Origin of the sequence: Phocaeicola salanitronis DSM 18170 (genome assembly GCF_000190575.1) — a bacterium.
Lineage (GTDB): Bacteria > Bacteroidota > Bacteroidia > Bacteroidales > Bacteroidaceae > Phocaeicola > Phocaeicola salanitronis.
Window position 1 is genome coordinate 2,189,713 of the sequence record NC_015164.1, and the last position, 230,686, is coordinate 2,420,398.

211 protein-coding genes, 6 tRNA genes and 1 pseudogene (2 of these 218 running past the window's edge) are annotated in these 230,686 nt (G+C 48.1%); 80 read left to right on the forward strand and 138 right to left on the reverse strand.

The window, feature by feature from the left end:
• The 3 genes from BACSA_RS09440 to BACSA_RS09450 all read right to left on the reverse strand — a co-directional run.
• Window positions 1-829, reverse strand: partial view of a TolC family protein gene (locus tag BACSA_RS09440; RefSeq protein ID WP_013617880.1) — the 5' portion only. Its footprint begins 455 nt before the window's first position; only the first 829 of its 1,284 coding nucleotides appear in the window; its start codon is at window positions 827-829; its stop codon lies off the left edge, out of view.
• Window positions 830-1,062: 233 nt separating this feature from the next.
• Window positions 1,063-4,170: an efflux RND transporter permease subunit gene (locus BACSA_RS09445; RefSeq protein ID WP_013617881.1), complete on the reverse strand. Its 3,108-nt coding sequence runs from the start codon at window positions 4,168-4,170 to the stop codon at window positions 1,063-1,065.
• 50 nt (window positions 4,171-4,220) lie between these two features.
• On the reverse strand, window positions 4,221-5,243 hold the full coding sequence (locus tag BACSA_RS09450; RefSeq protein WP_013617882.1) for an efflux RND transporter periplasmic adaptor subunit: 1,023 nt from the start codon (window positions 5,241-5,243) through the stop codon (window positions 4,221-4,223).
• A gap of 196 nt (window positions 5,244-5,439) precedes the next feature.
• Between BACSA_RS09450 and BACSA_RS09455 the strand changes: the two genes are divergently transcribed.
• The gene (locus BACSA_RS09455) at window positions 5,440-6,327 is read left to right on the forward strand and encodes a helix-turn-helix domain-containing protein (protein ID WP_013617883.1); all 888 of its coding nucleotides are present in this window, start codon (window positions 5,440-5,442) and stop codon (window positions 6,325-6,327) included.
• 509 nt (window positions 6,328-6,836) lie between these two features.
• Here BACSA_RS09455 and tsf read toward each other — a convergent pair.
• The 5 genes from tsf to BACSA_RS09480 all read right to left on the reverse strand — a co-directional run bounded on the left by tsf (window position 6,837) and on the right by BACSA_RS09480 (window position 10,714).
• Window positions 6,837-7,829 carry a translation elongation factor Ts gene (gene tsf / locus BACSA_RS09460; RefSeq protein ID WP_013617884.1) on the reverse strand — a complete coding sequence of 331 codons (993 nt, stop codon included), beginning with the start codon at window positions 7,827-7,829 and terminating at the stop codon, window positions 6,837-6,839.
• A 129-nt stretch (window positions 7,830-7,958) separates the two neighbouring features.
• A complete protein-coding gene (gene rpsB, locus BACSA_RS09465; protein WP_013617885.1) occupies window positions 7,959-8,798 on the reverse strand; it encodes a 30S ribosomal protein S2 in 840 nt (279 codons plus the stop codon).
• A 220-nt stretch (window positions 8,799-9,018) separates the two neighbouring features.
• On the reverse strand, window positions 9,019-9,405 hold the full coding sequence (gene rpsI / locus BACSA_RS09470) for a 30S ribosomal protein S9 (protein ID WP_013617886.1): 387 nt from the start codon (window positions 9,403-9,405) through the stop codon (window positions 9,019-9,021).
• A gap of 6 nt (window positions 9,406-9,411) precedes the next feature.
• A complete protein-coding gene (rplM, locus tag BACSA_RS09475) occupies window positions 9,412-9,873 on the reverse strand; it encodes a 50S ribosomal protein L13 (protein WP_013617887.1) in 462 nt (153 codons plus the stop codon).
• 358 nt (window positions 9,874-10,231) lie between these two features.
• A complete protein-coding gene (locus BACSA_RS09480; RefSeq protein WP_013617888.1) occupies window positions 10,232-10,714 on the reverse strand; it encodes a DUF4488 domain-containing protein in 483 nt (160 codons plus the stop codon).
• A gap of 33 nt (window positions 10,715-10,747) precedes the next feature.
• Here BACSA_RS09480 and BACSA_RS19885 point away from each other — a divergent pair, with 33 nt between their 5' ends.
• Window positions 10,748-11,131, forward strand: a complete 384-nt coding sequence (locus BACSA_RS19885; RefSeq protein ID WP_041583979.1) for a hypothetical protein — start codon at window positions 10,748-10,750, stop codon at window positions 11,129-11,131.
• Between the two features lie 19 nt (window positions 11,132-11,150).
• On the opposite strand, the gene asnS is transcribed toward BACSA_RS19885, so the two are convergent.
• The 3 genes from asnS to purB form a co-directional block, all read right to left on the reverse strand.
• Window positions 11,151-12,554 carry an asparagine--tRNA ligase gene (asnS, locus tag BACSA_RS09490; protein ID WP_013617890.1) on the reverse strand — a complete coding sequence of 468 codons (1,404 nt, stop codon included), beginning with the start codon at window positions 12,552-12,554 and terminating at the stop codon, window positions 11,151-11,153.
• 17 nt (window positions 12,555-12,571) lie between these two features.
• Window positions 12,572-13,867 carry a pseudouridine synthase gene (locus BACSA_RS09495; RefSeq protein WP_013617891.1) on the reverse strand — a complete coding sequence of 432 codons (1,296 nt, stop codon included), beginning with the start codon at window positions 13,865-13,867 and terminating at the stop codon, window positions 12,572-12,574.
• Between the two features lie 285 nt (window positions 13,868-14,152).
• Window positions 14,153-15,499 carry an adenylosuccinate lyase gene (gene purB / locus BACSA_RS09500; protein ID WP_041584338.1) on the reverse strand — a complete coding sequence of 449 codons (1,347 nt, stop codon included), beginning with the start codon at window positions 15,497-15,499 and terminating at the stop codon, window positions 14,153-14,155.
• A 200-nt stretch (window positions 15,500-15,699) separates the two neighbouring features.
• Between purB and BACSA_RS09505 the strand changes: the two genes are divergently transcribed.
• Window positions 15,700-15,876, forward strand: coding sequence for a DUF4250 domain-containing protein (locus tag BACSA_RS09505; RefSeq protein WP_013617893.1), 177 nt, complete (start codon window positions 15,700-15,702; stop codon window positions 15,874-15,876).
• 280 nt (window positions 15,877-16,156) lie between these two features.
• Here the strand turns inward: BACSA_RS09505 and BACSA_RS09510 are convergent, their stop codons facing one another.
• Window positions 16,157-18,754, reverse strand: a complete 2,598-nt coding sequence (locus tag BACSA_RS09510; protein WP_013617894.1) for a transglutaminase-like domain-containing protein — start codon at window positions 18,752-18,754, stop codon at window positions 16,157-16,159.
• A gap of 539 nt (window positions 18,755-19,293) precedes the next feature.
• On the opposite strand from BACSA_RS09510, the gene rpoN reads away from it, so the two are divergent.
• The 3 genes from rpoN to BACSA_RS09525 are packed head-to-tail and all read left to right on the forward strand — an operon-like array spanning window position 19,294 to window position 21,754.
• Entirely contained in the window at window positions 19,294-20,778 is a 1,485-nt protein-coding gene (rpoN, locus tag BACSA_RS09515) for an RNA polymerase factor sigma-54 (RefSeq protein ID WP_013617895.1), read from the forward strand.
• A 12-nt stretch (window positions 20,779-20,790) separates the two neighbouring features.
• Window positions 20,791-21,471, forward strand: coding sequence for a phosphatase PAP2 family protein (locus tag BACSA_RS09520; protein WP_013617896.1), 681 nt, complete (start codon window positions 20,791-20,793; stop codon window positions 21,469-21,471).
• Between the two features lie 52 nt (window positions 21,472-21,523).
• A complete protein-coding gene (locus tag BACSA_RS09525) occupies window positions 21,524-21,754 on the forward strand; it encodes a hypothetical protein (RefSeq protein ID WP_174490716.1) in 231 nt (76 codons plus the stop codon).
• 97 nt (window positions 21,755-21,851) lie between these two features.
• Here the strand turns inward: BACSA_RS09525 and BACSA_RS09530 are convergent, their stop codons facing one another.
• From BACSA_RS09530 to dgt, 8 genes are all read right to left on the reverse strand, one after another.
• On the reverse strand, window positions 21,852-24,074 hold the full coding sequence (locus BACSA_RS09530; RefSeq protein WP_013617897.1) for a glycoside hydrolase family 3 C-terminal domain-containing protein: 2,223 nt from the start codon (window positions 24,072-24,074) through the stop codon (window positions 21,852-21,854).
• 355 nt (window positions 24,075-24,429) lie between these two features.
• Window positions 24,430-25,686 (reverse strand): hypothetical protein, encoded by a 1,257-nt coding sequence (locus BACSA_RS09540; protein ID WP_013617898.1) that lies wholly within the window; start codon window positions 25,684-25,686, stop codon window positions 24,430-24,432.
• A gap of 28 nt (window positions 25,687-25,714) precedes the next feature.
• Window positions 25,715-27,394, reverse strand: a complete 1,680-nt coding sequence (locus tag BACSA_RS09545; protein ID WP_013617899.1) for a SusD/RagB family nutrient-binding outer membrane lipoprotein — start codon at window positions 27,392-27,394, stop codon at window positions 25,715-25,717.
• Between the two features lie 38 nt (window positions 27,395-27,432).
• On the reverse strand, window positions 27,433-30,624 hold the full coding sequence (locus tag BACSA_RS09550; RefSeq protein WP_013617900.1) for a SusC/RagA family TonB-linked outer membrane protein: 3,192 nt from the start codon (window positions 30,622-30,624) through the stop codon (window positions 27,433-27,435).
• 231 nt (window positions 30,625-30,855) lie between these two features.
• On the reverse strand, window positions 30,856-31,959 hold the full coding sequence (locus tag BACSA_RS09555) for a glycoside hydrolase family 5 protein (RefSeq protein ID WP_065757460.1): 1,104 nt from the start codon (window positions 31,957-31,959) through the stop codon (window positions 30,856-30,858).
• Window positions 31,960-32,153: 194 nt separating this feature from the next.
• On the reverse strand, window positions 32,154-34,502 hold the full coding sequence (locus BACSA_RS09560) for a glycoside hydrolase family 3 N-terminal domain-containing protein (protein WP_013617902.1): 2,349 nt from the start codon (window positions 34,500-34,502) through the stop codon (window positions 32,154-32,156).
• 161 nt (window positions 34,503-34,663) lie between these two features.
• Window positions 34,664-38,641 carry a hybrid sensor histidine kinase/response regulator transcription factor gene (locus BACSA_RS09565; protein ID WP_013617903.1) on the reverse strand — a complete coding sequence of 1,326 codons (3,978 nt, stop codon included), beginning with the start codon at window positions 38,639-38,641 and terminating at the stop codon, window positions 34,664-34,666.
• A gap of 187 nt (window positions 38,642-38,828) precedes the next feature.
• Window positions 38,829-40,160 carry a dGTP triphosphohydrolase gene (gene dgt / locus BACSA_RS09570; protein WP_041583982.1) on the reverse strand — a complete coding sequence of 444 codons (1,332 nt, stop codon included), beginning with the start codon at window positions 40,158-40,160 and terminating at the stop codon, window positions 38,829-38,831.
• A gap of 330 nt (window positions 40,161-40,490) precedes the next feature.
• Between dgt and dut the strand changes: the two genes are divergently transcribed.
• The 4 genes from dut (at window position 40,491) to BACSA_RS09595 (ending at window position 45,109) form a co-directional block, all read left to right on the forward strand.
• Window positions 40,491-40,925, forward strand: coding sequence for a dUTP diphosphatase (dut, locus tag BACSA_RS09580; RefSeq protein ID WP_013617906.1), 435 nt, complete (start codon window positions 40,491-40,493; stop codon window positions 40,923-40,925).
• Window positions 40,926-41,202: 277 nt separating this feature from the next.
• Window positions 41,203-42,984 carry a tetratricopeptide repeat protein gene (locus BACSA_RS09585; RefSeq protein ID WP_013617907.1) on the forward strand — a complete coding sequence of 594 codons (1,782 nt, stop codon included), beginning with the start codon at window positions 41,203-41,205 and terminating at the stop codon, window positions 42,982-42,984.
• Complete coding sequence (locus BACSA_RS09590) at window positions 42,981-43,817, forward strand: DUF4292 domain-containing protein (RefSeq protein ID WP_013617908.1); 837 nt, start codon at window positions 42,981-42,983, stop codon at window positions 43,815-43,817. The genes BACSA_RS09585 and BACSA_RS09590 overlap by 4 nt, the downstream gene beginning before the upstream one ends.
• Window positions 43,814-45,109: a murein hydrolase activator EnvC family protein gene (locus tag BACSA_RS09595; protein ID WP_013617909.1), complete on the forward strand. Its 1,296-nt coding sequence runs from the start codon at window positions 43,814-43,816 to the stop codon at window positions 45,107-45,109. Before BACSA_RS09590 ends, BACSA_RS09595 begins: the two co-directional genes overlap by 4 nt.
• A gap of 93 nt (window positions 45,110-45,202) precedes the next feature.
• Here the strand turns inward: BACSA_RS09595 and BACSA_RS09600 are convergent, their stop codons facing one another.
• The 3 genes from BACSA_RS09600 to BACSA_RS09610 form a co-directional block, all read right to left on the reverse strand.
• Window positions 45,203-46,822: a glycoside hydrolase family protein gene (locus tag BACSA_RS09600; protein WP_013617910.1), complete on the reverse strand. Its 1,620-nt coding sequence runs from the start codon at window positions 46,820-46,822 to the stop codon at window positions 45,203-45,205.
• 35 nt (window positions 46,823-46,857) lie between these two features.
• The gene (locus BACSA_RS09605; protein WP_013617911.1) at window positions 46,858-48,507 is read right to left on the reverse strand and encodes an alpha-L-fucosidase; all 1,650 of its coding nucleotides are present in this window, start codon (window positions 48,505-48,507) and stop codon (window positions 46,858-46,860) included.
• A 480-nt stretch (window positions 48,508-48,987) separates the two neighbouring features.
• On the reverse strand, window positions 48,988-49,491 hold the full coding sequence (locus BACSA_RS09610; protein WP_013617912.1) for a GNAT family N-acetyltransferase: 504 nt from the start codon (window positions 49,489-49,491) through the stop codon (window positions 48,988-48,990).
• Between the two features lie 311 nt (window positions 49,492-49,802).
• Between BACSA_RS09610 and BACSA_RS09615 the strand changes: the two genes are divergently transcribed.
• Together BACSA_RS09615 and BACSA_RS09620 are read left to right on the forward strand one after the other, a co-directional pair.
• A complete protein-coding gene (locus BACSA_RS09615; protein ID WP_041584342.1) occupies window positions 49,803-50,765 on the forward strand; it encodes a hypothetical protein in 963 nt (320 codons plus the stop codon).
• 99 nt (window positions 50,766-50,864) lie between these two features.
• Complete coding sequence (locus tag BACSA_RS09620; RefSeq protein WP_013617914.1) at window positions 50,865-51,800, forward strand: EFR1 family ferrodoxin; 936 nt, start codon at window positions 50,865-50,867, stop codon at window positions 51,798-51,800.
• Window positions 51,801-51,815: 15 nt separating this feature from the next.
• Here the strand turns inward: BACSA_RS09620 and BACSA_RS09625 are convergent, their stop codons facing one another.
• Both BACSA_RS09625 and BACSA_RS09630 read right to left on the reverse strand, forming a co-directional pair.
• Window positions 51,816-52,616: an AraC family transcriptional regulator gene (locus BACSA_RS09625; RefSeq protein WP_013617915.1), complete on the reverse strand. Its 801-nt coding sequence runs from the start codon at window positions 52,614-52,616 to the stop codon at window positions 51,816-51,818.
• Between the two features lie 17 nt (window positions 52,617-52,633).
• A complete protein-coding gene (locus tag BACSA_RS09630) occupies window positions 52,634-52,990 on the reverse strand; it encodes a winged helix-turn-helix transcriptional regulator (RefSeq protein ID WP_013617916.1) in 357 nt (118 codons plus the stop codon).
• Between the two features lie 287 nt (window positions 52,991-53,277).
• On the opposite strand from BACSA_RS09630, the gene BACSA_RS09635 reads away from it, so the two are divergent.
• Window positions 53,278-53,607: a TIGR04076 family protein gene (locus tag BACSA_RS09635; protein ID WP_041584344.1), complete on the forward strand. Its 330-nt coding sequence runs from the start codon at window positions 53,278-53,280 to the stop codon at window positions 53,605-53,607.
• Window positions 53,608-53,787: 180 nt separating this feature from the next.
• Here the strand turns inward: BACSA_RS09635 and BACSA_RS09640 are convergent, their stop codons facing one another.
• Window positions 53,788-54,681, reverse strand: coding sequence for a helix-turn-helix domain-containing protein (locus BACSA_RS09640; protein ID WP_013617918.1), 894 nt, complete (start codon window positions 54,679-54,681; stop codon window positions 53,788-53,790).
• Window positions 54,682-54,851: 170 nt separating this feature from the next.
• Here BACSA_RS09640 and BACSA_RS09645 point away from each other — a divergent pair, with 170 nt between their 5' ends.
• The 5 genes from BACSA_RS09645 (at window position 54,852) to BACSA_RS09665 (ending at window position 58,958) form a co-directional block, all read left to right on the forward strand.
• Window positions 54,852-55,511 carry a carboxymuconolactone decarboxylase family protein gene (locus BACSA_RS09645; protein ID WP_013617919.1) on the forward strand — a complete coding sequence of 220 codons (660 nt, stop codon included), beginning with the start codon at window positions 54,852-54,854 and terminating at the stop codon, window positions 55,509-55,511.
• Window positions 55,512-55,514: 3 nt separating this feature from the next.
• Window positions 55,515-56,288, forward strand: a complete 774-nt coding sequence (locus BACSA_RS09650; protein WP_013617920.1) for a glucose 1-dehydrogenase — start codon at window positions 55,515-55,517, stop codon at window positions 56,286-56,288.
• A 17-nt stretch (window positions 56,289-56,305) separates the two neighbouring features.
• Window positions 56,306-57,151 (forward strand): aldo/keto reductase, encoded by an 846-nt coding sequence (locus tag BACSA_RS09655; RefSeq protein WP_013617921.1) that lies wholly within the window; start codon window positions 56,306-56,308, stop codon window positions 57,149-57,151.
• A gap of 18 nt (window positions 57,152-57,169) precedes the next feature.
• Window positions 57,170-58,207 (forward strand): aldo/keto reductase, encoded by a 1,038-nt coding sequence (locus BACSA_RS09660; protein WP_013617922.1) that lies wholly within the window; start codon window positions 57,170-57,172, stop codon window positions 58,205-58,207.
• Between the two features lie 280 nt (window positions 58,208-58,487).
• A complete protein-coding gene (locus BACSA_RS09665; RefSeq protein ID WP_013617923.1) occupies window positions 58,488-58,958 on the forward strand; it encodes an HU family DNA-binding protein in 471 nt (156 codons plus the stop codon).
• 92 nt (window positions 58,959-59,050) lie between these two features.
• Here BACSA_RS09665 and BACSA_RS09670 read toward each other — a convergent pair whose 3' ends face one another.
• Window positions 59,051-59,659 carry a hypothetical protein gene (locus BACSA_RS09670; RefSeq protein WP_013617924.1) on the reverse strand — a complete coding sequence of 203 codons (609 nt, stop codon included), beginning with the start codon at window positions 59,657-59,659 and terminating at the stop codon, window positions 59,051-59,053.
• A gap of 184 nt (window positions 59,660-59,843) precedes the next feature.
• Between BACSA_RS09670 and BACSA_RS09675 the strand changes: the two genes are divergently transcribed.
• From BACSA_RS09675 to BACSA_RS09690, 3 genes are all read left to right on the forward strand, one after another.
• Entirely contained in the window at window positions 59,844-60,380 is a 537-nt protein-coding gene (locus tag BACSA_RS09675; RefSeq protein ID WP_083802577.1) for a flavodoxin, read from the forward strand.
• A 399-nt stretch (window positions 60,381-60,779) separates the two neighbouring features.
• Window positions 60,780-61,727 carry an aldo/keto reductase gene (locus tag BACSA_RS09685; protein ID WP_245546538.1) on the forward strand — a complete coding sequence of 316 codons (948 nt, stop codon included), beginning with the start codon at window positions 60,780-60,782 and terminating at the stop codon, window positions 61,725-61,727.
• Window positions 61,728-61,871: 144 nt separating this feature from the next.
• Window positions 61,872-62,462, forward strand: coding sequence for a sugar O-acetyltransferase (locus tag BACSA_RS09690; RefSeq protein ID WP_013617928.1), 591 nt, complete (start codon window positions 61,872-61,874; stop codon window positions 62,460-62,462).
• Window positions 62,463-62,522: 60 nt separating this feature from the next.
• Here the strand turns inward: BACSA_RS09690 and BACSA_RS09695 are convergent, their stop codons facing one another.
• The gene (locus BACSA_RS09695; protein ID WP_013617929.1) at window positions 62,523-63,368 is read right to left on the reverse strand and encodes an aldo/keto reductase; all 846 of its coding nucleotides are present in this window, start codon (window positions 63,366-63,368) and stop codon (window positions 62,523-62,525) included.
• Between the two features lie 240 nt (window positions 63,369-63,608).
• On the opposite strand from BACSA_RS09695, the gene vap15 reads away from it, so the two are divergent.
• Both vap15 and BACSA_RS09705 read left to right on the forward strand, forming a co-directional pair.
• Window positions 63,609-63,836, forward strand: a complete 228-nt coding sequence (gene vap15 / locus BACSA_RS09700) for a type II toxin-antitoxin system VapB15 family antitoxin (protein WP_013617930.1) — start codon at window positions 63,609-63,611, stop codon at window positions 63,834-63,836.
• Window positions 63,817-64,248: a putative toxin-antitoxin system toxin component, PIN family gene (locus BACSA_RS09705; protein WP_013617931.1), complete on the forward strand. Its 432-nt coding sequence runs from the start codon at window positions 63,817-63,819 to the stop codon at window positions 64,246-64,248. Before vap15 ends, BACSA_RS09705 begins: the two co-directional genes overlap by 20 nt.
• A gap of 36 nt (window positions 64,249-64,284) precedes the next feature.
• On the opposite strand, the gene BACSA_RS09710 is transcribed toward BACSA_RS09705, so the two are convergent.
• Window positions 64,285-65,244: an alpha/beta hydrolase gene (locus tag BACSA_RS09710; protein WP_218959008.1), complete on the reverse strand. Its 960-nt coding sequence runs from the start codon at window positions 65,242-65,244 to the stop codon at window positions 64,285-64,287.
• Between the two features lie 303 nt (window positions 65,245-65,547).
• On the opposite strand from BACSA_RS09710, the gene BACSA_RS09715 reads away from it, so the two are divergent.
• Window positions 65,548-65,907, forward strand: a complete 360-nt coding sequence (locus tag BACSA_RS09715) for a hypothetical protein (protein ID WP_013616650.1) — start codon at window positions 65,548-65,550, stop codon at window positions 65,905-65,907.
• Between the two features lie 8 nt (window positions 65,908-65,915).
• Complete coding sequence (locus tag BACSA_RS09720; RefSeq protein ID WP_262501257.1) at window positions 65,916-66,872, forward strand: IS3 family transposase; 957 nt, start codon at window positions 65,916-65,918, stop codon at window positions 66,870-66,872.
• Window positions 66,873-67,212: 340 nt separating this feature from the next.
• Here the strand turns inward: BACSA_RS09720 and BACSA_RS09725 are convergent, their stop codons facing one another.
• From BACSA_RS09725 to BACSA_RS09745, 5 genes and pseudogenes are all read right to left on the reverse strand, one after another.
• Window positions 67,213-68,019, reverse strand: a complete 807-nt coding sequence (locus BACSA_RS09725) for a helix-turn-helix domain-containing protein (RefSeq protein ID WP_013617934.1) — start codon at window positions 68,017-68,019, stop codon at window positions 67,213-67,215.
• Between the two features lie 326 nt (window positions 68,020-68,345).
• A complete protein-coding gene (locus BACSA_RS09730; RefSeq protein WP_013617935.1) occupies window positions 68,346-69,716 on the reverse strand; it encodes an MATE family efflux transporter in 1,371 nt (456 codons plus the stop codon).
• 189 nt (window positions 69,717-69,905) lie between these two features.
• Complete coding sequence (locus tag BACSA_RS09735; RefSeq protein ID WP_041584347.1) at window positions 69,906-71,270, reverse strand: efflux transporter outer membrane subunit; 1,365 nt, start codon at window positions 71,268-71,270, stop codon at window positions 69,906-69,908.
• Window positions 71,270-74,461 carry an efflux RND transporter permease subunit gene (locus BACSA_RS09740; protein ID WP_013617937.1) on the reverse strand — a complete coding sequence of 1,064 codons (3,192 nt, stop codon included), beginning with the start codon at window positions 74,459-74,461 and terminating at the stop codon, window positions 71,270-71,272. Before BACSA_RS09740 ends, BACSA_RS09735 begins: the two co-directional genes overlap by 1 nt.
• 111 nt (window positions 74,462-74,572) lie before the next feature.
• Window positions 74,573-75,595 (reverse strand): annotated as a pseudogene (locus BACSA_RS09745) (efflux RND transporter periplasmic adaptor subunit); the annotation flags it as partial.
• Between the two features lie 221 nt (window positions 75,596-75,816).
• On the opposite strand from BACSA_RS09745, the gene BACSA_RS09750 reads away from it, so the two are divergent.
• The 4 genes from BACSA_RS09750 to BACSA_RS09765 all read left to right on the forward strand — a co-directional run bounded on the left by BACSA_RS09750 (window position 75,817) and on the right by BACSA_RS09765 (window position 79,244).
• Window positions 75,817-76,635 carry a helix-turn-helix domain-containing protein gene (locus BACSA_RS09750; protein WP_013617939.1) on the forward strand — a complete coding sequence of 273 codons (819 nt, stop codon included), beginning with the start codon at window positions 75,817-75,819 and terminating at the stop codon, window positions 76,633-76,635.
• A 106-nt stretch (window positions 76,636-76,741) separates the two neighbouring features.
• The gene (locus tag BACSA_RS09755) at window positions 76,742-78,097 is read left to right on the forward strand and encodes an MATE family efflux transporter (protein WP_013617940.1); all 1,356 of its coding nucleotides are present in this window, start codon (window positions 76,742-76,744) and stop codon (window positions 78,095-78,097) included.
• A gap of 14 nt (window positions 78,098-78,111) precedes the next feature.
• Window positions 78,112-78,687: a Crp/Fnr family transcriptional regulator gene (locus BACSA_RS09760; RefSeq protein WP_013617941.1), complete on the forward strand. Its 576-nt coding sequence runs from the start codon at window positions 78,112-78,114 to the stop codon at window positions 78,685-78,687.
• A 41-nt stretch (window positions 78,688-78,728) separates the two neighbouring features.
• Window positions 78,729-79,244 (forward strand): GNAT family N-acetyltransferase, encoded by a 516-nt coding sequence (locus BACSA_RS09765; RefSeq protein WP_041584349.1) that lies wholly within the window; start codon window positions 78,729-78,731, stop codon window positions 79,242-79,244.
• 22 nt (window positions 79,245-79,266) lie between these two features.
• Here the strand turns inward: BACSA_RS09765 and BACSA_RS09770 are convergent, their stop codons facing one another.
• Window positions 79,267-80,166 carry a helix-turn-helix domain-containing protein gene (locus tag BACSA_RS09770; RefSeq protein WP_013617943.1) on the reverse strand — a complete coding sequence of 300 codons (900 nt, stop codon included), beginning with the start codon at window positions 80,164-80,166 and terminating at the stop codon, window positions 79,267-79,269.
• Window positions 80,167-80,294: 128 nt separating this feature from the next.
• Between BACSA_RS09770 and BACSA_RS09775 the strand changes: the two genes are divergently transcribed.
• The 7 genes from BACSA_RS09775 (at window position 80,295) to BACSA_RS09805 (ending at window position 85,015) form a co-directional block, all read left to right on the forward strand.
• Complete coding sequence (locus BACSA_RS09775) at window positions 80,295-81,197, forward strand: SIR2 family NAD-dependent protein deacylase (RefSeq protein WP_013617944.1); 903 nt, start codon at window positions 80,295-80,297, stop codon at window positions 81,195-81,197.
• 7 nt (window positions 81,198-81,204) lie between these two features.
• The gene (locus tag BACSA_RS09780; RefSeq protein ID WP_144005211.1) at window positions 81,205-81,651 is read left to right on the forward strand and encodes a hypothetical protein; all 447 of its coding nucleotides are present in this window, start codon (window positions 81,205-81,207) and stop codon (window positions 81,649-81,651) included.
• 20 nt (window positions 81,652-81,671) lie between these two features.
• Window positions 81,672-82,262: a hypothetical protein gene (locus BACSA_RS09785; RefSeq protein ID WP_013617946.1), complete on the forward strand. Its 591-nt coding sequence runs from the start codon at window positions 81,672-81,674 to the stop codon at window positions 82,260-82,262.
• 6 nt (window positions 82,263-82,268) lie between these two features.
• On the forward strand, window positions 82,269-82,976 hold the full coding sequence (locus tag BACSA_RS09790; protein ID WP_013617947.1) for a hypothetical protein: 708 nt from the start codon (window positions 82,269-82,271) through the stop codon (window positions 82,974-82,976).
• Between the two features lie 71 nt (window positions 82,977-83,047).
• Window positions 83,048-83,824, forward strand: coding sequence for an MBL fold metallo-hydrolase (locus BACSA_RS09795; protein ID WP_013617948.1), 777 nt, complete (start codon window positions 83,048-83,050; stop codon window positions 83,822-83,824).
• 19 nt (window positions 83,825-83,843) lie between these two features.
• Window positions 83,844-84,293 carry a cupin domain-containing protein gene (locus BACSA_RS09800; RefSeq protein ID WP_013617949.1) on the forward strand — a complete coding sequence of 150 codons (450 nt, stop codon included), beginning with the start codon at window positions 83,844-83,846 and terminating at the stop codon, window positions 84,291-84,293.
• Window positions 84,294-84,547: 254 nt separating this feature from the next.
• Window positions 84,548-85,015, forward strand: coding sequence for an HU family DNA-binding protein (locus BACSA_RS09805; RefSeq protein ID WP_013617950.1), 468 nt, complete (start codon window positions 84,548-84,550; stop codon window positions 85,013-85,015).
• Between the two features lie 115 nt (window positions 85,016-85,130).
• Here the strand turns inward: BACSA_RS09805 and BACSA_RS09810 are convergent, their stop codons facing one another.
• Window positions 85,131-85,724 (reverse strand): sugar O-acetyltransferase, encoded by a 594-nt coding sequence (locus tag BACSA_RS09810; RefSeq protein ID WP_013617951.1) that lies wholly within the window; start codon window positions 85,722-85,724, stop codon window positions 85,131-85,133.
• A 61-nt stretch (window positions 85,725-85,785) separates the two neighbouring features.
• A complete protein-coding gene (locus BACSA_RS09815) occupies window positions 85,786-86,148 on the reverse strand; it encodes a winged helix-turn-helix transcriptional regulator (RefSeq protein WP_041583985.1) in 363 nt (120 codons plus the stop codon).
• Between the two features lie 242 nt (window positions 86,149-86,390).
• Here BACSA_RS09815 and BACSA_RS09820 point away from each other — a divergent pair, with 242 nt between their 5' ends.
• A complete protein-coding gene (locus tag BACSA_RS09820) occupies window positions 86,391-87,275 on the forward strand; it encodes an arginase family protein (RefSeq protein WP_245546596.1) in 885 nt (294 codons plus the stop codon).
• 98 nt (window positions 87,276-87,373) lie between these two features.
• On the opposite strand, the gene BACSA_RS09825 is transcribed toward BACSA_RS09820, so the two are convergent.
• Together BACSA_RS09825 and BACSA_RS09830 are read right to left on the reverse strand one after the other, a co-directional pair.
• A complete protein-coding gene (locus tag BACSA_RS09825) occupies window positions 87,374-90,880 on the reverse strand; it encodes a DEAD/DEAH box helicase (protein WP_013617954.1) in 3,507 nt (1,168 codons plus the stop codon).
• A 109-nt stretch (window positions 90,881-90,989) separates the two neighbouring features.
• Window positions 90,990-91,817 carry a helix-turn-helix domain-containing protein gene (locus tag BACSA_RS09830; protein ID WP_013617955.1) on the reverse strand — a complete coding sequence of 276 codons (828 nt, stop codon included), beginning with the start codon at window positions 91,815-91,817 and terminating at the stop codon, window positions 90,990-90,992.
• 190 nt (window positions 91,818-92,007) lie between these two features.
• On the opposite strand from BACSA_RS09830, the gene BACSA_RS09835 reads away from it, so the two are divergent.
• A complete protein-coding gene (locus BACSA_RS09835; RefSeq protein WP_013617956.1) occupies window positions 92,008-92,853 on the forward strand; it encodes an aldo/keto reductase in 846 nt (281 codons plus the stop codon).
• A gap of 4 nt (window positions 92,854-92,857) precedes the next feature.
• Here the strand turns inward: BACSA_RS09835 and BACSA_RS09840 are convergent, their stop codons facing one another.
• Entirely contained in the window at window positions 92,858-93,613 is a 756-nt protein-coding gene (locus tag BACSA_RS09840) for a response regulator transcription factor (RefSeq protein ID WP_013617957.1), read from the reverse strand.
• 130 nt (window positions 93,614-93,743) lie between these two features.
• On the opposite strand from BACSA_RS09840, the gene BACSA_RS09845 reads away from it, so the two are divergent.
• Window positions 93,744-94,376, forward strand: a complete 633-nt coding sequence (locus BACSA_RS09845; protein WP_065757462.1) for a DUF1349 domain-containing protein — start codon at window positions 93,744-93,746, stop codon at window positions 94,374-94,376.
• 36 nt (window positions 94,377-94,412) lie between these two features.
• Here BACSA_RS09845 and BACSA_RS09850 read toward each other — a convergent pair whose 3' ends face one another.
• Genes BACSA_RS09850 through BACSA_RS09860 form a run of 3 tightly spaced genes read right to left on the reverse strand, consistent with a single transcriptional unit; the run spans window position 94,413 to window position 96,552 of the window.
• Window positions 94,413-95,000 (reverse strand): DUF2271 domain-containing protein, encoded by a 588-nt coding sequence (locus BACSA_RS09850; protein WP_013617959.1) that lies wholly within the window; start codon window positions 94,998-95,000, stop codon window positions 94,413-94,415.
• Window positions 95,001-95,005: 5 nt separating this feature from the next.
• The gene (locus BACSA_RS09855) at window positions 95,006-95,512 is read right to left on the reverse strand and encodes a PPC domain-containing DNA-binding protein (protein WP_013617960.1); all 507 of its coding nucleotides are present in this window, start codon (window positions 95,510-95,512) and stop codon (window positions 95,006-95,008) included.
• A gap of 11 nt (window positions 95,513-95,523) precedes the next feature.
• Complete coding sequence (locus BACSA_RS09860; RefSeq protein ID WP_013617961.1) at window positions 95,524-96,552, reverse strand: aldo/keto reductase; 1,029 nt, start codon at window positions 96,550-96,552, stop codon at window positions 95,524-95,526.
• A 131-nt stretch (window positions 96,553-96,683) separates the two neighbouring features.
• Between BACSA_RS09860 and BACSA_RS09865 the strand changes: the two genes are divergently transcribed.
• Window positions 96,684-97,562 carry an AraC family transcriptional regulator gene (locus BACSA_RS09865; protein WP_013617962.1) on the forward strand — a complete coding sequence of 293 codons (879 nt, stop codon included), beginning with the start codon at window positions 96,684-96,686 and terminating at the stop codon, window positions 97,560-97,562.
• A 160-nt stretch (window positions 97,563-97,722) separates the two neighbouring features.
• On the opposite strand, the gene BACSA_RS09870 is transcribed toward BACSA_RS09865, so the two are convergent.
• The 7 genes from BACSA_RS09870 to gcvH all read right to left on the reverse strand — a co-directional run bounded on the left by BACSA_RS09870 (window position 97,723) and on the right by gcvH (window position 107,557).
• Window positions 97,723-98,172, reverse strand: coding sequence for an HU family DNA-binding protein (locus BACSA_RS09870; RefSeq protein WP_022041278.1), 450 nt, complete (start codon window positions 98,170-98,172; stop codon window positions 97,723-97,725).
• Between the two features lie 355 nt (window positions 98,173-98,527).
• Window positions 98,528-99,256 (reverse strand): SDR family NAD(P)-dependent oxidoreductase, encoded by a 729-nt coding sequence (locus tag BACSA_RS09880; RefSeq protein WP_013617964.1) that lies wholly within the window; start codon window positions 99,254-99,256, stop codon window positions 98,528-98,530.
• Window positions 99,257-99,271: 15 nt separating this feature from the next.
• On the reverse strand, window positions 99,272-99,778 hold the full coding sequence (locus tag BACSA_RS18920) for a MarR family winged helix-turn-helix transcriptional regulator (RefSeq protein ID WP_013617965.1): 507 nt from the start codon (window positions 99,776-99,778) through the stop codon (window positions 99,272-99,274).
• A gap of 30 nt (window positions 99,779-99,808) precedes the next feature.
• Window positions 99,809-104,008 (reverse strand): acyl-CoA dehydratase activase, encoded by a 4,200-nt coding sequence (locus tag BACSA_RS09890; protein ID WP_013617966.1) that lies wholly within the window; start codon window positions 104,006-104,008, stop codon window positions 99,809-99,811.
• A gap of 224 nt (window positions 104,009-104,232) precedes the next feature.
• On the reverse strand, window positions 104,233-106,071 hold the full coding sequence (locus BACSA_RS09895; RefSeq protein ID WP_013617967.1) for a 4-hydroxy-3-methylbut-2-en-1-yl diphosphate synthase: 1,839 nt from the start codon (window positions 106,069-106,071) through the stop codon (window positions 104,233-104,235).
• Between the two features lie 191 nt (window positions 106,072-106,262).
• Window positions 106,263-106,772, reverse strand: a complete 510-nt coding sequence (purE, locus tag BACSA_RS09900) for a 5-(carboxyamino)imidazole ribonucleotide mutase (protein ID WP_013617968.1) — start codon at window positions 106,770-106,772, stop codon at window positions 106,263-106,265.
• A 404-nt stretch (window positions 106,773-107,176) separates the two neighbouring features.
• A complete protein-coding gene (gcvH, locus tag BACSA_RS09905; protein WP_013617969.1) occupies window positions 107,177-107,557 on the reverse strand; it encodes a glycine cleavage system protein GcvH in 381 nt (126 codons plus the stop codon).
• Window positions 107,558-107,591: 34 nt separating this feature from the next.
• Between gcvH and BACSA_RS20215 the strand changes: the two genes are divergently transcribed.
• The 4 genes from BACSA_RS20215 to BACSA_RS09920 all read left to right on the forward strand — a co-directional run bounded on the left by BACSA_RS20215 (window position 107,592) and on the right by BACSA_RS09920 (window position 111,966).
• Complete coding sequence (locus BACSA_RS20215; RefSeq protein WP_169311454.1) at window positions 107,592-107,762, forward strand: hypothetical protein; 171 nt, start codon at window positions 107,592-107,594, stop codon at window positions 107,760-107,762.
• 164 nt (window positions 107,763-107,926) lie between these two features.
• Window positions 107,927-110,401, forward strand: a complete 2,475-nt coding sequence (galB, locus tag BACSA_RS09910; RefSeq protein WP_013617970.1) for a beta-galactosidase GalB — start codon at window positions 107,927-107,929, stop codon at window positions 110,399-110,401.
• 199 nt (window positions 110,402-110,600) lie between these two features.
• Entirely contained in the window at window positions 110,601-111,512 is a 912-nt protein-coding gene (locus BACSA_RS09915) for a helix-turn-helix transcriptional regulator (RefSeq protein ID WP_013617971.1), read from the forward strand.
• A gap of 49 nt (window positions 111,513-111,561) precedes the next feature.
• Complete coding sequence (locus BACSA_RS09920; protein WP_144005213.1) at window positions 111,562-111,966, forward strand: hypothetical protein; 405 nt, start codon at window positions 111,562-111,564, stop codon at window positions 111,964-111,966.
• 205 nt (window positions 111,967-112,171) lie between these two features.
• Here the strand turns inward: BACSA_RS09920 and BACSA_RS09925 are convergent, their stop codons facing one another.
• From BACSA_RS09925 to BACSA_RS09935, 3 genes are all read right to left on the reverse strand, one after another.
• Window positions 112,172-112,744, reverse strand: coding sequence for a flavodoxin (locus BACSA_RS09925; protein ID WP_013617973.1), 573 nt, complete (start codon window positions 112,742-112,744; stop codon window positions 112,172-112,174).
• 146 nt (window positions 112,745-112,890) lie between these two features.
• Window positions 112,891-113,220, reverse strand: coding sequence for a DUF3467 domain-containing protein (locus BACSA_RS09930; RefSeq protein WP_013617974.1), 330 nt, complete (start codon window positions 113,218-113,220; stop codon window positions 112,891-112,893).
• A 119-nt stretch (window positions 113,221-113,339) separates the two neighbouring features.
• Complete coding sequence (locus tag BACSA_RS09935) at window positions 113,340-115,028, reverse strand: S41 family peptidase (protein WP_013617975.1); 1,689 nt, start codon at window positions 115,026-115,028, stop codon at window positions 113,340-113,342.
• A gap of 220 nt (window positions 115,029-115,248) precedes the next feature.
• On the opposite strand from BACSA_RS09935, the gene BACSA_RS09940 reads away from it, so the two are divergent.
• The 4 genes from BACSA_RS09940 to BACSA_RS09955 all read left to right on the forward strand — a co-directional run bounded on the left by BACSA_RS09940 (window position 115,249) and on the right by BACSA_RS09955 (window position 116,629).
• Window positions 115,249-115,322 (forward strand) — tRNA-Asn (locus tag BACSA_RS09940).
• A gap of 16 nt (window positions 115,323-115,338) precedes the next feature.
• A tRNA-Asn gene (locus BACSA_RS09945) sits at window positions 115,339-115,412 on the forward strand.
• Window positions 115,413-115,438: 26 nt separating this feature from the next.
• Window positions 115,439-115,512, forward strand: a tRNA-Asn gene (locus BACSA_RS09950).
• A gap of 190 nt (window positions 115,513-115,702) precedes the next feature.
• Complete coding sequence (locus BACSA_RS09955) at window positions 115,703-116,629, forward strand: magnesium transporter CorA family protein (protein ID WP_013617976.1); 927 nt, start codon at window positions 115,703-115,705, stop codon at window positions 116,627-116,629.
• Here the strand turns inward: BACSA_RS09955 and BACSA_RS09960 are convergent, their stop codons facing one another.
• The 47 genes from BACSA_RS09960 to rsmH form a co-directional block, all read right to left on the reverse strand.
• Window positions 116,630-117,232 (reverse strand): ribonuclease HII, encoded by a 603-nt coding sequence (locus tag BACSA_RS09960; protein WP_013617977.1) that lies wholly within the window; start codon window positions 117,230-117,232, stop codon window positions 116,630-116,632. It lies immediately after the preceding gene.
• A gap of 147 nt (window positions 117,233-117,379) precedes the next feature.
• The gene (gene rplQ / locus BACSA_RS09965; protein WP_013617978.1) at window positions 117,380-117,892 is read right to left on the reverse strand and encodes a 50S ribosomal protein L17; all 513 of its coding nucleotides are present in this window, start codon (window positions 117,890-117,892) and stop codon (window positions 117,380-117,382) included.
• A gap of 3 nt (window positions 117,893-117,895) precedes the next feature.
• Window positions 117,896-118,888 (reverse strand): DNA-directed RNA polymerase subunit alpha, encoded by a 993-nt coding sequence (locus BACSA_RS09970; RefSeq protein WP_013617979.1) that lies wholly within the window; start codon window positions 118,886-118,888, stop codon window positions 117,896-117,898.
• Window positions 118,889-118,901: 13 nt separating this feature from the next.
• Window positions 118,902-119,507 carry a 30S ribosomal protein S4 gene (gene rpsD / locus BACSA_RS09975; protein ID WP_013617980.1) on the reverse strand — a complete coding sequence of 202 codons (606 nt, stop codon included), beginning with the start codon at window positions 119,505-119,507 and terminating at the stop codon, window positions 118,902-118,904.
• Between the two features lie 124 nt (window positions 119,508-119,631).
• Complete coding sequence (gene rpsK, locus BACSA_RS09980; protein ID WP_013617981.1) at window positions 119,632-120,021, reverse strand: 30S ribosomal protein S11; 390 nt, start codon at window positions 120,019-120,021, stop codon at window positions 119,632-119,634.
• A gap of 11 nt (window positions 120,022-120,032) precedes the next feature.
• Complete coding sequence (gene rpsM, locus BACSA_RS09985) at window positions 120,033-120,413, reverse strand: 30S ribosomal protein S13 (protein ID WP_013617982.1); 381 nt, start codon at window positions 120,411-120,413, stop codon at window positions 120,033-120,035.
• Between the two features lie 35 nt (window positions 120,414-120,448).
• Window positions 120,449-120,565, reverse strand: a complete 117-nt coding sequence (gene ykgO / locus BACSA_RS19355; RefSeq protein ID WP_013617983.1) for a type B 50S ribosomal protein L36 — start codon at window positions 120,563-120,565, stop codon at window positions 120,449-120,451.
• A 14-nt stretch (window positions 120,566-120,579) separates the two neighbouring features.
• The gene (gene infA / locus BACSA_RS09990; protein WP_013617984.1) at window positions 120,580-120,798 is read right to left on the reverse strand and encodes a translation initiation factor IF-1; all 219 of its coding nucleotides are present in this window, start codon (window positions 120,796-120,798) and stop codon (window positions 120,580-120,582) included.
• 8 nt (window positions 120,799-120,806) lie between these two features.
• Window positions 120,807-121,604, reverse strand: coding sequence for a type I methionyl aminopeptidase (gene map, locus BACSA_RS09995; RefSeq protein ID WP_013617985.1), 798 nt, complete (start codon window positions 121,602-121,604; stop codon window positions 120,807-120,809).
• Window positions 121,605-121,615: 11 nt separating this feature from the next.
• The gene (gene secY, locus BACSA_RS10000; RefSeq protein ID WP_013617986.1) at window positions 121,616-122,959 is read right to left on the reverse strand and encodes a preprotein translocase subunit SecY; all 1,344 of its coding nucleotides are present in this window, start codon (window positions 122,957-122,959) and stop codon (window positions 121,616-121,618) included.
• Between the two features lie 4 nt (window positions 122,960-122,963).
• Window positions 122,964-123,410 carry a 50S ribosomal protein L15 gene (gene rplO / locus BACSA_RS10005; protein ID WP_013617987.1) on the reverse strand — a complete coding sequence of 149 codons (447 nt, stop codon included), beginning with the start codon at window positions 123,408-123,410 and terminating at the stop codon, window positions 122,964-122,966.
• A 23-nt stretch (window positions 123,411-123,433) separates the two neighbouring features.
• Window positions 123,434-123,610: a 50S ribosomal protein L30 gene (gene rpmD / locus BACSA_RS10010; RefSeq protein ID WP_013617988.1), complete on the reverse strand. Its 177-nt coding sequence runs from the start codon at window positions 123,608-123,610 to the stop codon at window positions 123,434-123,436.
• Window positions 123,611-123,620: 10 nt separating this feature from the next.
• Window positions 123,621-124,136, reverse strand: a complete 516-nt coding sequence (gene rpsE, locus BACSA_RS10015; RefSeq protein ID WP_013617989.1) for a 30S ribosomal protein S5 — start codon at window positions 124,134-124,136, stop codon at window positions 123,621-123,623.
• A 6-nt stretch (window positions 124,137-124,142) separates the two neighbouring features.
• The gene (gene rplR / locus BACSA_RS10020) at window positions 124,143-124,484 is read right to left on the reverse strand and encodes a 50S ribosomal protein L18 (protein ID WP_013617990.1); all 342 of its coding nucleotides are present in this window, start codon (window positions 124,482-124,484) and stop codon (window positions 124,143-124,145) included.
• Between the two features lie 21 nt (window positions 124,485-124,505).
• Window positions 124,506-125,075 (reverse strand): 50S ribosomal protein L6, encoded by a 570-nt coding sequence (rplF, locus tag BACSA_RS10025; RefSeq protein ID WP_013617991.1) that lies wholly within the window; start codon window positions 125,073-125,075, stop codon window positions 124,506-124,508.
• A 13-nt stretch (window positions 125,076-125,088) separates the two neighbouring features.
• On the reverse strand, window positions 125,089-125,484 hold the full coding sequence (rpsH, locus tag BACSA_RS10030) for a 30S ribosomal protein S8 (protein ID WP_013617992.1): 396 nt from the start codon (window positions 125,482-125,484) through the stop codon (window positions 125,089-125,091).
• A gap of 59 nt (window positions 125,485-125,543) precedes the next feature.
• Window positions 125,544-125,843: a 30S ribosomal protein S14 gene (rpsN, locus tag BACSA_RS10035; RefSeq protein WP_013617993.1), complete on the reverse strand. Its 300-nt coding sequence runs from the start codon at window positions 125,841-125,843 to the stop codon at window positions 125,544-125,546.
• Between the two features lie 5 nt (window positions 125,844-125,848).
• Window positions 125,849-126,406, reverse strand: a complete 558-nt coding sequence (gene rplE, locus BACSA_RS10040) for a 50S ribosomal protein L5 (RefSeq protein ID WP_013617994.1) — start codon at window positions 126,404-126,406, stop codon at window positions 125,849-125,851.
• Window positions 126,406-126,729: a 50S ribosomal protein L24 gene (rplX, locus tag BACSA_RS10045; protein ID WP_013617995.1), complete on the reverse strand. Its 324-nt coding sequence runs from the start codon at window positions 126,727-126,729 to the stop codon at window positions 126,406-126,408. Before rplX ends, rplE begins: the two co-directional genes overlap by 1 nt.
• 20 nt (window positions 126,730-126,749) lie before the next feature.
• Window positions 126,750-127,115 (reverse strand): 50S ribosomal protein L14, encoded by a 366-nt coding sequence (gene rplN / locus BACSA_RS10050; RefSeq protein WP_013617996.1) that lies wholly within the window; start codon window positions 127,113-127,115, stop codon window positions 126,750-126,752.
• A 2-nt stretch (window positions 127,116-127,117) separates the two neighbouring features.
• Entirely contained in the window at window positions 127,118-127,375 is a 258-nt protein-coding gene (gene rpsQ / locus BACSA_RS10055; RefSeq protein WP_013617997.1) for a 30S ribosomal protein S17, read from the reverse strand.
• A gap of 8 nt (window positions 127,376-127,383) precedes the next feature.
• Window positions 127,384-127,581 carry a 50S ribosomal protein L29 gene (gene rpmC, locus BACSA_RS10060; protein ID WP_013617998.1) on the reverse strand — a complete coding sequence of 66 codons (198 nt, stop codon included), beginning with the start codon at window positions 127,579-127,581 and terminating at the stop codon, window positions 127,384-127,386.
• A gap of 5 nt (window positions 127,582-127,586) precedes the next feature.
• Window positions 127,587-128,018 (reverse strand): 50S ribosomal protein L16, encoded by a 432-nt coding sequence (gene rplP / locus BACSA_RS10065; RefSeq protein WP_013617999.1) that lies wholly within the window; start codon window positions 128,016-128,018, stop codon window positions 127,587-127,589.
• A gap of 21 nt (window positions 128,019-128,039) precedes the next feature.
• Complete coding sequence (rpsC, locus tag BACSA_RS10070; RefSeq protein WP_013618000.1) at window positions 128,040-128,771, reverse strand: 30S ribosomal protein S3; 732 nt, start codon at window positions 128,769-128,771, stop codon at window positions 128,040-128,042.
• 6 nt (window positions 128,772-128,777) lie between these two features.
• Complete coding sequence (rplV, locus tag BACSA_RS10075; protein ID WP_013618001.1) at window positions 128,778-129,185, reverse strand: 50S ribosomal protein L22; 408 nt, start codon at window positions 129,183-129,185, stop codon at window positions 128,778-128,780.
• A gap of 39 nt (window positions 129,186-129,224) precedes the next feature.
• Window positions 129,225-129,494: a 30S ribosomal protein S19 gene (gene rpsS, locus BACSA_RS10080; RefSeq protein WP_013618002.1), complete on the reverse strand. Its 270-nt coding sequence runs from the start codon at window positions 129,492-129,494 to the stop codon at window positions 129,225-129,227.
• Window positions 129,495-129,520: 26 nt separating this feature from the next.
• Complete coding sequence (gene rplB / locus BACSA_RS10085; RefSeq protein WP_013618003.1) at window positions 129,521-130,342, reverse strand: 50S ribosomal protein L2; 822 nt, start codon at window positions 130,340-130,342, stop codon at window positions 129,521-129,523.
• Window positions 130,343-130,347: 5 nt separating this feature from the next.
• Window positions 130,348-130,641: a 50S ribosomal protein L23 gene (gene rplW, locus BACSA_RS10090; protein WP_013618004.1), complete on the reverse strand. Its 294-nt coding sequence runs from the start codon at window positions 130,639-130,641 to the stop codon at window positions 130,348-130,350.
• Window positions 130,642-130,661: 20 nt separating this feature from the next.
• Complete coding sequence (rplD, locus tag BACSA_RS10095) at window positions 130,662-131,291, reverse strand: 50S ribosomal protein L4 (protein WP_013618005.1); 630 nt, start codon at window positions 131,289-131,291, stop codon at window positions 130,662-130,664.
• Window positions 131,291-131,908: a 50S ribosomal protein L3 gene (rplC, locus tag BACSA_RS10100; protein WP_013618006.1), complete on the reverse strand. Its 618-nt coding sequence runs from the start codon at window positions 131,906-131,908 to the stop codon at window positions 131,291-131,293. The genes rplD and rplC overlap by 1 nt, the downstream gene beginning before the upstream one ends.
• Window positions 131,909-131,928: 20 nt before the next feature.
• The gene (rpsJ, locus tag BACSA_RS10105; RefSeq protein WP_005941888.1) at window positions 131,929-132,234 is read right to left on the reverse strand and encodes a 30S ribosomal protein S10; all 306 of its coding nucleotides are present in this window, start codon (window positions 132,232-132,234) and stop codon (window positions 131,929-131,931) included.
• Between the two features lie 90 nt (window positions 132,235-132,324).
• Window positions 132,325-134,442: an elongation factor G gene (gene fusA / locus BACSA_RS10110; RefSeq protein WP_013618007.1), complete on the reverse strand. Its 2,118-nt coding sequence runs from the start codon at window positions 134,440-134,442 to the stop codon at window positions 132,325-132,327.
• Window positions 134,443-134,474: 32 nt separating this feature from the next.
• Complete coding sequence (gene rpsG / locus BACSA_RS10115; RefSeq protein WP_013618008.1) at window positions 134,475-134,951, reverse strand: 30S ribosomal protein S7; 477 nt, start codon at window positions 134,949-134,951, stop codon at window positions 134,475-134,477.
• Between the two features lie 143 nt (window positions 134,952-135,094).
• Complete coding sequence (gene rpsL / locus BACSA_RS10120; RefSeq protein WP_013618009.1) at window positions 135,095-135,502, reverse strand: 30S ribosomal protein S12; 408 nt, start codon at window positions 135,500-135,502, stop codon at window positions 135,095-135,097.
• A 482-nt stretch (window positions 135,503-135,984) separates the two neighbouring features.
• Window positions 135,985-136,434: a GatB/YqeY domain-containing protein gene (locus BACSA_RS10125; RefSeq protein WP_013618011.1), complete on the reverse strand. Its 450-nt coding sequence runs from the start codon at window positions 136,432-136,434 to the stop codon at window positions 135,985-135,987.
• A 30-nt stretch (window positions 136,435-136,464) separates the two neighbouring features.
• Window positions 136,465-137,778, reverse strand: a complete 1,314-nt coding sequence (gene ftsZ / locus BACSA_RS10130; RefSeq protein WP_013618012.1) for a cell division protein FtsZ — start codon at window positions 137,776-137,778, stop codon at window positions 136,465-136,467.
• Window positions 137,779-137,812: 34 nt separating this feature from the next.
• Window positions 137,813-139,387, reverse strand: coding sequence for a cell division protein FtsA (gene ftsA, locus BACSA_RS10135; protein ID WP_013618013.1), 1,575 nt, complete (start codon window positions 139,385-139,387; stop codon window positions 137,813-137,815).
• 3 nt (window positions 139,388-139,390) lie between these two features.
• On the reverse strand, window positions 139,391-140,128 hold the full coding sequence (locus BACSA_RS10140; RefSeq protein WP_041583988.1) for a cell division protein FtsQ/DivIB: 738 nt from the start codon (window positions 140,126-140,128) through the stop codon (window positions 139,391-139,393).
• Entirely contained in the window at window positions 140,125-141,501 is a 1,377-nt protein-coding gene (locus tag BACSA_RS10145) for a UDP-N-acetylmuramate--L-alanine ligase (protein WP_013618015.1), read from the reverse strand. The genes BACSA_RS10140 and BACSA_RS10145 overlap by 4 nt, the downstream gene beginning before the upstream one ends.
• On the reverse strand, window positions 141,491-142,621 hold the full coding sequence (gene murG / locus BACSA_RS10150; protein ID WP_013618016.1) for an undecaprenyldiphospho-muramoylpentapeptide beta-N-acetylglucosaminyltransferase: 1,131 nt from the start codon (window positions 142,619-142,621) through the stop codon (window positions 141,491-141,493). The genes BACSA_RS10145 and murG overlap by 11 nt, the downstream gene beginning before the upstream one ends.
• A gap of 576 nt (window positions 142,622-143,197) precedes the next feature.
• Entirely contained in the window at window positions 143,198-144,439 is a 1,242-nt protein-coding gene (locus BACSA_RS10155) for an FtsW/RodA/SpoVE family cell cycle protein (protein ID WP_013618017.1), read from the reverse strand.
• 4 nt (window positions 144,440-144,443) lie between these two features.
• On the reverse strand, window positions 144,444-145,778 hold the full coding sequence (gene murD, locus BACSA_RS10160) for a UDP-N-acetylmuramoyl-L-alanine--D-glutamate ligase (protein ID WP_013618018.1): 1,335 nt from the start codon (window positions 145,776-145,778) through the stop codon (window positions 144,444-144,446).
• A gap of 103 nt (window positions 145,779-145,881) precedes the next feature.
• Window positions 145,882-147,150, reverse strand: coding sequence for a phospho-N-acetylmuramoyl-pentapeptide-transferase (gene mraY, locus BACSA_RS10165; protein WP_013618019.1), 1,269 nt, complete (start codon window positions 147,148-147,150; stop codon window positions 145,882-145,884).
• A gap of 12 nt (window positions 147,151-147,162) precedes the next feature.
• Window positions 147,163-148,617, reverse strand: coding sequence for a UDP-N-acetylmuramoyl-L-alanyl-D-glutamate--2,6-diaminopimelate ligase (locus tag BACSA_RS10170; RefSeq protein ID WP_013618020.1), 1,455 nt, complete (start codon window positions 148,615-148,617; stop codon window positions 147,163-147,165).
• A gap of 14 nt (window positions 148,618-148,631) precedes the next feature.
• A complete protein-coding gene (locus BACSA_RS10175) occupies window positions 148,632-150,782 on the reverse strand; it encodes a penicillin-binding protein (RefSeq protein ID WP_013618021.1) in 2,151 nt (716 codons plus the stop codon).
• 7 nt (window positions 150,783-150,789) lie between these two features.
• A complete protein-coding gene (locus BACSA_RS10180) occupies window positions 150,790-151,143 on the reverse strand; it encodes an FtsL-like putative cell division protein (protein WP_013618022.1) in 354 nt (117 codons plus the stop codon).
• A gap of 44 nt (window positions 151,144-151,187) precedes the next feature.
• Window positions 151,188-152,105: a 16S rRNA (cytosine(1402)-N(4))-methyltransferase RsmH gene (gene rsmH, locus BACSA_RS10185; RefSeq protein ID WP_013618023.1), complete on the reverse strand. Its 918-nt coding sequence runs from the start codon at window positions 152,103-152,105 to the stop codon at window positions 151,188-151,190.
• Window positions 152,106-152,418: 313 nt separating this feature from the next.
• Between rsmH and BACSA_RS10190 the strand changes: the two genes are divergently transcribed.
• Both BACSA_RS10190 and BACSA_RS10195 read left to right on the forward strand, forming a co-directional pair.
• Complete coding sequence (locus tag BACSA_RS10190; protein ID WP_013618024.1) at window positions 152,419-153,237, forward strand: 1-acyl-sn-glycerol-3-phosphate acyltransferase; 819 nt, start codon at window positions 152,419-152,421, stop codon at window positions 153,235-153,237.
• Window positions 153,238-153,257: 20 nt separating this feature from the next.
• A complete protein-coding gene (locus BACSA_RS10195) occupies window positions 153,258-154,253 on the forward strand; it encodes a GNAT family N-acetyltransferase (protein WP_013618025.1) in 996 nt (331 codons plus the stop codon).
• 122 nt (window positions 154,254-154,375) lie between these two features.
• On the opposite strand, the gene BACSA_RS10200 is transcribed toward BACSA_RS10195, so the two are convergent.
• Window positions 154,376-154,750 (reverse strand): VanZ family protein, encoded by a 375-nt coding sequence (locus BACSA_RS10200; protein ID WP_041584354.1) that lies wholly within the window; start codon window positions 154,748-154,750, stop codon window positions 154,376-154,378.
• A gap of 93 nt (window positions 154,751-154,843) precedes the next feature.
• Here BACSA_RS10200 and BACSA_RS10205 point away from each other — a divergent pair, with 93 nt between their 5' ends.
• A complete protein-coding gene (locus tag BACSA_RS10205; protein WP_013618027.1) occupies window positions 154,844-156,211 on the forward strand; it encodes a sodium-dependent transporter in 1,368 nt (455 codons plus the stop codon).
• 5 nt (window positions 156,212-156,216) lie between these two features.
• Entirely contained in the window at window positions 156,217-157,125 is a 909-nt protein-coding gene (locus BACSA_RS10210) for a ComEA family DNA-binding protein (RefSeq protein WP_013618028.1), read from the forward strand.
• A 149-nt stretch (window positions 157,126-157,274) separates the two neighbouring features.
• Here BACSA_RS10210 and BACSA_RS10215 read toward each other — a convergent pair whose 3' ends face one another.
• Window positions 157,275-158,684, reverse strand: a complete 1,410-nt coding sequence (locus BACSA_RS10215; RefSeq protein WP_013618029.1) for an alkaline phosphatase — start codon at window positions 158,682-158,684, stop codon at window positions 157,275-157,277.
• Between the two features lie 201 nt (window positions 158,685-158,885).
• On the opposite strand from BACSA_RS10215, the gene xpt reads away from it, so the two are divergent.
• Together xpt and BACSA_RS10225 are read left to right on the forward strand one after the other, a co-directional pair.
• Window positions 158,886-159,455: a xanthine phosphoribosyltransferase gene (gene xpt, locus BACSA_RS10220; protein WP_013618030.1), complete on the forward strand. Its 570-nt coding sequence runs from the start codon at window positions 158,886-158,888 to the stop codon at window positions 159,453-159,455.
• The gene (locus tag BACSA_RS10225; RefSeq protein WP_013618031.1) at window positions 159,455-160,783 is read left to right on the forward strand and encodes a nucleobase:cation symporter-2 family protein; all 1,329 of its coding nucleotides are present in this window, start codon (window positions 159,455-159,457) and stop codon (window positions 160,781-160,783) included. The genes xpt and BACSA_RS10225 overlap by 1 nt, the downstream gene beginning before the upstream one ends.
• Before the next feature lie 3 nt (window positions 160,784-160,786).
• Here the strand turns inward: BACSA_RS10225 and BACSA_RS10230 are convergent, their stop codons facing one another.
• From BACSA_RS10230 to BACSA_RS10240, 3 genes are read right to left on the reverse strand one after another with little or no spacing between them, the layout of a single operon-like run.
• On the reverse strand, window positions 160,787-162,388 hold the full coding sequence (locus BACSA_RS10230) for a hypothetical protein (protein ID WP_013618032.1): 1,602 nt from the start codon (window positions 162,386-162,388) through the stop codon (window positions 160,787-160,789).
• Between the two features lie 2 nt (window positions 162,389-162,390).
• Complete coding sequence (locus tag BACSA_RS10235; protein ID WP_013618033.1) at window positions 162,391-163,425, reverse strand: HlyD family secretion protein; 1,035 nt, start codon at window positions 163,423-163,425, stop codon at window positions 162,391-162,393.
• Window positions 163,426-163,447: 22 nt separating this feature from the next.
• Window positions 163,448-164,761 carry a TolC family protein gene (locus tag BACSA_RS10240; protein ID WP_013618034.1) on the reverse strand — a complete coding sequence of 438 codons (1,314 nt, stop codon included), beginning with the start codon at window positions 164,759-164,761 and terminating at the stop codon, window positions 163,448-163,450.
• Between the two features lie 636 nt (window positions 164,762-165,397).
• On the opposite strand from BACSA_RS10240, the gene BACSA_RS10245 reads away from it, so the two are divergent.
• Window positions 165,398-166,630, forward strand: a complete 1,233-nt coding sequence (locus BACSA_RS10245; RefSeq protein WP_013618035.1) for a class I SAM-dependent methyltransferase — start codon at window positions 165,398-165,400, stop codon at window positions 166,628-166,630.
• On the opposite strand, the gene BACSA_RS10250 is transcribed toward BACSA_RS10245, so the two are convergent.
• From BACSA_RS10250 to BACSA_RS10260, 3 genes are all read right to left on the reverse strand, one after another.
• Window positions 166,602-167,036 carry a SufE family protein gene (locus tag BACSA_RS10250; protein ID WP_013618036.1) on the reverse strand — a complete coding sequence of 145 codons (435 nt, stop codon included), beginning with the start codon at window positions 167,034-167,036 and terminating at the stop codon, window positions 166,602-166,604. The genes BACSA_RS10245 and BACSA_RS10250 overlap by 29 nt on opposite strands.
• A 107-nt stretch (window positions 167,037-167,143) precedes the next feature.
• A complete protein-coding gene (locus tag BACSA_RS10255) occupies window positions 167,144-168,151 on the reverse strand; it encodes a M20 family metallopeptidase (RefSeq protein WP_245546539.1) in 1,008 nt (335 codons plus the stop codon).
• Window positions 168,152-168,265: 114 nt separating this feature from the next.
• Window positions 168,266-169,333: a M20 family metallo-hydrolase gene (locus BACSA_RS10260; RefSeq protein WP_013618038.1), complete on the reverse strand. Its 1,068-nt coding sequence runs from the start codon at window positions 169,331-169,333 to the stop codon at window positions 168,266-168,268.
• A gap of 344 nt (window positions 169,334-169,677) precedes the next feature.
• On the opposite strand from BACSA_RS10260, the gene BACSA_RS10265 reads away from it, so the two are divergent.
• From BACSA_RS10265 to BACSA_RS10280, 5 genes are all read left to right on the forward strand, one after another.
• A complete protein-coding gene (locus BACSA_RS10265) occupies window positions 169,678-171,483 on the forward strand; it encodes an AMP-dependent synthetase/ligase (protein WP_013618039.1) in 1,806 nt (601 codons plus the stop codon).
• Between the two features lie 77 nt (window positions 171,484-171,560).
• Window positions 171,561-172,676, forward strand: a complete 1,116-nt coding sequence (gene prfB / locus BACSA_RS10270; RefSeq protein WP_013618040.1) for a peptide chain release factor 2 — start codon at window positions 171,561-171,563, stop codon at window positions 172,674-172,676.
• A 76-nt stretch (window positions 172,677-172,752) separates the two neighbouring features.
• The gene (locus BACSA_RS20755; RefSeq protein WP_013618041.1) at window positions 172,753-172,884 is read left to right on the forward strand and encodes a hypothetical protein; all 132 of its coding nucleotides are present in this window, start codon (window positions 172,753-172,755) and stop codon (window positions 172,882-172,884) included.
• Window positions 172,885-172,897: 13 nt separating this feature from the next.
• Window positions 172,898-173,371, forward strand: a complete 474-nt coding sequence (locus BACSA_RS10275; protein ID WP_013618042.1) for a CYTH domain-containing protein — start codon at window positions 172,898-172,900, stop codon at window positions 173,369-173,371.
• Between the two features lie 296 nt (window positions 173,372-173,667).
• Window positions 173,668-174,171, forward strand: a complete 504-nt coding sequence (locus tag BACSA_RS10280) for an RNA polymerase sigma factor (RefSeq protein WP_013618043.1) — start codon at window positions 173,668-173,670, stop codon at window positions 174,169-174,171.
• A gap of 108 nt (window positions 174,172-174,279) precedes the next feature.
• Here BACSA_RS10280 and recO read toward each other — a convergent pair whose 3' ends face one another.
• Window positions 174,280-175,002: a DNA repair protein RecO gene (recO, locus tag BACSA_RS10285; protein ID WP_013618044.1), complete on the reverse strand. Its 723-nt coding sequence runs from the start codon at window positions 175,000-175,002 to the stop codon at window positions 174,280-174,282.
• 121 nt (window positions 175,003-175,123) lie between these two features.
• Here recO and BACSA_RS10290 point away from each other — a divergent pair.
• The 7 genes from BACSA_RS10290 to BACSA_RS19890 all read left to right on the forward strand — a co-directional run bounded on the left by BACSA_RS10290 (window position 175,124) and on the right by BACSA_RS19890 (window position 181,256).
• A tRNA-Glu gene (locus BACSA_RS10290) sits at window positions 175,124-175,195 on the forward strand.
• Between the two features lie 44 nt (window positions 175,196-175,239).
• On the forward strand, window positions 175,240-175,494 hold the full coding sequence (rpsT, locus tag BACSA_RS10295) for a 30S ribosomal protein S20 (protein ID WP_013618045.1): 255 nt from the start codon (window positions 175,240-175,242) through the stop codon (window positions 175,492-175,494).
• A 180-nt stretch (window positions 175,495-175,674) separates the two neighbouring features.
• Window positions 175,675-177,639, forward strand: coding sequence for a DNA topoisomerase (ATP-hydrolyzing) subunit B (gene gyrB, locus BACSA_RS10300; RefSeq protein WP_013618046.1), 1,965 nt, complete (start codon window positions 175,675-175,677; stop codon window positions 177,637-177,639).
• A gap of 226 nt (window positions 177,640-177,865) precedes the next feature.
• Window positions 177,866-180,547, forward strand: a complete 2,682-nt coding sequence (locus BACSA_RS10305) for a 4-alpha-glucanotransferase (RefSeq protein ID WP_013618047.1) — start codon at window positions 177,866-177,868, stop codon at window positions 180,545-180,547.
• 1 nt (window position 180,548) lies between these two features.
• Window positions 180,549-180,683 (forward strand): helix-turn-helix domain-containing protein, encoded by a 135-nt coding sequence (locus BACSA_RS10310; protein WP_144005214.1) that lies wholly within the window; start codon window positions 180,549-180,551, stop codon window positions 180,681-180,683.
• Window positions 180,684-180,696: 13 nt separating this feature from the next.
• The gene (locus BACSA_RS10315; RefSeq protein ID WP_013618048.1) at window positions 180,697-180,921 is read left to right on the forward strand and encodes a hypothetical protein; all 225 of its coding nucleotides are present in this window, start codon (window positions 180,697-180,699) and stop codon (window positions 180,919-180,921) included.
• Window positions 180,922-180,944: 23 nt separating this feature from the next.
• On the forward strand, window positions 180,945-181,256 hold the full coding sequence (locus tag BACSA_RS19890; RefSeq protein WP_144005215.1) for a hypothetical protein: 312 nt from the start codon (window positions 180,945-180,947) through the stop codon (window positions 181,254-181,256).
• Here the strand turns inward: BACSA_RS19890 and BACSA_RS10320 are convergent.
• The 11 genes from BACSA_RS10320 to BACSA_RS10370 all read right to left on the reverse strand — a co-directional run bounded on the left by BACSA_RS10320 (window position 181,253) and on the right by BACSA_RS10370 (window position 189,453).
• Window positions 181,253-182,134 carry a DNA-methyltransferase gene (locus BACSA_RS10320; RefSeq protein ID WP_013618049.1) on the reverse strand — a complete coding sequence of 294 codons (882 nt, stop codon included), beginning with the start codon at window positions 182,132-182,134 and terminating at the stop codon, window positions 181,253-181,255. The genes BACSA_RS19890 and BACSA_RS10320 overlap by 4 nt on opposite strands.
• On the reverse strand, window positions 182,135-182,992 hold the full coding sequence (locus tag BACSA_RS10325; RefSeq protein ID WP_041584356.1) for a type II restriction endonuclease: 858 nt from the start codon (window positions 182,990-182,992) through the stop codon (window positions 182,135-182,137). It lies immediately after the preceding gene.
• A gap of 1 nt (window position 182,993) precedes the next feature.
• The gene (locus tag BACSA_RS10330) at window positions 182,994-183,905 is read right to left on the reverse strand and encodes a DNA adenine methylase (RefSeq protein ID WP_013618051.1); all 912 of its coding nucleotides are present in this window, start codon (window positions 183,903-183,905) and stop codon (window positions 182,994-182,996) included.
• Between the two features lie 525 nt (window positions 183,906-184,430).
• Complete coding sequence (locus BACSA_RS10335) at window positions 184,431-184,652, reverse strand: DUF2795 domain-containing protein (RefSeq protein WP_013618052.1); 222 nt, start codon at window positions 184,650-184,652, stop codon at window positions 184,431-184,433.
• Window positions 184,653-184,716: 64 nt separating this feature from the next.
• Window positions 184,717-185,289 carry a cob(I)yrinic acid a,c-diamide adenosyltransferase gene (locus BACSA_RS10340; protein WP_013618053.1) on the reverse strand — a complete coding sequence of 191 codons (573 nt, stop codon included), beginning with the start codon at window positions 185,287-185,289 and terminating at the stop codon, window positions 184,717-184,719.
• A 9-nt stretch (window positions 185,290-185,298) separates the two neighbouring features.
• Window positions 185,299-185,985 carry an O-methyltransferase gene (locus BACSA_RS10345; RefSeq protein WP_013618054.1) on the reverse strand — a complete coding sequence of 229 codons (687 nt, stop codon included), beginning with the start codon at window positions 185,983-185,985 and terminating at the stop codon, window positions 185,299-185,301.
• A gap of 101 nt (window positions 185,986-186,086) precedes the next feature.
• A complete protein-coding gene (locus BACSA_RS10350) occupies window positions 186,087-186,572 on the reverse strand; it encodes a ferritin (RefSeq protein ID WP_013618055.1) in 486 nt (161 codons plus the stop codon).
• An 89-nt stretch (window positions 186,573-186,661) separates the two neighbouring features.
• Window positions 186,662-187,609 carry an acyltransferase family protein gene (locus tag BACSA_RS10355; RefSeq protein WP_013618056.1) on the reverse strand — a complete coding sequence of 316 codons (948 nt, stop codon included), beginning with the start codon at window positions 187,607-187,609 and terminating at the stop codon, window positions 186,662-186,664.
• Window positions 187,610-187,665: 56 nt separating this feature from the next.
• Window positions 187,666-187,890, reverse strand: a complete 225-nt coding sequence (locus BACSA_RS10360) for a hypothetical protein (RefSeq protein ID WP_041583991.1) — start codon at window positions 187,888-187,890, stop codon at window positions 187,666-187,668.
• A 19-nt stretch (window positions 187,891-187,909) separates the two neighbouring features.
• Window positions 187,910-188,689, reverse strand: a complete 780-nt coding sequence (proC, locus tag BACSA_RS10365; protein ID WP_262501258.1) for a pyrroline-5-carboxylate reductase — start codon at window positions 188,687-188,689, stop codon at window positions 187,910-187,912.
• Between the two features lie 317 nt (window positions 188,690-189,006).
• Complete coding sequence (locus tag BACSA_RS10370; protein ID WP_013618059.1) at window positions 189,007-189,453, reverse strand: acyl-CoA thioesterase; 447 nt, start codon at window positions 189,451-189,453, stop codon at window positions 189,007-189,009.
• 119 nt (window positions 189,454-189,572) lie between these two features.
• On the opposite strand from BACSA_RS10370, the gene BACSA_RS10375 reads away from it, so the two are divergent.
• Together BACSA_RS10375 and BACSA_RS10380 are read left to right on the forward strand one after the other, a co-directional pair.
• The gene (locus tag BACSA_RS10375; protein ID WP_013618060.1) at window positions 189,573-190,856 is read left to right on the forward strand and encodes an O-acetylhomoserine aminocarboxypropyltransferase/cysteine synthase family protein; all 1,284 of its coding nucleotides are present in this window, start codon (window positions 189,573-189,575) and stop codon (window positions 190,854-190,856) included.
• A 192-nt stretch (window positions 190,857-191,048) separates the two neighbouring features.
• Entirely contained in the window at window positions 191,049-192,854 is a 1,806-nt protein-coding gene (locus BACSA_RS10380; protein WP_041584357.1) for a MutS family DNA mismatch repair protein, read from the forward strand.
• Here BACSA_RS10380 and BACSA_RS19895 read toward each other — a convergent pair.
• The 9 genes from BACSA_RS19895 to prmC form a co-directional block, all read right to left on the reverse strand.
• Entirely contained in the window at window positions 192,851-193,144 is a 294-nt protein-coding gene (locus BACSA_RS19895) for a hypothetical protein (protein WP_144005216.1), read from the reverse strand. The two genes, BACSA_RS10380 and BACSA_RS19895, sit on opposite strands and share 4 nt — an antisense overlap.
• Window positions 193,145-194,071: 927 nt before the next feature.
• Window positions 194,072-194,157 (reverse strand) — tRNA-Leu (locus BACSA_RS10390).
• Between the two features lie 19 nt (window positions 194,158-194,176).
• Window positions 194,177-194,249: transfer RNA gene (locus BACSA_RS10395), tRNA-Gly, on the reverse strand.
• A 344-nt stretch (window positions 194,250-194,593) separates the two neighbouring features.
• Window positions 194,594-195,934, reverse strand: coding sequence for an argininosuccinate lyase (gene argH / locus BACSA_RS10400; RefSeq protein ID WP_013618062.1), 1,341 nt, complete (start codon window positions 195,932-195,934; stop codon window positions 194,594-194,596).
• 17 nt (window positions 195,935-195,951) lie between these two features.
• Window positions 195,952-196,377, reverse strand: a complete 426-nt coding sequence (locus BACSA_RS10405; protein WP_013618063.1) for an SRPBCC family protein — start codon at window positions 196,375-196,377, stop codon at window positions 195,952-195,954.
• A 231-nt stretch (window positions 196,378-196,608) separates the two neighbouring features.
• Complete coding sequence (gene pyrE, locus BACSA_RS10410) at window positions 196,609-197,244, reverse strand: orotate phosphoribosyltransferase (RefSeq protein WP_013618064.1); 636 nt, start codon at window positions 197,242-197,244, stop codon at window positions 196,609-196,611.
• Between the two features lie 86 nt (window positions 197,245-197,330).
• Window positions 197,331-198,020, reverse strand: coding sequence for a ComF family protein (locus BACSA_RS10415; RefSeq protein WP_013618065.1), 690 nt, complete (start codon window positions 198,018-198,020; stop codon window positions 197,331-197,333).
• A complete protein-coding gene (locus BACSA_RS10420; protein ID WP_013618066.1) occupies window positions 198,004-198,483 on the reverse strand; it encodes a regulatory protein RecX in 480 nt (159 codons plus the stop codon). The genes BACSA_RS10415 and BACSA_RS10420 overlap by 17 nt, the downstream gene beginning before the upstream one ends.
• Entirely contained in the window at window positions 198,480-199,322 is an 843-nt protein-coding gene (gene prmC, locus BACSA_RS10425) for a peptide chain release factor N(5)-glutamine methyltransferase (RefSeq protein WP_013618067.1), read from the reverse strand. The genes BACSA_RS10420 and prmC overlap by 4 nt, the downstream gene beginning before the upstream one ends.
• A gap of 38 nt (window positions 199,323-199,360) precedes the next feature.
• Here prmC and ribD point away from each other — a divergent pair, with 38 nt between their 5' ends.
• The 7 genes from ribD (at window position 199,361) to murI (ending at window position 207,517) form a co-directional block, all read left to right on the forward strand.
• On the forward strand, window positions 199,361-200,431 hold the full coding sequence (ribD, locus tag BACSA_RS10430; RefSeq protein WP_013618068.1) for a bifunctional diaminohydroxyphosphoribosylaminopyrimidine deaminase/5-amino-6-(5-phosphoribosylamino)uracil reductase RibD: 1,071 nt from the start codon (window positions 199,361-199,363) through the stop codon (window positions 200,429-200,431).
• 99 nt (window positions 200,432-200,530) lie between these two features.
• On the forward strand, window positions 200,531-202,000 hold the full coding sequence (locus BACSA_RS10435) for a DUF6242 domain-containing protein (protein ID WP_013618069.1): 1,470 nt from the start codon (window positions 200,531-200,533) through the stop codon (window positions 201,998-202,000).
• 18 nt (window positions 202,001-202,018) lie between these two features.
• Complete coding sequence (locus tag BACSA_RS10440; RefSeq protein WP_013618070.1) at window positions 202,019-202,759, forward strand: isoprenyl transferase; 741 nt, start codon at window positions 202,019-202,021, stop codon at window positions 202,757-202,759.
• An 11-nt stretch (window positions 202,760-202,770) separates the two neighbouring features.
• A complete protein-coding gene (gene bamA / locus BACSA_RS10445; protein ID WP_013618071.1) occupies window positions 202,771-205,413 on the forward strand; it encodes an outer membrane protein assembly factor BamA in 2,643 nt (880 codons plus the stop codon).
• 17 nt (window positions 205,414-205,430) lie between these two features.
• A complete protein-coding gene (locus BACSA_RS10450; protein WP_013618072.1) occupies window positions 205,431-205,946 on the forward strand; it encodes an OmpH family outer membrane protein in 516 nt (171 codons plus the stop codon).
• 81 nt (window positions 205,947-206,027) lie between these two features.
• The gene (locus tag BACSA_RS10455; RefSeq protein ID WP_013618073.1) at window positions 206,028-206,585 is read left to right on the forward strand and encodes an OmpH family outer membrane protein; all 558 of its coding nucleotides are present in this window, start codon (window positions 206,028-206,030) and stop codon (window positions 206,583-206,585) included.
• 104 nt (window positions 206,586-206,689) lie between these two features.
• Window positions 206,690-207,517, forward strand: a complete 828-nt coding sequence (gene murI, locus BACSA_RS10460) for a glutamate racemase (protein WP_013618074.1) — start codon at window positions 206,690-206,692, stop codon at window positions 207,515-207,517.
• Window positions 207,518-207,528: 11 nt separating this feature from the next.
• On the opposite strand, the gene BACSA_RS19900 is transcribed toward murI, so the two are convergent.
• Complete coding sequence (locus BACSA_RS19900; protein ID WP_144005217.1) at window positions 207,529-207,777, reverse strand: hypothetical protein; 249 nt, start codon at window positions 207,775-207,777, stop codon at window positions 207,529-207,531.
• A gap of 135 nt (window positions 207,778-207,912) precedes the next feature.
• Between BACSA_RS19900 and pdxS the strand changes: the two genes are divergently transcribed.
• Both pdxS and pdxT read left to right on the forward strand, forming a co-directional pair.
• A complete protein-coding gene (pdxS, locus tag BACSA_RS10470; RefSeq protein ID WP_013618076.1) occupies window positions 207,913-208,788 on the forward strand; it encodes a pyridoxal 5'-phosphate synthase lyase subunit PdxS in 876 nt (291 codons plus the stop codon).
• 15 nt (window positions 208,789-208,803) lie between these two features.
• Window positions 208,804-209,376: a pyridoxal 5'-phosphate synthase glutaminase subunit PdxT gene (gene pdxT, locus BACSA_RS10475; RefSeq protein WP_041584359.1), complete on the forward strand. Its 573-nt coding sequence runs from the start codon at window positions 208,804-208,806 to the stop codon at window positions 209,374-209,376.
• A gap of 86 nt (window positions 209,377-209,462) precedes the next feature.
• Here pdxT and BACSA_RS10480 read toward each other — a convergent pair whose 3' ends face one another.
• The 8 genes from BACSA_RS10480 to BACSA_RS10515 form a co-directional block, all read right to left on the reverse strand.
• Window positions 209,463-211,946: a glycoside hydrolase family 3 N-terminal domain-containing protein gene (locus BACSA_RS10480; RefSeq protein ID WP_041583994.1), complete on the reverse strand. Its 2,484-nt coding sequence runs from the start codon at window positions 211,944-211,946 to the stop codon at window positions 209,463-209,465.
• A 170-nt stretch (window positions 211,947-212,116) separates the two neighbouring features.
• Window positions 212,117-214,444, reverse strand: a complete 2,328-nt coding sequence (locus tag BACSA_RS10485; RefSeq protein ID WP_013618079.1) for a glycoside hydrolase family 3 C-terminal domain-containing protein — start codon at window positions 214,442-214,444, stop codon at window positions 212,117-212,119.
• A gap of 59 nt (window positions 214,445-214,503) precedes the next feature.
• Window positions 214,504-215,697, reverse strand: a complete 1,194-nt coding sequence (locus BACSA_RS10490) for an esterase (protein WP_013618080.1) — start codon at window positions 215,695-215,697, stop codon at window positions 214,504-214,506.
• Between the two features lie 37 nt (window positions 215,698-215,734).
• Entirely contained in the window at window positions 215,735-216,937 is a 1,203-nt protein-coding gene (locus tag BACSA_RS10495) for an esterase (RefSeq protein ID WP_013618081.1), read from the reverse strand.
• Between the two features lie 20 nt (window positions 216,938-216,957).
• On the reverse strand, window positions 216,958-217,839 hold the full coding sequence (locus BACSA_RS10500) for an alpha/beta hydrolase (RefSeq protein WP_013618082.1): 882 nt from the start codon (window positions 217,837-217,839) through the stop codon (window positions 216,958-216,960).
• 145 nt (window positions 217,840-217,984) lie between these two features.
• Window positions 217,985-219,604 (reverse strand): RagB/SusD family nutrient uptake outer membrane protein, encoded by a 1,620-nt coding sequence (locus BACSA_RS10505; RefSeq protein ID WP_013618083.1) that lies wholly within the window; start codon window positions 219,602-219,604, stop codon window positions 217,985-217,987.
• Window positions 219,605-219,625: 21 nt separating this feature from the next.
• Window positions 219,626-222,727: a SusC/RagA family TonB-linked outer membrane protein gene (locus BACSA_RS10510; RefSeq protein WP_013618084.1), complete on the reverse strand. Its 3,102-nt coding sequence runs from the start codon at window positions 222,725-222,727 to the stop codon at window positions 219,626-219,628.
• A 59-nt stretch (window positions 222,728-222,786) separates the two neighbouring features.
• The gene (locus tag BACSA_RS10515; protein WP_013618085.1) at window positions 222,787-224,439 is read right to left on the reverse strand and encodes a carboxylesterase/lipase family protein; all 1,653 of its coding nucleotides are present in this window, start codon (window positions 224,437-224,439) and stop codon (window positions 222,787-222,789) included.
• A gap of 211 nt (window positions 224,440-224,650) precedes the next feature.
• Between BACSA_RS10515 and BACSA_RS10520 the strand changes: the two genes are divergently transcribed.
• Window positions 224,651-228,739: a hybrid sensor histidine kinase/response regulator transcription factor gene (locus BACSA_RS10520; protein WP_013618086.1), complete on the forward strand. Its 4,089-nt coding sequence runs from the start codon at window positions 224,651-224,653 to the stop codon at window positions 228,737-228,739.
• Window positions 228,740-229,091: 352 nt separating this feature from the next.
• A protein-coding gene (locus BACSA_RS10525) for a SusC/RagA family TonB-linked outer membrane protein (protein ID WP_013618087.1) crosses the window boundary here: on the forward strand, window positions 229,092-230,686 show its 5' end (the start). It continues 1,672 nt past the right edge of the window; the window shows 1,595 of its 3,267 coding nt (coding positions 1-1,595); its start codon is at window positions 229,092-229,094; its stop codon lies off the right edge, out of view.

Below are 230,686 nucleotides of genomic sequence, written 5' to 3' on the forward strand. Positions count from 1 at the left end.
GCGTCATCTTCCGCTCAATGCGGCTTGCCTTCAGCTTTGCCTGCAACAAGTTGTATTCGGGAGTAAGGGCAAGCGACTCATCGGGACGACGGTAAAGCGCATCAGGCGGTTCGGGTAGCGAGTCTGCCACTACGAAGTCTACATCCACACTGTCACCCGGCATACCGATGTATTGCGCCAACAGACGGCGCGACAGAGCGAGGCTGTTCTCCACATTGATGCGTGTGCTGCGCGTGTCGTTCTGCCTCAGCTGCACCTGAAGCAGGTCGTTACGATTGGTCACACCTGCCTGCACGGCGGCATCCACATCCTTCAGGATTTCCGCCAGCTGCGCCTCCACCACGTGCAGCGTACGGAGCTTCTCTTTCAGCATCGCCACCTGCCAGTAGTATTGCTCGGCAGTAAGCTTTACTTCGTTCTCCGCCTGCCTGCCTAAGAGGCGGTATTTCTCTACGTTCACCTCAGAGAGTTTGTTGCCTTGCACAATCTGACCTCCGGTAAAGAGGGGCATCGAAGCGGTAACACCACCCACAAGCCCATCCTTCATCAATCCCAACGACATACCGGGTTCCATCTCCATACCCAACAAGTGGGTGGAGGACAGGAAACCTCCGCCCGTAGCACTGATGCTGGGGAAATAGTTGGTGAACGCCTCCTTGCGCTCGTGGCGTGCGGAAGCAAGGTCATTGGCGGCATTTTTCATACGGGCATTGTTCAGCAAAGCGCTTTCTATACATTCGTCCAGTGTGTAAACCTGCTGGGCGGCAAGCGGGGCAGCCATGCAGCCCCATACCCAAACCATCAAAAAGCATTTACTTGTATGTTTCATTTTTCAACGTTATTTCTGTTTAATGAATATCCGCATTTTACCCAATTGCCCTATAGGGGCGTATCGCATACGCCCTGAAAACATCCACGTGGATTAGTTGCGCATTCGGGCGTATGCGATACGCCCCTACAGGAGATGTTTACGGATATTCAATTTCTATTTTGCATTCTATATATAATATAAGGTGTATCCGACCCCATACATGGGATATCATCAACACCCTAACAAGAGTATCACTGTTGCTCCAAGGCATCCCATTTTTCACGTTTCTTGCTGCTGCCCCGGAAAGTAAGCAGGTACAAGCACGGCAAGACAGTAAGAATGAACAACATCGTGATGAGTGTACCGTAACAAATGACCGTACCCATCGGCATCCATAGACTCGACTTGCCCAGTATCATCGGGATAACACCCATCGAGGCGGCAGCCGACGTGAGGAAGATAGGACGCATACGCCGCAGGGCGGAATGATAGATAGCTTCGCTGGCAGTCATGTGTTCCGTAACGCGCAACTCTTCGGCATAGTCTATCATGATAATGCCGTTGCGCACAATGATACCCATGAGGCTCACCACGCCCAAAATAGCTGTGATGCTGAAGTCTACGCCCTGAATCCATACGCCAAAGGCAGTACCAAAAACGCAGAGTGTCATGCTGCCGAAAATAAGCAAGGCAATGCTGATCTTGCGGAAGTGAGTCAGAAGGATGAAAAAGATGATGGCAACTGCCAACATCAGTCCGCCCATGATTTGCGGCATCATCTCACCGGTTTTCTCCATCTCACCGCCGTAGCTGACCGTCACCCCCTCAGACAGTTCGACACCTTTCATCATCTCCTGCACCCTGGCAGTCATTCTCAGGGCATTTTCTCCGACAGCCAAGTCAGCCTGCACGGTAGCGGTATAGATTCCGTTGCGACGCACTACCTGTCCCTCCTTCCACGTGGGCACCACATCGGCTACCTGCCGCAAAGGCACATCAGCAAGTCCGGCAGCAACAGGTATCAGTTCGTCCTTCACCTCAACAGGCAAGGCACGATCCGCCTTCTCGCTTTTCAGCTTGACGGGAATGTCGTAATCGCCCTCCCATACATTAGCTATCGCCAACCCGTCTCCATAACGCATGGCAAGGGTAGACTCCAGCCCCAGATTGGTCACGCCTAAGCGGGTTGCCTCGTCTTCTTTCAGATTGACGGCAATGGCAGGCAACGGCTCGTTGAAATCGGTCTGCGCAAGGATAAGTCCCGGCATCCGCTTTAGGACTTCGAGCACGGTCTGCGCATCTTGCTTCACCATACTCAAATCTTCACCGCTAAGACGCACCTCGATGGGATAAACAGCCTCGCTATAGCTTAATTGCTTGAAACGCACGCGGGCACCGGGAAAGTATTCGGTGTACTTCGGTGTGTATTCCGCCAAAAGTGCCTCGGTGTCCTTCACACCGGTAGTGTTTACGATGAACTGTGCATAGTTGGTGCCGGGAATCTGGGGTGCGTATGCCGTCTGGAAACGGGGCGAGGCGCATCCTTTGAAAGAGGCGATACTGACCACACGCGGATCTTGGCTCAAGATGTGTTCCATGCTGTCCGCCACCTGTGCCGTCACATCCACATCCGTGCCTGTAGGGAGGTATATCTCCACGGCAAACTGGTTGCGGTCTGCCACAGGCAGAATACGTTGGGGCAAACCAGCCAACATCACGGCACCCACCACGATAGAAACCACGCCGACAGCCACCGTTATCTTGGGATGAGCGAAGCACTTGCCGAACAGCCAGTTGTAATGCTTCTGCAGAAGGTCGAGGAAGTTGAACGGCTTCTTGCCATCCTTCACCTTTGCTCCCATAGGCTTGCGGATAAACCAGAACTGCATGAACGGCACGAGCAACGTAGCCACAAGCAGCGATACCGCCAATACAATGGTGATGCCCCATGGGAAGTGCACCAAGAAGTCGTGAATCATACCCGTACATGTCAACAGAAAGGGAAAGAAGGTAACACTAATCGCCAACGTAGCCGAAAAGATAGACTTGAGAAAGTGCGTGGTGCTCTGAATAGAAGCATGCCAGCGTGACATTCCTTCGCCCAACTTCTCCAAGTAGCTGTCGATGATGACTATCGAATTGTCCACAATCATGCCGAGCGTCACAATCAGTCCTGCCAACGTCACGGTATTCAACTCGATACCGAAAGCATAAAACAGTCCCAACGATATAAATATGGTAATCGGGATGGTAGATGCAGCCACCAATGCCACACGCAAGGGCAACAGGAGCATCACCACGATGACCACCGCCACGATGGCAATGATGAGTTCGTGCAGGAAGTTCGACACACTGTCGCCCACCACCTCCGGCTGGTCGGTGATGCGGAAGATACTGACATCCGTCGGCAATTCCTGTTGAAACTCGTCCAGCACCTTGTTGATTTCATCACCCATTGCCACGATGTTCTGCCCCTTCTTCATCTCGACGGAGAGCAGGAGGCACTTACGGCCGTTGTTGGTGATGTAGCTGTCGGGGGCAGGATATTCACGCACCACCCGTGCCACGTCTTTCAGCCGCACGGTGTTGCCCTGCGGATCGGTATAGACTATCTGTTCCTGCACATCGCGCACGGTATTGAGTGAGCGGCTGACGTAGATAGGCTCTACCATGCTGCCGTCCTTCACACGCCCGCCGCTGGTGGTGAAACCTTTCTGCATCAGACCAAGGGCAAGCGTCTGTTCGTTCAGCCCGTACTTCGAAAGACGGTCGTGGTCAAGATAAACCGATATCTGTTCGTTCTGCATCCCGCTCACCGTCATGCGTCCTACGGAGTTGATGCGGCGCAGGCGGCCTTGCAGCAGGCCCATATAGTCATCCAGTTCGCGATAGGTCTTGTCTTCGCTCTCCATCGTAATCAGCAGGGCGGAAGTATCGCCGAAATCGTCTTGCACCACCAATGCCAGCACGTTGCCGGGCAGTTGCGCCTTGAACTGCGACACGCCGTGCTTGAACTTGCTCCAGAACTCGTCTTTGTTCGTCAGGTCATCGTTCAGCTCCACCTGTATGTAAACAATGCCGTCGCGGCTTTTCGAAAAAGTTTTCTCCTTTTTTACTTCCTTGTAAGTGAAAATGTATTCTTCCAGCGGTTTGGTAACCTGCTCCACCATCTCCTGCGCCGTATTTCCGGGAGCCACAGCTACCACGACTCCCTGCCGCACGGTAAAGTCGGGAAACTCATTCTTACGCATTTCGGGCAAACTGTACACACCGAATGCCACCAGACAGGTCACTACAAGAATAACAATCTGCCGGTAGTGCATCGCCCATTCCACAAAGTTACGTTTTTTCTTTTCCATAAGTCTCTTATATTAAGAATGAAAACAGCATATTCTTCATCCTTTGTTCTTCATTCTTCATTTATAATTGTTCCGTTGCATACCTTCTGCTGGCCTTCCACAATGATGCGGTCGCCGGCATTCAGCCCGGAAGTGACAATGACCCCGTTTCCGGAAAAATCGCCGCAGGCAATCACCCGCTTTTCTGCAACACCTTGATTGTCTACCCATACGAACGAACGGTTCTGTTCATCAAGTTGCACGATACGTGCCGGTATCACCACCTGTGCTCCTGCGTTTCCACCCGCCAGACTGACTTCTGCTACCATGCCCGGCATCAGAGAACCATCTGTATCCGTCACATCCAGCTTCACTTCGTAAGAGCGCGACATCGGATTGGCAACAATGCCTTTCTCGCTCACCACACTTGCGAACACCTTATCTCCCAGCGCAGGCACTTTGATGACCGCCTGCTGGCGCAAGGCGATGCTGCCTATCTCGGCTTCGGGCACCGCTATCTTCACTTTCAGCTGGCTCACTCCCACCAACTTACCCACTGCCATGCCGGGCACTACGTTCTGCCCTACCTCTACCGACTTATCAGCTATCACACCGCTAAAGGGTGCGTACAGCTTACAGTCCTTCAAGTTCTTCTGCGCCACTTCTTCCATCGAGCGTGCCTGCTGGAGTTTGCTCTGCACCTCTACCCACTGTATCTCGGGCAAACTGCCTTTGTCGTGCAGTTCTTTCATACGCCGATAGGCATCTTCCGCCTGCACCAGCGTGGCTTTTGCCGCATCATAACAGCTCTGCATCGACGTTGGGTCTACCGAAGCCAGAAGCTGCCCCTTCCCTATCCGGTCACCCAACCGGAAATGAACAGCTTCTACCGTTCCCATTACCGAAAAGCTGAGCGGCGTGCCTGCCGTTTCTTCTACCGTACCCGAAAAGCAACGCGTGCCTTCAATCGCCGCCGGAGCGACCTGCATTGTTTTTACCTTAACCACATCTTGCGTCTTCTGCTGTTCTTCCTGACCGCATCCTGCAAGCAAGAGCACAGCGGCGCACACCGGCAAAATAACCTTTTTGTCCATAGTTACTGTTCTAAAATTCTGCGCAAAGGAAACAAGTTTAGTCCAAATTACATGGCTTTATTTTCCTTGATAAATGTTCTATTTTCCAACAACACAGCCAAATAAGACAAACAGAACAGTCTTCAAGAGATTGGAATCAGGTATTTTCAAGAAATAATGACTTATTTTGCCACAGCAAACAAAAGAAAATAAGAACATGGATATCACACACGGAAATCTGAACACTGTAGCGAAAGAACACATCGCTACCTATTGCGACAACCGGCTCGCCCTTATCGATGACTTACATACATTAGACCAAACCAATGCCGTCAGAGTAGAATTCATCATGGCTGCCCTCTGCATCAAAGGGAGAGCCTCGCTCTACATCAACGGCGAAGCCTATACGATGAACGAATACGACCTGCTCATCTGCCACCCCAACATCATATTGGAAAAAAGTATGGTCAGTGCAGACGTACAGTTCCGCTGCATCTGCATGTCGCCGGAATACATCAACCAGCTTGCAGTAATTTCGAACAACACCTGGGATATCCTGAAATACCTGGAGCAGAACCCCATCCTCACGCTAAAACCCGAAGAAACCGACATGTTTTGCCAGTATTATGACTTGCTCCGTTCGAAACTGACGGGCACTCCGCTACGCCATCAAAAAGAAGTCATCGACTCGCTGATACAAGCATTCCTTTACGAATTTCATGACGCCATGGAACGATTCGGGAAATTCGCAACGCCTACCTATTCTTCCAGCGAACGGCTGTTCAAAGAATTCCTGCACTTGCTCGCTTCGTTATATCCCAAACCACGGATGGTAGCGGTTTATGCCGACAAGCTGCACGTCACGCCCAAATACCTCTCTGCCGTATGCAAAGACATATCCGGAGAAACCGCTTCCGACATCATCAACCAATACGTCATCAAAGACGTACTCTATCTGCTGAAGAAATCGGAAAAAAGCATCAAGGAAATCGTCAACGAGCTGGACTTCCCCAACCTGTCTTTCTTCGGGAAATACGTAAAACGCTATACCGGCTCTTCGCCCAAGCAATACCGGAAACAATTAGCGGAAAAAGAAACGGAATAGAATGCGGAAAAGAAAGAAGGCTAACACACTTATAAGCAAACACATCCGCATTCACTTCAGGCACCAATTAAGTGTCTTATTTTAAAAGGCAAAACAGAAGAGATTCTAAAAAGGATCTCTGTTTCTGACCTCAAAAAAGCAATTTTCCGATTAAATAACAATAACAATAACTATTTACTCCGACCACTATATGATATCGACAATCAATCCTATGGAGTATATGCAACTATCAAAAACTATTAATTTGAGCTTTGCATAAAACATGCTTGAGAAAATTAAAAATGAATGTCCGCCAATGTCGGATGAGCCGTAACTTATTATACAAAATATGCCGCTTTGATGAACATAAGTGAGTAGACCGTTTTACATAAGTAAGTCGGGCGTTTAACATAAGTGAGTCGGTCAACTCACTTATGTTCGTTTGTGGAATGTCTTTTTCGTGTGTATGCCCATAAAAAAAGCTGCCCTCTCAATATCGAAGACAGCTCTTAAATCTTTAACTACAACAATTATTCAGCACGCAAAGTGAAGCGTTTGAATTCTGTTACCACCAATTCCGGATCTGCAGCTTTCAATACTTCTGCAACCGTCTTTTTCGGGTCCATGATGCTTTCTTGCTTCAGCAAGCAAACTTCTTTCAAGAATTTGCCCAAACGGCCTTTCGCAATATTTTCAATCATAGCCTGAGGCAAGTTGGCAGATTTCTCGGCAGCAACTGTCGCTTTGATTTCTTTTGCTTTGGCTACATCTTCAGCTGTAATCCAACCCTTAGCCATGTTGCTTTCCATGTGCTCTTCGCTGTCTACGTGAGCAGGATTGATACCGGCTTTCTTCAAAGCAGCATCTACCGCTTTCTGCACTTGTTCAGCCTTTGTCTTTTCAACGGCTACGTTGATTTCTTCTTGTTTCACAGCTTCGGGAACGCCGTCTTCATCGATAGCAATCGGGTTCATAGCTGCAATCTGCATGCAGATTTCGTGAGCCACCTGTGCATCGCATACTTTGTTGAAAGCAACGATTGTACAAAGCTGGTTCTTGTTCATGTGATTGTAAACGGCAGTACAAGCGCCCGATACGAAATTGTAACCATCCAACTCGGTCTTTTCGCCAGTCACACCACTGCGTTCTACCACTGCATCCGCTACCGTACCATTACCCATCGGCAAAGCTTTCACTTCATCCAAAGTCTGGCATTTGTTTGCGATAGCTGCATCCAGAATAGCCTGAGTCAATGCCACGAAATCAGCGTTCTTGGCAACGAAGTCGGTTTCACATTTCAAGGCAATCATTGCAGCATAATCACCGGTAGACTTAGCCAGTACACAACCTTCTGAAGTTTCACGGTCAGAACGTTTTGCAGCTACTGCCTGTCCTTTTTTACGGATAATTTCCATTGCTTTATCGAAATCGCCTTCAGATTCTGTTAAAGCGTTTTTACAGTCCATCATACCAGCTCCTGTCATTTTACGAAGCTTGGTGATATCAGCCATACTTACAGCCATAATATTTTTCTTATTTAAATTAATGAATGAATAATCGTTATAAAGCAAATTGAGAGTTGAGAATAGAGCACCGAGAATCGCTTATACAGTAACCCTCACTCCTCAATCCTCAACTCTCAACTATTTATGTTAAGCTTCTTCGTCTTCCTTTGAGATGAAAGCAGCTGCCTTAGACGCATTGATTGCGTCTTGTTCAGCCTTATCCATACGAGCCTTTGCAGCTTTCTTCTTGCCAGCCTTCGGTGCATTTTCACCGGCAGCTTCCATGTCTACTTTTTCAGCTTTTCTTTCTTCCAAGCCTTCTGCCATAGCGGCGCAGCATGCGTCCAAGATTACTTCTACAGATTTCGTAGCATCATCGTTAGCCGGAATTACGAAATCTACATTGGTAGGATCTGAGTTTGTATCTACGATTGCAAATACAGGAATACCCAAACGGTTTGCTTCACGTACCGCGATATTTTCTTTCATTACGTCAACCACAAACAATGCAGACGGCAGACGAGTCAAGTCCGCGATAGAACCCAGGTTCTTTTCCAATTTAGCACGCTGGCGAGAAATCTGAAGAATTTCTCTCTTCGACAAGTTTGCGTAGGTTCCGTCATTAGTCAATTTATCAATAGTAGCCATTTTCTTCACAGCCTTACGGATTGTCGGGAAGTTAGTTAACATACCGCCCGGCCAACGTTCGATTACATAAGGCATGTTTACAGAAGTAGCCTTTTCGGCTACAATCTGTTTTGCTTGTTTCTTAGTAGCAACAAACAGGACTTTTTTTCCTGATTTTGCAATTTGTTTCAAAGCTTCAGCAGCTTCGTCTACTTTGGCAACGGTCTTGTTCAAGTCGATGATATGGATGCCGTTACGTTCCATAAAGATATAAGGAGCCATTGCAGGATTCCACTTTCTTTTCAAGTGTCCGAAGTGGCAACCAGCCTCCAATAAAGTATCAAAATTTACTCTTGACATGATTTAATTCTTTTAATCGTTTACTTTCTTTTTTGTTGTGAATTGAACCAACCGCCTGGTAGTTTCCCTACAAACACATGCAAAGAAAATCCAAACAGTTTAGATACTAAACGCCTTTTTAAGTTTTTGAGTTTTTAAGATTTTAAGTTTTGTGAGTTTAAGTCGCCATATAAGCCTTATAAACTAAAGAACTAACAAACTTAAAAACTAAGAACTCAAATTAACGTTTACTGAACTGGAATCTGCGACGTGCTTTCGGACGACCCGGTTTCTTACGTTCAACGGCACGTGAATCACGTGTCATGAAGCCTTCTGCACGAAGCGTCTTCTTGTCTTCAGGATTGATTTTCACCAATGCGCGGGCAATGGCAAGACGCAAAGCCTGAGACTGTCCTGTAAATCCGCCACCATTCAGGTTTACTTTGATATCATATTTTTCAGCCACTTCCAACTTATTCAACGGCTGTTTTACTACATATTGCAGGATAGGTGATGGAAAGTACTGTGCAAGGTCTCTCTTGTTAATAGTAATCTTTCCTGTACCTTCACTAACGAAAACACGAGCTACTGCGCTTTTACGTCTGCCTAATGCATTTACTACTTCCATGCTTTATTATTTAAGTGAATTAATATCGATTACTTTCGGACTCTGAGCCTCGTGCTTGTGCTCAGCGCCTTCATACACATACAGGTTGCCCAACAGCTTAGCGCCCAAACGGTTCTTGGGAAGCATGCCTTTTACGACACGTCTCATCAACTTGTCGTATCCGTTAGGTTTCTGAACCAAACGAGCCGGAGTGATTTCACGCTGACCGCCGGGATAGCCGGTATAGCTCAGGTAAACCTTGTCAGTCCATTTGTTTCCTGTAAATTTCACCTTACTTGCGTTAATGATAATCACATTATCGCCACAATCTACGTGAGGGGTAAAGTTCGGTTTGTACTTACCTCTCAAAAGTTTCGCAACTTTAGCACCGAGACGGCCTACAACCTGATCGGTAGCATCTACTATGACCCATTCTTTGTTCACAGTAGCCTTGTTTGCAGAAATGGTCTTGTAACTTAAAGTATCCACTCTTAAATCTGTTTAAAATGTTAACTACTAAAAAACAATCTTTCCTGCCTTTCTTCTCCGGACAAAAGAATACAAGGCAGCCAGATCTTTTTAAATCATACTAATTGATAATAATCGGCTTGCAAAGGTACGGCTTTTATCCGAACCCACAAAGATTTTAGATATTTTTTTCTTTTAAACAGATGAGCAAGTGCCTGTTGGCAAGCGCTGTCTTTATTGTTCATACGCAGAGGCGCAAAAAATGCACATACCTCCACTTGCTTACCTATTTCAGAAGAAGGACAAACAAGAAAGCGGAGGCATGTGCATAACACAAATCAGCGTTTACACACTTTTGTCAAACACGGCAAAAAGCAGGTTAACGCACAATGTCGGTCGGATAGCTGGACGGCATTTCGATTTTTCTCCAGATTTCGTGCGACCAAACATCGTCACCCACTTCAGGCGTTTTAAACTTCACAAACATCAGCGTGCCGTTTTCAGCCAGTTCAAAATGCATCAAGTTATCTTTACCCTCCAGACTCGGAAGATGAATGTTTTTCTTAACATGCTCAGTATAAGTAGAATCGGAATTCAACGTATAGGTCCCCGACCCGATGATAATAGCGCCCGCAGGCATCATAACCACATTGGTAAACTCACCGCTTTCACCCAAAATCTTCAACGAATTACTTGGCTTCAGTTCTCCCGGGAGAGCCGGCAAAGAAGAACTATAGAAACACATTTGCCATACACCTTTCAATGATTCCGGAGTAGTTGAATTAAACCAGTCTTGAGCATACGAATTCACCACACCCATAAATGAGCACACTACCGCGATAAATAAAGAACGTGCTTTCATGATGTAAAATTTTAGAGTTAAACAAAAATGTTGATGCACAAATATATAGAACTTTTTCCGGAAAACCTCACGTTTGAGGAAATAAATTTAGGGGAAAGGAATGTTAAATATAGTAAAAGCAAGAAAGGAGGAAAGACAGGTATGCGTATAAGAGCCTGTTTAAATTTTGCTCAGGTTAATTTTGCGAATTGTTTTCGAGGATGTTTTTCTGATTTTATGAGGAGGATAGCGGGCTATCTGACGAATAAAATCTGGAAAACAGACCGGAAACAAACGAAAAAGAACCTGATAGAATATTACTTTATTGGAAAATTTAAACAGGCTCTAAAACCGATTGATGTTTCACCGCAAAGGGAACAAAGTACAGAAGAAGTTTTTAAAAACCCTGCATGCCTCTGTGCCCTCTGCGGTGAATAAACTATTCGGTTACTTATAATTAGAATTCTGCATTATGCGGAGTACGCGGGAACGGTATGACATCGCGGATGTTCGCCATGCCGGTCACAAACAACAACAAGCGCTCGAAACCCAGCCCGAATCCTGAGTGCGGACAGGTTCCGTATTTGCGTGTATCCAAATACCACCACATGTCTTTCATCGGAATATTCAATTCCTTGATACGGGTGAGCAACTTATCATAATCGGCTTCACGCTCCGAGCCGCCGATAATCTCACCGATTTTCGGGAACAAGACGTCCATCGCACGCACCGTTTTGCCGTCCTCGTTCTGCTTCATATAGAACGCCTTGATTTCTTTCGGATAATCGGTCAGGATAACCGGACGCTTGAAATGCTCTTCTACCAAATAACGTTCGTGCTCCGAAGCCAAATCGACGCCCCAATATACCGGGAATTCGAACTTATGTCCGTTTGCCACGGCTTCTTCCAATATCTTAATGCCTTCCGTGTAAGGCAAGCGTACGAAACTTTCTTTCAACACGCCTTGCAAGCGTTCGATCAATTCCTTATCAAAATGGTCGTTCAGGAACTTCACGTCATCATAGCAATTATCCAAAGCCCATTGCACGCAATACTTGATGAACTCTTCCGCCAGGTCCATGTTGTCATTGATGTCATTGAAAGCCACCTCCGGCTCAATCATCCAGAACTCAGCCAAGTGACGCGGAGTGTTCGAATTCTCTGCACGGAACGTAGGGCCAAACGTATAAATCGCGCCCAAAGCCGTTGCAGCCAATTCTCCTTCCAACTGTCCGGATACGGTCAAACTGGCCTGCTTGCCAAAGAAATCATTGTCATAAATGATAGAGCCGTTCTCGTCTTTCTTCAAATCATACAAGTTCATTGTAGTGACCTGAAACATCTGGCCGGCACCTTCGCAATCAGAAGCGGTAATCAACGGCGTATGGAAATAGAAGAAGCCTCGCTCGTGGAAGAACTTATGAATGGCAATCGCCATATTATGGCGGATGCGGAACACTGCGCCAAACGTATTGGTACGCGGACGCAGATGCGCGATTTCACGCAAAAATTCCATTGAATGCCCTTTCTTTTGGAGCGGATAGGTATTATCACATACGCCCAACACTTCAATTTCACGAGCCTGTATCTCGGCAGCTTGCCCTGCGCCTACTGATTCTACCAATATTCCGTTGACACTCAGACAAGCTCCGGTAGTAATTTGCTTCAACAACTCTTCATCGAAGTTTGCAAGATCAACAACAATCTGTACATTATTTATTGTAGAACCGTCATTCAAAGCAATAAAACTAACTTGTTTGCTACCTCGGCGGGTACGCACCCACCCTCTTACATTGACCATTGTCCCGAAATCACGGCACTTCAGCAGGTCAACAATTTTTGTTCTACGAATCTTTTCCATTTTTCTATTCTTAATTATTATTCAAAAGCCCCCATACGAAGCATATTCACTTCACGTTCTGTCAAATAACGCCAATCGCCCCGGCGCAATCCTTTCTTCGTCAAACCGGCAAAATAGACACGGTCCAATTTAATGACCCGATAGCCCAACGATTCAAAGATACGGCGGACAATGCGGTTCTTGCCAGAATGGATTTCGATGCCTACCTGCGACTTGTCCGTATCCGAAGCATAACTGATGGCATCGGCATGTATTTCCCCGTCATCCAACGTGATGCCCGAAGCAATCTGGTCCAAATCGGCTTTCGTCACATTCTTGTCGAGGAACACGTGATAGATTTTCTTCTTCAAATATTTGGGATGAGTCAGCTTCGAAGCCAAATCACCGTCATTGGTCAGCAACAAGACACCCGTCGTATTGCGGTCCAGACGCCCTACGGGATAAATACGTTCCGTGCAAGCGTCTTTCACCAAGTCCAAAACGGTCTTGCGCTCTTGCGGATCATCCGAAGTCGTTACGCAATCTTTAGGCTTGTTCAACAAGACATATACTTTCCGTTCAATCTTAACCGGCTGGTCATGAAACTTCACTTCATCACTCCGTTTTACTTTCGTACCCAATTCGGTTACAACCACACCGTTAACCGAAACGACTCCAGCCGTAATAAACTCATCGGCTTCACGGCGTGAGCACAATCCGGCATTTGCCAAGAACTTGTTCAGACGAATCGGTTCGTTCGGGTCAGCCAGCACCTCCTTGTATTCCATCTGTTTCTTCTTGCTGTATTTGGCATTCGGATTGTAATCGGCTGTACGTGGACGCCCCCCTTGCGGACGCCCATAACCGCCCGATTGATTGGAGTTGTACGGGCGTGACGGACGATAGCCGCCTTCACCCTGCGGACCGTTGTTATAGCGCGGACGGTAAGGGCGTTGTTCGCCGTTCTCTTCCTTATTATATCGGGGCGTGTACGAAGAACGTTGCGGGCGGTAGCCGCCTTCGCCTTGCGGACCGTTGTTATAACGCGGACGGTAAGGACGCTGTTCTCCGTTTTCCTCCTTATTATATCGGGGCGCATACGACGAGCGTTGCGGGCGGTAGCCGCCTTCTTCCCCTTGATTATTATAGCGTGGGCGATAAGGACGCTGCGGACGTTCATCCGAATTGGAATTAAATCTCGGACGGCGTTCATATCCATTTCCCCTGTCACCCCGATTATACTTGTTATACCCTTCTCTGTTGTTATACGATTTGTAACCGTCACGGCCAGACTGGTAGTTTTCACCTTCTTGTCTGTCTTCTTTCTCTGCCATATTCTTTTGCTTTTTATAAATTAATATTATACCCTTCGCGGGCGTTATCTGTTGAGTTTTTTGAGTTTTTATAGTCAATCAGAAATGAATTGCGAAAAATCATTTGTCATGCTGAACGAAGTGAAGCATCTCGGATGCGCCCACGTGGATGTACACGAGATCCTTCACGTTCGTTCAGGATGACAATACATCAAGAATTTTTCGCAAACCAATTTTGTTTTACTATAAGTTTTTGAGTTTGTTAGTTTCTATTAGCCCTTAAGCCTTTCAACTCAAAAACTCCCCTCACATTCCCGTATAATTATGCGGTGTAATCTTGCGTAATTCTTGTTTTACTTCTTCACTTACATTCAATGTTTCGATGAAATTCTTGATAGATGCCTCATTGATAGCCTGATTGGTACGGGTCAGGTCTTTCAATGCCTCGTACGGATGCGGATACGCTTCACGGCGCAAAATGGTCTGAATGGCTTCTGCCACTACGCTCCAGCAATTATCCAAATCCTCGTAAATCTTATGCTCGTTCAGCAACAATTTGCCCAGACCTTTCAACGAACTCTGGATTGCAATCACCGTATGCCCGAACGGAACACCGATGTTACGCAGTACCGTAGAGTCGGTCAGGTCACGCTGCAAACGGGAAACGGGCAATTTCGCAGACAGATGCGACAATACGGCATTCGCCATTCCCAAGTTTCCTTCCGCATTTTCGAAATCAATCGGATTCACCTTATGCGGCATTGCGCTCGAGCCAACTTCTCCCGCCTTAATCTTCTGCTTGAAATACTCCATGGAGATATATTGCCAGAAGTCGCGGTTCATATCAATCATAATCGTGTTGATGCGCTTCATGGCATCGAAAATGGCGCCCAGATTGTCATAGTTCGAAATCTGCGTGGTGTACTCCTCACGTTCCAAGCCCAACTTTTCTGCCACGAACTTATTTCCGAAAGCTTTCCAGTCGTATTCCGGATAAGCGACATGATGCGCATTGTAGTTGCCCGTAGCCCCACCGAACTTCGCCGTAACCGGACATGCCTTCAGCACGGCAAGCTGACGTTTCAAACGATAAGCGAACACTTCAATTTCTTTTCCCAAACGCGTAGGAGAAGCCGGTTGCCCGTGTGTCTTGGCCAGCATCGGAATATCCTTCCATTCTTCGGCATACGCTTCCAGTTGGTCTATCAGCCTCTGAAGCTGCGGATAATACACCTCATCCAACGCGTCTTTAATCGACAAAGGCACCGAGGTATTGTTGATATCCTGCGAGGTCAAACCGAAGTGGATAAACTCTTTATATGCTTCCAGCCCGCCCAGGCGGTCGAATTGTTCCTTGATAAAATATTCCACGGCTTTCACATCGTGATTGGTCACGCTCTCTATCTCCTTGATACGGGCGGCATCTGCCTCCGAGAAATTACGGTAGATATCCCGCAACGCGTCAAAACGCGCATGATCCATGCCTTCCAGTTGCGGCAAAGGCAATTCACACAACGTAATAAAATATTCTATTTCCACCCGCACCCGATATTTCATCAGTGCATACTCAGAGAAATAAGCAGCCAAAGCACCGGTCTTGTTCCTATACCGCCCGTCTATGGGAGATATAGCGGTGAGTAAATCAAGCTCCATCATGATTCTACTAGTAGTTTTTGATTCTTAATACATAATGATCATTAACGGCGGCAAAGGTACGATTTTTTCCTGAGTAAAACAGACTAATACAGAAAAGTTTAGTATTTATTTCACAATATCTTGCCCGAACGGGAACAACGTATGGAAGAATCGCATAACTTTGCATCCGCAAAAACAAAAACATAAAATCAGACATTATGGAATTGCCCAAAGACCCGATGATGCTTTTCAGCTTCATCAACACCAAATTACGAGACTTCTATCCTTCGCTTGACGCGCTTTGCAAGGACATGAACGTGAAAAAAGAAGACATCATCAACCCGCTGAAATCCGCCGGATTCGAATACAACCGCGAACTGAACAAGTTCTGGTAAGGCTTATAAGTAGATATTGAGCATATAATGTGCCACTCAGAAACGCAGATTAACGCGGATTAGCGCAGATGAAGAGCAAGATAATTAGAACAATTTTAATATCCGCATTCTACCCAATTGCCTTGTAGGGGCGTATCGCATACGCCCCGAAGACATCCGCATGGGTTAGTTGATGCATTCGGGCGTATGCGATACGCCCCTACATGGGATGTTTGCGGATATTCACATAGAATAATAATCCGCGAAAATCTGCGTTAATCTGCGTTTCTAAACTGACACATCACAACCCATGAACCGTATGCAAGAGCTGGTCGCCCATGCCGATGGTATAGCCATGCGACTCGAATACCACACGGTTGAACGTATCGGCTATGATGAAAACCGGAAGACGGGTGCCAGCCTGAAGCTTCATCTCCTGCCGGATAGCGGCCTCTATGCTTCCGTCAGCATCAATACCGAAAACTACGGTCGAAGGCAAGCCTTCTATCGGAGCCGACTGATATTTCTCGTATGCGGCACGTGAGGGGAAAAGCAACACAATCTTCCGTCCCCATTTCTCCAGTTCCGAGGCTTTGGCGGCGATGTCCTTCAAGGCATGGTTGGTAGGCTCATCACCCACGCCTAAAATGCCCACAATGAAATAGCCCCTGCCCGTAGTGAGCAAAACCGAAGTCTCCCCGCCTTCCGGAGTCTGGAACTTGGATTCCGAATTGAAGCTGCCTATCACACTGACCGCCTCCTCACTCTCACGCATCACCAGTCCTACATCGGTTTCCTTATCCTGCTCCACGCCAAAGAAAGACACTTGCGCCAGCACGCCTCCCTTAGCCAGACGGGTGCCGGATACCATCATATAATAGCCTGCCGGAACCGGGACCGGTTCTTTGAACAACTTGCTCCAAGGCTCGAAATCGGGATAAACCTGCAAGGCAAACCCTTCTCCATCGAAACGGGACAAGGAAAAATGGCGTGCATACGACGGGTCGCCCAGACGGGGTATCGGCGTATAGTCCAGCTTCAGCGTGCCTTCCGCCACTTGTTCCGAACGTCCGCTTTCGAAATCTACCGCTACGTCCTTGCCGTTCTCCTTATATAATACATATCCCGTCACACGGTCTATCCATGCGGGAATGCCGAGCGAACGTGCCACCGCTACAAAGAACGTGTTCCGCGAAGTACGGTCTGCCATACGGCTTTCCCACACCCCTTCGGGAGAAATCACCGTACCCACCGTGCACAAGTCATCCCGGAGCGTCAGGCTATCCTTGCACCATTCCACCAGTTCCAAAGGCCTCGCGCGGAAACGGGCGGCATCCGTTTCGGGTATCTCACGCTGGAAGAACGAACGGTAAGGAGTCAGCATTTCGTATCCGATGCGCGGAGCCAAGACCGTAGCCACATCCGCCAGCGAATCCGTATGATACAGATGGTCATCCAGCACGCTTGCCTCCGCATCGCGCAAGTCTTTCTCGGCAAGTGTGCCCAGCAAATCCAGCGCACGACTCCGCATCTCCCGTCCTGCCGCTTCTTTCAAGAAAGCCTCTATCTCCGAAGCGTTTCCGCGCGAAGCCACGATATAGGGTGCAACCGCTTCTGCTTCATAGCCTGTTTCCGAGGCAAAGGCACGAATCGCGTCCGCACCGGGGAAGGAAGCGATATACGCATGGCGGATGGAGTCTTCCCGGTTGAAACGGATATCGTTCTCAGCGCGTTGCTCCGGCGTGACTTCCGGAAGTGTCGGGTCACCTGCGGGAGGAACGATGTCAAGCGAGAACGAAAGCGTGTCGCCTACCTGATGTTCGAGCCGGAGTTCTACTTCCTTGTCTTTTCCGAAAGACACTTTCTGTATTCCGAACGCACGGTCTTTCACCGCCAGCACCACCATATCTCCCAGTCCGGCGGAAAGGCTTGCCCGTCCGTCCGCACCTGTCTTCTGGGATGAAACCGGATAAAACTCCGCATAGTTATAGATGCCAAAGCGCACGCAAGCATCTCCGACGGGCTTTCCGTCGATATCCGTTACGAGTACCGTTACCGGTGCGTTCTGCGCATAGTTTCCTATCACATTTATTTCGGTATAATTGGCGGTGGTGCGCATCACCTCTTCCGGTCCCTCGTAATAACCGAACACCTTGGTGTGCATCAGCATGCCGCGGCTTGCCGGCTCGTTGAACCAGCCCAAATTAAGCACCGGCTCAGGCTCGCACGCTCCCAGGAAATACCATTTCCCGTCTACCCAAGCCTCTACCCACGCATGATTGTCGTCGGTATGTGCCCAGCGGGGCGTATAGACCTGCCGTGCCGGAATGCCCACCGAGCGGAGCGCAGCCACAAGGAAAGTGGACTCTTCCCCACAACGCCCGTAAGCCGTCCGCACCGTGGCAAGGGGCGAACTGGTACGCGCGTCCGAAGGCTGGTAATTCGCCTTCTCGTGGCACCAATGGTTTACCTCAAGCACGGCGTCATACATCGCCAATCCCTTCAGGCGGGGCATCAGTTCATCGTGGAACACCATCCGCGAGCGGTCGAGCGCCTCGTTATTCACCCGCACCGGAAGGACAAAATGCCGGAACACATCATCGGGAATCTTCTTCCCCCACTCCGTCTCTTCGCGCGTGGCAAACGAGCTCCGGATGTTTTCCAGATAAAAGTTGCCCGAATAATCCGTAATATCGCCCACCGGCATATACGCATAAAAGAACATCAGGGCATCCCGTTCTTCAGCTGTCAATCCTTCATCATCGAACACACCGAAAAAATCCCCTTGTGAGAACAAAGCCTTTTTCGCCTGGAAATCAGCCTTCACCTGCTTCTCGAACGGAGATGTACATGCAGACAATAATGCACATAGCATACCGACACAAACTAATTTTCTCATAAGTCTTGCTTTTTATATTCCTCATTTCACAAAAACAACCTGTAGGGCAGGGGTTGCCTGCCCTTGCTTTACTTGCTCTTCCCAATTCGCCACACAGTGCGTGACCAATCTTGACCGTCACGCTGGATTTGCAATCCAGCGTAATAACATGTGCGGATTTGCAATCCGCATCATCAGCAAATGGCTCCGGATTGCAAATCCGGCGTGACCGAAATGAATTACGAAAAATTACATCCTGTTTTCCTGTAGAGACGTCACATTGTGGCGTCTCTGAATACATCCGCAAGATATTCACATACAAAAACAGATAGCATCCCTGCGGTTGGGGAGACGCCACAATGTGACGTCTCTACTACATGCCGTATTCCCCGTCACGCTGGATTTGCAATCCAGCGTAATAACACGTGCGGATTTGCAATCCGCATCATCAACAAATGGCTCCGGATTGCAAATCCGGCATGGCTGAACAAAGATAAGGAAAAAACGATTCATTCTCAAATTTATTTCCTACCTTTGCGAAAGTTAATCAAATCCGGCTTATGGCAATACATTCAAGTCAAGTACAGACACAGACACAGCAACAAGTACAGACCTTGTCGCCCCAACAGATATTGGCGGTCAAATTACTGGAACTCCCTACGGTAGAACTGGAAGAGCGCGTCCACGCGGAACTTCTGGACAATCCGGCACTGGAAGAAGGCAAGGAGCCTTCAGAAGACGACCTGCACGGCGACGAGGGGGAAGACTATGCCACCGACCAGGACGGCGAGCCGAATACCGATTACGGAGAGGACCTCTCGCTGGGCGATTACCGCACCGAAGACGACATACCCGATTACAAGCTGCAGGAGAACAACCGCTCGAAAGACGACAAGCCCGAAGACATCCCTTTCTCGGACAACGTCTCTTTCTACGAAACCCTGAAAGAACAGCTTGACATGCAAGCCCTGACGCCCGAAGAAAAACAATTGGGCGAATACCTTATCGGCTCGCTCGACGACGACGGGCTCTTGCGGAAAAGCATCGACACCCTTATCGACGAACTCGCCATCTACCAAGGGATAAACGCCACGCCCCAAGAAGCGGAACACGTACTTTCCATCATCCAGGACTTCGACCCGGCGGGCATCGGCGCGAGAAACCTCCAAGAATGCCTCCTGCTGCAAATCAAGCGCAAGGAAGATTCGCCCTTGAAACAAACCGAATACGACATCATCAGCAAGTGCTGTGACGAGTTCACGAAGAAAAACAAGGATAAAATCCTGCAAAAGCTGAACATCACCGAAAAGCAATACAACGATGCCGTAGCAGAACTGGTAAAGCTCAACCCGCGCCCGGGAAGCTCGATGGGAGAAACCATCGGAAAGAACATCCAGCAAATCATCCCCGACTTTATCGTGGAGACCGAAGACGACGGCACCGTCAGCCTGAGCCTCAACAACCACAACGTGCCCGAACTCCGCCTGAGCCGCGAATTCACCGACATGCTGGACGAGCACACGCGCAACAAGACAAACCAAAGCAAGGAATCGAAAGACGCCATGCTTTTCCTGAAACAGAAAGTAGACGCCGCGCAAAACTTCATCAATGCCGTCAAGCAGCGGCAACAGACCCTGATGAGTACCATGCAGGCGATTATCGACCTGCAACGCCCCTTCTTCCAGGAGGGAGACGAGTCGCTGCTGCGCCCGATGATTCTGAAAGACGTGGCGGAACGCGCACGCCTGGACGTGTCGACCGTCTCGCGCGTAAGCAACAGCAAATACGTGCAGACCAACTTCGGCATCTACCCGCTCAAGTTCTTCTTCAGCGACGGATATACCACCGAAAGCGGGGAAGAGCTTTCGGTACGCGAAATCAAACGCATCCTGAAAGAGTGTGTAGACCACGAAGACAAAAACCGTCCGTACACCGACGACGAACTGGCGGTTATCCTGAAAGAGAAAGGCTATCCGCTGGCACGGCGCACCGTATCCAAATACCGCCAACAGCTGAACATCCCCGTGGCACGATTAAGAAGATAAAAAAAGACGAATATGGAAGAAACAAACATTCCCAGCCAACTGACGTATCACGAACCGGAGCCGGACAAAGGCAACAGGCCGAAAGACACGCTGTACAGGGCATCGCGCGTCATTTCCGCGGTATTCACCCCTTTCATGCTCCCGTTCGTAGCGTTCGTCTTGCTTTTTACGTTCACTTACCTCCACATCCTGCCCCTCCGGTATAAGCTGACCGCACTCTGCATCGTGTATTGCTTCACCATCCTGCTGCCCATGCTCGGCATTTACCTGATGCAGAAAATCAACGGATGGACGCTTCACGAACTGGGCAAGCGCGAACGCCGGTTCGTCCCCTACGCGCTCACCATCCTGAGCTATGCCGGATGCGTCCTCACCATGTACCGCTACCACTTGCCCCGTTACATGGGAGGCATCATCGTAGCCACCCTGCTCTGCATGGTCATCTGCGCACTTATCAACATCAAGTGGAAAATCAGCACCCATACGGCAAGCAGCGGCATGATGGTAGGCGGATTGCTCTCGTACAGCTTTATCTTCCAGTTCAATCCCACAGGATGGCTCTGCGCCTTCATCCTGCTTGCCGGCATGCTGGGCTCGGCACGCATCATCGTCCGCCAGCACACATTAAACGAAGTGGCCGGCGGATTCTTCGTAGGGCTGTTCTGCGGAGTCATCGGAATCTTGTTTATCTGAATTTGAAAAAGCATTGTATGTCACGCTGGAGTTCATCAAAATGGCACGTGCCATGGGCATGAAAGACGCTTCGAAGCCGGAAGATTTCCTCACCGCCCTTACCCAGCTTCAGAAAGCCTGCGGTGTAGACAACCTGAAGATGAGCGACTATGCCATCCGGAAAGAAGAATGCTTGACCTTGGCACGCAACGCCCGTGAAACGATGGGCGGACTCTATGCCGCCAATCCGTGCGAAATGACCGACGAAGATTGCGCAGGCATTTTCAAGAGGGCATACAAATAAGCATGTAAATACCAACTTTCACCACAGAAACACGCAGAGTCTGAAGATATTCCTCTGTGAGACTCTGTGTCCTCCGTGGCGAACAAATACAAAACTGTTAAATTAATTCGAACGATACTGTTCCGCGAATATCAGAAGAAGACGAACCAATGTATGCCTTGAACTTTCCAGGTTCTGCTATCCATTTATGTTGTGTTTCGTCAAAGAATTTCAACGCATCCGAACCAATGGTGAAAGTCACTTCTTTTTCCTCTCCGGGTTGTAAGGTTATTTTTTGAAAACCCTTTAGCTCTTTTACGGGACGTAATACACTGCATTTTTCATCGCCAATATACAATTGGATAATTTCTTTGCCCATTACTTTCCCCGTGTTTTTCACTTTTACTGTAAACTTGATTGTTTCATCTTGCTTCATTTTTTTTGCCGACGCCATGGGCTTGCTATAATCAAAAGCTGTATAGCTTAAACCATGACCGAAAGGAAACATCGGTCTGATTTTTTTTGTATCATACCAGCGATAACCTACCAAGATGTCTTCTCTATAAATTTCATTGATGCTATCTCCCGGGTAACATAAAGCATCGAAGGCGTGGGCAGGACAATCTTCCAATTTTACGGGATAAGAGAATGGCAATTTTCCGCTCGGATTGACCTCTCCACTCAGTACGTCAGCCAACGCTTTGCCGGTGACGGTTCCGAAATACCAGCCTTGAATGACCGAAGGCACTTCGTCCAGCCATGGCATGGCTACAGCGTTCCCACTCAATAAGACGACTACGATGTTTTTATTGACTTTTGCCAAAGACCGAATCAACTCGTCTTGACCGAAAGGAAGGTTGTACGACAGGCGGTCGCCTCCTTCGCAGTCCTGCTGGTGGTTCTTGTTCAGTCCGCCCACATAAATAATCAAGTCTGCATCGGCAGCTTTGGTTATGGCGTCATTTCTTAACGAATCCATGACGGATTGAGGAATCTCATCCACTCGCCCGAACATGTCACGTCCTGCCATGTATCCTTGTGCATAAATGACATTGCCGAATTTTTCGCGGATGCCTTCCAAAGGAGAGATAAAGTTTTTCGGTTTCAGTTCAGAGGAGCCTCCCCCCGTCATCAAGTTGCGTGTAGCATTATCGCCTACGACTAAAATGCGTTTGTATTTATCTGATTGCAAAGGAAGCAAACCAGCCTGTTCCTTTCTGTTTCCATTTTTCAGCAACACAGTCCCCTCGGTAGCAATATCATACGCAGTTTGATAATGTTCCTGGGTAGTCATGGAACCGTAAGGCTTGTTCTTGTTCATGGCCGTGCGGAATATCAATCTTAATATACGCGCTACCTTATCGTTGACTACTTCCATGGGGATTTTTCCTTCTTTAATCATCTTCAGGTAGTTCTTGCCTAAGTAATAGTCATCGTAACCGAATGCCGATTCCGATGTAAGCCCGTTGGTATATGACCCCATTTCTAAATCCAGTCCGTACATCGCCGCTTCGTAGGTGTCGTGCGCCGCTCCCCAGTCGGTCACTACACATCCGTCAAACTTCCAGTCCCCTTTCAGGATATCGTTGTTCAGCAATTTGTGGTGAGTGGCATGCGTGCCGCGCACTTTATTGTATGCCCCCATGATGGTCCATGTGCCGCCACGCTCTACCGCAGCCTTGAATGCCGGGAGATAAATTTCATATAAGGCACGGTCGCTGACTTGCACATTAATGTGGTTACGCCATAATTCCTGGTTGTTCAATGCATAATGTTTCACACATGCGGCCACTCCATTCTTCTGTACCTCTTGAATATAAGGCACACACATTTCGGAAGCAAGATAAGGATCTTCTCCCATATATTCGAAATTACGTCCGTTCAAAGGAGTCCGGTAAATATTTACGCCCGGCCCTAACAATACGTCTTTTTCACGATAACGGGCTTCTTCACCAATCGCTTTCCCGTATTTGCCTGAAAGTTCCGGATTCCACGTTGCCGCCAGACATGTCAATGCAGGGAAAGCGGTACAACTGTCATTGGTCCATCCCGAATATCCCCAGTCGTTCCAATTGATTTCAGCCCGGACACCATGCGGTCCGTCTGTATACCAAAGTTCGGGGATGCCTAACCGGGAGCATCCAGGGGATGTGAATTTCCCTTGGGCGTAACTGAGCCGAACTTTTTCTTCAATGGTCATTCGGCTGAGAGCATCTTGTACGCGCGCTTCTATGGGCTGGCTGTCATCCAAATAAATTGGAGTTGTTTCTGCCGTTTGTCCGTATGTTGTACAAATGGACAAGGCGGTGCCTATACACAGGTTAAATATAAATGTTTTCATGATTTATAATAAAAGAAATAAGTGTCTGGAGACATTAAAGCCTGCTTAAATTTTCCCATAGAGTGATGCTATATCAGGTTCTTTTGAGCAAATTCAAACAGGCTCTAAGTGTCCTACTGAAAAATTATTCTCGCTTTTCTAAATTTAGGAACTGTTTTTGAGAAGCTGTTTTGAATTTCTCCAAAAAGTTTTTCTTGGCTTGATGCATTCGTTTTCGTGTGCGCTTTGGGCATTTTGGGGTCATTCCCGCTTCTGCTCTTCGTCAGATAGCCAGTATCTTCCTCATAGTAAAGACGCAAGATTTTGCGTCTTTACTCATTCCAAATCAGCACACGATAAATTCAAAAACAGTTTCTTATTCAACAGTAACCAAATCTACATAATATCCGTGCCCTACACAAAGGAATCCTCCTTCAGCTGCAATCATGTCCAAGGATTCCTGAGTAAGTTCAACTTCAACCATTCCGTCTTCGTTGAATTCAATGACAGCCGTTCCGGGTAAGTCATTCCAAGCGGCCGTAGTGGTACGGATTTGGTGATATTCAGCAGTAGGTTCTACTGAATAATGTATGCGCAATATACTGCCTGCTCTCATGGATGCGAATGTTTCCGTCGGAATCAGGTTGAATGTCTTGTTGGGGTCTGTATCCGCCAAATCCCAAGACACATAATGATGCCCTTCCCAAAGAACGGTTTCAGATGTAATTGCAAATGTTGTCTCAGAAAGTATTTCGTCATTCACATAGAATAAGACTTCTCCTCCATTGGCATCAGTTCCTGTTAATGTATATTCTCCGGCTGGAAGTTCAGGACATATTACCGCAAGTTCCGTATTGTTTTGGCGTACAAATTCAGACAAGGCTTCTCCATTGATGTTTAATGTAGCTATCTTATCCAGATTCAATCCTGTCATAATCCATTCACTTCCTGCTCCAGTACGTGTAAATCCACTGGTAAGTACCGGTGCATCCGTAACTGTAGTGAGATTGGCTCCATAGCGGTTTCCGGAAGCGTCAATCAGGCTAAGGCGGTATTCTCCGTCAGGAATAGTAGCAGGGACTTCGTATTCAAGATAACTTCCTTCCTCTGATTCACCCAATGTGATATCTGTTATGGTTTGGTCAGCGATGATCACGCCGTTTACTTTTTCAAGGTTTGTCCCATACAGACGAGCAAGCGAACCGGGAGCAACAATACGTTCCAACCCTACCGCTTCGCTCCAAGGGTCATCTTCCAAAGGACTCACAATGATGTTTGCTTCACGGTAAGTTGATTTTCCAGCGGTAGTTGTAGCCGTTATTTTCAGATGGTAAGTACCTGCTTCCAAAGCTAAATCAATGCTATCTCCTTTATGTACTTCAGTACCGTCGATTTCCCATGTTACTTCGGTATAGATGGAAGGAGTCACGGTGACTTTCATTGTAAAGTTTGCATCGCGGCTGATTTGGGAAATAGCCGCTAATTCTCCATCTACCCTATCCGGAAATACCGGGTCAAGAATCATCGGAGAGTCATCCGGACTAATCGTAGAGAACGGATCCTCGTCTTTACATGAGGTGCTTGCCAAGCTCATTGTGGCAATGGCTATCAGCATAAAGTATAGTTTTTTCATATCTTTCTTGATTGAATGTTGTTATACATTAGTTTTCCGAATCCCACCATACGTGGTTGTACCAGCTGTCTGTTCCTCCCATTCGTTGTACAGCTTCGTCATAATTTTCCTTGTTGTAAGAAGATTCCAAAATAGGATAAACGAAGCGTACCGGAATTTCCTGACCGTCTGTCAGATATTGACCGAAGCCATATTCTGCCGGAGACTTTAAGACAGGATATCCTGAACGGCGGATATTTGCCCAACTTTCTGAAGGGTTCAAGAAATGCAAGATCCAAGCTTGAGTATTAATAGACTCTTTACGTTGTTCGTCTGTATAACCGATGGGGTTATTCTCGTAATATTCATTGAATTCTTCATCGGTTATTTCTTCGATGTCATCATAATTATCTGACAAGAAGTCCATTGCGGCTCTTATACCTGCTTTATAATATTCTTCTACCGACATAGATCCTGCATTCCAGCCTTTTAATGTGGCTTCCGCCTTAAGGAACAAAACCTCAGCGTATGTCATGACAATACCGGGATTATCGCTCATTAAGAAAGTGGTCGCAAGCTTCGGCTCTACTTCACGGTCGGCTCTGGTAGGAACGCTCGGGTTAGTTTCTGCCAATTCTTTCAGGATATCACTTTCATATCCGGTTGGCCAAGGTTCCCAAGAAAATGCTCCCGGGTCGTTCGGTTGGAACTCAATGCCTTTTTCCATCATTTCTTCTGTCAAGTCTATACGGTTGTCTGGGCTGGATGTGCTCATCAGTCCGTCATAGTAACACCGGGCAATGCGGAATGTACGCGGGTCGTTCGTGTTATATAGTTGATTGAAGAAAGTAGAACAAATGTAAGTAGGGTTGTTGGCAGGGTCGTTTCCATACATCACTTTAGATAGAGCATTTCCTCGATAGTCTGTGTATGATTCGCTTCCGAAGCTGTATGAAACTTCCATGTAATGTATCAATGCGTCATCGTCTGCACTTTCAAACACGCCTCCGTCTGCTTGCAAGGCTGCTTCAAATTCTTGTCGTGCTTTCTCCGGATTTACATTCGAGATTCGCATGGCAAAGCGCAAACGCAAAGAATTGGCGAATTTTTTCCATTTGGCTATGTCTCCATCGTAAATTACATCACTGGTAATTTGGTCTTGTGAAGCATCCAGTTGGTCTACCGCTTCTGCCAGTTCGGTGAAGAAGCTGTTGTAAATGTCTTCCTGCTTATCGTAGCGAGGATTGAAAATGCTTTCCAAATATCCTTTCCCCGCTTCTGAATAAGGGATATCTCCATACAAGTCGGTCATGAGAGACATTGTATATACACGGAAGATTTTCAGAATGGCATTGATATTGGTACGTGTCGGGTCTCCTTCTGTACGGTATTCCGCATCTACCAGATTGGATACGCCTCCTGTATAACCTAATGTCCACATATAGCCCATGGTATTATTGTCTATGGCATGTCGGCCACCATAAAAGGTAGTGTTCCAGCATCCCATGAATTGCTGGGTAAATCCGAACAGATAGCAACGGTAAATGTCTACCATGTCCAATCGTCCGTATGTTTGTAACTCAGCGGTTGTGAGTTGGGCGCAAGGATCAACCGTGGTCGCTTTCGACGGGTCGGTATTCATATCCTCCATATAGCTGTCGCTGCAAGCGGTGAAGCCTAAAGTACATGCAGCCAGCAATGTGATGATTAATGATTTATTGCGTTTCATCATATTATTCTTTTATATAGGTAAATACTCAGGTTTTATCAGAATTTTACATTGACATTGAATCCGTAGCTTCTGCGTGAAGGCAATGAACCGAATTCAAGTCCCATACCTGTACTGTTGTTGTAGTTAGAATCCGGGTCAATGTTGGGAATGTTCTTATACACGATGAACGGGTTACGGGCTACGAATGAAACGGTAATCCGGTCTACCACATCCTTGAGCCATTTTTTAGGCAAGTTGTAGCTTAACGTAATTTCACGACATTTCACGTAAGAGTTATCGTAGATGAACAATGAAGGCGCATTGCGGCAGACACTCATCCAATAGTCTTCCGGATTGATGTAAATATCGTTTTGGCGATAAGTTCCGTCACCATTGTCAATGACTCCCGGAGCAATAAATCCTCCGGTTGGAGTCCAGTCGGGAGAACCTTTGGCGATGCCGGCTGCTTTACGTGCTTCCTCTGACTGATACCAAGCTTCACGTCCTTCCAATGTAGCTGTAGCTTTACCTGACTCGTATGCCGAACGAGCAGACATAGAGTAAAGGTCTGCGCCGACTTTTACGTCAAAGATAGCCGATAGCGACAAGTCTCTCCACGCAAATGAAGTAACCAAACCTCCTGTCCAATCCCATGACGCATTACCCAATACGTGGTTGGTCTTGTCATATTGAGGCAAGCCTGTTGCCGGGTCAATAAGGATATCTCCGTTTTCATTGCGTTTGAAGTCAGGACCGATAATCGAGCCGTAGTTTTCGCCCACTTTAGCAGCTACTTGTACGTCTAACCACGAAGCCTTTTCCAACTCGAACATATCCATGCCTTCAACCAGTTCCTTTACTTTGTTGGTGTTCTTTGAGAAGTTCAGGTTCAAGTCCCATGAGAAATCCTTGGTTTGGATAACCCGTGTATTCAAGGCGATTTCGATACCTTTATTTTGAATTTCACCGGCATTAATCAAACGGTAATTGTAACCAGTAGCCCATGAACTTGCCATACCCATAATCTGATTCTTGCTACTCTGTGAATAATAGGTGAAATCCAATCCGATACGGTTATTCAGGAATTTGGTCTCCAAGCCGATTTCGAATGAATTGGTTCTTGTCGGCTTCAAATTCTTATTAGGAACCGTATTGTTGTTGATATAACCGATGGTGTATCCGGGATAAGTAAACTTTGATTTTGTATACACCAATCCCAATTGGTACGGATTGGTATCACTACCTACTTGTGCCCATGATACACGGACTTTACCGTAAGGAAGGATGTCTTTCCGTTTGAACAGTTCAGAGAAGATGAAACTTCCGGAGAAAGACGGATAAACATAAGTATTGTTGTTCAATGGCAATGTAGAAGACTGGTCAGCACGTAAAGTCGCATCTAAATAAAGCATGTGCTTCCAACCTACATTGACAGCTCCGTAAACTGAGTTGATTTGCTTACGGTAGGTGTTCTGTTCTACACTGATTTCATTGAAGCTTAACAATGCTACCACATCTCGGATTTGCATGTCTTGTGCAGTAGTGACCGTCGTCAGGTTATCTACTTTGAAGATGTTGCCTCCCAATGTAGCATTAAAGTCGAAGTCTCCCCATGAATTGTTATACAAAGCAAGAAGTTCGACGTTATACATCTTGTTTTCGAATGTACTGTTTTGAAGACGTCCAGCTTCGAATCCCGGTGTAGTAGGAGCCTGAAAGTCTTCAAAAGTAAACCAGTTCATTTCAGCACCTATTGTTCCTTGTATTTTCAAGTGGCTGTTAATATTCCATATTGCTTTTCCATTCAGACGGAACTGGTCCTTTTTCGAATCATTCGAATTTTTGTAGACAGTCCAATACGGATTGACATTGTAGGGGTCCATACCGTTCCAGTTGCTGTATTCTCCGTTCTCGTCCTGATAAGTCTTCAGCCATTCCTGATTGTAGGTGGTAGAAAGTGTCATCAGGTTCTTTCCGATGTTGGCTTTATCATCCCCCATTGCCGGACGGTTGTGCACATCTTCACGCATGTAGTTTACGCTAAAGTCCAAATCCACTTTGGCCAACGTCGTATTGGCACGAAGGTTAAAGGTATTACGGCTCATGTTTGTTTCCGGCACGATGTCGCGGTTTGTCATATTGGTATATGAGAAACGGACACCCGTTTTACCAGAACTGGAACTGATAACGGCAGTATTGGTCGCAGTCAAGCCGGTACGGAAGAATCCTGCCGTATTGTCCGGAATGATTAAATACGGGCGTTCCACCCCGTCGAAATACCTTAGCATATTGCTTCCGTCTGCCTTCGGTCCCCAACTTGTATTGGTATTCGATACGGCATCAATAGCATAAGTGCCGTTACTTCCCATACCATAAGCCTGTTGGATATCATCCCATTTCGAAAGCTGAGTATCTATAGTCAGTGTTCCGTTGTATTCTACACTGAACTTCTCTTTGTCGTTAGCTTTTTTAGTCGTAATCAAGATAACGCCATGGCTCGCCCGGCTTCCATAAAGTGCAGAAGCGGCAGGACCTTTCAATACAGACATACTTTCGATATCATCCGGATTGATGCTGGAGATTCCGTCTCCCAAATCATATCCTCCGTATTGACCGGCACTTCCGTAGTTTGTATTATCCAAAGGTACACCATCAATGACATAAAGAGGCTGGTTGTTTCCGGTCATTTCGGTACTTCCGCGCAAAATGACACGGGTAGAACCAGACGGACCGCTGGCTGTCTGGCTGACAACAAGTCCCGGAACACGTCCCGCTAATGAGTTGATGACGTTAGTTTCTTTCGCTTTGGTCAACGATTCCCCCTTTACTTCATCCACTCCATATCCCAACGCTTTACGCTCACGCCTGATACCCAAGGCGGTAACAACCACTTCATCCAGCACTTGTTCGTCTTCTTCCATTGTAATCTTCATTTCGCCTTTGGTTACTTTGACTTCTTTTGTCGCATAGCCTATATAGCTGATAACCAAAACAGCGCCCGGCTTTACATTAAGTTCGAAACGTCCATCCATATCGGTAATCGTACCGTTGGTCGTTCCTTTTTCCAAAACTGAAGCTCCGATGATGGTTCCCGCGGCATCGCTTACTACACCCGTGACTTTTTCTGTCTGCTGGGCTGCTACCGAAAGGTTCGGTTCAGGAGCCGCCTGAATGTGAGGAATCTCTCCTAACAAGCAGAGAGACAATGTCCCACAGATAAGTGTTCTTTTATAACTTATTGCTTTCATAGATTATATGATTTGATTAATAACTTTCATCACTTTTTAAGGTCAAACGAAATTGTTCTCTTACATTCAAAATTGCATCACAAATGTAACGCACATAAAGAAGAGCAGAGGTTGGTTTTTTATCGGAAAAGGTTTGATTTCTGACATTTGTCTTTCCTTTCCTTCTTACAGTCTGACTTATTTATTTGACGATTAGATATTTATGCATAAAAAGTTGAAAATAGTTGTTGGTTAATGCGCTTGAAGTCCAATTGCTTTCATAAGCTCCGAATCCACTTTCCCGTCTTCATTGAAAATGGTATAACCGCCTTTATAGTCCCAATGACACCACGCCATATTCAGTTCATCAAAAACCTCGATAACGTCTTTATACCATCGGTAGGCATCGGCTCTTGGCGCTACACGGTAGATACCGAACTCTCCGCAATATAGGTTCAGTCCCAATTCATCAGCTTTCTTTTTGGCTTGGATTAAATAACCATGCAAGGTGCTCTTGTCCCATTCCTTCAACCAGCGTGCCACCTGCTTCTGCTCTGCTTCGGGCAAAGCCTCATAATCTTCTTTTGTTATCAGATAACCCGGATAATGAACGGGAACCGTGATGTCTTTGAATTCAGTCCAACTCGCTTTGTAATGCGATAAGATGAACGGTTCATAGAAATGGCAACTCAATATAATATTGGGGTCGTTTGCAGGTACTTTGAGATACTGGAACGTACCGACTCCTTGCCACAGGTTGGAGCCTATGACCAGCACCCGTTTTTTTTCCAACGAGCGTATCTGGTCGTATGCCCTTTGGATAAGTTTGTTCCAGTCTTCATGGTCAGGGGCAGTAGGCTCGTTCATGATTTCGTATGCCAGCATGTGGGTGTCATAGCCGTTCAGTTCGGCTGAGAGTTCTTCCCATAACGAGAGGAAATGCGTTTGTGCTTTCGCATCAGTCCATAGCGTATTTGTGCCGCCTTCCATTCCCGCATTAAAGTAATGCGCCCGGATGATGTGCAGGTCTACGACTACACGTAATTTGTGTTTTATCGCCCATTGAATGCCTTTATGCAGGAATTGGAACGATTTTTCGTATTTCTCCCCGCTTTCATTCCATAAAATCATTTCATCAATGGGAATCCTTACATGATCAAATCCCAGTTCGGCAAGTAACTTAAAGTCTTTTTCAGTAATTTGTTTTTCGTCTATGGCAAGGTTATTGTCCGGACGTTGGGATAACCAGTGACTGATGTTGATGCCTCGGTGGATAGAAAAACCTCCGGCTTCAATTCCGAAACTTCCTAAAACGAAGCAAAGGTTCATTAGTAGAAATAAGAATGTCTTTTTCATGATGGTGGATGATGTTAGAATAATGGTTGATTCTATGCATTTATATCTGTGAAAAAACGAAGATATACTGACTTGGTTTATGCAGATATATTCATAAGCAGTTTCAGTATATATGAAACCGCCAATGAAGTATATCTGCATTTTAAAGTAAGTATATTAAAGAAGTATGAGAGCCTTTTTTCTTGCGCGATGCATTATCTGTTCGGTGTTTCCCACACCTTGGTTTGTGTGCATTGCAGGTCTATCCACTGGTCGCCGCACTTCACTTTGAAGTCACCTTTCTCCAGCGTCCATTTTCCGTAATAGTTGACGAAAGCCAGGTCGCTTCCTTTCAGCTTCATGGTAACGGTCTTGGTCTCGCCCGGATTCAGGGAAACCTTCTCGAAGTTGCGCAGGCGGATGTTGTCGGGGGTGCTGCTTGCCACCAAGTCCTTCGAGTAAAGCAATACGCTTTCCTTGCCTGCCACGCTTCCCGTGTTGGTCACGTCTACGGTGAAGGTCAGCTCATCATCGGCGGTGAATTGGGCCTTGTCTACCTTCAGGTTGCTGTATTTATAGGTAGTGTAGCTCAGTCCGAATCCGAAAGGCCATTGGATATCCATGACCGAATCATAATTGTAGTTCCCGCCCATCTGGCCGATGTTTTCGCACGGCTTGTAGTCGTAGGTGGCGAGGGCATTGATATGTTTCGGATAGGTGTACGGCATCTTCCCGCTGAAATTGGCGTCGCCTGCAAGCAGGTTTGCCAGGGCGTCTCCTCCGTAATTGCCCGGAAGCATTACGTTTACTACGGCTTTGGCAAGCGGTTCGATATCCTTTATCAGGCGCGGGCGGCCTTCGTTCAGAATCAGGATGACGGGCTTGCCGGTTGCGGCCAACGCTTTCACCAGGTTTTGCTGGTTCATCGAAAGGTTCAGGTCGGTCAGGTTGCCCGGAGTCTCGCAATAGGAATTCTCGCCGATGCAAGCGATGATGACATCGGCATTTTGAGCGGCGGCTACCGGCTTGTCAATTTCCGGCGTGTTCTCTTCCCACCAGTTATCGTTCTTGTAGGGAGCGTAAGTCACGCCCGGTTCGTAGAGGATGTTCTCTTTGCCGAACTTGTTGCAGAGGGCTTCGTAGATGGTGTTGTATGCCTGGGCGCATTCGTCGGCACGGTGCCCTTGCCAGCTGTATGACCAGCCTCCGTTCAGGCACCGCATGGAGTTGGCGTTCGGGCCAGCCAGAAGAATCTTCGTGCCTTTGGCGAGCGGCAGGATGCCCCCTTCGTTCTTAAGCAGCACTTCCGACTCTTCGGCTGCCTGGAGGGCTACATCAGCAAATTCTTTTGAGCCGAACTTCGGATAGTCTCCGGTGCTCCAGTAAGGCTTGTCGAAGAGCCCGAGACGGTATTTCAGGCGCAAGACACGCGCTACCGCATCGTCAATACGGCTCATGGGCACTTCGCCTTCCTGTACCAGTTCTTTCAGGTAATCGCAGAAGCTCACTTCGTATGGCACCATCGACATGTCGATACCGGCGTTGATGGCTATCTTGATGGCCTCTTTCTTGGTCGCGGCAATGTGGTCGCGGGTACACAGGTTGTTGATGTCCGCCCAGTCTGTAACCACCAGCCCGTCCCAGTTCAAGTCTTCTTTCAGCCATTGGGTCAGGTATTCCCTGTTGGCATGGAAGGGCATGCCGTTGTCCACGCCCGAGTTGACCATCACGCTCAACGCCCCCTGGCGGACAGCTGCCAGATAAGGCGCGAAGTGCTTTTCGCGCATGTCGCTCCGCGAGATGGAAGAGGGCGTACGGTCCTTGCCCGAAACCGGAACGCCATAGCCCATATAGTGTTTCATACAGGCGGCTACGTTATATTTGCCGATGTGGTTCGGGTCTTCGCCTTGGAAGCCGATGACCGACGCTTTGCCCATTTCCGCATTCACGTAGCAGTCCTCTCCATAGTTCTCCCACATGCGCGACCAGCGCGGGTCTCTTCCCAAATCTACTACGGGAGCATACGTCCAGGGGATGCATCCCGCTTTGGTTTCGTATGCCGAGATTTCGGCTTCACGCTTTACCAGGTCCCGGTTGAATGTGGCTCCCATGTTGACACCTTGCGGGAACAGGGTTCCATCAAGAGTATAAGTGGTTCCGTGTATCTGGTCTACGCCATAGATGCAGGGGATTCCGATTTCCTTCATCGAAAGTTCCTGAATCTGCCTGATGGCTTCCGCCCATTTCTCTTTCGGCTGGGCAATGCTCAGGGGAACGTTCAGGAGCGAGCCGACCTTGTATTTCCCGATAACGGTATCCAGCTTGGCTTTGTCCAGGGTGAACCCGTCCTTTTGGCTTGCTTCGAAGTCGGTCACTACATCGATGGTGATTTCACACATCTGACCTATCTTTTCCTCGATGGTCATTTTCTTGAGCCAATTTTGGATGTTGGCTTCGATTTCGGGGTCAGAAGGGATGGCAGGCGGAACTTGTTGGGCATTCATGCCTAAAAAGTTACTTGCACACAGCATACCGGTTAAGGCAATTTTCTGTAAATTTTTCATGATATGATTAAGTTTAAAGTGTAAAAGCTCTTTGTCTATCCGCAAAGTTAAGCCGCATTACCTTCAAATAAGGTTGGATTATTATCATATAAGGTTTGAAAATTGACAATAAATCCCCTCTTAACCTTCTCCTCTCATATCAATATACGTTTGTTTTTGTATTATTCGTACTTACTGGGCGACACGCCATAATGTTTTTTAAAGACCGTACTGAAATATTTGGCATCCATGAAACCGACTCTCTCCGCGACCTCTTGTACGGGGATCTGTTGATGAAGCAATTTAGCGGCTTCGGCCAATCGGATGGTCCGTATAAATTCAATCGGACTTTGTCCGGTCAATGATTTCAGTTTTCCATAATATAAGGTACGGCTCATAGCAAATTCCCGGCATAATTCCGCCACATTGAATTCAGCGTTGCTCATGTGTTCCTTTATATATAAAGCTGATTTTTTCAGGAACTCCTGATCCATTGGAGTAAGTGGAATTTCTTCTGCATTTTTCTCCGAAGTTTCATTTGCCGAAGATTGTGCAAGAATGTTCCGGTACATGGCTTGCCGGTTCAGCAAGATGCTTTTCAGTTTCATTTTCAATACATCTGTATCGAAAGGCTTGATCAAATAATCATCAGCCCCGCTTTCTAACCCTTGTATTATGGCATCCTTTTCCGTGCGTGCGGTCAAGAGAATAACAGGGATGTGTGAAGCCGTGAAATCTGATTTCAGTTTTTTGCATAATTCATCACCTTGCATGCCCGGAAGCATCACATCGGATATAATCATATCGGCACTTTGTTTGTCCAAGTAGGCCAGTGCCGATTCACTATCCGGAAAGCCTATTACATGATACTCTTCCTTGAATACCGTAGTCAGATAAAAGCGTAATTCGTCATTATCATCTATCAAGAGAAGCGTTTTATGCGCTTTATTTTCAGGTTCTGCAGAAAATGTTTCATCCGGACGGCTTATCGCAGGATATTCCTTATCCATATCCGTATCCAACCGTTGGGGCGCAATGTATTTAGCCAAATGCACAAAACCTTTTTTCAGAACCACTCTAAATACCGTTCCCTTGTTTTCGGTACTGACATACGAAATATTCCCTTTGTGCATATGTACCAGCCTTTGGGTAAGCAACAAGCCTAACCCGCTTCCGGTTTCTTTTGAATTGACAGCATTGGAAGCACGGTAGAAATTAGAGAACAAATGCTTTTGCGCTTTTTGTGGAATTCCGATGCCCGTATCTTCAACTTCTATTTGCACATTCTTTTCCGATTCAGTCAAGCGTATCTTTACGCTTCCTCCTTCAGGGGTATATTTTACGGCATTGGATAACAGATTATCAAGTATTTTATTCATCTTTTCTTTGTCATACCACAAATATACCGGCACCTCTTTTGTTTCCAATGAAAATGAAAGTCCTTTCTTTTCACATAAAGGCTGGAATTCGAGGTATTTGGTATGCAAGTAATCAGTCAAGTCGTATTTCATGACATGCAGGCTCTTGCTATTATCGAATTTCTGGAAATCAAGCAACTGATTGATAAGCCTGAACAAGCGGTCGGTATTGCGTATGGCAATATTCAAGAAATTGTTTCCTTGCTCAGACAGCCCTTTCTCCCGTTTCAACTCCGATAAAGGAGCCATAATCAAGGTAATCGGCGTGCGTATATCATGTGCCGTATTGACAAAGAAATCGATTTTCTCGGCAAAGTGTTTCCGGGCAATCCGGTTTGCAAAATATCTCCATGTGAACCATACAAAACCTAACATGAGCAAGCCATATACAAACCAGGCATACGGTGTATTCCAATAAGGCTGGGCGATGCGGATGTGAAGAGAGCGCGTATCTAATACATTGCCCGTATTCTGGCTGATGCCTTTCACGGTAAAGTTGTAATCACCGGGCGGAATATTGGTATAACGGATTTGTTGCACCCTGTCCGGCAGGCTCCAAACTTCATCCATTCCTTCCATCTTATAGGAGTACAGGATGTCTTCCTGATTAGCGAAATTCACCGAGGCGAAGGATATGACGAAAGCGTTTTCATCGTAAGCCAAATCCAGCACCTTTCCGGTATTCAGCATTGCAGTATATTGCCTTGCCCGTTCAGGAGACTGATGCCGGGCGTTCTTTATCATTTCGAACGAAGCAAAATACAAAGGAGCCGCGTAAGGCTTGTTTTCAATGTCGGATGCACGGAAGAGAAAAGCCCCGCCTGCACTTCCATGCGCAAAAATCCCATTGTTCAGTTTGGAGAATGAAAACCGGCTGATATCCTTTATGTCTGGGTCGAAAAGACCGATTCGGAAGATTTTAGCGTTTTCCTTACCTCCGTCCACAATGTAAGCCAAACCTTTGCTGGTAGCAATCCATAGCCTTCCTTTCTCGTCCAGTAAGGTTCCATGAACTTCGTTGGAAGGAAGTCCGTCGCGCGTGGAATAATTGATGGCTTTTTGCGTCTTGAGGTCAAACAAGTTCAGCCCTCCTCCATTCGTGCTTAGCCACACTCTTCCACCGGGGGCGAATGTCATGCTTTGAACGAATACATTGCTATTGACTCCGGCATCGGTCAGGTCATAGAAGAAATGCGAAACCTTTCCCGTGCTTTTCTCCACCAGATAAAAGCCGGTATGGGTAGCAGCGGCTATGGTATCCGCATTGACCACTTCCAACGAGTTAAGCAGCTCGATTTCATCGTAATAAACACAAGCCCCCGTTTGAGGATTATAGCGCATCAAGGCTCCGTAGATGCCTCCCAGCCATAATTCACCATCCGGATCACAAACTATGGAATAGATGTAATCGGTGGAAAGCACCTGATTTTTCTTTTGTGAATACCATTGATACCCTTCGTCTTGTATATTGATGCGATAAAGCCCACACCCGTATCCTCCAGCCCAGATATGCCCTTTCTTATCATTACAAAGGGTCAGGAATATTTGCCCTTCGAAGAAACGGTGCCATTTCCCCGTTCTCTTTTTAAGGACGCTTATACCGCTATTGGTCGCAAACCAAAGGTTTCCTTCTTCGTCCTCCAATATCCGGTTCACATTATTGTTGCATAAGGAATTCGGATTATTTTCGACATGGAAGACATGCTGATAAGGGAATCTTTTCGGGACGAAATAATGAACGCCCGAGCCATAAGTCCCAATCCACAGATTGCCCGCACGGTCATTATAGATGCAATAAACCCCGTTGTCTTCCAACAAGCCACGGGGCTGCTCCGAATACAATACATGCCGCACTTCCCTCCCGTTCCGGTTCACTTGGTAGACGCCTTTCCCGTCGAAGCCGACCAGCAGGGTGGAGTCCGCATATTCGATAATCGACCGGCACGGATAGTGCGGAAGGGAGGCTATGGCTTGAGTGTGCCGTAAAACTGAGCGGTTCAAATCGTACACGTATATGCCTGCATCGAACGTGCCTATCAAAAGCAATGCCCTTTGTTGCCAAATCGATAAGTCTTGTCGGTCTAAATAAAGGGTCAAAACGTGAGGTCCGGCGAACAGGAGTTGTATCTCTTTGGTGGAAAGGTCGTATTTGTACACGCCCTTAATGGTGGCCGCATAGATGTTTCCTTTGTATTCCAAAGCCGAGTTGGTTTGGATGCCTTCTAAAATAGTCCCGATTCCTTCTTTAGCGTTATACCTGTATAACGCGAGCGATTCTGATATCCAGAATGTCCCTTGCCCGTCTATGTACACGTGATTGATAAAAAGGTATTTGCCGGATAATTTCGCTAAGTCGGCTTGTAATTCAAAACAATCGAAAAGTGTATTGTACTGATAGATTTTCCCCGATGAAGCACATGCCCAAATGTTCCCCTTCGCATCTTGTAAAATATAAAATTGCAACCGTCCTTCGGCTATGATGTCGTTTTCGTATAAAGAATATTGCTTTACCGTTTTCCCGTTGAAACGGTCTACACCCGCCCGAGTGCCTATCCAGATAAATCCGTTTTCATCTTCCAAAATTGAAGTGACCTGACTGTTTCCCAAGCCTTCGCCAACACTCAAGGAATGACATGAATACAATTGTTGAAACTCATCCCTTTGCCCGATATCTCCATAGGCGGAATGCGGGAAGAAGATACAGTATATCAACGCGACAAGCAGTATAGGACTTTTTCTCATAACAAAGGTTTATGTAATACCTGTGTAAAACTTTGCAAAGATAAGAAAAAAATCCAAATTATTCAATAGGATATGCAAGATTGTATAAGCCCGGTTCCATGACGCATATAGTTGCGTGCCGCATTGCATATAGCTGCATCCAGCCTTTCATCTATTTGAAAAGCCCGCTGCAGCTATATGCTCCGGACTATACCGCCGGAAGGCTGTTCCCGTTTATCTTGCGGTACAAGTCCAGGGCATAGACATCGGTCATGCCGGAGATATAGTCCAGCACCGCCTGTATCTTGCCGTAAAGCGTAGGGGCCTGCATATCGTACTGGTGCGACACACGGTTTATCAGGAGCTGGGAATAGGCCTTATGCGGATAGCGGACGGCTTCTATCATCAGGTCGACCAGGGTGGTTATGACCTGATAACCCGCCAGCTCGATGTCGAGCACATCCTTGGCGCAATAGATTTTAGCGAATGCCGTATCCGAGCATTTCCGGTAAGCGTCCCTTACGGGCTGGGCTATCTGCTTGATGAGCGGGCCTTGGAAGGTGCCCGAAAGGATTTCCTCTTCGTGCTCTACAAACGTTTCCACACAGGCCTTGGTGAGCACACCGATGGCGGAAGAGCGCAGGTAGGCTATCTGCTCGTTGGTGTCGGTCACCAGCCGGCAAATCTTACGGATGCGCTCCAGGCGTTCTTCGGGGAAGAAACAAGCGTAGAGTTCTTTCGTCTCTTGCGAGGTGAGGATTTTCAGCTTATGCGCGTCTTCGATGTCCATCATCTGGTAACAGATATCATCGGCGGCTTCTACCAGGTAGACCAACGGGTGGCGCGCATAGCGCACCGGCTCCCCTTCCCCGCTCAAGCGGGTAATGCCCAGCTCCCGGGCTATCCGTTCGTAATCGTCCTGCTCGCTCAGGAAGAAGCCGAACTTCTGCTTGCCTCCCGCCAGTTGGGACGAGAAAGGGTATTTCACGATGGATGCCAGCGTGGAGTAGGTCAGCACGAATCCGCCCGGACGCCTTCCCCTGAACTGGTGTGTCAGGAGCCGGAAGGCGTTGGCATTGCCTTCGAAGTGGGTCAGGTCTTCCCATTCGGCAGGGCTTAGCAGGGATTTTAATGCCTGCCCTTTGCCTTCCGAGAAATAGGTGCCGATTGCCTTTTCGCCCGAATGCCCGAAAGGAGGGTTCCCCATGTCGTGCGCCAGGCAGGCGGCAGATACAATGGCTCCGATTTCGGACAGGTGCGAACCCGCAAGCCCGGGATGCTTCTGCAGGAGCAGGCGTGCGGCATCATTCCCCAAAGAGCGTCCCACGCACGACACTTCCAAGCTATGCGTCAGACGGTTGTGCACGAATATGCTTCCGGGAAGCGGAAACACCTGCGTCTTGTTCTGGAGGCGGCGGAACGGAGAAGAGAAAATCAGGCGGTCGTAATCGCGCTGGAATTCCGTCCGGTCTTCTTTCCGCACCTCGTGCAAGGATTCCAGCCCGAAGCGTTTATTTGATATCAATTGGTTCCAGTTCATCATATTTTCTTGTTCTCAGATAAAAAAACAGACATGCAAATGTATAAAAGTTTCGATAAAAAATGGTAAACGCATGCATAAATCCTACGAAATATGTATTTTCGCAGATGAATTTATAGTAAAACAAAATTGGTTTGCGAAAAATATCGGATGTATTGTCATCCTGAACGAATGTGAAGGATCTCGTGTACATCCACGTGACGCATCCGAGATGCTTCACTGCGTTACCAATGACGAATTTACAATTTGTCATAATCGAATGGATTTTCCGCAGGAAATAGGCACTCAGCATGACAAATGATTTTTCGCAAAAAAACTTAAAAACTTACAATGAAGATACAGATTATCAATAAGTCGAAGCACGCGCTTCCGTGCTATGCCACTTCCTGTTCGGCAGGAATGGATTTGCGTGCCAACCTGGACGAGCCTATCGTGTTGAAACCTTTGCAGCGTTGCCTGGTGCCTACGGGGCTGTATATCGCTTTGCCCGAAGGCTACGAGGCGCAGATACGTCCGCGCAGCGGATTGGCGCTGAAGAAAGGGATTACCCTGCTGAACACCCCCGGCACGATTGATGCCGACTATCGGGGGGAAATCGGGGTCATCCTGGTCAACCTCTCTACCGAAGACTTTACGGTAGAAGACGGAGAGCGCATCGCCCAAATGGTGATAGCACGCTATGAGCAGGCGGAGTGGCAAGAAGTGGAAGTATTGGACGAAACCGAACGCGGTGAAGGCGGCTTCGGGCATACGGGAACGAAATGAATGAAGAATCGCGCCGCATGGGATTCTTCCTCTTTAATTAAGTAAGTATGCAAAATGAAATGATATTATCAGAAACACAGATTTTCGCAGATTAGCGCAGATTATTGTAATTTACGATTTGACAATTTACTATCTACTATTTGAGCATTAAATCGTACTTCGTAAATCGAAAAATAGTAAATTAAAAGAATCCGCGAAAATCTGCGTTAATCTGCGTTTCTGAGCTGACACATTATATAAACTAATTCTCAACATCTACTTAAGAAAAGACAGAACAATGAGAAAACTAATTTATATCGTATCGGTGGGTGTGCTGATGACGCTTGCGGCATGCGGAACGGCAGGGAAGCAGGCAAGGAAGAAGCAGGCAGAGCCGGAGCAGGTTTCTTTAAGCTTAGAGGAACGCCGGAAGTTTGATTATTTTTTCCTGGAAGCCGTGCGGATGAAAGAAAAAGGGCAATACGATGCCGCCTACGAGCTTTATAAGCACTGCCTGGATATCAATCCGGCTTCGGGAGCCGCTCTGTATGAAATTTCCCAGTTCTATATGTACCTGGGACAGGAAGCGAAAGGCGAAGAAGCGTTAAAGCAAGCCATCCGCTCGGACAAGTCTAACTTCTGGTACAAGCAAACGCTGGCTTCTTATTATGAGCAAAAGCGGAACATGCCGAAAGCCATTTCCGTTTACGAAAACATGGCAGAGCAGTTCCCTTCCCGGCTGGAGCCTTTGATGTCGTTGGTAGACCTGTACAACCGGACCAAGAGCTATCAAAACGTCATTACGGTCTTGAACCGGCTGGAAGAGCTGGACGGGAAATCGGAACAAATCAGCATGGAGAAATTCCGGATGTATCTGCTGATGGGCAAGCAAGACAGCGCCTTTATCGAAATAGAAAACCTCTCGAAAGAATATCCCTACGACTTGCGCTATCAGAACATCTTAGGCGATGTGTATCTGAACAACGGGAAGTATCCGGAAGCATTAGCCACTTACCAGCATATATTAAAGGAAGAACCCCATTACGCTCCGGCGGTGCTCTCCATGGCTTCGTATTACCAGAAAACAGGCCAGGACAGCCTGTACCAACTCCAGCTGGACACGATTCTGATGAACGACAATGTCTTGTCGGACACGAAAATGGAGCTTATGCGCCAAAATATCCTGCAATCGGAACAAACCACGAAAGACAGCACGCAAATCGTGGCATTGTTCAAACGTATCCTGGCACGTCCCCAACAGAACGCGGACTTGGCAATGCTGTGCGCCCAATACATGATTACCAAGAACATGAAGGAAGAATCGGTGCCGGTATTGGAGCAAGTGCTTTCCTTAGACCCCGAAAACAAGCCCGCCTACCTGCAATTGTTGAGTTATGCGATACAAGACAATGACTTGGACAAGGTGATACAGATTGCCACCTCTGCCTTAGAATATCATCCGGACGCACTGGAGTTTTATTATTATTGCGGCATCGCCCATTACCAGAAAGAAGAAACCGACAAGGCGCTGGAAGTATTCACCCGCGGAGTAAGGCAGATAAACGAGAAGAGCGACAAGCAGATAGCTTCCGATTTTTATGCCATACTGGGAGACATCTATCATCAGAAAGGAAGGGCAGAGGAATCTTATGCGGCATACGACTCTTCGCTGGTTTATAACCCGGACAACATCGGGACGCTGAACAATTACGCGTATTTCCTTTCCATCGACAAGAAGCAACTGGATAAAGCCGAAGAGATGAGCTACCGCACGGTAAAGGCGGAACCGGAAAACAAAACATACCTGGACACGTATGCCTGGATTCTTTTCGAGAAAGGCCGGTATACGGAGGCACGCATTTACATCGAGCAAGCCTTGCGGAACGGAGGAGACAAGAGCCGGGTCATCGTAGAGCATTGCGGTGACATCTACTATATGTTGGGCGAAAAAGACAAGGCACTGGAATACTGGGAAAAAGCCGATGCCATGAAGGAAACGGAAGAAGGCGAGACTCCGCCTACGGAAGAAGAAATCAAGCGGCTGAAACAGAAGATTAAGTTGAAAAAATACATAGAATGATGGCTGGAAAAGTGAAATACCTATACATGATACTCATCGTGCTTCTCACGGCATCGTGTTCTTCTTCGCGCAAAGCCGCCAAGGCACCGATGATTGGAGGGCTGACCGGAGAGGCCTATATAGAAAAGGTAATCGAACAGGTTCCCGCATGGCAAAGCCTGAGCGGGAAGGTGGCTTTAGACCTGTCGCTGGGCGATGGGAAACATGCCGAAGTAAACGCGACGCTGCGCCTGAAACGGGGAGAATCCATCCAATTGTCCGTAGCTCCCTTCTTGGGCATCGAAGTCGCCCGGATAGAAATCTCGCCCGACGGCTTGGTGGCGCTCGACCGGCTGAACAAGCGTTACATACAGGTTCCGTTCGAAGAGATAAACCGCTGGGCACGTACAGACCTGAGCTTTGCGGTGCTTCAGTCTTTGTTCTTGAATGAACTGTTCGTGCCGGACAAAGCGCAAGTGGACTTGAACGACGCAAGCCGTTTCCGCCTTTCGTTGGAGGGGGAGCGTGCGATGCTGGAAACCGAAGGAACACATCGGTTGACTTACCGTTTTTTCACATCCGCCGAGCAAGGCTGGCTGCAGGAAAGCCGGATAGGCGTATCGGGCACTCCATACGCCTTGCAATGGAAATACGATGCGTTCCGGCAAATAGAACAACGTTTTTTCCCGGAAAAGATGCGGCTTTCCATCGAAGGCACAAGCAAGCCTTTGGCACTGAACATGGATTTTTCGCGGCTGAGTGTAGGCGGCGACTGGAAAGCCCGTACGGAGATACCGGCTAAATATACGCGTGTAGAAGTGGAAGATTTATTGAAAATGTTGCAGAACGAATGAAACGGATGATAGGCATAGTGTTGACGGTACTGGTTTCGGTTTCTCTTTGCGCGCAAAGCACGAAGAAAATCCGGGAACTGGAGAAGCAGCATGCCGCCTTGCAAAAACAGATATCCGACTCGGAAAGCCTGTTGCAATCTACCAAACAAGACGTAAAAAGCCAGCTGGACAATTTGGCGGTCTTGTCGGGACAGATAACAGACCGGAAACAATACATCGAAACCATTGAAAAAGACGTGCAGGTCATTCAGGAAGAAATAAGCCGTCTGAAAACAGAACTGAACACACTGGAACGTGAGCTTGCCGAAAAGAAAAAGAAATACGAGAAATCGGTGATGTACATGTATAAGAACAAGTCTGTCCAGGAGAAGCTGATGTTTATCTTTTCGGCAGATAACCTGAGCCAGATGTACCGGCGCATGCGTTATGTGCGGGAATATGCCGATTACCAAAGAAGGCAAGGCAAAGAAGTGCAGCGGAAGCAATATCAAGTATCCGAAAAGCAAAAAAGCCTGCTCGCCAGCCGGAACGCGAAAGAAAACATGCTGAAACAAGGGGAAGCCGAGAAGCTGAAACTGGAAGCACAGGAAAAGGAACGCAAGGCATTGCTTTCCGCCCTGCAAAAGAAACAATGGGAAATCCAGCACGAAATCAAGGAGAAACGCCGTTCCGCCAATCGCCTGAACGCGGAAATAGACCGTTTGATTGAAATGGAAATCGAAGCGGCACGCAAACGGAAAGAAGCGGAAGCACGCCGGAAGGCAGAAGCTGAGCGCAAGCAGAAAGAAGCGCAAAAGGAAACACTTGCCGAAAACAAAAAAGCGGCAGCCCCTGAATCGAAAGTCGAAGTATATAAGACGGATAATGAAGACCGGCGCCTGTCGGATGTCTTCGAAAAGAATAAAGGAAAGCTTCCCATGCCGATTACGGGAGCATACGCCATTGTAGGGCATTACGGGAAATATCAGGTGAAAGGCTTGCGCAACGTCCGCCTGGACAACAAAGGCATCGACATAAAAGGGAAAGAAGGCGCACAGGCCCGCGTCATTTTCGACGGAGAAGTTTCCGCCATTTTCCAATACAACGGCTTGGCAAATGTCTTGGTGCGCCACGGAAGCTACATTTCGGTATATTGCAACCTGAGTTCGGTCCTTGTCAAGAAAGGAAGCGTCTTGAAAACCAAAGACGTCATCGGGCAAGTGCATACCGACGCCACGGGCAATACCGTCCTCCACTTCCAGCTCCGCAAGGAAACCGCCAAGCTGAATCCGGAACTTTGGCTAATCAGATAAACTACCTCGACATTTCACCACAGAGGACACAGAGGCACACAGAGTTTTTTAAATTTTTCCTCCGTGATACGCTGTGTCCTCTGTGGCGAATCATCACTCAAACCTCACCCTTTCCTGTTCTATCCCACCGCTTCGGATAATCACTTCGCACGCTATGGTATCAGCGGTCAAAGCCTCAACGGAAGGTAAGGTCAATTCCGTTTCCCCGTAAGGAGCCAGAACGGGAACTTCTCCTTTTGCAAAAGATTTATCTGCCGAACGGATTTCCACCTCCGCTGGACGGGAAGCCGACAGGCCGAAATTCTCTACCTGTACCTTCCATACATGTTGCCGCTTATCGTATACCGGACGACGGGCGGAAAGCAAAGCCGGCGCATAGTCCACGTAAGGCAAACGCGCATAACCGTAGAGCAGATTTCCGTTCACATCACGCCCTATCAGTTTCGGCGCAAACTCATCCGCCGTAATGCCGTTTCCTTTCCCGTTAAACACCACAATCAAATCCTCTCCCTCCTTCCGGGTCTTCACGGGTTTGCATCCCTTGCCGAAATTGACTTCATTGTATGAGCCGAAACGCAAGGATTCCACATCCACATCCGTCTGCGGGGAAAAGCCCGGTTCTGCCTGGATGCGTACTTCTATCCGCTTGGTTGCGGGCGTTATCGGCTCTTCGTTCAACACCGAGAGCAACAGCCCTTTATTCAGCGGGATGCAAATGTTTTTCGATGAATGGCGGTCTTCCGGCAAGTCTTCCCACTTCAAGGTGTCAATCACCGCAAAATTCATCTGCACGGCACGGCCTTCCTTGTCTTGAAATACCTTCGGACGCTCGTACTTAAACCAATACTCCACTTCCCCGTCACGGTGCCGGGAAACGCCGGGCACATACGCCTCTCCCTGTTCGGTCACCCAATGCAACCCGTCTTTCGAACGCTGGTAAAAAGCAATGCGGCCTAACCAATCGTTCACAATCAGGTGATATTGCAGACTATCCCGCCATACGACCGGATCTTCGAAACGCCCTTCCACATCCGGATACACCCGCTTGTCCGTCAATTGCCGGTAAGCGGACAAACCGTCACGGCTAATCCATACGCCTCCTCCCCGGCATACCATCAAATAGGAACCGTCAGGACGGCGGGCAAACGTGAGATTGGAAAGCCCTTCGATAATCTTCCGGTCACGCGCATCGAAATCAAACTTCTGATACATCCACACCGGGCTGTCTTCCTTATCGGCTATGTAATACCCGTCAATCACATATACCACCACCCGTCCGTCCGCCAGACGGAAAGCTTCCGGATTATGCCCCTTACCGATGGAGTTCTGTATCCGGTAGGGTCCGGACAACTCATCGCTTACGGCATGGAATACGGTCGAATTTCCCCAGAACATGTGCCCTTTGGGCGAGCGCTCGGGCCATCCGCATACATACAAGTGATATTTCCCGTCGGCGGTCTGCAAGATATTGCCGCCCCAGAAGGAGACATCGGGTAATTCGATGCCATTGTCTACATAACGCCCCTGTACACTGTCCGCTCCCCAAACATCCTGCCCTTTCACGCCATCGGGCATAGGCAAGAAACGATCCATGAAACGTGCGCCGGGCACTAACTGTTCCCATTCTGCCGGGCGGACACGCTCGGTGACTTGTGCATGCAGCGGAGCACCCAATGCCCCGACCAACAAACCTATCGCAAGTAATCTTTTCATTATTCCTTAAATTTACAAATGACAAAAACAAACCGTTACCTTACCTTGAAAACCGGAGCTATTTTATTCAGCTGTTTATCCGGAAGTTCAATTACGAGTCCCTCAACCGTACGTTCGAAGCCGACCTTTCCGTAGCCAAGCAATTCCACGTCTTTGATCTCCCCAGGATATAGCTCATTCCCTTGCGCAAGCGACTTCACAATCACCCTCCTATCTTCCGGCCATGCCAGCGCCGTCACATACAAATCATCTCCTTTCTGCGTGAAACGTATCTCCTGAGCAGTAGTATTTGTATAAGAGCCTTCATTGAATCCTTGAGCGTTGATAGCGATATCCGAATTGGCTATCGGACCTTCGCCAAACACTTTCCACGGATGAGTATCATAAATGGACTCCTTATTCGTATTCATCCACTCGCCAAATTCGGTCAGGATTTTCGCTTCCTTCTCGTCAAAAGTCCCATCAGAACGCAGAGGTACGCTCAGCAACAGATTGCCGTTCTTGCTCACCACATCCACCAGCAACTTCACGACATCAGCCGCCGACTTATAACGGTCGTTGTCATAAACCGACTGGTCGTAATGCCAACCGCCCAGGCAAGTGCACGTCTGCCACTTATCAGCTATAATTTCGTTGGGAGCACCACGCTCCACATCCCACACCAAAGCCTTGCGCTGTTCTTCGTCCAATATCTTACCGGTAAGCACCGCTTCCAGTTTGCCGTCATGCGTAGCCATGCTATGATTATAAAGGTGAGCGGCAATCTTCAATCCGGCATCGCTGATGGGATAGAACGGAAGCACCGTCACGTCAAAATACAAGATATCCGGATTGTAGCGGTTGATAACGTCCAATGTACGGTTATAGAAATTGGTTACATACTCCTGCGTCGGCATGCAGGCCCCTTCTCCCCATGCCCATTGGCGATGAATCATACCGTTGTCCCAGCTGTTTTCACTCAACGGATGGTTTTGGGCATACAAGTCCTGCGGGTCATATCCTTCCCACCATTTGCCTTTCCCGTCTGCTTTGGTCAGCTTCCCATCGTAAGGGACACCCTTCTTCGGACCGATTGTGTCGTGGCGTTGAGCGGTCTCATACCATGTCCACGCATGGTCGGCATGCAGGCTGACACCAAATGGAAGACCGTATTTGCGAGCCGCTTTCTCCCACTCTGCCAGCACATCACGTTTCGGTCCCATATTCACGGAATTCCAAGGCTGGTACTTACTGTCCCAAAGGTCGAAATTATCATGATGATTGCCTAAGGCAAAGAAATATTGCGCGCCTATTTTCTTGTAGAAAGCCACCAGTGAATCCGGATTCCAATGTTCAGCCTTGAACAACGGAATGATATCCTTGAAACCTACCTCCGAAGGATGCCCGTAATGTTCCACATGATAGCGATACACCTCTGAGCCTTCCATATACAATTTGCGTGCCATCCAGTCGCCTGTACCTTCCACACACTGCGGGCCCCAATGCGCCCAAATGCCGAACTTTGCGTTACGGTACCATTCCGGCACCTCGTAGTTTTTCAGCGACTCCCACGTGGGTTCGAACTTCCCTTTCATCATCGGTTCGTCGGCCTCGGAAACCGGCACTTGATAAACGGGCTGAGAAGATTGGCCGCACGACACGAAAACCGCACAGACCAAGGAAAAGAATAAAGCCTTATTTTTCATAACAGGGTATTAGTTAGTTTTTAACAAATAGCAAAAACGAATTACGCTTTTAATTGTCAAAATTAACCAAATCCCCCCTATTACGCAAGAGCCTTCAGAAAAAATGAACGATTTCTTGCGGAAGAACTCCCCCGAATACCTGTCACGCCATACGAAGCCCGATAAAATTCCGCATTTGCCCCTTCATCTTTCCAACATACATCAACCGCGCGGCAAGATACATAATGGTCCTCCTGCCAGTCCTCCCTATCAGTACTGCAGTCCTGACAGGCTAGGACTGCAGTACTGACAAGACAAAACTGCAGTACCGGCTGTACAGGACTGGCAAAGCGATTAACTGTCTTTGCCAACGCAGACATGCACTCCACAAACGAACATAAGTGAGATGACCGACTCACTTATGTTAAACGCCCGACTTACTTATGTAAAACGGCCCACTCACTTATGTTCATCAAAACGCATGCTTCTCTTCGTAATTTCTCACCGTCCAAGTTCGTTGCTGTAATCGCCCGTTTGAGTGAAACTGAGCGAGAACTTGTAGTGGAAATTATGCATCCCGCAAGTTTCATAGAAACGATGTGTCTGAAGACGCAACTGGTTGCAGCACACCTCTATCTGAAGGCATCCTTGGGATTTCGCTTCGTTGCAAGCAGCTTCGAACAGGTATCTGCCGATACCTTGACAACGGTAATCCGGGTGCACAACCAGCTCCATTATCTCACATATTCGTCCGGCATGATGCAATTGGCGTTCCATCCGCAAGTTGATGCATCCCGTCAGCTTTCCGTTTTCTTCGCATACCAGGCAGGTGTGGCGGTTGTCTTCCAACTGTTCGGAATAGATTTCTTTAAATTCATCGTAAGGAAGTTGCTTGGCTTCCATGTCGCATACCAGTGCATAAATGTCTGGGCAATCTGCCTGCCGGCTTCTACGCAGAAACCGTTCGCTTGTTCCCGTATCATCTTGGATAACGGTTGTCCGCATACCTTTTTCTCCCAGAATTGTTTCATTTGCCTTGTGGCTGATGTTCTCGCATATTTTGTCTGCCAGCCATTCCGGTTATCGCTGCTCAGCGATTGCACCAAGTTCCATACGCTATCCAATGATACGGTTGCATTCATAATCTGTTCCTTCTGCTTGTTATATTGACAAATGCAAAGTTAGTGATTTCCACCGGACAGGCAAGATCTGCCGGATGTTTATTCGTTGATATGGGTATAACTATCCGTAATCCGTGTATCGACAGACTCCGCTACCTGCCGTAATTTTGTCTTATCAAAATTACGATGCTTGATATGAAAGAAAAAATCATCCGTTTCTTTAAGATGTGGACATTGCCGCTCGGCATGTTTGCCGGAGTGGGCGTCTACTTGATGTTCCACTACATCACGTGGCTCAGTCCGCTCAAAGTGCTGGCAGGCGGAGCGGAAGACTATATCCTGCCGACGATGGTGTTCATCCAATTGTTTACTACCTTCTGCAAGGTCAATCCGCGGGAGATGCGCCTCAAGCGGTGGCACGTGGTGATGCTTGCGGTGCAGTTGACGTGCTGCCTGACAGTGGCGCTGCCCATTCATTTCTTCCCCCATTTCGAGTATAATGTCGTGGCACAGGGAGCGTTGGTCTGCCTAATTGTCCCCACCGGAACGGCTGCAGCTGTCATTGCCGGACGGCTGGGCGGCAACGAGACTACGCTGACCACCTACACCATCCTCAGCAACCTGGTGGCGGCAGCGATGATTCCAGCCGTATTCCCACTGGTGGAGATGCAGTCGGCAGGCTCGTTCGGGCAGCAATTCCTGCTCATCTTGCGGCGCGTGTTCCCGTTGCTTCTTACCCCGTTCTTTGCGGCATGGGCATTAAGGGAATTCCTGCCCAAGCTGCACGTCCTGGTGGTAAAGTGGTGCGGAAGCCTGGCGTTCTACCTGTGGGGCGTATCGCTCGTCATTGCCATCGGACTGACCCTGCGTTCGGTGGTGAACAGCCATTTCGACCCTCACGTAATGTGGCTGCTGGCATTGTCGGCACTGGTAGCGTGTGCCTGGCAATTCGGTATCGGAAAGCTGGTGGGCAAACATTGCAACGACTATATCAGTTGCGGGCAAGGCTTCGGACAAAAGAACACGATACTTGCCATCTGGGTATCCTATACCTACCTTACTCCCGTCATCTCCGTGGCACCCAGCTGCTATATCGTCTGGCAGAATATCGTGAACTCTTGGCAGCTGTGGCAGAAAGGGAGACGGGATGCACGCTGAGTTATAAATACGGAATATGGCAACTTATTCCTGCTGTTTATACAACCCTTATTTTAAGAAGTGCCCTTATCTTTGCCGCGTTACTAAAGAAATAAGTATATGGAAAAGAATTGCGACAAAGGAATTAGCCGCCGCTCCGCCTTGAAGCGGATGGGTCTGCTCATGGCAGGAGCAGTGGCGTTGGGGATGCCCTCACTTGCCTCATGCAGCGGAGAGAAAAAGAAACGCATCATCCTCTACTTCACCGCCACGGGCAACAGCCTCTATGTGGCACGTCAGTTGGCGGACGAAGCTACGGAACTGCTCAGCATCCCGCAACTGGTGAAGCAAGGGAGGTATGAACTGGAGGCGGACGAGATAGGCATCGTCTATCCTATCTATGGGCAGATGCCGCCCAACATGGTGCGCCGTTTCATACAGAAAGCACGGTTGAAGGCTGCCTACAAGTTTGCCGTGCTGACCTACGGCAACATGCAGTTTGTGGCGGCAGGGATATGGGACGAGGTCTCGCGCAAGTCGGGCAATGCTTTTGACTACATCACAAGCATTCTCATGGTGGATAACTGGCTGCCTAATTTCGATATGAACGAGCAGATAAAGATAGACAAACACATCCCCGAAAGCCTGGAGCGCATCACTGCCGACATAGCCGCCCGGAAGCATGAGATACCGCCTACCGAAGAACGGGCACGGCAACTGTTCGACCGCTTCATCCGTGACAGAGGGCTTGACCCGGAGGTGGGCTACCTGATGCACAGCGAAGATTACTTTGTCGTCACAGATGCCTGTATCGGCTGTGCCGTATGCACGGAAGTCTGTCCGCGCGGCAATTACGAACTAACCTCTACGGGCGTAAAGACCAAAGGCGACTGCGATTTCTGCTTTGCCTGCATACAGAATTGCCCACAAAAGGCTATCAAGTTCGCCGAACTGCCCGACAGTCCGTTCCTTGCCCACGGCGAGAAGAATCCGGATGCCCGTTTCCGCAACGAGCACGTGTCGCTCTGGAGCATCAAGGAAGCGAACAGGCAATGACCTACGAGAAACCGGCTATTTGCGGTACTCCGTCGGCGTGATGCCCAAGTTCTGGCGTACATAGCGGTTGAAATGTGCTTTCGACGAGAAGTCCATGATATCGGCAATCTGGGCAATGGTCAGCGATTTGTCCCGAAGCAGGTGTTTGATTTCCTGCAAGGCGAACCGCTTTATCCAATAAAGCGCCGAGAACCCGCTCAGCTTATAACACGTATCGGACAGATGCTTGGGTACCACGCAAAGTTCCGAAGCAAAATAGGCAACTTCACGGTGTGTGCGGCACGCACCGCCCTCCAACATCGAGAAGAAACGTGCCAATAAGGACGCTGCCTGCACCGGTACATCGGCAAAGCCATGGATGCGTGCATGAAAATCGTGAAAGTCGAGGAACAATCCTTGCAGGGCTACGGCCAAGGCATCTTGATAAAAATAGTGGGAAACACGATGAAGACGGTGCTCCACATTCAGGAAGTCAGCCTGGCAAATCTCCTGCTCATCGGGCAGCAGTTTCATCACGGGGTTGGCAAACAAAGTCATGATGCCCCGTACGAAATAGTTGTTGCCCGGCGAGCAGACTTTCAAGAACGATGTGCGGACATATATCGCCGTACATTGGAAGTCAGCCGAAGGCTTGATGCCGTCCAACAGCTTATTGTTGATGACAATCATGCAGTCACCTGCCGTAAACGGGATGAGCCGGTCATTGTAATGCAACTCGCACTCTCCCTCGTGGCAATATACGTGGGCAATATGCTGGCTCGCCTCCTCCGTGCCAAGGCTGTGCAGGTGATGTTCTATGACAACGTCTTCGTTCATGATGATAAAATGTTACATTATTCTTCCTCTGTCTCCTCCAATATCCGTATCATCTTCGGACGAAAATTGTAACCCCATTGCTCCAGCATGTGGATAATGGGCATGAGGCTCCCTCCGTCTTCCGTGATGGAATACTCCACACGGGGCGGAAGCTCGGGGTAGATGGTTTTCTCAATCATGCCGTGCCTCTCCAGTTCTTTCAACTGTTGGTTGATGACGCGGGGACTGGCATCGGGAAACAGGCGATGCAACTCGCTGGGTCTTCTTGTCCCCCAGTCCAATTCATATAGAATATAGGTTTTCCATTTACCACCTATCACTTCCATAGCGATTTTTACGCCGCAATTAATGTCCAAAGGTATCTTCTTATACATTATGTAACCATCAATATCTGTTTATGGGACAAAGGTACACATTATCAACACTTCCCCCAATAAGCACAGGGATAAATTTATCTGTATATGAACAATTCATCCCTACTTGTCACCTAAGGGTAAGGTACTATATTTGCACTCAAAAAAGGGAAATAAATAGACGTAAATTTTTCAAGCAAGCCGGCATATCGGCTTTGGCGGTGGCAATAGGTGGCAATGTGCTGCCAGCCCAAGGCGAAGAACTGTTTTATAATCATCCTAATGTGAACAATAATATGAATAAGCGTATGAAACACAAATGTAAGATTACCATCCTGAAACGGGAGTGTTACAAGGATTTGCAGGCGGAATATCTGGCAGACCCCAAGTCGGGACCATGCCCCTATTTCCGTGAAGGGCAAGAAATCATAGTGGACAACGACAATTTCTTCCGCATGTTGCACGGAACATTCTGTGCCGAGGCATGGGACTGCATCAGCCGCTACGTCTACGCGGCATTGCAGGGCGGCTCCATCATGCAGGGCTGGACGAACAACGAAAAAGTGATGATAACTTGCTGCAACGACGGCACGCGCCCAGTCATCTTCAAGCTGGAGCGGATTGATGAAGAGGTGTAGAATATGAACTCATAAAGATTCAAATTTTATGTTTAACCCGTCTTCCTGTCAAGAATTATCCAAGCAACAACCTGCTCGCAGACACCCCGTTTTCCCGTGTAGGAGAAACTAAAGTGAAAAGCGAGCCGCAAGCGGCATGATGGTCTCTGTGCTCGCGATTCGCTTTTCTACATTATTATATTATGCCTGCCCTCGATACTCCCCCGGTGTCATCCCCACCCGCTTCTTGAACAGCCGACTGAAATAAGGCAGGTATTGAAACCCTAATTCTTCCGCCACTTGCCCGATGCTCTTTGAGGTGTCAAGCAGGCGGTCTTTGGCAATGGAAATAACCGTGTCTTGGATGTATTCCTGCGCGGACTTTCCGCACTCTTTCTTTATCAGGTCGCCGAAGTAGTTGGGCGAAAGGCAAAGCTCGGAAGCAAAATACTTGACCGTAGGCAAGCCGGACTGCATCGGCTGGCGGGAGTTGAAATAATCGTGCAACAGTTTCTCGAAACGGGTCAGCAGGTCGGTATTGACTTTTTTACGGGTAATGAACTGGCGTTCGTAGAAGCGTGTGCAATAGTCCAGCAGCAACTCAATATAGACACAGATCAACGTCTGGCTATGATTGTCTATCGGATGATTGAGTTCTTCCGTTATCTTGTCGAAACAGTCGAGGATGATGTGTCTTTCCCGTTCGGAGAGGTGTAACGCCTCGTTTACGTCGTAGGCGAAAAAAGTGTACTTCTTCATCTTGGTAGCCAACGGCGTGCCGACAATCAAGTCGGGATGAAACAGCAGTCCCCAGCCTTGCGGTTGGAAGATTTCTTCCGTCGCTTCCGCACCGATAACCTGTCCCGGAGAGATACAGACAATGCTTCCTTCCTGATAGTCGTAATACTGCCGTCCGTAGGTCAAAGTTCCGTTCTTCGTCTCCTTCAGGAACACGGCATAAAAGTCTATGTTGAATAGGAAACTGTGTATGGGCGACAGTTTGGAAAAGTCGATAATGCTCACCAACGGATGCAGCGTTTCTACACCCATATACTTGTTGTATGCGTCAATATTTACTCTTTCTACCTTCTTCATAAGTCTTCTTTTCTTGTTTGTTGCTGCAAATATAAGGCATTGTTTTCTAATAGTTTCACCCTTTATCCATATTTCAGTTATCCGCATCAAACGTTCAGTAATCAGTATAACGGCTTTCGGTGGGGAACGCCGTAATTTTGCATCGTCTAATTAAAACAAAGGATTCGATTATGGTACTGAAACATCTTACGGAACGGCAGGCACACATCGCCTTGATTTCCATCCATACGGCTATCACCACCACCGATGTGGAGGGGTTGAAGAAAGTCTTGGCAGATGCTCTGGACTTCGGCATGACCATTAACGAGATTAACGAAGAGATTGTGCATCTGTATTGCTACGTGGGTTTTGCTCCAGCGTGCCGGGCAACCACTGTGTTTATGAACTTGGTGAATGAACGGCGCAGCAAAGGCATACACGACGAGCAGGGACGAGAAGCATCGCCCCTTGACGAAAGCGAAAGCAAGTATGCACGGGGTGAACGGCTGCAAATGTTTTGCGCTGGCATGACGGCAGAACAGTTGCGCAGCGGCTTCTTCGGTTTCAATCCGTTGCTGGACTTCTGCCTGAAGGAGCATCTTTTTGCCGACCTCTTTGCCCGTGACCTCCTTTCGTATGTCGAGCGGGAGATTACCAACGTGTCTGCCCTTGCCGCAATCAAGGAGCCAATGGTGGAATCGCACTACGGCGGTGCGCTGAATGTCGGCGTGACGGAGGGGCAGTTGCGGGAAATACTGAGGCTCATTGGGCAGGGGGTGTCGGCTGAGGCAGCGGAAGTAGGCTTACAACGCTTGGAGCATACATTGAATATTCGCAATCAAAAACAATAACGTATGGACACACAATTACTGGCAGGCAAAGTCGCCCTCGTAACGGGCGGCAGCAGCGGCATCGGCTTCGGTACCGCCAAAAGACTAATGGAAGAAGGCGCGTTCGTCTATATCACCGGACGGCGCAAGGAAGTTTTGGAACAGGCAGCCGCCAAGTTGGGCAGCCGCGTAAAAGCGGTGCAGGCGGACAGTTCCAAGAAAGAGGATATGCTCCGGCTGGCGAACATCATCAAGGAGGATAACGGAGGACTTGACATCATCTTCGCCAATGCAGGCGGAGGCAAGGCTATCCCGTTTGAGGAGGCAACGGAAGCGGACTACCGCCGCACGTTCGATGTGAACGTATGGGGCACGTACCTCACCGTGCAGACCCTGCTGCCCATCCTGCGCGACGGGGCTTCCATCATCCTGAACGCCTCCATTACAGCTTACATGGGATTGCCGGGCTTCGGACTGTACGCTGCCACGAAAACCGCCGTCCGCTCCTTTGCCCGCAGTTGGACAACCGACTTGAAAAGCCGTGGCATCCGTGTCAATGCCGTCAGTCCGGGTGTGATACCTACCGAGGGGTACGAAGTGGTGCAGGGCATGAGCGCTGCCGATGTGCAGGCATACGCCGACCGTGTTTCTTCGGAAATCCCACTTGGGCGTGTCGGCACAAGCGAGGAATTGGGCGATGCCGTGGTATTCCTTGCGTCGGATTTGAGCAAATACATCACGGGCATCGAGTTGACGGTTGATGGCGGCATGACGCAGGTTTATGCAGGAAAGAATTAACATCAATAGAAAATACAATGGAGAAAATAAAGTTAAACAACGGCGTGGAAATTCCTATTTTGGGGCTGGGCGTTTACCAGATGTCCAAAGAAGAATGTGAGAACAGCGTGTGCGAGGCTATCCGTCTGGGCTATCGCTCTATCGACACCGCATCGGCTTATTGCAATGAGGAAGCCGTAGGCAGCGGCATCAAGAAAAGCGGCATCGACCGCAAGGAACTGTTCATCACCACCAAGCTGTGGATTAAGGATGCAGGGTACGAGAGCGCACGGGCGGCTGTGGAGAAGTCGCTACGCAAGTTGCAGACCGACTATCTCGACCTGTACCTCATCCACCAGCCTTATGGCGATGTGTTCGGCGCATGGCGGGCAATGGAGGAAATGTACAAGGAAGGTAAAATCCGTGCTATCGGACTGAGCAACTTTTTCCCCGACCGCTTCATGGACTTGACTTTGCACAACACGGTCGTCCCGGCGGTATGCCAGATGGAGGTGCATCCCTACTGCCAGCAAATCGCGACGCAGCAGTTCCTCGGCGGATATGACACACGTTTGGAGGCATGGAGTCCGTTTGCACAGAACCCCGCCATCTTCCAAGACGAGAAACTGAAAGCCATTGCCGCCAAGACGGGCAAGAGCGTGGCACAGGTAATCCTGCGCTGGCTCATCCAACGCGACATCATCGTCCTCACCAAATCGACGCACACCGAACGGCTGCGCGAGAACATGGATGTGTTCGACTTCGAGCTGGATGCCGACGACATGGCAACCATTGCCAAACTCGACACCGGACGCAGCACCATCTTCGACCATCGCGACCCGGCTTGCGTCAAGATGATTTGCGAAGCACAATTCGATTATTAATCATTCAAATTTATCATTATGGAATACATCAAACTTGGAAATTCAGACTTGAACGTATCCCGCATCTGCATGGGATGTATGGGATTCGGCGACCCTACACAGGGACCTTGCACATGGACTACCAACGAGGAGCAGTCCCGCGAAATCATCAAGCGTGGATTGGAACTGGGCGTGAACTTCTTCGACACCGCCATTGCTTACCAAAGCGGCACGAGCGAGCAATACGTGGGACGTGCCCTCCGCTCCCTTGCCAAACGGGAAGACGTGGTAGTTGCCACCAAGTTCCTGCCCCGCACCCCCGACGAGATTGCCGCCGGAATCAGCGGTCAGCAGCACGTGGAGCGTATGCTCAACAAGAGCCTTGAGAATCTCGGCATGGACTACGTGGACTTGTACATCTGCCACATGTGGGATTATAACACGCCCATCGAGGACATCATGGAGGGCATGAACCATGCGGTAAAGGCAGGCAAGGTACGCGCCATCGGCATCTCCAACTGCTTTGCCTGGCAGCTTGCCAAAGCCAATGCCATTGCCGACCGCAACGGCTGGGCGAAGTTCGTATCCGTGCAGGGGCATTACAACCTGCTGTTCCGCGAGGAAGAGCGCGAAATGGTCCCCCTCTGCGAAGAGGATAATATCGCCTTGACCCCATACAGCGCACTGGCAGGCGGTCGCCTTTCCAAGCGTCCGGGCGAGACATCGAAACGTCAGGAAGAGGACGGCGTAGCCAAGATGAAGTATGACGCCACCGCCGAACAGGATGGCATTATCATCGCCCGTGTTGCCGAACTTGCCGACCGTTACAGCGTGACGATGACGCAGGTCGCCCTTGCGTGGCTCTTGCAGAAAGTAGCTTCACCCGTAGTCGGCGCTACGAAGCTGCACCACATTGAAGGAGCCGTCACCGCCCTCGACCTGAAGCTGACACCGGACGACATGGCTTATCTGGAAGAAATGTACATTCCGCACAGACTGGTGGGTGTCATGGCACTCAACAAGAAGAAGCCGACAGAGAAGGCTACTTGGTCTACGGGGAATCAGGTTATCAAGTAAGATAACTGACGGGAAATAACATTGCAATCAATAATATATTTAACCCGTCTTTCTGTCAAGAATTATCCAAGCGACAACCTGCCCGCAGACACCCCAATTTCCCGTCAGGGACACACGACCTCCTCGTCGGGGACAAACGGGGTGCTCGTCGGGGACAAACGAGACCCTCGTGGGGGACAAACGAGAGGTTCGTCGGGGACAAAAGGCAACCACTTGTCAGTCAGTAGATTGCAAAAGCGTTTGATGAAGAGGGACGAAAGACACAAAAAAGGAGGTATGTATGATATTTTGGAAACGAGTAAAGCAAGCAATCAACGACCTGTGGTATCCCCGCAGCGTCACCGTGGGCAAGCCTGTCGAGACGCAGGAACTTGCCAACCGCATCGCACGTGAGTCGACCGTGTCGCCCGCCGATACCCATGCCGTGCTCCGTGCCCTGCCCAACATCATGGCGGACTTCATGAAAGAAAGCCGTGCCGTGCATTTTGAAGGACTGGGCTGGTTCCGCTACACCACCGTTTCGGCAGGCAACGGCGTTGCCACGAAAGAGGAAGTAAGCAGCGACCAGATTACCGGCCTGCGTGTGCAGTTCACGCCCGACCGTACCCGCAACATGAGCGGTGGCTACACCCGCGCCCTCATTGCCGATGAAGGTATCACCTTTATGGAATGGCTGGGCAAGGAAAGCGACGAGACGCAGGTGCCGGAGGATGAGGAAGAGGAAGCAGGTAATGAAGGTTCCTTCGGATAAAGTCCACGAATCGCGCATAATCAGATTTCCCGCAACGATGTGTCCCCGCGTTGCGGGATTTTTTATTCCATTCTCTGATTCAGTGTTAAGATTTACTTCTCTCTTGATATGTAAGGAGGATAATCGTCTTTAGACAAGCTCCTTTCCAACGTATCGGGGTCTACATCCCAAAGCGTGGGCAAATATTCGAACACTGCCTTTCCGTTATCAAGATAAAAGCGGACCTTGGAATCGAAGGCAACGGGCTTATATTTGTCCGCTTCTACGGGATTATCCCTATATAATAACTGCTTTTCTTGCCATTTCAGTTCTTTCCCGTCAAAAGTCACACCGGATATTCCGCAAACTACGGCTTCCATCGTTTGGTGCTGAACCGTTGTCGAAATGCAACGCATATAGCCGGTCAGTTGATTCGTGCTTTTCCGAAAAGCCAGTTCATAGCGGAAAACACTTGTCCCCGTATAATCTTTGGCAATGGTTGTCCGCATTCCTTTCCCGTCCAGATTATAAACTAATTCCCGGGTAACGGTGGTCATGTTGAACTTGAAGCCGTTCTCTGTCTGCACCCAGTCGGAGAACATCATCTTGTCGCTATACACTCCTTCCAAAGTCTCGTTTTCGAGTTTATACACGACCTCGTCAGTAAACAACGTTTTGCCGATGATATTTTGCCGGATGAATTGGATTATTTCGTCTTTCATAATGATGTGCACTTATTTATATTGACAGATGCAAAGTTAGTGATTCCCGACAGACGAGCAAGAATTGCAGAGGCTTTTCGTTGATATGGGTATAGCAATCTGTAATCCGTGTATGGACGCACAGGGGCATCTGCCGTAATTTTGCATCAGAACGAATTTAATGACAGATAGATTTATGAGCACAATGAAAACAAGAATCCTCGCACTCCTCACGCTCGTCGTGATGTGCACAGCGGGCACCTTTGCCCAAGACAGAAAAATCCTCGTGGCTTATTTCAGCTGGAGCGGCAACACGCAGCACGTAGCCGAATACATCGCCCGGCAGACCGGCGGCACCCTGTTCCGTATCGAACCCGTCAAGCCGTACCCCACGGAATACACGCCCTGCACCGAGGTAGCCAAGGCGGAGAAGGAGCAGAACGCCCGCCCCGCCATCAAGAACCGTGTAGCGGACTGGGACAGCTACGACACGGTGTTCATCGGCTGCCCCGTGTGGTGGTGGACCGCCCCGATGATTATCAACACCTTTGCCGAAAGTTACAATTTCAAAGGCAAGACCGTCGTCCCCTTCTGCACCTACGCCTCGACCTACCGCGACGAGACGCTGGCGAAGATTGCCGAACTCACGCCCGACGCCCGTCACCTGAAAGGCTTCGGAGCCGTGGACCGGAATACCGAAGGCATCACGGAATGGCTGAAAGAGATTAAGCTGGCCAAGTAAAAAGGTCCCCCTGCCGCCAACGTGCGACGGGGACATGACATATAGTAAACACGAACGCCGACCGAGCCAAGCTCATACGCCGTTTGAGGGTATCTCATACGCCGTCTATGCTTCTTCGGCAAAAGAAGCGTTGTGGAAGGCGTAGACAGCACTTCTTTTCGTCAAGAAGCGACGTGGAAGGCGTAGAACAGCGGTTCTTGGGCAAAAGCAGTGCTGCGGAAGATATTTCCGGCGTTTCTTAGGAATCAGCCCCTGCAAACCACAAGGGGTTTGCAGGGGCTTTTCGTTGACAGTGGTATAGCAATTATCCGCAAAACCGGCATATCCTCCCGAATTTTCTATAAGCCTGTTCAGAGGCATATTCCCTACCTTTACATCCGAATCATAAAGAATGAACGTATGAAACTACTGAAGAATCTTCTGTTGTCCGCCCTGATGCTATGGGGCGGCGTATGCGCTACCTATGCGCAAGAGAAAACGACGACGGCAAGCGTACCCGTAGTCAAGTTGAACAACGGCGTAGAGATGCCCCGGTTCGGCATCGGCACGTTCCTCCAGCCCAGCGACGCAGTGTGCGAACAGTCGTGCCTCACGGCATTGAAAGCCGGCTACCGCCACATCGACACCGCCCATGCCTATCAGGACGAGGCAGGTGTAGGCCGTGCCGTCAAGGAAAGCGGCATCCCCCGCGAGGAAATCTGGATTACCAGCAAGCTCTGGCCCACGGAATACGGTGAGGGCAAGACATTGAAAGCCATCGACGAGATGCTCGACCGTATGCAGCTGGACTACATCGACCTGCTCTACGTCCACCAGCCCGTAGGCGACTTCGTGGGAGCGTGGAAAGACATGGAGAAGGCAGTGAAGATGGGCAAGGTGCGTGCCCTCGGCATCAGCAACTTCGACGCCAACGATGAAGTATGGAACACGATTATGAAAGAGGCGACCATCAAGCCCCAAGTACTTCAGATGGAGTGCCACCCCTACGCCCAACGTGTGGAGATGCGCAAGAAAGCCGCTGCGGAAGGCATCCAGGTGGAATGTTGGTTCCCGTTGGGCGGTGCCATGAGCAATGGTGCCTTGTTCAAAGACCCTGTGATAAAGAAGATTGCCGAAGCCCACGGCAAGACTCCGGCACAGGTCATCCTGCGCTGGCACATCCAGGAAGGCTTCTCCGTCATCCCCGGTGCATCGAATCCCGACTACATCAAGGAAAACATTCAAATCTTCGACTTCCAGTTGACCGATGACGAGATGCAGCAGATGCGCTCGCTCAACAAGGAGAAGCGTTTCTTCAACGCCACGCTGGAGGATGTGGAGAAGATGGTTTGGGGGGCAAGACTGTGATGGCTTGACATACGCAAATGATATAGTATAGGAAAGCATCTTCGGGAAGGCACGGAGATGCTTTCCTGATTTTATGAGCTGTAACTTTTGCCCGCTCCTTGATTTTCGCTATCTTCGCAAACATCAACATTAAAATCGCGCGATATGAAAACGAACTATCAACGATTCCTTGACGGGGAATACTGCAACAGGCTCGACCCCGAAGTATTGGAAATGATGGTGCAAACCAAACGCCTGCTTGCCCGCTTCAACGCTACGGACATCGCAGACGGGGAAATCCGAGCTGATATCTTGCGCCAAATGCTGGGTAGTATCGGCAAACATTCCAGCATCGACATAAATTTTACCTGCCAATGTGGTAAGCATATTTTCATCGGAGAAAAGACCATTGTCAATATGAACTGCACATTTCTTGATGAAAACATCGTACACATAGGCAATCAAGTCTTTATCGCTCCTAATGTCCAGCTATACACGGCTACTCATCCCATTCTGCCACAAGAACGGTTCATCGAAGATTGGGATGAAAATTCCGGCGAACTGTTTTTCCGTACCCGTGCTTTACCGATTACGATTGGCGACTGCGCATGGATAGGCGGCGGAGCAATCATCCTGCCCGGTGTGACTATTGGTGAAAATACCGTTATCGGCGCGGGCAGTGTGGTAACACGCTCCATTCCGGCAAACTGCATGGCGGTGGGGAATCCGTGTAGGGTGATTCGGAAACTCAAATAAAAGCCTATACAAAAAACTCCCGCAACGGGTTCTCTGCGTTGCGGGAGTTCTTGTTTTTCTTTACCCGTATGTCTCTATCAGGAACTTCACGAACTGCGGGTCTCCGAAGTTCACCGTTCCCGTATCGTGGCAGTTGAGTGTGGCGATACGTTTCATTTCCTCATCGGCCAACGTGAAGTCGAAGATGTCCAGATTCTGCCGCATACGCTCCACATGTGTGCTCTTGGGGATGGCGACGATGCCCCGCTGCGTGAGCCAGCGCAGCGCCACCTGTGCAGCGGTCTTTCCGTAGCCTTTGCCGATGGAGGCGAGCAGTTCGTTCTTTACCACCCCTTCGGCACCCTCGCCGCCGAGCGGTCCCCATGCCATCATCTTCGTGTCGTGTTCCGCGAGAATCGGCTCGATGCCCTGTTGCTGGACGAGCGGATTGCATTGCAATTGGTTCACCATCGGCTTGATGTCCACATAGTGGGCGAAGTCGAAGAAACGTCCCGCCTGGAAGTTGCTTACCCCGATGGCACGCACCTTGCCTGCGCGGTAGGCTTTCTCCATCGCCCTCCACGAACCGAACACGTCGCCGTATGCCTGATGGATGAGCAGCAGGTCGATGTAGTCGGTCTTCAGCTTGCGCAGGCTCTCGTCGATGCTTGCCGCCGCCTTCTCCTCGCCGGCATTCGAAATCCATACTTTCGTCACCAGGAAAATATCCTGCCGGGGGACACTGCTCTTGCTGATGGCGTTCCCCACGCCTTCCTCGTTGAAGTAAGCCTGCGCCGTGTCAATCAGGCGATAACCTACGTTCAGTGCGTCGCTGACGCATCGTTCACATTCCTGCGGGGCTACCTTGAACACCCCGTAGCCCAATAGCGGCATTTCCACGCCGTTGCTCAGTTTGATTGTTTCCATGTTCGTCTTTGTTTAATCGGTTTTCTATAAGGACAAAGATACGGCGGAATGTCGAGCTATTCCATACAAGGATTACGGATGCTTGTGTCTTTTTTACGGATTATCCAAGAATACACGTTCAATGCCAATGGATGTGGAGGGGCAGAAAGTATATCGGGAAGTTTTGAAAAAGGAGTAAAAGTCTTGCTTTCTTGCCGATTCTTGTTAACTTTGCGAATGAAATCAATAAAAAGAAAACGTATGGATACCATTCAACTGAACATCAGCAAGCAGCAATTTTTCGGAATGTTGCAAGCCATGCCCGAACAGGACAAGCTGGAAGTGTTCGACCGCCTACGCAAATCACTGTTCGTTAGCCGATTCGACCGTCTGCTGAAATCTGTCCGTACCGATGAACTGAGCATGGACGACATCACCCGCGAAGTAGAAGCCGTAAGACAAAAACATTATGAAGAACGGAAACAATGAGCCGAATCGTGTGGTCATTGACACCAACATCTGGATATCATTTCTGATAGGGAAACGGTTGTCGGGATTGCATCGCCATATAGACAGCGGACGGATAAAAATTATGGCTTGCGAAGCACAGCTGCGTGAACTGGTCGATGTACTGAACCGTCCGCGCATCCGCAAGTACATCCCTGCTGAACAAGCAGAAGAATTTCTTGACCTGTTTTGTGAAGCGGCTTTGTTTGTAAAACCAGAACAAGGTCCATCGCTTTGCCGTGACCCAAAGGATGACTATTTGCTCTACACAGCCCTTGCCGCACAAGCCGATTATTTGGTGAGTGGCGATGATGATTTGTTGTCGCTCCGCAACATTGGTGGTACACGGATTATTTCGTTCACCGACTTTGAGGCTGCTATGAAGCTGGCTTAAAAACGAAATACGGGCTCGCTACCCTCCCAATTTTTCTTATCGATTTTCTTCCCAAAAACGGACAGCATCCGTCAGCCATCCTTCGGTCACTGTTCCTGTGCCTAATCCGAAGCCGTGGGGAAGCCTGTCGTAAGCATGAAATTCAGTCGGGATACCAAGGGCGGAGAGGCTTTGCAACCGCCGTTGCATGGTGCGCCACGGGGCGATGCCATCGCTGGTGCCCACACAGGCGTAAGTCGCCGCGTCTTGCGGGCTAACCGTGCTATAGCCCGTATATTGCATGATGACAGCCGAGGCTTGCGGTATATCTTCGCGTCCGGTCAGCTGATAAAGGTAGTTCGCATTACCGAGCACCGCCGCCATGCGTGCCCCTGCCGAACCTCCCCACAGGGAATAACCGGAGGTGCTTACGCCCAACTCGTCGGCATGGTCGTGGATATAGGTGATGGCGCGGGCAAGGTCTTCGTAGGCATCGTCTGGACGGTAGATGAGTGCAAAGGCATTGTAGCCCAGTTTGGACAGTTCGAGGGCATGGGGAAAGCTGTCGTGCATAGCCCCAACGTAAGCAAACGCACCACCGGCATTGCAGACGGCAAAGAGCGCACCCGGATTTCCCCGGAAAAAGAACAGCCCCGTGTTGCGCTTCTGCGGGTCATCCTGCTTCTCGGCTTCCGTATAGATGTCAAGGAATACGCTATCGGCGTGCGCTTTCAGGTAATTGCAGATTTCGACGGTCTTGTCCGGGTCGATGTAATTGTACCAAACTAAGCGCAAATCTTCTAAGGTCTCGCCGCTCCAGTATCCCTCGTTCACGGGGAAAATCAGTCGTCCGTAGTCGCCGAAAGCCGGGGCGTTCATCACGTCGCTGATGCGGGTGGTGTGGGTGAAAATCTGTTGTGCTTCTATTACTTCTGTCCTTTCCATTTTTTCTGTACAGGCGCATAATCCTGTTGTCATGGCAGCCATTATCATTGCAAGGCAAGTCATTAATTTCATCTGTTTCATGTAATTGTACGGCTGCAAAGTTCGGCATAATCCTTGTGCCGCCTATTACACGAATTACGGCGGATGACTACATTTTTGCGGTTGGTTTAACCTGTCATGTTTTAATATTCAGCTACAGTCTCTATGTTTAACAGGGGGGAACCCTGTGCATGAATAGCAATAATACGAATCAACCCATACTGCGAATAAGACTTAAAGCAGTCAACCTTTTCTACAAAGCTACACAGTTTGCCAGTCCTGTACAGCCAGTGTCTTATTTTAGAAAAGGTTGACTCATAAATCAGAGTCAAGAAAATGAAAAAAGAAGAAAGTTTTGTGCACGATCATTCTTGCATCCGTGCAGTAGAGATTTACCGTTTGTGTAAAGTTGAGGGGTTGGACAATTCCGCCTTAATGAAAAAATTCGGCATAAGCCGTACGACTTTGTATCGTATATTGTCTACCTTTGAGCGTGAAAACCCTCAAATAGCAGAACAGATGAAACGTCAAGGAAAAGATGTGACTCCGGAAGATTACAAGCGTCTTCAGAATGAACTGGCCCGTTTGAAGAAAGAGCTTGAACGGGAACGCCTCCGCGCCGACTTCTATGAAGAGATGGTCGCATTCGGGGAGGAAGTATACGGCATACGGCTAAAAAAAGCTGGCACCAAGTAGCATGTAGGCTGCACGTCCGGGACAAGCGTCTTTACGGCATTGCCCCGATGTGCCGTCTGCTTGGTGTAAGCAAACAGGCCTACTACAAGCATGAGGACAAGCTTTTGCACCGCCTGGCGCTGGAATCTTTCGTTGTGGACTACGTCAGAGAGGTCCGCCGCAAGGATCCGGGCATAGGAGGAGGCAAGTTGTGGCAGATGTACAACCGCCGTTTCGGCACAGCCTGGCACGTGGGCTTCAACCGTTTTTATGCGATAATGGAACGCCACGGGCTTAAGCTCCGCCGCCGTAAGCGTCGTGCCGTGACGACCGATTCGCGCCACGGGCTTCCGGTCTATCCGAACCTGGTGAAAGCGCTGATACCCGATGCGCCCTGCCAGCTGATAGTGAGCGACATCACCTACATCGTATGCTGGACGGATCCGTTGACGGGGGAATACACGTTCTGCTACCTTTCGCTCATAACCGATTATTACACAAAGGAAATCGTGGGCTATAGCGTGGGCGAGACATTGGACTCCCGCTATCCCCTTGAAGCGCTGGAAATGGCCTTGCGGCACTATGGGGACAGGGACTTGAGCGGCCTGATCCACCATTCGGACCGGGGCGTGCAATATGCCAGTTACGAGTACACGCGGCGTCTGAAGGAACGTCAGATCCGCATCAGCATGACCGAAAGCGGCAATCCGAAAGACAACGCGGTGGCCGAACGGGTGAACAACACGGTCAAGAATGAGCTGCTCGGCGGCATGACGTTCCTGAACATCACTCAGGTAAGGGAGGCGGTGAAGGCGGCGGTGGACTTCTATAACAACGAACGTCCCCACTGGAGCCTGGACGGCATGACGCCGGCCGAAGCCTCCCGGTGCAAGGGGGAGCTGAAGAAGAAGTGGACCAGTTTCCGGGAGAGGGCCATAAAAGGACAAAGCCGCCCACAGACCGGAAGCCGGCCGGCCTCCGGATGAAACTTACGTTTTTACCTTGTTATAGAGAGGAAGATGAAAATAAAAGCTTATCTTTGCCTCGAAAACGGAAAGGTAAACCCTTTTCATGAAAAAACGGCCACAGGGTTAACCCTGTGCATGAATAGTAATAATACGAGTCAACCCGTACTACGAATAAGACTTAAAGTAGTCAACCTTTTCTACAAAGCTACACAGTACTGCAGTTTTGCCTTGTCAGTACTGCAGTCCCAGCCTGTCAGGACTGCAGTCCTGACAGGGAGGACTGGCAGAAGGAATATCATGTATCTTGCTGCGCAGTTGATGTATGTTGAAAAGATGACTGGTCAAATGCGGAAAGACATCATCCCCTATACTCCGTCGGGCTTACCCCCAGATGCTGCTGCACGTAACGGCTGAAATAGGCAGGCGATGAGAAACCGAACAGGTCGGAAATACACACGAAAGTCAGCGACTTGTCACGAAGCAGGCGGGAGATGTCGAGCACGGTGTAGCGGTTTATCCAATAGTTGGCGGCATAACCGCTTATCTTACGGGAAACTTCGGACAGGTATTTGGGCGTGACGCACAGCTTGTCGGCATACCAGTTCACTTCACGGTGTTCGCGGTACGTCCCGTTCTCCAGCATATTGAGGAAGCGGCTCATGATGGTGGCGCTTTGCAGCGGGATATTATCCACACCGTAAAGATGGGAATGGAAATCGAAGAAGTCGATGATGAGCATCTGTACAGAGGCTATCAGCAAGTCGCGGCGGAAATGGTGGTCGGTCTGCGCCAGCCGCGCTTCCACCATCTCGAAGTCCCGACGACACAGTTCTCGTTGTCCGGCATCCAGTTTCATGATGGGATTGCGGAACAGAGCCAGCTGGCCTTTCACGCCATAGTTACTGAGCGGCGTGGATAGCACGATGAATTCAGAAGTGACGTATATCACCTTTACCCGGAAATCGTCTGCCGGGCGAATACGTTCCACCAGCTTGCCCTTGCGGACAATCATCAGGTCGCCGGCTTGCAACTCACGTTCCTCGCCGTTATATTTCAGCCGGCAACTGCCTGCCAGGCAAAGGGCATGAGCCAGATAATCGCTGTAAGCATCCGTGCCCAGTCCGTCAAGGGTATCCTTTATGATAATATTTTCCGCTTCTGCCATATCTTCCTTCTTTTTATATCCTTTGCAAATATACGCATTTCAAGCCGATAATTTATTCGCAGTTTCCCAAAGAACTAAGAAGCTGTTTTGAATTTCTCCAAAAAGTTTATCTTAACTTGATGTATCCGTTTTCGTGTGTGCCTTGGGTGCTCTTTTGTTCCTTTCCGCCCCTGTTTTTCGTCAGATTGCCTACTATCTATCATTTCGTTCAACCCAAAAGCCGGACAAGGTGATTGGTTTTACCCAGTCATCTTGTCCGGCATGCCTGCCTCCGATGAGGATTACAAAACGCTCTCCTTACGATATATCTTATCGTATAATTTCACTTATTCAGTCCTTTGTTGTAAACAAACCTTTCTTGTCGCCCTGCTGTATATCACGACAATCACTAGGGTGGTCAGCATCTCTGACAAGCACAATGCCAGCCAGATGCCCTTCGTCCCTATGGCTTGGGGCAAAAGGATGAAAGAAGGTATCAAGAAAATAAACCCGCGCAACAGAGCCAGGAAAGTTGCGGGTTTCACCCGTTCCACGCTCTGATAATATCCTATAACGGTAAGGTTAAGGATAAAGAAGATGAAAGCGGCAGAGAAATAGGGATACCCTGCAATGGCTATACGGGCGGCAGGATTATCCGGACTGATAAACAGCCCCACCAGTATATGCGGAAACAAAGTGAATGCAGCCATGATGATGCCTCCGCTCACAACAGAAGTAAGCAGCGCGATACGTTCTGTTGCCACCACTCTTGACCGATAACCCAAGCCGAAATTATAACTGATGATGGGCTGTGCCGACTGTGCGATGGCATTGCCGACCATGAACACAAACGGTATGTAGTAGCAGACTATGCCGAACGCACCCACACCGTTATCACCCAAGTATTTCATGAACACTTGGTTGCCGACAAACATCAGCGTGGCAAGCGTGGCTTCCGTCAACAAGGCGGATGAACCGATGCGGCACTGGTATCCTAAATTGCGGAAAGAAAGCCTCATGCTTTTAACGCTCCACTTGACCGGATAGAAACGTAATTTACGGGCAAACCGGAACAGATAGACAAGCCCGATGAGACCACCGGCGAACAAGCCTATCGTAGCGGCAAATGCCGCACCCATCAACCCCCAACCTAAAGGAAATATGAACAGCCATCCAAGCAGGACGCTGATAAGGGCTGCTGCCACGTTGCACATCATGGCAAGCCTTGGGGCACCGTCCAAACGTATGATGAACAGGCAGACGGAACACCACATCTGGAACATCAGCGAAGGAACAAACCACAGAAGGTATTCCCTGACCAGCGGGGCAAGATGTTCCGACGCGCCTAACAGCCGTGCGGTAGCAGAAGGATAAGCCATCATCAAAACAGACGGAATGAGCGCCACAACCGTTACAAACAGGATGGCCTGGGTCACATTGATACGGGCCGCTTTGGACTTTCCACGTGACAATTGTATGGAAGCCACCACCGATGAGCCTGCCCCGACCATCAGTCCCACGCCAGTAAACAGCATGAGCAAGGGGATGCAGATATTGATGGCGGCAATGCCGTCGCTGCCTATCCCATGCCCGACAAATATGCCGTCTATGGCTGTGACGGCCGACATGCTCAGCATGCCGAACAATGTAGGGATAAAATACTTCTTGAACAGTGTAAATACTTTCACTGTACCTAAATCAATAGCATCTCTTTTCATTTTCTTATCGTTTTATGTTTATTGTCATGTTATTCGACAAACAAAAAACCGGATAAGGTGATTGGTTTTACCCAGTCATCTTATCCGGCATATTATCTGCCCTCCGATGAGGATTACAAAACGCTTTCTTTCGTAATTTCGCTGCAAAGGTGGGTCAAAGATTTGGAGTATGCAAATTTTTGACTATTTTTATTCCGCTCCACCACCCAAGGAATGATACAGATTGATAATACCTTGTATTTGGTCAAAACGGTCGTTGGTTTCCGTCAGTTCCGCCTGCAGCAAAGCCTGTCGGGCTGTCAATACCTCCAGATAAGAAGCCGAATTACTGAACTCCATCAACTGCTGCGTATTATCGACGGCGGTGCGTAGGGAAGTAACCTGCTCAGCAATGATTTTCAGCCGTGAGTTGGCGGTCTGCCACTGCATCAAGGCATCATTCACTTCACAGCCCGCTTTCAACAGGCTTTGGCGAAAGCTGAGCAGAGCTTCTTCCTGACGTGCCTTAGCGATGCGCAGGTTGGTAATGTTCTGCCCCCGGTTAAAGAGAGACTGGGTAAGTGAACCGATAGCGCTTAACAGCCAGTTGCCGGGATTTACAATCGCTGCTCCATTATTGTTGGTCCATCCTGCCGAACCGCTTAAGGTAATGCTCGGATAGAAGGCGGAACGGGCAGCGTTCGTATTGTAGAACGCTTGTGCCAAAGCAGCTTCCGCCTGACGCACGTCAGGACGGCGGCCCAGCAATTGCAAGGGAACGCCTACCGCTAAGGTGTCGGGGAAACGTTGCCCGTCGAGCGTAGTCCGCTCAATGGAACCGGGCACTCTTCCCAACAAAATGGAGAGCGAGTTTTCCTGTGCACGGATTTGCTTCTGCAAGGTCAGCACCGAGGCTTCTACCGAGAGCTTGCTGGCACGTGCCTGTGCCACGGCGGCTTCGGTTGCCTCACCCACCTGCAGCTTCGCTTCGTAGGTACGGAGAACTTCCGCCCACGATTCGGCGGTACGGCTACTGATATCCAGCTGGCGGTCCAGCGTCAGCAGGTTGTAATAGCTGTTGGCGATGGTGGCAATGAGCTGCGTCTGCACTGCCTGGCGGTATGCCTCGCTTTGCTCTAATGCCGCTTTCGCCCCGCGCTTGGCGTTGGTCAGCTTGCCGAAGAGGTCCACTTCCCAAGCGGCGGAAGCGGCTATATGATAAGTCTTGTCTGTCTTTGCGCCGTCATAACTGCTCAGTTGCCCTTGCGGATTAAGGGACAACGAAGGCAGGTAGGCAAGGCGGGAGGACTGCAACGTGGCTTCCGCCTCTTTCACCCGCAAGCGGGCAATGCCCAGATCGGTGTTATTCGCCAGCCCCTCGCGGATAAGAGGTTGCAGCTGCACGTCGGTAAACAGTTCCGTCCACGGCAGGGAGGCGATGGAGGAAGTATCGTCCGCCGGCACGTCCTGCCCATACAGCCCGTCGGTCTGCACGTCAGAGCGCGAATAGGGTTTATAGATGTGGCAGCCCGCCAGCAAAGCGGCGGCACTGCACAGGATAAGGATTCGTTTCATCATTCTTTCTGTTTTTTCTTTTCTTCAATCGCTTCCATTTCACTCTGTATCTCCCAGTCGGGGATAGGCAAGAACTCTACAGGCTTCACCTTCTCCTGCAGGTACTGGAAGATGATAAAGAACACCGGTACGAAGAACAGGATGGCAAGAATACCGAACAGCATACCGCCTACCACGCCCGAACCTAACGATGAATTACCGTTGGCTCCCGCACCGCTGGCAAACATCAGCGGCAGCAAGCCGAATATCATCGCCAGCACGGTCATCAGGATGGGGCGGAAGCGGACACGGGCCGCTGCCAGTGCCGCTTGAACGAGCGACATACCTGCACGACGGCGGTCGGCTGCATATTCGGTCAACAGAATAGCAGTCTTGGCCAACAGTCCTATAAGCATGATAAGTCCCGTCTGCATGTAGATGTTGTTTTCCAGCCCCATCAGTTTGGCAAAGACAAAGCTGCCCATCAGCCCGAACGGCACGGCGAGGATGACGGCAAACGGCACGAGGAAGCTCTCGTACAGGCCGCACAGGATGAGGTAGAGAAACACCGTACATATCAGGAAGATGATAGCTGTGTTGTTTGTAGTCTGACTCTCCTCGCGGCTGATGCCGGCAAACTCGAAGCTGTAGCCTCGCGGCAGGTTCTCGGCTGCCACCTCGCGAATGGCGTTGATGGCGTCACCCGAACTGTATCCCTGCGCTGCCTCGCCGTTGATGCCCATGGCACTGTACAGGTTGAAACGGGCAAGCGACTCGGGACCGTACACCTTGGTCAGCTTGACGAACTGGCTGAGCGGTGCCATTTCGTTGTTGTTCACGCGGGTGAACATCTTGTCGAGCGACTCCGGCGTGATGCGGTACTCGGGAGATGACTGTATCATGACGCGGTACAGCTTGTTGAAACGGTTGAAATTCGACACATACTGTCCGCTATAGTATCCTGCCAAGGTGGACAGCACAGCATCAGCTGTCGTTCCGGCGCGCTGGCACTTGGCGGCATCCACCTCCACCAGGTATTGCGGGAAGTTGACATTGAACGTGGTGTAGGCAGAACCTATCTCCGGACGTTTCTGCAACGCGGCGATGAACTCCTGACCTACCGTGTAGAGGTCGTTCACCGAGCCGCCCGCACGGTCTTGCAGATAGATCTCGAAACCGCTCGCCACGCCGTAGCCGTCAATCAGCGGCGGAGCCATGGCGAAGATGTTCGCATCGGGGATGTCTGCCGCAAAACCATTGATTTTGGCAAGCACGGCATCAATACCCTGTTCCTTATCTTTACGCTTGCTCCAGTCGGTCAGCATACCGATGACCATGCCACTCGACGGACCGGCACCACCAATCAGCCCGTAACCCGATGTTTCCGAAGCAATAGCCACTTCGGGAATGCTGTCCAGCTTGCGCTCGATTTCTTCCATAACCTCCGAAGTTCGTGCAAGAGAGCTGCCCGGAGGTGTAGTCACGTTCACCATGATGCTGCCCATATCCTCATCAGGCAACAAACCGGTCTTGGTGGTGTTCATCATCCACGCCAATGCAGCTACGGCACAGGCGAAAATACCCACCGCCAGCCAACGGCGGCGGATGAAGAACAGCACACCGCCCATATAGCGTTGTGTGATGACCGAGAACACGGCATTGAACGCCGTACGGAAACGTGCGGCAAAGTTCTGCTTCTCCGTTCCGTCCTCGTTCAGATAAGGTTTCAGCATCAAGGCACAGAGGGCGGGCGAAAGCGTCAGGGCATTGATGGCAGAGATACCCACGGCAGCCGCCATCGTCAGACCGAACTGCATGTAGAACGTACCGCTGGTGCCGCCCATCATGGATACGGGGATAAATACTGCCATGAACACCAACGTCGTCGTGATGATTGCCGAAGTGATACCGCCCATCGCATCCATTGTCGCCATATACGATGACTTATAGCCTACATCGAACTTCGCCTGCACCGCTTCGACCACGATAATCGCATCATCGACCACAATACCAATGGCAAGCACCAAAGCGAACAACGTCAGCAGATTGAGACTAAAGCCTGCCACAGACATGAAAGCGAACGTACCCACCAGCGACACCATAATGGAGATAGCCGGGATAGTCATCGACTTTACATCTTGCAAGAAAACATAGGTGATGATGACTACCAGGAGAAATGCCTCGAAGAGCGTCTTGATGACCTGGTGCATGGAGGCGTCGAGGAAGTTTTTCGTGGAGTACAGCTCATCGAACTGTACGCCCTTTGGCAGATTCTTAGCCATCTCCTCAATACGCGCGTCAATCTGGTTGATGACCTCTGTGGCGTTCGAGCCTGCCGTCTGATACACCATGAACAGCGTGCCGTTGTGCCCGTTGGTCATGCTTTTGTAGTTATACGCCTCATCGCCCAACTGGATGCGTGCCACGTCCTTCAGGCGCAATACCTCACCCGTGGGCAGCGACTTGATGACCATGTCACCGAACTCTTCAGGCGTGACGAGGCGGCCCTTGTACTTCATCGTGTACTGGAACACGCCTTCATAGTTCTCGCCGAACGAGCCGGTGGCGGACTCGATGTTCTGTGCATTGAGTGCCGCAGTCACATCAGAGGGTACAATGCCATACTGCGCCATCACGTCAGGCCTCAGCCAAATACGCATACCGTAGTTGGAGCCGAGCAGCGTCACTTCACCCACACCCGTGATACGCTTCAGCTCGGGGATGACGTTAATCTGCAGGTAGTTGTTCAGGAACTGGTTGTCATAGCTGTCATCAGGGCTCCACAGGGTGACGGCTTTCAGCATAGACTTCTGCTGCTTGTTGGTGACGACACCGATGCGCGTTACGTCCGAGGGCAACTGCCCTTGTGCTTTCGACACACGGTTCTGCACGTTCACCGCCGCCATATCGGGGTCGGTTCCCTGCTTGAAGTAAATGGTGATATACACGTCACCCGCGTTGGAGGCGGTAGAGTAAATATAGGTCATGTTCTCAACGCCGTTGATGGCCTCCTCCAGCGGCACGATGACAGATTTCTGCACCGTCTCAGCATTGGCACCGGGATAGCTGGTAGTCACCTCCACCGTAGGCGGGGCAATATTGGGGAACTGCTCGACAGGCAACGTCACCAACGAGATGCAGCCCAGCAGCACAATCGCCACCGAGATAACGATAGACAGCACCGGGCGTTCGATAAATGTTTTCAGTTTCATAAAGCTTCTTCTTTCTGTTAGTTTCGCCACAGGACACAGAGTACCACAGAGAAATAAATTTAAAGACTCTGTGTGCCTCCTGTCCCTCTGTGGTGAGTTATCAATTGATTTTCACTTCACACTGACAGGCATCCCGTCTTGCAGCAGCCCGACTCCTTCAGAGACAATACGTTCGCCAGCCGATAACCCGCTACGCACGATGTACTTCTTTGCCTCGTTGAGCGGAGTCACCTCGATGCGTGTAGCCTTTGCCTTACCGTCTACCACACGGTAGGCGAACACTTTATCCTGAAGCTCGTAGGTGGCACCCTGTGGGATGGTCAGCGCACTGTCTTTCTTTTCGGTAATGAGCACGTTGCCTGCCCCACCGCTATGCAGTAGTCCCGTGGGATTAGCGAAGGCTGCACGCAGGCTCACGGCACCTGTCTGCGCATCAATAACCCCACTTATGCTTTCCACACGACCCTCTACACCGTAACTGGTACCGTCATTCAAACGCAGCGTCACGGCAGGCATCTGCCGGAGCGTCTGCTCCACCGAACCGTAACGCCGGATGAGCGAGAGCATCCGGTTTTCAGGCAGTGAGAAGTAGACGTACATCACCGAATTGTCTGACACCGTGGTCAGCGGCGAAGCGGAGGAGGAGCTGACAAGTGCGCCCACACGGTAAGGAATCGTGCCGACAACGCCGTCGGCAGGACTTGTCACAATTGTATAAGAGAGATTATTGCGGGCATTAAGCTCCTGTGCCTCCGCCTGTGCCTGCTGAGCCTGAGCGGTGAGCAGGGCATTGTGCGCCGTACTCAGCTCGAACTGCGATATTACTTTCTGGTCGAATAGCTGGCGCTTGCCGTCGTAGGTGAGCTGCGCGGTGGCAACAGCTGCGCTTGCCGCTTCTACGTTGGCGATAGCGGTCTGGAGGGCGGCTTCGTAAGGTACCTGGTCGATAATGAAGAGTGTCTGTCCCCGGCACACACGCTCGCCCTCCGTCACTGCCACACGGGTGATTTTGCCCGACACCTGCGGAAAGATTTCAATATCTTGCCGCCCGCGTATGGTGGCGGGGTAATCTTCCGTTACTTCTACTGCCGACTGTGCCACGGTGACAACGGGATACGCCTGTGGTTTTTCCTCTGTTGTTTTGGCAAGAAACTAAGCATGCCCCGCATAACACAGTCCATACAAAAATCATTTGTCTCATATCCATATACTATTTTGTTTTGTAATGGGCGCAAAGGTAGGACGTTTCCCGTCCAAAACCGGTGGACAAATCCCGACAAGAAGGATACTTTTGAAAACAAGCAGATGGTGGTAGGAGACTATTTCATACATTTGCAGTAAAAATAGAAACACCTATGTTGCTGACGGAAGGAAAAGACTATGAATACGGCCTCTGCAACTGGAGAGACCAGCTTGGGAAGAGCATCCGCACGGACGGATGCATCCTGTTGTTTTGTGTATCGGGCAGGGCACTCGTTTCGGTGGAGTTCAAGCCACGCGCCGTGCGTAGAGGAGATATCGTCATGATATTTCCCGACACCCTGTTCGTGGTAAACGACGTGTCGGAAAGCTTTGCCGCCAAGCGCATCGAAATCTCCTCCAGGCTGTTCGATGAAGCCACGTTCACCCTCTCGTCACCTTTCTTCGACTATCTGTACGAGCATTCTATCTTCCGCACCTCACCCGAGCAGTGGGAACAATTGGGTGTGTGGGAAGATCAGCTCCGCTGGATTATGCGGTGCAGGTCGCAAAAGTCGGCTTACGTGATGTTGCGCAACCACCTGCAGAACTTCTTCATGGCAGTGGAGAGTATTGTGGTGTCGGAAGGCGCGCAGACAGAGATACTGCCTACTAGTCCCGCCCGGCGGCTCTTCAACCGTTTCTGCCGGTTGGTGGTGGAGCACTGTTATGTGCACCACGACGTGAAGTTCTATGCCGATGAGCTTTGCATCACGCCCTATTACCTGTCGAAGATAACCAACAAGGCGATAAAAATATCTCCCAAAGAGTTGATTGACCGACAAATTATCCTGGAAATGAAACGGCTGCTGATAAATACGGATATCTCTATCAAGGAGCTTGCCACACGTTTCCACTTCGACACCGTGTCGTATATGGCTCGCTTCTTCCGGCGGTATACGGGGTATACTCCCAATGAGTTTCGTAGACAGTGATAAAATATGCAGTTTGCAAATCTTCTTTTTTACCCTAATGATAAATCCCAAACAAAGCCAAAGTCCTACTTTTGCAGATGAAATATAAATCTAAAATCTTATTTATATGCATCTCACAAAAGAAGAACAATTATTGGCTACAGGAAGAATTACTGCGCTGTTCAGGAAATTTGCCATACCCGGAGTGGTCGGGCTGTTGTTTATCGGCTTGCAACCGATGATTGACGGCGCGGTGTTGGGAAACTTTGTCGGTACGGAGGCGTTGGCAAGCATAAATATCTTTGTCCCGATATATACGTTCATGAGTGCGTTGGCTGTCGTTGTAGGTGTGGGTTGCCAGGCAATTGTCGGCATGGCGCTGGGAAGCAAGGATTATGTCAAGGCGCATAGCGCTTTCAAGACAGCCTTCTGGTCGCTGCTTGTGCTGGCTCTTGTCATGGGATGTACTTTTGTGCTTGCGGCAGAACCGTTGTGCCGTTTCCTGGGCGCGAACGAGGTGTTGCTGCCTTATACGGTTTCCTATGTACGGGCTTTCTCCTTGTTTTTTCCGTTCTTGTTGCTGACGTTCCTGTGCGATTATATGCTGAAAGCCATGGGACGACCCTATTTCGCCATGCTGGTGCTTGGCGGGACAGTAGTGCTCAACCTGCTTCTGAACCTCCTTTTTGTCGGTGTGTTTGGGTGGGGCACGGCAGGCTCGGGCTTGGCTACGGGTATCGCATTCACAACCGGTTTTGCGGTCATGGCTCCCGCATTGCTGAAAAAAAACAGTCTGGTCAGTCTCCGGAAAGGACGTCTCTCTTTCAGGTTGCTGGGTCAGATGACATACAATGGCTCATCGGAAGGCTTGTCGGAGTTGTCAGCCGGCATTACGGTATTCCTCTTCAACTGGGTGATGATGAAGAACTGGGGAGAAGTGGGAGTAGCTGCATTTACGGCCATCAATTATATGCTGAACTTGGGAGTGCAGATGTTCGTGGGGCTGTCGGACGGCATAGTGCCTATCCTGTCGTTCAACTACGGAGCCGGTCATCTGAACCGAGTGAAAGAGACCTTGTTTCTGGGTTTCAAGACGAATGCGACCATCGGCATCATCCTGTTCTGCATCATGTTCTTCGGCAACGAGTTCATCGTCTCCCAGTTCTTTGCAGACGGGGGCAGCCATGTGCTGAAGATAACCTCCATCGGAGCGGCAGTCTGCGCCTTCGCTTTCCTGCTGAACGGCTCGAACATTCTGTCATCGAGTTTCTTTACCTCGCTGGGCGATGCACGTACCTCCGTACTTGTGTCTTTGCAAAGAGGGCTGTTGTTCGTTGTGCTTGGAATCATGATATATCCGGTTATTTTAGGAGATAACGGCGTGTGGCTGACGGTTCCGTTGGCAGAATTCTTTACCTTTGTCTCCACCATATATCTGTTGAGAAAGAGATTAAAGAAATGGAGCGTTAGTATTCACGCATAATCATAGTTACCGGTATGAAAGAATGGACAGAAGTACTTGCCGACAGAGAAGGATTGAGCGAAGAGGAAATCCATTGGCTGACGGACAATCAGGAAAGGAGGTCGTTTGCCAAGAATGAAATCGTCGTCCACAAGGATGAGGTCGACAGCAACGTGTATATCCTCACCAAAGGCATCTGGAGGGCTTACCACTTCAAAAACGGAGAGGAAGCCACCGCCTGGTTTGCCACGCCGGGCGAACTGGTGTTTTCCGTCTGGGGCTATATTTCCGACGAGCCTTCGCGCCTGTCGTTCGAGGTCATGACGGAGAGCGAGGCCATTTGCCTTTCCAAAGAAGAACTGCACAGGCATTTCAACTCCTCCATTGCCATGGCAAATTTAGGGCGCAGGATGCTGGAGAACTTCATCCTGCTCTACGAGAACTGGCTCATGGACTTATGGAAAAAGAATGCTTTCGAACGCTACCTGACGCTTTTGGACGAATATCCGGAGGTCATCCAGCAAATCCCCATGAAGTACATCGCGTCTTACCTGGGTGTCACGGTGCAGTCCTTGAGCCGCATCCGGGCATCACTGAACGAAATGAAATGACAACATATCACTTTGCACAAAACGAACAGGAGGTTAAACAGATGAACATACGGTTTGAACCGGTACCGCGAAACGAATTCGGGGACTTTAAGAAAGATGTCAAAGAGATTTTTGCCATCGGTATCATAGAACATTTCGGTATGCCCGATGACGGTGAGCCTGTCCCCGACCGGGATGTGGACGAGGCACTTTACCATCCCAATGCCGATGTCTTCTACGTCTATCAGGACAACAGGCGAGTCGGCGGTGTCGTGCTGACCATCGATAAGGAAACCCATCGCAACAAAATGGACCTGTTCTACATCTATCCGGATTGCCACAGCCGGGGACTTGGGTATGCCGTTTGGAAACAGATTGAAAGCATGTATCCCGAAACAAAGGTGTGGGAATTGGTAACGCCTTGTTTCGAGAAACGGAACATCCATTTCTATGTCAACAAATGCGGATTCCACATTGTCGAATACTTCAACGCCCGCCACAAGGACCCGGACTATCCTGACAGCGGGTATGAATACCGGGCGGAATACTTCAGGTTTGAAAAGCTGATGAAGCCATAAGGGAGAATAGCATAAATAGGTTTTATTCATATATCCCGTTCCGGTAATCCTGCAAATACTGCGTGAATGTCTTCCCCGTCTGCTGCTTGAAGAAACGCATCAGGTGGCTGGGGTCGGAGAAATGGAAATCATCCGCCAGCTGGCTGACGGTGCGGTTGGAGAAGAGCAGTTCGTTCTTCAGTTCTTCCAACAGACGTTGTTTCAGCAAATGGGCGGCTGATACGCCAAACTGCGCCATGACCGAAGTATTCAGCGTGATGCGGCTGATGCGAAGCTTGTCGGCATACTCCTGCACCCGCTGCATGGTGCGGATGTTCTGTTCCAGCAAATCCTTGTATTGGAAAGCATAATTGTTCTTCGCGATTTCTACGGGCAGGCGGTATGCAGCGGCATACGCACGGTTGATAATCAGCAGCAGGTAATAGAGCACGGAGACGATAAGGTTGTACGTATCCGCCACGGGATGCAGCAATTCCTGCTTGATTTTGCCGAGCAGGCGTATGTATTCCGCCAGTTCTTCGGGCAAGGCATACAGGTAGGGCGGCGTATCGGTCTGATAATAGTAGAGCAAGCGATAGACAAAGAACTTGTCGGCAATGAATGTGCGCATGAAGTCTTCGCGGAAGATGAGAAAAGTATAATCCAATGCCGCTTCATCCACATGCCACTCTTGTTGTTGGTGGGGCGAGAGGAGCAGCACCATGCCGTCATGCAGTTCTATCTTTCGGAAGTTCAGCAGCAGGAAACCGTTCGCCTTGCGGAAGAAATAAAAGCTGAAGAAGTCCGTCTTGAACCGTTTGTATTCAGCCAGTACGGGGCCAATGTCCTTGTTTGTGGCGGTGTTGATGTAGAAGTCCACGCCGCAGTCCGTCTTGCTGAAGGGGACGCTGACTAATCTTTCGGGGTTGATTATCTCTTTCATACGCTTATTATTTCTGCAAAAGTAATATTTTCTTTTATCAAAATGGCATATATTCACTTCTTTTAGGCATAACGCCATTGAATGAGATTGCCGACCTTTGCAACCGAAAAAAAAACAGGAACAAATATATGGTTGCACAAGAAAAGATTGACTTGTTAAGGAAAAAGATAGACGAAGCCGATGCCATTGTAGTGGGCGGTGCATCGGGCATGTCGGCTGCATCGGGATTCGTCTTTTATTATCAGGAAGACGATGTGTTCCGTCAGTTGGCAGGCGGATTGGCGAAGAAGTACGACAGGCACAATATGTTTGACCTCTTCTACGACCGCCGTCCCTCGCAGGGAGAACAGTGGGCATTGATGTTGCGCACCATCCGCTACGTTTACGAATGTCATACGGGAGAAACTTACACCGACTTGGCAGAACTGCTGGAGGGAAAGAACTACTACATCGTTACCACCAATCAGGATGCCCAGTTCTACCGTGTGTTCCCCGCCAATCATATCACCCGCATACAGGGCGATTGGCGTTATTGGCAATGTTCGCAACCCTGCCACGACAATATCTATGATAATCATACTGAGACGATGTGGCTCTGCGATGCCATTCAGAACGACGCCTTGCCCGATAAACTGATTCCACGCTGTCCCCGTTGTGGCCGTCCCATGGCTCCTTGGGTTCGTTCGCGGGAGTTCTTGCAAGGAACTTTCTATCACCGGGAAATGAAGCGTTATTACGAATTCCTGCAACGCCATGCCGACCGTAAAATGCTTTTCTTGGAATTGGGTGTAGGCATGATGACCCCGATGTTCATCAAGGAACCGTTTATGAATATGGTATACCAGTGGCCGAAAGCTTTCTATGCCACGCTTAACCCGCAACACGCCCTTGTGCCGAAAGAGATTGCAGACCGAAGCCTTGCCATTGGCGACGACATCGCCGTTACCTTGAAGCAACTGCTTGGCAAGTCCACCGCCGGGATGAAAGAATTTAATGCAAAGGAAGCGTTTAACCCCGCAAGAGTTTATTGATGTTGGTATGATGAGGTTTGTAAAAATCCTGTTATGGCTATTGGCTATTACAGGTGTGGTGTATGCGTTAAAGGTGTTCGGCATATTGCCGATGCATCATCCGGAATGCATGTGGCTGAAAGTTCACACGGTTTTGGGGATTGTCACCCTTGTCATGGCATTGTGGCATTGCATCGACCATTGGAAATGGTATAAAGCATGGCTGAGAGGCAGGTTGAAGAACCGCATTCCAAATGTTGTGCTTGTCAAATGGACGACTTGCTTCTTTTTCCTGACAATGCTCGTTCTGTTGTTGGATTGGGCATGGCCATCCAAAGCATTGGTAGTTGCCCATATTGCCACGGCATCCGTATGGATAGCCCTCTCTGCCAAACATTGCAAGAGCAAAAGCAGGCATAAAAACAACTGTCGCAATGGCGGACAAGCCTCAAACGTCTGCCATTGCCGTAGATGAGATAAATAAATTTATTGTATATGAAAGTAGAAAAATTCACAAAAGAAGATATGTGTGCTGCCATCAGCTTGGCACAACACGCTTGGCACGGCTATTACGATGGCTTTCCGGCTGAATACATCCGTTGCATAGCTGCCTGCATCGTCCTCCACAATTACACGGACGCGGATTTGGCATTTAAAATCACGGATAACGGGGAAATGAAGGGCATCATCTTCGGTACACGCAAAGGCAAGATCGTGGGTTTGTCTGTATGGGTACACGAACAGGTCAAGTCGATGAATCCACAGGAAAAGGAGTTGTTGGAAAGACTCAACGACTATATGGACGAGGCCGACCGGAACACTATCGCACAAATGGACGACAGCGACGTGAAGCTCTCCCTCTTTATCAGCATACAGAAAGGATGCGGCAAGGAATTGCTACGCACCATAATGCAGGAGTTCCGCGCAATGAATGCCCAACGGATGTTTCTGTGGACCGACACTTCGTGCGACCACGATTATTACCCCGCCCACGGCTTTACCTTGGCTTCCCAATACCGCGACACGCATTACTCTACCAACGAGACAGACTATATGACTTACATCTATTGGAAACCTCTTGAATAAGCAGCCATGAACGAAATACAGCAAGCCGCCCAAGCCATTGCCCGTGCCGATGCCCTGCTGATAGGGGCAAGTAACGGGCTTTCCATTGCCGAAGGCTATCACGTCTTTGCCAACAACGAAATGTTCCGCCGTCAATTCGGGGATTTCCAACAGCAGTACGGTATACAGAACGTCATCGAAGGCTGTTTCTACCGATACCCAAAAGAAAGTGTACGGTCGGAGTTCCTGCAACGCCTCGTGCAGCACTGGGTGAAGGACTACCGCCCCTCACCGGTGATGGAAAACCTGCTTTCCATCGTGGGCAACAAGGATTACTTCATCCTCACCTCAAACGCAGATACCCATCTGGAACTTTCCGGCTTCGATACGGAAAAGGTGTTCGAGGTGGAAGGTACATTTGAAGATTTGTTAGAGCATCGCCCGCCCAAGGATAAGAGCCGTCAGGCAAACGAGTTTCTCCGGCGTTATAGCGGCAAGCACATCGTCATCTTGGAATTAGGCATCGGTCAGCACAACCGACTTATCAAGCAGCCCTTGATGCAACTGACAGCCGACGAGCCCCACGTCGTTTACATCACGTTGAACTTGGCTTCGGAATTGCATATCCCCGACGCCATTACGCACAAGTCCATCGGGTTGGCAGGAGATATAGCCGTCATGCTTCAAGAATTGAAGAATGAACTTTATCAAAATGGCACATATTTCCAAGTTTAAGGCATAGAGGCACGGGAAGATTCTTCCGAACTTTGCAACCGTAAACGATGAAACAATTAAATCATAGAATAATGGAAACAACAACGACTATCCGCTTGGTGCGCAATGCCACCTTGAGAATCAATTATGCAGGACATACGATTTTGGTTGACCCTTTATTGGCTGAAAAAGCATCATTAATCTCTGCACTTGGAGTAAACGTAAGTCCCAGAGTGCATCTGACAATGCCAATAAATGAAATTGTCGAAGATGTTGATTGCGTTTTGTTAACACACAATCACCCTGATCATTATGATTCAAGTGTCAAAAAACATTTACCGTCGGACATTTTGTTTCTCACTCAACCGGAAGACTGTAAGATTATAATGAACGATGGATTTACTAATGTTGTGCCAATAAATGATACTTTCTGGTTGGATGGAATTTGTATAACACGGATTCCGGGAAAACATGGAAGAGGAATGTTAGGGGATATGATGGGACCGGTATCGGGATTTGTTTTCAGCCATGAAGGATTGCCCACATTGTATTTGATGGGGGATTGTTGTTGGGACGATGCTATATATGATGCCGTCAAACGTTACTCTCCTGATTATATGGTTGTGAATAGTGGAGGAGCCATCATCCCTGTTTATTCGGGTTATTTTGGTTCCATAATTACCAATGAGGACGACATGGTTGAGATTGTGACAAAATGCACAGGTGTGAAGAAATTCATTGCTGTGCACATGGATGCCATCGACCATTGCCAAACGACCCGCTCAATTTTGCGTAATGAACTGGAACATCAAAAGGTCGACATGAACCGCCTGATTATCCCAGAAGACGGAGAAAGCATCAACTTATAAACTCTAAAAAAATATAGAAATGAAAGAAATTAAGGATGTGGCAGCAGCCGAAAATTTCAGCGCAATAAGCGTTGGCAAACTGAATGAACTGAGTGACTATGTGATAGAGCTTTCGCCCGAAGTGAAGATTCCGGGGAAAGTGTTCGGAGGAGCCGCGCTCCAGGCAACGGGCAGCGAGTTCTCCTTCCAGATGTTCCAGCCGGGCACGGAAACAGGATTCCTCCACACCCACAAGAATCATGAGGAACTTTATTTCTTCCTTGCGGGAAAAGGTGAGTTTCAGGTGGACGGACAGGTGTTCCCCGTTGAAGAAGGAAGCGTGGTGCGCATATCGCCCAACGGGAAGCGCAGCGTACGCAACAACGGGACAGCTCCGCTCGTCATGCTCTGTGTACAGTATCGGGGCAATACGTTTACGGCGGAAGACGCTACCGACGGCGTGATTCTGAATGAGCTGGTGAAGTGGTGAGAAACGGAATGAATCAGAATTGGTATATTTTATGTTCAACCCGTCTTTCTGTTAAGAATTAGTCAAATGCAAAAGCCGTCAAAGACACCCCGTTTTCCCTTGTGGGACACACGACATCCTCGTCGGGGACAAACGAGACCCTCGTGGGGGACAAACGAGAGGCTCGTCGGGGACAAAAGACAACTGCTTATCAGTCAGTCGATTGCAAAGGCGTTTGATAAGGAAGGACGAAAGACACAAAAAAGGAGGTTTGTATGATATTCTGGAAACGAGTAAAGCAAGCAATCAACGACCTGTGGTATCCCCGCAGCGTCACCGTGGGCAAGCCTGTCGAGACGCAGGAACTTGCCAACCGCATCGCACGTGAATCGACCGTATCGCCCGCCGACACCCATGCCGTGCTCCGTGCCCTGCCCAACATCATGGCGGACTTCATGAAAGAAAGCCGTGCCGTGCATTTTGAAGGACTGGGCTGGTTCCGCTACACCACCGTTTCGGCAGGCAACGGCGTTGCTACGAAAGAGGAAGTGAGCAGCGACCAGATTACTGGCCTGCGTGTGCAGTTCACTCCCGACCGTACCCGCAACATGAGCGGCGGCTACACCCGCGCCTTGATAGCCGACGAAGGCATCACCTTTATGGAATGGCTGGGCAAGGAAAGCGACGAGACGCAGGTGCCGGAGGAAGATACGGAAGAGGACGGAGAAGGAACCTTCGGATAATGTCTGGTCTCGTGCATGAGATTTCCCGCAACGATGTGTCCCCGCGTTGCGGGATTTTTTGTGCACAATTACTCCCTACGAATGGTTGTGCGCGAAAGGACTGGACTGATGTTATTCAGACGTTTTCTGTATATCGCTTCTTGTCTTCTTCTGTAATCTCACGAATCACCCGGCAGGGATTTCCCGCGGCCAGTACCCGTGGCGGGATATCCCGGTTCACCACGCTGCCCGCACCGATAACCGCACCTTGGCCTATCGTCACGCCCGGCAGCACACTGACACCGGCCCCTATCCATACGTCATCGCCTACCGTGATGGGGCGTGCATATTCCAGTCCCTGGTTCCTGCGTTCTGCATCCAGCGGATGCCCTGCCGTATAAAAGCCGCAGTTCGGAGCCACGAACACATTGTCGCCGAACTTCACCGGGGATTCGTCGAGGATGACACAGTTCATGTTGGCAAAGAAATTCTCACCCACTTCGATGTGATAGCCGTAATCGCAGAAGAAAGGAGAGACAATCGTGCAGTTGCCCTTCACTTTACCCAATATGCGTCTTACCAACGCATCCCGTTCTTCCGCTTTGGAGGGGCGTAGCTGATTCAGTTCGTAAGTCAGATCGGCACATGCCGCACGTTCCGCCAACAGTTCTTTGTCATAGTTGGCATCGTACAACTTGCCGGCTTTCATTTTCATTTTTTCTGTTTCCATGTTTGCTTGGTTTATATCCGGGGCAAAGATAACTTTTTCGTGTTACAATTGTATATAAAAACTATTCTGCCATTCCCGTTTTTTCCAATATCCGCACCATCTTCGGGCGGAAATCATTTCCCCATTGTTCCAGCATCCGGATAATGGGGATAAGGCTCCGCCCGTCGTCCGTGATGGAATATTCCACATGGGGCGGAAGTTCGGGATAGATTGTTTTCTCAATCATGCCGTGCATTTCCAGTTCTTTCAACTGCTGGTTGATGACGCGGGGGCTGGTATCCTCAAAATGCCGGTGCAGTTCACTGGGACGTTTGCAGCCTTTCTCCAGTTCGTAGAGGATGCACGATTTCCACTTGCCGCCCATGACTTCCATGGCTATGGCCACACCGCAATCCAGGTCTAAGGGTATTTTCTTCTTATACATATATTTGATATTGTCAATTCGCAGGACAAAAGTACACATTTTATGACTGGAAACGGATATAGGGACAAATTTATCTGTATATGAATAATTTGTCCGTACTTGCGTCCGTGCTTATAGAATGCTATCTTCGCACCCAAAAAGGAAAAATGGACAGACACAGATTCCTGAAGCAAATGCTATTATTCACCGCCTTGTTGTATGGGACATCGTTTCCTGCCAAGGCACAAAATAACGAAATCACCATGGATAATAATCAACGTACAAAAACCATCCGGCTGGTTTATCCGCAGTGGCAAGGTGGAGACATCGCCCACTGGATAACGGAAGTGAAAGACCCGGAGCAGGCTTCGAGGGGATATTACCTTGGGGCGCAGTTGCTGAATTTCCTTGCACCGGACAACGGGCAAGAAACCTATACGGTTCCTGTGGCAACCGACAAGATAGGACGTAAAGTAACCGACGGCGTTTTGGACAAAGAGGCACTCATCGCACAGACTCGAGCAGCTTTGGATATTCTGAAAATAACCCATCCTGATAAAATCGTAACACTGGGCGGAGAATGTTCGGTAAGCGTCGTTCCATTTACCTACCTTGCGGACAAATACAAGGATGACCTTGCAATGGTCTGGATTGACGCACATCCGGACATTACCTTGCCCGGCGATGCCTATGCGGGCTATCATGCTATGGCGGTAACAGCCTGCATGGGCTTGGGCGACAAACAGCTTGTTTCTGAACTGCCGATGAAGATAGACCCTTCCAAAATCCTTTTTGTCGGATTGCGCGATTGGGAGCGTGACGAAATCAAGGCAAGGCAGGAACAATACGGCATCCAACACCTGACACCGAAAGATGTCCGCGAGAACAGTGATGCGGTACGGCAATGGTTACAATCGTGCGGAGCATCCAAGGTTGTCATACACTTTGATATGGATGTACTCGACCCGGCGGAAATCATCGCGGCGGTCGGTGTGGTCCCGGATGGAATGAAAATCGCAGAAGTGGTGCGTGTGATAAACGATATCGGGCAGGAAAAGGATATTGTCGGGCTGACCGTAGCCGAACCTATGCCCCGCACAGCCATCCGCATTAAGAACATGCTGGAGCAGCTTCCGCTATTGAAATAAGGATTTGTATTTATTGTTGTGATACACAAAAGAGCCGCGGTATGTAAGTGTACATCCTTACATGCTGCGGCTCTTGCCAACTCCGTTCATTATCACACTTACCCGAAGATGTCCCGTAATTCCTTGTTGCTCAGCTTACCTATCCAGCTTTCGCCGCTTGCCACGGTCATGTCCGCCAAGTGTTTCTTCTGCTGGATCATGTCGTTGATGCGTTCTTCAAAGGTGTCTTTGGTAATGAAACGGTGCACCATGACGTTCCGTTGCTGCCCGATGCGGTAGGCGCGGTCGGTAGCTTGGGCTTCCACGGCCGGATTCCACCACAGGTCGTAGTGGATGACGTGCGAGGCGGCTGTGAGGTTCAGCCCCGTTCCGGCAGCCTTGAGCGAGAGGATGAAGATCTTGTCGCTCCGAAGGTTCTGGAAACGCTCCACCATTTCCTGACGTTGCTTTACGCAGCATCCGCCGTGGTAGAACAAGGGGTGTTGTCCCAACCGTTCTTCGATGAAGCGCACCAGCAAGTCGCCCATCTCGCGGAACTGGGTGAACACAAGCACTTTTTCGCCATTCGCCACAATGCCTTCCAAGCGGTCCAATAGCATCTCCGCCTTGCCGAACAACTCTATGCGGGCATTGCCGTTCTTGAGGAACTGTGCCGGGTGGTTGCAGATTTGCTTCAAGGCAAGAATCATTTGCAGGATAAGTCCCTGACGCTTGAAAAGGGATTCGTGATCGGTGGTATCAATCCCCTTGATTTCCGCCATGGCTGCTTCGAGCGTGCGGTGGTAGAGGGCGGCCTGCTCCGAAGTGAGTGCGGCATAATCGTCCAGTTCTATCTTGTCCGGCAGGTCGGAGATGATGCTCTTGTCGGTCTTCATACGGCGCATCATGAAGGGAGCGGTCACCTTGCGGAAGCGGGCAGCGCAATCGCCGTCGTTGTAGAGTTGGATGGGGTTGACAAACTTCTCCCTGAAGGCTTTCGGCGTATCCAAGTAGCCTTTGTTGGCATACTCCATGATGCTCCAGAACTCGGTGAGGCGGTTCTCTACGGGGGTACCGCTGAGGGCGATATGTGTCGTGGCGGGAATGCCGCGCACGGCCTTGCTCTGTGCGGTGTCCTGGTTCTTGATGTTTTGCGCTTCGTCAATGAACATCAGCGTCCACGGCAATTTCTTCAGCTTGGCATTGTCCGAGCGCAACACGCCGTAGGTGGTGAGCAGGATGTCGGCATCAAACTGCTTCAGGCTTCGTCCTGTCCCGTGATAGACAAAGAAGGTAAGCGACGGGGCGAAACGGCTGATTTCCGCCTGCCAGTTGGTGAGCAAGCCGGTGGGTACCACTACCAATATACGCCCCTGCTCCAATGCGCCTTCCTCTTTCAATTTCAGCATCAGGGTGATGGCCTGCAAGGTCTTTCCCAATCCCATGTCGTCCGCCAGGATAGAGCCGAAACCGATGCGGCTGTTGCGGTACATCCACGAGAAGCCGCGTTCCTGATAAGGACGCAGCGTAGCGTTCAATCCGGTGGGGAGCGGGATATGCTCCTGCCGTGTCAGTTCGTCCATCAATTGGCGGACCTCGTCGGTCAGATGCACCGGTGCCGATTCGTATTCTCCCGTCAGGGCAGCTTGCAGGATTTGGGCGGGAGTCAGCTTTTCGCCCTGCGCCATGGCGGCTTGCAGCTTTTGCAGGGTTTCCGCATCGGCATAGATGTAGCGTTGCTTAAACTTGATAAGCCCGTCGGCCTTCTCCATCAGTTTCATAAATTCTTCCAAGGGGACAAGTTCCTTGCCCAATGCGACTTCCCAATCGAAGGCAAAGAGGTCTGCCAGGCTGAGGAAGCCTTTGTCCGAACCGGCTTTCCGTTTGATGGACAGCGATGCCTTGGGACGGATAAGTTGTCCCAATGATTTAGGCATGAATACCTTGATGTCGAGCATCCGTACGGCAGGGATGACTTGCAGCAGGAAAGGCACAAACGATGCAGCAGTATAATGGACAGGCTTTTTCGCACCGGCGTTGATATAGCTCCCCACTTCCTTCACCAACCCGGAGATAAGCGTGAAGCTCCGCAGGATGCGCAGTCGCTCACGGTCGTATTCCGGCGAATCCAGCACTTCGCATAGGGGTACGGTCTGCGGCTCCGGCTTTCGCTTGTCCTCCACGCCGATGTGCAGGTTGAAACCTCCCTTGCGGCTCTCTTCCACGCTGAACACCGGGCGGTAGTCCGATGCCGTCAGGGTATAGGAAGCCGTCCACGAGCGGATGCCTCCTGGTGTCTCTTTTTCGCCCACTCCGTCGAAGGGCATGCGTTCTCCCTTGAAGAAGAACGGGAGGAGCGGCATACGGTCGCAACTGCCCGACAAGTATTTGACCAACGTCCCGAGGAAATACGATACCAGCCACTCCGCCGGATGCTCCACGGGTTTTGCTGCGGAACGTGCCGTAGGTTTCACCTTGACGAGCGAAGCCGGAACGAGTCCTTCGAGTGCCTCCACCAGTTCCTTGGCTTGTGCATCGATGTAGGCGGGCATCCAACGCACCAGGTAATTCTTGTCCGACAACTGGAGCAACTGTGGAGCCACCGCCCCCTTGTCCAACAGGTGCAGCGCACAGAAAAGAGTTTGGTACAGGGCAATGACCGTCGGATGGTAGTCGGGCAGGAAATCGGGATGGATGTGCAGCAAGGCATGAGGCAACGTGCGCTCGTTGTAGGCAACCTTTCCTTCTATCGTCCAATCATACCGGTAATCAAAGCAAAGGCTTATCGCATCGTCTACACCGATACTTTCCGGCAGTTTGGAAAATGCGATAGGAAACAATTCTTCCCTCCCCAGCTTCCCGGTGAAGAAACGCTGCACGTTCTTTCTCACACGGCGCAATTCCGCCACATATCCTTCCTTGAAATTGCCTTGGGGTGCAAAAGGAGGCTTGTCCGGCAGAAGCATCAGCAGGGCATCAGACCGGTCGGCCAGCTTGGAGAAGTCGATGCGGCGGAATGCCGGGACTTCCGTTCCTGCATCTTTAGCAGGCAGGGTCGTCACGAGGTCTTTCAAGGCGGGCACTTCCACCTCCTGCCGCACGTTGTCCACTTCAATGCCCCGTTTCTTCAATTCTTTCAGAAGGTCGAACCCGTGCATTTGGAACACAATGAAAGGATTGTTGTCAATCTCCCGGCTGAACATATAGACCACGGCTGCCAGATGTTTGCAAGGCACCGCCCAATCGGGACAACTGCAATCCATCTCCAAGTCATCCCATCGTTCGGGGAATATCTTCAAGCCGCAGGAGCGGGCGATGTCCAGCACCTCCGGGTCCAATTCCCGGTTGAGGAGACCGGAGATGATGCCCGGTCGGGCTATCAGCCGGTTCATCAGCTTGTCCACCTGTCCGGCGGAAAACTTCGGGACGGTGATTTTAACGCGGTAAGGCCGCGGACGGCTGCCTTGCACCTTGGCGCTGATAACATTATCTTGCAACTGTATTTCACGGACGGAGCCATTGCGGGCATATCGTGCGCCGCGGGGGATGCGGTTCTCATAATCAATGTGGGTCAGCGAACGCAACCATTCGTTGCCCCACCATGTATTGCCAAACTGTTGTGCCATATATGAATCGTGGTATACATTTTTTGTTGCAAAGATAACTTTTTCGTAGGACAAATTATAGAAAATACGAATCTAAGGCTTGATAAACCCGGCTATATCCCATCCATGTTTACCGCGGCATCAATGATTCCCGGTAAGCCTTCGGCGACATGCCCAGGTGTTTGGTCACGTACCGGCTGAAATAAGAGAGCGTCGTGAAGTTCATTTCCTCCGCTATCTGCACGATGGAAAGGTCGGGATTGTTGAGATATTCCTTTATCATCGGGACGGTGTAGCGGTCGATGTAATAGGTGACGCTCTTGCCCGTCTGCCGCTTTACGGTATTGGAGAGGTACTTGACGGTCACGTTCAGTTGTTCGGCATAATAAGCGACTTCCCGGTATTTCTTGCTGCGTCCGCTTTCCAGCAACGCCATTAGTTCCTTTACGACATACATGCTCCTGTCCGTGGCGAATATCGGGGTACGGTTCTTGGCGTGGAAATAAAACAGGTCATAAATCAGCGGAAGGGCCAGCCCGCCTATCAGCTCGCGGTAAAACAGATGGCCGGTATCGGCGATGCGGTCGCGGATATGGTGTATGTCGCGCACCAACGTCTCCGCATCCTCTTCCGACAAGGGGATGACAGGGTTGTCGTACAGGCTGATACTGCCTCCTATACCATAATTATTCGCCGGAAGCTGGTTGGAGAGGAAATCATGCGGGGCTGCCAAGACTTCCACTTTCATGTCTTCACTCTGACCGACTACATGCACTTGCTGGGGCGCATTGATGACCACAGCGTCATGCTTCTTCACGTGAAACGGACGACCATCGTAAGTAAAAAAGCCTTCCCCTTGCAGGCACACCATGTGGACGCACCAGCCTTTCAGTTTCACCGAACCTATCAGTTGGAACAGGGTGGAATATACGATTTTCAGTTCTTTATCCTTTGCCATGCCGCAAAATTAGGGCATTATCCGGAGAGCGCCAAACGATTTGTGCTTTTGGTGAAACATTAGATACCTTTTGTGAAACATGGAGAGTGTAAAAGCGGCGTAACTTTGCATCGTAATTAAAAGCAGTAAAAAGGCTCAATGATATTCACGAAGATATCAAATAATAATAACCCCATAAAAACAACGAATTATGCAAACAGTCAAATTATCAAACGGCGTAGAAATGCCGATTTTAGGTTATGGTGTATATCAGGTAACTCCTGAAGAGTGTGAACGCTGCGTATCGGATGCCCTGAGCGTGGGCTACCGTATGATAGACACGGCGCAGGCTTACTACAACGAGGAAGGCGTGGGCCGTGCGGTAAAGAAGAGCGGCATCCCGCGCGAGGAACTGTTTCTTGTGACAAAGGTGTGGATATCCAACGCCGGGTATGAGAAGGCAAAGGCTTCTATCGACGAATCCCTCCGCAAGCTGCAAACTGACTACATCGACCTGTTACTCATCCATCAGCCTTTCAACGACTACTACGGCACCTACCGTGCTATGGAAGAAGCATACAAGGCAGGCAAGCTCCGTGCCATCGGCGTATCGAACTTCTATCCCGACCGTTTCATTGATTTAGCAGAGTTCTGCGACATCAAGCCGATGGTGAACCAAGTGGAAACGCATGTGTTCAACCAGCAACGCCAGCCGCAGGAAATCATGAAGGAGTACGGCACGCAAATCATGTCGTGGGGGCCGTTCGCCGAAGGACGTAACGACTTCTTCACTAACCCCGTGCTGAAAGCCATTGGCGAAAAATACGGTAAGTCTGTGGCACAAACCGCCCTGCGCTTCCTCATTCAGCGCGACGTGGTAGTCATCCCGAAGTCCACGCACAAGGAGCGCATGGAGCAGAACCTCGATGTATTCGACTTCTCCCTTTCCGCCGAAGACATGGAGACCATCGGCAAGCTGGACAAGGGCGAAAGCCTGTTCTTCTCACACTATGCTCCCGAGACGGTAAAGTGGCTGGCTAACTTCGGAAAGGATTGACGAATCAGATTAGTTCCAATTCTTTGGCTACCCGGCAAGCTGCGATGGCGTTCCCGACCTGCAGCTTGCCTAAGATTTCCTGCCTGTGCCGGTTGACGGTATGAATGCTGATTGAAAGCGTTTCAGCTATGCCTTTGCTGGTCAGTCCCTTGTCTATCAGACTTAATACCTGCCTCTCCCTGGCAGACAGGATGCGGGTGTTGTCCTGTTTTTCCAGCTCCACGATATGTCCGCTGGCAGAATGGATGATTACACATTGCCCGGGAATGTCCAGTAGCAGAGGACCGTAAAGGCACAATGCCAACCGCAAGGTGTCGTCACAAGGTCCCGGAATATAGAACATCCGGTGCAATACAGGCACATAGTCGCCGGTGGCGTTCCGCATGCGGAGCCGGCTTGCCAGGTAATAATCGGAGCGTTCCTTTTTAGGCCGGTGCTTCATGAAATGGAAAAACCGGAGTTCCTGTAAATGTTTGCCCGACAAATCATCCGGATGAATGAGCCGGAAGATTTCTTCTTCCCAGATGGAAGGAAGCCTGCCCTCCTTGCGGTTTCTGCCCATCCCCAGCATTTGCGAAAACCCTCCATAGTAAATGTAGCTGGCATTGTCCCGCATATCGCTCAATACGGCAATGGCATTTTCCATCCGTGCATAGTTGCAGGCTATGGCTTTATATCGCTCCAGCCATTCGGCATAAGGCCCTTCTTCGGAGAAATCCTGCGAGAAAAATTCCCTGTTCAACCTGTTTATCGTCTTCATATCAGCGGACAAAATGGTTATTTATAGTCATTGTGCAACCCGTCATAAGGCGTTACCTTTGCAAAGGTATATAAAAAGAATGGTTATTATGAACATGAAAGATTTGAAAAGGTTAGGATTTTGCGGACTGATGGCCACGGCTTCACTCACCGGCATGGCGCAGTCATTGGAGAAAATGCAGTGGTTCAACGAACCTGCACAGTGGGAAATCGACGGCAACACGCTCCTCATGGACGTTACGCCGCAGACCGATTACTGGCGCATATCCCACTATGGTTTTACCGTGGACGATGCCCCTTTCCTGTACACCCTGCGCGGAGGCGAGTTTGAAGTCAAGGTGAAGATTTCGGGCGACTACCAGACACGTTTCGACCAGTCGGGGCTGATGTTGCGCATCGACCACGAGAATTACATCAAGGCCGGCATCGAGTTTGTGGACGGCAAGTACAACCTCAGTACCGTCGTCACCCACCATACAAGCGACTGGAGCATCATCCCTCTGGACAAGCCTGTGCCGTTCGTATGGATAAAGGCCGTGCGCCGGCTGGATGCCGTAGAGATATTCTATTCCTTCGACGACAAGGAATACACGATGATGCGCAATGCCTGGTTGCAGGACAACTGTCCGGTCATGGTAGGCATTATGGGAGCCTGCCCGGACGGAAATGGCTTCAAGGCACGGTTTGAAGGCTTTTCCATCAAGCACCTGCCTGACCTGCGCCGGCTGCAATGGTTGGAGAAAAACAGCGAAGGAAAGGAATAAGATTGCCATCCGGGAATAGGCGAAAGAATAAGCAGGCTATTTTTTGAGATGGCGTGCTTTTAGTCCGGCAATCATGTTCTCGTTGGTCTTGGATAGGTTGAAGCATCGGGCTTCCACTGGTATGGAATCCTGTCCCTTGCCTCCCCAATCCAATTCTCCGGAATAGATAACCCTGCTTTTCCAATACAACGTGCCCTCTACGAAAAACGTATATTTCCCTGCAGGTACACGGTTGCCGTTATTGTCCGTCCCATCCCACTGGTAGGTCAAAACGCCGTTCCGTGGCGTTGCCCCCGTTATGGCATCGACTTGTGCGGAAGACAGGGTTTGAGGTTTTGCCTTGCTCGTCCAGACAGGAACGGCATCTTTCCGGTATTCATATCCTCCTTTTGCTGTAAAAGACGTAACATACAAGGTACGTACCAACTTACCCGTTTCGTCTTCTATCCAAATGGCATATTGGCTGGAAGCAATGCCGCCACGCTGGAAGCGGAAAGAAATCTCCAACCGTTCTCCTGCGGGAGTTTCTTTCGCATCTTCTCTGTCTTTCGCATACGAGGTGGTGCAACCTTGCAGGCAGATGCCGACCGCGACCAGAATAGCATAAAACAATCTTGTTTTCATAGGCTTTATTCGTCCAATTTATAGCAGTTCAATCCTATTTCCGGGACATAAACGCGGGTGACGGGGGTTCCGAAATCTTCCACCACAAACTCTCCGGCTCCGTTCAGCGTAGCGGAAAGCAGATGTCCTGCCAAAGCGGAATAATCGCTGCGTCCCACGGTGATGTGCAAATGGAGATAGGTCTTCCCGTCCATTTGAGAGATGTTTCCTGTCAGGTTGGCAATCTCCATCTGCTCTTGATAGGTCTTGTCCACGTATTGTTTGGTCTGGGGATTGAAAAAGCGAAGGATTAATTCATCTATCGCCCCTATCCCGTAAATGGTTCCCGACTGGATGCCCCGTTCTTCGCAGAAAGCGTTCAGGGCTTTGACGATTTCCGCACGATTTTGGATACTGACAACATATTTGTTGCCTATTTGCTTATAAGTATACATATCTTGTGGATTTTGTGCGCTTGCCGGAATGAACAGCCATCCGCAAAGCAGCAGAGTGAATATGAGTTTTAATTTCATGACAGTCCGTGTTAAAACAGTTGGGAGGAAAGTTCAGGCCGTTCGTCTTGGTGCCAGTAAGGATAAGGCTTCTCCGTCTTGCTGGCGGCATCGAGGCGTTGCATCTGTTCTGCCGTAAGCTTCCAGTCTACCGCCCCCAAGTTCTGCCGGAGTTGTTCTTCTGAACTGGCTCCGATGACAAGGCTGCACACCGTAGGACGTTGCAGCAACCAGTTCAATGCCACTTGTGCCACAGCCTTTCCCGTTTCCGCAGCCACTTCATCCAACACATCTATTATATTATACAGACGGTCGTAAGCCACTACGTTATCCCTTACGGGTGCGCCTCCGCGTGCCACTCTTCCGTCTTGCGGCATGGGATTGTTCCGGCGGTAGCGCCCTCCCAGACGTCCGGCAGCCAACGGACTCCAGATGATGCTGCCCACCTGCTGGTCTATGCCGAGCGGCATCAGTTCCCATTCAAAATCACGGTTCAGCAGCGAGTAATATACCTGATGCGCCACATACCGGCTCCATCCGCGCCGCTCGGATACCGAAAGCGATTTCATCAGTTGCCAGCCGGAGAAGTTGGAACAGCCTATGTAGCGTATCTTGCCGCTCGTCACCAAGTCATCCAAAGCCCGGAGCGTCTCCTCTACAGGTGTATTGGCATCGAAGCCGTGGATGTAGTACAGGTCGATATGGTCGGTACCCAGACGGCGCAGGCTCGCCTCACACGCCTCTATCAGATGGAAACGCGAAGCCCCTTCCTCATTGCGGCTTTCGCCCATGGGAAATGTCCCCTTGGTAGCGATGAGCAGCCTGTTCCGCTTTCCGGCAATGGCCTTCCCCAATATTTCCTCGGCAAGTCCGCGCGAATACATATCTGCCGTATCAAACATGTTCAGTCCGGCTTCCAGACACATATCCACCATGCGGGTGGCTTCCGCTACTCCCGTATGTCCCCAGCCCTCGAAGCCATGAGAGCCGCCGAAGGTTCCTGTTCCCAAAGTCAATGCCGGGACAAAAAGTCCCGAACCGTTCAGTCTGCGATATTCCATAATCAGTAATGTTTTTTGTTGTGCATCTTCCTTTCATTTGACATTGCAAAAATAACAGCAATAAAGAAGACGGGATTCCATTATATTTGCAGTATTATCCATTATATTTGCATCCGGATAAAAATGAAAGTATGCCCGTATTAGAACGTAAGATTGTACATAACATGGCGACGGTATGCAGCCATATTTCCTACCCCCGTTTTGTGCTTCCCTTGCACAAACATGTGGAGTACGAAATCATGCTGTTCACCCAAGGCAGCGGGAAACAGTTTGTCGGTGAAGGTGTATCCGAATACAAAGCCGGAGACATCGCCCTCATCGGAAGCAATGTGCCTCATCTCCACTTATGCCATACCAAGCTGCATTCCACATCAGCAAGTCATCCGGAAGATGAATGGAGCGCCGGAGAAGCCATACAGTTCAGGCCGGATATGTTTCCCGACAATATGAAAGACATTCCGGATTACCGCCTCATCTACGATTTGCTGCAGAAAAGCCAATATGGAATCCGCTTCTACGATGAAAGCCTGTTTGATGAAATGATGGAGATGGTACGGGCTTTCGATTCTTCCGAATACACCTCGCGTATGGTCTGCCTGTTGCGCATGCTCGAAAAGCTGCATGATTGCCAGCATTTCAAATTGCTCTCCAGTACAGCATACAATCAGGCGAATCCTGTCCCCGACATGAAAGAACCCGTCAATAAGGTATATGCCTATCTGTATAACCACTTCAAGGAAAAAGTGACTTTGGAGGAAATAGCGGAGTATGTCAACCAGAACCCTACGGCATTGTGCCGGTATTTCAAACAACGCACGGACAAGAGCATTTTCCGATGTCTGGCAGAGATACGGATTGAACACGCATGCAAATTGCTGGCTTATTCAACTATGAACGTTTCGCAAATAGCCTACGAATCAGGATATAACAGCGTCACCCATTTCATTGCCCAATTTGAGAAAATCATCAGGCGCACACCGTCTGAATATCGGACACAGATAAAACTGTAAAATGCCGCTTCCCTGCTACAAGCTGCTATCAGACAAGCCGGCAAGGAGTTAAAAGCCAATGCTTCTTTGCTATCGGCATTTAACTCCTGCCGGAGGCATAACTCCTTTTATCTGCTGACATTTTGAGCTTTTTACTCCTGATGGGTATAAACAGTTTCTATTACAGTTCCAGTATGCTGTCGCCGTTCCGCTCGGCACGCAGCAGCTTCCGTTCTGTATGCCGTTTCAGGCTTTCTTCGAAGTTTACTCCTTCGCGCATGTTGCCGAAGGCTTCTCCCGGCGCCCAGTTTACCCGCACCTCTTTGATGTGCCGGTCGGGCTGGAACGCTTCCATGCTTTCGGCTCCTTCGCATCCCAAGGTGATGTAAAACTTGCCCAGGTCATCCAGTTCCACCTGATAGCCTTCCTTCAGCAACTTTGCGGTAGCTTCCGCCAGCATCTTCGTAATGGCGATGAAGTCTCCCGTGCTGTAAGCGCACCCGTGGGCTCTGATGTGCCGTGCCACTTCTTCCAGCGAGAGGGTTTTGATACACTGTGCCGAAGCGAAAGCCCGCTTCGGACGTTCCGGGTGGCGGGGTTCGCCGCGCATTACTAAGCTGTACTTTATCATATTCAGATTATTTAAAAGGTTGTTGTTATTATCTTCTTCTCTCAACGCAGATAGCCTCATCGGGTGTAAGATTAATAATCTTCCGCTTGTAAGATTAATAATCTTGCAGCCTGAAGATTAATAATCTTACAGCGGATGCACCTATATGCGTTTGGCGGCGCACCTATATCCACGGGCTTCCGCAACCGGCTGCGTCTTACAAAGATACTATCTGGGAAGGCGGTTGTCAAGAGTTTCGGGGAAATTATGCAGGGAATTGTTTCACGTACACCATACTTGTTGTCTGCAATATACGCCATGCGGTGCCGATGTTTTCTCTTGTCATATTCAGCCTGTAATTTATAATATGTACCCGTCAGTTCCTTATGGGCAATCTTTTCCATATAAACCGTGGCACAAGCCGCCAAAAGAATACGATTATCCGGTATCGCCAATCCATGGTGCAGACCGATTCACGCCGTTCGATGGCGCGGACAATCCGTTTTGCAACCTTTCCGGGGCGCATCAGCAACGGGTATTTTTTATCGTCGCCCAGCAAATCCGTATCGACAAAACCAGGACGTATGTCGGTGAACCGTATCTTCAAGCCTTGCATTCGCGCCAATTGCTCGAGCGCCTCGATGTAGATGTTCTGGAAACGTTTGGTCGCCGAATAAGCCGGGGCAGCCCCCAAGCCTTTTGTGCCTGCTATTGAACTGATGACGGCGATATGCCCTTCGCCCTTCTCACGGAAATAGCCGTATGCCGTATCAACCATGCGGATAAAGCCCAACACGTTTGTCTGTGCCGTTGACAATTCGATGTCCATTCGCAAAGCAGCGTTCTGCTTGCCGATGCCCACACAAAGCAGGAAAACATCCATGCCGCCCAGTTCCTTTACCAGTTTCAACAACTTGGAAGGCGCATCGCCATCGGTCACGTCAATCAGGCTGTATGCCACTTGCTCCGGCGCGAGGGCTTTCAATTCTTGCAGCGCGGATTCGCGACGGGCTGCCACGCCTACATGATATCCCCGGCGGATAAATTGCAGCGCGGCTTCGCGCCCGATGCCGGAAGAAGCTCCTATGATGATGATTCTTTTCATGTTTTCCACCTCCGTTTATTTCTTTTCTTTTGCGCTCTTCTCCTTCTGGAACTTATTGTATATGCTCTCCAGATAGAGATTGCCTATGCGGCACATATCTTCCGGCAATTCGGTAGTCATGTCAAACACCTTATTGGCGACGGCGATGACTTCAGGCATCAGTTCCCGCCCTTTTTCCGTCAGGTAAATATTATTCTTGCAACGCGATACCGCCCTTCTTTCAACCAGCCCTTTCTTCTCCAGATTATCGATGCTGCGCTTGATGGCAGCGGCATCCTTATACAGCAGGGTGGCTATCCGGTTCTGGCTGATGCCATCTTGCCCGTATAGGAACCGCATGACGATGTATTGGGAGGTAGGCAAGTCTATGCCGTTTTCTTTCAGCGTTGCATTCAATGTTGCAGACAATGCCCACAGTGCCTTTCCTAACTGAAAGCCTAATGAATTTTTCCATGAGGTGTCAATGTTGGGAATGGAGTCCACTGGATCTTTCTTAGCAGAATTTTTAATGCGCTTTTCCATAAGTGAAGATATTAAATGATGATACTTTTATTATTTCAGGTTGTTGATGAACAACAATAACCGATTGGTAATGTTGACATCGCTCACCCCGCTGTCAAAGTCCAGCGAGAGCAGTTGCAAGTCGGGGGCAAGGCGTTTGATACGGTTCTCGATTCCCCGCGACACGATGTGGTTGGCAATACAACCGAAAGGTTGCAGGCTGACCACATGCTTTACGCCTTGACGGTACAGGGAAAGGATTTCCGCCGGAAGCATCCACCCCTCGCCGAACTGCGCATTCAAGGAAATGACCTTGGCGGCTTCTTCCGCCTCATCGAATACATTTTTGAAGGGGACAAAATAGCGGAATTCCCAACAAGCCTTGTTGAATTTCTCCATGCGTGTCCATATACGGTTGTAAAGCCAGCGGACAAACGAATCCGGCACGATACGCTTACGCAGCCCGCTATCCTGCTTTACGATATAATTGACGAAACCTTGTACAAAAAACTCGGTAAGCAGAGGAGGTATAATTTCTATCCGCTTGCTTACCAGCCATTCGCTAATGTCTTTTTGGGCAAAAGGATTGAACTTCAGGTAAATCTCTCCGACAATGCCGACCTTGGGCACTTCGCAAGGGACTGCAATCTGGTTGAAATCTCTGGCAGCCAAGAACAGGTAGGACAACAAATCACCGGTGACGTTCCGTTCTATCAAATCTTGTGCCGCATTCAGATACATCTCCTTGAGCCGTGCCGCGCTTCCTTTTTCTTTTTCGCGTACGGCAGCCGCATAGTAGAATTTAGCAATACAATCGCTATACAGCAAGGCGTTCAATGCCACAGGAAGCATCTTAAACCAGTTCATCCGGAAGCCGGGCTGATTGTTCTTCAAGTCATCGCCAAAAGTAAGCGATATGACCGGGACATTTCTGAAACCTGCCTCTGTCAATGCCCGTTTTATCAACGACAGGTAATTAGAAGCTCGGCATTGCCCTCCTGTCTGTGTCATAGCCACAGCAGTCTGTTCCGGGACGTACTTGCCGCTTTCGAAGGCTTTCACGATGTCGCCTACTATCAACGTGGCAGGATAGCATACTTCATTATTGGCATACCGCAATCCGCAATCGCACGATACGGCATCGCTCATCGGCAAGTTCTCCACCTTATAGCCTGCCAGTTTCATCAGAGAAGGAATCAACGGAGAGATGAACGGCGTAAAGAATGGAGCTAAGATGGTCCGCTTCCTGTCGGCTGCTTGGAATGCAGGCGGGGTGACGAAAGGACGCACGGAAACAGGACGATTGCATTCACCGGCTGCCAGTTTCAGGCTCTCGATGGCAGAACGTACACGCAACTTAATGGAACCGATATTATCGATATCATCCAGTTTCAGCAGGGTCAGCGTCTTGTCGTAACGCTTCATCAGATTGCGGGTCTCGTCTGTCAGGAAAGCGTCGGGACCGCAACCGAAAGAGGTCATCTGCATACATTGGATACCGTTGTCCTGCATCGCAGCCCATTTTACCGCTTTCAGGATTCGGTTGACATAAGCCCATTGCGGAAGAATGTAAGCATCATTCACTTCGATGTTTTCACGGCGCACAATGTCATCGGTCAGGATGTTTACGCCCATGCCTGCCGCCAAATCCGACAATTTATGTTGTATCAACGGGTCTGCATGGTAGGGGCGTCCGACCAACAGAACGGCAAGGCGGTGATTGTTGCGGCTGTCCTCCAGCACGTGGCGGTTATATTCGGTCATTGCCGTATCGAACTCCTCCAATGCATCCACCGCTTTACGGAAAGCTTGCCTGCAAACAGAATCACCGATGCCAAACTGTTTCAGGTAGGCTTGGCACTGCTTGAACAGCAGATGCCGGTCTTTAAATGTGATGGCGGGAGAATCAATGGGAGTCCCCTTGTCTTGCACGCTCTTGATTACTTCCGAATATCCTGAAACGATGGGACAATTGTAACTGTTTTGTCCTCCGTCCATCCGTTCGAACACGACAAACGGCATGAATATCCGCTCCACTTTGCGGTCTATCAAATCCTGGATGTGGCTATGTACCAACTTGGCAGGGAAGCAAATATTGTCTGACATGACCAACTTTGCTTTTTCTTCATATTTTGCAAATGTGGATGGAGCGGAAAGCACCACTTGGATGTTGCAACCGCTGAACAGCGTGTGCCAGAACGGATATTCCTCGTACATGTTCAGGCAACGCGGAATGCCGATGACAGCCCGTGGCGATTCAAGCTCGCACGGACGGTTGAAAAGCAAATCCAGCTTATACGCGTATGCGTTCATCCCTTGTTGTATCGTTCCCCGGTTTGTGAACATCCTTTCACAACGGTTGCCCGAATGGTAACGGTTTCCGTTAGCGAATGTATAAGTGGTAATAAAACAGTTGTTCTCACATCCGTGGCATTGCCGCTGGCGGGTGGTATAGGAAGCGCGTCCTGACAATTCATCCAAGGATGTTTCGTTTTGCTCAAACTTACGGGCATGGAGCGCACAACCGATGGCGCCCATCAGTTCCGGATAGCTGCTTCGGAAAACTTCTTTTCCCGTCAGCTTCTCAAAGGCACGCACCACCGAATCATTCCGCATCGTACCTCCTTGAACAATCGTGTTCTGCCCCAACTCACTTGTATCTTTGAGGCGCAGGACTTTATACAGGCAGTTCTTTACCACCGAATACGAAAGTCCCGCCGCAATGTCCGCTACGGCAGCTCCCTCGCGCATCGCCTGTTTTACCTTCGAGTTCATAAATACCGTGCAGCGTGTGCCCAAGTCATACGGATGTGTTGCCCGGCAAGCCTCCTTGCCAAACTCTTGCACCGAATAACCCAGCGACCGGGCAAAAGTTTCGAGGAAAGAGCCGCAACCGGAAGAACAGGCTTCATTGATTTCAATGCGGTTGATAACGCCACCGCTCACGAACATCGCCTTCATGTCCTGTCCGCCGATATCGAGAATGAACGATACGTCTTTCTTTAAGTGGCGGGCAGCCTCGTAATGGGCGATGGTCTCTACGATGCCGTCATCCAGATGGAAGGCGGCTTTTATGAGGTCTTCGCCGTAACCGGTGGCACAACTGCCCGTTACGCGTATATCCGTCCCCGATTTCCGGCAGGCTTCTTCCAGTGCCTCCAGTCCTTTTTCTACCGTGGCTATCGGATTTCCGTTGTTGTTGGCATAATACGTGTACAGCAGCTCGTCCTGCTGGTTCAGTGCAACGATTTTCGTTGTGGTAGAACCTGAGTCGATGCCTAAGGTTATTCTTTCTGTACCTCCATGAAGTGCTCTCGTTCGGAAATCGTGCTGCGTCATGCGTGCTTTCCATTGCCCGTAATCTTCTTTGCTTGTAAAGATAGGCTCCAGCCTGTGCGTTAGTTCTATGCCGGAAATGGAAGCCGAATTGACGACCTGCATCAAATCCGAAAGCCTTGTACCGCATCCGTTCTCTATTGTCAGAGCCGTGCCCCAAGCCGGAATCAAGTGGCTGTTTTCCGGTAGCATGATGTCTTGTTCTCTCAGATGCAGGTAATCGGTAAAGGCTTTCCGCAACGCAGGCAAAAAGGTGAGCGGGCCTCCGCAGAACAATACGGGCGGCTTGATTTCGCACCCGTGTGCCAATGTGATGACAACTTGTACCGCTACGGCATGGAATATGGAGGCGGCGATGTCTGTCCGGGCTGTATTTCTGGCTATCAGGTTTTGCACGTCTGTCTTGCTGAACACGCCACACCGCGAAGCAATGGGATATATCCGCTCCGCCTTTAAGGCAAGTCCGTTCATCTGTTCCACAGACACTCCCAACAATAAAGCCATCTGGTCGATGAAAGCGCCTGTACCTCCGGCACAGTTCCCGTTCATGCGCAAATCCGTGGCAGTACCGTTATTGAAAAACACCACTTTGGCATCCTCTCCTCCGATGTCAATCATGGTACCGCATTGGCTGGAGTATTGTTTGACATAATGTGTGGCTGCCACTACTTCTTGCGTGAAAGGCAAACCATACTTTTCGGCAACTCCCATTCCGACAGAGCCGGTAAGCCGTATGCAGACAAGCGCATCACCTATTTGCTTATGTATTTCCTGCAATAACTCTGACAGGCTTTCTCTTATTCGGGCATGATGCCTTCTGTATCCGGAAAATGCAATGCTTCCATCCGGTGCCAATACTACAGTTTTTATCGTGGTGGAACCAATGTCTAATCCTATTTTATAGACAGCATTCATATCAGCCTCCTTATCTTATTAATGATATAAACTTGTATAAGAACACTGCAAATATAGCAAAAGCATTGACTAGTCAATCTATAAGTAAAAGGATTCTGTGTTAAAAATACAAAAAGAAGAATGACGTGGGGAGCGTCTTATACAACTGCAGGCAGGCACATTTGCGAATCATAAATGTGTCTGCCTGCGGTGTATAAGATAAAAGACAAATTACAGGATTATTTTCATTCCGTTGCTTTATCCTTTGCAATCAGTTCCAGTAGTTTTTCTACGGCTTGTTCTTCAGGGATATTTTTCTCGATGCATTCCTTTTTCTTATAGAGGCTGATTTTGCCCCGTCCGGCACCTACATAGCCATAGTCGGCATCTGCCATTTCGCCCGGACCGTTTACGATGCAGCCCATGATGCCTATCTTCAGGCCTTTCAGATGCGAGGTCGCGGTTTTGATGCGGGCGATGGTTGCTTCGAGGTCGTAGAGCGTACGTCCGCATCCCGGGCAGGAGATGTATTCGGTTTTCGAAGTACGCAGGCGTCCGGCTTGAAGGATGCCGAATGCAGTTTCGTCTAATTTCAAGTCGGAGATAGCATCACCGTCGTTATAAAGCAAGATGCCGTCGCAGAGCCCGTCGATGAGCAAAGCACCCATGTCCGTAGCGGCTTTCAGCTGGAAATCTTCCAGACAGGTTTCCTTATAATACTGGAAGAACACCAATGGATTTTTCAGTCCTGATGCCATCAGTTGGTGGGCTAAGCCGCGGAACTCGCCCAGGCGGTTCGCATGATTGCTCTGTGCGATGACGACGGTTTCCGGGTGGCGGCGCAGGCAGGCAATGGCCTCTTCATCCAATGTCAGATAGGTAAGGAAGAGAAATTTCCGTTTCGCCTGGCTGTAATGCAATTCAATGAGCTGCTTGTGGCTGAATGCCGGATAAGTGCCTTCGCTTCCGTCCCAACGGTTTGCGTCTACAATGTAGCCGATGCCCGGCTGGCGTTCTTCGGGCAAGGTCTGCCCGCAATAGATATAGTCCGGACGGAATTGTCCGTTTGTCTCCATATTCCCGTTGAGGCGCGCTGATATGACGATGGGTACATGGCCGCCGCCGATATTCCCTACGGGGGTAGTGGTGCGGCGTGCCGGGTCGGTATAGCAAAAGCCCTCCGCTTCCGTTCCGGGTATGTAGATATGGCCGTTCCGCTTGGAGACGTAGTCCACCAATTTGCGCGCCACAGGTATTTCCGCTTCAGGAGCTTCTGTAAGCGAGACACGGATGGTGTCGCCCAGTCCGTCGCATAGCAAGGCTCCGATGCCCAATGCCGACTTGATGCGCCCGTCTTCTCCGTCACCCGCTTCTGTCACGCCCAGATGAAGCGGGAATGCCATGCCTTCTTTTTCCATTTGCGCCACCAGCAAGCGGACCGTTTTCACCATAATGACGGTATTCGATGCCTTGATGGAAATGACCACGTCCGTGAATTGTTCTTCCACGCAGATGCGCAGGAACTCCATGCACGATTCCACCATGCCTGCCGGTGTATCGCCATAGCGTGACATGATACGGTCGGATAGCGAGCCGTGGTTTACCCCGATGCGTATGGCGGTATGGTTTTCCTTACAGATGTTCAGGAAAGGGACCAGCCGTTCGCGTATCTTTTGTATCTCTTTTGCGTATTCTTCATCCGTATACTCCAGCTTCTTGAAGGTACGTGCGGCATCGGTATAGTTGCCCGGATTGATGCGTACCCCTTCGGCATAAAGCGCTGCCACTTCCGCCACTTTCGGATTGAAGTGGACGTCGGCAATCAGCGGTGTGCCGTAGCCTTTCGAGCGCAAGCCGATGTTGATGTTCTTCAGGTTCTCGGCCTCACGTGTGCCTTGGGTGGTGAGGCGCACGTATTCTCCTCCCGCTTCAATAATGCGGATGGCCTGCTCTACACAGGCCTCGGTATCGGTGGTAGGCGTATTGGTCATGCTTTGCACCCGGATGGGGTTAGTGCCTCCCATAGGTGTGCCGCCTACATATACTTCGCTTGCCTGGCGGCGTGAATAGTTGAAATAATCCATATATTTTAGGTACTGGGTTTTAGGTACTAGGTAACTAGGTACTAGGTGACTAGGTACTAGGTGACTAGGTTTCAGATACCATCGACTGGCGCCAACAAGGTATTCAGAACCTAGTCACCTAGTCACCTGGTACCTAGTCACCTAACCAGAACCTAGTCACCTAGTCACCTGGTACCTAGTCACCTAAAAAATCAATCTACTTTGTACTCGTATTTCACCTCTTTCAGGTCTTGGTTGGCTTTGACGATTTTGTTTTTCAAGCCTTCCTTGTATGCGGCAAACTTCTGTGCCAACGCCTCGTCAGACAGGGCGAGCATCTGCACGGCAAGGATGGCGGCATTCATCGCCCCGTTGATGGCTACCGTAGCCACGGGGATGCCCGGAGGCATCTGAAGGATGGAATACAAGGCATCTACACCGTCCAGGACGGAACCTTTGATAGGGATGCCGATGACGGGCAGTGTGGTATTGGCGGCAATGACACCCGGCAATGCAGCCGCCATGCCGGCTCCGGCAATAATGACTTTCAGGCCCCTGCCTGCGGCTTCTTTGGCAAACTTCTCCACTTCGGCGGGAGTGCGGTGGGCGGAAAGGGCGTTCATTTCGAACGGCACTTGCATGTCGTTGAGGAAAGCCGCAGCCTTTTCCATAACGGGAAGGTCGGAAGTGCTTCCCATGATGATACTTACAATCGGTTTCATGTCGTTTGTTTTTTTTGAGGAGTTAAGGAGTTACAGTCAATCAGAAATGAATTGCGAAAAATCATTTGTCATGCTGAACGAAATGAAGCATCTCGGATGCGCCCACGTGGATGTGCACGAGATCCTTCACGTTCGTTACCAATGACGGATTATCCTTACCTCTTGTCATTCTGACGACCGTAGGGAGGAAGAATCTCACATCCGCGTGGATGTCTACGAGATCCTTCACGTTCGTTCAGGATGACAATAGCTTTGAAAAATCCCTGTCATAATCGAATGGGTTTTCCGCAGGAAACGGGCACTCAGGATGACAATACATCAAGAATTTTTCGCAAACCAATTTGGTTTTACTATATTTTCATCAACCTGACTATTGGCTTTAACTCCTTAACTCCTTCATTAAATTATTCATTAATCAGTTGCTTGTATGCTTCTGCATCCAGCAGGCCGTCCATTTCCGACGGATCTGCCGGCTTGATTTTCACCAGCCAACCCTTACCATACGGGTCTTGGTTCACCAGTTCCGGATGCTCTTCCAGTTCCGGGTTTACTTCCAGCACCTCTCCGCCTATTGGGAGGAAAAGGTCGGAAACGGTTTTCACTACCTCTATGGTGCCGAACACTTCGCCTTTGTCCAGCGTCTCGCCTTCGGTGGTGATGTCCACAAAGACGATGTCACCCAATTGGTCTTGTGCGTAATCGGTAATGCCTACATAGGCTTCTTCACCTTCCAGGCGAATCCATTCGTGTTCGTTCGTGTACTTTACATTCGTAGGGAAATTCATAATTCGAGATTTTAAAGGTTTATATTTCCTGCAAATGTACGAATTTAAAATGAAGAATGAAGAATGGCGGAGCCAGAATTTCTTTATCCGTATAGTAAACCTTGCACGGGCAGGCGTATCGAATGGGGAATTGAAGCCGGATGAGAGCGTGATGCATATACCTACGTTTGTGTCCAGAACTATATGCATCGGCATGCGCATATAGGTGCATCGCCGACCGCTCTTTCTTCCGGTAGCGGGAAAAGCCGGATACTGGTATGGGAAGTCTGAACGGATTTTACGTTTCGAAAATGTATAATTTCCTCTCTTGGACGGTCGATATATCAGGAGAATCATTACTTTTGCCAGTAAAACCAAGAAATTATTACCATGAAAAAGAAAGTACTTTTGTGTTTGCTTAGTTTCTGTTCGCTCTTTGCATGGGCGCAAAGGCAAGAGACATTGTTAGAGAAGAACTGGAAATTCACGAAAGGTGATGCGCCTGAGGCTGTGCAAGAGACGTTTGACGATACGCAATGGGAAACCGTGACCGTGCCGCATGACTGGGCTATCTATGGTCCGTTCGACCGGAGCCATGACCTGCAGAACGTGGCGGTTAAGCAGAACTTCGAGACGCAGGCTTCGGTGAAGACCGGACGTACCGGAGGACTTCCCTACGTAGGCACAGGCTGGTATCGCACCACCTTCGAAGTGCCTGCGGGCAAAGAGGCTTCCCTGGTGTTCGATGGTGCCATGAGCGAGGCGCGGGTTTACGTGAACGGAAAAGAAGCGGGCTTCTGGCCGCTGGGGTATAATTCGTTCCACATTGACGTGACACCTTATATCTATACGGACGGGCGGAAGAATACGCTGGCAGTACGTTTGGAAAACCGCCCGCAGTCTTCGCGCTGGTATCCGGGGGCAGGGCTTTACCGGAACGTGCGACTGGTGACTACAGAAAAGGTGCATGTGCCTGTATGGGGGACGCAGCTTACTACGCCTCATGTGGAAGCCAGCTATGCCTCGGTGAAGCTGCTTACCACCGTTGCCCATGCAGGGGATAAGGATATCCGCATCGTGACGGAGATTCTCTCACCCGAAGGGAAGGTGGTAGCGGTGAAAGACAATACGCGCAAAATCAATCACGGAATGCCCTTTGAGCAGAACTTTCTGGTAGATGCTCCGAAGTTGTGGTCGCCCGAAACGCCTTTCTTGTATAAGGCGGTATCTAAGATTTACGTGGATAACCGGCAGGTGGACGAATACACGACCCGTTTCGGCATCCGCAGCCTGGAGATTGTGCCCGACAAGGGTTTCTTCCTGAACGGAAAGCACCGCAAGTTCCAAGGGGTGTGCAACCATCACGACCTCGGTCCGCTGGGGGCTGCCGTGAATGTGGCTGCCCTGCGCCGCCAGCTGACGATGTTGAAGGACATGGGTTGCGACGCGATACGTACCGCCCACAACATGCCGGCTCCCGAACTGGTGGAACTGTGCGACGAGATGGGCTTTATGATGATGCTGGAGCCGTTCGACGAATGGGATATCGCCAAGTGCGAGAACGGTTATCACCGCTTCTTCGGCGAATGGGCGGAGAAAGACATGGTGAACATGTTGCGCCATTACCGCAACCATCCCAGCGTGGTGATGTGGAGCATCGGCAACGAGGTGCCTACCCAGTGGAAGCCCGAAGGGTATAAGGTGGCTTCGTTCCTGCAGGACATCTGCCACCGCGAAGACCCTACGCGTCCGGTCACATGCGGCATGGACCAGGTGTCGAGCGTGTTGGGCAATGGGTTTGCCGCCATGCTGGATGTGCCTGGATTCAATTACCGTGCCCACCGGTATGTAGAAGCCTACAACCGCCTGCCTCAGAACATTGTGCTGGGCTCGGAAACATCCTCTACGGTCAGCTCGAGAGGGGTGTATAAGTTCCCGGTACGGAAGCGCGGCGATGCCAAGTACGAAGACCATCAGTCGAGCGGATATGACTTGGAGCATTGTTCGTGGAGCAACGTGCCCGATGAGGATTTCGCCCTTGCCGACGATTATCCGTGGACCATCGGCCAGTTCGTATGGACGGGTTTCGATTACTTGGGCGAACCTTCGCCTTACGATACCGATGCCTGGCCCAGCCATAGCTCGTTGTTCGGCATTATCGACCTGGCAAGCCTGCCCAAAGACCGCTATTACCTCTATCGGAGTATCTGGAACAGGAAATCACCTACCCTGCACGTGTTGCCGCACTGGAACTGGCAGGGCAGGGAAGGCGAAAACACGCCGGTATTTGCCTACACCAGTTATCCCGAAGCGGAACTGTTCGTGAACGGCAAGAGCTATGGGAAGCAGCGCAAGCTGACGCGCGAAGAAAGCCAAGCCCTGCAGGGCAAGGATTCGCTTTGGCTCCAGCGCCGGTATCGGCTGATGTGGATGGATGTGCCATACGAGCCGGGCGAGCTGAAAGTAGTGGCTTATGATGCATCCGGAAAGGCGGCGGACGAAAAGGTAGTGCGTACGGTTGGCAAGCCTCACCACATTGAGCTGGTGGCAGACCGTACGGAGCTGGCGGCAGACGGGAAAGACCTTGCCTACATCACGGTGCGCATCGTGGACAAGGATGGCAATCTGTGTCCGATGGACAACCGCCTGGTACACTTCTCGGTAAAGGGGGCAGGCACGTATCGTGCTTCGGCAAACGGCGACCCTACCTGTCTCTATCTGTTCCACGAAAACCGGATGCCGGCCTTCAGCGGCGCATTGACCGCCATAGTACAGACTAAAGAAGAAGCCGGAGAAATCTGTTTCGAGGCGAAAGCAAAGGGTGTGAAGGGCGGCAAGCTGACCTTGCGCACGGTGCGTGAATAGTCTGTATATATTATAATTGGGAGATTTTTGAGCAAACGATAAAACCTGTCGTTTGCTCTCTTTTTATCTAAAGATTTGGTGGATACCGGCAAAATGCGGGAAAACATTTGGTGGAAATGTGATAGCAAGATTTTTGCACAAACGACATGTTTTGTCGTTTACCCTTTTTATCTTTGCCTCGAACTAAAAAATAAACACTATGGGAAAACGGTTGGAAGGTTTGCAGCGCATGTTGGTCATTCTCAACAAGCTGGAAGGCAAGAGGCGGTATGTGCCTGTGGAAGAACTGAAACGCTATGTGGCAGATGCAATGGCATTGCGCGGCTATTCGGGTGTGACGCAGCGCACGTTGCAACGCGACTTCAAGGAAATAGAAAGTCTGTTTGGCATCAGTATCGGGTTCGACGAGAAAGCCCACGGGTATTATATAAAGGAAGAAGACAAAAATGCTCCGGAACGGTACGGCCAGCTGCTTCAGAACTTCGACCTGCTCAATGCCTTGGAAGGAGACACCAACTTGCGCACCTATGTGTTGGCGGAACATCACCGCCCGTTGCCCAGCGAGTGCCTGCCGATGCTGATAAGTGCCATCAAGCATACACACCCTGTGGTGTTCCGCTATACGCTGGTAAGGCAGGGCGATAAGGTAGAGGAAAAGAAAGTGCTTCCTCATTATTTGAAAGAATCGAACCAGCGTTGGTATCTGTTGGCATACGAAGGGGATGTGCTGAAGGCTTTTGGGGCAGACCGTATCTGTGATTTGCGCGTATGCGAAAACGAGACTTTCAAGCGGAATATGGATATAGATGCAGGTGAATTGTTCCGCGATTGTTTTGGCATCTGGAACCAGCCGGACATCCCGGTAGAAGACGTCGAACTGAAGTATGATGCCTTGGACGGCAAATTCCTGAAGTCGGTACCTTTGCATCATTCCCAGCAGGTCTTGACAGACAATGCGGACGAGTTCCGCATCAAAGTACGCCTGCGTATCACCAACGATTTTGTGATGGAGCTGCTTTCCCGAAGCCGCTCGTTGGAAGTCATCAGCCCGCCCCACCTTAGGGAACGGGTACGGAAAGTGTACGAAGAGGCGTTGAAGCGGAATGAATGATCGTAGGTTGAAGCATAACAGGAACTCAAAAACAGAATACTTATAGCCTATGAAAAAGATCTATTTATGTATGCTCATCGTTGCGTTTTGTTCGTGTATGGTCCATGCGCAGACGTTACACCGCTATGTGGTGGAAGTGGAAACGGTTCCCGATAAGAGGGAATACAAAGCTGAAAAGCTGATTAACGGCAATGTGCGGCTGGAGCCTCAAGGTCCGAGGAAGACGGTAAAGTATTACGAAATCCTTTCGCGCACGCCCTTGACGGCAAAGCAATGCCAGGATTCTATCCGGTTGGGCAAAGCCCGTCAGGTTTCCAAGCCTGTACGGAAGTACCGGCACCGGAAGAACGTGACGCTGGATGGTTGGGACGGTGTCAATCCGGCGGATGCGGAACAGACGGAGTACGACCTCAATTACGAAGACCCCGACCTGTATGATTTTATAGCGGATTAGCGGAAACAATATTTTCCCGAAGAGAAGCATGCGTTTTGATGAACATAAGTGAGTGGAGCGTTTTACATAAGTAACTCGAGCGTTTCACATAAGTGAGTCGATCAACTCACTTATGTTCGTTTACGAGGTCTCTTGACAATTTTTCAAAACGCATATCATGAAGACTGCGCTTTAAATAACCACCTCATTCACCTTGATGTCGCTATTAATGATTGGTTATGCCATGAATCCAATTTTGCAGGGCACTGTTACCCACCTTGTTCAGTAACTTTCCTTCTTTCCAATTTAAATCGGGATAGGCTTTTTTCAATTCGGAAACACTGTTGCTGATATCGCTTCCACCGGAGGTGGCAAACGGAATGACGGTTTTGCCTCTCAGGTCGTGGCTTTCAATGAATGTGTTGATGATTCTTGGAGCAAGGTTCCACCAAATGGGATAGCCGATAAAAACGACATCATATCCGGCAATGTCTGTTTTCGTCACTTTAAGTGCCGGACGGGATTTAACATCATTCATTTCCACCGAACTGCGCGACTGCCGGTCGTTCCAATCGAGGTCAGCCTCAGTATATGGATGCTGAGGTGCAATTTCGAACAGTTCTCCGCCGGTAATGTCCGCAATGTTACGGGCGACTTGGGCAGTCGTTCCGGTCGCCGAAAAATAAGCTACCAACATCTTGGATGATGCATTACTTACATTTTGTTTGTCTTTCTTTTGGGCACAGGCGGTAAAACAGATGACCAGTACCGCCGCAATGGATAATAAAATCTTGTTCATACCATATTTTTTATGAATATCCTCATTAACAAAAAACATCTCTGTAATAAACAGGTATAAAAAATGACCGCAAACCGGGCAAGTCCGATAAAGACTTGCCTCGGTCCCGGTCAGGTTATCTTAAGTTCTAAGTGCTTACACAATTTTTATGCCTCTCCCTTGAAATCGCTCAACGGCGGGACAAAAGTCTTATCGGCACGTTGCTGTTCGGGCATCTTGATTTGTCCAAAGTTCTTCTCATATTTCACGATATTGTCTTGCAGCGCGAAAAGCAAACGTTTGGCATTTTCGGGAGTCATCACAATGCGAGACTGCACGCCAGCTTTCGGAAGCCCCGGCATAATACGGACAAAATCGAGGATAAACTCGGACGTGGAATGAGTAATAATCGCCAAATTGGCATACGTACCTTGAGCAACTTCGTCTTTCAGCTCAATCTGCAACTGGTCTTGATTGTTCTTATTTTCGTTTTCCATGGGATTATTTTATTTAAATACAAATACACAATACAAAAGTAACAAACTTTTCGTGATTATCGCGAGTTGGATCAGATATTTATTTTAGCATTCTGAAAAAAGCATGTAAACCTTACCAATCAATTCCGAACCGAAAGAATCTTGCGGTATTCTTCGGGGGAAGTCAGGATTTCGATGGCTTTCTTCAAATCGGCATCATCTTTCAGGCGTTGCATTACAGCCCCCCGCTGGAAGAAATAACGGGTTGCAATTTCTTCGGCAATCTGTTCCTTAATCGGTTTCGAAAAATAATCCAAATCGCGGTCAAGGTTGTGATTCAATTTCTGCTCCAATGCCTTAAACTCGGCTTCCGCCCCTTCCATATAGCCTTCGAACTCTGCGACCTCCTTCAATGTTTTCAACACCTGCTCACTCTGGCGGTCATAGGTAAAATCGGCTTCTTTTACCAGTTTCTTGAAATCGGCATAATCAGCGTCGGTAATCTGCAACGAATCAATTGACGCCACTTCCGGATGATTCAGGCAATATTGAGTCGCATAATCGAATATCAGGTCATCGTTCATCAGATAAAACAAAATATTCGGGAACTTATCTCCCTCTATTTCAATATCGGGGCGGATGCCTCCCCCATCACGCACTTCACGTCCTGCCTCCGTATAAAACACATGTGTCAAACTATCCGGAATACGCGCCACCGAGCCATCGGCATTCTTCTTAGCATAATCTATCGCCTGAATGCAACGCCCGCTGGGAATATAATACTTCGAAGTCGTTACTTTCAATGTACCGTTATAAGGCAATTGGCGCGTAGTCTGCACCAGCCCTTTCCCAAACGTACGTGTGCCGATAATTACCGCACGGTCAAGGTCTTGCATCGAACCGCTCATAATTTCGGAAGCAGAAGCCGAATTGCCATTTACCAAAATAGCAAGCGGAATTGCGGCATCAATAGGCTCACTTGTTGTCTTGAAAGAGCCTGCCGCCTGACGGATTTTCCCTTTTGTCACCACAATCTCCTTCCCTTTCGGCACAAAGAAATTAATGATATCAACGGCTTCCTGTAACGAACCTCCTCCATTGTCGCGCAAGTCGAATATCAACGCTTTCGCTCCTTTGTCCTTCAATTCGATAAACGCCTTTTTCACATCCTTGGAGCAATTATCTGTAAATCCGGTAAGCGAAAGATACCCGATGCTATCGTGCACCATGCCATAATAAGGTACCGGATTGTTGCGGATATTCTTACGGGTAAGCTTGAATTCCATCACCGTGCTATCGTTTTTCTGTGGCCGGAGCACTTTCAATATAAACGAAGTACCCGGCTCGCCACGCAAGGCATCGCTTACTTTCGATGAGAAATCCTGCGGCTTCATATCGCCACGCACCATCTCTTTTCCGCCAACCGAAAGTATAATATCTCCCGCCTTTACTCCTGCTTCAGCAGCCGGCATGCCTTCTACCGGCTCGATAATGGCAATGCGGTCTTTCTTCTCATAATAACGGATGACCGCTCCAATACCTCCGTATTTACCGGTAATCATTTCCTTTAAACTGCTCATCTCTTCTTCGGGATAATATTCAGTATACGGGTCTGTCAGTTGAAGCATTCCGTTTACACCATTCTGTATCATTTTCTCCGGATTGATGGTATCGACATAGAATAAGTCCAGTTCCTTAAAGATTGCATTAAAAATATCCAGGTTCTTCGCCACCTGAAAATTACGGTCATCATCTTTATTGCAGAAACTGGAAAGGCTCAACCCAACCAATACAACAAACATCCCTAAAAGTATTCTTTTTGTATTCATGGCTCGTTTATCTATAAATCTGAACTACAAAGAAACACATTATTCTGTTTCAGCTTACAGAACAGGGCAAACATTTAACTTTACTTAGATATTACAGGTTTTTTGTACCATTTCCATTGAAGAAATCAAGAAAATGACCGGTTACACAACATTTTTTCGCCAAAGTTGTTGCATAATTCAAAAGAAGCTAGTACCTTTGCCACGCAATTAAGAAAAACACTCTTCAGTAGCTCAGTCGGTTAGAGCATCTGACTGTTAATCAGAGGGTCGTTGGTTCAAGTCCAACCTGAAGAGCAAAAAACATATAAATTCTTCAGTAGCTCAGTCGGTTAGAGCATCTGACTGTTAATCAGAGGGTCGTTGGTTCAAGTCCAACCTGAAGAGCAAAAACAAAAGAAGACAACATTCATTCTTCAGTAGCTCAGTCGGTTAGAGCATCTGACTGTTAATCAGAGGGTCGTTGGTTCAAGTCCAACCTGAAGAGCAAAAAAGTTCGCCTAAACAAGCGGACTTTTTTTATAACCATTAACAAACAAATCATTATGGACGATTCAAACCCGCGAACGTACACCGAAATTATTAACCGCTTCTTTACAGAAGCAAGCGGAGAATGAACGCTCTGATGATTCATGCTTGCTCCTGTATGAACGCAAAACAAGAAAGGAGTAAAGCACATGAGAAAATACCTTTACTGCGAAGCCGGCTTTATGGAAAAGAAGAACTGGCTTCCCGGATGCTGGGTAAACGTAGAATGCCCTACCGATGATGATTTCAAATTCCTGACAGAAACTCTAAAAGTTCCAACTGCCTTCCTGCATGATATCGCCGACACTGACGAACGGCCACGTACAGATACAGAAGGCAACTGGCAACTCATTATCGTACGTATTCCGATACAGACACAAAGCAGCAAAGTGCCTTACAGCACTATTCCCATCGGCATCATCACCAACGATGAAATCACCGTATCTGTGTGCTACCACTCCAGCGAGATGATTCCAGACTTCATCCAGCATACACGCCGCAAGCAAATTCAGGTTCCCAATAAATATGAATTGATTTTACGGCTTATCTATTCTTCAGCCGTATGGTTCCTGAAATACCTGAAGCAAATCAATAATGAGGTAAGCAGTGCCGAAAAAGAACTGGAGCGAAGCATCCGTAACGAAGATTTGCTACGGCTGATGAATCTACAAAAAAGCCTGGTGTATTTCAATACCTCCATCCGGGGCAACGAAGTCATGATTAGCAAATTCCAGAACATTTTCGAGACCAAAGACCGTGAAAACAAGGAACTGACCGAAGACGTACTGATTGAACTGAAGCAAGCACGCAACATGGTAAATATCTACAGCGACATTCTTACCGGTACAATGGATGCCTTTGCCTCTATCATATCAAATAATGTAAACACGATTATGAGGCGCATGACTACGCTGTCTATTGTCTTGATGGTGCCTACATTAATAGCCAGTTTTTACGGCATGAATGTCGACATTCATTTAGAACATGTCCCACATGCGTTCTCGCTCATCATATGCCTGTCGGTTGCGCTTTCGGCAATGGCATTTATCATTTTCCGGAAAATCAAATGGTTCTAATCAAAAATCAAAAGCCAGTTGCCCGTCGCCTAACAAATTGAAACTCATCCGGTGATACGGAGTCGTTCCGTAAAGCCGGATGGCTTCGCGGTGTTTCCGAGTAGGATATCCCTTGTTACCTTTCCAGTCATACAACGGATACTCATCATGCAGACAATTCATGTAATCATCCCGGTAGGTTTTCGCCAAAATAGAAGCTGCCGCAATAGACAGATATTTCCCGTCCCCCTTGACAACCGTCGTATGAGGAATGCCCGGATAAGGATTGAAACGATTTCCGTCAATCAGCAGATGCTGCGGACGGACGGCAAGCTGCTCCACAGCTCTGTGCATAGCTAAAAAAGACGCATTCAAGATATTGATTTGATCAATCTCTGCGGGTGAGACCACCCCTACTGCCCATGCCAAAGCATCGCTCTCAATAATGTTACGCAACTTATACCGTTGACGTTCTGTCAGCTTCTTCGAGTCATTCAACAACTCATTCTGATAGCCGGACGGTAAAATCACAGCAGCCGCATACACAGCACCGGCAAGGCATCCTCGCCCCGCCTCATCACATCCGGCCTCTATCAAATCTTTATGTAAATAAGGTAATAACATCGTGTACATTCTCTTTTCACTTCATAAATGTTGCTTCTGCAAACAGACACAAGTACCAGTTCAAAGTAACAGAAGCATTTACGCCAAAAAACAAAAAAACCGGAATCTGAAAAGATTCCGGCCTCTTTTTATATTGCATTTACAGAATTATTCAGCTTTAGGGGCTTCCTCTGTAGTAGCTTCAGCAACAGGTGCTTCGGCTGTAGTTGCTTCAGTAGCAGGTACTTCAGCGGCAGCAGATGCAGACTTCTTAGAACGACGGGTGCGAGTTGCTTTTTTAGCAGCAGTCTTAGCCATGTTCTCATTATAGTCAACCAGTTCGATAAAGCACATTTCAGCGTTATCTCCCAAACGGTGACCGGTTTTGATAATACGGGTATAACCTCCCGGACGATCTGCAACCTTTACAGAGATTTCCTTGAAGAGTTCAGTTACAACATATTTGTCTTGCAAATAGCTGAATACTACACGACGAGAATTAGTTGTATCGTCTTTTGAACGAGTAATCAATGGTTCTACGTATTTCTTCAAAGCTTTAGCCTTCGCAACAGTCGTAGTGATTCTTTTGTGCTTAATCAAAGAACATGCCATATTAGCCAACATAGCGTGTCTGTGAGAAGCAGTACGACCTAAATGGTTAAATTTCTTATTGTGTCTCATTTTTTATTCTTTATCTAATTTATACTTAGAAATATCTGTTCCAAACGACAGATTCAGACTCTCGAGCAAATCATCAAGCTCCGTGAGCGATTTCTTACCGAAGTTACGGAATTTCAGCAAGTCGGTCTTGTTAAACTGTACCAAGTCTCCCAATGTTTCCACATCGGCAGCTTTCAAACAGTTCAAGGCACGGACTGACAAGTCCATATCAACCAACTTGGTCTTCAGCAACTGGCGCATGTGCAAAACTTCTTCATCAAATTCTTCGTTACCATCAGCATCTGAAGTTTCAAGCGTAATTTTTTCATCTGAAAACAACATGAAATGGTAAATCAAAATCTTCGCAGCTTCTTTCAGCGCTTCTTTCGGGTGAATGGAACCATCCGTCGTAATCTCCAACACCAACTTTTCATAGTCGGTCTTCTGTTCTACACGATAATTCTCTACCGCATATTTGACATTACGAATCGGAGTGTAAATAGAATCGATAGGAATTACATTCACATCGGTACAGAATTCCCGGTTTTCATCAGCCGGCACATATCCGCGACCTTTGTTAATTGTAAGATCTATCTGCATAGTTGCTTTTGAATCTAAATGGCAAATAACTAATTCAGGATTTAACACTTCAAATCCGGTCAAATACTTACCAATATCTCCTGCCTTAAATTCAGTAGAATTCTCCACGGTAATGCTTACCTTTTCGTTTTCGAACTCTTCAACTATTTGCTTAAACCGTACTTGCTTCAGGTTTAAGATAATGTTAGTAACATCTTCCTTAACTCCCGGAACAGTTGCAAATTCATGTTCAACACCTTCGATATGAATAGTGTTAATCGCATAACCTTCCAGCGAAGAAAGAAGAATACGGCGTAAAGCATTACCAACGGTAATACCGAAACCGGGTTCAAGCGGACGGAATTCAAATTTTCCAAATTTAGAATCCGCTTCCAACATTAATACTTTATCAGGTTTTTGAAATGCTAATATCGCCATGAAATTAATTATTTTATTTAGAGTACAATTCTACGATCATGTGTTCTTTAATGTTTTCAGGAATGTCTGCTCTTTCGGGGACATGCAACAATTTACCCATTTTTGAGTTTTCATCCCATTCCAACCAAGGATATTTGCTGTGATTGAATCCAGCCAATGAATTAGCAATAGCCTCCAAAGACTTGGATTTTTCACGAACACCTATCAGCTGACCCGGCTTAACAGCAAAAGAAGGAATATTCACTACTTTGCCATCCACAGTAATATGCTTATGACTTACCAATTGACGAGCAGCAGCACGTGTAGGCGCAATACCCAAACGGAACACAATATTATCCAAACGACATTCAAGACTCTGCAACAGGATTTCACCGGTAATACCGTTCATGCTTGCAGCCTTCTCAAACAAATTACGGAATTGTTTTTCCAAGACGCCATAAGTATATTTAGCTTTTTGTTTTTCAGCCAACATGACTCCATATTCAGAAGTCTTTCTACGGCGAGTATTTCCATGTTGTCCAGGAGGATAATTTTTCTTAGACAACACTTTATCAGCTCCAAAGATTGCTTCACCGAATTTACGTGCAATTCTTGTTTTTGGTCCAGTATATCTAGCCATTTTCTTTAATTTAAAATTAATTGTTATTCATGAACTCAATTTGTTGCAGCCGCGATTACAGAAAGGAAATGCAATCCATGTATCTAACAAAATCAAGTTACACTTTAAATTAAGTTATCTAAAATTATACTCTTCTTCTTTTCGGAGGACGACAACCGTTATGAGGCAATGGAGTCACATCAATAATTTCAGTAACTTCAATTCCAGCACCGTGTACAGTACGGATAGCAGACTCACGTCCGTTTCCAGGACCTTTCACATAAGCTTTCACTTTTCTCAAGCCAAGATCATATGCAACTTTCGCACAATCTTGAGCAGCCATTTGAGCTGCATAAGGAGTGTTCTTCTTCGAACCTCTAAATCCCATCTTACCAGCAGAAGACCATGAAATAACCTGACCTTCACTGTTTGCCAAAGAAACAATAATGTTGTTGAATGAAGAATGTACGTGCAATTGTCCATTCGCATCGACCTTCACATTTCTTTTTTTAGCTGCGACTGTTTTTTTTGCCATATTAACAATTATTATTTAGTAGCTTTTTTCTTATTTGCAACAGTTTTCTTTCTTCCCTTACGTGTACGAGCATTGTTCTTTGTGCTCTGACCTCTTACAGGAAGTCCCAAACGGTGACGAACACCACGATAGCATCCTATATCCATTAATCGCTTAATGTTCAACTGGATTTCAGAACGAAGATCACCTTCTACTTTGTATTCAGCACCGATAATCTCACGAATCTTGGCTGCCTGATCATCAGTCCAATCCTTTACTTTCAAATCACGGTCAACTCCCGCCTTATCCAAAATCTTTGCTGAACTACTGCGCCCAATACCAAAAATGTATGTCAACGCAATCTCACCTCTCTTATTTTGAGGCAAATCTACACCAACTATTCTTATAGCCATATTCTAAATTATTTTTCTGCAAAAATAATAATAAATTATCCTTGACGTTGTTTATACTTAGGATTTTTCTTATTAATAACATACAAACGGCCATTACGTCTCACGATTTTGCAATCCGGCGTACGTTTTTTTAATGATGCTCTTACTTTCATATCTATTTTCTTTTTTATTTATATCTAAACACGATTCTTCCTTTTGACAAGTCGTACGGCGACATTTCCACACGCACCTTATCACCTGGTAATATTTTAATGTAATGCATTCGCATTTTGCCTGAAATATGAGCCGTAATCTCGTGCCCATTTTCCAATTCTACACGAAACATTGCATTTGACAATGCTTCAACGATGATACCATCTTGTTCTATTGCAGATTGTTTTGCCATATATTAATTTAATCCTCTTTGTTTCTCAATATATCCTCTATATATTCAAATGATGATAAGATATCAGCCTTTCCTAACCCTACTGCCACTGTATGCTCGAAATGCGCTGCACATTTACGGTCTGCTGTACGAATAGTCCAACGGTCATTCTCCATAACTATCTTACGGCTGCCTAGCGTTATCATTGGCTCAATTGCAATGCACATACCTTTTTTCAACAAGATACCCGTACCTCTTTTCCCATAATTAGGAACCGGAGGATCTTCGTGCATTTCCTTACCTATGCCATGTCCAACAAATTCGCGAACCACACCATACGACTTTGCTTCACAATGTTGCTGAACTGCATAACCAATATCACCTAAACGTTTCCCATGTACAGCATTTTCAATTCCCTTATACAAAGCTTCCTTTGTCGTTTGCAAAAGAGCGGCAATCTCTGGTTTTACTTCACCCACACAGAATGTATATGCCGAATCACCGCAATACCCATCCATGTACGTTCCGCAATCAATAGAAATAATATCACCCTCTTTCAAAGGCGTATCATTGGGTATGCCATGCACAACCTGCTCGTTTACTGAGGTACAAATAGAACCGGGGAATGGTCCGCCATAAGGATTTGGAAATCCCTTGAAAGTAGGAGTTGCCCCATGATCTCTTATAAACTCCTCAGCCACTTTATCAAGCTGTTTCGTAGTAACCCCAGGCTTTATCAACTTAGCTAACTCCGCCAAAGTCCTCCCCACAAGGAGATTACTTTGACGTAATAGCTCTATTTCATCATCTGTTTTCAGAAATATCATATTGAAAGCAATTAATATGCAGCCACACCCGAACGGCCCTTGATTCTACCTGAACTCAACAGCCCATCATAATGACGCATCAACAGATGACTTTCTACCTGTTGCAAAGTATCGAGTACGACACCTACAAGAATCAACAATGATGTACCACCAAAAAATTGCGCAAATTCTGCTTGAACTCCAAAAATACCGGCAAATGCAGGGAGAATGGCAATAACAGCCAAGAACAAAGACCCCGGTAAAGTAATACGCGACATTATCGTATCAATATAATCTGCCGTACTCTTACCCGGCTTAATACCTGGTATAAAACCATTATTCCGTTTCATATCTTCAGCCATTTGGGTAGGATTAATCGTAATTGCGGTATAAAACCACGTAAATACGATAATCAAAATAGCAAAAACCAAATTGTACCAAAAACTTGTATGGTCAACAAAAGCCCGAGCTATACCACTCGCTGAAGCCACATTTGAAAATCCGATAAAAGTAATAGGAATAAACATGATAGCTTGCGCAAAAATAATCGGCATCACATTTGCAGCATTTACCTTTAAAGGAATGTATTGTCTTGCACCACCATATTGTTTATTCCCCACAATACGTTTTGCATATTGTACAGGAATTTTACGGACACCCTGCACCAACAAAATTGCAGCGGCAATCACCAAAATCAACACGACAATTTCCAACAAAAACATGATGATACCTCCTGCACCTGGAGACGCAAGGCGAGAAACGAATTCACCAGAAAAGGCCTGCGGAAGACGGGCAATGATACCAATCATGATAATCAACGAAATACCGTTTCCAATACCCTTATCTGTGATTCTTTCACCCAGCCACAAAATAAACATACTTCCAGCTGCCAAAATGATGGTAGAAGTAATAATAAAGAAAGTCCAATCTAATGAAGCATTAAGAGCCGGACCTGCCTGCATTTTCAAGTTGATCAGATAAGACGGAGCCTGAAAAATCAAAATAAAAATAGTCAGAATACGTGTATACTGATTGATTTTCCTACGCCCGCTTTCACCTTCACGCTGTAGTTTCTGGAAATAAGGAACTGCAATCGCCAACAACTGAATCACGATGGATGCAGAGATGTACGGCATAATTCCCAATGCAAAAATAGAGGCATTGGAAAAAGCTCCACCAGAGAACATGTTCAACAAGGCAAGAAGACCTTCACTTGTTTGTTCATGCAATTTTGACAACATATCAGGATTGATACCTGGAAGAACCACATACGAACCGAATCTGTAGATTGCGACAAACAATATAGTAATGAGGATCCGCTGTCTCAGATCCTCAATATTCCATATGTTCTTTAATGTTTCAATAGATTTTCTCATTGAATCAGAGTTTTACTGCATTACCACCAACGGCTTCGATTGCAGCTACTGCACTCTTAGAAAAAGCATGAGCTTCCACATCGAGTTTCGTAGTTAAACTACCGTTACCAAGAACTTTCACTAATTGATTAGAAGAAATAAAACCGGCTTCAATCAAATCATTAATACCAACCTTTAACAGATTCTTAGCTGTTGCCAATTCCTGAATAACGTTCAGATTAATGGCTTTGTATTCAACACGATTAATATTCTTAAAACCAAATTTGGGGACACGGCGCTGAAGCGGCATCTGACCACCTTCAAAACCGATCTTTTTAGAATAACCCGATCTTGATTTTGCTCCTTTATGTCCTCTTGTAGAAGTGCCCCCTAAACCAGATCCGGCACCACGACCAACTCTTTTTCTGGTTTTAGTAGAACCTGCTGCAGGACGTAAACTATTTAAATTCATATTGCAAAATTCTTTAATAATTATTACTTAACGATTGTAACAAGATGCCTTACCTTCTCAACCATACCCAGAATAGAAGGAGTTGCTTCAAGTTCAACCATATGATTCAATTTACGAAGTCCCAGCGCATCCAATGTCCGTTTTTGAGTCGCAGGTGCACCAATTCTACTCTTAACTTGTTTAATCTTAATAGTTGACATCATTACCTCCTTATCCTCTAAATACTTTATCCAAACTTACACCTCTATTTTGAGCCACCATGCGAGCATCACGCATTTCGCTTAAAGCAAGGATTGTAGCTTTCACCAAATTATGCGGATTAGATGAGCCTTTAGACTTAGCCAATACATCAGTTATACCCACACTTTCCAAGACAGCACGCATTGCGCCTCCTGCTACGACTCCAGTACCTGTTGAAGCCGGCTTAATGAAAACTTGAGCACCGCCGAATTTAGCATTTTGCTCATGAGGAACTGTACCTTTCAAAACAGGTATCCGTGTCAGATTTTTCTTTGCAGCTTCCACACCTTTAGCAATTGCAGCTGTTACTTCACCTGCTTTACCAAGACCCCAGCCAATAATACCGTCCTCATTTCCGACTACGACAATAGCAGCAAAACTGAAAGTTCTACCACCTTTCGTAACTTTTGTCACACGGTTTATTGCCACCAATCTGTCTTTTAACTCAATATCGTTAGTGATCTTAATTCTATTATTAACTGCCATAATCCATTAAAATTTAAGTCCACCGTTACGAGCAGCATCAGCCACTTCTTTTACTCTCCCATGATATAAGTAACCATTACGGTCAAATACGACAGTCGTAATACCAGCTTCCTGTGCTTTTTTAGCAATCAGCTCACCAACTTTAGCAGCTTGTTCCTTTTTAGGCATGACTTCCATACCCAATGAAGAAGCAGCAGCCAAGGTCTTACCGTTCAAATCATCGATAACTTGAACATAAATTTGCTTATTGCTTCTAAAAACGCTCATGCGCGGACGTTCCGGAGTACCTGAAATCTTGTTACGTACTCTATATTTAATCTTAATTCGTCTTTCTATTTTTGTTGTCATAATTATTCGATTTTATAAGAATTATTTAGCACCAGCTGACTTACCAGACTTTCTGCGAATTTCTTCACCAACAAACTTAATACCTTTACCTTTATAAGGTTCAGGCTTACGGAAAGAACGTATTTTTGCACAAACCTGACCAAGCAGCTGTTTGTCACAAGATTCCAATATAATAAGAGGGTTCTTATTTCTTTCAGATTTGGTCTCAACCTTTATTTCAGGAGGCAACTGCATAAAGATATTATGCGTATATCCCAAAGCAAAGTCAATGATATTACCGTTATTCGTTGCACGGTAACCGACACCGACCAATTCCAATTCCTTCTTATAACCTTCTGAAACGCCCACAACCATATTGTGAATTAATGCACGGTACAAGCCGTGATATGCATGACGCTGCTTTAAATTGTCAAGCATTTCATTCTCATTCTCTTTCAACACTACGTGACCATCTGCAACAGTCACCTCAATTGCAGGATTCACAAACTGACTCAATTCACCTTTAGGACCTTTTACACTAACTACATTATCCTTCAAAGTTACTGTTACAGCTGCAGGAATAACAATTGGCAATTTACCTATTCTTGACATAACTTACCCTCCATTAATATACGTAACAAAGAACTTCACCGCCTATTCTCAAAGCAGAAGCCTCCTTATCAGTCATTACACCTTTGGAAGTAGATATAATAGCAATACCTAATCCGTTAATAACTCTCGGCATGTCCTTGTAGCCAGTATACTTACGCAAACCTGGAGTGGATACTCTAATCAGCTTCTTGATAGCATTTACCTTATTTACGGCATCATACTTCAAAGCCACTTTGATAGTACCTTGAGGACCATCTTCTACAAATTTGTAATTCAGGATGTAACCTTTGTCAAACAAGATTTTTGTAATCTCCTTTTTCAAGTTTGAAGCAGGCACTTCCACAACTCTGTGCTTTGCACTAATTGCATTTCTCAACCTTGTGAGATAATCTGCGATTGGATCTGTCATAAAACTTAATTGTTAAATTAATCAGGACTACCCTGACAATATTTAATAATAAACACTCATTACCAACTTGCTTTCTTTACGCCTGGAATCAGTCCATTAGATGCCATTTCACGAAATTGAATACGTGAAATACCAAACTGGCGCATATAGCCTTTAGGACGCCCCGTTAACTTACAACGGTTATGCAAGCGAATCGGGTTTGCATTTTTAGGCAGGTCCTGCAATTTTTGAGCAGCCTCAAATGCAGCAACAGGATCACCTGATTTTACAATTTTCTTCAACGCCGCACGTTTCTCTGCGTATTTGGCTACCAGCTTAGCTCTTCTTACTTCACGAGCTTTCATTGATTCTTTTGCCATATCTATCAGTCTTTTTTAGCGTTTTTAAACGGTAAACCGAATTCCTTCAACAATGCATATCCTTCTTCATCAGTATTTGCAGAAGTCACAAACGTAATATTCATCCCCAAAATTTTGGTGATGCTATCAATATTGATTTCAGGGAAGATGATTTGCTCTTGAATACCTAATGTATAATTGCCTCTTCCATCAAACTTACTTTCAATACCTTTGAAGTCACGGATTCGAGGCAAAGCCACACGAATCAGTTTTTCAAGGAATTCATACATTCTTTCACGACGCAAAGTAACCATTACTCCAATCGGCATTTTCTTACGCAGCTTGAAGTTAGCGATATCTTTGCGTGACACAGTTGCCACCGCTTTTTGACCAGTTATTGCAGTTAACTCATTGATAGCAACATCAATAATTTTTTTATCAGCAACAGCCATACCCAAGCCTTGGTTGATTACAATTTTCTTGAGTACGGGAATTTGCATGGATGAAGAATACTGGAATTGATTCTTCAATGCAGGAGCAATGCGCTCTGCATATTCTTTCTTAAGGCTTGCAGTATTACCCATTATTTAATCTCCTCTCCCGATTTTTTAGCATAACGAACAAATGTTCTTCCATCAGAACTTTCTCTTCTACCAATACGTGTCGGTTTACCAGTCTTCGGATCAACCGGATTCAGGTTAGAGATGTGAATAGGAGCTTCCTGCTTCACAATCCCTCCCTGAGGATTCTTTGCATTAGGTTTAGTGCTCTTAGATACCATATTGATACCTTCAACCACCGCACGTCCTTCTTTTACAAGAACTTTCAACACACGCCCAGTTTTACCTTTATCTTCACCAGAGTTCACGTAAACTGTATCGCCTTTTTTAATATGTAACTTACTCATTACTTTACTCTTTTACAAAATTAAAGTACTTCAGGTGCAAGTGAAACCACTTTCATGTTTGCACTACGCAACTCTCTCGCCACTGGTCCAAAGATACGACTTCCCCTAATTTCACCTGCGTTATTCAACAATACGCAAGCATTGTCATCAAAACGAATATAAGAACCATCAGCACGACGGATTTCTTTCTTAGTACGTACCACCAAAGCTTTAGATACTGCACCTTTTTTAATATCACTTGAAGGGATTACGCTCTTTACAGAAACGACAATCACATCCCCGACAGAAGCGTAACGTCTCTTTGTTCCGCCCAAAACACGAATACAAAGAGCTTCTTTCGCGCCACTGTTATCACATACTGTAAGTCTGGATTCTGCTTGTATCATAATTACTTAGCTCTTTCGATTATTTCAACCACTCTCCATCTTTTAGTTTTGCTCAAAGGACGAGTTTCCATGATACGAACGGTATCACCGATTCCGCATTCATTCTTTTCATCATGAGCATGGAATTTTTTCGTTTTAGAAACGAACTTACCATAAATAGGGTGTTTCTCCTTAAACTTAGCCGCAACAGTAATGGTCTTATCCATTTTGTTGCTGACAACAACACCTGTTCTTTCCTTTCTTAAATTTCTACCTTCCATAAGACCAATTATTTGTTGTTAAGTTCTCTCTGACGCAATTCACATTTCATGCGTGCAATGGTTCTACGCAATGACTTGATTTGTGCAGGATTTTCTAACGGAGAAATTGAATGGTTCAACACCATCTGATTATAATTAGCGACTTCGGTCTGAATTCTTTCAGCCAATTCATTGGTAGCTATTTCTCTAATTTCTGCAATCTTCATATCAATTAAGCATTTTGACTTGCGTCATAATCACGTCTAACAATAAACTTAGTTGTAACAGGAAGTTTTTGAGCCGCCAGACGCAATGCTTCCTTTGCTACTTCAAAAGATACTCCCTCTACCTCAATCAGAATACGTCCTGGAGTTACAGGAGCTACGAAACCTTCCGGATTACCTTTACCTTTACCCATACGCACATCTGCAGGCTTACGAGTAATAGGCTTATCCGGGAATATACGGATCCAAATCTGACCTTGACGTTGCATATATCTAGTTACAGCAATACGAGCTGCCTCAATCTGACGTCCGGTAATCCATTTAGTCTGCAAAGACTTAATGCCAAAAGTACCGAAAGCCAATTGATGTCCACGTTGGGCATTCCCCTTTGCGCTACCTTTCTGCTGTCTTCTGAATTTTGTCTTTTTCGGTTGTAACATAATTCCTAAAATTCAAATTCGTTAGCGATTGTTATTTTTCTTTCTGCGGAAATTCTTGCCACCATTATTTCCGTTTCCGCCACGGCCGTTATCTTTTGTCTGGGTAAAGTTAGGAGCCAACTCACGTTTTCCATAAACTTCACCACGGCAAATCCATACTTTAATACCCAACAAACCAACTTTTGTCAGTGCCTCTGTATGGCAATAATCGATATCTGCACGGAAAGTATGCAATGGTGTACGACCTTCCTTATACATTTCAGAACGTGCCATTTCTGCACCGTTCAAACGACCGGAAATCAACACCTTAATACCTTCAGCACCCATACGCATTGTATTAGCAATAGCCGTCTTGATTGCACGACGGTAAGCAATCTTACCTTCCACCTGGCGAGCGATATTATTTGCCACAATCACAGCATCGAGCTCCGGTCTTTTTACTTCAAAGATATTGATTTGAATGTCCTTATCGGTGATCTTCTTCAACTCCTCTTTTAATTTATCAACTTCTTGACCACCTTTACCAATGATAATTCCCGGACGAGCAGTACATACAGTAATTGTCACCAATTTCAGCGTACGTTCGATCACGATTCTTGAAACGCTGGCTTTTGCAAGTCTGGCATTCAAATATTTACGAATTTTGCTGTCTTCCAGCAAAGCTTCACCATAATTCTTGCCACCGTACCAGTTAGAATCCCATCCTCTGATTATTCCTAAACGGTTGCTTATCGGATTAACTTTCTGTCCCATCTACTCTTAATTTTTATCATTAGTATTTTTAGAATCAACAAACAAAGTCACATGGTTAGAACGTTTGCGAATTCTGTAACCTCTACCCCGTGGAGCCGGTCTCATTCTTTTCAACGTAACTCCTTCATCAACAAAAATCTTGGTTACATAAAGTTCACCATCTTCAGCCTTGCGCTCGTTCTTCGTTTCCCAGTTCGCAATAGCAGAACGTAATAATTTTTCCACTTTTGAAGAAGCAGCTTTTGAAGAAAACTTCAATACGCCAAGTGCACGGTTCACTTCCATACCACGAATCATATCTGCTACCAAACGCATTTTACGTGGAGAAGACGGCACATTCCGCAATTTTGCGAAATACATGGTTTTAAGGGCTTCTTTTCTTTTTTCAGCCGATATTTTTTTTCTTGCTCCCATTATTATTCACTTTTTATTATTCCAAAAAGCTCCTGTTTTTTATTTTTTCTTGTTACCTGCATGGCCACGGAATGTACGTGTCGGAGCGAATTCGCCCAACTTATGTCCTACCATGTTTTCTGTAACATAAACAGGAATAAATTTATTTCCGTTATGAACTGCAATTGTATGCCCAACAAAATCAGGCGAAATCATTGAAGCTCTAGCCCATGTCTTAACAACTGACTTCTTGCCGCTTTCATTCATGGCAAGCACTTTCTTTTCCAGTTTTACATTAATATATGGACCTTTTTTTAATGAACGACTCATAATTTACTCAATTAAATCAGTTGTTATTACTTTCTTCTTTCTATTATATACTTAGAAGACTGTTTCTTCGGTGATCTAGTCTTCAAGCCCTTCGCATACAAACCTGTACGTGATCTCGGATGACCTCCAGACTGACGACCTTCACCACCACCCATCGGGTGATCAACAGGGTTCATAACAACACCACGGTTGTGAGGACGACGTCCCAACCAACGAGAACGACCCGCCTTACCAGAAGCCTCCAACGCATGGTCTGAATTACCAACCCCACCAATAGTAGCCTTACAAGTAGATAAAACCTTTCTCAATTCACCTGAAGGTAATTTAATAACGCAATAGTTACCTTCACGCGAAGTCAACTGAGCGAAATTACCAGCCGATCTAACCAAGACAGCACCTTGTCCCGGACGCAACTCAATGTTATGAATCACCGTACCTACCGGGATGTTCTCCAACGGAAGTGCGTTACCAATCTCAGGCGCCGCATCCGCTCCAGACATCAATGTGCTGCCCACTTGCAATCCATTAGGAGCAATAATATATCTTTTTTCTCCATCAGCATAAAACAACAAAGCGATACGAGCCGAACGGTTCGGATCATATTCGATTGTCTTTACCACTGCTGGAACACCGTCTTTATTTCTCTTGAAGTCTATGATACGGTATTTTCTCTTATGACCGCCACCAATATAGCGCATTGTCATTTTACCTACATGGTTACGACCACCTGTAGAACGCTTACCATACACAAGAGATTTTTCTGGTACCGATGCAGTAATTTCCTCAAAAGTACCAATAATTTTGTGTCTCTGCCCCGGTGTTGTGGGCTTAAATTTACGTACTGCCATCTTCTTTAAATATTACTATAAAAATCAATCGTATCGCCTTCTTTCAAGGTTACAATGGCTTTCTTAAAAGCATTCTTGCGCCCCTTAAGCAAGCCTGATTTTGTATAACGGGTCTTATTCTTTCCCTGATAACGCATCGTGTTTACATCCAACACAGTTACGTTATACAAAGCTTCGATTTCGCTCTTAATTTCCAATTTGTTGGCATCCGGACAAACAACAAATCCAAAACGGTTATTCATTTTATCAGATATCGCTGTCATCTTTTCTGTAACCAACGGTTTTATAATTATTCCCATATTACATCTGCCTCCTTTAATTATTTAACTAAAGTTTCCTCGATAGCTTTCAATGCATTCTCTGTAACAACAAGAGTTTCTGCGTTCAACACCGTATAGGTATTCAGCGCAGAAGCAATCGCCAAATTTGTACGCTCCAAATTACGAGCTGACAAATATACGTTTTTATTAGCTTCCGGCAAAACAACAAGCAATTTCTTGCCTGCTACTTTAAGATTATTCACAACATTTACGAAATCTTTTGTTTTCGGAGTCTCAAACGTGAAGTCTTCAACTACAACGATATTGTTTGCCTGAGCCTTATAAGACAAAGCAGATTTACGAGCCAAAAGTTTCACTTTCTTATTCAACTTAAAGCTATAATCACGAGGCTTCGGACCAAATACACGAGCTCCACCAACCAACAACGGAGAGTTGATATCACCACGACGTGCACCGCCACCACCTTTCTGACGGCCTAATTTACGAGTAGAACCACTGATTTCGCTTCTTTCCTTTGACTTATGAGTACCTTGGCGCTGGTTAGCCATGTACTGCTTTACAGCCATGTAAATAGCGTGGTCATTTGGAGTAATCCCGAAAATCGCATCGTTCAAGACAACTGTTCTTCCGGTATTCTCACCTTTAATATTTAATACATTAACTTCCATTATTTCTCAATTATTACGATTGAACCTTTGTAACCCGGAACGGAACCTTTAATCAAAAGTAAATTATGTTCGGGGATAACTTTTAATACTTGCAAGTTATGAGTAGTCACTCTGTCGCAACCCATGTGTCCAGCCATACGCATTCCCTTGAACACTTTAGCGGGATATGAACATGCACCGATAGAACCGGGCTTACGCGCACGGTTATGCTGACCGTGAGTAGTCTGACCTACACCACCAAATCCATGGCGTTTTACAACACCCTGATAGCCTTTACCCTTTGATGTTCCAATAACGTCTACATAAGGAGCGTCATTAAACAATTCTACGGTAATGGTGTCACCTAAATTCAATTCTTCTGAGAAATCTTTGAACTCGGCCAAGTGTCTCTTGGGAGTTACTCCAGCTTTTTTGAAATGACCCATCAGCGGTTTGGTTGTGTGCTTTTCCTTCATGTCTTGGAAACCCAACTGAACAGCTGCATAGCCATCTTTTTCTACACTCTTAATCTGAGTAACTACACAAGGACCAGCTTCGATAACAGTGCATGGTACATTCTTACCATCAGCACTGAAAACGGATGTCATTCCGATTTTCTTTCCTAATAATCCTGGCATTTCAGTTAATTTTTAATTCATTAAACTTTAATTTCTACTTCTACCCCACTCGGTAATTCCAGCTTCATCAAAGCGTCTACTGTCTTTGCAGTCGAGCTATAGATGTCAATCAGTCTCTTGTAAGAAGACAATTCAAACTGTTCACGTGACTTCTTGTTAACGAAAGTCGAACGGTTCACAGTAAAAATACGCTTGTGAGTAGGCAATGGAATCGGACCGCTCACAATCGCACCGGTTGCCTTTACTGTCTTTACGATCTTCTCAGCTGACTTATCTACCAAGTTGTGGTCGTAAGATTTCAATTTAATTCTAATTTTCTGACTCATTTTATTACATTATTAATTTATTCAACAAGGATGAAGCATGAGGGTTAAGAGTCATTCGCTAACCCTCATCAGCTTCAAACTATTCATTTATTATACCAAGTCTGTACGACCTTTTACTTCTTCCAATACCGCTTTAGCGATAGAAGAAGAAACCTGTGCATGGTGATCATAGGTCATTGATGAGGTAGCACGTCCTGAGGTAATCGTACGCAAAGCAGTTACATAACCGAACATTTCTGCCAACGGAACCATTGCTTTTACGATACGGGCACCTGAACGGCTTGTTTCCATACCTTCTACCTGCCCACGACGCTTGTTCAAGTCACCGATTACATCACCCATGTTTTCTTCCGGAGTAACTACTTCCAGTTTCATAATCGGCTCCATCAGAACCGGACCTGCCTTCACACAAGCATTCTTGTAAGCTTGGATAGCACAAATTTCAAATGACAACTGGTCAGAGTCTACCGGGTGGAATGAACCATCCTTCAGCACAACCTTCAACGAATCAAGCGGGAAGCCAGCCAGCACACCATTCTTCATAGCGGTCTGGAAACCTTTCTGTACAGAAGGAATAAATTCCTTAGGCACATTACCGCCTTTCACTTCATCAATGAACTGCAATCCGCCTTGCTTCCAATCTTCGTCAACCGGACCTACAGTAACAATTATATCAGCAAACTTACCACGACCACCTGATTGTTTCTTATATACTTCACGCAATTCAACGGTCTTCGTAATAGCTTCCTTATAGTTAACCTGCGGACGGCCTTGATTACACTCAACCTTGAATTCACGTTTCAGACGGTCGATGATAATATCCAAGTGAAGCTCACCCATACCGGAAATAATTGTCTGGCCGGTTTGTTCATCCGTACGTACAGTAAAGGTCGGGTCTTCTTCTGCCAACTTAGCCAAGCCGTTAGACAGCTTATCCAAGTCTTTCTGAGTCTTCGGCTCTACTGCAATACCGATAACCGGTTCGGGGAAGTCCATTGACTCCAATACAATAGGAGCAGTTTCATCACACAAAGTATCACCAGTACGGATATCCTTGAATCCGACACCTGCGCCGATATCTCCTGCGCTAATTACTTCTACCGGATTTTGCTTGTTAGAGTGCATCTGGAACAGACGTGAAACACGCTCTTTCTTACCCGAACGAGAGTTATAGATATAAGAACCTGCCTCAACCTTACCAGAATAAACACGGAAGAAAGTCAGACGACCTACATACGGGTCGGTAGCAATCTTAAATGCCAAAGCAGCTGTTTTTTCATCTTCGCTCGGCTTACGGTCTTCTTCAGCTCCGGTAGAGGGGTTTGTACCCACAATATTCGGAGTATCCAGCGGAGAAGGCAAGAATGCGCAAACATAATCCAACAACGTCTGCACGCCCTTATTCTTAAATGAAGAACCGCACAACATCGGCACGATTTCCATCTTCAAAGTTCCGGCACGCAAAGCACGAAGGATTTCTTCTTCTGTAATCGTAGAAGGATCATCGAAGTATTTTTCCATCAAAGCTTCGTCGAACTCAGCTACTTTTTCCAGCATCTTATCACGCCATTCATTCGCTTCATCAACCAAGTTTGCAGGAATATCCTCTACCGAATAATCGGCACCCATGGTTTCATCATGCCAATAAATAGCTTTCATCTTAATCAAGTCAACCAATCCCTTGAAGTTTTCTTCGGCACCGATAGGAACAACTACCGGACACGGATTAGCACCCAATACATCTTTCATCTGGCGGACAACTTCAAAGAAGTCAGCACCGGAACGGTCCATCTTATTCACATAACCGATACGAGGCACACTGTACTTGTCAGCCTGACGCCATACGGTTTCCGACTGAGGTTCAACGCCACCTACGGCACAATATGTAGCTACAGCACCGTCCAACACACGCAACGAACGTTCTACTTCAGCAGTAAAGTCTACGTGTCCCGGAGTATCAATCAAGTTGATTTTGTACTTGTTGCCGTCATAGTTCCAATAAGTGGTGGTAGCAGCAGAGGTAATGGTAATACCACGTTCCTGCTCTTGTTCCATCCAGTCCATCGTAGCAGCGCCGTCATGAACTTCACCGATTTTGTGAGTCAAACCCGTATAGAACAAAATACGTTCTGAAGTCGTGGTTTTACCTGCATCGATGTGAGCCATGATACCGATGTTACGGGTCAAATGCAAATCATGTTTAGCCATTTTAAATCCTTCTTAATTAGTTATATACTTGATTAGAATCTGAAGTGAGCGAATGCACGGTTAGCTTCAGCCATACGATGCATGTCTTCCTTACGTTTGAAAGCACCGCCTTGTTCATTGTATGCATCCAGAATTTCAGCAGCCAATTTGTCAGCCATTGACTTTCCGCCACGCTTACGAGCGTAAGCAATCAGGTTTTTCATTGAAATTGACTCTTTACGTTCCGGACGGATTTCAGTCGGAACCTGGAAAGTCGCTCCACCAATACGGCGAGATTTCACCTCCAGCTGAGGAGTGACATTATCCAATGCTTTTCTCCATACTTCCAAAGCTGATTTCTCTTCGCCCGGAAGCTTTGTGCCTACCAGGTTCAATGCCTTGTAGAAGATCTCGTAAGAAGTGTTCTTCTTACCGTCGTACATCAAATGGTTTACGAATTTAGACACCTTCTGGTCGTTATACACCGGATCCGGAAGGATAACACGTTTCTTAGGTTTTGCTTTTCTCATTTTGTTTGATAATAATGTTCAGTTTGGGGCTGTACCTTTTCGTTTTCTTCAACGTCTCCTCCAAGACATTTACTCAACCTTAAAGCTTTTCCTGCAAACCAAAACGAATGAATGAATAAATTTAGTTACGCTCGGCAGACAGATTATTTCTTACCTTTTCCTGCCGGAGCCGCCTGTCCCGGTTTCGGGCGTTTAGCGCCGTATTTAGAACGTCTTTGAGTACGTCCGGCTACACCGGCTGTATCCAATGTTCCACGAACGATATGGTAGCGCACACCCGGAAGGTCTTTCACACGGCCGCCGCGTACCAATACGATAGAGTGTTCTTGCAAGTTGTGTCCTTCTCCCGGAATGTACGAGTTCACTTCCTTAGAGTTTGTCAGACGCACACGAGCAACTTTACGCATTGCAGAATTCGGTTTTTTCGGAGTTGTAGTGTAAACACGCACGCAAACGCCACGTCTTTGCGGACATGAATCCAATGCCGGCGATTTACTCTTATCAACCAAAACCTTTCTTCCTTTTCTTACTAACTGTTGAATAGTAGGCATTTTGTTTGATTTTTAATTATTTATATTATTGTATTTATTGTTTTCTTCATTCTCAGCCGAAACTATACATTTCGGGCTGCAAAATTACAAATAACTTTTTAATGCACAAACTGTTTTTGCATAAAATTCTGAGAATGATGAAATTTTCTGCCCGCGACCTGCAAGGAAAGGACACAAAAAAGAGGATTATCCTCTTCAACAGAGAAGATAATCCTCTTTTCAATATGATAATCCTCTTTCTGATATGAATAGAGGATTCACCTACCCAACGTTTGCTTAGAGCCTGTTTAAATTTTCCAATAAAGTAATATTCTATCAGGTTCTTTTGCGTTTGTTTCCGGTCTGTTTTCCCGATTTTATTCGTCAGATAGCCCGCTATCCTCCTCATAAAATCAGAAAAACATCCTCGAAAACAATTCGCAAAATTAAACTGAGCAAAATTTAAACAGGCTCTTATACTATAAATATATAAAGGAGTAACCTTAACCCAACAATTCTTTTACCTTAGCCGAAATAGCGCGCCCTTCGGCAAGTCCGGCCAATTCTTTGGTGGCTACGCCCATCACCTTACCCATATCCTTGCCACCGACGGCACCTACACGAGCAATGATGTCTTTCAATTTAGCTTCCAGTTCTTCGGGTGAAAGTTGCTTCGGAAGATAAGCTTCGATAACACGCACTTGCGCCATTTCCTCTTCCGCCAATTCGGGACGCCCTGCCTGAATATAGCTTTCAGCAGAGTCTTTGCCTTGCTTCACCAACTTCTGCATCAGTTTCAGGGCTGCATCATCTGCCAGTGTATCGTTTGCTCCCGGAGCCGTTTTCGCTTCAAGAAACACCTTCTTTACATTGCGCAAGGCTTCCAGCCTTACTTTGTCTTTTGCCTTCATGGCTTCTTTAATATCATTGCTGATCTGGTCAAATAAATCCATAGCCGTATAATATTTATAAAATTAAACTTATCAACTGAATGTAATTGTCGTCGAACCGCTTTCGTTTACCGGTGTTTTAGGCACCCGTGCCTCATTGGCAGACGCACGCAACTGGATGCTTTCAAGCACCTTCTTCGAACGCTTATAGGTCGGGGTATTATCTACAATACTGATTACATCATCGTTATCCAAATCATCTTGCTTGAAGACGTAAATCTTGTAGTTGCCTTTTTTCTTTCCGCCCTGTTGTCCCGGCGTATAGATTTCATTCCGGCGCTTAATCTTTTCTTGCCTGATCCGTTCTTCCTCTTCCCGTTTCTTAATCTCCTCAGCCGTATGTTTTTTGGTCAAGGCATCGTCCATTTCCGGAATATCCTTAATGCCAAAACCCGTGGCAAGAATCGTAAACTTCACTTTCCCTTCCAACGTATCGTCAATGTAAAGTCCCCATTTGGTCTCCACATCCTCTCCGAAACGGCTCATGAACTCGTGCACCTCGTTCATTTCTTCCATCATCAGGTCATTGTTCGTGCTATACGAGATATTGAACAGGATTTTCTTTGAATTAAAGATATCATTATTGTTCAATAGCGGAGAATGCATGGCATCATTAATCGCCTGGGTAACACGTCCTTCCCCATCTCCGTATCCGGTACTCATCAGGGCGACTCCACCATCCTTCAATACGGTTTTCACATCGTTGAAGTCAAGGTTGATAATGCCCTCAATGGTAATGATTTCGGCTATGCTCTTAGCTGCCACCGAAAGCGTGTCATCAGCCTTCGCAAACGCGTTCATCACGCTAAGGTCGGAATACACATCACGCAAGCGTTCGTTATTGATAACCAATAAGGCATCTACATGCTTGCTCATCTCCTCCACCCCGTCGAGCGCCTGATCTATCTTCTTGTTTCCCTCGAAAAGGAAGGGGATGGTCACGATGCCTACGGTCAGAATACCCATATCCTTAGCCGTTTTGGCGATAATCGGAGCGGCTCCCGTTCCGGTACCTCCACCCATTCCTGCCGTGATAAACACCATTTTACATCCGTCATTGAGCATGTTTTCGATGTCTTCCATGCTTTCTTCAGCCGCGGCTTTCGCACGCGACGGACGGTTTCCGGCTCCCAGCCCTTCCCGTCCCAGCTGAAGCTTTACGGGAACAGGTGATTTCCGGAGTGCCTGGTTATCTGTATTGCATACCACGAATGTTACATCGTGGATTCCTTCTCTATACATGTGGTTGACCGCATTTCCGCCGCCACCTCCTACACCGATTACCTTAATAATACTCGGTGTTCCGCCATTCGAAAAGTCGAAAGGCATTGTTGTTTCGTCCGACATAATTCTTATTTATTTAGTTCGGTGAATATTCAGCTTAATTTTCTCCCTTCATCATCTCGTCCGCCTCGTTCTTCAAGATATTAATCAGCTTCTTAAGCGGATTATTGTCCGACTTTTGCTGGCTGATGACAGCACGCAAGTCATTCAGTTCCTGCATTTTTTCGGATATCTTCAAGTCTTGCGCCTCTTCTATCTTGGCAAGGGCATCCTTGTATTTCTTGCGCTCCGCCAATCGCTTGGCTTCTGCTATCAGCGCTTCGCAATCACGCAGACGCTTTTGGGCACGTTCCTGCTCTTGCCGGATGCGTTCTTCTTCCAATTGTTTCTTGCGTTCAGCCTCCGCCTTCAGCCTTTTGGCTTCTTCCTCTTTCCGCTTACGCTCTTCTTCCGCCTTTTTCTTGGCTTCCTCCTCTTCCTCTTGCTGCTGAAGCCAGCTCAACTGGCTCTTGTGAGGGTCTATTTTGCAACAATTCTCTTTCCCTGCGGCAAGCAGCCCGATTAATGTATTTTGCGAACCGTTGGGAGTGACATACTGTTCCTCGTCCTTCAGTTCGACATTCCCGCTTTGGGCGATGCGAATCTTATCTATTTTCGTAATAGCCGTAAATGCCTTACACAGGTTGGGCAGGCGGGAAGCTCCGCCCGTAATGACGATACCTGCGTTCAGTTCGTTTCCATGTCCCGAAAGCTTGATTTGGTTCCAGGCATTCTCCAGAATCTCGGCAGTCCGCGCCTCGACGATATCCTCCAACTTCCGGGCGCGAATAGAGCACCTTCCGTCAAGGACATATTCCTGATTCATATCCTCTTCTTCCGCCGATTCGGTATAAGCGCTTGCATAGTTCAATTTCAATTGCTCCGCATCTTCTTCTTCGATTTGGAGGCTGGCAATGTCTTTCGTGATATTGCTGCTTCCCAACGGGATAACCGCTACATGGCGGAGAAGGTTGTTCTTGTAAACGGATACAGTGGTCGTATCAGCTCCAAAGTCCACCAAAGCACATCCCGCACGTTTTTCGCTTTCGGTCAATACGACATTAGCCGTTACCAGCGGAGAGAGCAAATAGTCTGCAACTTCACATCCGGCTTGACGGAAACATTGGCGGATGTTGCTTTTCAACGCGTTACGCGCGATGATGTTGACATAATGCCCTTCGATATGTTCCGTAGGGATACCTACCGGTTCGGTCGTGAGCTGGTTCCCCACCTTATATTCTTGAGGTTCGACAGCAAGGATTTCCTGGTCTATCAGGTTCATACTGCAATTACTCTTCATCAGTTCGTCAATCAGGGCTTGCGAAATCTTCACCTCCTCGCCCAATTGTTTGGTTTCGATGTTGCGTATGCTTCTCAAGGACTGGCCGCCGATGCCTACATATACTTTCTTGATAGACGCTTGCAATTGATCTTCCAGGCGTTGGATAACCGAAGTCAGGCATTGGGTAGTTTTATCCAGATTGTAAATAATGCCTTTTTTTATACAGTCTGAAGAATGCTCACTGGCGTATGCAAGTATCTGGATGCTTCCATCGGCATTTTTCTTACCCGCAATGCCCGTGATTTTACTCGAGCCCAGTTCGATTGCTGCTATAAAATCTGTTACTGCCATATCTTACTTCTCTTTTTTTGTACAAATAATCTGGTTATTAAATTCTACGCTGATCCGTTCATACTTGTTCCAGCCTACTTGGCTCAGCACTTCTTCGTAGAACGTCTGCAATTTACGGAATTTTTCATTATAATCCTCGGCTTTTCCCAAAAAGAGTATGTGACTGCCCACTCTGGGCACCAATTCCAGCTCTTGTTTAGGCGTTACATTGATTTGCTCAATCTGTGCATTCCAAAAAGCGTCCGTCTGCAAATATTTTCCCAATTGGTACAGCTGGTCTTGCGCGAACTTCCGGTCGATGAAGCCGGTAGCTACCGCTACATGGACCGGTTTCCCCAACGAGGCAATAATCTTTCCCGTATTGTCCAGATAATATTCATCCCCATTGTTTCCCATAATGCGCAATAAGGGGATGCGTTGGTAGATATCTACGGCAACTCCCCCTCCCGATGTCAGATAGCATTCGGCTTCAGCGATGAACGGATGCTGCGCAAGAGCTTCTTCGATTTGGCGCACGTTGATGTCTTTCAGGCGTTTGTCCTTCGGAGAAAGCCCTTTCCGTTTCAATATTTCATTAACGCCCTGCTGCGTGATGAACTCATAGTTGACGCTGTCTTTTATGGTCAGCTCTATACCGCTGCAAAACCGGTCTTCGGGCTTGTAGTTAAACAACGTGGCAGATACGACCAGGTATGCCGAAACCACCAGTAATATGCAGAGTATAAGAATGCGTTTCATCATCTTGTTTTCAATATTTCACAAATTGGGGATACGTAATTGTCTATGTCTCCGGCGCCTAATGTAACCAGCACTTCCAGTTTCTTGTTCCGCAACACATCCAGCAAATCCTCTTTCCGGCACAGGCTCTTTTCGATTCCGGGTCTCAGCCGGTCGAAAATCAAGCGGCTGGAAACACCTTCTATCGGCTTTTCACGCGCCGGATAGATATCCAGAAGAATCACCTCGTCCAAGAGCGACAAGCTGTCCGCAAAATCCTGATAGAAGTCGCGGGTGCGGGTATACAGATGGGGTTGGAACACGGCGGTTATCTTCTTGTCCGGATACAGCATCCGGATGGAGCTTACGCTTTGGCGTATCTCGGCGGGATGGTGGGCGTAATCGCTCAAGAACACAATCCGGTCGTTTTTCAACTTAAAGTCGAACCGGCGGTCTACCCCTTTGAAACCGGGCATAGCGGCTCTGATTTCCTCCGGAAACGCTCCGCCCAGCTGCGCCAAAGCCATGGCGGCAATGCCGTTTTCGATGTTCACATACACAGGAACACCCAGCCGGATGTCCTCAATATTCCCCAGCGGAGAAATGAAATCGAAGCATATCTCCCCGTTCCCGATACGGATATTCGCGGCATGGAAATCGCCTTCTTCCGTAGCATAGGTATAAACGGTCACCCCTTCCTGCACCTCCGGGCGCAGGTCGATGCCTTTCTTCACAATAAGATATCCGCCCGGCTTGATGAGGGACGTGTACTTGCGGAAACTTTCCACGTAAGAAGCATGGTCGCCATAGATGTCCAAATGGTCGGAATCCGTAGCGGTTATCACCGAAGCATACGGTGTCAGCCAATGGAAAGAACGGTCGAACTCGTCGGCTTCGATAACCACGAAGTCGCTTTTCTCCGACAACAGGAGGTTACTCTCGTAGTTCTTCGAGATGCCGCCCAGAAATGCGTTGCACCCAACATGCGAATGGTCCAGCAGATAAGCCGCCATGGTCGAGGTCGTGGTCTTCCCGTGCGTCCCTGCCACACACAAGCCCCGTTCGGTCTGAGTCAGCATACCCAGAACCTGCGCACGCTTTTGGATTTCAAATCCGTGCCCGCGGAAATACGCCAGCTCCGTATGGTCTTGCGGAATGGCAGGCGTATATACGACAAGCGTGGTTTGCGCGTCCAGACATGCCGGAGGAATAAGCGACACATTATCCTCGTAATGAAGCAACGCTCCCTCTTCTTCCAGCTTTCCGGTCAGTTCGCTCGGCGTACGGTCGTACCCGCCTACCGTTTTCCCCTTCGACAGGAAATAGCGCACCAGGGCACTCATGCCGATGCCTCCCGCCCCGATAAAGTAAACCGCTTTCAGTGTATTAACGTCCATGTTCTTTCTTATAGTTGACCGCCAGCTTATAAACCTCGTCCGCAATGATGTTTGCCGAGTCTTTAAAAGCCAGTCTGGCAATGTTTGTACTCAATTCGTTCAACGTGCCGGCTTGTTGCACCGTTTCAATGGCTGTATCCAGCAATCTTCCGCCTGCCTCCGCATCTTTTACATACAAAGCTGCGTTTTTGTTTACCAGCGCCAGCGCATTTTTCGTCTGATGGTCTTCTGCCACATTGGGCGAAGGCACCAGTATTACCGGTTTCGCCAAGAGGCAAAGTTCCGAAATGGAACCGGCTCCGGCACGGCTGATGACCAAGTCGGCTGCACGATAAGCCGTCGCCATATCCGAAATGAAGTCGGACACATACAGCATCGGCATTTCTCCGGCACGGGCAACCGCCGCACGGGCTTCGTCGATGTATATCTTTCCGGTCTGCCAGATGAACTGCACACCCGATTGCTTTATCTTGTCCAGCCCCTGCATCACACAATTGTTGAGCGTGCGGGCGCCCAAGCTTCCTCCCACCAGCAAGACCGTTTTCTTCTGCGGGTCGAGCCCGAACGAGCGGATGGCATCTTCACGGCTGATAGCCGGATTCAACAATCCTTGGCGCACCGGATTTCCCGTCAGGATGATTTTATCTTTGTCAAAGAAACGCTCCATGCCTTCGTATGCCACGCAAATCTTACGCGCCTGCTTTGCCAAAAGCTTGTTGGTCACGCCCGCATACGAGTTCTGCTCCTGAATCAAGGTCGGGATGCCCATCGCGCCCGCCACTTTCAGCGTCGGCCCGCTGGCATATCCGCCCACGCCTACCGCCACATCGGGGCGGAACTCCTTGATGACCTTGCGTGCCTTGATTTGGCTCCGTATCAGTTTGAGGATGACACCGACATTCTTCCACAGGTTTTTCCGGTCGAATCCCGCTACGGGCAACCCGATTATATCGTATCCGGCAGCAGGAACCCGTTGCATTTCCATCCTTCCTTCAGCCCCCACAAACAGGATTCTGGCATCCGGATGCTGCGCCTTGATGGCGTTCGCTATGGATACCGCCGGAAAGATATGTCCGCCGGTCCCTCCTCCGCTGATTATCACTTTTATACTCTCTTCCATTCTTACTTCGTAATTTCTTGCAAAAATAGGAATAAACTCGCAAAATCGTTAGCTGTTTTCCGAAAATATTTTACCCGATTCACAGAATATGTGATTTAAATACGCCAAGCGCAAAAAAAGTAAGGATTTCCGTTACAGCGTTACAATTACAATTAAATGAAAACTGTTTTTGAGGCACCAGCTCTTACAAATCTAACAGATCTAACACCTAACAATTGACAAAATTGGATTTTACTCCCAAACACCCCCAAAGGAGAGTGAAATTTATAATTATATTATATAAATATATATATATTTATATAATATAATTATAGTCACTAAAGCATTCCTTTCTTTTCCCATTTTTCACTAACTGTTAGATGTTAGATCTGTTAGATTTGTAAGAATTGTAATTGTAATTGTAACGCTGTAACGCCTTTGTGTCCTAACATAGATTTGAATGCCTGCATCTTGCCATACGCCCCTACATGGGATTTTTGCGGAATCCAATGTAAATATATTATATGCACTTCCTTCCGGATATATATGCACAGCCCGATGCAGATACTTGCGTGCGCCGCCGCAAGTATCCGAGTTTTATACCGTCTCCGGACTTTTCTCTTCCACCGCCTCTACGGGAACTGCCTCTTGCTGCATTTCCTGCCCGGCTTGCGCCTCGCGCTTTTTCAGCTCGTCTACATGCCGGCTGATGCTGAGCACGATGCCGATGTACGCACAGTTGATAAGGGTAGAAGTACCGCCCTTGCTGATAAGCGGAAGGGGCTGGCCCGTGACCGGCATGATGCCTACAGCCACCAGCATGTTGAACATGGCTTGCGTCACCAAGAGGAAGCCGATGCCCATGACGAGGAAGGCATAATAGGGCTTGTCACAATTGCGGGCGATGCGCCCGATGCGCATCAAGAGCCAAATGTAAAGGAAAGCGACAATGGCGCCTCCTACCAGCCCCAGTTCTTCGATGATGATGGCATAGATAAAATCGGAGAAAGCCTGCGAAAGGAAATCCCGTTGCACGCTGTTTCCGGGTCCCTTTCCCAGTATGCCGCTGGAAGCAATGGCTATGTTGGCATGAGCAACTTGGGCGTCACCGTCGATATCGAACTTCTCGGGAGGAACGATTGACGTATCGAAATGATTGTCGAGACGGCTTTGCCACGTGACCATACGGTGAATCCCCACTTTATCCCACACCTCGGCGGGCACATATTTTATCGTCGCTACGCCGATGATAAGCAAGCCTACCCCCACCAGCAACAACTTTCCCAGCTGCTTGAGAGGCACGCGCCCCACATACATCAACAGGAACACGCTAAGCGCCAAAAGCACCGCCGTAGAAAGGTTTTCGGTGAAAATAAGCGCACAGCTAAACCCCGTGACAATCAAGATGTAACGGAAAGCTTTGGAACTGGCGCCCTTCTCTTCCTGCACAAGCGAGAGGATAAAAGCCACCGAAATAATGGTGGCCATCTTAGCCAGTTCGGAGGGCTGGAACTGGAAGAACCCCAAATCAATCCAGCGCCGCGCCCCATTGGTAAGCGCACCGACGATGAACACGCTGCCCAGCAACACCCACGAGATGGGGAGCAACAAGATGAAAGTCTTGAACCACCGGCACGGGATGTTATGCACGATAATCACCACCACAGCTCCTACCGCCATGAGCACCATGTGCATCATGATGGGGCGCCAATGGTCTCCGCTCTTATAAGTCAGCGTGCTGGACGCGCTGAACACTTCGATGATGGACACGAAGCAAAGCAAAAGGAAGATAATCCAGATGACTTTGTCGCCTTTGAACAAATTGCGCAATAAATCCATAGTCTTATAAGTTTCTCACACATTCTTTAAACTGGTCGCCCCGGTCTTCGTAACTCTTGAAGAGGTCGAAGCTGGCACAGCAGGGGCTTAACAATACCGTCTCGCCGTTCTTTGCCATACGGTAGGCGGCATCTACGGCATCCTTCATGCTCTGCACATCGGCTATGGGCAGGCCGAAGCCGTCGAAAAAGGCATGGAGCTTCTCGTTATGCAAGCCCAAGAAGATAAGCCCGGAACATTTTTCCCTCACCAGACCGGCTATCTCGTTATAGTCGTTCCCTTTGTCTTTGCCGCCCAAAATGAGGACGGTCTTGGTCTTCATGCTCTTCAGGGCATACCAGCACGAGTTGACATTGGTAGCTTTCGAGTCGTTGATGTAATCCACCCCACGCACTCTTGCCACCTTTTCCAGCCGGTGCTCTACCCCCTTGAAATCGCTCAGCGCCTCGCGGATGCAACTTTTGCGTATACCCGCAATGTTTGCGGAAATGCCCGCCGCCATGGAGTTGAACAGGTTGTGTGTGCCGGTGAGCGCCAGCTCCTCCTGTTCCATATTAAACTCAATCGGTTTGGTGAAATACACCTTATCCTGCTCGGAGAAAGCGGCAAGCCCGTCCTCGCGCTTCTCGGCGAACGGATAATATTGCCCGTGGATGCCGTATTTATGCAGTTCTTCCCGGATAATGGGGTCGTCGTTCCAGAAGACAAAAGCATCGTTGTCGGTCTGGTTCTGGATGATGCGGAACTTGGCATCAATGTAATTCTGCATCTTGTAATCATAGCGGTCCAGGTGGTCGGGCGTGATATTCATCAACACCGCGATGTTGGCGTGGAACTTATACATGTTGTCCAGTTGGAAACTGCTCAGCTCGATGACATAATAATCATAATTGCACTCCGCCACCTGATAAGCGAGGCTTTGCCCGATGTTTCCCGCAAGTCCCACGTTCAGCCCCGCTTTCTTGAAGATGTGGTAGATAAGCGAGGTGGTCGTGGTCTTTCCGTTGCTTCCGGTGATGCAAATCATCTTCGCATTGGTATATCTGCCCGCGAATTCAATCTCAGAAATAATGGGCGTCCCTTGTTCCCTGAGCTTCAGAATCATCGGCGCGTTATTGGGGATGCCCGGGCTTTTAATCACTTCGTCGGCATTCAGGATGAGCGATTCGGTGTGTTGCCCTTCTTCCCAGGGTATGCCTCTTTCGTCAAGCATAGCCTTGTATTTGTCTTTGATAGACGACATGTCAGAAACAAAGGTATCGAAACCTTGTTTCTTTGCCAGTACGGCGGCACCCGTGCCGCTCTCGCCGGCTCCTAAAATAACAATTCTCTTTGCCATTATTATTAGAATGTATCAATGTGCTAATGTGCTAATGTGCTAATTATTCATTGGCACATTTCCACATTATTTATTGGCACATTATTTATTAGCACATTATTTATTATCGTATTTTCAATGTTATAATCGTAATAGCCGCCAGCACAATGGTCACAATCCAAAACCGCACCGTGATTTTCGATTCATGGAATACGCTTTGAGGGCTTGTTATCAAGTACTTGCAGGAAGGGTCTAATTGCGCCATCGTAGTCCGGAAATGGTCATGGATGGGCGTACGCTTGAAGATGCGTTGCTTCACCCCTTTCTTCTTTCCCTTCCGGAAGTAACGGACCTGCAAGATAACCGACAAATTCTCTACAAGGAACACACCGCACAAAATCGGGATGAGCAGTTCCTTATGGATAATGATAGCGAATACGGCAATGATTCCCCCGATAGTCAGGCTTCCGGTATCGCCCATGAAGACCTGCGCCGGGAATGCATTGTACCAAAGGAAACCTATCAACGCACCGATAAGGGCGCAAATGAAGATTACCAGCTCTTCACTTCCGGGGATGTACATAATGTTCAGATAACCGGCATACTCAATGTGGCTGGACACGTATGCCAGTATGCCCAACGTGACCCCGATGATGGCGGAATTTCCTGCCGCCATCCCGTCCATGCCGTCGTTCAGATTGGCTCCGTTGGATACGGCGGTCACCACAAATATGGTGATGATGACAAACACAATCCAACCCGCGCTTTGCGCATGTTCGCCCATGAAACCTACGAGGTCGGCATAATCGAGGTTATTGTTCTTGAAAAACGGGATGGTGGTCTTGGTGGATTTCTCGTCCTGGCTCTTATGCACCACATCTACGACATGCCCGTCTTTTTGAATCTCTACGTTCTCGCGGATAACTACCTGCGGGCTCAGGTAAAGCGTCAAGCCGACTATCAGCCCCAGCCCGACTTGTCCGATAATCTTGAACTTGCCGTGAAGCCCTTCCTTGTCCTTGCGGAACACCTTGATATAATCGTCCAAAAATCCCAACGTACCCAGCCAGACCGTGGTAATCAGCATCAGTATCATGTAGATGTTGTGCAGCTTGCCCAACAAAAGGCAAGGGACCAATACCGCTACAATGATGATGATGCCCCCCATGGTAGGGACTCCCGTCTTGCTTACGTTAAAAGGGTCGATGGAAGCGTCCCGCTGGGTCTCGGTGATTTGCTTCCGCTTCAGCAGATTGATGAAATATTCTCCGAAGATAGCCGATATGAGCAACGACAGAATCACCGCCATCAACGCCCGGAACGATACATAGCCGAACATGCGCGCTCCGGGGAAGTCGAATTGTTCTAAATAATGAAATAAATAATATAGCATAGCTTCTTCGAATTATTCGTCCGCAAAAATCCCGTTTACAATCTCTTTATCATCGAAGTGGTGTTTCACTCCTTTGATTTCCTGATAATTCTCGTGCCCCTTTCCGGCTATCAGGACAACATCTTGCGGTTGGGCAAGCATACAAGCGGTACGTATGGCTTCTTTCCGGTCTACGATAGACAATACCTTTTTCATATCGTCCTTATCCAGTCCGGCAAGCATGTCGTTGATGATGTCTTGCGGGTCTTCAAAACGGGGATTATCGGAAGTGATGATTACCTTATCACTCTGCTTGACAGCTTCTTGCGCCATGAGCGGGCGTTTTCCCTTGTCGCGGTTTCCGCCTGCCCCCACTACGGTAATGACTCTGCCCTGCCCGCGCAACACTTCGTGAATGGCATTCAGGACATTCACCAACGCATCCGGCGTATGGGCATAGTCAACGATAGCGGTATACCCTCTGCGCGAGCGGAGCGCATCAAACCGTCCGGCAACAGGGCACAACGTACTGAGTGCGATTAACACCTCTTCCGACGGTTTTCCCAGCAAGCAAGCCGCGCCATAGACAGCAAGCAAGTTGGATGCATTGAAGCGTCCGATGAACCGTACATTCACTTCCCGGTTGTTAATATCAAGCAGCATCCCGTCGAACCCGTCTTCCAACACCTTCCCCTTAAAGTCGCAAAGCGTCCGCAAGGAGTAAGCCGCAATGCGGGCTTTGGTATTCTGCACCATGACTTTCCCGTTCTTGTCATCCAGATTGGTCAGGGCAAAAGCACTTTTGGGCAGGTTATCGAAAAACGCCTTTTTGGCTTTCAGGTAGTTCTCGAACGTCTTATGATAGTCCAAATGGTCACGTGTGATGTTGGTGAAAATGCCTCCGGCAAACCGCAGCCCCGCGATGCGGCGTTGCGCAATGGCATGCGAGCTGACCTCCATGAAAGCATATTTGCATCCTTCGTCCGCCATGCGCCCCAACAAGCGGTTAAGCGTAATCGGGTCGGGCGTGGTATGGTCGGCAGGAATCGCCTCGTCATCAATATAATTGCATACAGTAGACAACAGACCTACTTTATAGCCGAACTGGCGGAACATCTTATATAATAAGGTGGCGATAGTTGTTTTCCCATTGGTTCCCGTAACCCCGATTAAATCCAGTTTCGAAGTCGGGTCGCCATAGAATGCTGTTGCCAGTTTCCCCACCGCCCCTTCTGTATCTGCAAGGCGGATATATGTCACCTCCGGACGGATTTCTTCAGGGAGCTGTTCGCACACAATGCCACATGCTCCGTTCTCGATTGCTTTCTGTATATAGGCGTGTCCGTCGGTCTGCGTGCCTTTAATCGCCACGAATAAATGTCCGGGGCCGACCAGCCGGGAATCGATTTGAATACCTGTAATGTCCCGGTCTGCACTCCCGATAAGTTCGTTCACCGTAACGGCTTTGATAATTTCTTCTAACTTCATGTTGCGTTACCTTTCTAATTTTTTAATGCAAGGGTAATGGTCTGTCCTTTCCGAAGGATTGTGCCCGCCGGGATGCTCTGCTTGCTCACTTTGCCCATTCCCGACAAATGCACTTTCAGCCCATTGCTTTCCAATAGGAACAAAGCGTCTTTGGCTCCCATTCCCACTACATTGGGTACTAATTTATTGTTCTGTTTAGTTGTTTTCAAATTGGCATATTGGGGCGTGCTTGTCGCTTCCCCCCAAACCGGTTCGTTGGATGCGGGAACCGTTCCGCTATTTCCCGGAATATTCAAAGCCCGCAAGACGTATGCCGCCTCTCCGATGTCTCCGTCCTTTACTTTCGGGACAAATACAGCGGTAGAATCTTTGGCTTGTGCCAAATTGCGGTAAAGGTGTTTGGCATAAATCCGTTCCGCGATACGGCTGAACACACTTCCTGCCTGCAAGCCTCCCGATGCCGGGCCGTGAGGAATCAGGATAGAGATGATGCAGCTGTATTTAGGCGCCTCAGACGGGAAATATCCGCAGAAACTGACCTGATAGCTTACGCCTCCTGCCCTGTACCCTGCCGTTCCTTGCGAGATTTGGGCTGTACCCGTCTTGCCGGATACTTGGAACTGGGTGCTTCCCGCAGGTTTTGCCAAACCTTGCGACACGACCTTCCGCAAGATGGTGCGTATCATGGTCAATGTCGTATCCGAACAGATTTTCGGGTTGATGACTTCTGTCGGGAATTCTTGCAGGATTTCCCCGTCTTTCGCAATGGCTTTCACAAACTTGGGTTTTACCATAACCCCGTCGTTCGCTATGGCATTGTAGAAGTTCAAGATGTAGATAGGCGGAAACATGGTTTCGTACCCGATGCTCATCCAAGGCAGGCTGGTCCGGCTCCAGGGCATGGCTCCTTTGATGCTATCACGCTCCTTCGGTCCCCATACCCGCGGGCTTGCTTCGCCCACAAAACCTAAATGCAACGGAGTATCAATGCTCATCCGCTTCAATCCGTCTACAAACTTTTGCGGGTTGTTCTTATAGAATTTGTCAATAATGGTAGATACGCCGACATTGGACGACACCTCCAAGATACGGGTCACGTCAATCGCCCCATATCCGCCCCGGTGCCAGTTCCAGTCCTTCATCCAGCTTCCGTACATCTTCACCATCCCGTTTCCGGTATCTACCACATAATCGGGGGTGATGTACTTGTCTTCCAAAGCCACCATAATCGAAGCGGTCTTGAACGTCGAGCCGGGCTCCATCAAATTGCTTACGGCATTGTTCCGCATTTCGTAATAATGCCCGTCATTGCCTCGCGTCATGTTGACATTGGCTTTTACCTCGCCCGTCTTTACATCCATCACGATAGCTACCCCCGATAAAGCTTCCAGGTTGGTGAGCTGGTCTACCAAGGCTTTTTCGGCGATGTCCTGCATATCCACATCAATGGTGGTAATGATGTCACATCCGTCTACGGGCGGCTGGTCCACGATGTTCAGGTATTTATTCATCACCTTCTGGCGGTGCGTAATGCCGTCCTTCCCTCTCAGGATAGAGTCGTAGGTCAGCTCCAGACCGTTTTTAGCTCCTTGCGCCATATCGGGGAACATATCTCCCAAGGTACGCATCGCCAACGAGCCGAACGGTTTCTTCCGCTGGTTGAACTTCTCTTCATGCAATCCGCCTTGGTTCGGGCTCAGGCAAAGCACGGGAAGCTGCTTGACCTGCTTGTACTCGATATACGAAATCCGTTTGGGATAAAGCAAATAATGGCGGCTCTTCTGGCGCCTTCCGCGCAAGATATGCTTGCGGAACTCTTGCGCGCTTTTGTCGGGGAATATTTCGTGCAAGCCTTCGGCGATTTCCGTTAAGTGGTTCATGAGGAGCGTATCGCTTTTCTGGTATCCTCCGGCACGGAAATCCATGTAAATCTTATATTCGGGCAGACTGCTTGCCATCAGTTTCCCGTCGGAAGATATGATGTTTCCCCGCGTAGGCGGAACGGTAACGTTTTCCTTCACAAAACGGTCAGCTACGTCTTTCCAATATTGCCGCTCGGCAAACATGATAAAGCCCGCCTTGACGATGATGAGCACCGCCAAGATAAGCATAATCACGACAATGAACGTATAGCGCAATGAAATATTCTTTATACCCGGTATCATAGCCTTTTCATTTATCTGTTTCGATTACATACGGAGGGGTCGTAGCGGTCTGCAATCCCGTATTTTCGGTCGCCAGGTATTCTTCGATACGCGACTGGCGGCTCTTCTCCGTCAGTTCCGAAGAAATTGTGAGCGCATCGTACTTGATGTCAATCAGTTCTTTCTTCAACCGGTCTATTTCAATCAGCTCCTGCTGGCTGGAATAACGGTTATCTATGTACAGGATCGTGAGGAAGACAATCAGCACCAATAGGGCGGCTTGCCTTCTCAGGAAATTGTGCGCCAGGATATCACCTCCCATGATGCTTTTGAAAGTAATATGGGATTGCCTGGCTTGTCCGTTCTGTTCTTTCTCGTTCATATATCCTACAGGTTATAAGCACACGGACATCCGCGCGCCATGATTTAATCTTTTACTTTCTCGGCTATCCTCAGTTTCGCGCTCCGCGAACGGGGGTTCCTGCCGATTTCCTCTTCACCGGGCACAATGGGCTTCCCGACCGTACGCAAGGGAGAACGGAAATTACCGTAAAAGTCTTGCTCGGCTTTCCCTTCGACATTACCGGCTTTCATCATATTCTTCACCATCCGGTCTTCCAGCGAATGATACGTAATCACCGCCAGCCTTCCTCCGGGCTTCAGCACATCCACGGCTGCCTCCAGCATTTCTTTCAAAGCATCCATCTCGTGGTTCACCTCAATTCGGAGTGCCTGGAATATCTTGGCAAGCTCTTTCTTTTCGCGTTCTTTCGGGCAATAAGGCTTGACGATGCCTATCAAATCGCCCGTAAGGGCAACCGGCTTTTGCGCCCTTGCCTTTACCAAATCGGAAGCAAGGCGCCGGCTGTTCTTCATCTCGCCATATAAATAAAAGATATCCGCCAGCCGGCTTTCATCGTATGTATTCACCACATCCGCGGCGGTCAGCTTGGCACGCTTGTTCATCCGCATATCCAAGGGAGCGTCAAAACGGAACGAAAACCCGCGGCTTGCATCATCCAGATGATGCGAAGACACGCCCAAGTCAGCCAAGATGGCATCTGCTTGCTCTACGCCATAGTAGCGCAGGAAATTACGGAGATAGCGGAAATTGCTCCGGACGAAAGTGAAACGTGTATCAGCAGGAGCGTTCCGCTCGGCGTCTTCATCCTGGTCGAAGCCGAACAGGCGGCTTCCTTTATCCATGCGGCGCAAGATTTCGCGCGAGTGCCCACCGCCTCCCAAAGTGACATCTACATAAATGCCGTTTTCATGCAGATTCATGCCGTCCACGCTTTCATGCAGCAGCACAGGGATATGATAAGTTTTCGTAACCTCGTCCATGATTGTATTGCTCGTTTTTTCAATCGTTTTCACCTTATTATTTCTATGAGGGTGTAAAATTACACATTTCATGGCAAAAAGGATGCAAGGTTTGAAGAAAATATTTGAAGAAGTTATCAACAGGGGCAGAACAGATTTGTAAAAAGGGCCTTAACGGGCGAAAGTGTGCACACCGTTAGGTAATTATGTGCAATTTCAGTGCAGTTTTATTCACGTTCTCCGTTTTTTTCATACTTCTTGCTCATTTTCCTGCCTTTGAGTGAGCAACTTTCCAAAAGAAAAATTACATTTGCACAGAAATCTATTAAAGGCAATGGCAGATAATTCAATTTTTTTAATAGACATTGATAAAATCTTGAAGGAAAAAGCCGGAAAGAAAGCGAAGTATGTCCCGCGTTTTTTAGTGTCATACCTGAAGCGTATCGTCCATCAGGATGAAATAAACGCGTTCCTGACGGAAGTGAAGGACAAGACAGGAGTTGACTTTCTGGCCGCTTGCATGGACTTTCTGGATGTAAAGCTGGAAGTGGAGGGATTGGAAAACCTGCCGGAAGAAGGCTTGTGCACGTTTGTCTCCAATCACCCCCTGGGAGGACAAGACGGAGTGGCATTGGGCTATGTACTGGGGAAACATTACGACGGACGCATCAAGTACCTGGTAAACGACCTCTTGATGAACCTTCACGGGCTGGCGCCGTTATGCATCCCGATAAACAAGACCGGGTCGCAATCACGCGATTTCCCGCGCATGGTAGAAGCAGGGTTCCGCTCGGACAGCCATATCATCATGTTCCCCGCCGGCATCTGTTCCCGCCGGAGGAACGGAGTGATTCAGGACTTGGACTGGAAGAAAACATTTGTAACTAAAAGCGTAGAAACCCGGCGCGATGTGGTGCCGGTCCACTTCGAAGGAAGAAACTCGGACTTCTTCTATAACCTGGCAAACATCTGCAAGTTTTTCGGCATACGCTTCAATATCGCCATGCTTTACCTGGCGGATGAAATGTTTAAGAACCGCCACAAGACATTCCGTGTGGCGATAGGAAAACCGATTCCCTGGCAGACCTTCAACAAGTCGAAAACACCAACCGAATGGGCGGCATACGTAAGGGATTTGGTATATAAATTGTAATTATTTCACGAAAAACATATATGAAAGAGATTATTGCACCGGTTGACCGGGAATTGCTGAAGTCGGAACTGACACCTGAAAAGCGGTTGAGGTCAACGAACAAGAGTAACAACGAGATTTACATCGTAAATTGGAAGAACGCGCCGAATACGCTGCAGGAAATCGGGCGTTTGCGTGAAATTGCGTTCCGTGCGGCAGGAGGAGGTACGGGAGAGCCCGTTGATTTGGACGAGTATGACTTGATGGAAAACCCTTACCAGCAACTGATTGTGTGGAACCCCGAAGCCGAAGAGATTTTGGGAGGATACCGCTATCTGCTGGGCAATGAAGTGGAGTTTGACAAGGAAGGGAATCCGGTGCTGGCAACCGCCCACATGTTCAATTTTTCCGAGAAGTTCCTGAAGGAATACCTTCCCACAACGATTGAATTGGGACGCTCGTTCGTAACCCTCGAATACCAGTCGACCCGTGCCGGGTCGAAAGGACTGTTCGCCCTCGACAACTTATGGGACGGGCTGGGTGCGCTGACCGTCATCAAGCCAAACGTAAAATACCTCTTCGGGAAAATGACAATGTATCCCAGCTACAACCGTTTCGGACGCGACATGATTCTGTATTTCCTGAAAAAACATTTCTCGGACAAGGAGAACCTGATTACGCCGATGGAACCGTTGAAGATAGATACAGACGAGGCGGTATTGAAGGAAATCTTCTGCTACGATACGTTTAAGGAGGATTACCGGGTGCTGAACCGCGAAGTGCGCAAACTGGGCTACAACATCCCTCCATTGGTAAACGCCTACATGAGCCTTTCGCCTACGATGCGCATGTTCGGCACCGCCATTAATGACGGCTTTGGCATGGTGGAAGAAACCGGCATCCTGATTGCGGTCAATGAAATACTGGAAGAGAAACGTGTGCGCCACATCGAATCGTACCTGCGCGAACACCCCGAAGCCCTGCAACTGACCTCAGGAGCCAACCCGGTTGTATCCAAAGATACAGAAAAAGCCTGACGTAGGCCGAAAGCAAGAAAAACATACCGAACCATCGCCCGCAAGCGGTGGTTCTTTCATATTCAGGAGCGGCAATGCAAGTATATGCATGCACGGATGCACCTACATGGAAATGCCCACGATTATATATGCCTTTTCAAGAAAGGACGGATGACATAATAAGCGAACGCGCTTCCCAGCAGAACACCGGTGCAATTAGCGGCAAAATCAAGCCAATCCCCGCTCCGGTCCGAGGTACATGTAGCCTGAAGTATCTCGACAATACCGCTCATCAACACCGGGAACACGATGCCAAGAAGCGAGATATCCCTCCAACGGATGTCCGGATGCCGGCGCAGGTATTCGAACCAAAGCACCAGCGTCAACCCTCCATACATGCAAAGATGAACCAGCTTATCCATGTTCGGAATCTCGTCCATACCGGTTTCAGGCGGGGTGAAAAAAGACAAATAGCAAATAACGGCTACAACCAGAATTGATAACGGATAATGTTTCATATTTAATTTGTTCAATTTCGAAGCGAAAATACAAACTTTTTTGTACATTTGCCGAATCTAAGTTTTAAAATGTAAACAGAAAGGATATTTTTTATGCAAAATAGCGAACGCGTAAACTTCGCGAGCAAGATAGGCGCCATTCTTGCCGCGGCCGGTTCTGCGGTAGGCCTGGGCAATGTATGGCGTTTCCCATACGAAACGGGGAACCATGGAGGAGCGGCTTTCATCCTTATTTATTTAGGGTGTGTATTTCTTTTCGGATTGCCGATTATGATAGCCGAGTTCGTTATCGGACGGCGTGCCAAAGCAAGCACCGGCGAAGCGTTCAAAGTGTTGGCTCCCCGAAGCGGATGGAAATATGTGGGCTATACGGGCGTACTTACGGGATTCCTCATCCTGGGCTATTATTCGGTGGTATCGGGATGGACGTTGGAATACATCTTCCAGTCGGCTACGGGCAACCTGCTCGGAAAATCCGCCAATGACTTTGTATCGATGTTCCAGGATTTCTCGAAAAGCCCGTGGAGACCGCTCATCTGGCTCTTGATATTCGTAGGGATGACTCACATCATCATCGTAAAAGGCGTGCAGAAAGGCATTGAACAAGCCTCGAAAATCATGATGCCGATGCTTTTCATCATCATTGTCCTGCTTGCGGTATGCGCCGTGATGCTTCCCGGAGCCATGAAAGGGCTGGAATTCTTGCTTAAACCCGACTTTAGCAAAGTGACTTCGGACGCCGTCTTAGGCGCCATGGGGCAAGCCTTCTTCTCGCTCAGCCTCGGAATGGGATGCCTTTCCACCTACGCTTCTTACTTCAGCCGCGAGACCCGGCTGGGGCATACTGCCGTAAGCGTATGCGTTATCGGCACTTGCATATCCGTATTATCGGGCTTCATTATCTTCCCCGCGGCATTCTCGGTAGGCATCCAGCCCGATGCAGGCCCCTCACTTATTTTCATTACGATTCCGAACGTATTCCAGCAAGCATTCGGCTCGGTGCCGGTATTCGCCTGCATCAGTGCGGTGCTTTTCTACATCCTGCTGGCGATGGCGGCGCTCACATCCACCATTTCCCTGCACGAAGTCCCTACCGCCTTCCTGCACGAAAAATTCGGCTTTACGCGAAGCCGTGCGGCATGGATTGTAACGATAGGAAGCTTCCTGATAGGTGTGGTCTCTTCGCTGGCTTTGGGCGATTGGAGCGATGTAAAGATAGGAGGCATGAACCTGTTCGATGCGCTCGACTTTCTGACCGCCAAAATCATGTTACCCATAACGGGCATGTTTACAGCCCTCTTCGTTTCGTGGAAGTTAGACAAGAAAATGGTCCGTGATGAAGTGACCAACCGGGGGACGCTTAAAGCCTCTTACTATCCGGCACTCATCTTCATCCTGCGCTACATCACTCCTATCGGCATTTTGTTCATCTTCATTAACGAACTGGGCTGGTTAGGCTGAACGGGATGTGGAAAGACTTTTTTTACTTCACGAAATCGGAACGCCGGGCTATCATCGTCCTGCTGCTCTTGTTGGCATTCCTATCAGGCGGAAGCATTTGGTTCCGCTTGAAAAGGCAAGACATGCTCCCGCTTCCGCTTTCTGAAAGCGGACGGATAGATTCGTTTATTGCCGGGTTAGAAGAACGGAAACGAAGTTCATCCAGGCCCTTCCCTGCCTATAAAGAGCCTCCTGTACAGGTCCGGCTCCGCCCGTTCGACCCTAATACCGCCGATTCAAGCACCTTGCGCACCTTAGGGCTTTCGGCTTTCATCGCACGGAATGTGGAAAAATACCGCGAAAAAGGAGGCGTGTTCCATACCCCCGAAGACTTTTCCCGCATGTACGGACTCAGCCCGTCACAATATGAAACCCTGAAGCCATACATCACTATCGGGAAACGTTTTCTCATTCCGGAACGGGACACGGTGCGGCACATTGCTTTTGCCCGTGACACCTTGCCTTATGTCCCCAAATACCCGGAAGGTACCGTAATCGACCTGAACCAAGCCGATACGGCTTCACTAAAGCGTATTCCCGGCATCGGAAGCGGATTGGCACGTATGATTGTCGCATACCGGAACCGCTTGGGCGGCTTTTATTCGGTTTCCCAACTGCAAGAAATCCCGCATCTCGACGCGGGAATCAACACGTGGTTCAAAGTAGGGGATGCAGAACTCCGCAAGCTGAAAGTAAACCGTGCAAGCCTGGACCGCCTGCGCTCACACCCGTACATGGATTTCTATAAAGCCAAGGCAATCATAGAATACCGCCGGAAGAGAGGAAAACTAAAAAGCCTCTCCCAGATATCCCTGTTCGAGGCTTTTTCGGAAGAAGATATAAAACGTCTGTCTCCTTATCTTTCGTTTGAGTAATCCAATGCTTAAACACAGAGACACAGAGGCACAGAGAAAATAAACAGAGAGTGGGAAAAGCTCACAGAGCCAGTTCTTTTCTCCGCGAACTTTGCCTTCTCCCCAAAATAAGACTCTATGCCCCGTACCTCTGTGTCCAATTTCTTTTTTTATTCTGCTACATACCCTGCCGCTTCGGCGATGCGTGCAGGAATCTCGATATTATCCATGCGCCCTTGGAAAAGGTCGGCTCCGGCCCCGATGGCGAAAACCGGAACATAACCAGCCGAATGGCCTCCGCTCACCCAACCTATCAGGGCAATCTCATTAAGCACGCGCACGGCTTCTGCCGCCAAAGGCTCGTCCTGCGCATATTCACTCTTCTCCATTTCCACGCTTTCTCCCGTAAACGTACGGTCGAATACGTCACGCAATCTTTTTTCTTGCGCCTCGGTCAATTTCACCTCATTCCAAAATCCGAAATTAGCCTTCAAAGCCTCCTCTACCTGTTCCCAAGCCACACGATTCCCGGTCTGCCGACGCAAACCGTTCAGAATAGAAGTGAATCCGGTTTCGCTTACCCGCTGGTATTGCAGAGCCTGCAGGTTAAGCGCATATTCGCCCGTACCCAATACCAGACCTCCTGTCTCATGGTCGGCACTGATGACGATAAGGGTTTCATCGGGGTGCTCTTCATAGAACTGAAGTGCCTGACGGACAGACTCGTTCAAATCCATTACCTCACGGAAAGCAGTAGCGGCATCGTTGCTATGGCATGCCCAGTCGATTTTCCCTCCTTCTACCATCAAGAAAAATCCCTTGCTCAAATCCTTTGAAAGGAAACGGATAGCCGCACCGGTAATATCGCTCAAAGCAAGATCCCCTTCCTTACGGTCGATGGCATACGGAATGGCATCACGATGTACCTTCGACGCCTCTTCGGTCTGGAAGAGAATCAGCTTGTCTGCCTTATCGCTCTTCGACACGAAATCATCGTATCCACGCGCAAGGGTATAACCATTCTTTTGAGCCAACGAATAAAGGCTTTCCGATTTCCCCTGGTTATCCGGGTCAAGGAAATCAGAACCGGCATAAAAATCAAAACCGGCGAGGAACAAATCTTTTCCTATCTGATAATAGTTTTTCCGGCTGGGGTTATGGGCATAAAAAGCGGCAGGAGTGGCATGGTCTACGCTTACACTTGTAGCGACCCCCACACGGAATCCCTTTTCTTTTGCCCGCATCGCAATGCTTGCAACAGGTGTCTGCTGGTCTTTCTCCATACCGATAACCCCATTCATGGTTTTCTTGCCCGTAGCGAGAGCCGTACCTCCGGCGGCAGAGTCGGTCACTCCATTCGTCGCCGAATAAGTAGAACTTGTAGTTGCATACGGAAACTCTGTAAAATCAAGCGGAGCAATCGCTATTTTACCATCCAACTCACCCAAATAAAGTTCGGTTCCCTGTACCTGATTGACTCCCATACCGTCACCGATAAAGAAGAATACATATTTTGCCTGCTGGGCATGAACAAACGAAGCAAGCAAAAGACAAAACAAGAAGAATGAAATCTTTTTCATATAAATCGTTTTAGTTTGAATAAGCCTTTTACCATGCAAAGATAAGGAAAAAGGCAAAATGAGAAAAAATACCCATGCAAAAGAAATGCCTCAGCACAGTTTTTCCTTTTTGAGAAACAGATTAGCAACACAATTGTAGCATAAATAGAACAAAAGCTGTACCTTTGCCCCCGAAGACTTACAACTCATAAACTGGAATATATGAAAGCACTGAAAGAGCGTATTTTGCAAGACGGAAAATGTTTTGAGGGAGGAATACTCAAAGTAGACAACTTTATCAACCACCAGATGGACCCGATTCTAATGAAGTCGATGGCGGTTGAATTTGTACGCCGGTTCGCCAGCACCGATATTAATAAGGTAATGACCATCGAAGCCAGCGGAATCGCTCCTGCCATTATGGTTGGCTATCTATTGGAACTCCCTGTGGTCTTCGCCAAGAAAAAGAAACCCAGCACCATGGAAAACATGCTGGTCACTTCTGTATATTCGTTCACGAAAGACCGTTCATACGAAGTATGCGTGAGCAGCGACTATCTCTGCAAAGGAGACAAAGTCTTGTTTATTGACGATTTCCTGGCAAACGGAAACGCGGCAAAAGGCGTTATCGACTTGGTGAAACAAGCAGGAGCCGAACTGGTCGGAATGGGCTTTCTAATAGAAAAAGCGTTCCAGCACGGAGGTGATTATTTACGCGAGCAAGGAATACATGTCGAATCGCTGGCTATCATTGAAAGTTTGGATAATTGCGAAATCAAAATGAAAGAGTGATGGAAGAACCTCAATCCCCCACCCCATCTGCCGGACTGATATATGGACTGAACGACCGTCCGCCTTTGCGCGAAACCCTCTTTGCCGCCTTGCAACATTTGCTGGCTATCTTTGTAGCGATTATCACACCGCCCTTGATTATTGCCGGTGCCTTGACACTCGACCTGAATACAACAGGGTATTTAGTATCAATGGCATTGTTTGCATCTGGCATTTCCACCTTCATCCAATGCCTCCGTGTCGGATTTATCGGGTGCGGCCTGCTTTGCATACAAGGCACCAGCTTCTCGTTTATCGGCCCCATCATCTCGGCAGGGCTGACAGGAGGCTTGTCAACCATATTCGGAGCTTGCATTGCAGCGGCTTCGGTAGAGATGTTCATCAGCCGCTTATTAAAATATACCCGCAAAATCATTACCCCATTGGTATCAGGCATCGTAGTGACGCTCATCGGCATGAGCCTGATTAAGGTAGGCATTACGGCTTGCGGAGGCGGTGCCGCGGCACAGGCCGATGGCACCTTCGGAAGTGTACGCCACGTAGGGCTGGCAGCACTGGTACTTATACTCATCATTTTCTTCAACCGCAGTTCAAACCGGTACCTGCGGATGAGTTCCATCGTCATCGGGCTGGCTATCGGCTACATCGCCGCCTGGTGCTTAGGAATGGTGGATTTCTCTTCCATCCAAAACTATGGCGGGCTGAACATACCGATTCCCTTCCGGTACGGACTTTCATTTGACATTTCCTCTATCATCGCCCTGGCACTCATCTACCTTATTACCGCCATCGAGGCATACGGAGACATCACGGCAAATTCGCTCATATCGGGCGAACCGGTTGAAGGCGAGAAGTTCGTGAAGCGCGCTTCGGGAGGCATCTTTGCCGATGGCTTCAACTCCATGATAGCAGGTTGCCTCAACTCGTTCCCCAACTCCATCTTCGCCCAAAATAACGGAATGATTCAGTTGACGGGCGTGGCAAGCCGCTATGTAGGCTATTATATCGCAGGAATGCTGGTTCTGCTGGGCTTATTCCCTTCGGTAGGCCTGGTTTTCTCGCTCATGCCCGAACCGGTATTGGGAGGAGCTACCCTCCTGATGTTCGGAACGGTAGCCGCAGCCGGCATCCGCATCATCGCTTCCCAAAGCATCGACCGCAAAGCGACCCTGGTCATTGCCCTAAGCTTTGCATTCGGCTTGAGCGTAGAGCTGGTGCCCGATATCCTTTGCCAGCTTCCCGATACGTTGCGCAACATCTTCTCATCCGGCATCACCACCGGAGGCATTACGGCAATATTGGCGAATTTATTGATTCGGATAAAGTAAATGTCATGCCTTGCCTTTTTGAACCGCAAAGGATCCGGCAATCGCTTTCCTGATTTTATGCCAGCTCGGCATTTGCTTCAATTCTTTGCGTATCGGCGCGTCGTATAATAAAAACAGCAAAAAGAGGAAGATGCAGGCGTATGCCGTCCAGCCATAGATTTGCTTGACACTTATTTCCATCATCTGCGGCAAGAAGGTTTCTATATAATGAGGTATAGAGAGAGGCATTCCGCCTGAAGCTACACGCTCGATAGCTGCCCCATAACGTGCGATGTTGTCGGGAAGATAATAAGCCAGCCCCCGTGTATAAATAGCTGCCCCGATTACACCGCCCATAACCATGTGCAGCATATTGAATACGGATAACGCCTGAAAGAAATGCTGGAAACTCATGATTTCTTCCAGGCAGGTCATAAACGTGGCACTCAGCACGGCGTACGCGAAGCCGCGGCAAAATACCGGCAGGTAGAGTTGGGAGATATGAATATCCATTGAGACCAGGAAATAACATCCGGATAAATAACAGATAATCCCGCCCAGCCCGACGATAATCAGGCGCAGGTAATTGAAACGCTTTACGTGCATCCACCAATAGGCGAACAGGCAGCCCGCCAATACTCCGGCAAGCGCGGGCCAGTCCAGCCGGACGGTGGTCATCGTGCCGTAACGCATCACTTCCCCCAAATAAACTTCCTCCAAGACGTGCTCGGTGGCGAGGAACATCTCTACCAAGGTAATCAAGACCAGTATGGGCACCAAGTGGCGGTATGTCCACATTTTCGGCTCGAAAAACGGGTGACGGACGGTAAACATGCGCCCGACGCAAAAAAGAAACGTAACCAGTATGGCCATGCTTAACTGACGGAGAACCGGGCTGTTCCACCAATCGTACCAATCGCCGTAATTAAACAAGTACGCTATCTCCAGCAAAAGCGTCGCCCATAGTATGGCTCCTAACCAGTCGATGCCGAAGAGAGGAAACTTCTTGAACATACGGAAATGCCGGGTGCATATCGTCAGTACCAATAAATCGACCATCATGGCACCGCTGATGAACAGCTGCATGTAATCCCAATGGTAATGATACATCAGGCTGGTCGCGAGCAAGTCGGATAGCTGCATGCTTCCTAAGATAACAATATGCAGCAGGGGGAAGAATACCGTGAAGTCGCGTGTAGGCGTCATCCAAAGCTGGATATTCGACATGCATTCAAACGTGCCTTGTATCTTGCACATGCCTTCGATGAAGCACACCAGCCACAATGCGGGCAGAAAGGTGATGTGCGGCGCGAGCAGGTTGCACAGCAGGACACCCGTAGCCGCCCCGCACAGCAATGTCTTGTTCGTGAAACGGAACTTCATGCGGAACAGCAAAGGGAAATAGATAGCCATTCCCGCCAGGTTCGCATAAAGACACATCTGGAGGTCTTCCCGCATCAGGGCCGTTTCTCCCATCATCTGGTTCAGCGTGCCCAGATAAAGCCCGCCGGAGAACTGGAAGGTAAAGGCGATGAAAACATATATCCAGGGCCGTATCCGTTCGGGCACGAAACTCCTGAACATCGGCATGGAAAAAGGAGGGATAGTTTGTGCGGTTGCGTTCATTCTCAATACTTCACTTTACATTCTACATTGAATCCGGCTCTCAAGCGGTTCACCTTTTCCGCTTCATTGCCTTGCAGGCGGATGCGGACGGGAACCCGTTGCTCCACTTTTACGAAATTACCCGTGGCATTATCCTGCGGTATGAGGGAAAAAGCCGCTCCCGTGGCATCAGATATGGATTCCACTATACCTCTATATACAATGCCCGGAACGGCATCGGCCGTAAAAGTGACTTCCGCCCCCTCTTTGATGCGGGGGAGCTGCGTTTCGCGATAATTGGCTATCACCCACAGGTCGCTATTGTCTACAATATCCACCATCGTCTGGCCCGGCTGCACCAATTGACCTTCATGAATGCCTTTATGTCCCGTCACACCGTCACAAGTGGCGATGATAACCGTATAAGACAAATTCAAGCGCGCCAAGTCCACGGCGGCTTGCGCCAGACGGATAGCCGCCTCGTTTTGTCCCAACCGGTGCGTCTGCTCGTCCTTTGCCAGCGAAGTCGAATGCTTCAAGCGGAGCATTTGCTCGTATCGGGCATCGGCAGCCTCGTAAGCGGTCTGGATGTTATCGTATTGCTGGCGGGTAACGGCATCTTCTTCCAGCAGTTTCTTATACCGTTGCAGTTCACGCCCGGCATTGGCACGCTGCACACGGGCTTCTTCGATGCTGGCATCGTTGACGCTCAGGTTGTTCCGTACGGTGGCTATCCCTGCGTTTGTAACCTGCTGCCCCGCCAGTGCGTTCGCCAGGTCCGCCTCAGCCTGTGCCAACCGCAATTTAAACTCCGCGTCTTCAATCACAAGCAGCGTGTCTCCTTTACGCACCGGCTTGTATTCTTCGAAATAAATCTTCTTGATAAAGCCCTGCACCCGTGTGTTGACGGGAGTGATATGCTGCCTTATCTGGGCATTGTCCGTATATTCCACGTTTCCCAAATGGATGAAGCGCGAACAGACGTATGCCACGCCTATTGCCAGCAATGCAATGACAACCGTATTGTAAATCAGCTTTTTTGTCTTTCGTGTAACCATGATGATATGCAGTTTTATGAGTTTATAACGTATGTGTGATGTATTTCATTGTATAATAATTGTACAGGATGTTGATGCGGGCGTTTACCAATCCCAGGTCGGCGCTGAGCTTCATGTTGCTGGCATCCAGCATGTCGGTCAGCAATGCCATCCCGTTCTGATAGCGGTTATCGGTAACGCTGTAATTCTCGTCCGCCAGCCTGACGCTGTTCTCTTGGGTACGCAAATCGGTAAAAGCGGTCAGGAAATTTACATATCCCTCTTGTACGGCATTTTCCACTTGCTCTTGCACCAGCAGGTGGCGTTCTTGTGCCTGGCGCACGTTCAGCCGCGCCTGTTTCAGTTTCCTGTTATTCTTGAACAAGGAAGAAAAGTTGTATTTTATGCCCACGCCTATGTACCAGTAATTGAAATTGTTGTCCAATACAGGCACTTCGATGGTGATAGGGCCGTCTAAATGCTCGGCGGCGACAAGGGAAATGTGCGGAAGGCGTTCGGAGCGTTCCTGCTTCACCTTCTGCTCATTCATCCGGACAGCCGCCTGCGATTGCCTCAACAGGATGTTATTGCCCTCTGCCAGGTCCTGCCATTCTTCTTCCGTGAGTGTCAGAATCTGCCGCTCCAGTAAAGAAGTGTCGGGGCTTATTTCCGTATTTTCCGGCAAATGCAAGGTAGTCACCAACTGATGGTTGGCAATTTTACGGGCGTCTTTTACCCGCGAGAGCTGCAAGTTGAGCTGTTCTTTTTGCAGTTCATAGCGTGTAATGTCGTTTTTCAAGACCGTACCCTGTTCCCTGCGTGCCTTCATGTTGGCGATGACCTCTTCGGTCAGTTCCATGTTCTTTTCCAATACACGGATTTGATTGTCCAGCTTGTAAAGGTTCAGGTAATGCCCCACGAGCAGGAAGCGTATCTCCTGCACATTCTTCTGCAAATCAAGCTCTGCCAACAACGTCCCCAGCTCCGCCTGCCTGATGCCGCTGCTGATAGCGCCTCCCGCATAGATGACCTGTTGCGCCTCTAACGCGAAGTTATTGCCGAAGTGCGGCATGTCTACCGTCATGGCGTTGCCGAAATCCCTGTCCCATAGCTTTCCGTTGCCCCAATAGCTGGCGGAAAGAGACGCGTTCACATCCGGAAGCCTCTGCGCCTTGGCTGCTTTCAATGCTTCACGGGCAGCCTCCGTCCCCGTTTTATACGCTTGAATACTTTGGCTCTGTCCGTCGGCAAGACGGAACAATTCTTCTATGCCCATCTGTCGGGTTTGGGCACATAAACACTGGCTGCACAGGACTGCAATACACAACAGCCCTATGAGCCTTTTCTTTTTGCTCATAAGAATCGGTTATTTTATCGTGATTAAATGAATATAATAAGGAGAGAAGATGCCTACGGCTAAATCAAAGCCGCCGCACCCCATGAGTGGAAATCATGAATTTTATTTCTGTAATATACGGTACATATTTCCATATTGCCTTTCCTGTCTTCTTGTTTGCGGGGACAAAATTAGGGAAAAAAGGAATAGAATGTAACCTTACAGACCTTGCGTTTTGTATTATTTTAACTATTCTATTTGCATATCACGCTGTAAATCAGACGATATATCAAAAGCATAATCCGCACATGAGTATACCTGTCAAAAGAAAAGGAAGCCTAAGACACAACCGCTTCCCTTAAGGATGAATAGGAGCAAAGGCAGTCGGCCTATTCTACAAAGCCACAGTTTCAACTTGTTTTATCAAGCCGAAACTTTAGTTTCGTATAGCTGAAACTAAAGTTTTCACATGATAAAACCAACGAAACGACCTGTTATATGCATCCGGCAAGGAAGCCTCCATTGCCGGCTCCTCTGATGACGAAGGAATTACAGACCGGATGACATCTCAAAAAACAAGGGAAGAGAAGGATATTTTCGATGCTTGCGCTACCATATCCGGCAGATTTTGTATATGTTTGCATCAAATTAGCGTCTATGAAACCATTATCTCCAGAAACCCTTGCATTTATCCGTGCGCACCGTTCCGACAACATGCGCACCTTGGCACTTCAAGCCCCCAAATATCCCAAAGTAGACATGCCCGAAGCCCTCATCCAGATTGCGGGAAGGCAAATCGCGGAAAAGAAAATCCCTTCGTGGGCAGAGCGGGAAGACATTCGCTATCCGCAGCATTTGTCCATGGAACAATGCTCTTCCGAAGTGACGGCACGCTATAAAGCATCGCTGGCAGAAGGAGAATCATTTGCCGACCTTACGGGAGGATTCGGAGTGGACTGCGCTTTCATCGCTTCCCGGTTCCGGCGGGCAGACTACGTGGAACGCCAAGAAACACTATGCGAACTGGCGGCACACAACTTCGCTTTATTGGGATTAGACCAGATAAAGGTGCATCATGCCGATGGCATAACCTACCTGCAACACATGAATCCGGTGGACTGCCTGTACCTTGACCCTGCCCGCCGGAACAATCAAGGAGGGAAAACCGTAGCCATATCCGATTGTGAACCGGACGTAAGCCGGCTGGAATCCCTGCTGGCGGAAAAAGGAAAAATGGTGATGGTCAAGTTGTCCCCGATGTTGGACGTAGCGTTGGCGATACAGACCTTGAGATTCGTTTCACAAGTTCATATCGTAGCTGTTAATAACGAGTGCAAAGAGTTGATAATCCTGTTGAAAAAGGAAGACAAAGATACGGATAACATCGCTGGGAAAGAGATTGTTATCCATTGCGAGCAAGCTGTGAACAACCTGTTAACAACTCCGTTCATATTTACCCTGTCAGAAGAAAAGAACGCGGTATGCGAATACGCATGCCACGTAGGGAAATACCTGTACGAACCCGGCGCATCCTTGCTCAAGGCAGGAGCTTACCGCCTGCTTGGTTCGCGCTACAACGTAAAGAAACTGCATCCGAACAGCCATTTATACACATCCGACACACTTGTTGACTTTCCGGGACGTTCTTTTCAGGTAGAATCGGTATCAGGTTTTGGGAAAAAGGAACTGAAAACGTTCCTGCAAGGAATGGAGAAAGCGAATCTTACGGTACGCAATTTCCCCTCTTCCGTTGCCGAACTAAGAAAGAAACTGAAACTGAAGGAAGGGGGGAATACGTACCTCTTTGCCACGACCCTAAAGGGTGAGGAAAAAGTATTGATAAAATGCACCAAGGCAAGCGTCACGCCTGCTCTGCCTCTTTCGCTTTGAATGCCAGCGCATACATGCGTATCTGTTTCACCATAGCCAGAAGCCCGTTGCTGCGGGTGGACGAAAGGTGTTCTTTCAGTCCGAGCTTATCGATGAAATAAAGGTCGGCATTCAGGATTTCATCGGGGGTATGCCCTGAGAGGACTTTGATAAGCAGGGCGATAATCCCCTTTACAATAAGCGCATCGCTTTCTGCCTGAAAGACGATTCTTCCGTCCTCCATATCAGCCTGAAGCCATACACGGCTTTGGCATCCGTCTATCAGGTTCTCTTCTGTCTTATACTTCTCGTCAAGCGGCTCCTGCTCATTACCCAAGTCGATGAGCAACTGGTATTTGTCCATCCAATCCTCGAAGTCGCTGAACTCTTCAATGACCTCGTCTTGCAGTTCGTTGATTGTCTTCATATTTCGTTTTTATTGATGTCAGTTTCACCACAGAGGAAACAGAGTTACACAGAGGGAAAAATATAAAAGCTCTGTGAACCTCTGTGTCCTCTGTGGTGAATAAAAAGTTACTTTTCATTATAAATCACAGCCATAACGGTCTCGCCTACGGCTTGCAGTACTGTTTTATCGATGCAATCCATCGTATCGCCTACCGTGTGCCAGGTAGGGTGGAAGCCCTTTTCGCTATGCGGGTCATACCCGATGATGTCTACGCACGGGATTTGACGGAAGCGGTTTACATATATATGATCGTCTACCACTTCTCCACCTACTTCCTTCACGAAACACTGTTCGTGTCCCAAACGGTGTGCCATGTCCCATATCTTCTTCATAGGCTGGTTGGCGGTACGGGCAGAATACCCTTCGTAATAGAAAACGGCATCTTTTCCTCCCACCATATCCAGCAGGATGCCGAAACGCGCCTTATAGTCGGGCACATGCGGGAAACGTCCCCAATATTGTGAGCCCAGACACCACGTGTCTTGCTTATAATCTCCCTCATAGAATTCAGGGATGCCATAGTCTTCCGCATCAAAGAATACGATGTCGATGCCTATTGCCGGAGCCTGTTGTTGCAGGTGGCGGGCTATTTCCAATAAGACTCCCACACCGCTTGCCCCGTCATTCGCCCCGTCTATCGGCGTATGGTGATGTTCTTCCTTATCGGCATCGGCATACGGACGGCTATCCCAGTGCGCGCACAACAATACCCGTTTTTTGGTGTCGGGATTATACGAGCCGACAATGTTACGCGCTTTCAATATCTTTCCATCATAACTGATTACATCCGCATATTGGTCGTACACTTTCGCTCCAAATGCCTTGAGTTGCCCTGCCAGATACTCGCCGCACGCCCAATGGGCTTCTGTATTCGGGACACGCGGGCCGAAAGCCACTTGCCGTTCGATGTAACGGTAAGCACTATCGGCATGAAATGCCGGTGCCTGAACGAGGGAATCTGGCGTTTCCTGCCCGTTTTCAGAAGCATTCTTGTTCTTGCTGCTTCCGCACGAAGTGAAAAGCGAGACGATTACCGCCCCTAAGCAAAGCATAATGATGATTGATTTATTCATGTGATTCATTCCTATATTATTCACCACAGAGGACACAGAGATACGCAGAGGAAATAATTAAAAACCCTGTGATACGCCGTGCCCTCTGTGGCGAGATTCCATTTTAGTTAAAACTCAAATCTTCAAGCCGTCCAATATCGCGATGTAGGTTTGGATAGCCTCTTCTATCTCACTCACCATCACATATTCGTCTGCCGTATGCGAACGGGACGATTTGCCCGGCCCCATCTTGACCGAAGGGAAGTGCATCAACGCCTGGTCGGAAAGCGTAGGCGAGCCGAAGGGAACTTTCCCCAGTTCAATGGCCCGCTTTACGAAAGGATGCTCCTGGTCGATATGAGACGAATTGAGGCGGAACGAGCGTGCTTTCGCCTCGCACCGGATATGGGCGCAGATATCGGCGAACAGCTCTTCATTCGAATAGCATTCATTGCTCCGGATATCCACCACAAATGTGCATAAGTCGGGAATGACATTGTGTTGCGTGCCCGCATTGATTTGGGTCACGCTCATCTTGACGGGTCCCAAAAGCGGAGAGACCTTCGGGAACTGGAAGCTGCGGAACCATTCGATGTCGTCCAACACCTTGTATATCGCATTGTCTCCCTCCTCGCGCGCCGCATGCCCGGCTTTTCCGTGCGCCGTGACATCGAGCACCATCAATCCCTTCTCGGCAATAGCCGGCTGCATTCCGGTCGGCTCTCCTACTACTCCCAATGCAATCGGGGGCAGCTGGGGCAATACACTCTCGATGCCGCCTTTTCCCGACACCTCTTCTTCGCACGAAGCGAGGAAAATCAGGTTATAGCTTTGCGAAACGGAAGTAAGGTAACGGTATGCCTGAAACAAAGACACCACGCTCGCCCCCGCGTCATTGCTCCCCAGCCCGTAAAGCTTCCCGTTTTCCATTTTCGGGGTAAACGGCTGCTTCCTCCATCCGTTCACGGGTTTCACCGTATCGATGTGCGAGTTGAGCAATATGGTCGGGCGGCTGGTATCAAACATCGGGCTGATGCACCAGATATTGTTTCCCGAACGGCCGGTCATGATGCCGGATTCTTCAATGTAAGTCTGCAAAAAGTCGGCGGCGGCTTCCTCTTCCCTGCTGACAGAAGGTATGCCGATAAGCGAATTCAGCAGAGTAAGCGCCTCCGAAGTGTAATAACTGATATCCGATAACATAAGAATCTGTTTGTTTTGGCGCAAATATACTTCATTTATTACAAAAGAGAAAACTTTATTCCAATATTTCGGAAGCCGTAAAGATATAAAAAAACAGAAAGAGATATACTTGCTTCCAGACGAAGATATACTTCATCCGCAGTTTCATATATACTGAAACTCAAGTTTCACATAATCTAAATCCGCTGAGAAGATATATTACATGCACAAGGGAAGTACATGCCTGCCCGGCACAAGATAAGATACAACTCCATACCTGCACATTTCTTCCCATAAGATACTGCATTTATTCAAATAAAACCTTATCTTTGCAAGTAGCGATTATCAAATAAAAAGAAATTTAAATGAGCGAGTCTTATCTGTCCGGTCTGATTGAGCGGCAAGCGGAAGCGTATGGCGACCGCGCCGCATTGAAGTATCGTGATTATAAAAAAGGTGTATGGATTCCGGTCTCATGGAACCAGTTCGCCGGGAAAGTGAAACGCATTTCCCGCGCGTTGATAGCCTCGGGAGTGGGAGTGCAGGAAAACATCGGTGTCTTTTCCCAAAATATGCCGGAATGCCTGTACACCGATTTCGGCGCGTTTGCCATCCGTGCGGTTACGGTTCCGCTTTATGCCACAAGCTCCGAAGCGCAAGTGCACTACATCGTAGAGGACGCTTCCATCCGTTTCCTTTTTGTGGGCGAACAATACCAGTACGACGTGGCCTACCGGGTGCAACAATTATGCAAGACGCTGAAGCAAATCATTATCTTCAGCCCAGACGTAGCCCGTTCGCCGGAAGACATGAACTCCATCTATTATACGGACTTCCTGAAGCAGGGAGAAAGCGTAGAGCATCAGGCGGAAGCAGAGAGACGCAGAAGCGAATCGGGGCCCGCCGACCTTGCCAATATCCTTTACACATCGGGGACTACCGGCGAATCGAAAGGCGTGATGCTGCATCATTCGTGCTACGAAGCCGCTTTCCGCGCCCACGACATCGTGCTGAAAACACTCAGCGACCGGGATGTAATCATGAATTTCCTGCCCTTTACCCATGTATTCGAACGCGCCTGGTCGTATTATTGCCTTACGAAAGGATGCCTGATGTGCATCAACCTGTATCCGCAGGATATCCAAATGACCATCAAGGAAGTCCGTCCCACCGCCATGTGCAGCGTGCCTCGTTTTTGGGAGAAGGTATATGCCGGCGTGCACGAAAAAATAAACGAAGCCTCAGGGCTGAAGAAGAGCCTGATGCTGGATGCCCTGAAAACCGGCTACGAGCACAACATCCGTTACCTGATGAACGGGCAAACCCCTCCTCCCCTGCTGCACATGAAATACAAGTTTTACGAACGCACCATATATAATGTATTGAAGAAAACCATCGGCATCGAGAACGGCAATTTCTTCCCCACCGCCGGTGCCGCCGTATCGAAAGAAATAGAAGAGTTTGTCCATTCGGTAGGCATCAATATGGTGGTAGGATATGGACTGACCGAAACTACTGCCACCGTTTCGCTCGGCTGGCTGGACGACTTCCGTACCGGTTCGGTAGGCAAGACGATACCGGGGCTGGAGCTGAAATTCGGAGAGAACAATGAAATCTTGCTCCGGGGCGAAACCGTGACCAAAGGATATTATAAAAAGGAGAACCTGACGCGGAGCCTGATAAGCGAAGACGGATGGTTCCATACGGGAGATGCCGGTTATATGAAAGACGGTTTCTTATACCTGACCGACCGTATCAAGGATTTGTTCAAGACTTCGAACGGAAAGTACATCGCTCCGCAAGCCATCGAGACCAAGCTGGTGGTAGACCGGTATATCGACCAAGTGTCTATCATCGCCGACCAGCGCAAGTTCGTATCGGCATTGATTGTGCCCGAGTACAGGCAAGTGGAGAAATATGCCAAAGACCGCCACATCGCTTATACCGACCGGAAAGACCTGCTGCAAAAGCCCGAAATCATCGCTCTGTTCCAAATGCGCATAGACACCTTGCAGCAAGAGTTTGCGCATTACGAGCAAATCAAGAAGTTCACCCTCCTCCCCGAGCCTTTCAGCATGGAAAAAGGGGAACTGACCAATACCTTGAAAATCAAACGGCAGGTATTGATGCAAAACTATGCGGAAGAAATCGAGAAGATGTATGAAGAATGATTTTCTTTCTGCCTTATTTTTATGCTTGCGCAAAAAGTGGTAACTTTGCACCCGGACAAAAAGAGGAATAGATAAGTATGATAACAACAGACCAACTTAAAGACATAAAAGAACGCACCGAAGCGCTCTACCGTTACTTGGACATTGAGAATAAAAAGGTGCAAGTAGAAGAAGAGCAGCTCCGCACTCAAGCTCCGGGATTCTGGGATGACGCCAAGAAAGCGGAAGCTCAGATGAAGAAGGTCAAGACCTTGCAAGGTTGGATTGACGGATACAACGAAGTGAAAACTTTGGCGGACGAGCTGGAACTGGCATTCGATTTCTATAAAGACGAACTGGTGTCGGAAGCGGAAGTGGACGAAGCATACGTCCAGGCGCAGAAGGCCGTAGAAGAACTGGAACTGAAAAACATGTTGCGTTCCGAAGCCGACCAAATGGATTGCGTATTGAAAATCAATTCGGGTGCGGGAGGTACGGAAAGCCAAGACTGGGCATCGATGCTGATGCGCATGTATATGCGCTGGGCGGAAAGCCACGGATACAAATTGTCGGTAGCAAACCTCCAGGAAGGCGATGAAGCAGGCATCAAGACCGTAACGATGAACATCGAAGGTGCGTATGCCTACGGATACCTGAAAGGGGAAAACGGCGTGCACCGCCTGGTGCGTGTCTCTCCCTATAACGCACAAGGAAAGCGCATGACTTCGTTCGCCTCGGTCTTTGTCACTCCGCTGGTCGACGACTCTATCGAAGTGACGGTAGAACCGGCACGCCTGTCGTGGGATACGTTCCGAAGCGGAGGCGCCGGAGGGCAGAACGTCAACAAGGTCGAATCGGGCGTACGCCTGCGCTATCAATACAAGGACCCCTATACCGGCGAGGAAGAGGAAATCCTGATTGAAAATACCGAGACGCGCGACCAGCCGAAGAACAAGGAAAACGCCATGCGCCAGCTGCGCTCTATCCTGTACGATAAAGAGCTACAGCACCGAATGGAAGAGCAAGCCAAGGTGGAAGCAGGAAAGAAGAAAATCGAATGGGGTTCGCAGATACGGAGCTACGTGTTCGATGACCGCCGCGTGAAAGACCACCGCACCAATTTCCAGACATCGGATGTAAACGGGGTTATGGACGGAAAGATAGACGGGTTTATCAAAGCTTACCTGATGGAATTTTCGGATAGCGAGATGTAAAAATGAAGAAATAGTTGGCTCTTTTCAAAATAGTTTGTATTTTTGGGTTTGAGTTTAATCTAAAAATAGAATCACTATGGGAACAAAACACCGGAAACCAAACAACAGCCGTAGAGAAGAGGAAAAGGCCAATCGCGTATTCAAGAATATCTGCATCGTATTAGTCGTCCTTGCCATTTTATTCATCGCCATCGCTTTGGTTATTTAACGCTTTTTCGGACATGCCTCAGGAAATAGAACGCAAGTTTTTAGTGACGGACGAATCTTACCGCCGGATGGCACACAAGAAAAGCCGGATTGAGCAGGGCTATATTTGCAGCGCCCGAGGGAAAACGGTGAGAATCCGCATACGGGACGACAAAGGCTATATCACAATCAAAGGACCTTCCAATGCGTCGGGCACCAGCCGCTACGAATGGGAACAAGAAATTCCCTTGAACGATGCGGAAGAGCTAATGGCTCTGTGCGAACCGGGACGCATTGAGAAGGTCCGCTATTTGGTGGACTTTAGCGGACACACGTTCGAAGTGGATGAATTCCATGGGGAAAACGAAGGCCTGACCGTAGCGGAAGTTGAGTTAGGCTCGGAAGCGGAAGCGGTAGAGCTGCCCGCCTTTATCGGTGAAGAAGTGACCGGACAAACCAAGTACTACAATTCGTTCTTGATGAAGCAACCGTACACGATGTGGGAATAAGCACAATGTGCCAATGTGCTAATGTGCCAATGTGAGAATAAACAATGCGCTAATGTCTTTTATGCATTTGCACATTCCCACATTAGCACATTGGCTCATTGACACATTGGCACATTATTTTATTAGCACATTAAAAAAATCCTCCTGTAAACTATCCGAAAAGGGGATAAAAACTATCAGATAACAGATTTCACCCGGTAGAATACCAGATTTCAGGACATGAGCGAGCTATTTAAAGGGTAATATTGCAGTGTCGATGAGACACAAACAAATATTAACCAATAAATAGCAAACAAATGGTAGCAACAAATTTTACCCAGAACTTACTGAATGTCCAAACCGAATTACATACTTTCGCATATAAGCTTACGGCAGACCGTGAAGACGCAAACGACCTTCTGCAAGAAACTTCATTGAAGGCATTATATAATATGGAGAAGTATGCAGACGAAACCAATTTTAAAGGATGGATGTACACCATCATGCGCAACATCTTTATCAACAATTACCGCAAGACCTTGCGTGACCAGACCTATACAGATCCGACCGATAACCAATATTACCTGAACAAGCAACAGGACATAGAAGGAGATTCGGTTGAAGCCGGATACGACTTGAAAGAGATGAGACGCATCGTCAATGCCCTGCCGGCAGAATACCGCCAGCCTTTCTCGATGTATGTATCGGGATTCAAATACCGCGAGATAGCCGAAAAATTAGGATTGCCATTGGGAACCGTCAAGAGCCGCATCCATTTTACCCGGAAAAAGCTGCAGACGGAATTAAAGGATTTCCGGTAAAACCGTTTTGATGAACATAAGTGAGTTGCCCGTTTCACATAAGTAACTTGGGCACTTCACATAAGTAAGTCAGCCTTATCACTTATGTTCGTTTAAGGACTATATTTTCTAAAACAGTTCCTGCAAGACCCGCAAGGATTTCATTTCAGGGAAATCGGGCAAATGAAGCCGGTAATATTCATTAATAATATCCAAGCAACGGTTGCGCTCCGTATGATTCATGCCGAAAAGATGCATCGTTTCATAATTCATGCGCATCAGGTTGCGGATATGAGAAGCTTCTTCAGGGAACACGAACATGCCATGCGAAGGAGGAGACGGAACGAAACAAGCGTTCAGCAGGTCAAAATAATCTCCCGACGCATAATCCTCTGTATTGGGATACAAGCCCAAGAAACGGGACAAGCGCATCAAGAACACCAAATGGAAATTAGCGAAACTTTTCCCGCAAGCGTCCAGCCATTGCACCGAGTGGACAAGATAAGCGAAAAGAGGAAGATTTGCCGCCTCCTCTTTCAATGCCCGATACAGGAATTCAGCCAAGAACAAGGCGATAGCGGATTTATAAGGGTCGTATGGCAAAGACTGGAACACATGCCACGCCTTTGCTTCCCGAACCGGATGCAATCCCGCATGAGGACGCACTTCGGCATCAAACTCCACCAACGATAAAGGCTGGAAAAGCACCTGCCGCACCATAGACTTGCGCGAACGTTGCGCCGGAATCAGGAACGACATCCTTCCGCCCTGTTCCGTATAAACGTGCGCAATGTTCGAACGGTCATTGTATTTCAACGTATGCAATACGATTCCTCTATGTTTCTGTAGCATAATCTTCACTCTTCTCGGCAAAGATATGCATTTTTTTGCTGAAAGTTTTGCAGGAATAAAAAAAACTTCCTACCTTTGCATCCGCAAACGAGAGATACCTATCCTCGCGAGTGTCAAGGATGGCCCGTTCGTCTATCGGTTAGGACGCAAGATTTTCATTCTTGAAAGGGGAGTTCGATTCTCCCACGGGCTACATAATAAACAGAATCACGAACAATATTTTAAAGATTAGTCGAGATGGCAAATCACAAATCATCTATCAAAAGAATCAGACAAGCTGAAAAAAGAAGACTTCACAACAGATATTATGCAAAAACCATGCGTAACGCCGTGAAGAAACTTCGTATGACTACTGACAAGACAGAAGCAGTAGCAATGTATCCTAATGTACAGAAGATTTTGGATAAATTGGCAAAACGCAACATTATCCACAAGAACAAAGCTGCGAACTTGAAGTCGAAATTGGCTGCCCACATCGCTAAGTTGGCTTAAGTAATCAAGCACAAAAAAGATAGCAAGGTTGAATCTTCCCGATTCAGCCTTTTGTCGTTTATGGCACAGTACACAGATGCCATGAAAACATCAACATTTCAGCATTTTTAGGGAGCAAAACAAGCGGAATCTCACGAAAAATCCGTAACTTTGGACGTTAAAAAACTATCATAGAAAGAAATGAGCGAAGAACTGACCCCAAAGGGCGGGAACACGTATTCGGCAAGCAGCATCCAAGTGCTGGAAGGGCTGGAAGCCGTACGGAAACGTCCCGCAATGTATATCGGCGACATTAGTGAAAAAGGATTGCATCACTTGGTATATGAAGTGGTGGACAACTCTATTGATGAAGCCCTCGCCGGTTATTGTACCCACATAGAAGTAACCATTAACGAAGACAACTCCATCACCGTACAAGATAACGGACGCGGTATTCCGGTAGATTTCCACGAAAAAGAAAAGAAATCGGCGCTGGAAGTCGTAATGACCGTACTGCATGCCGGAGGCAAGTTCGACAAAGGTTCGTATAAGGTCTCCGGAGGTTTGCATGGCGTGGGCGTGTCGTGCGTGAACGCATTGTCCACACACATGATAACCAATGTCTTCCGGAACGGAAAAATCTACCAGCAAGAATATGCATGCGGCAAGCCGCTTTATCCGGTAAAAGAAGTCGGAACGACCGACATCACCGGAACACGGCAGACTTTCTGGCCTGACGCGTCGATATTCACCGTTACCGAATACAAATACAACATCCTTCAGGCACGTATGCGCGAACTGGCATACCTGAACAAAGGCATTACGATTACCCTGACCGACAAGCGCGAAAAAGAAGAAGACGGCTCGTACAAACAGGAAGTATTCCATTCGGAAGAAGGAGTGAAAGAGTTCGTGCGCTTCCTCAACTCGACCAATACCCCGCTTATCGATGACGTGATTTACCTCAACACCGAAAAGCAAGGCGTCCCCATCGAATGCGCCATCATGTACAACACGGGCTTCCGCGAGAACCTGCATTCGTATGTAAACAACATCAATACCATCGAAGGCGGTACACACGAGGCCGGCTTCCGCACCGCATTGACCCGCGTATTGAAGAAATACGCCGAAGACAGCAAAGCGTTGGAAAAAGCCAAGGTAGAAATATCGGGCGAAGACTTCCGTGAAGGCTTGATAGCCGTCATTTCGGTAAAGGTGGCAGAACCCCAATTCGAAGGGCAGACCAAAACCAAGCTGGGAAACAACGAAGTAAGCGGAGCCGTCAACCAAGCCGTTGGCGAAGCCCTGACCTACTATCTGGAAGAACATCCGAAAGAAGCCAAACTCATCGTAGACAAGGTGGTGCTGGCAGCTACAGCACGTATCGCAGCCCGCAAGGCACGCGAATCGGTGCAACGCAAAAGTCCGATGGGCGGAGGAGGCCTTCCGGGAAAACTCGCCGACTGTTCCAGTCGCACACCTGAAGAATGTGAGCTGTTCCTTGTCGAGGGAGATTCTGCAGGCGGTTCGGCAAAACAGGGCAGAAGCCGCCAGTTCCAGGCCATCCTGCCTTTGCGAGGTAAAATCCTGAACGTAGAAAAAGCCATGTGGCACAAGGCGTTCGAGAGTGATGAGGTGAACAACATCATCCAGGCACTGGGTGTACGCTTCGGCGTAGACGACTCGGAAGACAGCAAGAAGGCAAACATCGACAAGCTGCGCTACAACAAGGTGATTATCATGACCGATGCCGATGTCGACGGCTCACACATCGACACCCTCATCATGACTTTGTTTTACCGCTATATGCCCGAAGTGATTCAAGGCGGACACTTGTATATCGCCAACCCTCCCCTCTACAAATGCTCAAAAGGGAAAGTCAGCGAATATTGCTACACCGATGAAGAACGTCAGGCATTCATGCAAAAATACGGTGACGGTACCGAAACCGGCATCCATACCCAACGCTACAAAGGTTTGGGAGAGATGAATCCGGAACAATTGTGGGAAACCACCATGAATCCGGAAACCCGTATCCTGAAGCAGGTCAGCATCGAAAATGCAGCCGAAGCCGACTACATCTTCTCCATGCTGATGGGCGATGATGTGGCTCCGCGCCGCGAATTTATCGAGAAACACGCTACTTATGCGAACATTGACGCATAAGCAGCTTTTATTCATAACTTCAATATTATTTAAAAATCCTAATCTCGCGTCTTACAACGAGGAAAGCTCCGCAACCCGAAAGGGATGCGGAGCTTTTTATTTGGACATAACCTTCCTGGTTGCAGAATAAATCCTCACTCAGTCAGAAATATTTCTTCGCAAAAAGCGCATGTTCTCATTTAATTTCCTTACTTTTGAAACAAGCAAACTTTAACTTTACGAGAATATGAAATTTACGTTCCGCATTCAATACCATACCGTTTGGGGAGAGGACCTGCGGGTCATCTTCCAAAATGATGAGACACACGTATTTCCGCTTTCTACCCGCGATGGAAGCAACTGGCAAGGGAGCTGCGACTACCTTCCTTCGGAAAACGAACGCACAATCCCATACCGTTACGGAGTATTTCGGGATGATGTGTGCATCCGGAAAGAACTGGGCGTCATTCCACATACGGTTTATCTGGGCAATGCCCAGCAACACCGGTACATTATCGATGATTGCTGGCGTGACCTTCCTGCCGAAAACTACCGGTATAGTTCCGCCTTCGATGAACCTCATCCGACAGAACGGCCCAACCGGTTGAGCAATAATATCGGAAGCTGCATCACCTTCCGCGCCCTATGCCCCAACCTGCATGCGGAAGGAAGGGTGTTGGGAATCATCGGGAGTTGCAACGCCTTGGGGAATTGGGAATATTGCCGTCCGATCCGGATGAACGAAGCAGCCCCTAATGTATGGCAACTCACATTGGATGCGGCCACTTTGAAATCGCCTTTCGAATACAAGTTCGTAGCGATTAACGAGAAAACCGGAGCCGTGGAAGAATGGGAAACCCGCCCCAACCGTTTGTTTCAGATACAGCCTATCCAGCGGGGCGAGACGTATCTGCCTGCCGAAGCCGAAGTATTCTTCAACCGTCTTCCGCACCGTATCGCCGGAACCGCTATCCCAGTATTTTCCCTTCGTTCGGAAGGAAGCTGTGGAGTGGGAGACTTCGGAGACTTGAAAAAATTTATTGCTTGGGCGGCATCAACCGGACAGCGTGCCGTACAGATTCTTCCCATCAATGACACGACAATGACAGGCACATGGATGGATTCTTATCCTTATAACAGCATTTCGATTTATGCCTTCCACCCCATGTATATTGACCTGCGCCAGCTTCCGGAACTAACAGATGAAACAGATATGAAAGCGTTTGAAAAACAGCGCAAAATGCTTAACAGCATGTCATCGGTAAATTATGAACAAGTCAACCAAACGAAAAGAAAATATCTTCAAGCCATATTCCGACAAGCCGGAGAACAGATTTTGGCAGAGCCTGAATATAAGGCTTTTTTTGCCAAAAACGAAGAGTGGCTGATTCCTTACGCGGCATTTTCTTGTTTGCGTGACCATTACGGAACCGCTGACTTCAGGCAATGGGGAAAAGACAGTGTCTATCATGCAGGACAAGCCAGGCAAATGGCAACGAGCGGAAGCCCTTTCTATCCTGCGATGGCATTTTATTATTTCTTGCAATACGAGCTTCATGTCCAGCTATCGGATGCCTGCACGTATGCACGGAGCAAGGGGATTATCATTAAAGGAGACATCCCGATCGGCATCAGCCGCAATAGTGTAGAGGCATGGGTAGAACCTTATTACTTCAACATGAACGGACAAGCGGGCGCTCCCCCTGATGCATTCTCTGCCAACGGACAAAACTGGGGGATGCCGACTTACAACTGGCAAATCATGGAAAAAGACGGTTATCAATGGTGGAAACGCCGCTTCCAGAAAATGGCAGAATACTTCACCGCATACCGCATCGACCATATCCTCGGCTTCTTCCGTATTTGGGAAATCCCCTATCATGCCGTGCACGGCCTGTTGGGGCAATTCGTTCCTGCACTCCCCATGAGCAAAGATGAAATTCAAAGCTTCGGGCTTAATTTCGATAAAGAAATGATGACACGCCCTTACATTAGCGATGCGCTTTTAGATTCGATGTTCGGAACGCATGCCCATGAAATCCGCCGCACTTTCTTGCGCCGTATGCAGAACGGGCTTTATGCCTTACGTCCCGAATTCAATACGCAACGGAAAGTACAAGCCTATTTTGCAAAAACAGACGAAAAAGCAAGTGAAGAAATTTGCGAAAAACTTTACTCGCTCATCAGCAATGTGCTTTTCATTGCCGACAGAGACAATCCTGAAATGTATCATCCGCGCATCGGAGTGCAAAACGATTCTGTATTCCGACAGCTTAGCATGAAAGAACAAGAAGCGTTCAACCGTTTGTACAATCATTACTATTACGAGCGGCATAATGAATTCTGGTATCATGAAGCCATGAAAAAACTGCCTGTCCTGTTACAAGCAACTCCCATGTTGGTTTGCGGAGAAGATTTAGGCATGGTTCCGGGCTGCGTACCCTGGGTGATGAACCAGCTTCAGATACTTTCACTCGAAATCCAACGGATGCCCAAGAAAACAGGTATCGAATTCGGAAAGCTGGATGAGTATCCGTACCTTTCGGTTTGCACCATCGGCACACACGACATGACCACTCTCCGAGGGTGGTGGAAAGAAAACCCGGAACAAACCGGCCGCTTCTATTACAACGAGTTACATCATTGGGGGAAAGTACCGGAAGACGCTCCCGGATGGTTGTGCGAAGAAATACTCCGGCATCACCTGCAATGCCCGTCTATGCTTTGCATCCTGACGTGGCAAGACTGGACTTCAATGGATGAAACGCTTCGCAATCCGAATATTGATGCCGAACGGATTAACATTCCCGCCAATCCTCGCCACTATTGGCGCTGGCGCATGCACATCACCCTTGAAAAGCTGACGGGACTTTCCGAGTTCAACCAGCACATCCGCCAAATGATAGAAGAGAGCGAGCGAATGAACTAAGATGAAAGGCGGTAAAAGGTGCATTTATTCGAATGCTTACATAGGAATGATAGAACGTGCAGAGAAGAATATCACTCTCTGTAATATTGAGAAAATTGCTAAAGCTCTGAAAATTGAAATTAAAAAATTACTGTAAAAACAACTGGAAAATGTACAACGAAAATTATTATAAAAATGGCAAAATGTTTCAACTGAAGCCATATGCAGAAGCTATACACACATTCAAAACAGGAGATGGAACTATAATAGCCATCTTTCAAGGAAGCCGAGGAGACAATCCTGAATTAGATTTCCGTGTTAAATATCTCAATAATGATCCCAATGCAGACCTGTTCAGTTGCCTCATGTTGACTGGGTTGTTGATTTGCTCATAAAAGCGCAAAAATACCCTAACGAGGTGAAAGAGTTACTAGATTATTTTATCACATTTTATGACACCTGTAAACCTTTCTCCTCTGTTGCCGACAGGGCATCATATACGCCAAAATCTATAAAAGTAATAGGAGGTAAATATTCTCATGTTCAAGTTCCTGGCACATTCTCAATGGATGGTATAGCTATAATTCTTGAATTATTCTGCATTTGTGAAAAGCAAACAGCTGGAGCACATCAGTTTAAACTACAATTACAAATGACACGCGATTACATGGATGGTAAAATCAATTACAGAAATTTACTTAATCTTGCCATTAAGCATCGTGAGTATTAAAATGGTAAATCTTGCCCATACAGTGCTATAGATTCATTGAGAACAGAGATTTCTTTGTCCTCAAATAGTTGTGCTTGCTTTTGAAGTTTTTCCAAATACAAAGTGCGTTTTGAGGTATCATTAATTTCCTCACGACGCGCTTTACTCATTTTCAGGAACTCCTCATTTTGGTCTATGCCAAGGAACCGACGGCCCAAAAGATTGGCAGCAATGCCAGTCGTACTGCTACCTGTAAATGGGTCTAAAATCCATGCACTGGGAAGGGTCGATGCCTGAATAATACGAGAAAGAACACACAATGGTTTTTGAGTAGGATGTTTACCACAAGATTTTTCCCATCGTACAATTGCTGGTAATCGCCAAACATCACGCATCTGAGTACCACCATTAATTTTTTTCATCAGTTCATAATTAAAATAATGGGGTACTTTTTGCTCTTTACGTGCCCAAAGGATATATTCTGCCGAGTGGGTGAAATATTTACATGACAGATTTGGCGGGGGATTTGTTTTCTCCCAAGTAATGCAATTCAGAATCTTGAATCCCAATTCTGTCAAGCACCGGGCTACGGAAAAAATATTATGATATGTTCCACTTATCCAAATTGTGCCATTACTCTTCAGTTTATTCCGACAGGCTTCAATCCAAGATCTATCAAACAGATAATCTTCTTCATAGCCTTTTGATCTGTCCCAATCACCTTTATTTACAGATACCATTTTGCCACTTTGAACACTGATTCCTCCGTTGGATAGATGATATGGAGGATCTGCGAAAATCATATCGAACTTGAAATCGAAAGAATGCAACAGTTCAATACAATCTCCTTTCAAAAGAGTAAAATCCTTGTTATCTGATTTATAGTAGGCTGTTGGCATTTAAACAAGTGCTTTTGAAATTATTCCATTTTCAAGATCCGCAATATTGTACAGATGTTCCAGAACATCAAAAGTTTCTTTCAGATTATTCTTTGCACTGCGCCAGCCACAACCATCAGTAAACCAAACAAACTTGAAATATTCCAAATCTTTGGTTTCCATGGTAATAGTTTTGTAGCTGCGTGCCGTTTCATTCAATTTGGAACCACTGCTAGTATAAAAGTTCGTCTCTATTCCGTAAATGATATTTTCACCCTTTACGACAAAGTCAAATCTTTTCTCTGCACCACCATTATTGGAAATCGAAGACAAGTCTATTCCCCATTTAGCCTCTATTTCGTGGATATACATTTCTTTGAAATAATCAACGCCTTTCACAAGCCCAGTTTTACAAAGAAAGCTCTCCACAAGATTCTCCATAAGATGGCCACCACGATTCTTGCGTCCGTTAGAGTCAAGTCCCGTTTCTATACCGGTCACGTAATCCACAAGATTATTGACAATATGATTCTCCATCAAATCAAAAAGACCAGTCTTTCGCATGAATTTGACATAATCTTCATTCGTGCAATTTGGTTTGTCAAAATGAAAATCAATCTGTCCCTCTTCATCCATAGCCATAATATCAAGCTCACGCTTGGCTAAAAGGATAGGAATACATCTTAGAGTTTCCGGATATTGTACCAAAATTTTTCTAAATTCATCCTCTATGTTCTTAGATCCAATAAGCGAATTCAAGATATTGAGTGGAATTTTAATAGCTTCCACATTATTGAAAACCTTATCGAAATCAACGTAATATTTATAATCGGCAATAGAAGGTCTAAAACCAGCTAGCCAAGTATCAAAGTTTCTCATATCAGTAAGCATTGGCAACATTGGAAATCATTATTTCGGAAATTGCTCCGCGTCCATTTCCTTTTGAATTGATCATCCTTGCAGCAGAAACTCGTTTAATGGAAAATCTATTGTAAAGATGATCAAAGAAATTATCTCCATTATCTACATTTTGAGGGTCTGAATTACTTGCCACAAATAAAGATTTGCGTGTTGCTATCTGCTCGCAAAAATCACGTAAGCGCATCTGTTCAGCGTCATCAAAACCATCTTTTGCATAAGAAGTAAATGCAGAAGTCTCTGTTAAAGGGCGATATGGTGGGTCAAAATAATACAAGACATTCTCATCTGCATATTTACCCGTTTGTGCAAAATCACCACAAAGAATCTCAACACGTTGTAGAATAGCAGAATCCGCTCTCAATGTATCTGCATCGCAAATTTTGGGATTTGTATATCTCCCATGCGGGACATTAAACTGTCCCTTAGAATTTACACGATATAGTCCATTAAAGCAAGTCCGATTCAGAAAAATAAATAATGCAGCTGTTTCAATATCTGAATTATTTCTTTTGTTGAAATGCTCTCGTTGCAATAAATAGTAATTTTTCCTGGCAACTTCATCAAGTGCAAAATACTCAGATTGAATCTGCGTCAGTTCAACAATTAACTTTTCAACATCTGATTTTATTACACGATATGTGCAGATTAACTCTGAATTTATATCATTGATTATAGCTCTCGTTATATTAGGGTACTCTTGTAAAATCCAAAACAACACTGCTCCCCCTCCTACAAATGGCTCGACATAAGTCACTTCCGCCCTATGTGAAAAATCACAAGGTAGAGTTTTTTTTATATCATCAAGGAGTTGAGTTTTACCTCCAACCCACTTAACAAATGGTTTTGCCGGGTATGTATATAACCTTTTCATATAACTCCAACATCAAAGTTCTGTATATCGTTACGCAAAAATAGCGATAACTGTCCATTTCTCCAACAAAAAGGGACTATAAAACAAGATGCTCATAAAGTATTACCACAGAAATCCAATAGATCGCATGTTTTAATCCAGCCTCTCACCAAGTCTCAAGTGTTGAAGTTGAAAATGCATTTTCTGCAACCGAAAGCATTCTATAATTTAGCCACACGGCACGCTTTTTCACTAACTAATCAAGGATACCTCCAATCATCAAAAGATGCTGGAAATATTCCCCTACTCACGATTTTATTCGGGCTTTCTGCCCTTGCACAAATAAAACTTGCCCGTCAATTTGCTTGCCTTTACTCTTCCCATAATTTACTATCCACTTTTTAGGAATATGCGATGCAAAGACAACGATTTTGGGGACAGTTATTAGGCGACAAAAGGCGGTAAAACGAAAAAGTGGGGATTTTCATTATCCCCACTTCCGTTGTTTCTCAATTTGTTGTTCAATACATTACGCCGATTTGAGGCTTAATACTCGTCCTCGTTGAAGAAGAAGTCTTCCTTGCTGGGATAATCGGGCCAAATATCTTCGATGCTTTCGTATATCTCACCCTCGTCCTCCATTTCTTGCAAATTTTCAATTACTTCCATCGGAGCTCCCGAACGCATTGCGTAATCAATCAGCTCATCCTTTGTAGCAGGCCATGGCGCATCTTCCAACTTTGATGCCAATTCTAATGTCCAATACATAGTATTCTAAGTTTATAAAGTTTTACATTCGTATTATTGAGCCACAAAAGTATAACAAATTATCTCATTTGCAACTCTTATCCCAATAAATTTCATCGTGCTGTGTTAATTGATTTAATTTTCTGGATAGAATGAACAAATAATCGGATAAACGGTTGACAAATTGCTTCACATTTTCATCTATTTCACATTCCGCACCTGCCTCTTCCAAAGCTAAAATACGCCGCTCGGCCCGCCGGCATACGGTGCGGCATACATGGCATACCGAAGCGGAAAGCGAGCCTCCGGGCAAGATAAACGCATGCAACTCAGGCAAAGAGGCATCCGCCTCATCAATGGCTTGCTCCAAGCGTGCTACGTGCTCCGGCAAAATATGGCTTACGGCATGCAAATCCGTCTTCGAGGCATCAGTAGCCAGATAAGAGCCCAACGTGAAAAGCTTATGCTGTACGAACTTCAGCGTCTCCTTATGCTCTCCGTCTTCCATCAGGGAAATCAAGCACCCGATTTGCGCATTCAGTTCATCAACTGTCCCATAGGCTTCCAGCCGGATGTGGGTTTTCGGCACACGGACCCCGCCTACGAGCGAAGTCGTTCCTTTGTCTCCCGTACGTGTATAAATCAAGCTTTTTTTCATACTCTTGCTTTAAAAGAAATTGACAATACGATGTTCCTTCACCCGTTTCTTATCGAAAAAGACCAGGCCAACGTCATACAAATCAAACGTGACTCCTGTACGCGGATCTGCAATCACGCGCTTCCACCATTGCTTCTTTTCACGTGTGGCATAGGGCGAACCTATAATCATGCACGTACGTTCCGTCACCTGAGGAAGCAGACGCTCGAACGCCTCTTTATAATAAGGTGTATGTCCGATATGGACCAGTTCCGGGTACTCACGTCCAGCCAAAGCCTCATCCAGCAGGCGAAGGATGTTTCCGCCTTCATAAGCCACGTTTTTGCAACCCGAAAGAAACTTTGCCACCTCCGGCTTCGCCTGCCCGTCATCCAAGGTAAGCAAGGGTGCCCGCTTGGCTTCTGCCAGATAGCGGGCCTGCAAACCGCTTCCCGTCCCTATTTCCAGCATCGAAGCGGGCTGCCAATAATTGGCGAGCCGGAACAGAAATTTATCGGTTTTCTCCCGGTAATGCGGAAGGTATTCCAAGTCTTCCCGAAGATAATGCAAGGACAGAAAAGGATAATAAGGCATATCTTCGTACACGACAAACGTTATCAGGAAAAAGTCGGACGGCGAATGCACGCCATACCCCCGCCGGTGCCGGAAACGCATGCACCAGTTGGCTATCCGCAAGAACAGGTCTCTTCTTATCATACAAAACGCTTGTAAAAAGGCAAAGGCGCAAAGGCATGGAAACGTTCATCAATCCCTATGCCCTTGCGCCTCTATGTCCGCCAGTTTTCGTTCACACGGACTTATTCGCGTGCACCCAGTTTATCGTTCAAATACAAGATGCCGGCATAGTCACTGCATTTCTTCAGCTTGTCAACGATGCCTTGAGCCGTAGCTTCCTCTTCCACTTGTTCGCGGACATATCCCCACAAGAAATCTTGAGAAGCCTTGTCTTTCTCGCCCGAAGCGACATTTACCAGGTTGTCAATCAGTTCAGAGACATGGCATTCATGATTGTACACATGTTCGAACACTTCCAGTACGCTTCCCCAACCTTGCGGAACCACATCAATTTTGTCTACCTTTGCCGCACCGCCACGCTTTGCGATGTAGTCTGCCAGATCGTATGCGTGCTGCAATTCTTCCTGAGACTGTTTGCGCATCCAATGAGCGAAACCGTCGAACCCTTCTTTCTGCAAATAGAAAGACATTGAAAGATACAAGTTAGAAGACCACATCTCTGCCGTGATCTGCTCGTTCATCGCGTTTTGTAATTTTTCTGAAATCATAGTCGTAATATTTTAATGAGTTATATTTTAGATTCAAATCTGGTTATCTTCCTACAAAAGGAGTGCCACACGGCAACTATGCCAATTTGTCACGTCCGGAAAGGCTGAAGCATCCGTTCCTTTCCCCAGAAATAAGGAGAAAGATGCAAGCGGTCCAGACACCATGCCAATCCGAACGAGCCGCAAACCGTTATCCCCAACGCCACCATCAGGAACACCAGCCCCGAAGGGTCGAAAGCAAGGAGAGGGACCAGCGCTTTGGACAGCATGGTGAACACCGGAGAAAACACCAATAAGATTAAGGTGTGCGAGCCTACATACGAGGCACCCCCCTTCACCTTTTGGGGCAAAGCCGGATAAACGCTCAGAAGCAGGCTGATTATCAGATAAACGATAGCCGCCCCTCCCAACGTAAAACGGTCGAGATTAGCCGCATCGGCACTCAACCACACCAAAGGCACAATCGCCCAGAAAGAAGGACGGAAGAACGAAGTAAACTCCACGCCCCCACGCCGGACGGCAACTCCCGCCAGGAAATAAAGCGCATTGGGCAACGACACCACCCGGAAACACTCAGCCAAAATGGCATAACATACGCCCAATACAATCAGACGGGACACCACGCCCGGTTTGCCTCGCGGATGAAACACGCCATAATAGGCCACTCCGCAAAGCATGAAGGTATGCAGATACCAGTAAGGTCCCATCGGGTGCAGGCACAACTTATCCAAGAGCAGCCCGACGCTCAGCCCGTCCACCTTCTCGCGTACCGGCAGGACAGCCGACAGGACGACATACCCCGCCTCCATAATTAAATAAGGTATCAGAACCCACACCATCATCCGCCCGAACTCGTCCGGACGCTTCTCGATGCGCATCAGATACCCCGAAAGAATCAGGAAAGCGGGCATGTGGAACGTATAGACCCATTGCTTCACCCACGGATATTTATCGCTGAAGAAAACCAGATGAAACGCAATCATCAATAGGATGAACACGCACTTCAGGTAATCGATTTCCGCGACCCGCTTGTTCATGGCTTTTTCCATTTAGTTGGAATCCTTTCCGCACTTATTTGCATCAGCTCCTGCACCTACATGACTTGCACCAGCCGGAAATAGAAAGCGATGATACAAACCAAATCAATGACCAATGCCACCACCGACCACTTGATGAACAGTTTCTTCTTCGTCACCGCCCCATACACAATGCCGATAACCGCCGATACCAATATCCCGGCGGCTATCCCCAGCAATCCCTGCACGGCAAGCCCGACAAGAATCAACAGAGCCATGGTTATCAGGATGTTATTTCTCATGTTTATTCAATGCCTAAAATCACATACTTGCCTTAATCGCCTTTATCACCACCGAGGTAAACCCGTCGTGCTCCAACGAGTTGACACCTTTAATCGTAATGCCGCCCGGTGTGGTGACCTTCTCAATCTCCAGCGCAGGATGCGTGTCTTCGTTGGCGAGCAACAGCCTTGCGGCTCCCTCAACGGTCTGAGCCACCATCTTCATCGCGTCTTTCGGACGGATGCCCAGCTCTACCCCCGCCTGCATGGCGGCCTGCACATACTTCAGCACGTAAGCGATGCCGCACGAGGTGAGCGAGGTGGCAGCCGCGAACTGCTTTTCTTCTATCAGCATGGCAAGCCCCATCTCGTTGAACAGGTCCAGCATCGTCTGCACCTGATGGTCCGAAGCGTTCCGCGCGGCTATCAGCGTCATGCTTGCCCTCTCGGATATGGCGGTATTCGGGATTACCCGAAACATCGGCATCTCCGGCTCGACAAAGTGGGCAAGGTTCTCGAAAGTCAACCCGGCGGCAACCGAGACCAGTATCTGAGGCTGGCGCAAGCGCAAAGGCTTCAGCACCTCTTCTACTTTCCAGGGCTTTACCGCCACGATTACCACATCGGCATCCGAGGCTTCGCGGTTGTTCGTGCTCACCCGGATGCCGGGAAAGTCCGCCTTCAGGCGCTCCAGCTTCGGTGTGCTGGGATTGGTCACAAGAATGTCTTGTTCCTGTACATAATGTCCTTGAGCCAATCCGCGGGCGATTGCTCCGCCCATATTGCCGGCTCCGATAATTGCTACTTTCATGTCTGTTATTCTTTTTAGAAACGCAGATTCACACAGATTTCCGCAGATATTTTTTATTCAATAGCTAGAAGCTGTTTTGAATTTATCGTGCGATGATTTGGGATGAGTTTTTGAGGCATTTTCGCTTGTGTGATGAGGAAGATAGCGGGCTATCTGACGAAGAACAGGAGCGAAAAGGACCAAAAAATCGCCCAAAGCACACACGAAAACGGATACATCAAGCCAAAAAAACTTTTTGGAGAAATTCAAAACAGCTTCTAATGAAACCCAATTTCAATCCGTGTTAATCTGCGGAAATCTGCGTTTCCCCACATTATCAAATCTATTTATAATGGTTTCGAAAGTTCCTCCAACGACTTTCCTTCATACTCGCAAATGGTCTGCTTGAACGAATCGGGCAGCTCTACCGGCTCTTTCGTTGCCATATCATAGCCTACCATCACCGTGCGGCACTGGCACTTCAATACCCCGCTTGCCTTGTTGACGGCACGTTGGAGCAGGGTAAAGCTCTTATGTCCCAAGTGAACCACCGTAGTCTCGATATACAACTCGTCCGAGAAAAACACCGGAGCCAGAAAATCTGCATTGATATTTGCCACCACAATGCCTACATCATTCCAGTTCTGGTCTCCAAACACCTCGCGCATGTACGAAGTCTTCGCCAAATCGTAAATGGAGAAATACGACGAATTGTTCATGTGACCATACTGGTCGACATCACTAAAACGAATCTGCACCGGCATCACATGCCTGTATGTAAGTTCTGTTGCCATATCATTTAAACTTTGTTCACCTCAAATATATATCTTTTTTTCCGTAAAACGCAACAAGTGCAGCATTTATTTCTTATTTTTGCGCACAATGCAATGAAATCAACTAATAGACATAAATAATGGAACAGAAATTAAGCAAAGAAACCCTCTGCGTACAGGCAGGGTGGACTCCCAAGAACGGAGAGCCGCGTGTAGTGCCCATCTATCAAAGCACTACCTTTAAATACGATGACAGCGACCAAATGGCACGCCTGTTCGACCTGAAAGATACCGGATATTTCTATACCCGTCTGCAGAATCCCACCAACGATGCTGTAGCCGCTAAGATTGCCGCACTGGAAGGCGGTGTAGGCGCTATTCTTACTTCATCAGGACAGGCAGCTAATTTCTATGCCGTGTTCAACATCTGTGAGGCAGGCGACCATATCGTCTGCTCGTCCACCATTTATGGAGGCACATTCAACCTCTTCGGCGTTACCCTGAAGAAGCTGGGCATTGAATGTACCTTCATCGATGCCGATGCACCCGAAGAAGAAATCGACAAGGCTTTCCAGCCCAATACCAAATGTATGTTCGGTGAAACCATCTCAAATCCCAGCATCAATGTGCTCGATATCGAGAAGTTCGCACGCATTGCCCATAAGCACGGGGTACCTCTTATCGTAGACAATACCTTCGCTACTCCCATCAATTGCCGTCCCTTTGAATGGGGAGCCGACATCGTAACCCATTCTACAACGAAATACATGGACGGTCATGCCACCAGCGTGGGCGGCGTAGTGGTAGATAGCGGCAACTTCGACTGGATGGCACACGCCGACAAATTTCCCGGCTTGACCACACCTGATGAATCATATCACGGGCTGACCTATGCCACAGCTTTCGGCAAAATGGCATACATCACCAAGATAACCGCCCAGCTCATGCGCGACTTAGGCTCAATCCCTTCGCCTATGAACGCTTTCCTGCTCAACTTAGGACTGGAAACCTTGCACTTGCGTGTACCCCGCCATTGCGCCAACGCCCAGAAGGTAGCCGAATGGTTGGAAGCCAACCCGAAGGTGAAATGGGTGCATTATTGCGGTTTGAAGAGTAACAAGTATTATGAGCTGGCACAGAAATACCTTCCCAACGGTTCGTGCGGCGTTATTGCTTTCGGTCTGAAAGGAACACGCGAGGATGCCGTGAAGTTCATGGACAGCCTGAAGCTGGCTTGCATCGTGACCCACGTAGCCGATGCCCGTACCTGCGTGCTCCATCCGGCAAGCCATACCCACCGCCAGCTGAGCGATGAGCAACTTATCGAAGCCGGCGTAGCTCCCGACCTGATCCGCCTTTCGGTAGGCATCGAGAACGTAGACGATATCATTGCCGACCTTGAACAGGCATTGCAAAGTATTTAAATGAACTTTTATTTTGTCATCCTGAGCGTGAGCGAAGGATCTCGAAAACAGAAGCGGATGTACACGAGATCCTTCGCTTTGCTCAGGATGACATTACTTCTTATCACCGGATTTGCAATCCGGCGTGACAAACAAAGCGAGAAAAGATTCTTCATTCTTAATTCTTCATTCAAAAAATTCTTCATTCACCCCATGGCTCCGAACACTTGGTACACCCAACGCATAGACGAAACTTCACGACAACTTTCCCAGACCAAAGCACAGATTAACCGCATCAGCCTGCTGCGTGTCCTGCTCTTTGTGGCAGGCTTTGCCGGACTGATTTTGTTCTATCGCGCCGGCACGTGGGCGGTAGTGCTCACCGTGTGCTGCACGTTCCTGCCTTTCTTCATTCTGGTAAAAGTACACAACCGGCTTTATTTCCGCAAGGAACAATTAGAAACCCAACTCAAGCTGAATCAAGATGAACTGAAAGGATTGGAAGGCGACTATTCGGCTTTCGATGAAGGACGGGAGTTCATCAACCCCGGACATCCCTACTCGTACGACCTCGACCTCTTCGGACGCAAATCGCTCTTCCAAGCCCTCGGACGTACCTGCACACATATCGGGAAACAAACCCTTGCCGCATGGATGCGGCATCACCTGACGGAGAAAGCCGCTATTGAAACCCGCCAGGAAAGCATCCGCGACATGAGCCGGCGGATGGAGTTCCGCGAAGCATTCCGTGTGACCGGTTCCATCAACCGCAGTGCGGATTCCGATGAAGAAGAGATAAGCCGCTGGAGCCGGACTCCTTCTGTCCTGCAACACCTGTGGTGGGTAAAACTCTGCCTTTGGGCTGTACCCGGCATCAATATCCTGCTGCTTGCGCTCGGATTGCTGCATATCCTTTCGCTCAGCTGGTTCGGCATGATGTTTACCATCTTCGTCATCCTCAGCTTCGCGCTTATCCAGCGGGTAACCCTGATACAGGAAAGCTACGGAAAGAAGCTGAAAACCCTGAACCGTTATGCCAAACTGATAACCCTTGCCAAAGGGGAAACGTGGCAAGCCCCTGCCCTGCGTGAACTGACCGACAAGCTGGACATCGACGGACATTCTCCCGCCGAAGCCCTGACGCAACTCTCGAAGGAGCTCGACCGCCTCGACCTGCGCAACAATCAGCTCCTGTATGTCATCTTAGAGGGAAGCATGTTCTTCCAGCTCCGGCAAATCGTGCGCATCGAACGCTGGAAGGCACGCTATGGGAAATACCTCATGGGCTGGCTGGAAGCCGTAGGCGAACTGGACGCACTCTGCTCGCTCGGCACCTTTGCCTATAATCATCCGGCATACACCTATCCGACAATTACCAATCAGCCGTTCTGTTTCCTTGCCCGCAACATGGGACATCCGCTCATGCCCGAAGCCCAATGCGTGAAGAATGATGCCGCCATCCCCTCGCGCCCCTTCTTCCTCATCATCACCGGCGCCAATATGGCGGGAAAGAGCACCTACCTGCGCACCATAGGCGTCAACTACCTGCTGGCATGCATGGGCTGCCCCGTGTGTTGCGAAAGCCTGACGCTTTATCCGGCGCAACTCATCACCAGCCTGCGCACCACCGACTCACTCTCAGACAACGAATCTTATTTCTTTGCCGAGCTGAAACGCCTGAAACGCATCATCGACTTGCTGAACGAAGGACAGGAACTCTTCATCATCCTCGACGAGATACTGAAAGGTACCAACTCAGCCGACAAGCAGAAAGGCTCGCTCGACCTTATCCGCCAGTTCATGCGCCTGAATGCCGACGGCATCATCGCCACGCACGACCTGCTATTGGGCACACTTGCCGACCAGTTCCCCCAACACATCCGCAATTATTGCTTCGAAGCGGATATCAAGGACAACGAACTGATCTTCTCCTACCGCCTGCGTGAAGGAGTAGCACAGAACATGAACGCCTGCTTCCTGATGAAGAAGATGGGGATTACGATTGACGGGGGAGACTAATCCACTTTCATAATCGCGCTATTGATGTTCCGGTCCACATCGTTCTTATCCCGTGAGGTCTTACGACCGAAGTCGAAAGTATAAGCCACTTTCACGTATCCCGTTTGCTGATTGATGCGGCTGGTCTGCACTTGGTTGTACTTGTAAACGCCGTAATCGGCATGTTCCTTGTATCGGGCATGTTTCGTAAACGGGTTTTCCGTTCCGGCTTCCAAATACCAGCCTTTGTGGCTCCAGCTTACGGATACGCCGTAAGAAGCCGGCTTCTTAACCGTTACCAATGAATACATATCCAATCGCTTAGAAGCAGTACGCCCATAAAGATTAAATGCGAAATCCTTTAAGAAATAGTTTACATCTAAGACCCCAAGAAAACCGTTCTGGTTCATGGAAGGTTCCGTTACATGAACATTTAAATATTGCCCTGTAAATTTAGCACGCAGATGATCCGAAAACTTGTAGGAAAGTGCAAGCCTGCCTCCTAAATTATAAGCGTTCGAATTGGAAAGAAAGCTGGAAACAAGCTTATCCCCTTCTATATATAGTAAAACAAAATTGGTTTGCGAAAAATTATATTGAATACCGCAAACAGCCAATGTAGGGGCGTATCGCATACGCCCGGATGCACCAACTTATCCACGTGAACGCTTTCGGGCGTATGCGATACGCCCCTACAGGCAATTTGGCAACATGGGACATTCATTAAAATTATTCAAGCATGCGTTTTGACGAACATAAGTGAGTAGGCCGTTTAACATAAGTAACTCGGACGTTCCACATAAGTGAGTCAGGCGTATCACTTATGTTCGCAACTGCGCATACATCCGCTTTGCCGGCACAGAGCAGTTTCACCCACAGTTTAGATATACTGAAACTACAGTTTCAGCACCTTGAAACTAAAGTTTCAGCATACCAAAACTATAGTTTCAGCATATATAAACTTCTTTGAAACCTAATCTTATCCGTAGATACATATAAATGAAGCTCTTAACACATTAGTATTATTCCCGACGCAGAAGTAGAGACGATGTGCACATCGTCTCTACATACATCCGTTGTGACAAAGTTATATGTTAAATCGAATATCCGCAACGACAATGTTTGTAGAGACGATGTGCACATCGTCTCTACTGCATACTGTATTTTCGCAAACCTATTTTGTAACTGCCGAAAAACGAAGGACGGCTGATAATACACCGATTATCAGCCGTCCTTCGTACCCGAAGCGGGACTTGAACCCGCACAGCCATCACTGGCCAAGGGATTTTAAGTCCCTCGTGTCTACCGATTCCACCATCCGGGCATCCTATTCAAAGAACAAGAGCGGCAAACGAGACTCGAACTCGCGACCCCGACCTTGGCAAGGTCGTGCTCTACCAACTGAGCTATTGCCGCATTGCGGGTGCAAATGTAAGGAGTTTTATCCTATCCTCCAAACATTTCCCATATTTTCTTTCAAAATGTTTGTATTTATGATAACTAATTTCATTAAACGCAGAGACACAGAGGCACGGATTTTTATTTTTATTTGTCGAAGTCAATTGCAATCCGCAGCATCAGCAATGGGTTCGGATTACAAATCCGATTCAGTGTTATTACGCCAGATTACAAATCTGGCGTGACAGTATTTATACATCCGTCATGACAACCATGTAGGGGCAGGCAAACCCTGCCCCTACGGCTGTTAACTTCCTATCATAATTTATTAATCTGTGTAATCTGTGGTGAAAAGAACAGACTCAACGCCCCAATAACGCCTTCTCGGCTTGGGCGACACGCTCGAAATCGAAACCATCCATAACCTGGGCCATCAGGGCTTCGATTTTATCGTTGCATAAGTTCCCGATGCTTCCGGCGTGAGTGTGATGCACCTCCTTGGCATGCGTGAACTTGCCGGCTTCGATGTCCAAGCCTACCTTTTTATAGGCATCACGGAAAGGCATGCCCTCCGCTGCCAGACGGTTGACCTCTTCTACACTGAACATATACAGGTATTTATCGTCATCCAGAATGTGTTCGTTCACCTTGATGCGCTCCATGATGTATGCCGACATCCGCAAGCAGTCCAAGAGTTCCTCGAATGCGGGGAGGAATACTTCCTTGATAATCTGCAAGTCGCGGAAATAGCCCGAAGGCAGGTTGTTCATAATCATCATAATCTGCTGGGGCAAAGACTGGATTTTATTGCATTTGGCACGGGTCAGTTCGAACACATCGGGGTTCTTCTTGTGCGGCATGATGCTGGAACCCGTGGTACATTCGTCGGGAAGCTTGACGAAACCGAAGTTCTGGCAACTGAACATACAGGCATCGAATGCCATCTTCGATACGGTTCCGGCAATACTTGCCAAGGCAAAGGCAACGTTGCGCTCCATCTTACCACGTCCCATCTGCGCATAGACTACGTTATAATTCATTGAGTCGAAACCCAGCAGGCGGGTGGTCATCTCACGGTCCAAGGGGAACGAAGAGCCGTATCCGGCGGCAGAGCCGAGCGGATTGCGGTTGCACATCTTATATGCGGCTTGCAGGAACAGCATATCATCGACCAGGCTTTCGGCATACGCGCCAAACCAAAGTCCGAAAGAAGAAGGCATGGCAATTTGCAAATGGGTATAGCCCGGCATCAGAATGTCTTTGTAGCGGTTGCTTTGCGCAATCAGAACGCGGAAGAGCGTCTCGACCGCCTCAGCTACCTGCTTCAGTTGCTCACGGGTGAAGAGTTTCAGGTCGACCAGCACCTGGTCGTTCCGCGAACGCCCGCTATGTATCCTCTTGCCTACATCGCCCAGCTTACGGGTAAGCATGAGTTCCACTTGCGAATGTACGTCCTCGATGCCGTCTTCAATTACAAACTCACCTTTCTCTGCGGTTGCATAGATTTGCTTTAACTCTTCCAACAGGACCTTCAGTTCGTCGGGCTTCAGCAGACCGATGCTTTCGAGCATCGTAATATGCGCCATCGAGCCCAACACATCGTGCTTTGCCAGGTAAAGGTCCAGTTCACGGTCGCGTCCTACGGTAAAGCGGTCGATTTCCGCATTTACCTGCACATTCTTTTCCCAAAGTTTTTGTCCCATAGGTTTATGAGTTTAAATTAATAAGGAATCATCGCGAGCATGTCCGCCAGCTTCTCTACCCCCTCTTGCAAAGGCTTCGATACCATGGCTTTCATAAAGGCGTTCACCTCGGCACGGATAGTCACCTTCATCTTGGCTTCCGCTTCGCTCACCGGAAGAATCTGAATCCATACGTTCAAGGGGATAGGAGTCTTGTCGCCCTCAAACTTGATGCACTTCATCGGCTCGCGCTCGATGATGCGGAGGGTAAGGCTGATGCCCTGCACTTTCAAGGTCAACGAATCTTGATCGAAAGATAAATCTTCCACCTTGCCTCCCGCCTGCTCTTTCAACGCATCCAGCTTTTCACGCACCGAAGCCAGATTATTCAGGTCGGCAAGTTTGGTATATACCCGTTCCTGCGAATAAGGAACATGTTTCACACTACTTTCAAATTGTACCATACATTGTATCTAATTGAACACAGAATATTATTTACGATTTTACTATTTACGATTTACTATTTCGATGAATTATAGCAGAACAAAATCGGTTTGCGAAAAATACCGCATGCAGCAGAGACGCCACAATGTGACGTCTCTACTAAGAACAGATTATATTTTCGCATTCTGTTTCTGACTGACTATTATAGTAAATAGTAAATCGTAAAATCGTAAATAATTTTCATGCTTTATTTATTTTCCCGTCCAATGTGCCGGGTCTTTTCTCCATGCCTGAAGGATAGGAATATCCTGCTCGTCGATGTAATTGGTCTTCAAGGCTGCATCCAGCACCGCATTGTAATTGGTCAAGGTAACCAGTTCCACTTTTGCCTCTTTGAATGCTTCTACAGAAACATCGAATCCGTATGTGAACGAAGCCACCATGCCGATGACGTTGCATCCGTTCTGGCGGATAGCGTTTACGGCTTTCAGGCTGCTTCCGCCTGTAGATATCAAGTCTTCTACCACTACGACCTTCATACCCGGACGAAGCTCGCCCTCAATCAGGTTTTCCAGACCGTGGTCTTTGGGGCTCGAACGTACATAGACGAACGGGAGGTTCAGTTCCTCTGCCACCAATGCGCCTTGGGGAATGGCTCCTGTAGCTACACCCGCTATTGCATCCACTTCTCCAAACCGTTCCATAATGATACGGCACAACTCCAACTTGACAAAATTGCGCAAGGCAGGATAAGACAATGTCTTGCGGTTGTCACAATAAATAGGGGATTTCCAACCCGATGCCCATGTGAAAGGGTTCGCAGGCTGAATCTTTACAGCTTTTACCTTCAACAATTTTTCTGCAAATAATCTTTCCAAAGCTTTCATAACTTATTATCTGATAAATAACACTTGCAAAAATATGGAAAACCTACGTGAATATGAAATATATAACGACTTTTTTAATAAAAACTTCATTTTGCCCATGCCAATGTCGCCACACTGATACGGATTCCCCCTACCGAAGACAAGGCATCGGCGCAAGCCGTCAGGGTGGCTCCGGTGGTCAGCACATCATCCACCAGCAGGATGTGTTTCCCTTCCAGCAACGCTGCCTGGGGAGCGGTACGGAACAAGCCTTCCACATTCATCCAGCGGGCATACCCGCTCTTCTGGGTCTGCGTCGCATTGTTCCGCACCCGCCAAACCGCGTCCGTACAGACGGGAAGCCCGGTTTTCCGGGATATGCCCCGCGCCAGAAGCTCGCTCTGGTTGTATCCTCTCTGGCGCAAACGGGTGCGGTACAAGGGTACGGGCACCAGGCAATCAATACCCTCGAAGAAGCCGGACGGGAGCAACGCGCTCCCCATCCACTCGCCCATCCGCACGCAAAGCTTCCGCCGGTTATGATACTTCATCGCATACAATACCTGAGCCACTTTCCCACCCTTGGCATAATAGAAAAGCGAAGAAGCGCGCACGATGGGGAAACGTCCCCAAAAGCAACGCTCCATTTCGTTCCCCTCCTTATTATATATAGAGGTGTAAGGCAACGACGCCGAGCAGGCCAGGCACAATCCCTCCTCGCCCTGCATCAGCCTTTTCCCGCACGACACACAAAGCCGGGGGAAAAAGAACTCGCGGAGGTCAGTCCAGATACGCATCGTCCGAAGCCTGATGGATGTAACGCTTCACCTCGTCCAGTGTAAAGCCGCGCGATACGGCAAAGCGAATCAGCTTCATCGCGCATTCATAGTCATTTCTCCCCGTCACCTGCTTCTCCTTTTGGGCAAGCACCTCGCGCAGCATCCGGCTGTACTCGTCCTCGTCAATCTCTTCCAGCCCGGCACGGATATCTTCCGGAGGAAGGCGCTTCAACCTCAGAGCCTGCACAATCTTGTTGCGCCCCCAACGGGCAAAGCGGTACTTGTCGCGCACGAATGCCTTGCAATAGCGTGCCGTATCGATGAACCGGTCTTTCTCCAGCGATGCGAGGATGCGAGCTTTCATTTCCTCGTCCGCCCCCCACTGGCCCAGCTTCTGCTCCACCTCCATGGGGCACCGCTCGGTCTTGGCACAATAGGCTTCCGCCTTGGTTCTCAACTCGTTTTCTGTATATTCTTTCATGGTCGCACGGCTTTAATCATACGGTCGTTTCCCGACATATCCTTGCGCAAGACGATGTCCCGATAGCCTATTCCTGCCAGCAATTCCACCGTTTCCGCCCCGTATGCCTGATTAATCTCAACATATAAAACGCCGGAAGGAGCCAAATGTACAAGCCCCAACCCGGCTATTCTCCGGTAATAGCGCAAAGGGTCGCCATCGGGCACGAAAAGCGCCAGCTCCGGTTCCCAGTCGAGCACGTTCCGCTCCATATCCGCCTTCTCGCGTTCGCGGATATAGGGAGGATTGCTCACGAATATATGTGCATGAGCCTCTGCAGGTATATGCGAGAACACATCCACCTGCCTGAAATCCACACGCACCCGGTTGCGCTCCGCATTTCTCCGGGCTATGCCGAGCGCGGCATCCGAAATGTCCCATGCGCTCACCCTCGCTCCGGGCAGGAACCTGGCCAGCGCAACGGCGATGCATCCGCTTCCCGTACCGATATCCACTATGCTCACCTCCGCCTTGCCCTGAAAATCGGACACAATCCAATCTACCAGCTCGGCGGTTTCGGGACGGGGAATCAAGACACCGGGAGCGACATGAAAGGGCAAGCCGCAAAAAGACGCTTCGCCCGTAATGTACTGGAAAGGCTCGAAACGCTTGAGACGGGAAAGAATATCTTCCAGCGCTGCGTGCTCTTTTTCCGAAAATTCCCTATCTTTGCCATCGTACAAATCGAGGGCAGAAAAACGGAACACTTCAGTGAGGATGCTTTTTGCCAATGCTTTCGCCTCCGGTTCGGGATAGAAGCCGGAAAGCGATCGGACGATATCGATATAAACAGGATGCATAACGATGCAAAGATATAAAAAGTAAAGGACATAAGACCATGACACAAGACGAAAAATACATCAGCCGGTGTATCCAGCTGGCGAAGAACGGGCTATGCAACACCCCGCCCAACCCCATGGTGGGAGCCGTCATCGTATATCAGGACCGGATTATCGGGGAAGGCTATCACATCCGGTGCGGGGAAGGGCATGCCGAGGTCAACGCCATCGCTTCGGTGAAAGACGAGAGCCTGTTGCGCCAGTCCACCCTTTACGTAAGCCTGGAGCCTTGCTCGCACTATGGGAAGACCCCTCCATGTGCCGACCTCATCATCCGGAAAGGCATTCCGAGGGTAGTGGTGGGATGTACCGACCCCTTTCCGCTGGTATCGGGAAGAGGCATCCAAAAGCTCAGGGATGCCGGCGTAGAAGTAAAGGTCGGGGTTCTGGAGCAGGAATGCAAGGACCTCATCCGGCGTTTTGTTACCTTTAATCTCAAGCAACGCCCCTACATCACCCTGAAATGGGCACAATCGGCAGACGGCTTCATCGATGTCCTCCGCCAGGAGGGCACGCCGGTGAAATTATCCAGCCCCCTTACCTCCATGTATGTGCACAAGCTCCGGGCAGAGCATCAGGCGATTCTGGTAGGGAGGAAGACCGCCCTGCTCGACAATCCTTCGCTCACCGTGCGGGAATGGTACGGAAAGAACCCCCTCCGCCTGGTGATAGACCGGGACTTGTCTCTTCCCGCCTCGCTCCGGCTTTTCGACGGAAGCACGCCTACGTGGGTGTTCACTTCGAAAGAAAAAGCCTCCCGTCCCAACCTGACGTACGTCCGGCTGGACTTCGGGCAGGACATTCTTCCGCAAATCGCCCAAGCCCTCTGCGAAAACAAGGTGCAATCGCTCTTGGTAGAAGGAGGGAGCACACTCCTCCAATCGTTCATCGACCGGGGGATGTGGGACGAAATCTATGCCGAACATACCTCCGCGGTACTGGGAAAAGGAGTTCCGGCACCCGCAATCCCGTCTGGAATCCCCGTCGGATACAGCATCCGGGACAATTCCGTTATCGGGCATTGCAAAAAAACGCAGAGCAAAATGCCTGATTCACCGATAAAAAAGTAAAGTTTATCCATAATTTTATATAAAACTTGACATAAAAGTACTTTAGACGAAAAAAACTTTCTACTTTTGCAACTTGTAATGCAAAGAATAGACTGAATAATGAAACTGAAATTCTTATCCATAGTATTGGCAGGCGTGATGATAACCGCCTTTTCGATGACTTCTTGCTTGAATGACGATATAGAACAGGTGACATACACCAACGAAACAAGCATCACCGGATTTTCATTGGGCACCTTGTGGTGTGAAATGGTGGGGACAGCCCAGGACGGGAGCGATTCGCTCTACATGGACACGGTTTCATTCGAAGACTATCCATTCACCATCGACCAGTTGAACCGGACCATCGAGAACCGGGATTCGCTTCCGGTGAATGTAGACATCTCGAGGGTGCTTGTCGACATCAGCGCCGACACTCCTTATATTATATATGGCAAAATCAAGGAAGCGGGCGGAGAAGCTACAGATACCCTTTGGACAAGCACCGACTCCATCGATTTCTCGGTGGCTCCCGCAGAAGGGCTTTCCTTTAAAGTATTGTCGATGAACGGCATCTACGGACGGGAATACCACGTGAAAGTAAATGTGCACAAGCAAGACCCCGACTTGCTGACATGGAGCGAAAACGAGTCGGAAGTTCCCTTCACGGCTCAGACCCTCATCCGCCAGAAAGCGGTTTACACAAACGGACGCATCTATGTGTTCGGGCAAAACGGAGACACGCCCTGCATCGAATATACCACGGTATCTGCCAACGGGAAAGCGAACGGCTGGACGCCGGTTGAGAACGTTCCGGCAAATACCAACACCTATTCTGCCATGGTATGGCAGGACAAAATCTATTTCCTTGCCGGAGGCGAGCTATACGAACTGGCGGACGATGTCCCGCAACTCTCGGCTGACTCGCCTGCCGATATCCGCCTGCAACAACTGCTGGCAAACGCCACCACCACAAACGGAGCGACCTATCTGTATGCCTATACAGAGGATAACCGATGCGTGACCTACGACGGCACAGCATGGAGCGAAGACACGCCGGACACGGCTTTACCCTCGGCAGGCCAACGCTTCTCCTATGCGGCTCTACCCCTTTCGTACAACGCCAATATCGCCCGCACCTTCCTTTTCGGAACACATACAGACAACGCGGGAACCGAATCGGGCTTCATGGCACACCGCCTGACGAACGAAAGCACATGGAATGTGTACGACTACACACAATCGGACACGCTCCGCTGCCCGAACATAGCCGACGCGACCATGATTTATTACGACAAGAAACTATATGCCTTCGGAGGCGCAATCAACAGTGCCCAGCACGAAGACTATCAAGCCCCGTTCAGCACCTTCTTCGCTTCTACGGATAACGGACTGACCTGGAAGCCTGTGACGGAAGACGTGACATTCCCGTCGTCTTCGTTTGCCGGAAAATACGAAGCAGGCTACGCGCTGGGCGAAGGAAGCTATTCGTGCGTAGTGGACGAAAACAACTTTATCTGGATTATCTGGCACGACGGAACGATGAGCAGAGGAAGAATCAACCGGCTCGGCTTTCTTCCCAAGTGGTAAGCAAGAGACAAGACAGACATGCGATACAAAGAACTGATAGACAAATCACGGATACCGGCGCACATCGCCATTATCATGGACGGCAACGGGCGGTGGGCGAAGCAGCGCGGCATGGCTCGTTCGTACGGGCATCAGGCTGGCGCAGAGACGGTACACGCCATAGCCGAGGAAGCGGCAAGGCTGGGCGTCAAATACCTGACCCTTTACACCTTCTCCACCGAGAACTGGAAACGCCCCGCCGAAGAGGTGTCTGCCCTGATGAGCCTGCTGATGGACTCGATAGAAGAAGACACGCTGATGAAGAACAACATCCGTTTCCGCATCATCGGAGAAACGGAAAAATTGCCCGCCGATGTCTTCGAACGCCTGAACCAATGCATTGCACATACCGCGGGGAATACAGGCATGTGCCTGGTGCTGGCACTCAGCTATTCCTCGAAATGGGAAATCACCGAAGCGGTCAAGCAGATAGCCTCGCAAGTGGAAAACCATCAGCTGGCAATAGCGGATATCACCGACCAGACCATCGACCGGTTCCTGTCGACCCGTTTCATGCCCGACCCGGACTTACTGATACGCACGGGAGGCGAGATACGGCTCAGCAATTACCTGCTATGGCAATGCGCGTATTCCGAACTGTATTTTTGCGACACCTTCTGGCCCGACTTCAAGGAGGAAGAGTTCTGCAAGGCAATTTATGACTATCAACAAAGAGAACGCCGATTTGGCAAAACAAGTGAACAACTATTGAAACAATGAAAATAAAAAAGATGCGATACTGTTTTTTTCTGATTCTATTGACCCTGACCTGCATCTGTGTACCGGCGGCAAGCCATGCGCAAGAAAGCACTGCGACAGAAGGCGAGAAACCCGTTATCCTCTATAACGGAACACCCAAGAAGTATGAAATCGCCGACATCAAAGTAGAAGGAGTAAAGAACTACGAAGACTATGTATTGATAGGCATATCAGGGCTTGCCGTAGGGCAGACCATTACCGTACCGGGAGACGACATCACCGGAGCGGTGAAACGCTACTGGCGGCACGGCCTGTTCTCAGACGTGAAAATCTCCGCAGACAAGATAGAAGGGAACAAAATATGGCTCCGCATCGAACTGACCCAGCGCCCGCGCATCGCCGACATCCGTTTCAACGGCATCAAGAAAGGCGAACGCGAAAACTTGCAGGAAAAGCTGGGCAACATGGTAAAGGGCATGCAGATTACCCCGAACATGGTAGACCGTGCGAAAATCATCATCAAGAAATACTTCGACGAAAAAGGCTTCAAGAACGCCGAAATCAATATCATCGAACGCGAAGACCCCAAAGACAAGGAACAAGTGTATGTAGACGTGAACATCGACAAGAAAGAGAAAGTCAAGGTACACTTAATCACCATTGACGGAAACACCGTCCTCAGCGACAAGAAACTGAAACGCACGATGAAGAAAACCAACGAGAAAGGAAAGCTCATCAACCTCTTCCGCTCGAAGAAATTCATCGACGAACGCTATGAAGAAGACAAACAGAAGATTATCGAAAAATACAACGAGCTGGGATACCGCGATGCCATGATTGAAGTGGACAGCGTATCGCCCTACGACGAGAAGACGGTAGACATCTACATGAAGATTTACGAAGGAAACAAATATTACCTGCGCAACATCACGTGGGTGGGAAACACCGTATATCCGTCCGACCTGCTGAACCAGCAATTACAAATGAAGCACGGCGATGTATATAACCAGAAATTGCTGAACGACCGTATCACGAACGACGAGGACGCCATCAAGAACAATTACTACAACAAAGGATACGTATTCTCGAACATCGACCCCGTGGAAGTGAATATCGACGGCGACTCCATCGACCTGGAAATGCGTGTCATGGAAGGTCCGCAAGCCAGCATCAGCCACGTACGCATCAACGGAAACGACCGCTTGTACGAGAACGTCATCCGGCGTGAGCTTCGTACCCGTCCGGGAGACTTGTTCAGCAAGGAAGCACTGGAACGTTCGTACCGTGAAATCGCCCAAATGGGGCACTTCAATCCGGAGACCATCAACCCCAACGTAGTTCCGAATTACGAGGACGGTACGGTGGACATCAACTGGGGACTGGAATCGAAGGCAAACGACCAGGTTGAGTTCTCCGCCGGATGGGGACAGACAGGTATCATCGGTAAGCTGAGCCTGAAGTTCACCAACTTCTCGTTCGCCAACCTGTTCCGGAAGAACGATAATTTCCGCGGTTTCATGCCGCAAGGAGACGGACAAACCTTGACCATCAGCGGTCAGACCAACGGACGTTACTATCAGGCATATAGCGTCTCATTCCTCGACCCATGGTTTGGAGGCAAACGCCCGAACTCACTTTCGGTATCGGCTTTCTATTCGGTACAGACCGATATCAGTAGCCAGTATTATAACTCAGCGGTCATGAATAACTTCGCCGGCCTGATGTCGGGTTGGGGAAATTATTATGGCGGTTATTATGATAACTATGAATCCTTTTATGACCCGGACAAGTCTATTAAGATGTTCGGTGTTTCTCTCGGTTGGGGTAAACGCCTCCGCTGGCCCGATGACTATTTCACCGTAATGGCTGAATTGTCCTACCAACGGTTTATGCTGAAAGACTGGAGCTACCTGTACATCATGTTGAATAACGGACAATACATGAATACCGGTAATTGCAATAGCTTGAGCTTGAACCTGACCTTGTCGCGTAACTCTACCGATAACCCGATATTCCCGCGTTACGGTTCCGAGTTTACCGCATCGTTGCAGATTACTCCGCCCTATTCGCTCTTCAGCAAGCGGGATTACTCTACCTACGGAAAAGACAGCTACGAAGAAGCGGCAAGCATGTATAAATGGATTGAATACCACAAGTGGAAATTCAAATCGAAGACTTATACCGCGTTGATGGATATCCAGAAATGTCCGGTTATCATGACCCGTGCCGAGTTCGGTATCTTGGGACACTTCAACAAGTACAAACGTTCTCCGTTCGAAACCTTCTATGTAGGTGGTGACGGTATGACGGGATATAGCTACAACTATGCGTCCGAAACCATTGCCCTGCGTGGATACGAGAACGGAGCCTTAACTCCATACGGAAGCGAAGGTTATGCTTACGTCCGCTTAGGAGCAGAGTTACGCTATCCGTTGATGTTGGAAAACTCAACCAGTATCTATGCATTAGGATTTGTTGAAGCAGGTAACGCTTGGACACAAGTATCCGACTTCAACCCGTTTAAGCTGAAACGTTCTGCGGGATTCGGTGTACGTATCTTCTTGCCTATGATTGGTATGATGGGTATCGACTGGGCATACGGATTTGATAAGATAAACGGCTCGACACAATATAGCGGAAGCCAGTTCCACTTTATTATCGGACAAGAATTTTAACCTAAAGACCCAAAGATATGAAAAGATTGATTTTCTCTGCAGCACTGCTTGTGATAAGCCTCTGTACGGCACAGGCACAGAAATTCGCGTTAATAGACATGGAATTTATCTTGAAGCATATCCCTGCCTATGAACAGGCAAACCAGCAAATGGAATCGCTGTCCCGACAATGGCAAAGCGAAATAGAAGCCAAAAGCAACGAAGCGAAAGCCCTGTATGAAGCCTATCAGAAAGAAGCCGCTTCGCTCTCCGACGCCCAACGCACCCAAAAAGAAGAAGCCGTAGTGGCGAAAGAAAAAGAGGCGGCAGAGCTGCGCCAGAAATATTTCGGCCCGCAAGGCGAAATGATGAAGAAACAACAAGAGCTTATCGCTCCCATCCAGGACCAAATCTACAACGCGGTAAAAGAAATCGCCATGGCGCAGAACTACGACGCTGTAATCGACCGCGCCTCGGCGCAAAGCATGATTTTTGCCTCTCCCCGCATCGATATCAGCAATGAAGTGCTCTCACGCTTAGGATATTCAAATTAATTTTATACATTTGCAGCCGAGTCCTAAGAAACTACGGAAAGAAACTAATTAGAAACTAAAAACAAATAGAAATTAAAGATTATGCTGAAAAAAATTGCTTTAGTACTCTTGCTCATCGCTCCGATGAGCTTGTTCGCGCAAAAGTTCGCGCATTTCAGATCAATGGACATCATCCCGGTTATGCCGGAATATGCAAAGGCTCAAACCGATATCCAAGCATTGCAGAAACAATACGAGGATGAAATCAAACGCTCGGCGGATGAGTTCAACAAGAAATTTGCTGAATACCAGCAAGAGCAACAGACGCTTCCGCAAAACATCCAGGAACGCCGTCAGAAAGAATTGCAGGAAATGCAGGAAAAGGGCATGCAATTCCAACAAGAAGCACAGCAACAGTTGCAGAAAGCGTATACGGACATGATGGACCCGATTTACAAAAAGCTGGAAGACGCCGTGAAAGCCATTGGAGCAGCCGGAGGATATACGTACGTATTCGACCTGAACCGTACAGACATCCCCTACATCGATGAAAATGTATCGAAAGACGTTACAAACGACATTAAGACCAAGTTAGGCATCAGCCTGACCGCAGTACCGGCAACACCGGCTGCACCCGCAGCGACTGCTCCGGCAAACTAATCCCCCTTCTGTTTATTCACCGCAGATTAACACAGATTCCCGCAGATTAAAACTTTAAATTCTGCGCCAATCTGCGTTAATCTGCGTTTCTGGTTTTAAATATCATGACAACCACAGGACCCATCGGCATCTTCGATTCCGGCTACGGAGGATTGACCATTCTCGCCAAAATACGCGAATTGCTCCCCCAGTACAATTACCTCTATTTAGGCGACAATGCCCGGACACCGTATGGCACGCGCTCGTTTGAAGTGGTCTACGAATTTACGCTTCAAGCGGTACGCAAGCTGTTCGGTTTAGGCTGCCCCCTGGTAATCCTTGCCTGCAACACCGCTTCGGCAAAAGCCCTGCGCAGCATCCAGCAGCACGACCTGCCTCATCTCGACCCTTCGCGAAGGGTATTGGGAGTCATCCGCCCTACGGTAGAATGCATCGGAGCACTGACCCATACCCGCCACGTAGGGCTGCTTGCGACCGAAGGCACCGTCCGTTCCCAATCCTATCCGTTGGAAATCCATAAACTGTATGCCGATATCCGGCTCACCGGCGTGCCCTGCCCCATGTGGGTGCCCTTAATCGAGAACAATGAATTCAATTCGCCCGGAGCCGATTATTTCGTGCAGAAATACCTCGGGCAACTGCTCAGCCAAGACCCGGAGATAGACACCATCATCTTAGGATGCACACACTATCCGCTCCTGTTAGAGAAAATCCGCCGTTACACCCCATCCCATATCCGGCTGGTAGAGCAAGGGAAATACGTAGCGTCCAGCCTCAAAGACTACCTGGCAAGGCATCCGGAACTGCGCACCCGATGCGAAACCGGCGGCACCTGCCAGTTCCTCACCACCGAATCCATCGAAAAGTTCCAAGAGTCGGCAAGCATCTTCCTGCATCAAGAAGTGCAAGTACGCACCGTTACCTTAGAATAAGAAACGTTTTTTTACTTGGGAATCCGTGCCCACACCGTGGGGAAGCTTTCCAGCCTTGGGAATCCGTGCCCACGCCATGGGGAAGCTTTCCAGCCTTGGGAATCCGTGCCCACACCGTGGGGAAGCTTTCCAGCCTTGGGAAACCGTGCCCACAACGTGGGGAAGCTTTCCAGCCTTGGGAAACCGTGCCCACAACGTGGGGAAGCTTTCCAGCTTTGGGAAACCGTACCCACGCTGTTTCCGTAGAGACGATGTGGCATAATAAAATGCACAATTTAATGCCGCTTACAGTATAACATGGCTTTATTGGAGAATTTAAATAGGCTCTTAAAATTACCATGTTGCTTTATTTGTTATATTGCCTTGTTTTACAAACTTAAGAACTTTAGTAGAAGATGAAGAATGAAAGGTACGAGCTGAATAAGAATTTGGCTCAAATGTTGAAAGGAGGCGTTATCATGGATGTAACGACTCCGGAGCAAGCAAAGATTGCCGAACAGGCAGGTGCAGTAGCAGTTATGGCATTGGAACGCATTCCGGCTGATATCCGTGCAGCGGGCGGAGTTGCCCGTATGAGCGACCCGAAGATGATACGTGGCATACAGGAAGCTGTCAGTATTCCTGTGATGGCGAAAGTGCGTATCGGACATTTTGTGGAAGCACAGATATTGGAAGCGTTGGAAATCGACTACATCGACGAGAGTGAAGTATTGTCACCGGCAGACGGTGTGTTCCATATAGACAAGACCCAATTTAAGGTACCGTTCGTTTGTGGAGCTAAAAACCTGGGCGAGGCATTGCGCCGTATCGCAGAAGGTGCTTCGATGATTCGTACCAAAGGAGAACCGGGCACCGGCGATGTGATTCAGGCAGTGACTCACATGCGCAGCATGATGCGCGACATCCGCCGCGTACAGGCACTTGCCGAAGACGAACTGTACAATGAGGCCAAAGAGCTGGAAGTGCCGTTGGACTTGTTGCGGTATGTACACGAAAACGGAAAGCTTCCCGTAGTGAATTTCGCTGCCGGAGGTGTAGCCACTCCTGCCGATGCCGCCTTGATGATGCAACTGGGGGCTGAAGGTGTGTTTGTCGGTTCCGGTATCTTCAAGTCTGGCAATCCCGAAAAGCGGGCGCGCGCCATTGTCAATGCCGTGACCAACTATAACGACGCTAAGTTATTGGCAGAGGTTTCTACCGATTTGGGCGAAGCCATGGTAGGCATTAACGAAGATGAAATCACCCTGTTGATGGCAGAAAGAGGAAAATAACCGGGAAAGGATATGCTGAAAATAGGTGTTTTGGCGCTGCAAGGAGCTTTCCTTGAGCACGAACAGATGTTAGACCGCTTGGGTGTAGCACATTTTCAAATCCGCCAATTATCCGATTTGTCCTGCCCCATGGACGGGCTGATTATACCAGGCGGAGAGAGTACGGCTATCGGCAAGCTTTTGAATAGCCTGGATATGATGTCTCCGCTTAGGGAGAAGGTGAAAGAAGGATTGCCCGTATTCGGTACATGTGCAGGTATGATTCTATTGGCAAATGAAATAGAAAACGACCCGAAGCGCTACTTGCAAGTGATGGACATCTGCGTGAAACGCAATGCATACGGCCGCCAGTTAGGCAGTTTCTTCACACGTGACCTGTTTGCCGGACAAGAAATACCCATGACTTTCATCCGTGCTCCTTATATAAATAAGGCAGGCGCGCAGGTGGAAGTCTTGTCAACGGTAGACGGGCACATCGTAGCAGCACGTGAAAAGAACATGTTGGTCTGCTCGTTCCACCCCGAACTGACGGATGACACCACGGTACATGCTTATTTCATCGAGAAAATGGCACGAAGCAGCAGGTGAAGGAATGCTTCAGTCATTAATTTCTGAAGGGGGCGTCAAACGAACGCTGTTGATGTCCGTTTGAGGCGCCCCCTTAATTTTATATTTTACTTATTTGGAGTATTCCATTTCTTGGTAGTGGCGCAAGAAACATTCATTGTCTGGTCACCGACCTGGATACGGAAGTCTCCTTTTTCCAAAATCCACTTACCGTCATAATCCACGAAAGCCAAATCAGAACCTTTCAGCTTCAATGTAACGGTTTTGGTTTCACCTGGCTGAAGCTCAACTTTTTCGAAAGCACGGAGACGGCGATTGTCCGGTGTAAGAGAAGCAACCAAGTCGCTGCTGAATAACAGAACGCTCTCTTTGCCGGCTACCTTGCCGGTATTGGTTACGTCCACCGTAAACGTCAACACATCATCAGCCGTGAAGTTTGTCTTATCTGCTTTCAGGTTGCTATATTGGTATGAAGTATAACTTAATCCATAACCAAAAGCCCACTGTACGGCTACTTGAGCATCATAGTTATAAGCCCCTTCCATAGGCTTGCCGATGTGTTCGCACGGTTTATAGTCGTACGTCACGAGCGAATTGATTTCCTTGGGGTATGTATAAGGCATCTTGCCGCTGAAGTTGGCTTCTCCACTCATCAGCTGAGCCAGAGCATCGCCTCCATAGTTTCCCGGCAACATGGTGTGAATAACCGCTTTTGCCAGAGGTTCTATATCCGCTAAGATGCGCGGACGCCCTTCGTTCAATACCAAAATAATAGGCTTGCCTGTCTTGGCCAATTCCTTCACCAGATTTTGTTGATTTTCAGAAAGGAAAAGATTGGTCAGGTTACCCGGAGTTTCGCAATAAGAGTTTTCACCGATGCAGGCTACGATAACGTCCACATTCTGTGCTGCAGCTACGGCCTTTTCGATTTCGGGGGCGTTTTCTTCCCACCATAAACCACCTTTCTTGTAAGTGACACCTGCTTCGTAGACGATGTTTCCGGCACCGTATTTAGCTGTCAGCGATTCAAGAATCGTGTTATATTGTTGGGCGCATTCATCAGCTTTGTCGCCCTGCCAAGAATAAGACCAACCACCATTCAATGAGCGCATGGAGTTGGCATTCGGTCCTGTCACCAGGATTTTCTTGCCGGAAGCCAAAGGCAGAATGTTGTCTGTGTTCTTCAATAACACGATGGATTCAATTGCCGCTTGAAGTGCTTTGTCGGCAAATTCTTTCGAGCCGAATTTGGGATAATCCTTGAAATCGTTGTAAGGCTTTTCAAAGAGGCCGAGGCGAAGCTTTAAACGCAGAATGCGGCGTACGGCATCGTCAATACGGCTCATAGGCACTTCGCCCTCTTCAACCAGTTCTTTCAAGAGCGGACAGAAATCCCAGTTGTAGGGATCCATGCTCATGTCAATACCAGCATTGATTGCCAGCTTGATGGCTTCTTTCTTGGAACCTGCGATATGGTCGCGGTTGTAGAGATTCACAATGTCTGCCCAGTCTGTCACAATCATACCGTCCCAATTCAGGTCTTCTTTCAGCCATCCGGTCAACAACTCACGGTTGGCATGGAAAGGCAGGCCGTTGTTCATGGCAGAATTGACCATCAGCGAAAGTGCGCCCGCCTTTACCATCTCGACATAAGGAGCGAAATGCTTCTCGCGCATGTCTTGCTCGGTTATGGATGAAGGAGTACGGTCTTTTCCAGATACTGGTACGCCGTAACCCATGTAATGTTTCATACAAGCGGCTACGTTGTATGACCCTACATGGTTAGGGTCTTCACCTTGGAAACCTAATACAGCTTCTCGTCCCATTTCAGCATTCAGGTAAGCATCCTCACCGTAGTTCTCCCACATACGAGGCCAACGGGGATCGCGACCCAAGTCCACAACAGGAGCATACGTCCAAGGGATACTCCCGGCACGAGTTTCATAAGCCGAAATAGCAGCACCGGTGCGGGTTAGCTCTCGGTTGAACGTAGCACCCATATTGACACCTTGAGGGAAAAGTGTGCCGCCCAGTGTATAGGTAGTGCCATGGATTTGGTCCACACCGTAAATGTCAGGTATGCCGATTACCTCCATTGATTTCTCCTGAATGCGCTTGATAATTTCCTGCCACTTTTCGGGAGTCTGCGCAATGCTGTTGGGTACATTTAAGATAGAGCCTACCTTATACTTGGATACGACGCTATCCAGTTTCGCTTCGTCCATTTGCCAGCCCTTTTGACTCTCAATGCCTTGAATGCGCATGTATATCTGTATCATGACATCTTGCGAGGGGATACCGCCGGAAAGGTCGAATTCCTTTTCGATACCGTATTTCTTCAACACTTTTTCCAATGCCTTGACATCCGGGTTTTTCATGTCAATACCTTCGAAAGGATTGATGCGCTTTTGAATGACATCAATAGTCAGTTCACACATTTGACCGATTTTTTCATCCAAGGTCATTCCTTTCAGAATCTCTTCTACGCGCTGTTCGATTTTCTCGTCGCGCGGAATGGCAGGCGCAACGGTTTGCGCCGCCGCAGACAGGACTGTGCCTGCCGCCATACAAGTTAATATAAACTTCTTCATTTGATATATCGTATTCATTTACTACCTGTAATTATCATTCCAGTGATATAACTGCATCACGGATACGATTAGTAATCGTTCGCCTGTACGATTATTAATCTTACAGCTGTACGGTTATTAATCCTACAGGTGATGCAGTTATATGCCGGCACCTGATAGGTTTTCAGGGCTTAACGTTTTAGTAGTTTCAGTTCTTGTTGTGGTTTAAGTATGTCATTTGCCTTTTCTGTAGAAGCCGCTACGTTGGCCTTCAGCGTAGCCTTGATATCACGTGACGAAGCACCTACCAGGAATTTATATTCACCTTCGGAAACTGTCCACGATGATGTAGCCGCATCAAACGAAGCCAGGTCTTTGGCATTTACCGTCAAGACAATGCTTGCTTTCTCTCCGGGTTTCAGTTCGGCTGTTTTGGCGAAGGCTTTCAATTCTTTTGCGGGCTTGTTGGCCTTAGCCGCATCAGGAGCGGAAACGTAAAGCTGTACCACTTCCTTTCCGGACACTTTGCCGGTATTGGTCACATCAACGCGCACGGTATACAAACCGTTAGAAGCTTCAATAGTAGGATTATCGTATTTGAATGTTGTATAGCTCAATCCATATCCGAATGGATAAGAAACTTGTTTGTTGAAACTGTCGAAGTAACGATAACCTACGTAGATGTCTTCTTCGTAGTCGGTATAATCCACGTTGCGCGTATTGCCTTTTTTCAGGTCTTTGTTGGTAATGTCAATATTGCCTTCAACGTCTACCGGGAAGTTATCGGATGATGCGGCATCTTCAAATTGAACGGGGAAGGTCATAGGCAACTTACCACTCGGAGAAGCTTTTCCGCTCAATACATCAGCTACGCTGTTGCCGCCTTCTTGTCCTGCCTGCCAAGCGCAAAGGATAGCGTCAGGCATTGCTTTCCAGGACGCCGTTTCAATGACATCGCCGATGTTCAATACAACAATCGCTTTCTTGCCGGCTGCATGGAAAGCGCGTGTCACATTCTGCAACAGTTGTTTTTCGGCTTTGCTCAGGTTGAAATCAGCTACCTTCCGGTCCAGAAATTCTCCTGAAGTGCGTCCGATAGTAATCAGGGCCACGTCGTTTTTGGCTACTTGTTCTTGAATCTGCGCTGTTGTCAGCTCCATTTCGACCGGACGTTCATCGGGCATGAACCAAGCTTTTTTCTGTTTGGCTATGCGTTCTTGTTCGGCTTTGATGTAAGTTTCATAGGTATTCTTCAAGCCTTCGTCCACTGTATATCCGGCATTTTTCAAACCGTCCAGCAATGAAACGACATAAGCATGATTGACATTGCCCGAGCCTGTTCCTCCTGCTACAAAGTCATAGGAAGTACAACCGAAAAGGGCCACGTTTTTCACTTCCTTTGCCAAAGGAAGAGCATTGGCCTGGTTTTTCAGCAATACCATACCTTCTGTTGCAGACTGACGTGTAACGGCAGCATGTGCTTTCAAGTCGGGTTTATTGCTATACTTATACCCTTTGAAGTGCGGAGTCTGCAAAATCATTTCAAGGATACGTTTTACATTGGCATCCAAAACAGCAACATCAAGTTTATCTTCATTGACACCTGCAATAATGGCTTCATACTGTTTGTCGGTTCCGGGCTGCAGCATATCGTTTCCGGCTTTCATCTGTGCCACGGCGTCCTTGCCGCCAAACCAGTCGGTCATTACCATGCCGGTAAATCCCCATTCATCACGCAACATGGTATTCAGCAATTCGGGATTTTCGGATGTATAGATACCGTTCAAATAGTTATAGGATGACATTACAGTCCAAGGTTTCCCTTCTTTTACTGCAATTTCGAAACCTTTCAGGTAGATTTCACGCAAAGCGCGTTGAGAGACACGGGCATCTACCCCGGTGCGGTTTGTTTCCTGATTATTGACGGCAAAGTGCTTGATACTGGTGCCTACTCCGTTGCTTTGTACACCGCGCACATAAGCAGCGGCAATCTTCCCGCTTACCACCGGGTCTTCAGAATAGTATTCGAAGTTACGTCCGCATAACGGATTGCGATGAATGTTGAGAGCAGGAGCCAACAAGACATCAGCACCATATTCCAGCACTTCATTGCCGATAGATTTGCCTACGCTCTCTACCAAATCTGTATTCCACGTAGAAGCCAGCAGCGTACCGATAGGGAAGTGTGTACAATAGTAAGTAGCCGTATCACCTTCACGGGTAGGATTGATGCGCAAACCGGCAGGTCCGTCTGCCAGCACTACGGCAGGAATACCTAAGCGTTCGATAGGATATGTTGTTCCGGCAGCACCGGGTACGATGTTACGTGTTTCGCCAATGACGGCACTATCACCTGAGGAACCCGCCATGCCGGTTCCGACAACCAAGTGTGCCTTTTCTTCCAATGTCATGGCACCAATCACGTCTTCGATAGGAGCCTGGCCAAGTTGCGGCGCGCTGGGACCACAAGCGCATAAGGCAGCAGCTACAACGGCTGCCGAAAAGAATTGTTTCTTCATAATAAGTTGTTTTTAATAATTAATCATTCGGTTTTATGGGACGGTTCTTGAGCACATTTTTACTTGAATAACAACGGCGCAAATTCTGTCAGGTAAATGCGCCAGTTGCGCCAGATATGTCCGCCTTCGCTTTCATAGTACGTATACTTATATCCACGTTCATCCAGCAATTTGCGGTATTCGGTATTTGCCTGATAAAGGAAATCGGTCTTTCCGATTCCAATCCAGTAAAGAGCGGGTTTCTTGGCAAACTGTGTTTTCAGTTTCTGGTCGAAATCATCATAGATGGGTGATTGTACTTTTTTGTCTGGCATGATGGCGGCAGAGAACAAGCCCACGTAATTGAACATGTCAGGATATTGTTTGGAAATATGCAGCGAGTGGTATCCTCCCATTGACAAGCCGGCAATGGCACGATTACGCTTGTTGGTTTTCGTACGGTAAGTCTTGTCAATAAACTTCACGACATCGGGAAAAGCGGTTTCGAAAGAGCCTTCCATGGTTTGCGGCAAATTCATGGAAGGAGCCTTGAAGCCGTCTTGTGATTCGCCGGGAGCAGCCTCTTGCGAAGCGTTGCCATTGGTCATTACGACAATCATCGGCTCTGCTTTGCCTTGTGCGATAAGGTTATCCAAGATTTGTGAAGTACGTCCCAAAGCAATCCATGCTTCCTCATCACCACCCATGCCGTGCAAGAGATAGAAAACCGGATAACGCTTGCCGCTGGTTTCGTAACCGGCAGGAGTATAAACCGTTAAACGGCGTTCTTTTTTCAATGTAGGACTATTGTACCAAATGCGTGAAACGGTACCATGAGGTACGTCGTTCACTTTATATAAGTCGGCCCGTCCGCCACCAATCAGAAAGACATTTGTTACGGTAGCCACGTCACGAATCATATAGACATTGGCAGGATCCATCATCTTCAAATCATCAACGATAAAGGAATAGCTGTATAATTCAGGAGCCAGAGGTTCGGGAGTGGTATATTCCCATACACCGTCTTTGCCTTCCTTCAGGTCTGCTACACCCGGTCCGTCAAATTCACCGAAAGGTGTAGTGATTTTCTGTGTAGGCAGGAAGTCTCCTGTTACCTGTACTTTGACAGCCTTGGGAGCTTTCAAGCGGAAAGTCACGGTGTTATCGTCATGTATTTCGGGAGATACAACAGGGGCACCTCCCCACAAAGCCTGCTGGGCGTAAGTCATTACACCTACCAGCAGCATTACGGATAAAAGAAGAATCTTTTTCATTGTCTGAATCTTTTTATTGGTTGTTGTTTTAGTAAATTCATTTGAACAGTTTTGGCGCAAATTCAGTCAGATATACGCGCCAGTTGCGCCAGATGTGTCCGCCATCACTTTCATAGTATTCATACTTGTAACCGTTTGTGTCCAGCAACTTACGATAGTCTGTTACACTTTTGTAAACAAAATCGGTGCGGCCGCAAGCAATGTAATAGAGTGCCGGCTTCTTGGCAAATTGTGTTTTCAGTCTGCCGTCGAAATCGGCATAAGCCGGAACATCAGGATTGCTCTTTGTGTTGGGTGTTCCGGAGAAGAGGCCTACATAATCAAACATATCCGGATAGAGGCGCGAGATGTTGCCGGAATGGAAGCTGCCCATTGACAGGCCGGCAATAGCGCGATGGTGTTTGTCAGCCTTTGTGTGGAAGGTTTTGTCGATGAACTTCACTACATCGGGGAAAGCTGTTTCAAAAGCTCCTTGATTCACTTCTTTCGAGTCTTGAGGAGTCATTGTAGGTACAATGAAACCTTCTTTCGATTCGCCCGGAGCGGCTTCTTGAGCGGCGTTGCCGTTGGTCATGACAACAATCATCGGTTCTGCCTTGCCCTGTGCGATCAGGTTGTCGAGGATTTGCGAAGTGCGGCCCAAAGCCATCCATGCTTCTTCATCGCCACCCGAACCATGCAAAAGATAAAAGACCGGATAACGCTTGCCGCTGGTTTCGTAACCGGCGGGAGTGTATACGGTTACACGGCGTTCTTTCTTCAATGTGGGACTGTTATACCACATACGGCGTACTGTACCGTGAGGCACATCGTTCACTTTGTACAAATCAGCCCGTCCGCCATCAATGATAAAAATGTTGGTTACCGTAGCTACGTCGCGGTTGATATAGACATTGGCAGGATCCAGCATCTTCAGTCCGTCTACAATGAAGGAATAGCTATACAATTCCGGTCCAAGAGGTTCAGGTGTGGTATATTCCCATACGCCGTCTTTGCCTTCCTTCAAGTCGGCGATTCCCGCCGCATCCCATACGCCACGAGGAGTCTGAATAGGAATAGGAGGCAGAAAATCTCCCGTCACTTGTACTTTTACAGCTTTCGGAGCTTTCAGTCGGAAAGTGACGGTATTGTCATCGTGAATTTCGGGGGAGACAACCGGAGCTCCTCCCCATAAAGCCTGCTGAGCATAAGTAGTTAAAGCGGTCAGCAGAAAAAAGGATAAGAAGAATATCTTTTTCATTTGTCTGAAATTTGAATTATTTATTTACCAAAGCATCGGCTAACGAATGGCAAGCATGTGAAAAGTGCAGTGTGCCAATATTCGTTAGTGTGTCCCCCGTCTCGAACACGGAACTGAAGAGGGACTCCCGCCAAACGCATGGCTTGCACAAATTCCATATTGCGTTCCAACAAGAAATCATCATCACCACAGTCCACATACCACTGTACGGTACGGAGTTGTGCCTTGCGGGCATCATCCGCTTCTGTAACGTATTGGATGCAACTATGTTTCTTTACGGCATCGTTTAACAGCGTCATTTTGTCACCCGGTTCTTTAGAGGGTACGGCACCCGTTTCGGGAATATCCATTAAGGCGCTCATGGCATAGGCAGCACAATAAAGTTCCGCGTGACGTTGGGCGTAACTGGTTGTTCCGCCTCCGCCCATCGACAAGCCGGCAATAGCACGGTGTTGCTTATCGCCTATAACCCGATAGGTCTTTTCTATATGAGGGAGGAATTCAGTATAGAAAAAGTCTTCGTACGCCCAACCCGGCATGTTGAAATAGCCATTCCAGTCTCCTGCATACGGATTGCCTCCGGCATTGGGGCTGACAATAATCATCTCGCATGCTTCACCCGATGCCATTAGCTGGTCTGCCACTTCGTTGGCACGTTGGTCGCGGAACCAACCTTCATTGGTGCCGAACACACCATGCAGTAAATAGAGAATGGGGTACTTTTTCGTCGGATCTGCCTCGTAACTCTTAGGCAAGTAGACGGTGTAAGCACGCCAAGCCTTCAATGTCTCACTATAAATGCTATCTGTCATCACTTTACTTTGTGGACCTCCCCAAGGATTTTGTGCAAAGAGAGTAATACTGCTCAATAGGGCGTATAATAATAAGATTGTTTTTTTCATGTGGCCTTGTTAATTCTTTTACCTTAGAAATTACAATGAATGAACAGCCCGCGAGGTCCTCGTGTCCTTATTTATTCGGTGCACGCCTGCACGCGGGCTGTTCGTTAAAGATGTTTTGGTTTAAATGGCAAACTCCATGCGGGTGTTACCATCCCGGATTCTGTTGCATGTTAGGGTTCACATCCATTTCACGCAAAGGAATCGGCAGAAGTTTGTTGCGTTCCTTGAAACCATAATCCGTATTGGTGTACGGATAGGTCAATTCGTGTTTCGCGATGGAAGTAGTACCATCAGGATTAGTTGTCACGCTCCAAGAGAATGACGGGATTTGTTTGCCTTGTTGTCCCAGTACAGTTTCAGCGTCACCCCAGCGGACAAGGTCTTGGTAACGGCAGCTTTCTAGGCAAAGTTCCAAACGTTTTTCATTCTTGATGTCATCCATTGTGACAGCGGTTAAAGGATTCAGATGAGCCCGCTCACGAACCAGATTGATATAAGTCAGAGCTTTGTCTGTTTCCACACCACCTTGAACATGAGCTTCGGCAGCCATCAGCAATACTTCGGCATAGCGCATGATACGCAGGTTATTCCATTGCAACATCTGCAGACCGGGATTATCCGTGATACAGTCATCCTTCAACAGGCGGGTTTTCCAGTAGAAATATCCTTCATTTCCTACCAGTGGGCTGCCACTTGTGTTTACTACACCGATAGCGTTCAACTGTTCGTAGGTTCGGATACTTTGGTTCAGGCGATAACCGTCTACGCCTTCTTCTGCTACAAATGCATCATACAAGCCTTTTTGTGGATTCAACATTCCATAAGAACCGGTAGCAATGAGTTCGGCAGATTCCGTTCCCGGCATGTAGCTCAGTATAGACGAGCGCCAACCAATGTTGATGAATAATTGCGAGAATTGGTTCCATGCTTGTTCGGTGTTATTTACACGATTGATTTCAAAAATAGCTTCGCAACAGTTATTAGTAGCAGCATGTCCTAACAAACCATAGTCGCCACGATAAAGATCGTACTTACCTGAGTTGATTACTTCATCTAAGATGTCGGCAGCTTCGGCATACTTGCCCTGAAAGAGATAGGCTTTACCCAAGAATGCTTTCACGGTTTCTTGTGTAAGATGGATGCCACTTTCCGTGTCATCAACACCGGATTTTGTAGTCAAGGCATTTGCATCAAGGGCTGCTTTATATTCAGATTCGATGAAAGCCCAAGTGGTTTCCGGTGTACCATTGCTTTGACGATATTCATCCGGTGACAACAAGTGGTCTACGATAGGGGCTGTTCCCCATAACGTAACTAGATAGAAGTGTGCCCAACCGCGTGCTGCATGCGCTTCCGCTATGGCTTGACGCATGAATTGAGTATCACCCGGCACATTGGAAAGAATCAAGTTGGCCCGATATATCAATGTATATAATTGGGTATACAGGCTCTGTACCGTAGAGCTTTCTATGTTATAGTTGAACTCGTTCATTTTCTCCAAGTCCACATTATCGTTACGCTGTCCGCCGCCAGCCCAAGCATCGTCAGACATGCCATTCAGCAAGGTAAACCAATTTTGGTGCAGATCACGCCACGAACCATACATAGCAGCCAATGCGGATTCAGTTTCCTCATCAGTCTTGTAGTAATTTTCCGGACCTCCCAAACTGCCGTGCTTGTAAATATTTAAACGATCCTCACATCCGGTCATCAATACGGCCATCAATGCGAGCAGTAGGGTCGACAAATATACTTTTGTTTTCATTGTTATTCTATTTAAGGGTGATTAAAATTCTACGTTAAAACCGAATACAACTTTCTTGGATGTCGGGTAGCCGCCCATATCGATACCCATACCATTGGTTGAGCTGGCAGAAGCTTCAGGGTCGAAGCCCGGATACTTGGTGAAGGTAAAGAAATCATCCAATGAGCAATATACGCGTAAGTTGTTGATGAAAGCTTTCTTCAGCCAGCTCTTCGGTAAAGAGTAACCCAACTGAATTTGCTTAATCTTGAAGAACGAACCATCGAATACAACCGCATCAGACATAATGTAACGTTCCATGTAATTGGCGCCGGCACGAGGTTTGGTGCCGTTCGGGTTATCTACTGTCCAACGGTCATCGTAATAGATTTCCTTCAGGTGGTTAGAGCGGGTCTGGTCAGGACGGAAAGAAGCATTATAGATTTGATTACCTGCCGAACCTGTGCCGAATACCGTCAGGTCAAGACCTTTATAGGCGGCAGTCAATGTAATACCGTAAGTAATGTCGGGGATAGCGTCTCCGATATAGCCCAAATCACCGTCTGAAATAACTCCGTCGCCATCTAAATCCTTGAATGTCGGATCACCTGTTTGAGGATCAATGCCGGCAAACTGATAACCACGGAAATAATAAATAGGATAGCCTTCTTCAAAATAGCTGAGCGGGTAGGTATGGAACTGCGTACCGACAACACGTTGTAAGGATGGGTCAAGATAGGTCACTTTATTTTTCAGCGTAGCCAGATTGGCACGGATGCTGTAACTGAAGTCTTTGATGTTGTCACGCCAGCCCAATTCAAATTCAAAACCTTTGTTTTCTACATTACCTGCATTGATGGGTGATACGACACCTCCTACGATAAGTGAAGGTGTTGTGCCTGTAATCAACAGGTCTTTCGTTGTCTTCTTATACCAGTCCATGCTGAACGTCAGACGGTCGCGCAGGAAGCGGGCATCGAAACCGAAGTTCAACTGTTCGGAAGTCTCCCATTTCAATTCTTCGTTACCTAATGAGTTAGGTGCATAGGCATTGACAAAGTTGAGGGTATTGTTGGTGAAGGGATAAAGTCCTGTTACACTCATGTCTGTGCTGTATGGATAGTTGCTCAGTGCTGCCAAACTACCGTTCTGACCCCAACTGGCACGAACTTTGAGGCTTGTCACATGGTTGCGGATAGATTGGAAGAATTTTTCTTCAGATACTGTCCAACCTGCGGATACAGCGGGGAAATATCCCCAGCGGTTGCTGGCAGGCAACAGAGAAAGATCGGCTGCATCGGCACGAAGTGAAGCCTGCAACAAATAACGTCCTTTATAGTCGTAACCGATACGTCCATAGTAAGACATTTTTGCAGTACGTGTCTTGTCACCGCCTACGGTTTTGGTTGCTGAGGTAGCTCCATAGTTCAGGTAGTAGAACAAAGGATTGTTTTGCTGGATGGCATCTTCACCATTAGCCTGCAGCTGACCACTGACATAATCATAACTCTGTTCTTGATAAGACATACCGACCATAGCCGTAATCGTGTGGGCATCGTTGAAGGTCTTCATGTAGTTGGCAAAGTTTTCCCATTGGTAATAAATCGTAGTGGATGACTGCCCTGTAAGGCTATTGATAAAAGGATTCTGCTGTACGGAGTTACCATAAAATGGCAGGCTGACAGCCGATGAACGGGCACCGCTCAAACGATAACCGAAACGAGAGGTGAACGTGAAGCCGTCGAAAGGTTTCAAGTCGCCATAGATAGATCCGGTTACATTAAAACCGCTATTGCGTGTAATGTTGTTATTCATCATAATGAGCGGGTTGTAATTCTCACCTTCGAAGAAAGCGGAAACGCCATAATAATTACCGTTAGGATCCTGCATCAGGTCATAACCTTGTGCCAACAGATTCTCCATGTTTGCCGGTAATTGGTCAGCAGCATAAACCGGAGCGGTCAGAGGGTCCATCATTAATACAGAAGACAAAACGCTTCCATAAGCATTTTGTCCGCTGACACGGCGCACGTTATATTTTTCAATCTGGTTCGTAGTACCTACCTTCAGCCAAGGCTTGACATTATAATCGGCATTGATGGCAGCTGTCATACGGTTGTATGTATCGTTGTTGCCTACGATAATACCGTTGTTGTCCAGATAAGTCAGCGAGAGGTAATAGTTTCCACGTTCGCTGCCTCCGGAGAAAGCTATGTTATGCTTCTGCATTTTACTATTTTCAAAAATAGCGTCCACCCAATCTGTATCCGTGATGCCGTCCCAATTGGTTTGGATGGTTTCCATAGGAATAATACCGCTGCTGCCGTTTGCAGACTCGGTCATGTAAGAAACATATTCCTGTGCATTCATCAGTTCCGGTATGCGGGCAATAGACTGGGAAGCGAATTGGAAATCATAAGTGATTTTGCTGGAACCGACAACACCTTTCTTTGTCGTGATAAGGATAACACCGTTACCCGCTTCCGCACCATAGATAGCTGCTGAAGCCGCATCTTTCAATACTTCCATAGAAGCGATGTCGTTAGGATCGATTCCGGAGATGTCGCTCAAGCGCACACCATCCACTACATACAACGGATTGGAAGGAGCATTTGACGAATAACCACGTACGCGGATAGTCGGAGATTCGCCAGGACCTCCGGAAGTCGTGATTAATTGAACACCTGCCGTTTTACCTTGCAGTGCCTGTGCAGCTGTTGTAATGGTACGGTTTTCCATGTCCTCGGCCTTTACCTGAGAGATGGCACCTGTCACTGAACTTTTCTTCTGCACACCGTAACCGATAACGACGACTTCTTCCAGTGCTTCGACATTTTCTTTCATTGTAACATTCAATGTACTTCCTGTTACTTGGTGCTCTTCTGTTACGTAGCCCAAGTAAGAGAAAATCAATGTAGCTCCTTGGCTGACTTCTACCGAATAGTTACCGTCAATGTCTGTGATGGTACCGCCGGGAGTGCCTTTCACTTGCACGCTTACACCAATCATGGGTTCACCCAGATCGTCGATTACCTTACCTGTCACTTTCACCGGGTTTTGAGCCATGGCAAAAGGAACGCACATCAATAAGAAAAGTACTGGCAATACCAGCCTTTTCAGTCCTGTGTGTTTTTTCTCTTTCATTTGGATGTTGGTTAATAAAGATGAATAGATAAATTAATTAAAAATGAACAATCCCTTTTTTAGAAACCTCGTGTAGGGAATTGTCGAACAAAATTTAGCAACTCTTGGTCGTGATGATATTTTATTTCACATGTGTTGTCAAATATCATTGTTGCACCATTGTCTGGCGTATAGGTAGGCCATTCCGGTAATTCTTCGGCATTGGGATTGCCCGTGCGGGCAAAATTAGTCCAAGCCTGGCTCATCTTTTCAGCCAAGGTTTGTGCATCGGTACCACCGCCTGTCATCGAAGCATGACACAAGGCATTGTCGAATACGAAAGGAATCTCCATGCAGTGCGTGCTGCGTAAGATTCCGTCCATGACGGGTGATTCCCAAGCAAAAAGATACATGTAAACAGGAGCACCGCCTTGACGAGCTTTCAGCATAGCTTGTTCTACGGCGCTGGGACGGAAGGTAAAGTCTACATCCAACAGGTCCTTAGGCTGAAAATTGGGATAAATTTTGCCAAAGAGGTTTACGAACTCGTCTGTACGTTCGCCGTATTTTTTACGTGTCAGTTCCACGGCTTTTTCTTGTGAAATCGTGCGGAAGGCAGGAACATAAGTTGATGCGGTAAATTCGTGCAGTGTAGTACCTATCATTACTGGTATATCTTTGCTTTGCGCAGGGGCGGCAGGGTCGAAGGGTTGTGCAGGAAGAATATCACCGTCTACTGTAGGTGCCCAGCCGAAAATAAAGCAAGAAGCGTCTCCAGCCTGTTCTGCCTGCTTGCGGACACGTGCCACTGCCTTTTCACCAGCTGACAGTAATTTATTATAAGGTACGCGCGCGAGAGAATCAATGTGCGAAGCGTCCAGTCCTAACTCTTTCACAGTTTCTTCACCAATCATGCGTGAGTATCGGGCTTCCATTGTGCGAAGCATAGAACCGCTTTGTACGATAGCTTTGTGAAATAATCCTTTTGCTGACGGAGTTGCCAGTAAGGTCGAAACCTTACCCCCTCCGCCAGATTGTCCGAAAATGGTTACATTAGCAGGGTCACCGCCAAAAGCACCTATATTGTTTTTTACCCATTGAAGTGCTGCTACGAGATCCATCAGACCGACATTGCCAGACTTGGCATATTTCGGACCGAAAGACGAAAGGTCGAGAAAGCCCAAAACGTTGAGACGATGATTCAGCGTTACGACTACGACATCGTGGTTCTTAGCCAAGTTCGTTCCATCATACGAAGGGAGTTCCTGTCCGCTACCTGCCGAATAGCCACCACCGTGCAGCCAAACCATGACAGGACGTTTCTTATTGTCGTTGACACCCGGTGTCCAGATGTTGACGCGCAGGCAGTCTTCATCAGGGAAACCGTCATCCCAATTAAAGGAAAAGGCAGATTCATCGCTATACCAGCCCATGCGTTTGGCTTGTGGGCAAGTGGGTCCATAAGCACGGCTGCTGCGGATGCCTTCCCAGGCATCGGGAGCCGTAGGAGGCATAAAACGTTCGGCTTTGGCATAAGGAATACCTTTGTAAATATAAACATTGTTTTCAATATAGCCTGCTACCTGTCCGGATGTGGTACGAACTACGCCCTGTGTGACAGAAGCGGTAATAGGAGTAGGAACAGCCGGGGTGTTCTGCTTGTTTGCAGCTCCGGCGGAAAGGCAGGTCAAAAAGGCCAAGCTCAGAAAAGATACGGAAATTGCTGTCCTCATAGCTAATGTTTTTTATTTGGTTGAACAATCGCAAAAATATCACAAGTGGCAAGAACTGCCTTGCCGTTTTCACCTGATAAATATGCCGTTTTGTTTAAATCAGATAGCCGTTTTGTTCAAAGAATAGCCATTCTGTTCAAAATATGTCTTATAATAGTTTTCTGATTCTTTTTTTTCTTAACTTTGTACTCGTAACCGAAAGACAGCAAATATGAAAATTACACATATCCTTCTCCTTATATTATATGTCAGACTGGCTGCTATCTTCACAGCCTGCAAGCCTTCGGTCGACAATATACAGGTAACCGATGCTCCCCAGTATCCCGTTATTGCCAATGAAATTTCAAATCAACAGGTCAATGCTTTTGCTGAGGATGCGCAGGGACATATTTGGATAGGGACTTTCCGCGGACTGAATAAATATGATGCTTATGAGTTTCAGCAATATTATTGTACAGACGACTCGTTAGGACCGCAAGATAACCAAATCAAAGCTCTGTTGCGCGATTCGAAGGGGCAATTGTGGGTCTCCAGTGTCAATGGCTTATCTGTCTACACGGATCAGGATACGTTCCGGCATATCCCCTCCGACCTTATTAATCGGAATGGACTACAGTTGTTGGAGACGCGTGACGGACGCATATTGTTGAATACTGTCACCAGTTTAGGTGTCTACAATCCTGTAACCGGACGGCTTGAGTATGCTATCCGGCGGTTGGTTCCATCCGGGACGTATGCTGCCCAATGTCATATTGATGCGGATAACCGCCTGTGGGTAGCAGATCCGTTAAGCGTCCGTTGCTATGATTCACGAAACTTCGTTTTGCAAGATTCTATTCCGGTAAAAGGATATCCTACACATTATTATTATGATTCGAACGGTAAACTTTGGTTAGCGGGCAATCAAAGTCTGCAGATATTCGATTGCCACTCACGCAGTTTTCAACCTGTTCCTGAAGTTATTTCCAGCCATCCGGTTCTTTCCCGTTTCAATGTCACGCTGATGCATGCCTATGGTAAACATGGATTGTTGTTCAATACAGATTATGACGGGTTGTTTTACTACGATAGCCAAGCCAATACCGTCAGCCGTCAAGGAGAACAAGGATTTCCTTTCGAAGTGCCTGACTTCAATGTCAGCGCTTTTTTTACGGATTCTCATCAAAACTTATGGATTGGTTCAACCGACCAGGGCTATGCTGTAGCTTATCGTTATAAAGAACGTTTTAATCGTGATAACTTTCTGCGTGCTTCCTTGCAACATAAGTCCGTGGTTTCCGTTGCGGCTGATGGCAATAAAACCTTATGGATAGCTACTTTGTCTGATGGATTATACAGTTACAACCTGAATTTGCAAAAAATAGAGAAGGTTGTTTTGTCTGGCTACCTCGGAAAAGGCAACTATATGATATACGCCAATCAAGTATTAGCAGACGGCGAAGGATATATTTGGCTGACGACAAGGAATAATGAGGTACTGAAATGTATCCCGGCTCAAAACCGTTTGCAGGTTGTTATGCGTTACGATGTGTATTTGCCAATGTCTATCGCACGTGACAAGCAAGGCAATATCTTGGTGGGTACTGCCACTTCTTATGTCTATGTATTGCGTCCGAATGAAAAACATTTCACGCCGATACAAGTCTTCAACGGCGGTTTTACTTTTATTCCCGGACTATTGCCGCTGGATGATGGAACAGTGCTGGTAGCTGCTTTCGACCAGCCGCTTGAGTTGTTGAATCCAGTGACAGGCGAAGTAAAGCCATTGCCCGTTCATAAAGGAGATATGGAACATTGTATCCGTCGTTCTCTTTTTGTTCCTACAGCCCTTTTCCGTAGTGCGAAAGGGGATATTTGGATAGGCACTGTCAGCAACGGGTTGTTGCATTATACTCCTTTTACCCAGCGTATAGAGGCTTTGGAAGGAACAGCCTGTACGGATATTTCAAGTATCGAGGAAGACCGGGAAGGCAATCTTTGGATTGGCACACAGCATGGACTCAGCCGGTTGGATGTCCGTACACAGCACTTTACGAATTTCTTTACGGATGATGGCATTGGAGGCAGCCAGTTCTACGACCGCGCTTCCTGCCATTTGCCTGATGGTACTTTGGCTTTAGGGGGTACACATGGATTGACATTTTTCGACCCTTTGGCTACCACACCTAAGCGTAAAGTGCCTTTGTTGTTCGAAAACCTGAAAGTACATAATCGTCTGATACGTCCGGGCAGCAATGCTTGTATCGAGCGGCATTTGTCTTATACGCCAGATATCCGTTTGAATTACAATCAAAATGGATTCAGCATTTCTTTTGCAGCTTTGGACTACAACGAATTTGAGCGTATAAACTATCATTATTTCCTCGAAGGTTTCGACCATTATTGGATTGATGCCCGTCATAATCGGGAAGCTTATTATGCGAATTTGCCTGATGGCACTTACACTTTCCATGTCCGTGCTTCAGGCAATGCCCCTGACTCTTTTCAGGCGGAGAGTACTGTCCGTATTATTATTCGTCCTGCTCCATGGAATACATGGTGGGCTTGGTCGCTTTATTTGCTGGCTGGCGTTTTGTTGATAGGTTTCTTTGTGCAAAGTCTTCGCCGTATCCGTGCCGAGAAAGCGGCTATCTGCCGTGCCGAGCAAGAGAAAGAACAGGAGCAACGCATCAACCGAATGAATATGAGTTTCTTTGCTAATGTGTCGCACGAGTTCCGTACGCCGCTTACAATGATTGCCGGACCTGTCCGCCAGTTGTGTGAGGCTCCCGATATTACGGGCGAAAATAAAAACCTGTTGGTCATTGTATGGCGTAGCGTGGAACGTATGTTGCGGTTAGTTAATCAAATGATGGACTTTAACAAGCTGGAAAACGATGCGTTGAAGCTGAAAGTGCGTCCGGCAGACATTGTGGGTTTTTTGCGTCACATGACGGATGTTTTCCGCATTAATGCTGGCGATAAGGGCATTAACCTGATTATTACCGGTCTGGAAGACAGTTATACGCTTTGGCTGGACGAAGACAAAGTGGAGAAAATCTTCACAAACTTAATGGGGAACGCCTTGAAGTTTACTCCGGCAGGTGGAAAGATACGTGTGTCTTTCGATGTCATTACGCGGGCGAAAGCTGCCAGCCTGTTCCCTTTGACTGTTTCCGATTGTGATACACAATGGGTTGAGATTTGTGTCTCTAATACTGGGCCAAGTATTCCGCCTGCCCAGCGTGATAAAATTTTCGAACGATATTATCAGGTGAATGCGCCTGATGGTACAGGCAAATACAACTATGGCACAGGTATCGGTCTGTATTATGCCCGAAACCTTGTCCGTCTGCATCATGGATACATCAAAAATGCAGATCCCGATGAAGGTGAAGGTACACAGTTTATTTTTATTCTGCCGGTCAATGCTTTGTCTTATACAGATGAAGAACGTACTTCCAATCACGATGAGCGTCAGGAAAAGGCTTTCCCTTTGCCTGAAACTGTAAAAGCGCAAGCACAACCCAAAGAAGACACGGCGGAACAAGACAACCTCCAGACGTTGTTGGTTGTGGATGACGATACTGAAATAGCCCACTACTTGCGTGCGTTGCTTTCTCCCTTTTATCGGGTCATTTGCCGTTTCAGTGCAGATAGTGCGCTTCAGACCATGCAGGAAGAAGCTCCGGATTTGGTTTTGAGCGATGTTGTCATGCCTGGCAAAGACGGGTATGCTTTTTGCCGTGAAATCAAATCTGACCTGCAGTTATGCCATATTCCTGTTATTTTGCTAACTGCCAAGTCTTCGATGGACGAGCAGGTGAAAGGGTTGAATATCGGTGCAGATGCTTATGTCACTAAACCTTTCGATCCTGATTACTTGTTGGCTCTTGTCCGTTCACAGCTGGACAATCGGGCTAAAGTGCGCAGTTTGCTGGGGACAGTCACACAGACGGATGCCCAAACACAAGACATGTTGTTGCCTCAGGATGCATCCTTTATGACAGATCTTTATCATTTAATGGAGAACGAATTGTCGAACCCCGAACTGGATGTTGCCCGCATGACGGATGTATTGAAAATGTCACGTACTAAGTTCTATTATAAAGTAAAAGGATTGACAGGTGAAAATCCCAGCACTTTCTTCAAGACTTATAAGTTGAACCGGGCTGCTGAGCTGATAGCTGAGGGGCGGTATACGATTGCTGAAGTTGCCGATATGACAGGGTTTAGCACTCCTTCACGTTTCACTAAGAACTTCAAAAAGCAATTTGGCGTTGTTCCCAGCGAGTATAAAGGCAAGCAAAGCAAGTCCTGAAAGGTGGCTTTTTGTGTTGTGGAAAAATTAAAATGAAAGTCCGCATTCAGCCAATACATCTCCTTTGAAAATGAATATATACTTCATGTGCGGTTGAATATATACTTCATCCGCCTATGAATATATACTTCAGAGGCAAAGTAAGTACTACTGCTTTTTTTGATGCAGACGGGTTGGCAATTGCGGGCATTTAAAATTAAAATAATATGAAAAAATAAATGAATCATGACAACGAATGCTGAAAAAGTGTAATTTTGTGGCGTAAAAAAACAAGGGCATGCTTCTTGCGTTTGCATTCAAGGGGTTGGGTGAAAACTATTCATGAATAATTATTGAGTTTAATATATAATTTATGAGAAGAAGCATTTTTCTAATTTTGTGCTTGTGGTGCACATTACATGCTTTCGCACAAAGCCTGACCGTAACAGGAGTTGTTTTAGACAATACCGGACAGACGGCCATAGGTGCTACTGTGGTGGAAGAAGGGACTGAAAACGGGACAATCACGAATTTGGACGGGCAGTTTACGCTGACTGTGGAAAAAGGAAGTACATTGTCTATCAGTTATGTAGGATTTGCTACGCAACATGTGCGTGTCACAAGTGAAAGGCAATTGAAAATCGTGTTGGAAGAAGATTCCGAACTGTTGGACGAAGTAGTCGTAGTAGGTTATGGTGTCAAGCAGAAGCGTTCCACGATGACTACGGCTATTTCGAAAATGGACCAGAAAGTCTTGCAGAACGCAGCTCTTTCTAATGCGGCACAAGCCTTGCAGGGTACTGTCAGCGGCTTGCGTGTAACGAATACTTCCGGAGCGCCGGGAAGCGCGCCTACCATCGTATTGCGTGGCGGGGCAGGAATAGAAAGCGCAGGTTCCCCCTTGGTGGTAGTCGATGGTGTAGTCCGTTCCATGGACGACATCAACCCTTCCGACATCGAATCGATTCAGGTATTGAAGGACGCCGCTTCTACAGCGATTTATGGAGCCCGTGCCAATAATGGCGTGATTCTGGTGCAGACGAAGAAAGGGAAAGCCGGACATACCCAAGTCTCTTATAAATTTAAAGGAGGCATGAACTTTGCCCGTAAAGGTTACGAATACATGGATGCCGAGAATTACATCCGTTTCGGACGATTGGGGCGCATGTACTCGGGCGGAAGCATTACGGATATCGACAATACAAGAGGATACGGTGCCGTATACGGCGCCAATAACCCTGACCAGTATGCAATCCGCTATTTGGACGGGAACGAGAACTTGTTGCAAGAAGGTTGGAAACAAATGACCGATCCGGTAACAGGCAGGCAAATCGTATTCAAGGATTACGGGACTACCCTGCGTGACGAGGTGTACAAAGACCCTGCTTTTACACAAGACCATTACCTGAGTTTTAACGGGGGAAGCGAGAAAGGTACTTTCGCCGCTTCGTTAGGATATTATTCTGAAGACGGAACGGTGAAAGGTACGGAATACCGCCGGTTCAGCGGTACATTGAACGGGAATTATAAGGTATTGCCCATCTTGAACATCAAAGGAGGAGTAAGTTTCTCTACTTCTACGGCACCGGAATTATATTACGACGACATGGCAGACCTTTTCGAGCGTATGCGGAGCATGGAACCTACGTGGAAACCTTTCTTCGACGACGGCTCGCCAAACTATGGCTACGGTAAGCGTGACGGCAATCCGCTTTATTGGCTGGACAAGCTGACGAACAAGAATAATACCCGCAAGACGACGCTGAATATCGGTGCCGACCTGGAACTGATAAAAGACAAGCTGTTCTTGCGCGAGAACAGTTCGGTTTATTATGAAGACTATACAAGGGAATTGTTCGATAAGGAATACCGTGACTATTGGAACGTGAATACAGAACGGAAGGCTTCGTTTGACTATCAGCGTACCATTCAGCAACAGCATAGCGTGCAACTGGAATATACCGATAC

Excerpts from the sequence above, each read along its gene's own strand:
- BACSA_RS09925 (WP_013617973.1), bottom strand. The coding sequence starts at position 112,744 with ATGAACAAGATTTTATTATCCATTGCGGCGGTACTGGTCATCTGTTTT.
- BACSA_RS10490 (WP_013618080.1), bottom strand. The coding sequence starts at position 215,697 with ATGAAAAAGATTCTTCTTTTATCCGTAATGCTGCTGGTAGGTGTAATG.
- BACSA_RS10510 (WP_013618084.1), bottom strand. The coding sequence starts at position 222,727 with ATGAAAGAGAAAAAACACACAGGACTGAAAAGGCTGGTATTGCCAGTA.
- BACSA_RS10170 (WP_013618020.1), bottom strand. The coding sequence starts at position 148,617 with ATGAAGTTAGAAGAAATTATCAAAGCCGTTACGGTGAACGAACTTATC.
- BACSA_RS09795 (WP_013617948.1), top strand. The coding sequence starts at position 83,048 with ATGGAAACAACAACGACTATCCGCTTGGTGCGCAATGCCACCTTGAGA.
- xpt (WP_013618030.1), top strand. The coding sequence starts at position 158,886 with ATGAAAGCACTGAAAGAGCGTATTTTGCAAGACGGAAAATGTTTTGAG.
- rsmH (WP_013618023.1), bottom strand. The coding sequence starts at position 152,105 with ATGGACGAGGTTACGAAAACTTATCATATCCCTGTGCTGCTGCATGAA.
- BACSA_RS09660 (WP_013617922.1), top strand. The coding sequence starts at position 57,170 with ATGGAATACATCAAACTTGGAAATTCAGACTTGAACGTATCCCGCATC.
- BACSA_RS09600 (WP_013617910.1), bottom strand. The coding sequence starts at position 46,822 with ATGAAAAGATTACTTGCGATAGGTTTGTTGGTCGGGGCATTGGGTGCT.
- BACSA_RS10330 (WP_013618051.1), bottom strand. The coding sequence starts at position 183,905 with ATGAAAAGGTTATATACATACCCGGCAAAACCATTTGTTAAGTGGGTT.
- BACSA_RS10370 (WP_013618059.1), bottom strand. The coding sequence starts at position 189,453 with ATGGCAACAGAACTTACATACAGGCATGTGATGCCGGTGCAGATTCGT.
- gyrB (WP_013618046.1), top strand. The coding sequence starts at position 175,675 with ATGAGCGAAGAACTGACCCCAAAGGGCGGGAACACGTATTCGGCAAGC.
- BACSA_RS10440 (WP_013618070.1), top strand. The coding sequence starts at position 202,019 with ATGCGATACAAAGAACTGATAGACAAATCACGGATACCGGCGCACATC.
- BACSA_RS09690 (WP_013617928.1), top strand. The coding sequence starts at position 61,872 with ATGAAAACGAACTATCAACGATTCCTTGACGGGGAATACTGCAACAGG.
- BACSA_RS09855 (WP_013617960.1), bottom strand. The coding sequence starts at position 95,512 with ATGAAATTAAAACTCATATTCACTCTGCTGCTTTGCGGATGGCTGTTC.
- BACSA_RS10420 (WP_013618066.1), bottom strand. The coding sequence starts at position 198,483 with ATGAAAGAATATACAGAAAACGAGTTGAGAACCAAGGCGGAAGCCTAT.
- BACSA_RS10350 (WP_013618055.1), bottom strand. The coding sequence starts at position 186,572 with ATGATTTCAGAAAAATTACAAAACGCGATGAACGAGCAGATCACGGCA.
- BACSA_RS09835 (WP_013617956.1), top strand. The coding sequence starts at position 92,008 with ATGCAAACAGTCAAATTATCAAACGGCGTAGAAATGCCGATTTTAGGT.
- BACSA_RS10230 (WP_013618032.1), bottom strand. The coding sequence starts at position 162,388 with ATGAACGCAACCGCACAAACTATCCCTCCTTTTTCCATGCCGATGTTC.
- BACSA_RS09935 (WP_013617975.1), bottom strand. The coding sequence starts at position 115,028 with ATGAATACAAAAAGAATACTTTTAGGGATGTTTGTTGTATTGGTTGGG.
- BACSA_RS10245 (WP_013618035.1), top strand. The coding sequence starts at position 165,398 with ATGAAACCATTATCTCCAGAAACCCTTGCATTTATCCGTGCGCACCGT.
- BACSA_RS10240 (WP_013618034.1), bottom strand. The coding sequence starts at position 164,761 with ATGAGCAAAAAGAAAAGGCTCATAGGGCTGTTGTGTATTGCAGTCCTG.
- rpsQ (WP_013617997.1), bottom strand. The coding sequence starts at position 127,375 with ATGGAAGGTAGAAATTTAAGAAAGGAAAGAACAGGTGTTGTTGTCAGC.
- BACSA_RS09960 (WP_013617977.1), bottom strand. The coding sequence starts at position 117,232 with ATGTTATTACCTTATTTACATAAAGATTTGATAGAGGCCGGATGTGAT.
- BACSA_RS10205 (WP_013618027.1), top strand. The coding sequence starts at position 154,844 with ATGCAAAATAGCGAACGCGTAAACTTCGCGAGCAAGATAGGCGCCATT.
- BACSA_RS10355 (WP_013618056.1), bottom strand. The coding sequence starts at position 187,609 with ATGAACAAGCGGGTCGCGGAAATCGATTACCTGAAGTGCGTGTTCATC.
- galB (WP_013617970.1), top strand. The coding sequence starts at position 107,927 with ATGAAAAAGAAAGTACTTTTGTGTTTGCTTAGTTTCTGTTCGCTCTTT.
- BACSA_RS19895 (WP_144005216.1), bottom strand. The coding sequence starts at position 193,144 with ATGTATTCATTGGTAACGGTTAAGAAGCCGGCTTCTTACGGCGTATCC.
- rpsE (WP_013617989.1), bottom strand. The coding sequence starts at position 124,136 with ATGGCAGTTAATAATAGAATTAAGATCACTAACGATATTGAGTTAAAA.
- BACSA_RS19900 (WP_144005217.1), bottom strand. The coding sequence starts at position 207,777 with ATGCCACATCGTCTCTACGGAAACAGCGTGGGTACGGTTTCCCAAAGC.
- BACSA_RS10405 (WP_013618063.1), bottom strand. The coding sequence starts at position 196,377 with ATGGTACAATTTGAAAGTAGTGTGAAACATGTTCCTTATTCGCAGGAA.
- BACSA_RS10145 (WP_013618015.1), bottom strand. The coding sequence starts at position 141,501 with ATGGACGTTAATACACTGAAAGCGGTTTACTTTATCGGGGCGGGAGGC.
- BACSA_RS09730 (WP_013617935.1), bottom strand. The coding sequence starts at position 69,716 with ATGAAAAGAGATGCTATTGATTTAGGTACAGTGAAAGTATTTACACTG.
- BACSA_RS09685 (WP_245546538.1), top strand. The coding sequence starts at position 60,780 with ATGAAACTACTGAAGAATCTTCTGTTGTCCGCCCTGATGCTATGGGGC.
- BACSA_RS09695 (WP_013617929.1), bottom strand. The coding sequence starts at position 63,368 with ATGGAAACAATCAAACTGAGCAACGGCGTGGAAATGCCGCTATTGGGC.
- BACSA_RS09830 (WP_013617955.1), bottom strand. The coding sequence starts at position 91,817 with ATGGCAAAGGATAAAGAACTGAAAATCGTATATTCCACCCTGTTCCAA.
- BACSA_RS09775 (WP_013617944.1), top strand. The coding sequence starts at position 80,295 with ATGGTTGCACAAGAAAAGATTGACTTGTTAAGGAAAAAGATAGACGAA.
- pdxS (WP_013618076.1), top strand. The coding sequence starts at position 207,913 with ATGAAGAATGAAAGGTACGAGCTGAATAAGAATTTGGCTCAAATGTTG.
- BACSA_RS09815 (WP_041583985.1), bottom strand. The coding sequence starts at position 86,148 with ATGTATAAGAAGAAAATACCCTTAGACCTGGATTGCGGTGTGGCCATA.
- BACSA_RS10500 (WP_013618082.1), bottom strand. The coding sequence starts at position 217,839 with ATGAAAAAAACAATCTTATTATTATACGCCCTATTGAGCAGTATTACT.
- BACSA_RS09820 (WP_245546596.1), top strand. The coding sequence starts at position 86,391 with ATGGATAATAATCAACGTACAAAAACCATCCGGCTGGTTTATCCGCAG.
- BACSA_RS10265 (WP_013618039.1), top strand. The coding sequence starts at position 169,678 with ATGAGCGAGTCTTATCTGTCCGGTCTGATTGAGCGGCAAGCGGAAGCG.
- ribD (WP_013618068.1), top strand. The coding sequence starts at position 199,361 with ATGACACAAGACGAAAAATACATCAGCCGGTGTATCCAGCTGGCGAAG.
- rplB (WP_013618003.1), bottom strand. The coding sequence starts at position 130,342 with ATGGCAGTACGTAAATTTAAGCCCACAACACCGGGGCAGAGACACAAA.
- rplC (WP_013618006.1), bottom strand. The coding sequence starts at position 131,908 with ATGCCAGGATTATTAGGAAAGAAAATCGGAATGACATCCGTTTTCAGT.
- rplN (WP_013617996.1), bottom strand. The coding sequence starts at position 127,115 with ATGATACAAGCAGAATCCAGACTTACAGTATGTGATAACAGTGGCGCG.
- rplV (WP_013618001.1), bottom strand. The coding sequence starts at position 129,185 with ATGGGAGCAAGAAAAAAAATATCGGCTGAAAAAAGAAAAGAAGCCCTT.
- BACSA_RS09670 (WP_013617924.1), bottom strand. The coding sequence starts at position 59,659 with ATGAAAGACGAAATAATCCAATTCATCCGGCAAAATATCATCGGCAAA.
- rpoN (WP_013617895.1), top strand. The coding sequence starts at position 19,294 with ATGGCAATACATTCAAGTCAAGTACAGACACAGACACAGCAACAAGTA.
- BACSA_RS09555 (WP_065757460.1), bottom strand. The coding sequence starts at position 31,959 with ATGAAAAAGACATTCTTATTTCTACTAATGAACCTTTGCTTCGTTTTA.
- BACSA_RS18920 (WP_013617965.1), bottom strand. The coding sequence starts at position 99,778 with ATGGAAAAGCGCATTAAAAATTCTGCTAAGAAAGATCCAGTGGACTCC.
- BACSA_RS09955 (WP_013617976.1), top strand. The coding sequence starts at position 115,703 with ATGAGAAAATACCTTTACTGCGAAGCCGGCTTTATGGAAAAGAAGAAC.
- BACSA_RS09890 (WP_013617966.1), bottom strand. The coding sequence starts at position 104,008 with ATGAATGCTGTCTATAAAATAGGATTAGACATTGGTTCCACCACGATA.
- BACSA_RS09665 (WP_013617923.1), top strand. The coding sequence starts at position 58,488 with ATGATATTTTGGAAACGAGTAAAGCAAGCAATCAACGACCTGTGGTAT.
- rpsB (WP_013617885.1), bottom strand. The coding sequence starts at position 8,798 with ATGTCAAGAGTAAATTTTGATACTTTATTGGAGGCTGGTTGCCACTTC.
- infA (WP_013617984.1), bottom strand. The coding sequence starts at position 120,798 with ATGGCAAAACAATCTGCAATAGAACAAGATGGTATCATCGTTGAAGCA.
- BACSA_RS10375 (WP_013618060.1), top strand. The coding sequence starts at position 189,573 with ATGGAACAGAAATTAAGCAAAGAAACCCTCTGCGTACAGGCAGGGTGG.
- BACSA_RS10235 (WP_013618033.1), bottom strand. The coding sequence starts at position 163,425 with ATGGTTACACGAAAGACAAAAAAGCTGATTTACAATACGGTTGTCATT.
- BACSA_RS10195 (WP_013618025.1), top strand. The coding sequence starts at position 153,258 with ATGAAAGAGATTATTGCACCGGTTGACCGGGAATTGCTGAAGTCGGAA.
- BACSA_RS10125 (WP_013618011.1), bottom strand. The coding sequence starts at position 136,434 with ATGGATTTATTTGACCAGATCAGCAATGATATTAAAGAAGCCATGAAG.
- pyrE (WP_013618064.1), bottom strand. The coding sequence starts at position 197,244 with ATGAAAGCTTTGGAAAGATTATTTGCAGAAAAATTGTTGAAGGTAAAA.
- prmC (WP_013618067.1), bottom strand. The coding sequence starts at position 199,322 with ATGCATCCTGTTTATATCGATATCGTCCGATCGCTTTCCGGCTTCTAT.
- BACSA_RS10320 (WP_013618049.1), bottom strand. The coding sequence starts at position 182,134 with ATGCCAACAGCCTACTATAAATCAGATAACAAGGATTTTACTCTTTTG.
- BACSA_RS10515 (WP_013618085.1), bottom strand. The coding sequence starts at position 224,439 with ATGAGGACAGCAATTTCCGTATCTTTTCTGAGCTTGGCCTTTTTGACC.
- rpsM (WP_013617982.1), bottom strand. The coding sequence starts at position 120,413 with ATGGCTATAAGAATAGTTGGTGTAGATTTGCCTCAAAATAAGAGAGGT.
- BACSA_RS20215 (WP_169311454.1), top strand. The coding sequence starts at position 107,592 with ATGTACGAATTTAAAATGAAGAATGAAGAATGGCGGAGCCAGAATTTC.
- asnS (WP_013617890.1), bottom strand. The coding sequence starts at position 12,554 with ATGGAAAAGATTCGTAGAACAAAAATTGTTGACCTGCTGAAGTGCCGT.
- dgt (WP_041583982.1), bottom strand. The coding sequence starts at position 40,160 with ATGAACTGGAACCAATTGATATCAAATAAACGCTTCGGGCTGGAATCC.
- BACSA_RS09915 (WP_013617971.1), top strand. The coding sequence starts at position 110,601 with ATGGGAAAACGGTTGGAAGGTTTGCAGCGCATGTTGGTCATTCTCAAC.
- BACSA_RS10520 (WP_013618086.1), top strand. The coding sequence starts at position 224,651 with ATGAAAATTACACATATCCTTCTCCTTATATTATATGTCAGACTGGCT.
- tsf (WP_013617884.1), bottom strand. The coding sequence starts at position 7,829 with ATGGCTGTAAGTATGGCTGATATCACCAAGCTTCGTAAAATGACAGGA.
- BACSA_RS10140 (WP_041583988.1), bottom strand. The coding sequence starts at position 140,128 with ATGATGAAACGCATTCTTATACTCTGCATATTACTGGTGGTTTCGGCA.
- BACSA_RS09455 (WP_013617883.1), top strand. The coding sequence starts at position 5,440 with ATGGATATCACACACGGAAATCTGAACACTGTAGCGAAAGAACACATC.
- BACSA_RS10280 (WP_013618043.1), top strand. The coding sequence starts at position 173,668 with ATGGTAGCAACAAATTTTACCCAGAACTTACTGAATGTCCAAACCGAA.
- BACSA_RS09780 (WP_144005211.1), top strand. The coding sequence starts at position 81,205 with ATGATGAGGTTTGTAAAAATCCTGTTATGGCTATTGGCTATTACAGGT.
- gcvH (WP_013617969.1), bottom strand. The coding sequence starts at position 107,557 with ATGAATTTCCCTACGAATGTAAAGTACACGAACGAACACGAATGGATT.
- BACSA_RS09825 (WP_013617954.1), bottom strand. The coding sequence starts at position 90,880 with ATGGCACAACAGTTTGGCAATACATGGTGGGGCAACGAATGGTTGCGT.
- BACSA_RS10340 (WP_013618053.1), bottom strand. The coding sequence starts at position 185,289 with ATGAAAAAAAGCTTGATTTATACACGTACGGGAGACAAAGGAACGACT.
- BACSA_RS10225 (WP_013618031.1), top strand. The coding sequence starts at position 159,455 with ATGGAAGAACCTCAATCCCCCACCCCATCTGCCGGACTGATATATGGA.
- BACSA_RS09450 (WP_013617882.1), bottom strand. The coding sequence starts at position 5,243 with ATGGACAAAAAGGTTATTTTGCCGGTGTGCGCCGCTGTGCTCTTGCTT.
- rpsN (WP_013617993.1), bottom strand. The coding sequence starts at position 125,843 with ATGGCAAAAGAATCAATGAAAGCTCGTGAAGTAAGAAGAGCTAAGCTG.
- BACSA_RS09800 (WP_013617949.1), top strand. The coding sequence starts at position 83,844 with ATGAAAGAAATTAAGGATGTGGCAGCAGCCGAAAATTTCAGCGCAATA.
- rpsL (WP_013618009.1), bottom strand. The coding sequence starts at position 135,502 with ATGCCTACTATTCAACAGTTAGTAAGAAAAGGAAGAAAGGTTTTGGTT.
- secY (WP_013617986.1), bottom strand. The coding sequence starts at position 122,959 with ATGAGAAAATCTATTGAAACATTAAAGAACATATGGAATATTGAGGAT.
- BACSA_RS09590 (WP_013617908.1), top strand. The coding sequence starts at position 42,981 with ATGATGGCTGGAAAAGTGAAATACCTATACATGATACTCATCGTGCTT.
- BACSA_RS09750 (WP_013617939.1), top strand. The coding sequence starts at position 75,817 with ATGTTGCTGACGGAAGGAAAAGACTATGAATACGGCCTCTGCAACTGG.
- rpsH (WP_013617992.1), bottom strand. The coding sequence starts at position 125,484 with ATGACAGATCCAATCGCAGATTATCTCACAAGGTTGAGAAATGCAATT.
- rpsJ (WP_005941888.1), bottom strand. The coding sequence starts at position 132,234 with ATGAGTCAGAAAATTAGAATTAAATTGAAATCTTACGACCACAACTTG.
- BACSA_RS10495 (WP_013618081.1), bottom strand. The coding sequence starts at position 216,937 with ATGAAAAAGATATTCTTCTTATCCTTTTTTCTGCTGACCGCTTTAACT.
- BACSA_RS10310 (WP_144005214.1), top strand. The coding sequence starts at position 180,549 with ATGAAAGGCGGTAAAAGGTGCATTTATTCGAATGCTTACATAGGAATG.
- recO (WP_013618044.1), bottom strand. The coding sequence starts at position 175,002 with ATGCTACAGAAACATAGAGGAATCGTATTGCATACGTTGAAATACAAT.
- BACSA_RS09525 (WP_174490716.1), top strand. The coding sequence starts at position 21,524 with ATGGGCATGAAAGACGCTTCGAAGCCGGAAGATTTCCTCACCGCCCTT.
- BACSA_RS09920 (WP_144005213.1), top strand. The coding sequence starts at position 111,562 with ATGAAAAAGATCTATTTATGTATGCTCATCGTTGCGTTTTGTTCGTGT.
- BACSA_RS09655 (WP_013617921.1), top strand. The coding sequence starts at position 56,306 with ATGGAGAAAATAAAGTTAAACAACGGCGTGGAAATTCCTATTTTGGGG.
- argH (WP_013618062.1), bottom strand. The coding sequence starts at position 195,934 with ATGGGACAAAAACTTTGGGAAAAGAATGTGCAGGTAAATGCGGAAATC.
- rplR (WP_013617990.1), bottom strand. The coding sequence starts at position 124,484 with ATGACAACAAAAATAGAAAGACGAATTAAGATTAAATATAGAGTACGT.
- BACSA_RS10250 (WP_013618036.1), bottom strand. The coding sequence starts at position 167,036 with ATGAAGACAATCAACGAACTGCAAGACGAGGTCATTGAAGAGTTCAGC.
- BACSA_RS10360 (WP_041583991.1), bottom strand. The coding sequence starts at position 187,890 with ATGAGAAATAACATCCTGATAACCATGGCTCTGTTGATTCTTGTCGGG.
- BACSA_RS09520 (WP_013617896.1), top strand. The coding sequence starts at position 20,791 with ATGGAAGAAACAAACATTCCCAGCCAACTGACGTATCACGAACCGGAG.
- rpmD (WP_013617988.1), bottom strand. The coding sequence starts at position 123,610 with ATGTCAACTATTAAGATTAAACAAGTTAAGAGTAGAATTGGTGCACCT.
- BACSA_RS10415 (WP_013618065.1), bottom strand. The coding sequence starts at position 198,020 with ATGCGTATCTGGACTGACCTCCGCGAGTTCTTTTTCCCCCGGCTTTGT.
- BACSA_RS09635 (WP_041584344.1), top strand. The coding sequence starts at position 53,278 with ATGAAACACAAATGTAAGATTACCATCCTGAAACGGGAGTGTTACAAG.
- BACSA_RS09595 (WP_013617909.1), top strand. The coding sequence starts at position 43,814 with ATGAAACGGATGATAGGCATAGTGTTGACGGTACTGGTTTCGGTTTCT.
- ykgO (WP_013617983.1), bottom strand. The coding sequence starts at position 120,565 with ATGAAAGTAAGAGCATCATTAAAAAAACGTACGCCGGATTGCAAAATC.
- BACSA_RS10180 (WP_013618022.1), bottom strand. The coding sequence starts at position 151,143 with ATGAACGAGAAAGAACAGAACGGACAAGCCAGGCAATCCCATATTACT.
- BACSA_RS09605 (WP_013617911.1), bottom strand. The coding sequence starts at position 48,507 with ATGAAAAATAAGGCTTTATTCTTTTCCTTGGTCTGTGCGGTTTTCGTG.
- rplW (WP_013618004.1), bottom strand. The coding sequence starts at position 130,641 with ATGGGAATAATTATAAAACCGTTGGTTACAGAAAAGATGACAGCGATA.
- rpsT (WP_013618045.1), top strand. The coding sequence starts at position 175,240 with ATGGCAAATCACAAATCATCTATCAAAAGAATCAGACAAGCTGAAAAA.
- BACSA_RS10175 (WP_013618021.1), bottom strand. The coding sequence starts at position 150,782 with ATGATACCGGGTATAAAGAATATTTCATTGCGCTATACGTTCATTGTC.
- BACSA_RS09810 (WP_013617951.1), bottom strand. The coding sequence starts at position 85,724 with ATGGAAACAGAAAAAATGAAAATGAAAGCCGGCAAGTTGTACGATGCC.
- BACSA_RS09755 (WP_013617940.1), top strand. The coding sequence starts at position 76,742 with ATGCATCTCACAAAAGAAGAACAATTATTGGCTACAGGAAGAATTACT.
- BACSA_RS10380 (WP_041584357.1), top strand. The coding sequence starts at position 191,049 with ATGGCTCCGAACACTTGGTACACCCAACGCATAGACGAAACTTCACGA.
- BACSA_RS09615 (WP_041584342.1), top strand. The coding sequence starts at position 49,803 with ATGAAAGAAAAAATCATCCGTTTCTTTAAGATGTGGACATTGCCGCTC.
- BACSA_RS09735 (WP_041584347.1), bottom strand. The coding sequence starts at position 71,270 with ATGAAACGAATCCTTATCCTGTGCAGTGCCGCCGCTTTGCTGGCGGGC.
- BACSA_RS10450 (WP_013618072.1), top strand. The coding sequence starts at position 205,431 with ATGAAAAGATTGATTTTCTCTGCAGCACTGCTTGTGATAAGCCTCTGT.
- rpmC (WP_013617998.1), bottom strand. The coding sequence starts at position 127,581 with ATGAAGATTGCAGAAATTAGAGAAATAGCTACCAATGAATTGGCTGAA.
- ftsZ (WP_013618012.1), bottom strand. The coding sequence starts at position 137,778 with ATGTCGGACGAAACAACAATGCCTTTCGACTTTTCGAATGGCGGAACA.
- rplF (WP_013617991.1), bottom strand. The coding sequence starts at position 125,075 with ATGTCAAGAATAGGTAAATTGCCAATTGTTATTCCTGCAGCTGTAACA.
- BACSA_RS09505 (WP_013617893.1), top strand. The coding sequence starts at position 15,700 with ATGGAATTGCCCAAAGACCCGATGATGCTTTTCAGCTTCATCAACACC.
- dut (WP_013617906.1), top strand. The coding sequence starts at position 40,491 with ATGAAGATACAGATTATCAATAAGTCGAAGCACGCGCTTCCGTGCTAT.
- BACSA_RS09865 (WP_013617962.1), top strand. The coding sequence starts at position 96,684 with ATGCCCGTATTAGAACGTAAGATTGTACATAACATGGCGACGGTATGC.
- BACSA_RS09740 (WP_013617937.1), bottom strand. The coding sequence starts at position 74,461 with ATGAAACTGAAAACATTTATCGAACGCCCGGTGCTGTCTATCGTTATC.
- BACSA_RS09930 (WP_013617974.1), bottom strand. The coding sequence starts at position 113,220 with ATGGAAAACGAAAATAAGAACAATCAAGACCAGTTGCAGATTGAGCTG.
- map (WP_013617985.1), bottom strand. The coding sequence starts at position 121,604 with ATGATATTTCTGAAAACAGATGATGAAATAGAGCTATTACGTCAAAGT.
- BACSA_RS10255 (WP_245546539.1), bottom strand. The coding sequence starts at position 168,151 with ATGAATAAATCAATCATCATTATGCTTTGCTTAGGGGCGGTAATCGTC.
- BACSA_RS10345 (WP_013618054.1), bottom strand. The coding sequence starts at position 185,985 with ATGATAAGAAGAGACCTGTTCTTGCGGATAGCCAACTGGTGCATGCGT.
- purB (WP_041584338.1), bottom strand. The coding sequence starts at position 15,499 with ATGGAGCTTGATTTACTCACCGCTATATCTCCCATAGACGGGCGGTAT.
- BACSA_RS09540 (WP_013617898.1), bottom strand. The coding sequence starts at position 25,686 with ATGAAAAAACTATACTTTATGCTGATAGCCATTGCCACAATGAGCTTG.
- rplE (WP_013617994.1), bottom strand. The coding sequence starts at position 126,406 with ATGGGTAATACTGCAAGCCTTAAGAAAGAATATGCAGAGCGCATTGCT.
- BACSA_RS10485 (WP_013618079.1), bottom strand. The coding sequence starts at position 214,444 with ATGAAGAAACAATTCTTTTCGGCAGCCGTTGTAGCTGCTGCCTTATGC.
- BACSA_RS10315 (WP_013618048.1), top strand. The coding sequence starts at position 180,697 with ATGTACAACGAAAATTATTATAAAAATGGCAAAATGTTTCAACTGAAG.
- BACSA_RS09495 (WP_013617891.1), bottom strand. The coding sequence starts at position 13,867 with ATGGCAGAGAAAGAAGACAGACAAGAAGGTGAAAACTACCAGTCTGGC.
- BACSA_RS10200 (WP_041584354.1), bottom strand. The coding sequence starts at position 154,750 with ATGAAACATTATCCGTTATCAATTCTGGTTGTAGCCGTTATTTGCTAT.
- ftsA (WP_013618013.1), bottom strand. The coding sequence starts at position 139,387 with ATGGCAGTAACAGATTTTATAGCAGCAATCGAACTGGGCTCGAGTAAA.
- murD (WP_013618018.1), bottom strand. The coding sequence starts at position 145,778 with ATGGCAAAGAGAATTGTTATTTTAGGAGCCGGCGAGAGCGGCACGGGT.
- rplO (WP_013617987.1), bottom strand. The coding sequence starts at position 123,410 with ATGAATTTAAATAGTTTACGTCCTGCAGCAGGTTCTACTAAAACCAGA.
- BACSA_RS19885 (WP_041583979.1), top strand. The coding sequence starts at position 10,748 with ATGCACAAATATATAGAACTTTTTCCGGAAAACCTCACGTTTGAGGAA.
- BACSA_RS10190 (WP_013618024.1), top strand. The coding sequence starts at position 152,419 with ATGGCAGATAATTCAATTTTTTTAATAGACATTGATAAAATCTTGAAG.
- BACSA_RS09770 (WP_013617943.1), bottom strand. The coding sequence starts at position 80,166 with ATGAAAGAGATAATCAACCCCGAAAGATTAGTCAGCGTCCCCTTCAGC.
- BACSA_RS10260 (WP_013618038.1), bottom strand. The coding sequence starts at position 169,333 with ATGTTATCGGATATCAGTTATTACACTTCGGAGGCGCTTACTCTGCTG.
- BACSA_RS09630 (WP_013617916.1), bottom strand. The coding sequence starts at position 52,990 with ATGTATAAGAAGATACCTTTGGACATTAATTGCGGCGTAAAAATCGCT.
- BACSA_RS09640 (WP_013617918.1), bottom strand. The coding sequence starts at position 54,681 with ATGAAGAAGGTAGAAAGAGTAAATATTGACGCATACAACAAGTATATG.
- BACSA_RS09725 (WP_013617934.1), bottom strand. The coding sequence starts at position 68,019 with ATGGCAGAAGCGGAAAATATTATCATAAAGGATACCCTTGACGGACTG.
- BACSA_RS09445 (WP_013617881.1), bottom strand. The coding sequence starts at position 4,170 with ATGGAAAAGAAAAAACGTAACTTTGTGGAATGGGCGATGCACTACCGG.
- BACSA_RS09550 (WP_013617900.1), bottom strand. The coding sequence starts at position 30,624 with ATGAAAGCAATAAGTTATAAAAGAACACTTATCTGTGGGACATTGTCT.
- BACSA_RS09565 (WP_013617903.1), bottom strand. The coding sequence starts at position 38,641 with ATGAGAAAAAGTCCTATACTGCTTGTCGCGTTGATATACTGTATCTTC.
- BACSA_RS20755 (WP_013618041.1), top strand. The coding sequence starts at position 172,753 with ATGGGAACAAAACACCGGAAACCAAACAACAGCCGTAGAGAAGAGGAA.
- BACSA_RS09510 (WP_013617894.1), bottom strand. The coding sequence starts at position 18,754 with ATGAGAAAATTAGTTTGTGTCGGTATGCTATGTGCATTATTGTCTGCA.
- rpsS (WP_013618002.1), bottom strand. The coding sequence starts at position 129,494 with ATGAGTCGTTCATTAAAAAAAGGTCCATATATTAATGTAAAACTGGAA.
- rpsG (WP_013618008.1), bottom strand. The coding sequence starts at position 134,951 with ATGAGAAAAGCAAAACCTAAGAAACGTGTTATCCTTCCGGATCCGGTG.
- BACSA_RS10480 (WP_041583994.1), bottom strand. The coding sequence starts at position 211,946 with ATGAAGAAGTTTATATTAACTTGTATGGCGGCAGGCACAGTCCTGTCT.
- BACSA_RS10325 (WP_041584356.1), bottom strand. The coding sequence starts at position 182,992 with ATGAGAAACTTTGATACTTGGCTAGCTGGTTTTAGACCTTCTATTGCC.
- BACSA_RS09650 (WP_013617920.1), top strand. The coding sequence starts at position 55,515 with ATGGACACACAATTACTGGCAGGCAAAGTCGCCCTCGTAACGGGCGGC.
- BACSA_RS09870 (WP_022041278.1), bottom strand. The coding sequence starts at position 98,172 with ATGATAAAGTACAGCTTAGTAATGCGCGGCGAACCCCGCCACCCGGAA.
- BACSA_RS10305 (WP_013618047.1), top strand. The coding sequence starts at position 177,866 with ATGAAATTTACGTTCCGCATTCAATACCATACCGTTTGGGGAGAGGAC.
- BACSA_RS10455 (WP_013618073.1), top strand. The coding sequence starts at position 206,028 with ATGCTGAAAAAAATTGCTTTAGTACTCTTGCTCATCGCTCCGATGAGC.
- rpsD (WP_013617980.1), bottom strand. The coding sequence starts at position 119,507 with ATGGCTAGATATACTGGACCAAAAACAAGAATTGCACGTAAATTCGGT.
- BACSA_RS09845 (WP_065757462.1), top strand. The coding sequence starts at position 93,744 with ATGGCCACGGCTTCACTCACCGGCATGGCGCAGTCATTGGAGAAAATG.
- BACSA_RS09620 (WP_013617914.1), top strand. The coding sequence starts at position 50,865 with ATGGAAAAGAATTGCGACAAAGGAATTAGCCGCCGCTCCGCCTTGAAG.
- BACSA_RS10435 (WP_013618069.1), top strand. The coding sequence starts at position 200,531 with ATGAAACTGAAATTCTTATCCATAGTATTGGCAGGCGTGATGATAACC.
- rplD (WP_013618005.1), bottom strand. The coding sequence starts at position 131,291 with ATGGAAGTTAATGTATTAAATATTAAAGGTGAGAATACCGGAAGAACA.
- BACSA_RS09880 (WP_013617964.1), bottom strand. The coding sequence starts at position 99,256 with ATGAAAAGAATCATCATCATAGGAGCTTCTTCCGGCATCGGGCGCGAA.
- BACSA_RS09850 (WP_013617959.1), bottom strand. The coding sequence starts at position 95,000 with ATGAAAACAAGATTGTTTTATGCTATTCTGGTCGCGGTCGGCATCTGC.
- BACSA_RS09545 (WP_013617899.1), bottom strand. The coding sequence starts at position 27,394 with ATGAAACGCAATAAATCATTAATCATCACATTGCTGGCTGCATGTACT.
- rpsK (WP_013617981.1), bottom strand. The coding sequence starts at position 120,021 with ATGGCAAAAAAAACAGTCGCAGCTAAAAAAAGAAATGTGAAGGTCGAT.
- BACSA_RS09785 (WP_013617946.1), top strand. The coding sequence starts at position 81,672 with ATGAAAGTAGAAAAATTCACAAAAGAAGATATGTGTGCTGCCATCAGC.
- BACSA_RS09675 (WP_083802577.1), top strand. The coding sequence starts at position 59,844 with ATGAAAACAAGAATCCTCGCACTCCTCACGCTCGTCGTGATGTGCACA.
- BACSA_RS09805 (WP_013617950.1), top strand. The coding sequence starts at position 84,548 with ATGATATTCTGGAAACGAGTAAAGCAAGCAATCAACGACCTGTGGTAT.
- BACSA_RS09840 (WP_013617957.1), bottom strand. The coding sequence starts at position 93,613 with ATGAAGACGATAAACAGGTTGAACAGGGAATTTTTCTCGCAGGATTTC.
- BACSA_RS09585 (WP_013617907.1), top strand. The coding sequence starts at position 41,203 with ATGAGAAAACTAATTTATATCGTATCGGTGGGTGTGCTGATGACGCTT.
- BACSA_RS09645 (WP_013617919.1), top strand. The coding sequence starts at position 54,852 with ATGGTACTGAAACATCTTACGGAACGGCAGGCACACATCGCCTTGATT.
- BACSA_RS09895 (WP_013617967.1), bottom strand. The coding sequence starts at position 106,071 with ATGGATTATTTCAACTATTCACGCCGCCAGGCAAGCGAAGTATATGTA.
- BACSA_RS10210 (WP_013618028.1), top strand. The coding sequence starts at position 156,217 with ATGTGGAAAGACTTTTTTTACTTCACGAAATCGGAACGCCGGGCTATC.
- BACSA_RS10215 (WP_013618029.1), bottom strand. The coding sequence starts at position 158,684 with ATGAAAAAGATTTCATTCTTCTTGTTTTGTCTTTTGCTTGCTTCGTTT.
- BACSA_RS10335 (WP_013618052.1), bottom strand. The coding sequence starts at position 184,652 with ATGTATTGGACATTAGAATTGGCATCAAAGTTGGAAGATGCGCCATGG.
- BACSA_RS09705 (WP_013617931.1), top strand. The coding sequence starts at position 63,817 with ATGAAGAACGGAAACAATGAGCCGAATCGTGTGGTCATTGACACCAAC.
- rplX (WP_013617995.1), bottom strand. The coding sequence starts at position 126,729 with ATGAGTAAGTTACATATTAAAAAAGGCGATACAGTTTACGTGAACTCT.
- murI (WP_013618074.1), top strand. The coding sequence starts at position 206,690 with ATGACAACCACAGGACCCATCGGCATCTTCGATTCCGGCTACGGAGGA.
- BACSA_RS10155 (WP_013618017.1), bottom strand. The coding sequence starts at position 144,439 with ATGGATTTATTGCGCAATTTGTTCAAAGGCGACAAAGTCATCTGGATT.
- prfB (WP_013618040.1), top strand. The coding sequence starts at position 171,561 with ATGATAACAACAGACCAACTTAAAGACATAAAAGAACGCACCGAAGCG.
- BACSA_RS09860 (WP_013617961.1), bottom strand. The coding sequence starts at position 96,552 with ATGGAATATCGCAGACTGAACGGTTCGGGACTTTTTGTCCCGGCATTG.
- BACSA_RS10275 (WP_013618042.1), top strand. The coding sequence starts at position 172,898 with ATGCCTCAGGAAATAGAACGCAAGTTTTTAGTGACGGACGAATCTTAC.
- BACSA_RS10505 (WP_013618083.1), bottom strand. The coding sequence starts at position 219,604 with ATGAAAACAAAAGTATATTTGTCGACCCTACTGCTCGCATTGATGGCC.
- BACSA_RS09610 (WP_013617912.1), bottom strand. The coding sequence starts at position 49,491 with ATGCGGACAACCGTTATCCAAGATGATACGGGAACAAGCGAACGGTTT.
- BACSA_RS09760 (WP_013617941.1), top strand. The coding sequence starts at position 78,112 with ATGAAAGAATGGACAGAAGTACTTGCCGACAGAGAAGGATTGAGCGAA.
- BACSA_RS09970 (WP_013617979.1), bottom strand. The coding sequence starts at position 118,888 with ATGGCGATATTAGCATTTCAAAAACCTGATAAAGTATTAATGTTGGAA.
- BACSA_RS09530 (WP_013617897.1), bottom strand. The coding sequence starts at position 24,074 with ATGAAAACATTTATATTTAACCTGTGTATAGGCACCGCCTTGTCCATT.
- mraY (WP_013618019.1), bottom strand. The coding sequence starts at position 147,150 with ATGCTATATTATTTATTTCATTATTTAGAACAATTCGACTTCCCCGGA.
- BACSA_RS09560 (WP_013617902.1), bottom strand. The coding sequence starts at position 34,502 with ATGAAAAATTTACAGAAAATTGCCTTAACCGGTATGCTGTGTGCAAGT.
- rplP (WP_013617999.1), bottom strand. The coding sequence starts at position 128,018 with ATGTTACAACCGAAAAAGACAAAATTCAGAAGACAGCAGAAAGGTAGC.
- BACSA_RS09765 (WP_041584349.1), top strand. The coding sequence starts at position 78,729 with ATGAACATACGGTTTGAACCGGTACCGCGAAACGAATTCGGGGACTTT.
- BACSA_RS09715 (WP_013616650.1), top strand. The coding sequence starts at position 65,548 with ATGAAAAAAGAAGAAAGTTTTGTGCACGATCATTCTTGCATCCGTGCA.
- murG (WP_013618016.1), bottom strand. The coding sequence starts at position 142,621 with ATGGAAGAGAGTATAAAAGTGATAATCAGCGGAGGAGGGACCGGCGGA.
- fusA (WP_013618007.1), bottom strand. The coding sequence starts at position 134,442 with ATGGCTAAACATGATTTGCATTTGACCCGTAACATCGGTATCATGGCT.
- BACSA_RS09710 (WP_218959008.1), bottom strand. The coding sequence starts at position 65,244 with ATGAAATTAATGACTTGCCTTGCAATGATAATGGCTGCCATGACAACA.
- BACSA_RS09790 (WP_013617947.1), top strand. The coding sequence starts at position 82,269 with ATGAACGAAATACAGCAAGCCGCCCAAGCCATTGCCCGTGCCGATGCC.
- rpsC (WP_013618000.1), bottom strand. The coding sequence starts at position 128,771 with ATGGGACAGAAAGTTAATCCGATAAGCAACCGTTTAGGAATAATCAGA.
- rplQ (WP_013617978.1), bottom strand. The coding sequence starts at position 117,892 with ATGAGACACAATAAGAAATTTAACCATTTAGGTCGTACTGCTTCTCAC.
- BACSA_RS09625 (WP_013617915.1), bottom strand. The coding sequence starts at position 52,616 with ATGAACGAAGACGTTGTCATAGAACATCACCTGCACAGCCTTGGCACG.
- vap15 (WP_013617930.1), top strand. The coding sequence starts at position 63,609 with ATGGATACCATTCAACTGAACATCAGCAAGCAGCAATTTTTCGGAATG.
- rpsI (WP_013617886.1), bottom strand. The coding sequence starts at position 9,405 with ATGGAAGTAGTAAATGCATTAGGCAGACGTAAAAGCGCAGTAGCTCGT.
- bamA (WP_013618071.1), top strand. The coding sequence starts at position 202,771 with ATGCGATACTGTTTTTTTCTGATTCTATTGACCCTGACCTGCATCTGT.
- purE (WP_013617968.1), bottom strand. The coding sequence starts at position 106,772 with ATGAAACCGATTGTAAGTATCATCATGGGAAGCACTTCCGACCTTCCC.
- BACSA_RS09480 (WP_013617888.1), bottom strand. The coding sequence starts at position 10,714 with ATGAAAGCACGTTCTTTATTTATCGCGGTAGTGTGCTCATTTATGGGT.